195 protein-coding genes, 3 tRNA genes and 1 riboswitch (2 of these 199 cut by a window edge) are annotated in these 230,686 nt (G+C 67.9%); of the genes, 111 read left to right on the top strand and 87 right to left on the bottom strand.

Annotation, left to right across the window (positions count from 1 at the left end):
- Together MLG_RS12400 and MLG_RS12395 are read left to right on the top strand one after the other, a co-directional pair.
- Positions 1 to 169: the 3' end of an amidase gene (locus MLG_RS12400; RefSeq protein WP_011630186.1), read on the top strand. It extends 1,235 nt beyond the left edge of the window; only the last 169 of its 1,404 coding nucleotides appear in the window; the start codon falls outside the window, past its left edge; its stop codon occupies positions 167 to 169.
- A 15-nt stretch (positions 170 to 184) separates the two neighbouring features.
- The gene (locus MLG_RS12395; RefSeq protein WP_011630185.1) at positions 185 to 1,498 is read left to right on the top strand and encodes a M20 family metallopeptidase; all 1,314 of its coding nucleotides are present in this window, start codon (positions 185 to 187) and stop codon (positions 1,496 to 1,498) included.
- Between the two features lie 162 nt (positions 1,499 to 1,660).
- Here MLG_RS12395 and MLG_RS12390 read toward each other — a convergent pair whose 3' ends face one another.
- The 6 genes from MLG_RS12390 to rph form a co-directional block, all read right to left on the bottom strand.
- Complete coding sequence (locus tag MLG_RS12390) at positions 1,661 to 4,069, bottom strand: EAL domain-containing protein (RefSeq protein ID WP_011630184.1); 2,409 nt, start codon at positions 4,067 to 4,069, stop codon at positions 1,661 to 1,663.
- Between the two features lie 67 nt (positions 4,070 to 4,136).
- The gene (locus tag MLG_RS12385; RefSeq protein ID WP_011630183.1) at positions 4,137 to 4,388 is read right to left on the bottom strand and encodes a transcriptional antiterminator, Rof; all 252 of its coding nucleotides are present in this window, start codon (positions 4,386 to 4,388) and stop codon (positions 4,137 to 4,139) included.
- Positions 4,381 to 4,578 (bottom strand): CPXCG motif-containing cysteine-rich protein, encoded by a 198-nt coding sequence (locus MLG_RS12380; RefSeq protein WP_011630182.1) that lies wholly within the window; start codon positions 4,576 to 4,578, stop codon positions 4,381 to 4,383. Before MLG_RS12380 ends, MLG_RS12385 begins: the two co-directional genes overlap by 8 nt.
- Positions 4,579 to 4,621: 43 nt before the next feature.
- On the bottom strand, positions 4,622 to 5,818 hold the full coding sequence (gene hemW / locus MLG_RS12375) for a radical SAM family heme chaperone HemW (RefSeq protein ID WP_011630181.1): 1,197 nt from the start codon (positions 5,816 to 5,818) through the stop codon (positions 4,622 to 4,624).
- Complete coding sequence (gene rdgB, locus MLG_RS12370) at positions 5,815 to 6,426, bottom strand: RdgB/HAM1 family non-canonical purine NTP pyrophosphatase (RefSeq protein ID WP_011630180.1); 612 nt, start codon at positions 6,424 to 6,426, stop codon at positions 5,815 to 5,817. Before rdgB ends, hemW begins: the two co-directional genes overlap by 4 nt.
- A 45-nt stretch (positions 6,427 to 6,471) precedes the next feature.
- Entirely contained in the window at positions 6,472 to 7,188 is a 717-nt protein-coding gene (gene rph, locus MLG_RS12365) for a ribonuclease PH (RefSeq protein ID WP_011630179.1), read from the bottom strand.
- A 406-nt stretch (positions 7,189 to 7,594) separates the two neighbouring features.
- Here rph and MLG_RS12360 point away from each other — a divergent pair, with 406 nt between their 5' ends.
- From MLG_RS12360 to ubiA, 8 genes are all read left to right on the top strand, one after another.
- Positions 7,595 to 8,461 carry a YicC/YloC family endoribonuclease gene (locus MLG_RS12360; protein ID WP_011630178.1) on the top strand — a complete coding sequence of 289 codons (867 nt, stop codon included), beginning with the start codon at positions 7,595 to 7,597 and terminating at the stop codon, positions 8,459 to 8,461.
- A gap of 325 nt (positions 8,462 to 8,786) precedes the next feature.
- On the top strand, positions 8,787 to 9,398 hold the full coding sequence (gene gmk, locus MLG_RS12355; RefSeq protein WP_011630177.1) for a guanylate kinase: 612 nt from the start codon (positions 8,787 to 8,789) through the stop codon (positions 9,396 to 9,398).
- A 629-nt stretch (positions 9,399 to 10,027) separates the two neighbouring features.
- Positions 10,028 to 10,351 carry a DNA-directed RNA polymerase subunit omega gene (gene rpoZ / locus MLG_RS12350; RefSeq protein ID WP_011630176.1) on the top strand — a complete coding sequence of 108 codons (324 nt, stop codon included), beginning with the start codon at positions 10,028 to 10,030 and terminating at the stop codon, positions 10,349 to 10,351.
- Between the two features lie 13 nt (positions 10,352 to 10,364).
- Positions 10,365 to 12,557, top strand: a complete 2,193-nt coding sequence (gene spoT, locus MLG_RS12345; RefSeq protein ID WP_011630175.1) for a bifunctional GTP diphosphokinase/guanosine-3',5'-bis pyrophosphate 3'-pyrophosphohydrolase — start codon at positions 10,365 to 10,367, stop codon at positions 12,555 to 12,557.
- 26 nt (positions 12,558 to 12,583) lie between these two features.
- Complete coding sequence (locus MLG_RS12340) at positions 12,584 to 12,967, top strand: RidA family protein (RefSeq protein WP_011630174.1); 384 nt, start codon at positions 12,584 to 12,586, stop codon at positions 12,965 to 12,967.
- Between the two features lie 264 nt (positions 12,968 to 13,231).
- Positions 13,232 to 15,349: an ATP-dependent DNA helicase RecG gene (recG, locus tag MLG_RS12335; RefSeq protein WP_011630173.1), complete on the top strand. Its 2,118-nt coding sequence runs from the start codon at positions 13,232 to 13,234 to the stop codon at positions 15,347 to 15,349.
- 274 nt (positions 15,350 to 15,623) lie between these two features.
- On the top strand, positions 15,624 to 16,172 hold the full coding sequence (locus tag MLG_RS12330; protein WP_011630172.1) for a chorismate--pyruvate lyase family protein: 549 nt from the start codon (positions 15,624 to 15,626) through the stop codon (positions 16,170 to 16,172).
- 5 nt (positions 16,173 to 16,177) lie between these two features.
- Positions 16,178 to 17,059, top strand: a complete 882-nt coding sequence (gene ubiA, locus MLG_RS12325) for a 4-hydroxybenzoate octaprenyltransferase (RefSeq protein ID WP_011630171.1) — start codon at positions 16,178 to 16,180, stop codon at positions 17,057 to 17,059.
- Between the two features lie 2 nt (positions 17,060 to 17,061).
- Here ubiA and MLG_RS12320 read toward each other — a convergent pair whose 3' ends face one another.
- Positions 17,062 to 17,850, bottom strand: a complete 789-nt coding sequence (locus MLG_RS12320) for a ComF family protein (RefSeq protein ID WP_011630170.1) — start codon at positions 17,848 to 17,850, stop codon at positions 17,062 to 17,064.
- A gap of 371 nt (positions 17,851 to 18,221) precedes the next feature.
- Between MLG_RS12320 and bioB the strand changes: the two genes are divergently transcribed.
- The 8 genes from bioB to MLG_RS12280 all read left to right on the top strand — a co-directional run bounded on the left by bioB (position 18,222) and on the right by MLG_RS12280 (position 26,187).
- A complete protein-coding gene (bioB, locus tag MLG_RS12315; protein ID WP_011630169.1) occupies positions 18,222 to 19,235 on the top strand; it encodes a biotin synthase BioB in 1,014 nt (337 codons plus the stop codon).
- Positions 19,232 to 20,407: an 8-amino-7-oxononanoate synthase gene (bioF, locus tag MLG_RS12310; RefSeq protein ID WP_011630168.1), complete on the top strand. Its 1,176-nt coding sequence runs from the start codon at positions 19,232 to 19,234 to the stop codon at positions 20,405 to 20,407. The genes bioB and bioF overlap by 4 nt, the downstream gene beginning before the upstream one ends.
- A complete protein-coding gene (locus MLG_RS12305; protein WP_011630167.1) occupies positions 20,404 to 21,165 on the top strand; it encodes an alpha/beta fold hydrolase in 762 nt (253 codons plus the stop codon). The genes bioF and MLG_RS12305 overlap by 4 nt, the downstream gene beginning before the upstream one ends.
- On the top strand, positions 21,162 to 22,037 hold the full coding sequence (bioC, locus tag MLG_RS12300) for a malonyl-ACP O-methyltransferase BioC (protein WP_011630166.1): 876 nt from the start codon (positions 21,162 to 21,164) through the stop codon (positions 22,035 to 22,037). The genes MLG_RS12305 and bioC overlap by 4 nt, the downstream gene beginning before the upstream one ends.
- Positions 22,038 to 22,090: 53 nt before the next feature.
- Positions 22,091 to 22,477 (top strand): MAPEG family protein, encoded by a 387-nt coding sequence (locus tag MLG_RS12295; RefSeq protein ID WP_011630165.1) that lies wholly within the window; start codon positions 22,091 to 22,093, stop codon positions 22,475 to 22,477.
- On the top strand, positions 22,474 to 22,788 hold the full coding sequence (locus MLG_RS12290; RefSeq protein ID WP_011630164.1) for a putative signal transducing protein: 315 nt from the start codon (positions 22,474 to 22,476) through the stop codon (positions 22,786 to 22,788). The genes MLG_RS12295 and MLG_RS12290 overlap by 4 nt, the downstream gene beginning before the upstream one ends.
- Before the next feature lie 70 nt (positions 22,789 to 22,858).
- Positions 22,859 to 24,748 (top strand): ATP-binding protein, encoded by a 1,890-nt coding sequence (locus MLG_RS12285; protein WP_011630163.1) that lies wholly within the window; start codon positions 22,859 to 22,861, stop codon positions 24,746 to 24,748.
- Positions 24,745 to 26,187, top strand: coding sequence for an HD domain-containing phosphohydrolase (locus tag MLG_RS12280; RefSeq protein WP_011630162.1), 1,443 nt, complete (start codon positions 24,745 to 24,747; stop codon positions 26,185 to 26,187). The genes MLG_RS12285 and MLG_RS12280 overlap by 4 nt, the downstream gene beginning before the upstream one ends.
- Positions 26,188 to 26,260: 73 nt before the next feature.
- Here the strand turns inward: MLG_RS12280 and MLG_RS12275 are convergent, their stop codons facing one another.
- From MLG_RS12275 to MLG_RS12260, 4 genes are all read right to left on the bottom strand, one after another.
- Positions 26,261 to 27,088, bottom strand: coding sequence for a molecular chaperone TorD family protein (locus MLG_RS12275; RefSeq protein WP_156774679.1), 828 nt, complete (start codon positions 27,086 to 27,088; stop codon positions 26,261 to 26,263).
- Positions 27,089 to 27,095: 7 nt separating this feature from the next.
- On the bottom strand, positions 27,096 to 27,842 hold the full coding sequence (locus tag MLG_RS12270) for a 4Fe-4S dicluster domain-containing protein (RefSeq protein ID WP_011630160.1): 747 nt from the start codon (positions 27,840 to 27,842) through the stop codon (positions 27,096 to 27,098).
- A 24-nt stretch (positions 27,843 to 27,866) separates the two neighbouring features.
- Positions 27,867 to 30,347 carry a molybdopterin-dependent oxidoreductase gene (locus MLG_RS12265; protein WP_011630159.1) on the bottom strand — a complete coding sequence of 827 codons (2,481 nt, stop codon included), beginning with the start codon at positions 30,345 to 30,347 and terminating at the stop codon, positions 27,867 to 27,869.
- Positions 30,348 to 30,617: 270 nt separating this feature from the next.
- Positions 30,618 to 31,727: a formate dehydrogenase subunit gamma gene (locus MLG_RS12260; protein ID WP_011630158.1), complete on the bottom strand. Its 1,110-nt coding sequence runs from the start codon at positions 31,725 to 31,727 to the stop codon at positions 30,618 to 30,620.
- A 476-nt stretch (positions 31,728 to 32,203) separates the two neighbouring features.
- On the opposite strand from MLG_RS12260, the gene MLG_RS12255 reads away from it, so the two are divergent.
- The 9 genes from MLG_RS12255 to MLG_RS12215 all read left to right on the top strand — a co-directional run bounded on the left by MLG_RS12255 (position 32,204) and on the right by MLG_RS12215 (position 39,503).
- Positions 32,204 to 34,159 (top strand): ATP-binding cassette domain-containing protein, encoded by a 1,956-nt coding sequence (locus MLG_RS12255; protein ID WP_041718065.1) that lies wholly within the window; start codon positions 32,204 to 32,206, stop codon positions 34,157 to 34,159.
- Between the two features lie 115 nt (positions 34,160 to 34,274).
- The gene (locus tag MLG_RS12250; protein WP_011630156.1) at positions 34,275 to 35,198 is read left to right on the top strand and encodes a CHAD domain-containing protein; all 924 of its coding nucleotides are present in this window, start codon (positions 34,275 to 34,277) and stop codon (positions 35,196 to 35,198) included.
- Between the two features lie 47 nt (positions 35,199 to 35,245).
- Positions 35,246 to 36,010 (top strand): ParA family protein, encoded by a 765-nt coding sequence (locus MLG_RS12245; RefSeq protein ID WP_011630155.1) that lies wholly within the window; start codon positions 35,246 to 35,248, stop codon positions 36,008 to 36,010.
- 100 nt (positions 36,011 to 36,110) lie between these two features.
- Entirely contained in the window at positions 36,111 to 36,743 is a 633-nt protein-coding gene (gene can / locus MLG_RS12240) for a carbonate dehydratase (protein WP_011630154.1), read from the top strand.
- Between the two features lie 44 nt (positions 36,744 to 36,787).
- Positions 36,788 to 37,333, top strand: coding sequence for a Slp family lipoprotein (locus MLG_RS12235; protein ID WP_011630153.1), 546 nt, complete (start codon positions 36,788 to 36,790; stop codon positions 37,331 to 37,333).
- 11 nt (positions 37,334 to 37,344) lie between these two features.
- Positions 37,345 to 37,845 carry a Slp family lipoprotein gene (locus MLG_RS12230; protein ID WP_011630152.1) on the top strand — a complete coding sequence of 167 codons (501 nt, stop codon included), beginning with the start codon at positions 37,345 to 37,347 and terminating at the stop codon, positions 37,843 to 37,845.
- 474 nt (positions 37,846 to 38,319) lie between these two features.
- Entirely contained in the window at positions 38,320 to 38,856 is a 537-nt protein-coding gene (locus tag MLG_RS12225; protein ID WP_041718064.1) for a hydrolase, read from the top strand.
- A 58-nt stretch (positions 38,857 to 38,914) separates the two neighbouring features.
- The gene (locus tag MLG_RS12220) at positions 38,915 to 39,124 is read left to right on the top strand and encodes a dodecin (RefSeq protein WP_011630150.1); all 210 of its coding nucleotides are present in this window, start codon (positions 38,915 to 38,917) and stop codon (positions 39,122 to 39,124) included.
- A 40-nt stretch (positions 39,125 to 39,164) separates the two neighbouring features.
- Entirely contained in the window at positions 39,165 to 39,503 is a 339-nt protein-coding gene (locus tag MLG_RS12215) for an STAS domain-containing protein (RefSeq protein ID WP_011630149.1), read from the top strand.
- Positions 39,504 to 39,626: 123 nt separating this feature from the next.
- Here MLG_RS12215 and MLG_RS12210 read toward each other — a convergent pair whose 3' ends face one another.
- Positions 39,627 to 40,097: an FKBP-type peptidyl-prolyl cis-trans isomerase gene (locus MLG_RS12210; protein ID WP_011630148.1), complete on the bottom strand. Its 471-nt coding sequence runs from the start codon at positions 40,095 to 40,097 to the stop codon at positions 39,627 to 39,629.
- Between the two features lie 149 nt (positions 40,098 to 40,246).
- On the opposite strand from MLG_RS12210, the gene MLG_RS12205 reads away from it, so the two are divergent.
- Positions 40,247 to 41,479: an HDOD domain-containing protein gene (locus tag MLG_RS12205; RefSeq protein ID WP_011630147.1), complete on the top strand. Its 1,233-nt coding sequence runs from the start codon at positions 40,247 to 40,249 to the stop codon at positions 41,477 to 41,479.
- A 211-nt stretch (positions 41,480 to 41,690) separates the two neighbouring features.
- Here MLG_RS12205 and MLG_RS12200 read toward each other — a convergent pair whose 3' ends face one another.
- Together MLG_RS12200 and MLG_RS12195 are read right to left on the bottom strand one after the other, a co-directional pair.
- Complete coding sequence (locus tag MLG_RS12200; protein WP_011630146.1) at positions 41,691 to 42,482, bottom strand: DUF2189 domain-containing protein; 792 nt, start codon at positions 42,480 to 42,482, stop codon at positions 41,691 to 41,693.
- Positions 42,483 to 42,629: 147 nt separating this feature from the next.
- Positions 42,630 to 44,147, bottom strand: a complete 1,518-nt coding sequence (locus tag MLG_RS12195) for a fumarate hydratase (RefSeq protein WP_011630145.1) — start codon at positions 44,145 to 44,147, stop codon at positions 42,630 to 42,632.
- 782 nt (positions 44,148 to 44,929) lie between these two features.
- On the opposite strand from MLG_RS12195, the gene MLG_RS12190 reads away from it, so the two are divergent.
- Both MLG_RS12190 and MLG_RS12185 read left to right on the top strand, forming a co-directional pair.
- Positions 44,930 to 45,412 carry a TspO/MBR family protein gene (locus tag MLG_RS12190; protein WP_041718063.1) on the top strand — a complete coding sequence of 161 codons (483 nt, stop codon included), beginning with the start codon at positions 44,930 to 44,932 and terminating at the stop codon, positions 45,410 to 45,412.
- Between the two features lie 730 nt (positions 45,413 to 46,142).
- Positions 46,143 to 47,141 carry a recombination-associated protein RdgC gene (locus tag MLG_RS12185; protein ID WP_011630143.1) on the top strand — a complete coding sequence of 333 codons (999 nt, stop codon included), beginning with the start codon at positions 46,143 to 46,145 and terminating at the stop codon, positions 47,139 to 47,141.
- 256 nt (positions 47,142 to 47,397) lie between these two features.
- On the opposite strand, the gene MLG_RS12175 is transcribed toward MLG_RS12185, so the two are convergent.
- Complete coding sequence (locus tag MLG_RS12175) at positions 47,398 to 48,012, bottom strand: arylesterase (protein ID WP_011630142.1); 615 nt, start codon at positions 48,010 to 48,012, stop codon at positions 47,398 to 47,400.
- A gap of 94 nt (positions 48,013 to 48,106) precedes the next feature.
- Between MLG_RS12175 and MLG_RS12170 the strand changes: the two genes are divergently transcribed.
- Both MLG_RS12170 and MLG_RS12165 read left to right on the top strand, forming a co-directional pair.
- Complete coding sequence (locus tag MLG_RS12170) at positions 48,107 to 48,745, top strand: ABC transporter ATP-binding protein (protein ID WP_049753683.1); 639 nt, start codon at positions 48,107 to 48,109, stop codon at positions 48,743 to 48,745.
- Complete coding sequence (locus tag MLG_RS12165) at positions 48,742 to 51,222, top strand: ABC transporter permease (RefSeq protein WP_011630140.1); 2,481 nt, start codon at positions 48,742 to 48,744, stop codon at positions 51,220 to 51,222. Before MLG_RS12170 ends, MLG_RS12165 begins: the two co-directional genes overlap by 4 nt.
- 75 nt (positions 51,223 to 51,297) lie before the next feature.
- On the opposite strand, the gene MLG_RS12160 is transcribed toward MLG_RS12165, so the two are convergent.
- Both MLG_RS12160 and MLG_RS12155 read right to left on the bottom strand, forming a co-directional pair.
- Complete coding sequence (locus MLG_RS12160) at positions 51,298 to 53,361, bottom strand: hypothetical protein (RefSeq protein WP_011630139.1); 2,064 nt, start codon at positions 53,359 to 53,361, stop codon at positions 51,298 to 51,300.
- 139 nt (positions 53,362 to 53,500) lie between these two features.
- Entirely contained in the window at positions 53,501 to 54,709 is a 1,209-nt protein-coding gene (locus tag MLG_RS12155) for a helix-turn-helix transcriptional regulator (RefSeq protein WP_011630138.1), read from the bottom strand.
- Positions 54,710 to 54,864: 155 nt separating this feature from the next.
- Here MLG_RS12155 and MLG_RS12150 point away from each other — a divergent pair, with 155 nt between their 5' ends.
- Complete coding sequence (locus MLG_RS12150) at positions 54,865 to 55,641, top strand: alpha/beta fold hydrolase (RefSeq protein WP_041718061.1); 777 nt, start codon at positions 54,865 to 54,867, stop codon at positions 55,639 to 55,641.
- Here MLG_RS12150 and MLG_RS12145 read toward each other — a convergent pair.
- On the bottom strand, positions 55,638 to 56,375 hold the full coding sequence (locus tag MLG_RS12145) for an outer membrane protein assembly factor BamD (protein ID WP_011630136.1): 738 nt from the start codon (positions 56,373 to 56,375) through the stop codon (positions 55,638 to 55,640). The genes MLG_RS12150 and MLG_RS12145 overlap by 4 nt on opposite strands.
- Before the next feature lie 137 nt (positions 56,376 to 56,512).
- Between MLG_RS12145 and gspC the strand changes: the two genes are divergently transcribed.
- Entirely contained in the window at positions 56,513 to 57,499 is a 987-nt protein-coding gene (gene gspC / locus MLG_RS12140; RefSeq protein WP_011630135.1) for a type II secretion system protein GspC, read from the top strand.
- Positions 57,496 to 59,517: a type II secretion system secretin GspD gene (gspD, locus tag MLG_RS12135; protein ID WP_011630134.1), complete on the top strand. Its 2,022-nt coding sequence runs from the start codon at positions 57,496 to 57,498 to the stop codon at positions 59,515 to 59,517. The genes gspC and gspD overlap by 4 nt, the downstream gene beginning before the upstream one ends.
- A 103-nt stretch (positions 59,518 to 59,620) precedes the next feature.
- Here the strand turns inward: gspD and MLG_RS12130 are convergent, their stop codons facing one another.
- A complete protein-coding gene (locus tag MLG_RS12130; RefSeq protein WP_041718060.1) occupies positions 59,621 to 61,444 on the bottom strand; it encodes a hypothetical protein in 1,824 nt (607 codons plus the stop codon).
- Between the two features lie 239 nt (positions 61,445 to 61,683).
- Here MLG_RS12130 and gspE point away from each other — a divergent pair, with 239 nt between their 5' ends.
- From gspE to MLG_RS12100, 6 genes are all read left to right on the top strand, one after another.
- The gene (gspE, locus tag MLG_RS12125; protein WP_041718639.1) at positions 61,684 to 63,219 is read left to right on the top strand and encodes a type II secretion system ATPase GspE; all 1,536 of its coding nucleotides are present in this window, start codon (positions 61,684 to 61,686) and stop codon (positions 63,217 to 63,219) included.
- A 433-nt stretch (positions 63,220 to 63,652) separates the two neighbouring features.
- Positions 63,653 to 63,979 carry a peptidase associated/transthyretin-like domain-containing protein gene (locus MLG_RS12120; RefSeq protein ID WP_011630131.1) on the top strand — a complete coding sequence of 109 codons (327 nt, stop codon included), beginning with the start codon at positions 63,653 to 63,655 and terminating at the stop codon, positions 63,977 to 63,979.
- Positions 63,972 to 65,030 (top strand): TolB family protein, encoded by a 1,059-nt coding sequence (locus MLG_RS14930; protein ID WP_011630130.1) that lies wholly within the window; start codon positions 63,972 to 63,974, stop codon positions 65,028 to 65,030. The genes MLG_RS12120 and MLG_RS14930 overlap by 8 nt, the downstream gene beginning before the upstream one ends.
- 64 nt (positions 65,031 to 65,094) lie before the next feature.
- Positions 65,095 to 66,945 carry a Vgb family protein gene (locus MLG_RS12110; RefSeq protein ID WP_011630129.1) on the top strand — a complete coding sequence of 617 codons (1,851 nt, stop codon included), beginning with the start codon at positions 65,095 to 65,097 and terminating at the stop codon, positions 66,943 to 66,945.
- Positions 66,946 to 67,143: 198 nt separating this feature from the next.
- A complete protein-coding gene (locus tag MLG_RS12105; protein WP_011630128.1) occupies positions 67,144 to 67,947 on the top strand; it encodes a hypothetical protein in 804 nt (267 codons plus the stop codon).
- Positions 67,948 to 68,029: 82 nt separating this feature from the next.
- Positions 68,030 to 70,948 (top strand): VWA domain-containing protein, encoded by a 2,919-nt coding sequence (locus tag MLG_RS12100; RefSeq protein WP_011630127.1) that lies wholly within the window; start codon positions 68,030 to 68,032, stop codon positions 70,946 to 70,948.
- Positions 70,949 to 71,032: 84 nt separating this feature from the next.
- On the opposite strand, the gene mrtJ is transcribed toward MLG_RS12100, so the two are convergent.
- Positions 71,033 to 71,512, bottom strand: a complete 480-nt coding sequence (mrtJ, locus tag MLG_RS12095; RefSeq protein ID WP_011630126.1) for a JDVT-CTERM system glutamic-type intramembrane protease MrtJ — start codon at positions 71,510 to 71,512, stop codon at positions 71,033 to 71,035.
- 158 nt (positions 71,513 to 71,670) lie between these two features.
- Here mrtJ and gspF point away from each other — a divergent pair, with 158 nt between their 5' ends.
- The 18 genes from gspF to MLG_RS12000 all read left to right on the top strand — a co-directional run bounded on the left by gspF (position 71,671) and on the right by MLG_RS12000 (position 91,109).
- Complete coding sequence (gene gspF / locus MLG_RS12090; RefSeq protein WP_011630125.1) at positions 71,671 to 72,885, top strand: type II secretion system inner membrane protein GspF; 1,215 nt, start codon at positions 71,671 to 71,673, stop codon at positions 72,883 to 72,885.
- A gap of 69 nt (positions 72,886 to 72,954) precedes the next feature.
- The gene (gspG, locus tag MLG_RS12085) at positions 72,955 to 73,389 is read left to right on the top strand and encodes a type II secretion system major pseudopilin GspG (protein ID WP_011630124.1); all 435 of its coding nucleotides are present in this window, start codon (positions 72,955 to 72,957) and stop codon (positions 73,387 to 73,389) included.
- A 6-nt stretch (positions 73,390 to 73,395) separates the two neighbouring features.
- Positions 73,396 to 73,938, top strand: coding sequence for a type II secretion system minor pseudopilin GspH (gspH, locus tag MLG_RS12080; protein WP_011630123.1), 543 nt, complete (start codon positions 73,396 to 73,398; stop codon positions 73,936 to 73,938).
- On the top strand, positions 73,931 to 74,380 hold the full coding sequence (gene gspI / locus MLG_RS12075) for a type II secretion system minor pseudopilin GspI (protein WP_011630122.1): 450 nt from the start codon (positions 73,931 to 73,933) through the stop codon (positions 74,378 to 74,380). Before gspH ends, gspI begins: the two co-directional genes overlap by 8 nt.
- Positions 74,370 to 75,008: a type II secretion system minor pseudopilin GspJ gene (gspJ, locus tag MLG_RS12070; protein ID WP_011630121.1), complete on the top strand. Its 639-nt coding sequence runs from the start codon at positions 74,370 to 74,372 to the stop codon at positions 75,006 to 75,008. The genes gspI and gspJ overlap by 11 nt, the downstream gene beginning before the upstream one ends.
- Positions 75,005 to 77,047, top strand: a complete 2,043-nt coding sequence (locus MLG_RS12065; RefSeq protein WP_011630120.1) for a S8 family serine peptidase — start codon at positions 75,005 to 75,007, stop codon at positions 77,045 to 77,047. Before gspJ ends, MLG_RS12065 begins: the two co-directional genes overlap by 4 nt.
- A 2-nt stretch (positions 77,048 to 77,049) precedes the next feature.
- Positions 77,050 to 77,868 (top strand): type II secretion system minor pseudopilin GspK, encoded by an 819-nt coding sequence (gene gspK, locus MLG_RS12060; protein WP_011630119.1) that lies wholly within the window; start codon positions 77,050 to 77,052, stop codon positions 77,866 to 77,868.
- Positions 77,869 to 77,893: 25 nt separating this feature from the next.
- Positions 77,894 to 79,168 (top strand): type II secretion system protein GspL, encoded by a 1,275-nt coding sequence (gene gspL / locus MLG_RS12055; RefSeq protein ID WP_011630118.1) that lies wholly within the window; start codon positions 77,894 to 77,896, stop codon positions 79,166 to 79,168.
- Positions 79,165 to 79,659, top strand: a complete 495-nt coding sequence (locus tag MLG_RS12050) for a type II secretion system protein M (RefSeq protein WP_011630117.1) — start codon at positions 79,165 to 79,167, stop codon at positions 79,657 to 79,659. Before gspL ends, MLG_RS12050 begins: the two co-directional genes overlap by 4 nt.
- Positions 79,656 to 80,444 carry a type II secretion system protein N gene (locus MLG_RS12045; protein ID WP_011630116.1) on the top strand — a complete coding sequence of 263 codons (789 nt, stop codon included), beginning with the start codon at positions 79,656 to 79,658 and terminating at the stop codon, positions 80,442 to 80,444. Before MLG_RS12050 ends, MLG_RS12045 begins: the two co-directional genes overlap by 4 nt.
- The gene (locus MLG_RS12040; protein WP_011630115.1) at positions 80,441 to 81,259 is read left to right on the top strand and encodes a hypothetical protein; all 819 of its coding nucleotides are present in this window, start codon (positions 80,441 to 80,443) and stop codon (positions 81,257 to 81,259) included. Before MLG_RS12045 ends, MLG_RS12040 begins: the two co-directional genes overlap by 4 nt.
- Positions 81,260 to 81,929: 670 nt before the next feature.
- Positions 81,930 to 82,793: a mechanosensitive ion channel family protein gene (locus tag MLG_RS12030; protein ID WP_011630114.1), complete on the top strand. Its 864-nt coding sequence runs from the start codon at positions 81,930 to 81,932 to the stop codon at positions 82,791 to 82,793.
- An 84-nt stretch (positions 82,794 to 82,877) separates the two neighbouring features.
- Entirely contained in the window at positions 82,878 to 84,635 is a 1,758-nt protein-coding gene (locus MLG_RS12025) for a PHA/PHB synthase family protein (RefSeq protein WP_011630113.1), read from the top strand.
- 18 nt (positions 84,636 to 84,653) lie between these two features.
- Positions 84,654 to 85,430 carry an enoyl-ACP reductase FabI gene (fabI, locus tag MLG_RS12020; RefSeq protein ID WP_011630112.1) on the top strand — a complete coding sequence of 259 codons (777 nt, stop codon included), beginning with the start codon at positions 84,654 to 84,656 and terminating at the stop codon, positions 85,428 to 85,430.
- 39 nt (positions 85,431 to 85,469) lie between these two features.
- Positions 85,470 to 86,879, top strand: coding sequence for a bifunctional enoyl-CoA hydratase/phosphate acetyltransferase (locus MLG_RS12015; RefSeq protein ID WP_011630111.1), 1,410 nt, complete (start codon positions 85,470 to 85,472; stop codon positions 86,877 to 86,879).
- Between the two features lie 791 nt (positions 86,880 to 87,670).
- Positions 87,671 to 88,852, top strand: a complete 1,182-nt coding sequence (locus tag MLG_RS12010) for an acetate/propionate family kinase (protein ID WP_011630110.1) — start codon at positions 87,671 to 87,673, stop codon at positions 88,850 to 88,852.
- A gap of 358 nt (positions 88,853 to 89,210) precedes the next feature.
- Positions 89,211 to 90,764 carry a hypothetical protein gene (locus MLG_RS12005; protein WP_041718057.1) on the top strand — a complete coding sequence of 518 codons (1,554 nt, stop codon included), beginning with the start codon at positions 89,211 to 89,213 and terminating at the stop codon, positions 90,762 to 90,764.
- Between the two features lie 9 nt (positions 90,765 to 90,773).
- Positions 90,774 to 91,109 carry a hypothetical protein gene (locus MLG_RS12000; RefSeq protein WP_011630108.1) on the top strand — a complete coding sequence of 112 codons (336 nt, stop codon included), beginning with the start codon at positions 90,774 to 90,776 and terminating at the stop codon, positions 91,107 to 91,109.
- A gap of 237 nt (positions 91,110 to 91,346) precedes the next feature.
- Here MLG_RS12000 and MLG_RS11995 read toward each other — a convergent pair whose 3' ends face one another.
- Both MLG_RS11995 and cysQ (MLG_RS11990) read right to left on the bottom strand, forming a co-directional pair.
- A complete protein-coding gene (locus tag MLG_RS11995; protein WP_011630107.1) occupies positions 91,347 to 92,072 on the bottom strand; it encodes a GAF domain-containing protein in 726 nt (241 codons plus the stop codon).
- A 107-nt stretch (positions 92,073 to 92,179) separates the two neighbouring features.
- Positions 92,180 to 93,004: a 3'(2'),5'-bisphosphate nucleotidase CysQ gene (gene cysQ, locus MLG_RS11990; RefSeq protein WP_011630106.1), complete on the bottom strand. Its 825-nt coding sequence runs from the start codon at positions 93,002 to 93,004 to the stop codon at positions 92,180 to 92,182.
- 1,057 nt (positions 93,005 to 94,061) lie between these two features.
- On the opposite strand from cysQ (MLG_RS11990), the gene MLG_RS11985 reads away from it, so the two are divergent.
- From MLG_RS11985 to MLG_RS14925, 3 genes are all read left to right on the top strand, one after another.
- Entirely contained in the window at positions 94,062 to 96,608 is a 2,547-nt protein-coding gene (locus MLG_RS11985; RefSeq protein ID WP_041718055.1) for a hypothetical protein, read from the top strand.
- A gap of 101 nt (positions 96,609 to 96,709) precedes the next feature.
- Complete coding sequence (locus MLG_RS11980) at positions 96,710 to 97,516, top strand: hypothetical protein (protein WP_011630104.1); 807 nt, start codon at positions 96,710 to 96,712, stop codon at positions 97,514 to 97,516.
- A 1-nt stretch (position 97,517) separates the two neighbouring features.
- On the top strand, positions 97,518 to 98,639 hold the full coding sequence (locus MLG_RS14925) for a glycosyltransferase family 61 protein (protein WP_011630103.1): 1,122 nt from the start codon (positions 97,518 to 97,520) through the stop codon (positions 98,637 to 98,639).
- A 9-nt stretch (positions 98,640 to 98,648) separates the two neighbouring features.
- Here MLG_RS14925 and MLG_RS11970 read toward each other — a convergent pair whose 3' ends face one another.
- From MLG_RS11970 to MLG_RS11950, 5 genes are read right to left on the bottom strand one after another with little or no spacing between them, the layout of a single operon-like run.
- On the bottom strand, positions 98,649 to 99,695 hold the full coding sequence (locus MLG_RS11970; protein ID WP_011630102.1) for an N-acetylneuraminate synthase family protein: 1,047 nt from the start codon (positions 99,693 to 99,695) through the stop codon (positions 98,649 to 98,651).
- Complete coding sequence (locus tag MLG_RS11965) at positions 99,692 to 100,729, bottom strand: PseG/SpsG family protein (protein ID WP_011630101.1); 1,038 nt, start codon at positions 100,727 to 100,729, stop codon at positions 99,692 to 99,694. The genes MLG_RS11970 and MLG_RS11965 overlap by 4 nt, the downstream gene beginning before the upstream one ends.
- Positions 100,722 to 102,041 carry an HAD family hydrolase gene (locus tag MLG_RS11960; RefSeq protein ID WP_011630100.1) on the bottom strand — a complete coding sequence of 440 codons (1,320 nt, stop codon included), beginning with the start codon at positions 102,039 to 102,041 and terminating at the stop codon, positions 100,722 to 100,724. The genes MLG_RS11965 and MLG_RS11960 overlap by 8 nt, the downstream gene beginning before the upstream one ends.
- On the bottom strand, positions 102,034 to 102,729 hold the full coding sequence (locus MLG_RS11955; RefSeq protein ID WP_198003228.1) for a cytidylyltransferase domain-containing protein: 696 nt from the start codon (positions 102,727 to 102,729) through the stop codon (positions 102,034 to 102,036). Before MLG_RS11955 ends, MLG_RS11960 begins: the two co-directional genes overlap by 8 nt.
- Before the next feature lie 18 nt (positions 102,730 to 102,747).
- A complete protein-coding gene (locus MLG_RS11950) occupies positions 102,748 to 103,947 on the bottom strand; it encodes a glycosyltransferase family 4 protein (RefSeq protein ID WP_011630098.1) in 1,200 nt (399 codons plus the stop codon).
- Between the two features lie 170 nt (positions 103,948 to 104,117).
- Between MLG_RS11950 and MLG_RS15490 the strand changes: the two genes are divergently transcribed.
- From MLG_RS15490 to MLG_RS11915, 8 genes are all read left to right on the top strand, one after another.
- Entirely contained in the window at positions 104,118 to 104,279 is a 162-nt protein-coding gene (locus MLG_RS15490) for a hypothetical protein (RefSeq protein WP_156774675.1), read from the top strand.
- Between the two features lie 53 nt (positions 104,280 to 104,332).
- Positions 104,333 to 105,328: an HEXXH motif domain-containing protein gene (locus tag MLG_RS11945; RefSeq protein ID WP_011630097.1), complete on the top strand. Its 996-nt coding sequence runs from the start codon at positions 104,333 to 104,335 to the stop codon at positions 105,326 to 105,328.
- The gene (locus MLG_RS11940; protein ID WP_011630096.1) at positions 105,325 to 106,296 is read left to right on the top strand and encodes an ATP-grasp domain-containing protein; all 972 of its coding nucleotides are present in this window, start codon (positions 105,325 to 105,327) and stop codon (positions 106,294 to 106,296) included. The genes MLG_RS11945 and MLG_RS11940 overlap by 4 nt, the downstream gene beginning before the upstream one ends.
- Positions 106,297 to 106,431: 135 nt before the next feature.
- Complete coding sequence (locus tag MLG_RS11935) at positions 106,432 to 107,580, top strand: isocitrate/isopropylmalate family dehydrogenase (protein ID WP_011630095.1); 1,149 nt, start codon at positions 106,432 to 106,434, stop codon at positions 107,578 to 107,580.
- Positions 107,581 to 107,582: 2 nt separating this feature from the next.
- Entirely contained in the window at positions 107,583 to 109,634 is a 2,052-nt protein-coding gene (locus tag MLG_RS11930; RefSeq protein ID WP_011630094.1) for an aldehyde dehydrogenase family protein, read from the top strand.
- Between the two features lie 109 nt (positions 109,635 to 109,743).
- Positions 109,744 to 110,487 (top strand): class I SAM-dependent methyltransferase, encoded by a 744-nt coding sequence (locus MLG_RS11925; RefSeq protein WP_011630093.1) that lies wholly within the window; start codon positions 109,744 to 109,746, stop codon positions 110,485 to 110,487.
- Entirely contained in the window at positions 110,484 to 111,716 is a 1,233-nt protein-coding gene (locus tag MLG_RS11920; RefSeq protein WP_011630092.1) for an aromatic ring-hydroxylating dioxygenase subunit alpha, read from the top strand. Before MLG_RS11925 ends, MLG_RS11920 begins: the two co-directional genes overlap by 4 nt.
- A gap of 10 nt (positions 111,717 to 111,726) precedes the next feature.
- Entirely contained in the window at positions 111,727 to 112,917 is a 1,191-nt protein-coding gene (locus tag MLG_RS11915; protein ID WP_011630091.1) for a glycosyltransferase family protein, read from the top strand.
- On the opposite strand, the gene MLG_RS11910 is transcribed toward MLG_RS11915, so the two are convergent.
- From MLG_RS11910 to MLG_RS11895, 4 genes are all read right to left on the bottom strand, one after another.
- Positions 112,874 to 114,244: a coproporphyrinogen-III oxidase family protein gene (locus MLG_RS11910; RefSeq protein WP_156774674.1), complete on the bottom strand. Its 1,371-nt coding sequence runs from the start codon at positions 114,242 to 114,244 to the stop codon at positions 112,874 to 112,876. The two genes, MLG_RS11915 and MLG_RS11910, sit on opposite strands and share 44 nt — an antisense overlap.
- Before the next feature lie 77 nt (positions 114,245 to 114,321).
- Positions 114,322 to 115,317, bottom strand: coding sequence for a hypothetical protein (locus MLG_RS11905; protein ID WP_011630089.1), 996 nt, complete (start codon positions 115,315 to 115,317; stop codon positions 114,322 to 114,324).
- A 3-nt stretch (positions 115,318 to 115,320) separates the two neighbouring features.
- On the bottom strand, positions 115,321 to 117,132 hold the full coding sequence (locus MLG_RS11900) for an ABC transporter ATP-binding protein (RefSeq protein ID WP_011630088.1): 1,812 nt from the start codon (positions 117,130 to 117,132) through the stop codon (positions 115,321 to 115,323).
- A gap of 73 nt (positions 117,133 to 117,205) precedes the next feature.
- The gene (locus tag MLG_RS11895) at positions 117,206 to 118,099 is read right to left on the bottom strand and encodes a glycosyltransferase (RefSeq protein ID WP_011630087.1); all 894 of its coding nucleotides are present in this window, start codon (positions 118,097 to 118,099) and stop codon (positions 117,206 to 117,208) included.
- Positions 118,100 to 118,180: 81 nt separating this feature from the next.
- Here MLG_RS11895 and MLG_RS11890 point away from each other — a divergent pair, with 81 nt between their 5' ends.
- Genes MLG_RS11890 through MLG_RS14920 form a run of 4 tightly spaced genes read left to right on the top strand, consistent with a single transcriptional unit; the run spans position 118,181 to position 122,287 of the window.
- Positions 118,181 to 118,939, top strand: a complete 759-nt coding sequence (locus MLG_RS11890) for a glycosyltransferase family 2 protein (RefSeq protein WP_011630086.1) — start codon at positions 118,181 to 118,183, stop codon at positions 118,937 to 118,939.
- Positions 118,936 to 119,889 (top strand): glycosyltransferase, encoded by a 954-nt coding sequence (locus MLG_RS11885; protein WP_011630085.1) that lies wholly within the window; start codon positions 118,936 to 118,938, stop codon positions 119,887 to 119,889. The genes MLG_RS11890 and MLG_RS11885 overlap by 4 nt, the downstream gene beginning before the upstream one ends.
- A gap of 9 nt (positions 119,890 to 119,898) precedes the next feature.
- On the top strand, positions 119,899 to 121,029 hold the full coding sequence (locus MLG_RS11880; RefSeq protein ID WP_011630084.1) for a glycosyltransferase family protein: 1,131 nt from the start codon (positions 119,899 to 119,901) through the stop codon (positions 121,027 to 121,029).
- A complete protein-coding gene (locus MLG_RS14920; RefSeq protein ID WP_011630083.1) occupies positions 121,019 to 122,287 on the top strand; it encodes a glycosyltransferase family 4 protein in 1,269 nt (422 codons plus the stop codon). Before MLG_RS11880 ends, MLG_RS14920 begins: the two co-directional genes overlap by 11 nt.
- Before the next feature lie 36 nt (positions 122,288 to 122,323).
- Here the strand turns inward: MLG_RS14920 and pbpG are convergent, their stop codons facing one another.
- Positions 122,324 to 123,226, bottom strand: coding sequence for a D-alanyl-D-alanine endopeptidase (gene pbpG, locus MLG_RS11870; RefSeq protein ID WP_232209256.1), 903 nt, complete (start codon positions 123,224 to 123,226; stop codon positions 122,324 to 122,326).
- 272 nt (positions 123,227 to 123,498) lie between these two features.
- Between pbpG and MLG_RS14915 the strand changes: the two genes are divergently transcribed.
- Positions 123,499 to 125,037, top strand: a complete 1,539-nt coding sequence (locus tag MLG_RS14915; RefSeq protein ID WP_011630081.1) for a capsule assembly Wzi family protein — start codon at positions 123,499 to 123,501, stop codon at positions 125,035 to 125,037.
- Between the two features lie 632 nt (positions 125,038 to 125,669).
- Here the strand turns inward: MLG_RS14915 and MLG_RS11860 are convergent.
- The 5 genes from MLG_RS11860 to cysQ (MLG_RS11840) form a co-directional block, all read right to left on the bottom strand.
- Entirely contained in the window at positions 125,670 to 127,436 is a 1,767-nt protein-coding gene (locus tag MLG_RS11860) for an SLC13 family permease (protein WP_011630080.1), read from the bottom strand.
- A 108-nt stretch (positions 127,437 to 127,544) separates the two neighbouring features.
- On the bottom strand, positions 127,545 to 128,702 hold the full coding sequence (locus MLG_RS11855) for an ATP-binding protein (protein ID WP_011630079.1): 1,158 nt from the start codon (positions 128,700 to 128,702) through the stop codon (positions 127,545 to 127,547).
- A gap of 36 nt (positions 128,703 to 128,738) precedes the next feature.
- Positions 128,739 to 130,655 carry a sulfate adenylyltransferase subunit CysN gene (gene cysN, locus MLG_RS11850; RefSeq protein ID WP_011630078.1) on the bottom strand — a complete coding sequence of 639 codons (1,917 nt, stop codon included), beginning with the start codon at positions 130,653 to 130,655 and terminating at the stop codon, positions 128,739 to 128,741.
- A gap of 2 nt (positions 130,656 to 130,657) precedes the next feature.
- Positions 130,658 to 131,566, bottom strand: coding sequence for a sulfate adenylyltransferase subunit CysD (gene cysD, locus MLG_RS11845; RefSeq protein WP_011630077.1), 909 nt, complete (start codon positions 131,564 to 131,566; stop codon positions 130,658 to 130,660).
- 24 nt (positions 131,567 to 131,590) lie between these two features.
- Positions 131,591 to 132,400 carry a 3'(2'),5'-bisphosphate nucleotidase CysQ gene (gene cysQ, locus MLG_RS11840; RefSeq protein ID WP_011630076.1) on the bottom strand — a complete coding sequence of 270 codons (810 nt, stop codon included), beginning with the start codon at positions 132,398 to 132,400 and terminating at the stop codon, positions 131,591 to 131,593.
- A 725-nt stretch (positions 132,401 to 133,125) separates the two neighbouring features.
- Between cysQ (MLG_RS11840) and MLG_RS14910 the strand changes: the two genes are divergently transcribed.
- Complete coding sequence (locus MLG_RS14910; protein WP_011630075.1) at positions 133,126 to 134,541, top strand: MraY family glycosyltransferase; 1,416 nt, start codon at positions 133,126 to 133,128, stop codon at positions 134,539 to 134,541.
- A 16-nt stretch (positions 134,542 to 134,557) separates the two neighbouring features.
- Here MLG_RS14910 and MLG_RS11830 read toward each other — a convergent pair whose 3' ends face one another.
- The 10 genes from MLG_RS11830 to MLG_RS15260 all read right to left on the bottom strand — a co-directional run bounded on the left by MLG_RS11830 (position 134,558) and on the right by MLG_RS15260 (position 146,504).
- Positions 134,558 to 135,697, bottom strand: a complete 1,140-nt coding sequence (locus tag MLG_RS11830; RefSeq protein WP_011630074.1) for a glycosyltransferase family 4 protein — start codon at positions 135,695 to 135,697, stop codon at positions 134,558 to 134,560.
- A 69-nt stretch (positions 135,698 to 135,766) separates the two neighbouring features.
- Positions 135,767 to 136,807 (bottom strand): EpsG family protein, encoded by a 1,041-nt coding sequence (locus tag MLG_RS11825; RefSeq protein WP_011630073.1) that lies wholly within the window; start codon positions 136,805 to 136,807, stop codon positions 135,767 to 135,769.
- 1 nt (position 136,808) lies between these two features.
- Positions 136,809 to 138,728, bottom strand: a complete 1,920-nt coding sequence (gene asnB / locus MLG_RS11820) for an asparagine synthase (glutamine-hydrolyzing) (RefSeq protein WP_011630072.1) — start codon at positions 138,726 to 138,728, stop codon at positions 136,809 to 136,811.
- On the bottom strand, positions 138,728 to 139,807 hold the full coding sequence (locus tag MLG_RS11815) for a glycosyltransferase family 4 protein (RefSeq protein WP_011630071.1): 1,080 nt from the start codon (positions 139,805 to 139,807) through the stop codon (positions 138,728 to 138,730). Before MLG_RS11815 ends, asnB begins: the two co-directional genes overlap by 1 nt.
- Positions 139,808 to 139,998: 191 nt before the next feature.
- A protein-coding gene (locus tag MLG_RS11810) for an IS3 family transposase (protein ID WP_232209255.1) occupies positions 139,999 to 141,551 on the bottom strand; the annotation gives its coding sequence in 2 pieces (ribosomal slippage) (positions 139,999 to 141,089 and positions 141,089 to 141,551; 1,554 coding nt in all).
- Positions 141,552 to 141,610: 59 nt separating this feature from the next.
- Positions 141,611 to 141,757, bottom strand: coding sequence for a hypothetical protein (locus MLG_RS15485; RefSeq protein ID WP_011630068.1), 147 nt, complete (start codon positions 141,755 to 141,757; stop codon positions 141,611 to 141,613).
- Complete coding sequence (istA, locus tag MLG_RS11800) at positions 141,744 to 143,270, bottom strand: IS21 family transposase (RefSeq protein ID WP_083761848.1); 1,527 nt, start codon at positions 143,268 to 143,270, stop codon at positions 141,744 to 141,746. Before istA ends, MLG_RS15485 begins: the two co-directional genes overlap by 14 nt.
- Before the next feature lie 112 nt (positions 143,271 to 143,382).
- A complete protein-coding gene (locus MLG_RS11795; protein ID WP_011630067.1) occupies positions 143,383 to 143,718 on the bottom strand; it encodes a transposase in 336 nt (111 codons plus the stop codon).
- A 96-nt stretch (positions 143,719 to 143,814) separates the two neighbouring features.
- Entirely contained in the window at positions 143,815 to 144,927 is a 1,113-nt protein-coding gene (locus tag MLG_RS15265; protein WP_083761874.1) for a glycosyltransferase, read from the bottom strand.
- 206 nt (positions 144,928 to 145,133) lie between these two features.
- Positions 145,134 to 146,504, bottom strand: coding sequence for a surface carbohydrate biosynthesis protein (locus tag MLG_RS15260; protein WP_011630065.1), 1,371 nt, complete (start codon positions 146,502 to 146,504; stop codon positions 145,134 to 145,136).
- A gap of 120 nt (positions 146,505 to 146,624) precedes the next feature.
- Here MLG_RS15260 and MLG_RS11785 point away from each other — a divergent pair.
- A protein-coding gene (locus MLG_RS11785; RefSeq protein ID WP_232209254.1) for an IS3 family transposase occupies positions 146,625 to 148,171 on the top strand; the annotation gives its coding sequence in 2 pieces (ribosomal slippage) (positions 146,625 to 147,087 and positions 147,087 to 148,171; 1,548 coding nt in all).
- A 199-nt stretch (positions 148,172 to 148,370) separates the two neighbouring features.
- Here MLG_RS11785 and MLG_RS15255 read toward each other — a convergent pair.
- The 24 genes from MLG_RS15255 to MLG_RS11670 all read right to left on the bottom strand — a co-directional run bounded on the left by MLG_RS15255 (position 148,371) and on the right by MLG_RS11670 (position 171,930).
- A complete protein-coding gene (locus tag MLG_RS15255; RefSeq protein ID WP_011630062.1) occupies positions 148,371 to 149,300 on the bottom strand; it encodes a sulfotransferase family protein in 930 nt (309 codons plus the stop codon).
- A 184-nt stretch (positions 149,301 to 149,484) separates the two neighbouring features.
- On the bottom strand, positions 149,485 to 150,537 hold the full coding sequence (pseI, locus tag MLG_RS11780; RefSeq protein WP_011630061.1) for a pseudaminic acid synthase: 1,053 nt from the start codon (positions 150,535 to 150,537) through the stop codon (positions 149,485 to 149,487).
- The gene (gene pseH / locus MLG_RS11775) at positions 150,534 to 151,064 is read right to left on the bottom strand and encodes a UDP-4-amino-4,6-dideoxy-N-acetyl-beta-L-altrosamine N-acetyltransferase (RefSeq protein ID WP_049753583.1); all 531 of its coding nucleotides are present in this window, start codon (positions 151,062 to 151,064) and stop codon (positions 150,534 to 150,536) included. Before pseH ends, pseI begins: the two co-directional genes overlap by 4 nt.
- Positions 151,057 to 152,262 (bottom strand): UDP-2,4-diacetamido-2,4,6-trideoxy-beta-L-altropyranose hydrolase, encoded by a 1,206-nt coding sequence (gene pseG, locus MLG_RS11770; RefSeq protein WP_232209253.1) that lies wholly within the window; start codon positions 152,260 to 152,262, stop codon positions 151,057 to 151,059. The genes pseH and pseG overlap by 8 nt, the downstream gene beginning before the upstream one ends.
- The gene (pseF, locus tag MLG_RS11765) at positions 152,259 to 152,969 is read right to left on the bottom strand and encodes a pseudaminic acid cytidylyltransferase (RefSeq protein ID WP_011630058.1); all 711 of its coding nucleotides are present in this window, start codon (positions 152,967 to 152,969) and stop codon (positions 152,259 to 152,261) included. The genes pseG and pseF overlap by 4 nt, the downstream gene beginning before the upstream one ends.
- Positions 152,966 to 154,126 (bottom strand): UDP-4-amino-4,6-dideoxy-N-acetyl-beta-L-altrosamine transaminase, encoded by a 1,161-nt coding sequence (pseC, locus tag MLG_RS11760; protein WP_011630057.1) that lies wholly within the window; start codon positions 154,124 to 154,126, stop codon positions 152,966 to 152,968. The genes pseF and pseC overlap by 4 nt, the downstream gene beginning before the upstream one ends.
- On the bottom strand, positions 154,126 to 155,124 hold the full coding sequence (pseB, locus tag MLG_RS11755) for a UDP-N-acetylglucosamine 4,6-dehydratase (inverting) (protein ID WP_011630056.1): 999 nt from the start codon (positions 155,122 to 155,124) through the stop codon (positions 154,126 to 154,128). The genes pseC and pseB overlap by 1 nt, the downstream gene beginning before the upstream one ends.
- A gap of 23 nt (positions 155,125 to 155,147) precedes the next feature.
- Complete coding sequence (locus tag MLG_RS11750) at positions 155,148 to 156,983, bottom strand: ABC transporter ATP-binding protein (RefSeq protein ID WP_232209252.1); 1,836 nt, start codon at positions 156,981 to 156,983, stop codon at positions 155,148 to 155,150.
- Between the two features lie 296 nt (positions 156,984 to 157,279).
- Positions 157,280 to 157,828, bottom strand: a complete 549-nt coding sequence (gene rfbC, locus MLG_RS11745) for a dTDP-4-dehydrorhamnose 3,5-epimerase (RefSeq protein ID WP_011630054.1) — start codon at positions 157,826 to 157,828, stop codon at positions 157,280 to 157,282.
- A gap of 21 nt (positions 157,829 to 157,849) precedes the next feature.
- A complete protein-coding gene (gene rfbA / locus MLG_RS11740; RefSeq protein ID WP_011630053.1) occupies positions 157,850 to 158,731 on the bottom strand; it encodes a glucose-1-phosphate thymidylyltransferase RfbA in 882 nt (293 codons plus the stop codon).
- Positions 158,731 to 159,651 (bottom strand): dTDP-4-dehydrorhamnose reductase, encoded by a 921-nt coding sequence (gene rfbD, locus MLG_RS11735; RefSeq protein WP_011630052.1) that lies wholly within the window; start codon positions 159,649 to 159,651, stop codon positions 158,731 to 158,733. The genes rfbA and rfbD overlap by 1 nt, the downstream gene beginning before the upstream one ends.
- A complete protein-coding gene (gene rfbB / locus MLG_RS11730; protein ID WP_011630051.1) occupies positions 159,648 to 160,751 on the bottom strand; it encodes a dTDP-glucose 4,6-dehydratase in 1,104 nt (367 codons plus the stop codon). Before rfbB ends, rfbD begins: the two co-directional genes overlap by 4 nt.
- A gap of 63 nt (positions 160,752 to 160,814) precedes the next feature.
- Entirely contained in the window at positions 160,815 to 161,138 is a 324-nt protein-coding gene (locus MLG_RS11725) for a MarR family EPS-associated transcriptional regulator (protein WP_049753581.1), read from the bottom strand.
- Between the two features lie 278 nt (positions 161,139 to 161,416).
- Positions 161,417 to 162,007, bottom strand: a complete 591-nt coding sequence (locus MLG_RS15250) for a DUF4276 family protein (protein WP_011630049.1) — start codon at positions 162,005 to 162,007, stop codon at positions 161,417 to 161,419.
- Entirely contained in the window at positions 161,983 to 163,113 is a 1,131-nt protein-coding gene (locus tag MLG_RS11715; protein ID WP_011630048.1) for an AAA family ATPase, read from the bottom strand. Before MLG_RS11715 ends, MLG_RS15250 begins: the two co-directional genes overlap by 25 nt.
- 626 nt (positions 163,114 to 163,739) lie before the next feature.
- Positions 163,740 to 165,122 (bottom strand): MBL fold metallo-hydrolase RNA specificity domain-containing protein, encoded by a 1,383-nt coding sequence (locus MLG_RS11710; RefSeq protein ID WP_011630047.1) that lies wholly within the window; start codon positions 165,120 to 165,122, stop codon positions 163,740 to 163,742.
- Positions 165,123 to 165,673: 551 nt separating this feature from the next.
- Positions 165,674 to 167,008 carry a hypothetical protein gene (locus tag MLG_RS11705; RefSeq protein ID WP_011630046.1) on the bottom strand — a complete coding sequence of 445 codons (1,335 nt, stop codon included), beginning with the start codon at positions 167,006 to 167,008 and terminating at the stop codon, positions 165,674 to 165,676.
- Positions 167,005 to 167,436 (bottom strand): hypothetical protein, encoded by a 432-nt coding sequence (locus MLG_RS15245; protein WP_011630045.1) that lies wholly within the window; start codon positions 167,434 to 167,436, stop codon positions 167,005 to 167,007. Before MLG_RS15245 ends, MLG_RS11705 begins: the two co-directional genes overlap by 4 nt.
- A gap of 381 nt (positions 167,437 to 167,817) precedes the next feature.
- Entirely contained in the window at positions 167,818 to 168,024 is a 207-nt protein-coding gene (locus MLG_RS11695; protein WP_011630043.1) for a hypothetical protein, read from the bottom strand.
- A gap of 607 nt (positions 168,025 to 168,631) precedes the next feature.
- Positions 168,632 to 169,069: a protein-export chaperone SecB gene (locus MLG_RS15605; protein ID WP_011630042.1), complete on the bottom strand. Its 438-nt coding sequence runs from the start codon at positions 169,067 to 169,069 to the stop codon at positions 168,632 to 168,634.
- Positions 169,066 to 169,680, bottom strand: a complete 615-nt coding sequence (locus MLG_RS11685; RefSeq protein WP_011630041.1) for a type II toxin-antitoxin system MqsA family antitoxin — start codon at positions 169,678 to 169,680, stop codon at positions 169,066 to 169,068. Before MLG_RS11685 ends, MLG_RS15605 begins: the two co-directional genes overlap by 4 nt.
- An 840-nt stretch (positions 169,681 to 170,520) precedes the next feature.
- Complete coding sequence (locus MLG_RS11680) at positions 170,521 to 170,922, bottom strand: PIN domain-containing protein (protein ID WP_011630040.1); 402 nt, start codon at positions 170,920 to 170,922, stop codon at positions 170,521 to 170,523.
- Positions 170,919 to 171,164 (bottom strand): DUF6364 family protein, encoded by a 246-nt coding sequence (locus MLG_RS11675; RefSeq protein WP_041718050.1) that lies wholly within the window; start codon positions 171,162 to 171,164, stop codon positions 170,919 to 170,921. Before MLG_RS11675 ends, MLG_RS11680 begins: the two co-directional genes overlap by 4 nt.
- A gap of 379 nt (positions 171,165 to 171,543) precedes the next feature.
- On the bottom strand, positions 171,544 to 171,930 hold the full coding sequence (locus MLG_RS11670; protein ID WP_049753579.1) for a glycosyltransferase family 2 protein: 387 nt from the start codon (positions 171,928 to 171,930) through the stop codon (positions 171,544 to 171,546).
- Between the two features lie 57 nt (positions 171,931 to 171,987).
- On the opposite strand from MLG_RS11670, the gene MLG_RS15890 reads away from it, so the two are divergent.
- The gene (locus tag MLG_RS15890; RefSeq protein ID WP_269490046.1) at positions 171,988 to 172,116 is read left to right on the top strand and encodes a hypothetical protein; all 129 of its coding nucleotides are present in this window, start codon (positions 171,988 to 171,990) and stop codon (positions 172,114 to 172,116) included.
- Between the two features lie 95 nt (positions 172,117 to 172,211).
- On the opposite strand, the gene MLG_RS11665 is transcribed toward MLG_RS15890, so the two are convergent.
- The 5 genes from MLG_RS11665 to MLG_RS11645 form a co-directional block, all read right to left on the bottom strand.
- Complete coding sequence (locus MLG_RS11665) at positions 172,212 to 173,333, bottom strand: hypothetical protein (RefSeq protein WP_011630038.1); 1,122 nt, start codon at positions 173,331 to 173,333, stop codon at positions 172,212 to 172,214.
- 578 nt (positions 173,334 to 173,911) lie between these two features.
- On the bottom strand, positions 173,912 to 175,225 hold the full coding sequence (locus MLG_RS11660) for a type II toxin-antitoxin system HipA family toxin (RefSeq protein WP_011630037.1): 1,314 nt from the start codon (positions 175,223 to 175,225) through the stop codon (positions 173,912 to 173,914).
- Entirely contained in the window at positions 175,225 to 175,476 is a 252-nt protein-coding gene (locus MLG_RS11655; protein WP_011630036.1) for a helix-turn-helix domain-containing protein, read from the bottom strand. The genes MLG_RS11660 and MLG_RS11655 overlap by 1 nt, the downstream gene beginning before the upstream one ends.
- 751 nt (positions 175,477 to 176,227) lie before the next feature.
- Entirely contained in the window at positions 176,228 to 177,199 is a 972-nt protein-coding gene (locus MLG_RS11650; protein ID WP_011630035.1) for a ParA family protein, read from the bottom strand.
- Positions 177,196 to 178,326 (bottom strand): ATP-binding protein, encoded by a 1,131-nt coding sequence (locus MLG_RS11645; RefSeq protein WP_011630034.1) that lies wholly within the window; start codon positions 178,324 to 178,326, stop codon positions 177,196 to 177,198. Before MLG_RS11645 ends, MLG_RS11650 begins: the two co-directional genes overlap by 4 nt.
- Before the next feature lie 1,010 nt (positions 178,327 to 179,336).
- Between MLG_RS11645 and MLG_RS11640 the strand changes: the two genes are divergently transcribed.
- The 6 genes from MLG_RS11640 to MLG_RS11615 all read left to right on the top strand — a co-directional run bounded on the left by MLG_RS11640 (position 179,337) and on the right by MLG_RS11615 (position 187,506).
- Positions 179,337 to 180,773: a DUF3375 domain-containing protein gene (locus tag MLG_RS11640; protein WP_011630032.1), complete on the top strand. Its 1,437-nt coding sequence runs from the start codon at positions 179,337 to 179,339 to the stop codon at positions 180,771 to 180,773.
- 4 nt (positions 180,774 to 180,777) lie between these two features.
- Positions 180,778 to 181,377, top strand: a complete 600-nt coding sequence (locus MLG_RS11635; protein WP_011630031.1) for a DUF4194 domain-containing protein — start codon at positions 180,778 to 180,780, stop codon at positions 181,375 to 181,377.
- A 17-nt stretch (positions 181,378 to 181,394) separates the two neighbouring features.
- Positions 181,395 to 184,772 (top strand): ATP-binding protein, encoded by a 3,378-nt coding sequence (locus tag MLG_RS11630; protein WP_011630030.1) that lies wholly within the window; start codon positions 181,395 to 181,397, stop codon positions 184,770 to 184,772.
- Positions 184,769 to 185,956: a Wadjet anti-phage system protein JetD domain-containing protein gene (locus tag MLG_RS11625; protein ID WP_011630029.1), complete on the top strand. Its 1,188-nt coding sequence runs from the start codon at positions 184,769 to 184,771 to the stop codon at positions 185,954 to 185,956. The genes MLG_RS11630 and MLG_RS11625 overlap by 4 nt, the downstream gene beginning before the upstream one ends.
- A 479-nt stretch (positions 185,957 to 186,435) precedes the next feature.
- Positions 186,436 to 187,185, top strand: a complete 750-nt coding sequence (locus MLG_RS11620; protein WP_011630028.1) for a sulfite exporter TauE/SafE family protein — start codon at positions 186,436 to 186,438, stop codon at positions 187,183 to 187,185.
- Positions 187,186 to 187,218: 33 nt separating this feature from the next.
- The gene (locus MLG_RS11615) at positions 187,219 to 187,506 is read left to right on the top strand and encodes a GIY-YIG nuclease family protein (protein ID WP_011630027.1); all 288 of its coding nucleotides are present in this window, start codon (positions 187,219 to 187,221) and stop codon (positions 187,504 to 187,506) included.
- A gap of 752 nt (positions 187,507 to 188,258) precedes the next feature.
- Here the strand turns inward: MLG_RS11615 and MLG_RS11610 are convergent.
- Positions 188,259 to 189,017 carry a YdcF family protein gene (locus MLG_RS11610; RefSeq protein ID WP_011630026.1) on the bottom strand — a complete coding sequence of 253 codons (759 nt, stop codon included), beginning with the start codon at positions 189,015 to 189,017 and terminating at the stop codon, positions 188,259 to 188,261.
- Between the two features lie 79 nt (positions 189,018 to 189,096).
- Between MLG_RS11610 and MLG_RS11605 the strand changes: the two genes are divergently transcribed.
- The 9 genes from MLG_RS11605 to MLG_RS11565 all read left to right on the top strand — a co-directional run bounded on the left by MLG_RS11605 (position 189,097) and on the right by MLG_RS11565 (position 198,075).
- A tRNA-Leu gene (locus MLG_RS11605) sits at positions 189,097 to 189,183 on the top strand.
- A 70-nt stretch (positions 189,184 to 189,253) separates the two neighbouring features.
- Positions 189,254 to 190,606 carry a trigger factor gene (gene tig, locus MLG_RS11600; RefSeq protein WP_011630025.1) on the top strand — a complete coding sequence of 451 codons (1,353 nt, stop codon included), beginning with the start codon at positions 189,254 to 189,256 and terminating at the stop codon, positions 190,604 to 190,606.
- A 6-nt stretch (positions 190,607 to 190,612) separates the two neighbouring features.
- Entirely contained in the window at positions 190,613 to 191,257 is a 645-nt protein-coding gene (clpP, locus tag MLG_RS11595) for an ATP-dependent Clp endopeptidase proteolytic subunit ClpP (protein ID WP_011630024.1), read from the top strand.
- Between the two features lie 202 nt (positions 191,258 to 191,459).
- Positions 191,460 to 192,737, top strand: coding sequence for an ATP-dependent Clp protease ATP-binding subunit ClpX (gene clpX, locus MLG_RS11590; RefSeq protein WP_011630023.1), 1,278 nt, complete (start codon positions 191,460 to 191,462; stop codon positions 192,735 to 192,737).
- Between the two features lie 593 nt (positions 192,738 to 193,330).
- Positions 193,331 to 195,781: an endopeptidase La gene (gene lon, locus MLG_RS11585; RefSeq protein WP_011630022.1), complete on the top strand. Its 2,451-nt coding sequence runs from the start codon at positions 193,331 to 193,333 to the stop codon at positions 195,779 to 195,781.
- Between the two features lie 231 nt (positions 195,782 to 196,012).
- Positions 196,013 to 196,321, top strand: coding sequence for an HU family DNA-binding protein (locus tag MLG_RS11580; protein ID WP_332247286.1), 309 nt, complete (start codon positions 196,013 to 196,015; stop codon positions 196,319 to 196,321).
- Positions 196,322 to 196,335: 14 nt separating this feature from the next.
- Positions 196,336 to 196,411, top strand: a tRNA-Val gene (locus MLG_RS11575).
- A 13-nt stretch (positions 196,412 to 196,424) separates the two neighbouring features.
- Positions 196,425 to 196,501: transfer RNA gene (locus MLG_RS11570), tRNA-Asp, on the top strand.
- A gap of 119 nt (positions 196,502 to 196,620) precedes the next feature.
- A complete protein-coding gene (locus MLG_RS11565; RefSeq protein ID WP_011630020.1) occupies positions 196,621 to 198,075 on the top strand; it encodes a SurA N-terminal domain-containing protein in 1,455 nt (484 codons plus the stop codon).
- A gap of 409 nt (positions 198,076 to 198,484) precedes the next feature.
- Here MLG_RS11565 and MLG_RS11560 read toward each other — a convergent pair whose 3' ends face one another.
- The gene (locus tag MLG_RS11560) at positions 198,485 to 199,252 is read right to left on the bottom strand and encodes an FCD domain-containing protein (RefSeq protein ID WP_011630019.1); all 768 of its coding nucleotides are present in this window, start codon (positions 199,250 to 199,252) and stop codon (positions 198,485 to 198,487) included.
- Positions 199,253 to 199,518: 266 nt separating this feature from the next.
- Between MLG_RS11560 and MLG_RS11555 the strand changes: the two genes are divergently transcribed.
- The 5 genes from MLG_RS11555 (at position 199,519) to MLG_RS11535 (ending at position 204,924) form a co-directional block, all read left to right on the top strand.
- Positions 199,519 to 200,301, top strand: coding sequence for a (Fe-S)-binding protein (locus MLG_RS11555; RefSeq protein WP_011630018.1), 783 nt, complete (start codon positions 199,519 to 199,521; stop codon positions 200,299 to 200,301).
- The gene (locus MLG_RS11550; RefSeq protein WP_011630017.1) at positions 200,301 to 201,731 is read left to right on the top strand and encodes a LutB/LldF family L-lactate oxidation iron-sulfur protein; all 1,431 of its coding nucleotides are present in this window, start codon (positions 200,301 to 200,303) and stop codon (positions 201,729 to 201,731) included. The genes MLG_RS11555 and MLG_RS11550 overlap by 1 nt, the downstream gene beginning before the upstream one ends.
- On the top strand, positions 201,724 to 202,383 hold the full coding sequence (locus MLG_RS11545; protein WP_011630016.1) for a LutC/YkgG family protein: 660 nt from the start codon (positions 201,724 to 201,726) through the stop codon (positions 202,381 to 202,383). Before MLG_RS11550 ends, MLG_RS11545 begins: the two co-directional genes overlap by 8 nt.
- A gap of 130 nt (positions 202,384 to 202,513) precedes the next feature.
- Complete coding sequence (locus tag MLG_RS11540) at positions 202,514 to 204,349, top strand: L-lactate permease (RefSeq protein ID WP_011630015.1); 1,836 nt, start codon at positions 202,514 to 202,516, stop codon at positions 204,347 to 204,349.
- Between the two features lie 176 nt (positions 204,350 to 204,525).
- Entirely contained in the window at positions 204,526 to 204,924 is a 399-nt protein-coding gene (locus MLG_RS11535; protein ID WP_011630014.1) for a DUF3568 domain-containing protein, read from the top strand.
- Positions 204,925 to 204,977: 53 nt separating this feature from the next.
- Here MLG_RS11535 and MLG_RS11530 read toward each other — a convergent pair whose 3' ends face one another.
- Positions 204,978 to 205,769 (bottom strand): enoyl-ACP reductase FabI, encoded by a 792-nt coding sequence (locus MLG_RS11530; RefSeq protein WP_011630013.1) that lies wholly within the window; start codon positions 205,767 to 205,769, stop codon positions 204,978 to 204,980.
- Between the two features lie 398 nt (positions 205,770 to 206,167).
- Here MLG_RS11530 and MLG_RS11525 point away from each other — a divergent pair, with 398 nt between their 5' ends.
- The 10 genes from MLG_RS11525 (at position 206,168) to MLG_RS11485 (ending at position 217,835) form a co-directional block, all read left to right on the top strand.
- Positions 206,168 to 208,285, top strand: a complete 2,118-nt coding sequence (locus MLG_RS11525) for a TonB-dependent receptor plug domain-containing protein (protein ID WP_049753577.1) — start codon at positions 206,168 to 206,170, stop codon at positions 208,283 to 208,285.
- A gap of 55 nt (positions 208,286 to 208,340) precedes the next feature.
- Entirely contained in the window at positions 208,341 to 208,838 is a 498-nt protein-coding gene (locus MLG_RS11520) for a hypothetical protein (RefSeq protein ID WP_011630011.1), read from the top strand.
- A 121-nt stretch (positions 208,839 to 208,959) separates the two neighbouring features.
- Positions 208,960 to 210,762 (top strand): extracellular solute-binding protein, encoded by a 1,803-nt coding sequence (locus tag MLG_RS11515; protein WP_011630010.1) that lies wholly within the window; start codon positions 208,960 to 208,962, stop codon positions 210,760 to 210,762.
- A 72-nt stretch (positions 210,763 to 210,834) separates the two neighbouring features.
- A complete protein-coding gene (locus MLG_RS15220; protein WP_011630009.1) occupies positions 210,835 to 211,020 on the top strand; it encodes a type II toxin-antitoxin system HicA family toxin in 186 nt (61 codons plus the stop codon).
- A 6-nt stretch (positions 211,021 to 211,026) separates the two neighbouring features.
- Positions 211,027 to 211,236, top strand: a complete 210-nt coding sequence (locus MLG_RS11510) for a type II toxin-antitoxin system HicB family antitoxin (protein ID WP_011630008.1) — start codon at positions 211,027 to 211,029, stop codon at positions 211,234 to 211,236.
- A 24-nt stretch (positions 211,237 to 211,260) separates the two neighbouring features.
- The gene (locus MLG_RS11505) at positions 211,261 to 212,352 is read left to right on the top strand and encodes a microcin C ABC transporter permease YejB (RefSeq protein WP_011630007.1); all 1,092 of its coding nucleotides are present in this window, start codon (positions 211,261 to 211,263) and stop codon (positions 212,350 to 212,352) included.
- Entirely contained in the window at positions 212,352 to 213,425 is a 1,074-nt protein-coding gene (locus MLG_RS11500) for an ABC transporter permease (RefSeq protein WP_011630006.1), read from the top strand. Before MLG_RS11505 ends, MLG_RS11500 begins: the two co-directional genes overlap by 1 nt.
- Positions 213,422 to 215,020 (top strand): ABC transporter ATP-binding protein, encoded by a 1,599-nt coding sequence (locus tag MLG_RS11495; protein WP_011630005.1) that lies wholly within the window; start codon positions 213,422 to 213,424, stop codon positions 215,018 to 215,020. The genes MLG_RS11500 and MLG_RS11495 overlap by 4 nt, the downstream gene beginning before the upstream one ends.
- A gap of 563 nt (positions 215,021 to 215,583) precedes the next feature.
- Positions 215,584 to 216,234, top strand: coding sequence for a ribonuclease T (gene rnt, locus MLG_RS11490; protein WP_011630004.1), 651 nt, complete (start codon positions 215,584 to 215,586; stop codon positions 216,232 to 216,234).
- Between the two features lie 548 nt (positions 216,235 to 216,782).
- A complete protein-coding gene (locus MLG_RS11485) occupies positions 216,783 to 217,835 on the top strand; it encodes a hypothetical protein (RefSeq protein WP_156774673.1) in 1,053 nt (350 codons plus the stop codon).
- A gap of 44 nt (positions 217,836 to 217,879) precedes the next feature.
- On the opposite strand, the gene rimK is transcribed toward MLG_RS11485, so the two are convergent.
- From rimK to metK, 5 genes are all read right to left on the bottom strand, one after another.
- The gene (gene rimK / locus MLG_RS11480) at positions 217,880 to 218,785 is read right to left on the bottom strand and encodes a 30S ribosomal protein S6--L-glutamate ligase (RefSeq protein ID WP_041718046.1); all 906 of its coding nucleotides are present in this window, start codon (positions 218,783 to 218,785) and stop codon (positions 217,880 to 217,882) included.
- A gap of 26 nt (positions 218,786 to 218,811) precedes the next feature.
- A complete protein-coding gene (locus tag MLG_RS11475; RefSeq protein ID WP_011630001.1) occupies positions 218,812 to 219,297 on the bottom strand; it encodes an ATP-dependent zinc protease family protein in 486 nt (161 codons plus the stop codon).
- A gap of 50 nt (positions 219,298 to 219,347) precedes the next feature.
- Complete coding sequence (metF, locus tag MLG_RS11470; protein ID WP_041718045.1) at positions 219,348 to 220,199, bottom strand: methylenetetrahydrofolate reductase [NAD(P)H]; 852 nt, start codon at positions 220,197 to 220,199, stop codon at positions 219,348 to 219,350.
- A gap of 849 nt (positions 220,200 to 221,048) precedes the next feature.
- The gene (gene ahcY, locus MLG_RS11465; RefSeq protein ID WP_011629999.1) at positions 221,049 to 222,461 is read right to left on the bottom strand and encodes an adenosylhomocysteinase; all 1,413 of its coding nucleotides are present in this window, start codon (positions 222,459 to 222,461) and stop codon (positions 221,049 to 221,051) included.
- Between the two features lie 14 nt (positions 222,462 to 222,475).
- Positions 222,476 to 222,559, bottom strand: a riboswitch (S-adenosyl-L-homocysteine riboswitch).
- Positions 222,560 to 222,578: 19 nt separating this feature from the next.
- Positions 222,579 to 223,736, bottom strand: a complete 1,158-nt coding sequence (gene metK, locus MLG_RS11460) for a methionine adenosyltransferase (protein ID WP_011629998.1) — start codon at positions 223,734 to 223,736, stop codon at positions 222,579 to 222,581.
- A gap of 194 nt (positions 223,737 to 223,930) precedes the next feature.
- Between metK and tkt the strand changes: the two genes are divergently transcribed.
- From tkt to MLG_RS11445, 3 genes are all read left to right on the top strand, one after another.
- On the top strand, positions 223,931 to 225,931 hold the full coding sequence (gene tkt / locus MLG_RS11455) for a transketolase (protein WP_011629997.1): 2,001 nt from the start codon (positions 223,931 to 223,933) through the stop codon (positions 225,929 to 225,931).
- 192 nt (positions 225,932 to 226,123) lie between these two features.
- Positions 226,124 to 227,137 carry a type I glyceraldehyde-3-phosphate dehydrogenase gene (gene gap, locus MLG_RS11450; protein WP_011629996.1) on the top strand — a complete coding sequence of 338 codons (1,014 nt, stop codon included), beginning with the start codon at positions 226,124 to 226,126 and terminating at the stop codon, positions 227,135 to 227,137.
- 34 nt (positions 227,138 to 227,171) lie between these two features.
- Entirely contained in the window at positions 227,172 to 228,020 is an 849-nt protein-coding gene (locus tag MLG_RS11445) for a fumarylacetoacetate hydrolase family protein (protein WP_011629995.1), read from the top strand.
- Positions 228,021 to 228,312: 292 nt separating this feature from the next.
- Here MLG_RS11445 and MLG_RS15475 read toward each other — a convergent pair whose 3' ends face one another.
- The 3 genes from MLG_RS15475 to MLG_RS11435 all read right to left on the bottom strand — a co-directional run.
- Positions 228,313 to 228,489, bottom strand: coding sequence for a hypothetical protein (locus MLG_RS15475; protein WP_011629994.1), 177 nt, complete (start codon positions 228,487 to 228,489; stop codon positions 228,313 to 228,315).
- A 25-nt stretch (positions 228,490 to 228,514) separates the two neighbouring features.
- Positions 228,515 to 229,408 carry a phosphoribosylaminoimidazolesuccinocarboxamide synthase gene (locus MLG_RS11440; RefSeq protein WP_011629993.1) on the bottom strand — a complete coding sequence of 298 codons (894 nt, stop codon included), beginning with the start codon at positions 229,406 to 229,408 and terminating at the stop codon, positions 228,515 to 228,517.
- A gap of 98 nt (positions 229,409 to 229,506) precedes the next feature.
- On the bottom strand, positions 229,507 to 230,686 hold the 3' portion of the coding sequence (locus MLG_RS11435) for a cryptochrome/photolyase family protein (RefSeq protein ID WP_011629992.1). It continues 260 nt past the right edge of the window; 1,180 of the gene's 1,440 nt are visible here — the last part of the coding sequence; its start codon lies off the right edge, out of view — the gene reads right to left on this strand; it ends in the stop codon at positions 229,507 to 229,509.

The following is a 230,686-nucleotide window of genomic DNA, read 5'->3' as shown; positions in this document are numbered from 1 at the left end:
CCTGCTCGGCACACCGTGTGTCGCTCTGCCCATCGGACGGGGGGCGCGTGACTTGCCCCTGGCCGCGCAACTGGTCGGCCGCAAGGGCGGCGATGCCGCACTGCTGGCCGGCACCACCTGGATCTTCCGGGCGCTGGGCTTGACCGCCCTGCGGCCCGGGCACCGCTAAGCAGAGGAGCGGAAGATGGCATTCTCGGAGCAACAACAGCGCTGGTACGAGGCGGCCTGCGCCAGGATTGACAAGGAACGCCTGAAGCAGCGGACCCTGGAACTGACCCGCATCCACAGCCCCACCGGGGCGGAGGCAGCGGCCAGCCGGTACCTGGTGGAGCAGATGTCGGCCATGGGACTGGATGCCGAGTACCAGACCATCAGTGAGCAGAGCGGCAACGCCGTCGGCCGGTTGGCCGGCTCCGGTGAGGGTGCCCGTATGCTGCTTTACGCGCCGGTGGACACCCACCTGGAGGCGGACGAGTCGCGCGACGTGCCCTGGGTGGGGCCGGAGCTGCGCGATGACATGAAGACCGACGCCTACACCCAGGGCGATCTGGTGATCGGCCTCGGGGCTTCCAACCCCAAGTGCATGGTCACCACCCTCATGGAGGCGGTGCATGCCGTGCGCGAAGCCGGCGTGCCTCTCAAGGGCGAGGCGGTGCTCGCCTTCGCCGGCGGTGGCATGCCTCAGCTCGTGCCGGAACGCAACCACTTTGGCCTGAGCAGCGGCGTCAGCCAGATGCTGATGCGTGGGGTCACCGCCGATTTCGGCATTATCTTCAAGCCCTGGTGGGAGATCTACCACGACCATCCGGGCATGTGCTGGTTCAAGGTCTCGGTCCGGGGCACGCTGGGGTATTCCGGGATCCCGCGGGGCACGCCCGGTTTCCGCAGCTCCATCGTGCCGGCGGCGCGGGTGATCCTCGCCCTGGAGGACTGGCTGCCCCGTTACACCGAGCGCCATACCCGCGGTCAGATTGCCCCTGAGGGGTGGATCGCCGCGGTCCGCTCCGGTTGGCCGGAAAAGCCGGCCTTCCCCAGCGCCACCACGGAGATCTACCTGGATCTGCGCTGTAACCCCCACCAAACCACCGCCGAGGTGCAGGCGGAGTTCGACGCCGCCATGCGCGATATCCTCGCCCGCAACCCCGGGGTCGAGGCCGATTGGGAGATGTACGCCTCGGTGCCGGGTTCGCGGACCCCTGAGGACCATTGGGTGGTGCGCTCGGCCACCCGGGGCTGGGAGGCGCAGGAGGGCAGGCCCTACCCCGGTGCCCCGATGCTGGCCGGGCAGACCGATGCGGCCGCCATCAACAACCTGGGTATCCCGCTGGTCCGTATCGGCTATCCCTGGATCGGTGACGAGACCGTCCCGGAGGCCTTCGCCGAGGGGCTGGGCGGGATGGGGGTGTGTAACATCCAGGGCATGATCAAGCCCTGCCGGGCGTTGATCTACAGCATTATCGATAGTCTTACCCGTGAGCGGGAGGCGCTGGAGCTCTAACCGTCTGCCGCGGTGGCAATCCGGGATCAAGTCCTGGTCGGGAGGAGGGGAGACCTCCTTTTCGCCGGCGCAGCCGCACTGCGCCGGCGTTTTTTATTCGGCCCGCACGGCGAGCCGGTCCCCGGTGGTAGGGTCGCCGGGGGGCGGGCACCGTCGCGGCGTTCACGCGCGGCGGCGCAGCCCCTCTCTGCTTTCCAGGCGCGCCACCAGTTCTTGCGGGGGCAGGGGCGGGCTGCAGAGAAAGCCCTGCCAGCCATCGCAGCCGAGGTGGGTGAGAAAATCCAGTTGCGCCTGGGTCTCCACCCCCTCAGCCAGCACCCGCAGGCCGAGGTTGTGGGCCATGTAGACGATGGTCTGAGTCAGCTCGGCGTCGTTGCGGTCTTCCGGCAGGTCCTGTACGAAGCAGCGGTCCACCTTCAGCCAGTCGATGGCAAAGCGCTTGAGATAGGCCAGGGAGGAGTAACCGGTGCCGAAGTCGTCAATGGCCACTTGCACCCCCAGGCCCTTCAGCCCGGCCAACGTGCCGAGCGCACCCTCCGCCTGGGTCATCAGTGTGCTTTCGGTGATCTCCAGCACCAGCCGCCGGGGAGCGAGTCCGCTGCGCTCCAGGGCATGGCGGATCTTGGCGCACAGGCGCGGATCGCCGATCTGGTGGGCCGAGAGATTGACCGCAACATCCAGGGCCGGGAGGCCGTCCCGGTCCCAGGCCGCCACCTGAAGGCAAGCGCGCTCGAGCACCTGCTGGCCGAGCCGGTCAATCAACCCGGTCTCCTCTGCCACCGGGATGAAGCGGTCCGGCGGTATCAGGCCCTGCTCGGGGTCGCGCCAGCGCACCAGTGCCTCCACGCCGGTGAGTGCCCCGGTGGTGATGTCCAGCTGGGGCTGATAGAAGACCTCCAGGTGGTCCAGTTCCAGGGCGCGGCGCAAGCGGGTCTCGGTCTCCAGCCGTTCGCTGGCGGCGGCGGTGAGCGATTGGTTGTAGTAGCGGTAGGTGTTGCGACCTTCGGCCTTGGCCAGGTACATGGCGGCGTCGGCCTGGGTGATGAGCTCGGAGGCATCCTGCGCGTTGTCCGGAAAGAGGCTGATGCCGATGCTGCCGCCCACCTGCAGCGATCGCCAGCCCCCGACGGAGAAGGACTCGGCCACCAGCTCAAGCAGCTCCCGCGCCTGCTGGTCCACCAGTTCGAGATCGCTGATGCCGTCCAGCAGCACGATGAACTCATCCCCGCCTAGCCGGGCCACGGTGTTGGCCTCCACCTGGCTGCGCAGGCGTTCGGCAAGGATCCGCAGCAGGTCGTCGCCCACCGCGTGGCCCAGACTGTCGTTGATGTTCTTGAAGCGGTCCAGGTCCAGGAACAGCACCGCCACCCGTTGTCCGCTACCGGTGGCGCGGGCAACCGCCTGCTCCAGTCGGGTGGTGAGCAACAGCCGGTTGGGCAGATCGGTGAGCGGGTCGTGATTAGCCAAGTGGGTGAGCCGCGCCTGGTGCTGGCGCAGCTGCCGTTCGACCATCCGGCGCTGGTCCACCTCCACCGCCAGGCTGCGGTTGAGTCGGCGGTATTTGATGACGGCACCGGCCATGCCGCCGGTGACGATCAGCATCAGGGCCAGGACGATGGCCGGGTGCTGCTCCCAGACCACGCGCAGGTCCAGGCCGCCCCAGTGCTCGTAGGGCGGTTCACCCAGGCGTTGAAAGAGCTCGTGGACGCCCCCGTAGGAGAGGGGGGCCGACCAGCCGACATAACCACCGTCCCGGGCGGCCGGATGCCCGGACGGCATCTCCAACAGGGCGATGGTCACGGCCTGCGCGATCGCGTCCGGGGTGTGCGGGAGCCGGGAGAAGGGCCATTCCGGGTAAAGGTGGGTGGAGTGTTGGAGGGGGAAACCCGCCGTCCGGCGTGGCTCGAGCACCCGCACCGCGTCCAGGTCCAGGCGGCCCTCCCGGGCCATGCTCTCGAGTATCCCCGTGCGCACCATTCCCGCATCGCCCTCACCGGCCAGCACCGCCTCCACCACCTGGTCGTGGGGCATGCCGGTGAAGGTCACCCGGGCGAGATCCCGGGCCGGGTCGACCCCGACGTCCAGCAGGGCCTCCCGGCCCACGTGCCAGCCCCCCAGCGACCCCTCGCCGACGGCGTAGACGTGCCGGCCGGCCAGGTCGGAGAGGGTCTGGATGTCGTGCCGGTCGGCGCGGGTCAGGATGACCCCGCCGAAGACGCGCACCGGCTGCTGCTCTGCCTCGGCGATCATGGTGACCAGGCGGGTCAGTCCGTGCTCGGCCTCCATGCGCACATAGTGACCGGTGTTGGTGAGCACGAAGTCCACCGTCCCGTCGGCGATGGCGGCCTCCAGTTGGGGGTAGTTCATCGGCGCGACGCGGAAGCGGGCGTCGGGAATGGTCTCGGTGAGGTAATCGGCGGTGGCCTGCCAGCGGGCGAGCGTCTGTTCCGGTGCACGAAAGCCCAACGCCCCCAGGCGGTATTCCGTGCCGTCGGCCCCCGCGGGGGCGGCCCAGCCGAGGGTGGCGGGCAGCGTCAGCAGGGCGCTCAGGATGATCGGCAGGGCTTTCATCCCGTGCAGCCTATGCTTATTTAAAACGTATGTGAATTGGGGTAGCAGTATTAATGTGAACCGGTAGTCACAAGGGCCGGAACCGCTGCAGTTGATCCAGGCGGATAATGAAGGCCTCGCCCAGCCGGTTGCGGGCCACCAGGTACTCCGCCCCGTCCCGGGTGTGGAGGTCTTCGGGGATCAGGGTGTCGATGTGCTGGCCCTGCGGGGTACGCCAGGCCACCCGCAGGCGGCGCGCGTGCATGATGTGCAGTTCCAGCTCCGCGTACCGCTCGCAGGAGATGGGCCGGTAGTCGTCGTTATCCGGGCGGTCAGTCATCGTCTCGCCTCAATACCAGCTCGGCGAAGTGCCCTTCCGCGTCCAGGTGGAGCTGGAACTCGATGGGGCGGCAGCAGACTTCGCAATCCTCAATATAGACTTGATCTCCGCCGGACAGATCCACCACGGCGTGGTAATGACTGCCGCAATAGGGGCACTGGATGAACTGTTCCCGGGTTTCGGCCGTCATGTCGCCTCCCGCCGGCGGGACCGGCAGCGCGGGCTGGCGCGGGTCACAAGAACCGTTGCAGCAGGCCGTCCAGCAGTTGCCAGCCCCGTTGAGTGGGCCGGATGCGCCCCCCGTCATCGCTCAGCAGGCCGTCTGTCACCGCCTCGGCCACCCGGTCCTCAAACAGGGTGGTCGGGCGGCCGGTGTGTCGCCGCCAGTCGTCGCGGTGAAAGCCCTCTGCCAGACGCAGGGCGTTCATCATGAATTCAAGCACGATATCGCCGTTTTGCAGCCGCCGGAGTTCAGCGATCGCAGCCGGCGTGCCCGCCTGTGCCATATAGGTGCCCGGCATGCGCACCCGGGCCTCACGGCGGATCTCGTCCCGGGCCGGGTCGCTCAGCTTGCCGTGGGCCCCGGCGCCCAAGCCCAGGTAATCGCCGAAGCGCCAGTAATTGAGGTTGTGGCGGCAGGCCTCGCCCGGGTGCGCCCAGGCCGAGACCTCGTAACGGGTCAGTCCGGCGGCGGCCAGACGCTCACGGCATGCCGCCTCCAGCGCCAGCAGCCGGGCCTCGTCCGGCAGATCCGCCGGCGGGCGGCTGTGGAAGGGCGTGCCCGGCTCCAGGGTGAGCTGGTAGTGGGAGATGTGCTCCGGCGCCAGCGCCAGGGCGGCCTCCACGTCCGCCAGGGCCTGGGCCGTGGTCTGGCCGGGCAGGGCGTACATCAGGTCCAGGTTGATACGCCGGAAGCCAGCCCGTCGTGCCGCCCGCACCGCCCGGCGGGCCTCCTCCGGGCCATGAATGCGGCCCAGACGGCGCAGCGCGCCGGCATCGAAACTTTGCACCCCGATGGAAAGCCGGTTGACCCCGGCCGCCCGGTAGCCGTGGAACCGACCCTGCTCCACGGTGCCCGGATTCGCCTCGAGGGTGATCTCCGCATCGCCGGTCAGACCCAGGCGCCGGTCCAGCGCCTCCAGCAACCCGCCGATGGCCTCGGGCGGGAACAGACTGGGGGTGCCGCCGCCAATGAAGACCGTCTCCACGCGCCGGCCCTGGAGCGGCCCGGCGGCGCTGGCCAGGTCCGTCAGCACGGCGCGGGTGTAGCGCTCGTGGGGAATGGCGGGCAGGGTGCTGGCATCAGCGCGCCGGTCCGCGCGGGCCGGGGCGTGGCTGTTGAAATCGCAATAGGGGCATTTCTGCACGCACCAGGGCAGGTGCAGGTAGACCCCGAGCGGGGGCGGGGGGGTGCCGGCCTGCGGGTTCACCCTGACAGCCGGGCGGGCTCCGCCCTGAGGGCGGCCAGCAGCGCTTGCAGCGCACGCCCGCGGTGGGAGTGACGGTTCTTGGTACGGGCGTCCAGCTCCGCTGCCGAGCGGCCCAGCTCCCGGTCGAAAAAGAGCGGGTCATAGCCAAACCCGCCGTCGCCCCGCGGCTGGGTGAGGATGCGGCCCTCCCAAGTGCCGCTGACCACCAGCGGCATGGGGTCCTCGGCGTGGCGCAGCAGGGCGATGACGCAGCGGAAGCGGGCCGTCCGCTCCGCCTCCGGGACGCCGTCCAGCTCGCCCAGCAGGCGATCGTTGTTGGCCACGTCATCGCCGTGGCTGCCGGCATAGCGGGCCGAGTAGATGCCGGGCTCGCCATCGAGGAAATCCACCTCCAGCCCGGAGTCGTCGGCCAGCGCCGGCAGATCGGTATGCCGGCAGGCGTGACGGGCCTTGAGGATGGCGTTCTCGATGAAGCTCAGCCCGGTCTCCTCGGCGTCCGGCACGCAGTACTCCGACTGCGGGATGACCTGGATCCCCGTCTCCTTAAGTAACCCCTGTAGCTCCCGGACCTTCCCAGGGTTGCCGCTGGCTAGAACAATACGTTTCATGGCATCACGGTGGGTTGCTAAAGGGGGCACGCGCCGTCGTGCGGCCTAGGCCTCGAGCGCCTGGCGCTGCGTCTCGATCAATTGGGCCACGCCGAGCTCGGCCAGTTCCGTCATGGCGTTCAGCTCATCCCGGCGGAAGGCGTGTCCCTCCGCCGTGCCCTGCAGCTCGATGAAGCCGCCCGCCTCGTTCATGACCACGTTCATGTCCGTCTCCGCCTCGGAGTCCTCTGCATAGTCCAGGTCCAGCACCGGCGTGCCCTGGTAGATGCCCACCGAGACCGCCGCGACCTGGCCGAAGATCGGGCTGCGGCGAATCCGGCCTTCCTTGCGTAGCAGGTTGCAGGCATCCACCAGGGCCACGTACGCCCCGGTGATCGCCGCGGTGCGGGTGCCGCCGTCCGCCTGCAGCACATCGCAGTCCAGCACCACACGCCGCTCGCCCAGGGCCTCCAGGTCCACGGCCGCGCGCAACGCCCGTCCGATGAGGCGCTGAATCTCAATGGTACGGCCCTGCTGCTTGCCGCGGGCGGCCTCGCGGTCGTTACGGGTGCCGGTGGAGCGGGGCAGCATGCCGTATTCCGCGGTCACCCAGCCACGCCCCTGATTGCGCAGCCACGGCGGCACCCGCTCCTCCACGCTGGCGGTGCAAAGCACCCGGGTGTCACCGAACTCCACCAGTACCGAGCCTTCGGCGTGGCGGGTGTAGTGGCGGGTCAGGCGCACGGGGCGCAGCTCATCGGGCTTTCGACCACTGGGGCGCATGAATGACTCCCTGTTGCGGGTTTGCGATGGGGCGGAAGGTTAACACAGGCGAACCGGGCGCCGGGCTTGCCGGGAGCCACGACGCGACGCGGACCCACCCCCACCGCAAGGCGCGGCGCCGCCCCACCGTCACCGCGGGACGAACCTCGCCCCCACCGTCACTGCGAGGAGCGCAGCGACGCGGCAGTCCACCGCTATGGATCGCCACGGGCCTCCGGCCCTCGCGATGACGGGGGTGTTGCCCCCACCGTCACTGCGAGGAGGCGAAGCCGACGCGGCAGTCTACCGCCTGGATCGCCACGGGCCTCCGGCCCTCGCGATGATGGGCCCGCGCAGCGGGCGGTTACAACGACAAACAGCCGGCCTGTTAGAATGCCCGCTTTCCGAATCAACGACGGTGCCCGCCATGACCCGCAGCATGACCGCCTTCGACCGACAGCAGCACCAGGCCGAGTGGGGCCGCATCAGCTGGGAGCTGCGCTCGGTAAACCACCGCTACCTGGATGTGCAACCGCGCCTTCCCGAGGAGCTGCGCCACCTGGAGCCGGCCGTGCGCGAACGCATCGGGGCCCGCCTGGGCCGCGGCAAGGTGGAGTGCACCCTGCGGTTCAAACCCGCCGCCGACTACCGCGGCCGGTTGCTCATCGACGAGGCTTACGCCGACCAGGTGATCGAGGCCGCCCGCGCCCTGGGCCAGCGCGTGGGGGCCGATCCGGCCGCCACCGGCCTGGACCTGCTGCGTATCCCCGGGGTGCTGCAGGAGAGCGACCCCGACCTGGAGCCGGTGGCCAACGCCGCATTGGCGCTGCTCGATCACTGCCTGGACGGTTTCGAGGCCGCCCGCGAGCGCGAGGGTGAGCGCCTGGCGCGCATCCTGCGCGACCGCTCGGCCCGGCTCAGCGAGCTGGTGGACCAGGTCAGGGCGCAACGGGAACAGGTCAACGACCGGGTGCGGGAGAAGTTCCTCACCCGCCTGGAGAGCCTCGATGTGGAGGCGGACGAGGGGCGCCTGGAGCAGGAGCTGGCCATTATCGCCCAGAAGCTGGACGTGGACGAGGAACTGGAGCGGCTCCAGGCCCACTGCGCCGAACTGGAAGACGCCCTAAAGCGCCGCGAACCCATCGGCCGCCGGTTGGACTTCCTGATGCAGGAATTCAACCGCGAGGCCAACACCCTGTCCTCCAAGTCCAACGACACCGAGACCACCCGCGCCGCGGTTGAGATGAAGGTGCTGATTGAACAGATGCGGGAACAGGTCCAGAACATCGAATAACGCGCCCGGGCGCCACGGCGCAGGCGGTGCCGCCCCGTCACTGCAGGGCGCGGGCTCGTCTCCACCGCCACTGCGAGGAGCGGGCCTGCCCCCGCCGTCACTGCGGGAGCGGACCCATCCCCACCGTCACTGCGAGGAGCGCAGCGACGTGGCAGTCTACCGCCCTGGATCGCCACGGGCCTTCGGCCCTCGCGATGACCGGGGGTGCCCCGTTCCTCGTTGATTCGGGCCCGCGCAGCGGGGCGGGGGGCTCGCGATGACGCTGGGGGGTGGCCCCGCAAGCGGACTCTAATTGACTCTCGGAAGCAACAAAAGATCATTCACCATGCCAGGAACCCTCTACGTTGTGTCAGCCCCCTCCGGAGCGGGCAAGACCAGTCTGGTCAACGCCTTGGTCCGCCAGGACGAGGCCGTCAGCCTGTCCGTCTCTCACACCACCCGTCCCCCGCGCCCCGGTGAGGAGGACGGTGTGAACTACCATTTCGTGGACCGGGACCGTTTCCAGGCCCTGGTGGCGCAGGGTGATTTTCTGGAGCACGCGGAGGTCTTCGGCAACCACTACGGCACCTCGCGCAGTGCCGTGCAGGCCCTGCTCGATCAGGGCCAGGACGTGATTCTGGAGATCGACTGGCAGGGTGCCCGCCAGGTGCGTGAGCGCATGCCCGGGTGCCTCTCCGTCTTTATCCTGCCCCCCTCCCGCGAGGAACTGCGCCGCCGGCTCACTCAGCGTGGCCAGGACGAGCCCGAGGTCATTGACCGGCGCATGGCCGAGGCCGTCAGCGAGATGTCCCACTACGCCGAATACGACTACCTGCTGGTCAACGACGACTTCGACCGCACCCTGGCCGACCTCCAGGCCATCTTCACCGCCAACCGCCATCGCCTGGAACGGCAGGAGCCGCTGCTGGCCGAGACCCTCCGCGACCTGCTGGGGTAATGGGAAAGCGCGAGCCCGCCCCCACCGTCACTGCGAAGGGGCCCCCTCGTCACTGCGAGGAGGCGAAGCCGACGCGGCAGTCCACCGCCTGGATCGCCACGGGCCTTCGGCCCTCGCGATGACGGGGGAGGGGCCCCTCGTCACTGCGAGGAGGCGAAGCCGACGCGGCAGTCCACCGCCTGGATCGCCACGGGCCTTCGGCCCTCGCGATGACGGGGGAGGGGCCCCCTCGTCACTGCGAGGAGGCGAAGCCGACGTGGCAGTCCACCGCCTGGATCGCCACGGGCCTTCGGCCCTCGCGATGACGGGGGAGGGGCCCCCTCGTCACTGCGAGGAGGCGAAGCCGACGTGGCAGTCCACCGCCTGGATCGCCACGGGCCTGCGGCCCTCGCGACGACGGGGAAAGCCTTCGGCCCTCGCGACGACGGGGAGAAAGCCGTCGGCCCGCGCGGCGGGGAGTGGGGCAGGCAAGATCGGCGGGGTGACTCCCCCGTCACTGCCCCGGATTGGTGCGCTGCTCTGACTGGTTTGTCACGTTGCAGTGCAACGTCCTTTATGTCCCGACCGCAAGTCTATAGAATTGAACTAACAGACAACCCCTTGACTCACCTTTACCCGGAGGTTGGCCGATGGCCCGAGTTACCGTTGAGGACTGCCTCACCAATATGGACAACCGCTTCCAGCTAGTGCTGGTCGGGTCCAAGCGCGCCCGCCAACTGGCTAATGGCGCCGAGGCCCATGTGGATTGGGACAATGACAAGCCCACCGTCGTCGCCCTGCGCGAGATCGCCGACGGCCACGTTGGCCGCGAGATCCTCGAGGAGCAGCCCGAGCCCGTGTTGGATTTCGAGGCCGAGGCCAGCGCCCTGATGGAAGAGGAAGCGGCCAAGGGCAACGCCGACGCCGGCCAGGGCGAGGGTGACGCGCCAAAGACGCCCGGCCAGGACGGCTGAGGACGGCGCATGTATGGGTCGCGCCGAGGCCTTGTCCCCGCATGAACAGCGCCTGAGCCGCGAACCGGCCCGCCGGGCCAGCGAGCTGTGCTCCCTGCTGGAGACCTATCTAGAACCCAAACAGGTTCAGCAGGTCTACGAGGCCTATCGTTTCGGTGCCGAGGCCCATGCCGGCCAGCGTCGGCTGTCCGGCGAACCCTACATTACCCACCCGCTGGCAGTGGCGCGCATCCTCGCCGAGATGCGCATGGACGGCGACAGCATTGTCGCCGCCATCCTCCACGACGTCATCGAGGACACCCCCACCGCCAAGGAGCAGTTGCGCAGCCAGTTCGGCGACGACGTTGCCGAACTGGTGGACGGGGTATCCAAACTCACCCAGATCGACTTCAAGTCCAAGGCTGAGGCCCAGGCCGAGAACTTCCGCAAGATGGTGCTGGCCATGGCCCGGGACATCCGGGTCATCCTGATTAAACTGGCCGACCGACTGCACAACATGCGCACCATCTGGGTGATGGCGCCCCACAAGCGCCGCCGGATCGCCCGCGAGACCCTCGAGATCTACGCCCCCATCGCCCAGCGCCTGGGCATCAATACCGTCCGCGTCGAACTGGAGGACCTGGGCTTTGCCGCGCTCTACCCGCTGCGCTATCGGGTTCTCAAGGAGAAACTGCGTCGTCAGCGCGGTCACCGGGGCGAGATCATCGACAAGGTCTGCGAGGTCATCGAGGGCCGGATGGCCGAGGCGGCCATCCAGGGCCAGGTCTCCGGCCGGGAGAAGCACCTCTGGAGCATCTACCAGAAGATGCAGACCAAGGGGCTCAACTTCCGTGATGTCTTTGATGTCTACGGGTTCCGGGTATTGGTGGAATCGGTGGACGACTGTTACCGCATGCTCGGGGTCCTGCACGGCCTGTACAAACCCCGCCCCGGTCGCGTCAAAGACTACATCGCCATCCCCAAGGCCAACGGCTACCAATCCCTGCACACGACCCTGATCGGCCCTCATCGCATCCGCCTGGAGGTGCAGGTCCGCACCTGGGAGATGGATCAGGTGGCGGAATCGGGTATCGCCGCCCACTGGCTCTACAAGTCCGAGGGCAATGCCGGCAATACGGCCCAGGTGCGGGCACGGGAGTGGGTCAAAGGGTTGCTGGAGATCCAGGAGACGGCCGGTAACTCCCTGGAGTTCATCGAGAACGTCAAGATCGACCTGCTCCCGGACGAGATCTACGTCTTTACCCCCAAGGGCGAGATCATGGAACTGCCCAGCGGCGCCACCCCGGTGGATTTCGCCTATGCGGTGCACTCCGATGTCGGCAACGCCTGCATCGCCGCCAAGGTGGATCACCGCCTCACGCCGCTGCGCACCCCGCTGCAGACCGGCCAGATGGTGGAGGTCATCACCGCCCCTGTGGGCCGGCCCAACCCGGTGTGGCTGGATTTCGTGGTCACCGCCAAGGCCCGCGCCGCCATCCGTCATTCGCTCAAGAAGCTCAAGGACCACGAGGCCGAGGACTTGGGGCGGCGCATGCTTGACCGGGCCCTCAGCACCCTTTCCCTCGCGCTGGACGATCTGCCCGCGGACGATATCCGCGAGCGGGCCAGGGCGTTGGGCGAGCCCGACCTGCCCAGCCTTTTGCGCGCCGTCGGCCTCGGCCGTCGGGTGCCCTGGGTGGTGGCGCAGAAGCTGGCTGGCGTGGCTCAGGAGGTGACCGAGGAGGGGAAGGAACATCCGGCGCCGCACCAGGCCGACCGCCAGCAGCTCAGTATCCGCGGTACCGAGGGCACCGTCGTGACCTTTGGCAAGTGTTGCCGGCCCATCCCCGGAGACCCGATTGTCGGCTTCGCCAGCTCCGGGCGCGGGGTGGTGGTGCACCACCGCGATTGCCGCAACGTGGTCGCCTCGCGCAAGCAGGCCGACAAGTGGATCGACGTGCAGTGGGAGCCGGAGGTGGCGGGTGTCTTCCCCACGGTTATCGCGGTGGATGTGGTCAATGAGCGCGGTGTGCTCGCGACCCTGGCCAGCACCATTGCCGACGCCGAGGGCAACATCGACAACGTGGTCATCGATGAGCGCGATGCCATGATCTCCACCGTGCGTTTCACGCTCAGCGTGCGTGATCGCCGGCACCTGGCCAATATCATGCGCCGGTTGCGCGTGACCCGCCCGGTCCAGCGCATCACCCGGCGCCGGGGCAATTGAACGCCAAACCGAGAAAAGGACCTGCAATGGAACGCAAGACCATCCAGACCGACCGCGCACCCGCCGCCATCGGCCCCTATTCCCAGGCCATCCGCGCCGGGCGCACCGTCTACCTGTCCGGCCAGATCCCGCTGGTGCCGGAGACCATGCAATTGGTGGAGGGCGACATGGAGGCCCAGGTCCGCCGGGTCTTCGACAACCTCCAGGCGGTGGCCGAGGCCGCTGACGGCAAGCTGGCCGACGTGGTGAAGCTGAACATCTTCCTTACCGATCTGAGCCATTTCGGCCTGGTCAACGAGATCATGCAGGAGTACTTCGCCGAGCCCTATCCGGCCCGTGCCGCCATCGGCGTGGCCGAGCTCCCGAAGGGGGCCCAGGTGGAGATGGACGCAGTCCTGGTCCTGCCGTAATCCCTGACCAATGCCCAGGAGGGCGGCCGTGCCCGGTCTGCTCGGGGTCATCATCGCTGGGGCCGACTTTTGCGCACCGAGCAACGCAGCGAAAGAGCGGAAACAAGGCGCGCCTGTCCGAGCGAAGCGAGTTCGCGCCGCCGCTCTTTCGCGAGTAGCGCAGGGAACCCCGAAGGGGTGCGCAATCGGAGGCCCCAGCGATGATGACCCCGAGCAGACCGGGCACGGCCGCCCGCCCCGAGCCCCGGCCAACGGAATTCAGCCGTGAGTGAACCCCAGGCCCCCAGCAGCGCATCCGCCAGCGACCAGGACCCGGCCGGCCAGCCGATCACCGCGCTGCGCGGGGTCGGGCCGCAACTGGCCGAGCGCCTGGCCCGTCTGCACCTGGCGACCGTGCAGGACCTGCTGTTCCACCTGCCGCTGCGCTACGAGGACCGTGACACCGTCCGCCGGCTCGGCGCCCTGCGCCCGGGGGAGTCCGGCGTCGTCATCGGCCGGGTGGAGCATGCCGGTATCGCCGAGGGGCGGCGCAAACGGCTCATCGTGCAGATCAGCGACGGCACTGGCAGCGCCGATCTGGTGTTCTTCCACTTCCACCCGGGGCAGCGCCAGCAGATGCGCCCCGGCACCCCCATCCGCTGCTTCGGTGAACTGCGCCCCGGCCCCACCGGCCCGCAGATGGTGCACCCGGAGTACCGCCTGGGCCCCCGCGCCAGCGCCGGCGACGAGGGCCCGCACGGCCTCACCCCGGTCTATCCCACCACCCAGGGCCTGCACCAACAGACCCTGCGCAAGCTCATCGACCAGGCCCTGGCCCTGGCGCGGCACATGCCCGACTGGCTGCCCGCGGAACTGACCCGCGAGCTGGGGCTGCCCGCGCTGGCCGAGGCCCTGTACTACGTGCACAAGCCACCGGTGGATGCCGACACCGCACCGCTGGTCGAGGGCCGCCACCCCTGTGTCCAGCGGCTGGCGGTGGAAGAGCTGTTGGCCCACCACCTCTCCATGCGCCGGCTGCGCGCCCACCTGCAGGCCGCCGCCGACGCCCCCACCATCCACGGCGACGGCCGCCTCACCCGCCGGTTGTTGGACTCACTCCCCTTCGCGCTCACCGAGGCCCAGCGCCGGGTGGACCGGGAGCTGGCGGAGGACATGACCCGGTCGGTGCCCATGCTGCGCCTGGTCCAGGGTGACGTGGGTTCCGGCAAGACCGTGGTCGCGGCCCTGGCCGCCCTTCGGGCCGTGGAGGCCGGCTATCAAGCCGCCATCATGGCGCCCACCGAGCTGCTGGCGGAGCAGCACTGGCGCAGCTTCAACGAATGGCTGGCGCCGCTGGATATCCCCGTGGGCTGGGTGTCGGGGCGCGCTGCCGGGCGGCGGCGGGAGGCCATGCTGGCGGCGCTGGCGGCCGGGGACTACCCGGTGGTGGTGGGCACCCACGCCCTGTTCCAGGACGACGTGCGTTTCCAGGCCCTGGGGCTGGTCATCGTCGACGAGCAGCACCGCTTCGGTGTGCACCAGCGCCTGGCCCTGAAGGAGAAGGGCCACCGGGGGCGGAGCCAGCCCCACCAGATCATCATGACCGCCACCCCCATCCCGCGCACCCTGGCGATGACCGCCTACGCCGACCTGGACGTCTCGGTGATCGACCAACTGCCCCCGGGCCGCAAGCCGGTGAAGACCGTGGCCGTCTCGGAGACTCGGCGGGACGAGGTGGTGGCACGCATCGGCGCCGCGCTGGCCCAGGGCCGGCAGGCCTATTGGGTCTGCACCCTGATTGAGGACTCGGAGGTGCTGGAGGCCCAGGCCGCGGAGGAGACCTACGCCGCCCTGCAGGCGGCCCTCCCCGGGCACCGGGTGGGGTTGGTGCATGGGCGCATGAAACCGGCGGATAAGGACACGGTGATGGCGGACTTTGCCGCCGGCCGGATCGGGCTGTTGGTGGCCACCACGGTGATCGAGGTGGGGGTGAACGTGCCCAACGCCAGCCTGATGATCATCGAGAACGCCGAGCGGCTGGGGTTGGCGCAGTTGCACCAGCTGCGCGGCCGGGTGGGCCGGGGCGAGGCCGAAAGCAGTTGCGTGCTGATGTATCATGGCCCGTTGTCGCAGGCGGCGCGGGCGCGCCTGGAGGTGCTGCGCCGGAGCAACGACGGCTTCGAGATCGCCCGGCGGGATTTGGAGATCCGCGGCCCCGGCGAGTTGCTCGGCACCCGTCAGACCGGGGAACTGAGCTACCGGGTGGCGGATCTCAACCGGGATGCGGGCCTGTTGCCGCGGGTGCAGGTACTGGGCGACCGGCTGCAGCAGGCGCACCCGGAGCGGGTGGAGCCGCTGGTAAGGCGCTGGGTCGGGGCCTCCGAGCGCTATGGCCAGGTCTGATTGCCTCCCCCGTATGAGGACTGTTGTGGTCTGGCGGGGCGGAGCAGGGGCGGATGGTCGGTCAGGCCTCCGATTGCGCACCCCTTCGGGGTTCCCTGCGCTACTCGCGAAAGAGCGGCGGCGCGAACTCGCTTCGCTCGGACAGGCGCGCCTTTTTTCCGCTCTTTCGCTGCGTTGCTCGGTGCGCAAAAGTCGGCCTGACCGACCATCCGCCCCTGCTCCGCCCCGCCAGACCACAGCAGGCCCCGGTTGGATTGGATAGCTGGAGAATCGTTTGTACCGGAACAAAGAGGCAAGCTGGTGGCCGCGCCGCCACCCCTCGCGACGCAGGGTGCCGCGCGGGCTGGAGGCGTGGCTGGACGAACCCGGCTCGCTCACCGCGCGGCTGCGACGCAGCGTGCCCGGCGGGCTCGAGGTCACCGTGCTGGTGGAGCGCTGGGGCCGGCCCAGTATCGATGAGGCCCGGGCGGTGGAGCTGTCGGACGGGCGCCACGCCCGCATCCGCGAGGTGCTGCTCGGCAGCCGCGACCAGGCCTGGATCTACGCCCGCACCATCATGCCGCCGGAGGCGCTGGCCGGCGATGGCCGGCGCCTGGCGCGGCTGGGTCGCACGCCCCTGGGCGGGGCGCTGTTCCGCGGCCGCACCGTTGCCCGCGGGCCCCTCAGCATCGCCCGGCTTGGCCCCCGCGACCCGCTGGCGGCCCGGGTCCCCGGCGGCGGTGCCGGGTGCTGGGCCCGCCGCTCGCGCCTGTGGTATGGCAATGCCGGCCTGCTGGTGACCGAAGTCTTTCTGCCGCCCCTGCTGCAGAGCCTGGAGGATTGAGTGCCATGGAGATGACCGCCGACTACCTGCGCGACCGCGCCTGGCAGTACGCCCAGCTTACCCGCCTGAACCGGCCCATCGGCAACTTCCTGTTGCTCTGGCCCATGCTCTGGGGCTTGTGGATTGCCGCTAAAGGGCTGCCCGACCTCAAGGTACTGGTGGTGTTCGTACTGGGGGTGCTGATCATGCGCGCCGCCGGCTGCGTCATCAACGACTACGCCGACCGGGATTTCGACGGCCACGTCAAGCGCACCACCCACCGCCCCATGGCCAACGGCCGGGTCAGCGAGCGCGAGGCGCTGACCCTGTTCGTGGTGCTTTGCCTGGTGGCCTTCGGGCTGGTGCTGCTGATGAACCCGCTCACCATCGCGCTCTCACTGGTGGCCGTCGCCCTGGCCGCCACCTATCCCTTCATGAAGCGCTACACCCACTTCCCGCAGGTCCACCTGGGCGCGGCCTTCGGCTGGGCCATCCCCATGGCCTTCGCCGCCCAGACCGGTGCGGTGGCCCCGGTGGCCTGGCTGCTGTTCCTCTCCGCCGTGCTCTGGGCGACCATCTACGATACCCAGTACGCCATGGTGGACCGCGACGACGACCTGAAAATCGGGGTCAAATCCACGGCGGTGCTCTTCGGCCAGGCCGACCGGGCCATCATCGGCGTGCTGCAGGGGGTCATGCTCGCCGTGCTGGTGGCGGCCGGACTGGTGGTGGGCCTCGGTGCCTTCTGGTACCTGGGCCTGGCCGCCGCCGCCGCGCTGTTCGCCTACCAGCAGTGGCTGATCCGCGAGCGGCGCCGGGAGGACTGCTTCCGGGCCTTCCTCAACAACAACTGGCTGGGCGGCCTGATCTTCCTGGGCCTATTGCTGGACCTGCATCTGGGCGGCTGACCTCACCCATCGGGCCCGACCGGGCCGTCGCCCGCAGCGGGCGAGCCGCCCGGTTGGTGGGCCGGGGGTGGGGTGCGCGCCACCGCCCAGGCCTCCACCACCTCCACCCCGGCGGCCTTCAGACACCCGGCGATCTCATCCAGCGTCGCCCCCGTGGTCATCACGTCATCGACCAGCGCCACGTGCTGCGCCGGCGGCGCCCCCTCCAGCACAAAGGCCCCGCGCACATTCCCCGACCGGCGCGCCCGGTCCAACCCGCTCTGGGCGCTGGTCGCCCGCACCCGCCGCACCCCGTGCCAGACCCGCCGCCCAGACAGGATCCGGGTGATATGCCGGGCCAGCTCCATCGCCTGGTTGTAGCCGCGCTCAATCAGCCGAGACCGGTGCAGCGGGACCGGCACCAGCACCTCCGGCAGCGCCTCCCCTCGCGCCCCCGCCGCTTGTGCCAGCAACGTCCCCAGCACCCGCCCGGTGGCCAGGCCGCCATGGAACTTGAAACCGGTCACCAGGCGATCCACCGGAAACCGGTAATCCAGCGGCACCACGGCCTTATCGAACCGTGGCGGCCAGCATAGGCAATCCGCACACAACCCGTCCGCCGCGCTGTCCTCCGGCAACGGCTGCCCGCAACGGGCGCAGGGGTTCACCACCCATGGCAGGTCCGCCTGGCAGCCGGCACACAGATCCAGCGCCGGCGGCTGCCCCGGCTCACCGCAAAGCACGCAGCGGGGCGGATAGAGCCGGTCCAGGCCGTGACCGATCGCCCGCAACCAGTGGTGGATACCGTCCATGGCATTGCTCCGTTCATCCGAGTGACCCCACCCAGTGTAGCGCCACCGATCGGCCCCTTTAATGAAAATTGGTGGTAAACCGAAGCAACTGCAATGAGGTTGACGGTGAGTCGCGCGGTGATAGGATTCGCTGATCGGGACGTTGCCGTGTTGGCTTGAGGGGGCGGGCGCGGTTTCGGTCGGGCCTCCGATTGCGCACCCCTTCGGGGTTCCCTGCGCTACTCACAAAATGTCGGCGGCGCGAACTCGCTTCGCTCGGACAGGCGCGCCTTTTCTCCGACATTTTGTTGCGTTGCTCGGTGCGCAAAAGTCGGCCCGACCGAAACCGCGCCCGCCCCCTCAAGCCAACCCAGCCGGGAGCCACCAAGAGCATGGGAGCCACCAAATCAATGACCGCCACAACCCAAACACCCCGCCACGACTGGTCTAAAGACGAAGTCCTGGCCCTGTTCGAGCAGCCCTTCAACGACCTGCTCCACCAAGCCCAGACCACCCACCGGGCCCACTTCGACCCCAACACCGTCCAGGTCAGCACCCTGCTCAGCATCAAGACCGGCGCCTGCCCGGAGGACTGCAAATACTGCCCCCAGAGCGTGCGCTACGACACCGGCCTGGAACGCGAGCAAATCCTGGCCGTGGAAGAGGTGGTGGCGGCCGCCCGCCGGGCCCGGGACGCCGGTGCTACCCGCTTCTGTATGGGCGCCGCCTGGCGCTCGCCCAAAGACCGCGACCTGGAGACCGTCGAGGCCATGGTGCGCGAGGTCAAGGCCCTGGGCCTCGAGACCTGCCTCACCCTCGGCATGCTCCGCGACGGCCAGGCCGAACGCCTGCGCGAGGCCGGGCTCGACTACTACAACCACAACCTCGACACCTCCGAGGACTACTACGACGAAATCATCACCACCCGCAGCTACCAGGACCGCCTCGACACCCTCGCCCGGGTGCGCGACGCCGGCCTCAAGACCTGCTGCGGCGGCATCATCGGCATGGGCGAAACCCGCCAGGACCGCGCCGAACTGCTGCGTACCCTGGCCAGCCTGCCGGTGCAGCCGCAGAGCGTCCCCATCAACCAGCTCGTCCAGGTCCCCGGCACCCCGCTGCACGGCGTCGAGCCCCCCGACCCCTTCGAATTCGTCCGCACCATCGCCGTCGCCCGCATCCTCATGCCGGCCAGCTACGTCCGCCTCTCCGCCGGCCGCGAGCAGATGTCCGACGAACTGCAGGCCCTCTGCTTCCTGGCCGGCGCCAACAGCATCTTCTACGGCGACAAGCTGCTCACCACCGGCAACCCGGAGGCCGACAAGGACCGCCGCCTGCTGGCCCGTCTGGGCATGGGGTTTGAGGCGCACGCCTGCGCCCAGGCCGAGGCCGAGGACCTGGGATGAACGCCGGCGCCCTGAGCCGGATGCTGTCCGAGGGCCTGGCCGCCCGCCGGGCGGAGGGGCTTTACCGCAGCCCGCGCGTGCTCAAGAGCGTCGACGGGGCCTGCGGTCTCACCGCCGACGGCCGGACCGTCGTCGTCTTCTGCGCCAACGACTACCTCGGGCTGGCCAGCGATCCGCGTCCCGGCCGGGTCATGGCCCGGGTGGCCGAAGAGCAGGGTGCCGGTAGCGGCGCCGCCCATCTGGTCAGTGGCCACCGCCCGGAGCACGAAGCGCTGGAACGGGCCCTGGCCGACTGGACCGGCCGCGAGGCCGCACTGCTCTTCTCCACCGGATACATGGCCAACCTCGGCGTCATCGACGCCCTCGTGGGCCGCGGCGATACCGTGTTCGAGGACCGCCTTAACCACGCCTCGCTGCTGGACGGTGCCCGGCTGTCGGGCGCCCGGCTGCGCCGCTACCGCCATGGTGATGTGGACCACCTGGCCCGGCGGCTCGCGGAGGATGGCGGGCGGCACCGGCTGATCGTCACCGATGGTGTCTTCAGCATGGACGGCGACCGCGCCCCGGTGGCGGAGCTGGCCCGCCTGGCACGGGACCACGGTGCCTGGCTCATGGTGGACGACGCCCATGGCCTGGGGGTACTGGGCGAGAAGGGCGGCGGGCTGTTGGAACAGAGCGGACTGGATCAGGACGATGTGCCCGTGCTGGTCGGTACCCTGGGCAAGGCCGTGGGCAGCTTCGGCGCCTTCGTTGCCGGCCGCCGGCTCCTGATCGACCACCTGGTCCAATCCGCGCGCACCTGGATCTACACCACCGCGCCGTCCCCGGCCCAGACCGCTGCCACCGTCGAGGCGGTGCGCCTGGCCCGCCACGAAACCTGGCGGCGCGAACACCTGCGCGCCCTGGTCCGGCGCTTCCGGGCGGGCATCGCCGACTTGGGACTGGATCTGATGCCCTCCGAGACCCCTATCCAGCCGATCGTGGTGGGCGAGGCCGATCAGGCGTTACAGGCCAGCCGCGCGCTGGAGGAGCGCGGCTACCTGGTCACCGCCATCCGGCCCCCCACTGTCCCCAAGGGCACCGCCCGCCTGCGCGTCACCCTCAGCGCCGCCCACACGCCCCAGCAGGTGGATGGCCTGGTGGCTGCGCTGGGACAGGTCCTGGGCCAATGATGCGTGCGGTCACCGAAGGGCGGGGCCCGGAGGGCCTGGTGCTGGTTCACGGCTGGGGCTTCGACCACCGGGTCTTCGACCCCTGGCTGCCCCGCCTGACGCAGCGTTGGCGGGTCACCCGAACGGACCTGCCGGGGCATGGTGGGAGCGCGCCACTGCCAGCGGATGCCGGCCTGGAGGCTTGGGCCGACGCCGTCCGCCTGGCGGTCCCCGAGGACGCCATCTGGGTGGGCTGGTCGCTGGGGGCCCTGCCGCTGCTGGCCGCCGCTGCCCGGGGCGCGCGACCCCGAGCGCTGCTGCTCCTCGCCGCCACCCCCTGCTTCTGCCAACGGGACGGTTGGCCTTACGGCCTGCTCCGGGAGGAGCTGGATGCCATGATCGGAGGGCTGGCGGAGGACGCGCGCCGGACCCTCCGTGGCTTCCACGCCCTGTTGGGCCGGGCGGGGGCCGGGGACCGCGAGGCGCTGCGCCCGTGGCGGCGCCGTGGCCCCGGTCCGGCGACGGCCCTGGAGCCGGGCCTGAGCCTGCTGCGCGACACCGACCTGCGCGGCCGGCTGGCCGCCATCGACCGCCCGACCACCTGGCTTGCCGGTGGTCGCGATCCGCTTGTCCCCGACGGTGCCGCCAAAGAGGCCGCCCGGGCGATGCCCCGGGCGCGGATGGCGTATCATCCCGAGGCCGGCCATCTGCCGTTCCTGACCCACCCCGAGTGGGTTGCCGGTCACCTTCACCTCCTCAGTCAGCAATGCCGACCATGACTCGAACCCCTCTCGACAAGCGCCAGGTCCGCCGTAACTTCCACCGGGCCGCCGACAGCTATGACCAGGTCGCCGTACTCCAACGGGAAGTCGGCGAGCGGTTGATGGAGCGCCTGCACGTCATCCTGATGCAGCCCGCGATCATCGTCGATGTGGGCTGTGGCACCGGCTTCTGCACCCGGGCACTGCAGGATCACTACCGCAAGGCGCGGGTGATTGGCCTGGACCATGCCCCCAGCATGCTCCGGGCCACCCGGCGCCGGGGCCGCTGGCTACGGCCGATCCGCACCCTCTGCGGCGACGCCGAGCGCCTGCCGCTGGCTGCGGAGAGCGTCGATATGGTGTTCTCCAACCTCGCCCTGCAGTGGATGCCGGACCTGCACCGGGTCTTCGCCGAGTTCCAGCGGGTCCTGCGGCCCGGCGGGCTGCTGATGTTCTCCAGCTTTGGCCCGGACACGCTGAAGGAGCTGCGCGCGGCCTGGGCGCAGGTGGATGACAAGCCCCATGTGCACGAATTTATCGATATGCACGACGTGGGGGACGCCCTGGTGCAGGCCCGCTTCGCCGACCCGGTGATGGACATGGAGTCGTTCACCCTGACTTACGGGGACCCCATGGGGGTGCTGCACGACCTGCGCGGCCTGGGGGCGCGTAACGCCGCAAGCGGACGGGGCCGTGGTCTCACCACCCGGCGCCGGCTGCAGGCCATGTGCCAGGCCTACGAGGCGGCCTACCGGGGGCCGGACGGCCGCATCCCCGCCAGTTGGGAGGTGGTCTACGGCCACGCCTGGGCCAGCGAGGGCCTGCCCCAGCGGCGCGAAGGTGATACCGTCAGCATCAGGGCGGACCACATCCCGGTCCGCAGGCGCTGATCCGGGCGCCGGCGGTCGCATCGCCGTCGGCACCCGTCGCGGGAGGAGGCCCGATGACCCTTGGCTACTGGATGGTCCTGGCGGCGGCGCTGCTGCCGTTTGTCTTTGCCGGTGCGGCCAAATTCGGCGGCGGGCCGGGGTTCGATAACCGCACGCCCCGCGCCTACCTGGCGGCGCTGGAGGGCTGGCGCCAGCGGGCCAACTGGGCCCAGCAGAACCAGTTCGAGGCCTTTCCGCCCTTCGCCGCCGCGGTGATCATCGCCCACCAGGTGGGTGCCGCCCAGGGTGCCGTGGACACCCTGGCGGTCCTCTTCATTCTCCTGCGATTGCTCTACGGCCTATGCTATATCGGCGACCGCCCTGGCCTGCGCAGCCTGGTCTGGATGGCGGCCTTTGCCTGCATCCTGGGGCTGTTCATCGCCGCGGGGGTGGCCGGATGAAGCGGGTCTTCAGTGTTGAGAACCGGATGCTGGTGGAGCGCTACCGCCAGGCGCTGGAGGACGCCGGCATCCCCTGCCAACTGCGTAACGAATTTCTTGGCGGCGGGGCCGGCGAGCTGCCGGTGAACGAGGTTTGGCCGGAGATCTGGGTGGCCGACGAGGATGAGCAGCGCGCACGGACCCTGCTGCAGGAGCTCAAGGCCCGCGAGGCCGATCCCGGGCCCGACTGGACCTGCCCGCGGTGCGGCGAGACCCTGGGCGGACAGTTTGACGCCTGCTGGAACTGTGGTGCGCTTCGCACGGAGGAGTGACCCCGGTATCCGCCGCAAAAACCCCTTGCTAGAATAGGGATAGACACCGCAAACGGGATGGAACGCCCTAATGCCTGCCCCGGCCACCCGCGAAGGCGCTGATCGCCGCATCCGCCGGCTGCGTCTGTACCTGGTGCTGGCGCTGGCGGGCTGGACGGCCACCTTTGGTGGCCTGTCCTGGTGGCTGGTGGGGCACTTCCAGGGCCTGACCGTGGAGCTGGCCTACCAGGAGGCCCGGGCCAACTTCAACAAGGACCAGGCCTTCCGCTTCTGGGGCACCCTGCACGGCGGTGTCTATGTGCCGGTCAGTGACCAGACCCCGCGCAACCCCTACCTGGCCCATCTGCCCGAACGGGATATCACCACCCCCGGCGGTCAGGAGCTGACCCTGATGAACCCCGCCTACATGCTGCGCCAGCTCAACGAGCAGTTCGGCGATCTCTTCGGCGTGCGCGGCAACATCACCAGCCTCGATCCGCTGCGGCCCGAGAACGCCCCCGACGACTGGGAGCGCGATGCCCTGGAGGCCTTCGAGGACGGGGTCGACGAACGCCTGGAGGTGGCCTACATCGAGCAGGAACCCTACCTGCGCTATATGGCCCCCATGGAGACCGACCGGGGGTGCCTCCAGTGCCATGCCCACCAGGGCTATCAGGTGGGGGACATCCGCGGTGGGGTCTCGGTGGCCGTGCCCCTGTCCGGCTATCAGGCGCACGAGGAGGTGGCCATGGGCCGGACCCTGGGCGCCTTCGCCGGCATCTGGCTGCTCGGCCTGCTGGGGCTGGGGTACAGCGGCCAACGGGTGCTGCGTGATGCCCGCTTCCAGCACGCGGCCACGCGGGAGATCCAACGACTGAACGAAGGCCTGGAGCAGCGGGTGCGGGAGCGGACCGCCGAACTGGAGCAGGCGCGTCAGTCGGCCGAAGAGGCCAACCGCGCCAAGAGCGTCTTCCTGGCCAACATGAGCCACGAACTGCGCACGCCGCTCAACGCCATTCTCGGCTTCGCCCGCCTGGCGGGACAGGCCCCGCAGGCCACCCCAGACCAGCGCGAACAGCTCGGTTTCGTGGAGCGCAACGGCGAGCACCTGCTGTCGCTGATCAACGATGTCCTGGACATGGCCAAGATCGAGTCCGGACGCCAGACCCTGGAGGAGGGCGTGGTGGACCTGCCGCGCACGCTCGAGGATGCGGTGGAGGCCCTGCGCCACCGGGCGGAGGGCAAGGGCCTGACCCTGACCCTGGAGGTGGCGGAGGACCTGCCGCGCCACATCCTCAGCGACGGCCGCAAACTGCGCCAGATCCTTATCAACTTGGTCAGCAACGCGGTCAAGTACACCGACGCCGGCCGGGTCGTGCTCAGCGCCCGGCGCCAGTCCGCGGAGCCGAGCGGGGGTCACGATGGCCTGCTGCTGGCGGTCGCCGACACCGGTCGCGGGATCCCTGTGGAGGACCAGGACCGGGTCTTCGAGCCCTTCGTGCAGAGCGGCCGGGTGGGCACCACCGAGGGCACCGGCCTTGGGCTGCCCATCACCCGCGAGTTCGTCGAGCTGATGGGCGGGGAGATTGGCCTGGAGAGCACCTCCGGCGAGGGTTCCCGGTTCACGGTGAGCCTGCCACTGGTGCCGGCAGTGGACGAGGAGCGGGAGCGCCAGCCGGCGCCGCGCCGGCACCTGGGCTTGAACTACCGCTACGCTGAGGGGACGCCGGAGCCCCCGGCCGAGGTTCACCCGGCGGATCGCGTCCCGGAGGACTTCGGCCAGCGCCTGCAGGCCCTCCCGGCGGATCAGCGCCGGGCGCTGGCGCAGGCGCTCCGCGCCGGCGATCTGGATGCCCTGGAGGCCCTGGTGCGTGACATCGGGGAGCAGGACGCGGTGCTGGCCCCGGCGCTGCGGGCCCAGGTCCAGGCCTTCCGCTATCAGGAGATCCTCACGGCGCTCAACGGTGGGGGCGGCGCATGAGTGCCACGGCCCCGGAACCGCAGGCCTCGGGCGAGGTGCTGGTGGTGGACGACAACCCCGCCAACCTGCGGCTCATGGTCAGCGTGTTACGCGAGGGGGGCTACGCTGTCCGGGTAGCGCCCAGCGGCCGGCTGGCGTTGGACTCGGTGCAGGCCCGGCCCGCGGACCTGATCCTGCTGGATATCCGCATGCCGGACCTGGACGGCTACGAGGTCTGCCGTCGTCTCAAGGCCGATCCGGCCCGCCACGACATCCCCGTGATCTTCCTCAGCGCCCTGTGCGAGCCCGCCGACAAGGTCCGGGGCTTCGCGGTGGGGGCGGTGGATTACATCACCAAGCCCTTCGTCGCCGAGGAGGTGCTGGTGCGGGTGCAGAGCCATCTGGCCCTGCACGCCTCGCAGCAGCGACTGGAGGCGCTAGTGGCGGAGCGCACCCGCGCCCTGCGCACCCTGTCCGCTGGCAACCAGGCCCTGGTGCATGCCGATGGCCTGGACGACCTGCTGGCCAATATGCATGACGTGCTGGTGCGGAAGGGGGGCTATGCCAGGGCGTTGATCATGCTCATCGGCGGTCCCTGCTACCCACCGGTCGCCGAGGCGGAGGACGTGGCGGTGCCGGACGCTCCCTGCCTGGGGTTGCCGGCCCCGGCATCCTCGGACGCTGGTGTCCGGACGCTGTTGCTGCCGTTGCGGGACGCCAGGGGCGACTTGGGCTGCCTGCAGGTGGAGAGCCGGAGGCCCGCCCCCTTCGCCGACCCCGACGAGGTGGCACGGCTGATGGAGTTGGCCGGTGATCTGGCCTATGGCGTCCGCAGCCAGCAGGATCGCGCGGAGAGTCAGCGGGCCCAGCAGGCGCTGGAGCAGTCACTGGAACGCACCATTGAGGCCATCGCCGCCACCATCGAGGTGCGCGATCCCTATACCGCCGGCCACCAGCAGCGCACCACCGAGATCGCCGAGGTGATCGCCGAGGAACTGGGCCTGGATGATGCGCGGCGCAAGGGGCTGCATGTGGCCGGCGCCATCCACGACATCGGCAAGGTCGCCATCCCCGTGGAGATCCTCTCGCGCCCGGGGCGGCTGAGTGACCTCGAGTTCGAGATGATCAAGACCCATCCGGCCGTCGGCTACGAGATCATCAAGGGGATCGAGTTCCCCTGGCCGGTGGCGGAGATCATTCGCCAACACCACGAGCGGCTGGACGGCTCCGGTTACCCGGACGGCCTGCGGGGGGAGGCCATCCTGCTGGAAGCACGCATTCTGGCCGTAGCCGACGTGGTCGAGGCCATCTCCTCCCACCGCCCCTACCGGCCCGCCCTGGGGCTGGCCGCGGCGCTGGACGAACTGCGCGCCAAGCGCGGCAGGCTCTACGACCCGGAGGTGGTGGACGCCTGCCTGCGCCTGGCCGCACAGGGCTGCCTGCCGGTGGAGTCCCGGTGACCCGCACCCCTGGCCGGGGCTGGAAGCCTCCCTGGAAGCATCCAGGGGTGTCGCCCTGCACCGCGCCAAGCCCTCAGCCGCCGGGCCCCGTGCGGCAGTCGGGACAGACGTGCAGATGATCGGCCGGCGCTCCCGCCTCCTGTAAATGCGCGATCAGCACCGCCTGGTCGCGCAGGCTCACGAAAGGTGTCCCGCAGCGCGCGCAGGCGGCCATGGCTGGGCCGGTGTCCGGCGCGGATTTGCTCGCACCGGTGGCCTCCCCGGCAACCGAACGGGTGCCGGGAAGCAGACAGCCATCCGGGTCCTGGCCGGTCGTGCCGATCAGCGCCAGCAGCCGTGAGTAGACCTTGGGCAGGCCATGTGCCTGCTCCACGTCGGCCGCCGTTTCGGCAAGGTGTCGGGCTGCCGGTGCCACCATTTGTTGCAGCAAGGCCTTGGCGTCTCGTTCTGCCTGGTCATTGCCTTGCTCACCCCGGCTGATCAGGCAGGCGGCCAACTCCAGAACCACCGTGAGGTGATCCGGCAGTTCCCGGTGTTCGGAGCGGAGGTTGAGCTGGTGCCTGGCCAGCATTTCGTCCAGGTAGCCGAGACCGGCACCACTGGAAGCCCCATCCATCAATCGGACCAGGTTGAGGCGCACCTTGGGCGGGGGCGCGAGAAACAACACGCTGTAGGCCAATAGCAACGACTCCCGATCCTCCACCTCGCCCAACGCGCAACGCAACGGTGGCAGATCGGCGGCTACGGACTCCGCCCCGAGTGCCCCGCATAGGTCGGCGATATCGTCCACCAACCCATCCCGCAACGCGTTGAAGAACGCATCCGAGCGCGGAGGTTGCATCGCCTGCCCAAGGCAGGCGAGCAGTTCGCCCTGCAACGACAGGCCCGACGTATCATCCACCCCCACCTCAACTGCTCCGGGACGGCGAAGCGCGCTTGCGGCCGAGGTAATACACCTGCGGCTTGTTCTTCAGGTGACTCAGCACCGGTTGCCCGTTGTGCTCTGCGATGAGCTTGGACACCTGGCTGTTCGGGTTGTTGAGGTCGCCAAAGTAACGGGCCCCGGGGGCGCAGGTCACCACACAGGCCGGCGTATGCTCGCGCAGGTCCGGGTTGCTCGGATCGAGATCCGCCGTGTCGGCGGGGGCGGTGGAGGTGCGGTGATGACAAAAGGTGCACTTGCTCACCACATTCTTCGGCGGGATGCCGATCCCGCGTTTGGGGTTGTCCCGGGAATCCGGCGCCCTCCAGGGCGGATTCCAGGTGTGGCCGTCGCCGCTGGGAAAGACCTCGCGCATGTCCGGCGACTGCGTTTTGAGCTCGGCCGTGGAGAAGCGCACACCATAGGGGCAGGCCACGATGCAATATTTGCAGCCGATGCAGCGGTCCCAGTCGATGAAAACCACGCCGCCCGCCTCCGCATCCTTATAGGTTGCCCCCGTCGGGCAGACCGTGACGCAGGTGGCATCTTCACATTGCATGCAGGGCCTCGGCAGCCACTTCAATTCGTGGTCCGGTAGTTGGCCTTCCGAGTAATAGAGAACGTCCTGCCAGTGCTCGCCCGGCAGAAGGTTGTTCTCCATGCCACAGGCGATCGTGCAGGCCTGGCAGCCGGTGCATTTCTCCAAGTCTATAACCATGCCCCACTTAGTCATCGCAATTTACTCCTGCTAATTCGATCAAACCTTCTCAACGAAGACCTTGGCGGCGCTGAAGGCCACGAGCCCGGAAACCGGCTCGACGACGTTGGGAATGACTTCGTTGACACTGCCGGAAACCCCCTTGTTCTGGGCCCAACGGCCGGAGCCCCAGTGGCCGTGGGCCAGCGGCAGCACTACCGTGTCCTTCGGCACCCCGCCAGAGACGCTGGCGAAGCACTCGATGGCGCCCACCGAGGAGCTTATCCGGACCCGGTCGCGGTCCTTGATGCCGCGGGCGGCGGCGGCCTGTGGGTGAATCTCCATGTACACCGTGTCGGTGCCACCCTGCGTGGGTTGCCATACCGCGTGGGTATGCGGCAGGTTGGCGGAGCGCCCCTCAGCGGAGAGCGGTAGCTTCGGGCTGATCAGGTGCAGGTCGCCGCCGCCCTGGTATTGCGGTTCGACGTAATGGGGGAAGCCGATCATATCGCGCGGAATACCGAGATGTTTCTGGATATGCGCGGCGTGTTTCTCGTTGGTGAACCAAGCGGGCTGGAACTCGAACTTCCCGGATGGGGTCTTCAGCAGTTTCGCCTTAACATCGTCCTCGCTCATCCGAATGCTGTAGCGGTGGCCGTCCCATTCGTAGAACTCGCCGTCGATTTGGCGCCACAAATAGGGGGTCTTGTACCAGACACCCTTCTCTTTGAAGCTGGCCAGGTCATTAACGCCGTTATCGCCGGGGTCGTTTTCAAAGCCCGCGGCGAATGCGGCCACCACGTTCTCGACACTGCCCACCTGCTGGTAGTAATCGGCCATCGGGCCGGGCATCCGCTTGCCAAGTTCGATCATGATGTTGCCGAACTGCATCGTGTCGTAAAGCGGTTTTACCGCCGGCTCGCGGATCATCGACATCGGATAGCCCTGGAACGGGTAAGTGTTGGCGACTTCGAGTCGTTCCAGGTAGGTGTGATCGGGCAGGATCAGGTCGGCGAACTGCGCACTCTCCTGCGGCGAGGGCGAGGTGTCGATCACGAACACGTCCTGGAGTGCCTCTTCCCACACCGTGCAGTCGGGGCCGGAATAGATCGGACCCACCGTATAGAACATGATCGTGTCCATCTTGTACGGTGAGCCGGTCAGATGGTTCTTGGCGATGTCCTGGATCATGTTGGAGGTCATCGGCCAGGCGTCGGTCCGCGCCATATCGATGCGCGGGTATTTGCCCTCCATCTCACGGGCGTAGTCGTCCATGTAGTCATCGGGGTTGATCGGCAGGCTGCCGGCGGACGAGCCCATCTGGTAGCTCAGGCCACCCTTGGCGAACATTGAGCCGACCAGCGCGTTCAGGGCGTGAATGGCCATGCCGTTGTAGGCGCCGTTGGTGTGCGCCGTGGGACCGCGCTCGAACACCGCTATGGCCGGCCGGGTGCTGCCGAACTCCTTCGCCGTGGCGACGATCTTCTCCGCCGGCACGCCGGTGATGCCCTCGGCCCAGGCAGGAGTGGCGTCCTTCAGCGTTGTGTTCCACCAAGCCGGAAGGTCCTTCACCCAGTTTTCCGAGAAGGTGTCGGGATCGATCGGCTTGCCGGTCTCGAATCGCAGTCGGGACCGGGTGAAGTCGCCAACGAAGGGCCTGTCCCACAGGCCTTCGGTGAGGATGACGTGGGCGATGGCCAAAGCGATCGCACCGTCAGTGCCGGGAGACACGATCAGCTTGCGATCGGCAGCGGCGGCGGTCACAGAGTTGCGCACATCGACCATGGTGATGCGGGTGCCCTTGCTGCGCATCCTGCCCCACATCTGCATGTTGGCATTGTAAGGCCGGAAAGACTCGAGGAAGCCGGCGCCGAAGATCAGCAGGCAATTGCAATTCTCGTAGTCGTAGGAGTTGTATGAGTCATTGCCGTCCATGGCGCGCTTGACCTTCTTGGAGCCATCGGCGCAGATGCTCGAATGGCCGATGCCGATGCTCGAGGAGCCGTACAACCGGCCCCAGGTGCCGAACAGGCCGGCGTCGGCGGGGCCCCAGCCGCGGCCGTACGCCACAACGAAGCGATGCGACTCGTTCCGCTCGCGCAGCGCCGTCAAGCGGGCAGCGACCGTATCCAGGGCCTCGTCCCAGGAGATCGGCACGAAGCCCGGGTCTTCGTTGCGGCCCTTCTTGGGATTGGTGCGCTTCATCGGCCCCTTGAAGCGGTCGGCATCGTAAAGGATGTATGGGCCCAGGTGGCCTTTGGGGCAGAGCTTGCCGTTGGATAACGGAGCGTCTGGATTGCCGTAGATGGCATGCACCCGGCCGTTGGTCGTATAGACGTCGAGCCCGCAGCGAGTGGAGCACTGCTGGCAGACGCTCTTGGTGACGACGGTATCCGACGTGGCCCGCGCCCGGGTCCCAGGGCTGGCCTCCAGCGTCGATATACCTGGGATCGCATTCAGGCCTGCCACACCCGCCGCACCGGCGGCCCCGGACGCCTGCAGGAATCGTCTCCTGTTGAGCTTATTCTGCAGTACATTCATTCGTGCTCTCTCCTCTTGAAGAACTGGACTGTGCCGGAAGCGGAAGGTTGCCCCCACCGTCACTGCGAGCGGGGCCCCACCCCCACCGTCACTGCGAGGAGGCGAAGCCGACGCGGCAGTCTACCGCCCTGGATCGCCACGGGCCTTCGGCCCTCGCGATGACAGGGGTACCCCGTTCCTCGTTGATTCGGGCCCGCGCAGCGGGGAGGGGGCTCGCAACAAACTCATTCAATAGCCTACGGCCACAGGGGACTTCCCGGGGCGCTCGGCTCAAGACAAAGGGCGACGCGCCGGCGCATCGTCGGTCCGAATCGTCAATGACGCGGCGTCGGTTGCCGTGGACTTCGAACTCTTTGCGCTCGGCACGGAGGCGTCTGCCGCAGACGTGCTCGCGGGCTCCGGCTGCACGCCGTCCTGGAGGATCTCTTCGTACCAGATGTTGTGGTGCTGTTTCGCCCAGTTGCAGTCCACCCGGCCGCTCACCATGCCCTCCAGCGTCCCTTCATTGCCGATGGCACCCAGGTAGACATGGCCGATCGCCAGGGCGATGAATCCTGCGGCGCCGAGCACATGGAAAATCAACGACCAGGCGACCAAGCCCTCCGATCCGGTCCAAGTGGTGAAGTAGAGTACGAGACCGGTGATCGCTGTGACCGACCCCATGCTAACGATGCCGAGCCAGAAGTAGAGCTTTTCGCCGCCGTTCGCCTTCCCTGCCGGCGGGTGGGTGTTGCGATCGCCGATATAGCCGCCGCCCTGCTTGAACCATTGCCAGTCGTAGCTCCGGAAAAGGTTGCCCTTTATCCACTGCAGGATGGCGGCGACCAGGAGGGCCACGAATACCAGCCCGATGGTTTCATGAATCCAGATCGCCCCCGAGGCGTAGGTGGAGAAACCCCTCTCCCCCAGCAAGGGCATCAGCGCGTACCGACCGAAGAACAGCGATAGGCCGGTGATCGCCAGCACGATGAACGAGCCGGCGAGCAGCCAGTGCAGAAGGCGCTCGAACCTGCTCCACCTCGGCACGGTGGTGCCGGACCGGCCGCCGTCAATCCTTACCTTGCCGGCGAACAGATGGAACGCGAGAAAGACGAGTATCGACCCGGCGATGGCCAGTAGGGCGAAGATCGTGAGGGGCCCTTCGCGTAGCGACGACCAGCTGTAGCTGATCTGGCTCTCAGGATAGAACCCCGCCAGATCCGCGCCTTGGCTGGCGGCCGCCGGCGCCAGGTAGCCGCTGAGCGGAAGGCTTAGCGTCACTGAGACGATGACGGCGAGCAGCCACCACTTGGAGTGGCGCTGCCTGCCGCCGCGGCGAGCCCGTTCCGCGGCCCAGCCGCTATTGGTATCTCTTGGAATCACTGTGCTATCGCTACTCATTACCGGATCTCCTAGCCGAATCGGCGGTTTTCGGTGAGGGGTTTAAGCAAATGCAATGCCAAACAGAAAAAGCCCTGCCTAAGTAGTCGCTTGGGCACCGCCCGGTCGGGCCGTTGTTACCGTGCGGTAACGGGTGGTTAGAAACGATGTCTTTTCTGTTACGAAATGGTAAAAAAGACCGAGCTAGTAGGACCTGGTTATTCCTGATCATTCTGCTCCAGGATAATGCCACCTCCATAAAATCAATGTATTGCGCAGCCCTGTTCCGGGGGGTGGCGACGTATTGTGTGCATTCCAAATATAGGGGTTGCACGGGGCAGCAATGGTTTGGTGTTCGCTGCGTTTGGTGGCGTATATTGGTGCGTGAGTGAACCCCAAGGGCTGTGGCACAGGGTCGCCGCGACGGGGTTTGCGTGCGCATCCGCCTGGGGCATCGCCCTGACGCCTTGGCACCATCGGCTGGTAGAATCCCAGCCATGATCACCCTCAAGGACATCACCCTTTCCCGCGGCCCCGAGGAACTCCTCCACCAGGCCAGTCTCACCGTCTACCCGGGGCAGCGCCTCGGCCTGGTCGGTCCCAACGGCTGCGGCAAGAGCACCCTGTTCGCCCTGCTGCAGGGCGAGATCGGCCCGGACGCCGGCGAGGTGGGCATCCCCCGTGATTGGCGTATCGCCCATGTGGTCCAGGAGACCCCGGCGCTGGCCAGCAGCGCCCTGGACTACGTGCTGGATGGCCACCTGGAGCTGCGAGCACTCCAGGCGCGGCTGGCCGAGGCGGAAGCGGCGGGCGACGGCGAGGCCATGGGGCAACTGCACGCCCGCCTGGACGCCATCGACGGCTACACCGCCGCCTCCCGGGCGGAGACCCTGCTGGAGGGGCTGGGTTTTGACGCCGCCGGGCGGGCCCGGCCGGTGAGCGATTTCTCCGGCGGCTGGCGCATGCGCCTCAACCTGGCCCGCGCGCTCATCCAGCCCTCCGACCTGCTGCTGTTGGACGAGCCCACCAACCACCTGGACCTGGAGGCTGTGCTCTGGCTGGAGCAGTGGCTCTGCCAGTACCCGGGGGCGCTGCTGCTCATCTCCCACGACCGCGACTTCCTCGACACCGTGGTCCAGGGCATCGTCCACTTCGATGGCCGGCGGCTGGTGCACTATACGGGCGGCTACAGCGACTTCGAAAAGCGCCGCGCCGAGCGCCTGGCGCAACAGCAGGCCCAGTACGAGAAGCAGCAGGCGGAGATTGCCCATCTGCACAAATTCATCGACCGCTTCCGCGCCCAGGCCAACAAGGCCAAGGCGGCGCAGAGCCGTATCAAGGCGCTGGAGCGGATGGAGCGCATCGCCCCGGCGCACGTGGACGCGCCCTTCGAGTTCCACTTCCCCGACCCGCCCCGGGCCGCCAACCCGCTGCTGGTGCTCGACCGGGTGGATTTGGGCTATGGCGGTGACCCGGTCCTGCGCCGGATTCAGCTCTCGCTGCGCCCGGGGGAGCGGATGGGCCTGCTGGGACCGAACGGGGCCGGCAAGTCCACCTTCATCCGCGCCCTGGCCGGCGAGTTGAAACCCCAGGCGGGCCAGATCACCGGCAGTCAGGGGCTGGCCGTGGGCTACTTCGCCCAGCATCAACTGGAGCAACTGGATGGCCAGGCCTCGCCGCTGCTGCACCTGCAGCGCCTGGCCCCGAAGGCGCAGGAACAGACCCTGCGCAACTTTATCGGCGGTTTCGGCTTCTCCGGCGACGATGCGGACCGTGCCGTGGCCCCCTTCAGCGGTGGTGAAAAGGCCCGCCTGGTGCTGGCACTGCTGGTCTGGCAGCGGCCCAACCTGTTGCTGTTGGACGAGCCCACCAACCACCTGGACCTGGAGATGCGCCACGCCCTGACCGTCGCCTTGCAGGAATACGAAGGCGCCGTGGTCCTCGTCTCCCACGACCGTCACCTGCTCACCACCACCTGCGATGAGTACTACCTGGTGGCCGAGGGCCGCGTCCGCCCGCTGGACGGCGACCTGGAGACCTACCGCCAGTGGTTCCTCGAATGGCGCGAGGCGCAGAAGGCCGTCAACGGCGTCGCCTCTGCCGGGACCGGGCCCGCGCCTGATGGCGACGAACCGCGGCACGGGTCCTCCCCGGCGCACACGGCTGAATCGCGCAAGGCCCAGCGCCGCGCCCAGGCGCGGCAACGCGAGCAGCTTCGCCCGTTGCGTCGCAAGGCCGAGCAGTTGGAGAAGGCGCTGGATGAACTGAGCGGGGAGCTGGCTGACGTGGAGAGGGCCCTGGGTGAGCCCGCTTTGTACGAGGCAGCGGGCAAGGACCGCCTGACCGAACTGCTGCACCGGCAGGGGGTGCTCAAGGCCCGCCAGGAGGCCTTGGAGGCGGACTGGATGGAGGCCCTGGAGGCGTTGGAGGCGGCCGAGGCCGCGTTGGGTTGACCGCTCCGTGGCGGCCGGCCCGGTTGCCGTTCTGCAGCAAAACCCCGTGTTGGACTATGATTAATTCCATTATTATATAAGGTACCCTGAGGTCAGGAAGACACTGGAGAGGGACATGGCATTCCGGCTGGAAGGACGCAGGGCGCTCGCTGCGGACATCCGCAAGCTGGCCCGGGGCCGGGTGGATGCGGCCATTGAGGTGTTGCAGGGCGGTGGCGATCCCCACGAGGCGGTGCACCAGGCGCGCAAGCGCTTCAAGGAGCTGCGCGCCCTGCTCCGGCTATTCCGCCCGACGCTGGGGCGCAAGCGGGCGCAGGCGGAGAACGCCTGGTATCGGGACCAGGCCCGCGCCCTGTCCGGCTATCGCGACGCCCAGGCAGTGCTGGAAACGGTGGATGCCCTGAGCGAGCGGTTCCGGCTGCCCACCCAACAGGAGGCGCTGGGGGCCTGTCAGCGGGCCCTTGAGGTTCGCCGCGACCGACTGGCCGCGGAGGAGGGGGACCTGGCCGGGCAGATGGCGAACCTGGTCGACGAGCTGCACGGCGCCCGCGAACGCATCGCCGACTGGCCATCGAAGGCCGAGGGGGCGGATGCCTTTCTGGCCGGTTTCCAGCGCTGTTATCAGGCCGGCGGTCAGGCATTCCAGGCCAGCCGGTTCAGCGACGACCCGGAGGCCTGGCACGAATGGCGCAAGCGGGTGAAGGACTACTGGTACCATGTGCAGGTGCTGCGTCTGCTCTGGTCACCGCTGATGAAGACCCTGCAATCGGAACTGAAGACCCTCTCCGATCTGCTCGGTGACGATCACGATCTACAGGTATTGGACCAGCTCCTGGTGGACGAACCCGGTCATGTCGGCGAGGTCCACCGGCGCCTGATCCGCGGCATGATCGCCCAACGCCACGACGAGCTGCGCCTGCCCGCCCTGCGCCTGGGCCGGCGCCTGTACGCCGACCGCCCGGGCGCCCTGTCGCGCCGTCTCCGGGCCTGGTGGGAGGTCTGGCGCGAGGAGCTGGGCCACGAGGGCGGCACCGTCTGAACCATTCGGTAGCGCCCCCTTGCGGGGGTGTGTGCCCTGGAGGATCTTTGGAAGTTATCGCCTTTTACAACCTGAAGGGGGGCGTCGGCAAGACCGCCGCCGCCGTCAACCTGGCCTGGCTCGCCGCCCGCGACGGGCTGCCCACGGTGTTCTGGGACCTGGACGCGCAGGGAGCGGCGAGCTGGTACCTGGGGGTGGAGGAGGGGCTCCAAGGCAAGCCCCGCAAGCTGCTCAGCGGCAAGCGCCCCATCGGCCGCGAGCTGTGCGACACCGCCTGGGACAACCTGCAGCTGCTGCCAGCGGACGAGCGCTACCGCCACCTGGATCTCCACCTGGACGAGAAGGGCGGGGACGACCGGCTCCACCAGCTTCTGGAACCGCTCTCGGAGCGCTACGCCCTTGCGGTGCTCGACTGCCCGCCCAGCTTCTCCCGCCTGTCGGAGAACGTCTTCCGTGCCGCCAGCCGGGTGCTGGTGCCGCTGGTGCCGACACCGTTGTCGCTGCGGGCCTGGGCACAGCTGCGCGCGTTTTTCAAACAGCACGAGCTTCCGCGGCGCAAGCTGGTGCCCTTCTGGTCAATGGTGGACCGCCGGAGGGGAATGCACCGGCAACTGGTGGAGCAGCCGCCATTGAACATGAAGCGGCTGCTTGGCCCGGCCATCCCCTACAGCACCCAGGTTGAGCAGATGGGCCTGCACCAACGGCCGGTCTGCGACTTCGCCCCCACCAGCCCGGCGGCCCGTGCCTACGAGGCCCTCTGGGATGAGGTGCGCCAGCACTTGGAAGGCCTGCCCGGCCATCACCTGGCCTGAGGGGGCGGCCCAGCCGAGGGAGGTGGCCGGTGCTTCACAAGCCGGCCGGTTGCGGTATCTTGGCCGATAGTCCCGTCCCATTCACCGACCAGGAGGCCCCATGCCCGAATTGAAAGACCTATTGGCCAACAACCAGGCCTGGGCCGAGCGCAAGCAGCGGGAGGATCCGGCGTTCTTCCAGCGGCTCGCCAGGGAACAGAAGCCCGAGTACCTCTGGATTGGCTGCTCGGACAGCCGGGTGCCGGCCAGCGAGATCGTCGACATGCCGCCGGGCGAACTGTTCGTCCACCGGAACATCGCCAATGTGGTCACCCACGCCGATGTGAATTGCCTGAGTGTGCTGCAGTACGCCGTGGATGTCCTCAAGGTGCGGCACATCATCGTCTGTGGCCACTACGGCTGTGGCGGGGTGAAGGCGGCGCTGAGCAACCAGTACGTGGGCTTCGTCAACAACTGGTTGCGCCACATCGAGGACGTCTATCATCTGAATGAAGGGCAGTTTCGCGATCTGCCCGAGGAGCGGCAGGTGGATCTGCTGTGCGAATTGAACGTCCAGCAGAGCGTGCGCAATGTCTGCCGCAGCACGGTGGTACAACAGGCCTGGCAGCGGGGGCAGCCGCTGTCGGTGCATGGTTGGATCTACGGGCTGGCCAGCGGTCGCCTCAAGGACCTGGGCCTGCATTTCCACGGCCCGGAGTGTCTGCCCGTGATCGACCGCCTGGCCATGGACTGAACCGCAGTGGTGCCGGGGCGGTCCAAGGGCCACGGAGGTGCGCTATGAAGGTCCTGATTGCCCTGATGTTGGTGCTGTTGCTGGCGGGCTGCGCGCCCGGTGCCCCGGAACCTATCCGCAGCGCCCCGCCAGAGGCCCCGGACTTGGCCGAGGCGCGGGCCGACCCGGACGCCCATGCCGGGCGCACGGTGCGCTGGGGTGGGGTGATTGCCGAGGTGCGCAACCGCTCCGATCACACCGAGCTGGAGGTGGTCGCCCGCCGGTTGCAGGTCGGGGGGCGCCCGGCGGAGCGGGACGATGACAGCCCCGGCCGCTTCCTGGCCCGTGTGCCGGGCTTTCTCGACCCCGCCATCCACGCGCCTGGCCGTGCGATCACGGTGGTGGGTACCTTTGAGGGGCTGCGGGAGCAGGCCGTGGGGGATTACCGCTACACCTTCCCGTGGGTGCGGGTCGAGGTCTACCACCTGTGGCCGGAGCGCGAGCCGGTCCCCAGCTACCGCCGGGACCCCTTCTACGATCCCTGGTATGACCCCTGGTACGGCCCCTTTCCGCGCTACTACCGCCATCCCTTCTACGGACCCTATTGGTGAAGCCCGTGCGCATGACCGTTTCGCGAGCACTACTCGTGGTGTTGCTGGCCCTGGCGCTTGCCGCCTGTGCCACCGGCCCCCGCTACGACACCGCTCAGGTTGATCCTGACCTGACGCCCCAACGGCTGGCTGCCGATGCCCCCGACCACGTGGACCAGCCGGTGGTCTGGGGCGGGGTCATTGTCGCCAGTGAGAACCTGGAGGATCGCACGCGCCTGGAGGTGCTCGCCTATCCCCTGGACCGCAGCCAGCGGCCCCGCACCGGGCAACCCCCCCGGGGGCGATTCCTGGTCGAGCACCCGGGGTACCTGGAGACGGCCGACTACGCCCCCGGTCGCAGCCTGACCGTGCAGGGACAGGTGGACGAGGTGGTGGACGGCCGCATTGGTGAGGCCGCTTATCGCTACCCCCGGGTGGTGCCCGATGATCTCCACCTGTGGCCACGTGCAGTGGAGGCCGAGCGTACCGCCCCGCGTGTCAGATTCGGCGTGGGGATTATACTCACTAACTAGGTCAACTATTTTGTGACGAAAGCGCTGGGGCAAGCCCACTCCGTCACGGCGACCCGCCCCACCGTCACGGCGGCCGGCGGCCCGCCCCACCGTCACGGCAAGCGGCGACCCGCCCCACCGTCACTGCGAGCCCCGAAGGGGCGCGGCAGTCCATGCCGGCGTGTGGATCGCCACGTCGCTGCGCTCCTCGCGATGACGGGGTGGCGCCCCCACCGTCACGGCGGGAAGGGCTACCCCCCCACCGTCACTGCGAGGAGGCGAAGCCGACGCGGCAGTCTACAGCCCTGGATCGCCACGGGCCTTCGGCCCTCGCGATGACGGGGGGAAAGCCTTCGGCCCTGGCAATGACGGGGGTGCCCCGTTCCTCGTTGATTCGGGCCCGCGCAGCGGGGAGGGGGGCTCGCGATGACGGTGTACTCAGCGTTTAGTTACACTGGTTCGTCAATTTATGAGACAGAAACCTCGGGAGCCCGTATGCGTCTGAAAGCAGAGGAATCGTCGTTACTGGTGGTGGATATCCAACAGCAGCTGGTGCCCGAGATCCACGACCACGAACGGGTGGTGGACTGTACGGCCTGGCTGATGGACGTGGCGGCGGTCCTCAAGATCCCGGTCCATGCCACCGAGCAGTACCCCGAGGGCCTGGGCCCCACCATTCCGCTGTTGCGGGGGCGGTTGGAGGCGGAGCACATCCACGAGAAGGTCTGCTTCGGCTGGGCGGACGAGCCCGAGGCGCTCAGCCAGCTGAACGAGCCCCAGGTGGTGCTGGTGGGCACTGAGGCCCACGTCTGCGTGCTGCAGACGGCGCTGGGCCTGCGCGAGGCCGGGCGCGAGGTGTTCGTGGTGGCCGAGGCGGTGGGCTCGCGCCGGCCGCACGATCGCGACACCGCGCTGGCGCGCATGCGCCAGGCCGGCTGCTGGGTGGTCACCCGCGAGATGGTGGCCTTTGAGTGGCTGCGCCGGGCCGGGACCGACGTCTTCCGGGAGGTGCTGCAGCGCTACATCCGCTGACCAGCGCCCGGACACCGATGCAACAAGCGGGCGGGGCCTCCGCCCAAGGAGCCTGACCATGAGCGATCACGTCTACAAGATCGTGGAACTGACTGGATCCTCCAGCAAGAGCATGGAGGATGCCGTCAACCAGGCCGTTGAACGGGCGGCCCGCACCCTCCACCACATGCGCTGGTTCGAGGTCACCGAGACCCGGGGCCATATCGAGGACGGTCGCGTGGCCCACTGGCAGGTCACCCTGAAGATCGGTTTTACCCTGGAGCCGTGAGCGAGGCCCTGGCCCGCCCTGTCGGAGGAGCCCTTTAACCATGTCGGTGAACGCCTACACCGCCCGCAACGGCAAGGAACTGGTGCTCGAGATCCAGGGCCGGTTCGACTTCGGGCTGCACAAGCCCTTCCGTCGGGCCTACCGGGGCCGCGCCGGCCTGGAGACCTACCGGGTGGATCTGCGTCAGGCGGAATCCATGGACAGCTCCGCGCTCGGCATGCTGCTGCTGCTCCGCGAGCATGCCTCCGGTCAGGGCGCTCGCGTGGTATTGCGCCACTGTCAGGAGGAGGTGGATGAAATCCTGCGCACGGCCAATTTCCAGAAGCTCTTCGAGATCGAGCGCAGCCCTGCGCCGCCGCGGCCGGTGAAGGCTGAATAGGCGCGGGCGAGCCTTAGCACGGGGGGGCGGAGGACAAAGGCGGGTTGCCCCGGAACGGGCCCGAAAAAAAGGCGCGGCGTTGGTCGCGCCGCGCCCCTAATTGATCGGCGGTGCCCGGGCCGCTTACTGCTGCTGGTCGGGCTGGCCGTTCTCGACCTCCTCACTGGAGGCGTCACGGACGTCGATCACCTTGACGTCGAAGTTGAGGGTGACGCCGGCCAGCGGATGGTTGGCATCCACCTTGACCGTCTCGTCGCCTACTTCGCGCACGGTGATTACCTGCGTGCCGTTGGGGGTCTGGGCCTGGAACTGCATGCCGGGCTCGACCTTCTCCACCGAGTCAAACATCTGCTTGGGGACATCCTGGATCAGGTTGTCGTCGCGCTCGCCGTAGGCATCGCCCGGCTCGATGGTCACTTCCACCGAATCACCGCTGTTCTGCCCCTCGAGCGCCTGTTCCAGGCCCGGGATGATATTGCCCGCGCCGTGAAGGTAAGCCAGCGGCCCGCGCCCCTCGGAGGAGTCCAGCAACGTGCCTTCGGTGTCTTTAAGGGTGTAGTCGATGGACACGACCCGGTCTTTGGCAACCTGCATGGTGTTACACCTGATTTCTCGAGAATGAACCGAGCAGTATACGCGCCCGGCCGGGGCAGTTAAACCGCGACGGCGGTTGACGGAAAAGCGCCGCCAGGTGTGGCAATATGACGCCTTAAACACGTACCCGCGGTGAAGTAACCCTCACTATGATCGCGATACCGGATGAAGCCCGCCTCGCCAAGCTGACGCCGCTCAATGAACTGAGCGGTGAGCGTCTGAGCCGCCTCAGGGAGAAAGGGGAACTGGCCCGCGTCCATCGCGGCGAGACCCTGCAGGCCCCCAACGAGGACAGGAACCTGGTCTACCTGCTGGAAGGCCAGCTCACGCTTGTCTCTAGAGGGGGAGGGGCCGAGCGCATCAAAGGGGACGACGATGGCGCCTGCCAGCCGTTGTTCGACGGGCGGCCTCGCCAGACCGTGGCCCGTGCCGATCGGGACTGCATCATCCTGCGCCTGCCGCGGCCGCTGTTCGATGTGCTGGCCGACGAGGAGCGCAACGCCGGCTACGACGTCCGCGAGGTCCAGGTGGACGAGAGCGGCATGCGGCTCTTTCAGCGCATCCTGCACCACCTGCACGACGGCTCCCTGGAACTGCCGGTGATGCCGGAGATCACCATGCGTCTGAAGGCGTTGCCCGAGGAAGAGGCGGACCTGGAGGCGCTGAGCGACATCGTGCGGCTGGATCCTTCCGTGGCGGCGCGGGTCATCCAGGCCTCCAACAGCCCCGTCTACCGGCGCAGTGCCGGGTCGGTCAGCAGTCTGCGTGAGGCGGTGGCCATGCTCGGGTTCATCACCGTGAAAAAACTCGCTCTGGCGATGACCCTGTCCGCACCCTTCGAGCGCCAGAGCCCCTCCGCCCGCCGGCTGCTCAAGCGGACCTGGCGCCACAGCGTCTGCGCCTCGGTGACCGCCGCCGTGATCGCCCAGCGCTCGGCGGCCGGTCTCGACCGCGACCGCTGCCTGCTCGCCGGCCTGACCCATTCCATCGGCATCGTGCCCATCGTGATGTTCGCCGAGCGGGCCGGCATCCACGACAGCCAGGGGTTGGCCGAGGTCATCGAAGGCCTGAGCGGCATGGTGGGGCGCGAGGTGTTGGAGGCCTGGGAGTTTGACGAGGCGTTGGCCGAGGTGCCCGAACAGATGGCCGATCCCATGCGGGCACACGACGGCCCGGCCGACCTGGCCGACGCGGTCATCGTCGCGCGGCTCTTCTGCGATGCCAACGCCGGGGACGAAGCGGCCATGAAGACCCTGCACGCCACCCCGGCACTCACCCGGCTGCAATTGCCGGGCGACGGCCCGGAGGCTGACCTGGAGGTGCTCCACGCCGCCCGCATGGAGCTGGAAGCCCTGGAAAAGGCCCTGATGGGCGAAGCCTGAGCCGGCAGTCCGCCCCCACCGTCACTGCGAGGAGCGAAGCGACGCGGCAGTCCACCGCCCTGGATCGCCACGGGCCTCCGGCCCTCGCGATGACGGTGGAATGCCCCCACCACGTCACTGCGAGCCCCCGCAGGGGGCGCGGCAGTCCATGCCGGTGTGTGGATCGCCGCGGCGCTCCAAACCTCGCGGTGACGGTTGACCTGGTGCCGCCCTACGCCTCCTGCTCCAGCAACGGCCACTCCGAGGCGTCGATGGTCTCGCGGTAGGCGTGCCAGGTGGCGTGCCCCAGCAGCGGCATCAGCACCACAAAGGCCAGCCAGGCGGTGACGATGGCCACCGCCACGCAGGCGGCGATCATCAGCGCCCAGACCAGCATGGTCCGCTTGTTCCGCAGCACCGCGTTGACGCTGGTCACCACCGCGGTGATGGCGTCGGTTCGGCGCTCCACCAGCATCGGCAGCGAAAAGGCGCTGGCCGCGAAGACCACCAGACTGAACAGCGCCCCCACCACGCTGCCGATGCCCAGAAAGAGCACTAGATCGGCGAGGGCCGGGTCGGCGGTGTCAGGGAAGAAGATGTACAGGGTATTCGCCGCCCGCGCCCAGACCAGCAGCACTATCACCAGGATCACGGCGAAGAACATCGCACCCCGCAGCGACTGCACGGCACTGCGCAGGCTGCGCCGCAGGGACGGGGGGCGCCCCCGCTCGAGCTGCAGGCTGATGGCGTACACGGTGAGCGCCAACAACGGTGCCACGAACACGAACCCGGAGACCAGACCGAGGTAGAGCCCGATGTTGCCGTACACCCAGGTGGCTGCGGTGACCAGGTAGCTCAGCACCACCGTCATCACCCCGAAGAGCAGGCTCTGGCGGGGTGCCGCCCGCAGATCCGCCCAGCCGCGCTGCATCCAGCGCAAGGGGGCGTCGGCCGCGACGTCGTGGCACGGCGCCAGCATGGGCAGCTCCTCCGGCGGCCGCGGCGGTGAGGGTGTGTCGGTCATGGCCATTCCCCTGTAATCGGCGCTGAGCGTCAATGACACCTATAGCAGTGCCGGAAAGCTTGATCCAGGGCAAATGTCCATCATCGGCTCCGAGCGGGGCCGCAGGGGGAAGGCGGATGCCGCCCGGTCGTGCCGGGCGGCACGCACTCAGGCCTCGGTGACGGGGATGCCCTTGATCCGGGCCTGCCACTCGCGGGGGCCGGCTTCGTGCACCGATTCGCCACGGCTGTCCACCGCCACCGTCACCGGCATGTCCTCCACCTCAAATTCGTGGATGGCCTCCATGCCCAGGTCCTCGAAGGCCACCACCCGGGCCTTGCGGATGGCCTTGGAGACCAGGTAGGCGGCACCGCCCACGGCGATCAGGTAGACCGCGCCGTGCTTACGGATGGCCGCCACCGCCTCGGGGCCGCGCTCGGCCTTGCCGATCATGCCCATCAGGCCGGTCTCGGCCAGCATCTGATCGGTGAACTTGTCCATCCGGGTGGCGGTGGTGGGGCCGGCCGGGCCCACGGGCTCGTCGCGCACCGGGTCCACCGGGCCCACGTAGTAGATGAACTTGCCCTTCAGGTCCACCGGCAGCTCTTCTCCCCGGCTCAGCATGTCGGTCATGCGCTTGTGGGCGGCATCGCGGCCGGTGAGGATGGTGCCGGAGACCAGCAGGGTGTCACCCGGCTTCCAGCTTCGCGCCTCCTCGGTGGTCACCTCGTCGAGGTTGACCCGCTTGACGTCGCCGCCGCCCTCGCGGGCCACCTGCGGCCAATCCTCCAGCTTGGGCGCCGGCAGGTCCGCCACCCCGGAGCCGTCCAGCACGAAGTGGGCGTGGCGGGTGGCCGCGCAGTTGGGGATCATCGCCACGGGCTTGTTGGCCGCGTGGGTGGGGTAGTCGCGGATCTTGATATCCAGCACCGTGGTCAGCCCGCCCAGGCCCTGGGCGCCGATGCCCAGCTCGTTGACCTTGTCGAACAGCTCCAGACGCAGTTCCTCGGCGGTGTTCCGTGGGCCGCGGGCCTTCAGCTCGTGGATGTCGATGGACTCCATGCAGGCCTCCTTGGCCATCAGCATCGCCTTGTCCGCGGTACCGCCGATGCCGATGCCCAGGATGCCCGGCGGGCACCAGCCGGCGCCCATCTTCGGCACCTGTTCCAGTACCCAGTCGACGATGGAGTCGGAGGGGTTGAGCATGGCGAACTTGGTCTTGGCCTCGGAGCCGCCCCCCTTGGCCGCCACCTGCACGTCCACGGTGTCCCCCGGTACCAGGCTCATGTGGATCACCGCCGGGGTGTTGTCGCCGGTGTTCTTCCGCTCGCCGGCCGGGTCGGCCAGGATGGAGGCGCGCAGCTTGTTGTCGGGCAGGTTGTAGGCCCGGCGCACGCCCTCGTTGACCATGTCCTCCACACTCATCTCGGCGTCCCACTGGACGTTCATGCCGATCTTGAGGATCACCGTGACGATGCCGGTATCCTGGCAGATGGGCCGGCGGCCCTCGGCGCACATGCGCGAGTTGATCAGGATCTGCGCCAGGGCATCCTTGGCGGCCGGCGATTCCTCCCGCTCCCAGGCCTCGTGGGCGGCGTCGATGAAGTCCTTGGGGTGGTAGTAGGAGATATACTGCAGCGCATCGGCGATGCTCTGGATGAAGTCATCCTGGCGGATGGTAGCCATGGGCGTCCTCCGGGGCGTGTCTTTATAGTCGTCTGTGCGTCGGGTGTTCGCGCGGCAGGTTATACCACAGCCGGCGGGTTTTGTCCGTGGCAACATGGTGTTGGCGGGCCTTGGGCTGTCATCGCGCGGCTCTTGAAGAACTGGACTGTGCAGCCAAGGGGCGGGCCACCCCCGCCGTCACTGCGAGCGCGGTCCCATCCCCACCGTCACTGCGAGCGCGGTCCCATCCCCACCGTCACTGCGAGCCCCGAAGGGGCGTGGCAGTCCATGCCGGCGTCTGGATCGCCGCGTCGCTGCGCTCCTCGCGATGACGGGGTGGTAGTGGCCCCCACCGTTACTGCGAGGAGCGAAGCGACGTGGCAGTCTACCGCCCTGGATCGCCACGGGCCTTCGGCCCTCGCGACGACGGGGGAAAGCCTTCGGCCCTCTTGAAGAACTTGACTGAGCCGGAAGCGGCAGGTCGCCCCCACCGTCACTGCGAGGAGGCGAAGCCGACGTGGCAGTCTACCGCCCTGGATCGCCACGGGCCTTCGGCCCTCGCGACGACGGGGGAAAGCCTTCGGCCCTCTTGAAGAACTTGACTGAGCCGGAAGCGGCAGGTCGCCCCCACCGTCACTGCGAGGAGGCGAAGCCGACGTGGCAGTCTACCGCCCTGGGTCACCACGGGGCCTGCGGCCCTCGCAATGACGGTGGGGGACGGGTCGGCTTTCGCAGCGACGCGGCGATCCACGCCCCGGTCTGGTATTTTCGAGGCAATCCTGAAGCAACGGACTATGACCCCAATGCAGACCAATCCCCGGCACCACTTCCCGATGCTGCTGGCCTTCCTGTTCCTGGTGCTGGTGGTCTCCTCCCTGGGTGGGGCGGTGACCGCCACCGGCCTGGACGATTGGTATCGCGACCTGGCCAAGCCACCGTTCAACCCCCCGGACTGGCTCTTCGGTCCGGTCTGGACGGCGCTCTACCTGGCCATTGCCATCGCCGGCTGGCGTCTGTGGCGGGTGCTGGGCTGGGTGCAGGGGCGGGGCGTGCTGGCGCTCTGGGGGCTGCAGCTGGTGATGAACCTGTGCTGGTCGGTGATCTTCTTCGGCCTGCAGGCGCCGGGAGCGGCGCTGGTCTGGATCGGTCTGCTCTTTCTGGTGTTGCTGGCCTGCATCCGGCAATTCGCACCGGTGGATCGCTGGGCCGCCATCCTGTTCGTGCCTTACGCGCTGTGGGTGGCCTTCGCCGCAGTGCTCAATGGCGCCATCTGGTGGTTGAACTGAAATGCAAGCCTCCAACCCCCGTCATCGCGAGCGCAGCGACGCGGCGATCCACCCGCCGGCCTGGACTGCCGCGCCCCTTCGGGGCTCGCAGTGACGGTGGGGGTCACCACCCCGTCATCGCGAGCCCCCCTCCCGCTGCGCGGGCCCGAATCAACGAGGAACGGGGCACTCCCGGTCATCGCGAGCCCCCCTCCCGCTGCGCGGGCCCGAATCAACGAGGAACGGGGCACTCCCGGTCATCGCGAGCCCCCCTCCCCGCTGCGCGGGCCCGAATCAGGGAAGAACAGCGGAGCTGCCATGGCGAGCGCCGCGGGTTTTTGGTCGTCATCGCGAGGGGGCGCCCCACCCGTCATCGCGAGGGCCGAAGGCCCGCGGCGATCCAGGGCGGTAGACTGCCACGTCGGCTTCGCCTCCTCGCAGTGACGGTGGGGGTGGGTCCGCGCTCGCAGTGAGGGTAGGGGGCGCCCGCAGCGTCTGGCCATGTTCATCAAGAGGGCCGCAGGCCCGTGGCGATCCAGGGCGGTAGACTGCCGCGTCGGCTTCGCCTCCTCGCAGTGACGGTGGGGGTGGGGCCGCGCTCGCAGTGACGGTGGGGGCGCCACCCCCGTCATCGCGAGGAGCGCAGCGACGTGGCGATCCACCCGCCGGCCTGGATTGCCACGCCTGGTTGTCCCGTCGCAGCGCGACTCGCATAATGTCCCGCTTTCCCTTCGCAGCGGATGCACACGCCATGTGGTTCAAGAACCTCACCCTCTACAAGCTCCAATCCCCCCTGCGCGAGACGGCCGAGGGCCTGCAGGAGGCGCTGGCCGCCTTTGCCTGGGAGCCCGCCGCCCGGTTCGAGATGCAGCGGGTGGGGTGGGTGCCGCCCATGGGCCGGCCGGATGCGCCGTTGACCCACTCCGTCGGCAATTTCCACCTGCTCTGCCTGCACGAGGAGAGCAAACTCCTGCCCGCCTCGGTCATCCGCGACGCCCTGGACGAGAAGGTCGGCGAGATCGAGCACAAGGAGAGCCGTAAGGTGCGCCGGCGCGAGAAGGACCAGCTCAAGGAGGAGGTGATCCTCGACCTGCTGCCCCGTGCCTTCAGCCGCCACCGCCGCACCTGGGGCTACATTGACGCCCGCGACGGCTGGCTGGTGGTGGACACCGCCAGCGCCCGTGCCGCCGAGGACTTCGTCGAGCACCTGCGCGAGGCCCTGGGCACCCTGCCGGTGGCCCTGCCGGAGACGAAGGAAAGCCCGCAGGCGGTGATGACCCGCTGGCTGGCCGAGGACGATATCCCCGGTGACGTCGAGCTGGGCGAGGAGGCGGTGCTGGAGGACCCCCGCGCCGAGGGCTGCGAGGTGCGGGTCAAGCGCCAGGACCTGGTGGCCGAGGAGATGCGCGCCCACATCCAGGCGGGCAAGCGGGTGCGCACCCTGGCCCTGACCTGGGGCGAGCGCCTCTCCTGCGTGCTGGACGCCGGCCTGGTGGTCAAGCGCCTGAAGTTTCTGGACATGGTGCAGGAGCAGGCCGCCGAGGAGGAGGCCGAGACCCCGGAAGAGCGCCTGGACGTGGACTTCTCCCTGATGAGCCTCGAGCTGCAGCGGTTCTACCCGCGGCTGATGGAACTGTTCGGTGGTGAACGGCAGGGGCCGGCGGAAGAGGACCGCCCCTCGTCTCCGGACGAAGAGGCCACCCTGGCCAGCGAGGACGGCATCACCGGTAGCGCCACGCCTCGCGCCTAGCTCTGCAGCCGCCTGGATCGCCGCGTCGCTGCGCTCCTCGCGATGACGGGGGTGGTGGGCCCCACCGTCACGGCGGGGAGGGACACCCCCACCGTCACTGCGAGGAGGCGAAGCCGACGCGGCAGTCTACCCCTCTGGATCGCCACGGGCCTTCGGCCCTCGCGATGACGGGGGTGCCCCGTTCCTCGCTGATTCGCGCCCCCGCAGGGGCGCGGCAGTCCATGTCGGGGTGCCTGTGACGGCAATCCCGGGCCGGTCAGAGCAACGGCACCAGCTCCGGCCACACCAACTCCAGCATCTTCGGCTGGGCCTTGGCGTTGGGGTGGATGCGGTCGTCCTGCATCAGGGCATCATCGGTGGCGATACCTTCCAGCAGGAAGGGGACCAGCGGCACGTCGTAGTCCTCGGCCAGTTCATGGAACAGGGCCTCGAAGCGTTGGTTATAGGCCGGCCCGTAATTGGGCGGCAGCCGTATACCCACGAGCAGAACCTCTGCCCCCGCCGACTGTCCCATCTCGATAATGGCCGACAGGTTGCGCCGTGTCTCCGCCGGGGGCAGGGCGCGCAGGCCGTCGTTGCCGCCCAGTTGCACCACCAGCACTTCGGGGCTGTGCGCCTCCAGCAGGGGGGCGAGCCGGTTGAGGGCCTGGCGGGTCGTATCGCCGCTGGTGGCAGCATTGATAACCTGATGCGGGTGGCCCTCGGCTGTCAGTCGGTCCTGCAGCAGCGTCACCCAGCCCTCACGCTCGCGCTCCAGGCCGTAGGCGGCGCTCAGGCTGTCGCCGAGCACCGCGATGCGCGGGGCTTCCTCCGCCGGCGAGGCGGTGGCCGTGCCCAGTAACAGGACAATCAGCAGGAGACGCAGCAGCATGACGGAAACCTCCATTCTGGCCAGCGACACGGCCGACCCCGGGGCCGGCAGCGCGAGCGCCGGCACGCCGGTTTTGCGCACCGAGGGCCTGAGCATGCGCTTTTCCGGCCCGGACGGTGAGATCCGGCTGTTCGACGGGGTCGATCTTAGCATTCCCCGGGGGCGCTCCGTGGCCATCCTGGGCGCCTCCGGTTCAGGCAAGTCCACCCTCCTTGGACTGCTCGCGGGGCTGGATGTGCCCACCGCCGGTCGGGTCTGGCTGGCGGGCAATGAACTCACCGCGCTGGACGAGGACCAACGGGCCCGGGTGCGCGGTGAACACCTGGGCTTCGTCTTCCAGGCTTTTCACCTCCTGGGCGGGCTCAACGCCCTGGAGAACGTCATGCTGCCGCTGGAACTCGCCGGTGGCGTCCGGGCCGGGGCGCGGGCCGAGGAGGCCCTGCGGCGGGTGGGCCTGGGCGGGCGGCTGCACCACTACCCCCGCCAGCTCTCCGGCGGCGAGCAGCAGCGGGTGGCCATCGCCCGTGCCCTGGTGACCGGGCCCAGCGTGCTGATGGGCGACGAGCCCACCGGCAACCTGGACCGCCGCACCGGCGAGCAGGTGGCCGATCTGCTCTTCCGGCTGAACGAGGAGCAGGGCACCACCCTGGTGCTGGTCACCCACGACCCGGCGGTGGGCGGGCGCTGTGACCGGATGCTTAACCTGGCCGACGGCCGGCTGGAGGCCGGATGAAACCCTGGCGCCAGGCCCTGCGCCTGCTCTGGCGCGACGCCCGTGCCGGCGAGCTGCGCCTGCTGCTGGCGGCGGTGATCATCGCCGTGGCGGCCGTCTCCGGGGTGGCCTGGCTGGCCGACCGGGTGGCCCAGGCCACCGACGCCCGGGCCGCGGAACTGCTGGGCGGCGACCGGGTGGTGCGCAGCAACGAGCCCATCCCGCTGGAGTGGGTGGAGCAGGCCCGCGAACACGGGTTGCGGGTGGTGCGCAGCGCCGAGTTCCCCAGCGTGGTCCTGGCCGACGACCACACCCAACTGGTCTCCCTGAAGGCGGTGGAGTCGGGTTACCCGCTGCGCGGCAGCCTGCAACTGCGGGACCGGCCCGATGGCCCGCAGAGCGCAGTGCGGCAGCCGCCGGCGCCTGGCACTGCCTGGGTCGCGCCACGCCTGCTGCCGCTCCTGGAAATGAGCCTGGGCGATACCCTGGAAGTGGGCGCCCGGGCGTTCCGGGCAGAGCGGCTGATCGCCCTGGAGCCGGATCGTGGCGGTGGCTTCTTCAACCTGGCTCCGCGGGTGCTGATCCACTGGGAGGACCTGGAAGCGACCGGCCTTGTCCAGGAGGGCAGCCGCATCCGCTACCGGCTCATGCTGGCGGGCGCACCGGCGGATCTCTCCCGCTACGAGGCGTGGCTCACCGATCACGCCCCGGGGGCGGAAATCCAGGCCCCGGGAGAGGGCGACCCGGCCCTGAGCTCGGTCATGGAGCAGGCCCAGCGCTTCCTCGGGCTGGCCGCGCTGCTCACCGTGGTGGTGGCGGGGGTGGCCATCCTGCTCACCGTGCGCCACTACGCCGGCCGGCAGATCGACCGTATTGCCATCATGCGCTGTCTGGGGGCCACCCAGCGCCAGGTCACCGCCATCCTCGCTTGGAAGCTGCTCTGGCTGGGGCTGCTGGCGGGGCTGGTGGGTACCGTGTTGGGTTACGGCCTGCACCTGGGCATGGTGGAACTGCTCGCCGACTACCTGCCCGACGATCTCGCCGGCCCCGGGCCGCTGCCTGCGGTGACCGGCATCCTGGTGGCGTTGGCCTCGCTGCTCGGCTTCGCCCTGCCCAGCCTGCTGCGCCTGCGGGATGTCCCACCCCTGCGGGTGCTGCGCCGGGACGCCGGCGCCGGGGTGCTGCGCGGCTGGCTGCCCTATCCGGTGGCGCTGGTGGTCATCTTCGCACTCATGTGGTGGCAGGGCGGCGACCTGCGCCTGGCCGTCTCGGTCTTTGCGGCGGTGATGGCCGGGCTGGGCGCCCTCGGGTTGATCGCCGCCGCGGTGGTCTACGGCCTGCGCCGGACCCGCCGGGCCCGTATCACCACCCTCTCCGGGCTGGTGCGCCGGCCGGCCACTGCCACCCTGCAGATCGTCGCCGTGGGGCTGGGGCTGACCGCGTTGCTCCTGCTGTCAGTGGTGCGCGAGGACCTGCTCGCCACCTGGGAGCGGGGTGTCGACCCCCAGGCCCCCAATTACTTCCTGATCAACGTCCAGCCCGACGAGGTGGACAGCCTGCAGGCCTTCCTGCAGGAGGAGGCCGGCGTGCGGCCTGAACTCTACCCGATGATCCGGGGGCGCCTGGTGGGCATAAACGGTGAGGCGGTCAACCCGGAGACGTACGCCGAGCCGCGCACCCGGCGGCTGGTCTCGCGGGAGTTCAATCTCTCGCACACCGATGCGATGCCCGACGACAACCGGGTCGTCCGCGGCCGCTGGTTCGATGAGCGCGACAGCGACCGGCCCGAGTGGTCGGTGGAGGAGGACATCGCCCGGCGCATTGGGGTCGACGTGGGCGACACGCTCACCTACCGCATCAGCGGCCGCGAGGTGAGCGGGGAGGTCACCAGCCTTCGCCGGGTGCAATGGGACAGCTTCAATGTGAACTTCTTCGTCATCGGCAACCCGGGGCTGTTGGCGGGTGCCCCCACCACCTACATCACCAGCTTCCACCTGCCGCAGGGCGAGGCGCGGGTCATCGCCGACCTGGTCCGCCAGTTCCCCAGCGTCACCCCGGTGGACCTGGGGGTGATCCTGGAGGCGGCCCGCGATATCATCCGCCAGGGCTCGCGGGTGGTGGAGCTGATGGCCACCCTGACCTTGGTGGCCGGCGTGCTGGTGCTGCTGGCGGCGCTGCAGATCACGGGCGACCAGCGCCGGTTCGAGACCGCGCTGATGCGCTCGCTGGGGGCCAGCCGGGCGCATATCCGGCGCATGGCGCGGGGTGAGTTCCTGTTGCTGGGGGCGCTGAGCGGGGGGCTGGCCGGGCTGGCCGCCGGGGTGGCCGGCTGGGGCGCGGCCGGGCCGTTGTTCGACCTGGACTACCGGTTCAACCCCTGGCTGCCGATGCTGGGAGCGGCGGGGGGCGCGGTGCTGGTCTGGGTCGCCGGGGCACTGGCCACGCGGGCGCACTACCGGCAGTCGCCGATGGCGCTGTTGCGCGATCCGGATGACTAGCGTGACAGCGTGCGGTGGAGTAGGAAGCCCCGGCCACCGAGGGTGGTGGCCGGGGAAAGGCCGGCGGGACGGACGTCAGTCGTCGATGCGGGTGCCGATCCACAGGCCGAAGCCGGCCTCGGGCTCACCCTCCGGGGAAGGGCCGGCATACCGCCGGAGCAGCACGACGGTGTCGCCATCCGCTGAGGCGTAGCCCTCAATCACGGTGTCTCCCGCGTCCACCACGATCCGGCCATTGGTGCCCACCGGGCTGATATCAAAGGCGATGTCGGCCTCCTCCTCCTGGCGCCACTGCAGCGCACCGCCCTGCACCTCTGCTGCTCGCTCGCTCAGCTCGACGAGGGTCAGGGTGCCGCCGTTGCCATTGGAGGCGATTTCTATCGTCCCCCGGTACCGGGCCACCAGGACGTTACCGCCCTCGTTGAACTCCGCATCCACTCCCTGCCAGGCGTAACGGCCCGTGGGTATCGGGTCGTCGCTCGGGCTGCCTAAGGGGACGCCCAGGAACAGGCCCGGGCTGGCCTCGTCCTCGTCGCCGACCAGGGTGACCATGGAGAACAGACCGCCATCTTCCGACACGGTGGCGTCCAGGCCGTCCTGCGGGTCATCGCCCTCGAAGGCCAGGCGCAGCGGCCCGCTACCGGTGTCGTGCAGGGTGATGTCGAACTCGGAACCCAGGGCGTCTTCCTCCATCCGCCCCTCGAACAGCTCCACCTCCCATTCGTCCAGCCGGGCATCGCCGCCTATCTCGCCGTTGATCCGGTCACCGAAGGCAAAGGTGCCAATGCGGCCCAGCAGCAGTGGCTGCTCGTCGTTTTCCGGGAGTTCCACCTGAAGCCCGACGATTCCGTAGGTCACGTTCTCCGCGGCGGACAGCGCGCGGCCGTCGCCCCGGGCCAGGACGTTGACCTGCATTTCTGCCCGGGTGGCGGTGCGGTTGTCCGCGTCCACCACACAGTTGCCCTGGGTGTCGAAGGTGAAGATGCGCTCGGTGCGCACCAGGCTGCCGGCAAACAGACTGGTGTCCTCACCGAGCACGCCGGCCGGATTGAATGTCAGCGCCTGCGGACCCCACACGAAGATCAACCCGCCGTTGTCATCATCACAATGGACCTCGGCGGGTGCCGAGACAAAGAGCCGGGGGTCGGTGTCGCCCAATTGCGCGATCCCGGGCAGTGCCTCGTTCAGTCCACTGTCCACCGCGATTTCGGTGTGGACAAACTCACCACGGCGTGAGCCGAAAACGAACAGGTCATCGATTATGGTCACGTCCCCGTCGCGGGGGTCCTCCGCGGAGGGGCTCAGATCCAGGGTCAACAACCCGGTCCCGGCGGCCAACTCCTCCTGGGGGGCGTCGTTCCAGGCGCCGACGTACAGGTTGAAGTCCAACAGGTGCCACGCCCCGGCGATCATGTCGATGTCGCGGGCATCCTTTGCCTCCGAGAAGTCCTGATCCACCTCTTCGATCACGGTCTCCGCCCAACTTTCCGGTGTGGCCCCGAAATCAGTGGCGTTATCCCGTACCTGGCCAGTGAGGTTGAGCAGGGTGCCGGTATCCAGGCGGCTGAGGCGCACCCGCTGCTCCGCCAGGCGGCGCAGCACGTACTCCGAGACCGGGCTGATCTCCACCTCTGCGCCGGTGGTTGCGGCCCGGAGGTACTGATCGCTTTCCGGGACCTGGAAACGCAGGGCCATATTGGCCCCCAGTGCCACATCATCCGGCAGGGCGATGGAGTAGTTGCCGGTTTCACTGATGGAGGCTTCGGCGAGCACCACCACCTCACCAGCGTCACCCTCCGTTCTCACCGGTTCGCCATTGTCGTTCAGTTCGATGAGCTGGACGGTGCCGCCTGCCACCGGGACCAAGCCATTGGTCTGGGCCGCCACCAGCCTGTCGTCATCGATCCGTGCGGTGGCGCCGACGGTGGCCCAGTCGGCACCGATCAGCGCCTCGCCGGAAATCTCGTCAATGTCCGCGTCGCCGTTCTCATCCTCACCCGGTACGCCGTTGTCGATCTCCCCGTTCTCCGGGGCCCCGTTGTCCGTGTCCGTTCCATTGCTGCTACTGCTGCTGCTGAAGCAACCGGCCAGGGCCAGGCTCAGCAACAGGGTGAGCGCGATCAGTAATAGCCGTTTCATGGTCTCTCCCCTCGATTCAACCACGGATGGTCCACGGCACACCCGCTGTTGCCGTGTCCCGGGCTTATAGCGGGCCCGGCGACCCGGCGGCATCACCCAAATGGGTGAAACCCGGGTGTGACCGGAATGGGGAAGCGATTCAGTGGCGAGGTACCAGGGAGAAACCCGGCAGGCCGAGCGCGCAGCGGTAGGCGGGGCCGGTGAGCACCGCCCGGACGAGATCGGCCTGCCGGGAGACGCGCATCTTGCGAAAGACCGACTTGAGCTGGGTGCGCACGGTGTGGTCGGTTACGCCCAACAGCTCCGCCACCTGGCCTGGCGAGGCGCCGGTCACCAGCTCGGCCGCCACCCGGGCCTCGGCCTCGGTCAATCCATGGAGCTCCGCCAGCAACCCCTGGTCCACCTGACGGGTCTGTGCCGGGTCATGCAGAAAGAGTGCGGCGTGAGCGGGGTAGGGGCAGAGGTGAAAGGGGCGTGCTTCCGGGGGTAACGGTGCCACCAGCAGGTTCAGCGGCTGCTTGCCCTGGGCATCCAGCCGGAGCAGGCCACCGGCGGCGGACCAGGTATGGCCCAGGGCGGCACGGATGGCCTGCCGGATCAGGTGGGAAAGGTGTGGCCCCTGGCAGGGCACGGTCAGGGTCAACCGGGCCTGGTGGAGCTGCAGGCGTGGATCGTTGTCGATCAGGGCCTCGGCGGTGGGTTCCAGGTGCACCACCCGCCCCTGCTCATTGAACAGCACAAAGGGCAGCGGTGCCAGCCGGGCCGCGGCCGAGACCGATCGGTGCAGTCCTTCGCAGGCGACGATCTGGCGCTGTATCAGCACCGCCCGTTGCAGGTGCGGGATCAGATCGTTGAGTAGGCGCATGTCCTGTGCCAGATAGGGGCCCTGGCGCCGGGTGCGCTGCACCAGCAGTTGCAGGGTCTGGTCGCCGTCCCGATAAAAGGTGCCGCAGGCGCCATGGTGAATGTCCTGTGGGCCGGCCCAGTCGTTGAAAAACTCGGTGCGATAATAATCGGGCTGAGGGCAACTGAAGTCGGTGTAGGTGGAGTAGAGGCGGCCGGGGGGTTTCTGGCGCAATTCGGGGCGCCAGGGGCAGGCATTGACGTAATAATCGACGTAGCGCTGGTGATAGCCGGGGTCAATCTGCCACTGGATACTGCTGGTCACCTGGTCGGCGTCCGCGTTCAGGATCAGCATGCGTGCCGAGCGCGAATCGCTGGCCCGTACCACCGCCTGCAAGAACTCATCCCAGCCCAGGGACGAGGCGGCGGCGGTGTAGAGGGTCTCGACCAGGTCATCCAGCGTGGACAGGCACCGCCCCTTCACCTTAACCCATTGCGAACTCAACGCCCCACTCCCCCTCCGGCTCCGGAATGCGCCGCAATGCCGGTTCGCCACTGCCATTTTCGCGACGCTGGTCTAGTCTTCCCACAAACAGAGTAGCGCTGTACGGATTTTCCGGCACCCTTGGAGAGGGCTTGGCTGTGAAGCAGTTCACTAATATGGGTGAGACCCTGTGCGCAGACGGCGCGGTGATGCGCCATGGCTGGGTCGACGGCCCCGACCCGACGGTACTGGCGGTGCACGGCTGGTCCTGCCGGTCGGACTATTGGGCGGATCAGTTGGACGCCCTGGCAGGCCGTCACCGGGTAGTGTTGCCGGACCTGCCCGGGCACGGGTGTTCCGACAGGCCCGTGGAGCCGCGCTCACCGGCGCGCTACGCCGAGGACCTGGAGACCCTGGTGCTGGAGAGGGACCTGCAGGGCGTTGTGGTGATGGGGCACTCCATGGGCGGTGCGGTGGCCCTGGAACTGGCTGCCCGGCGACCCGACCGGGTCGCCGGCGTGCTGCTGGTGGACACCTTCGTGATCGACTATGGCGGGTTGGATGCCGCCACCCGGCAGGCCATCTACGCGCCCTTCGCGGCGGACTTTCCCGCCGCGATCCAGGGGCTGCTGGAGCAGACCAGCACCGCCGGGACGCCGGCGAGCCTGAAGGCACGCCTGAGCCGGGAGATGAGCGCGGTGGATGTGGCCGCCGTGCTCCCGGCCTGGCAGGCACTGCTGGCCTGGGATCCGGCGCCGGTGCTGGAGCGGGTGGAATGCCCGGTGCACGCCATTAACGGTGACCTGATCCCGGAGAGCGCCCGCGCGCGCTGGGCCGGTCGGATTGAGGAGCAGCGCCTGGCAGGGTGCGGGCATTTCCTGCAGATGGAGGACCCCGCGCGCTTCAACCCGGCGATGTCCCGGGTGCTGGATCACCTCAGCGGGGTGGGCTAATCCTGCACCGCCGGATGGTCCGGTTGATGCAGGCGCAGCATCCGGCGCACTTCGCCGGCCTTGTCCTGCTCCCCCAGGGATTCCAGCGCATTGATCTGCAGCGCCATGGCATCGCCCAACGTCTCGGAACGGGGGTAGTGCTCACCCACGTAGCGGGCGCGGTCCAGCGCCTCGTCTGCCGCCCCATCCTCCAGCCGGGTCCGGGCCAGGTCCAGCTCGTGGCGGGCGATGGCCTCGCGCAGTGCGCTCATCGCCTCCAGGGCCAGACCGGCGTGGCGGTCCTCCGCATCCAGGTCCACCACGGCCCGGTAATCGGCAAAGGCGCGGCGGGCCAGCCGCTGATCCGGCTCACCCCGTGCCAGGCTGTCCTCCCACTGTTGCTCCGCGGCCATGGCCGCGACATACAGCGCGTAGGGCAGACTGGGGTGGTCCGGGTGGGTCTCCGCCATGCGGGAGGCCTGCTCCCGGGCGGCGTCCAACTCGCCGGCGCGGTAATGCAGCCAGGCCAGTTCCGCCCGGGCCTGGCCGGCGTGGCGGCTGGTGGCGTGGCGTTCGATCAGCGCCTCGAAGCGCTCGCGCGCGGCCGCCCGGTCGTCCTCGTCCAGTGCCGCCACCCCCGCACGGTACTGCTCCGCCGCGGTACCGGCGCGGCGGTCGTCCGGCCCTGAAGTGGTGGCACAGCCGGAAAGCACCAGTAACAGGAGAACCAGTACCGGGGAGGTACGCCACAGCATCGTGAAACACTCCGAGAGTCGCCCAGGATGAACGCCGCCTATTACAGCATGTTCATGGCCCCGATGCGACGCGTGTCAGGTCCCTTCAAGGCCTGCCGGTCATCCGGTATGCTGCGGACTCATTCACCGAGGTGATCATGGCGGCCGAATCAGGATACAGAGGGCTGGGTATTGCCGGGGTCGAGCGGTTGGGCGCCTTTGCCGGCGGCCTGCTGACCGGGCGTGGCGGGCACTGGCTGCGCTGGCTGCTGGCGGTGCTGCTGGTGATTCTGCTGGCGCAGGGGGGTGCCCGCCTGACCTGGTGGCTGCTCGGTTACGGCCCGGCCCAGGAGGTGCCTGCCGCGGCGTGGTCCGGGCCGGAGGAGCCTGCCGCGCCTGGCGGCGATGAGGCCGATGCCGGCGAGACGCGCCTGGCGGCGGTGGCCCGCCTGCACCTGTTGGGGCAGGCCGAGGACGACGACGAGCTGGACGCCGTCCTGGCCACCGAGGAACTCCCGGAGACCCGGCTCAACCTGGAGCTGAAAGGGGTGCTGGCCCGTGGCGGCCAGGGCCAGGGCGCGGCGCTGATCGCCAGCCGGGGCCGCACTGAGGTCTTCCGGGTATCGGACGAGGTGCCGGGTGGCGCCACCCTGGTCCAGGTCCACACCGACCGGGTGGTGCTGCGCCGTGACGGCCGCCACGAGCTGCTGCGCCTGCCCCGGAAAGTGGCCGAACTGCTCGCGAGCGCCGACTTCGATGTGCCCGGGACCCAGGCCGGGCGTGGGTCGGATGCCGCCCGGGTGCTCCCGGCGGCCGCGCGGGGCGATGTGGACCGCGAGGCCCTGTCCGACCTGCGCGGTGAACTCACGCGCAACCCGGAACGGCTGTGGGATATCGTCAACGTCCGGCCGGTGATGGAGGGCGGACGACTGCAGGGCTACCGGCTGCAGCCCGTCCAGCACCAGGCGCTGTTCCGTCAGGCCGGACTGCGGGATGATGACGTGGTGACGGCGGTCAACGGCGTGGGTCTGGATAACCCGGCGCGGATGGGGGAACTCATGGGCAGCCTGGCGACCGCCGACCGGATAACCCTGGATGTCCGCCGGGACGGGCGGATGGAAACCGTGATAGTGGAGCTGCAATGATTCAGCTGATAGCGGGGGCGCGGCGCTGGCTCGGCTGCGGGGCCGGCGTGCTGCTGGTGGGGCTGCTGCTCTGCGGGCCGGTACTGGCCGAAGAGGACGAGGGGATCACCCTCAACTTCCAGGATGCGGACCTGCGCGAGGTGGTGGCACTGGTCTCCCAGGAGACCGGGGTCAACTTCATCGTCGACCCGCGGGTGCGGGGCGATGTCACCATCGTCTCGCAGACCCCGGTGGACGCTGACGGCCTCTATCAGGTCTTCCTCTCGGCGCTCAAGATCCACGGCTTTGCCGCCGTGCCCACCCCCGAGGCGGTGCGCATCATCCCCCGTGCCCAGGCCCGCCAGGACCGTATCCCCAGTGATGGTGATACCACCCGAAGCCTGGGGGACCAGGCGGTCACCCGGGTCATCCGGGTGGACCACGTCAACGCCGCGGAGCTGGTGCCGGTGCTGCGCCCGCTGGTGCCCCAGGACGGCCACCTGGCCGCCTACAGCCCGGCCAACAGTCTCATCATCTCCGACACCGCCGCCAACGTGGACCGGCTCGAGGTGTTGATCGGCCGGGTGGACCGGGACACCGAGGGCGAGATCGAGGTTATCCAGCTCGAGCACGCCGCCGCCAGCGAAGTGGTGCGCATGGTACGCGAGCTGGAGGACGAGGAGCGCGAGGGGCGCCGCCTGCGGGTGGTGGCCGATGAGCGGGCCAACAGTGTGATGATCGCCGGCGACCGCCAGCGCCGCCTGCTGGTGCGCGCCCTGATCGGCCAGATTGACAGTGAGGTGGCCGCCGAGGGCACGGCACAGGTGGTCTATCTTCGCTTTGCCGATGCCGAGGAGCTGGTGCCGGTACTGGAGGGCATCGGCACCAGCCTGTTGGAGAGTCGGGGGGGCAACGACGCCGGTGGCCAGGGGCTGGACATCCGCGCCCATTCCAGCACCAACGCCCTGGTCATGAACGGGCCGGCGGACGTGCTGCGCTCGCTGCGCTCGGTGCTGAACCGGCTCGATATCCGTCGCGCCCAGGTGCTGGTGGAGGCGGTGATCGCCGAGGTCTCCCAGGACCGGGTGGAAGAGCTGGGGGTGCAATGGGGGGTGCTGTCCGAGGACCGCGGCGTCGGGCTGATCAACTTCGGAGGGGCCGCCGGCGCCGGTGGCGGTATCGCCGACGTCATCCGGGCTGCCGGGGCCATTTCCGACGGCAGCACCGCCGACCTGCCGCAGGTCGGCGACGGCGCCGCCATCGGCGTCGGCGACCTGCGGGGCTCGACCCAGGTGGCGGCGCTGATCCGCGCCCTGTCCGGTGACAGCGCCAGCAACATCCTCTCCACCCCCTCGCTGATGACCATGGACAACGAGGAGGCCGAGATCGTCGTCGGCCAGAATGTCCCCTTCATCACCGGCCGGGCCATTGAGGACTCCGGCCAGGCCTTCAGCAGCATCCAGCGTCAGGACGTGGGCGTGCAACTGCGCATCCGGCCGCAGATCAACGAGGGCGACACCCTGAAGCTGGAGATCGAACAGGAGGTCTCCAGCGTCAGCGGCGGCATTCAGGGGGCGGCGGACCTGGTCACCGACTTGCGCAGCGTGCGGACCAGCGTGATGGTGGAGAACGGGCAGATGGTGGTCCTGGGCGGGCTGATCGACGACCAGCTACGCACCCGCAGCCAAGCGGTACCGCTGTTGGGCAACCTGCCGGGTCTGGGGCGGTTGTTCCGCTACGACCGCAGCCAGGTTGAGAAGCGCAATCTGATGGTCTTCCTGCGCCCGGTGATCATCCGCGATACCGCCGCGCAGGAGCGCGCGACCGCCGAGCCCTACAACCGCATGCGCGCCATGCAGCAGCGCTTTCGCGACGAGGGCGTGCCGCTGATGCCCGATGATGCCGCGCCGGTGCTGGCCGAATCGGAGCAGTTCATGTCGTTGCCGCCCGCCTACGACGACCGGCCGGAAAGCACCGGCCCCACCGGCCGTTCGCGGGGCGCCCTGCCGCCCCCCTCGCGCCAGGGTTTTCTGGACTGAACCGGCGGTGGGCCGGCGGCCGTACCGGCTCACCGCGCTCCGTCAAAAAAAACGGCCGGCGCCCTGAGACGCCGGCCGAGCCCTGGGTGGCACCGCGGCAACGTCAGAACTCGTTGTTGCAGCCCTGCACGCAGATGCCGATCAGCGTGCCCACACTCACGTCCTCCGCCGGAATGGCGTCATCGTCGCCGTTCACCGTGGCGTCGGCACTCAGGGTGATGAGGCCGAGCAGGTTGATCTCGGCACTGAGACTCGCCGCCTCCTCCTCCTGGGTGCCGTCGCGGACGCCCAGGGCGAGTACCAGCAGCTTGCCGTGGGCGTAGCCGGTGAGGTAGTTGTCACGATCGGGCCCGAAGCCATCGCCCAGGTCGATCTCGATCAGTTGCGGCTTGTCGCCTTCATTGTCACCAATGGTATAGGGCAGTCCCGCGAGTGAGTCGGAGTCGCTGTCGATGTCCAGGGCACCGCCGCCGAAGGGCGCGATCCATTGCTCCTCCTCCAGGGTCAGCGTCACCTCGCCCTCGGAGAAGCTCAGTGCCGTGCCCTCCAGGAAGGGCGCCAGTTCGAACTCGGCCACGCCCTGCAGCGAGTCACCGTCCTCCTCCGTGCCCAGGAACCAGGAGGGGCCGAACAGGGCGTAAGTCCGCCCGTCCAGCGAGACCAGGTTCTCGTCGCGCCGCACGCCCAGCAGCACCTGGTGGGCGCCCTGGCCCTCACCCAGCCCGTTCTCCTCGTCCGCCCGGACCTGTTCCGGGGTGGGTTCGGAATGGATCAGCACGAAGAAGTCGCCATCGGCGGAGACGAAACCGTGGCTGTCCCCGGCCTGCAAGCGGCCATCTGCGCTCAGGGTCAACGGAACGTCGCTGAAGCCATCGCCGGGTGCCCCCTGGGTGAAGCCCTGGGTGATCGGCGGAGGCGGCGGGTCGTCCTGAATGGCCTGCACGGCGGCGGTCAGCGTCTGCCAGCCGTCCGCGTTCAGGAGCAGATCTCCGTTGCCGTCGTTGCCGATGATCGCCGGCACACTGAGGCTGCTGTGGCGGACCCACTGGGGCTCAGCCTCGTCGTTCAGCTCCATGGTGAGCGCCACCAGGCCCCACGTGCCGTGCAGCTCCTCGGCGGCCATGGCGTCCGCCTGGCGGGCGGTGAGGCCGGCGAGCAGCCAGCGGTTGTGCTGGAGCAGATCCTGCGCCTCGGCATCCGCCACCGCATGCCCCAGCGCCGCGGTGGGCAGGCCGCGGTCGGGGCCGGCGAAACGGCTCAGCTCGAGCTCGTCGGGCAACTCGTCGATGCCCTCCGGGATCTGCGCCGTGAACGCCTCCTCCGTCATGGTGGTGTTCAGGAACAGGGTGGGGTCACAGGCGGTGGCCGCGGTCACTGACAGGTCGTAGGTACCGTCCGCGTGGGTCACCTCACCACGGGTCTCCACCTGGCAGGGATCGACAACGGCAATCTCGTCCTGGCCGTCGACCCGCAGGGCCACCAGCGTGGCGGGGGCGATCTGCAGGGGCCGCAGCGAGCCGTCGTCCGGAGTCGCGCCCACCCCCCAGCCGGGGAACAGCCCGTGGTAGGCCAGGCCGCAGTCCACGTTGAGGGTCACATCGCCGGTGATCTCGCCGGAGACGGCCTGCTGACGCTCGATGAAGCAGAATTGCCGCGGTTCGTTGGGCTGCTGCGTCACCTCGACCCCATAGCTGTCGCCGGACGCCAGCTCGGCGGAGAATGCATAGCTGCCATCCGCCTCAATGGTCAGCGCCTCCTCGGCCTGGTCGTTCAGTATCAGCGGTGTCCCGGGATCAATGGCCAAGTCCAACCCGCGGACGTTCACACTGACGGAAAAGCCGTTATCCTCCTCATCCGATGGGTCACCGGATGAGCTGGAGCTGCTGCACCCGGCCAGGGCCAGCCCCAGAATGACGAAAGTCAGCAATGAAAAAAACGGTAACGAAGGACGTGAATGGGGATGAAATGATGCGGCCCAATACGAACGTATTAGTTTCATCTTGGTACCCCTGGCTCAATAGCCGCGTGATGGGAAATGTCCGCGCGAACATTAAACAATGTCGCAATTCCAATTGTAATTGAACCACGACCGGTTGCAGCGGACATGCAGCGAGTTGTCGCAGGGCCGGCTTCACCGGCCCACCCCCGTGGGTTATGCTGCCGACCATGAGCGCGGTGGACGAACAACTGGATGCCTTGCAGGGCGGTGAGGGGCCGCCGCCCACGGTCTCGGAGCACCGTCCGGTCTCCTTCAACTGGGCCCGGCGCCACGGTGCCGTGCCGCTGGATTGGAGCGACGCGGCGGCCCGCATCGCCTGCCGCGCCGACGTCAGCCCCCAGGCCCTGGTGGAACTGCGCCGCCAGCTCGGGCGGCCGCTGGCCCTGGAGGAGGTGGATGACGAGACCTTCAACCAGTACCTGCAGGCGTGCTACGAGCGCAGCGCCGGTGAAGCGGCCGAGATGATGGCCGGCCTCGGCGACGACCTGGACCTGCACAGCGTCGCCGAGCAACTGGCCGAGCCCGAGGACCTGATGGAGAGCGAGGATGATGCGCCCATCATCCGCCTCATCAACGCGCTGCTCACCGAGGCCATCAAGGAGGACGCCTCCGACATCCACATCGAGACCTTCGAGCACCGCATGACGGTGCGCTTCCGGGTGGACGGCGTGCTGCGCGAGGTGTTGCAGCCGCCGGTGGGCCTGGCCCCGCTGCTCACCTCCCGCATCAAGGTCATGGCCGAGCTCGACATCGCGGAAAAGCGCCTGCCCCAGGACGGCCGCATCTCCCTACGGGTGGCCGGCCGCGCCGTGGACGTGCGGGTCTCCACGCTGCCGGCCGGGCAGGGCGAGCGCGTGGTGTTGCGCTTGCTGGACAAGCGGGCCGGCCGGCTGGATCTGACCCACCTGGGCATGGAGCCGAAGACCCTGCGGTGCATGGCCGATCTGGTCAACAAGCCGCACGGCATCCTGCTGGTCACCGGCCCCACCGGGTCGGGCAAGACCACCACCCTCTACGCCGCGATCAGCCGGATCAACGACCGGCAGCGCAACATCATGACGGTGGAGGACCCCATCGAGTACTACCTGGACGGGGTCAGCCAGACACAGGTGAACACCAAGGTGGACATGACCTTCGCCCGCGGCCTGCGCGCCATCCTGCGCCAGGACCCGGACGTGGTCATGATCGGCGAGATCCGCGACCTGGAGACCGCACAGATCGCCGTCCAGGCCAGCCTCACCGGCCACCTGGTGCTCTCCACCCTCCACACCAACACCGCCATCGGTGCGGTCACCCGTCTGCGCGACATGGGCGTGGAACCCTACCTGCTCTCCTCCAGTATGCTGGGCATGATGGCCCAGCGCCTGGTGCGGCTGCTCTGCCCGGAGTGCCGCCAGCCCTACACCGCCGATGCCACGGAATGCGAACTGCTGGGCCTGGACCCGCAACACCCACCCACCCTGCACGCCCCGGTCGGCTGCGACGCCTGCCATCAGACCGGCTACCAGGGGCGCACCGGCATCTACGAGATCATCGCCCTGGACGAAACCCTGCGCACCATGATCCACGACGGCGCCGGCGAGCAGCAGATGGAGCACCACGCCCGCACCCTCACCCCCAGCATCCGGGCCGACGGCGTCCGACGGGTGCTGTCCGGCGAGACCTCTGTCGAGGAGGTCCTGCGGGTCACCCGCGAGGAATAGCCGGGCCTGTTAACAGCCCTTTCAGGCACTTCCTGCCCACATTGGTCCCTGCCGATGTTCCCTCACTTGACAGTCGGGAATCGGTGGGCGATACGTTGAATAATTAGTCAGAATCCCTTGGATGCGCCAAGGTTCCACTGGCTGCGTAAAAAAAACTGACAGAACTGTTGTTTGGGTGTTATTCACGCTAGTGCAATCTTCAGGGGCTGCGCTATTATCCAGAAACAGGCTATTGCGGATACCGACATAATGGGGTGTAGTTGTTTCGTGTGGCGGCCACATTCGGTTCATACGGTGCGCATATACAGGCGATGTGGTTCCGGGTGGTGAGGATGTACTGGGGCGGTTCCGAGTTGGGCCCGGAGACAGGCGTTGGCGCCAATGCCGGTGGTCACGGGGCCGTAGCAAAAGACCGTGGTGTAGGAGAAGACCGATGAAAAGACTGATGACCTGGTTGTCTGCGGGCGCGCTCGTCCTGCCGGGAATAGTGACAGCCCAAAGTGCCTTTCTCACCGTTCCTAGTGGGCTGTACGAGGGCGATACCGTAGTGGTGCAGGGCGGTAACTTTCAGCCGGAGGCCGAATTGCACCTGGACCTGATCCGGGAGGGTGGTGGTCACACCATTGAATCGATCCGGGCCGATGAGGACGGTGCGTTGCGCTTCGAGCTGGAGGGGATGGCGCCGGGCGAATACCGGCTCCGGGCCTATTCCCCGTCGGGCGCCCCGCTGGCCGAGACAAGGGTGATTGTTAGTGAGTAAGCGCAAACAAGGGTGGTTGGGCCTCCTGGTCGGGCTCATGGTCCTGCCGGGTATGGCCCTGGCGGCGGACGATAAGCCTGATGACGCGGCCGTGCTCTTCGTCTCCAACCAGGAAGGGGCACAGAGCATCTACTCGGCCAGTCTTAATGATGGCGCGATTGTCCGGTTGACCGATCCGGCCCACTCCGACATGGACCCGCGCTGGTCGCCTGACCGCCAGCGGATTGCCTTTGTCTCCCGGCGGGACGGCAACGGCGATATCTACCTGATGGACGCAGACGGCAGCAACCAGCAACGTCTCACCCACAGCGAGCGCATGGACTTCATGCCCCAGTGGCACCCCTCCGGCGATTATCTCGCCTTCACCTCCAGCCGGGTCAGTCCGCGCGGGGTCTTCCTACTGGACCTGGCCACCGGGGAGGCGCGGTTGCTCAGCGAGGCGGTGCGTTCTCCGGAGGCCCTGCGTTGGTCGCCGGATGGGGGGCAGTTGGCTGTCATCGCGCGGCCCGGGGGCGAGGGTGGCAATGCCATCATGGTGATCGATCTTGAGGACGACGGGCACAGTATCCTGGTGCCCAATGACCGGCATGCCGGGAATGTGCAGTCCCTCGCCTGGCACCCCAGCGGCGATTACCTGGCCTATACCGCCTCCACCGATAACCGCCGCGAGGTGCAACTTTACGTGTTGCACGTTCAGGAGGGCCACTCGGAGCAGGTCGCGTCCGCCCCGGGCAACGTACGGGGTTTCCCGGTTTGGTCCACCGACGGGGACTGGCTCGTCTATGCCTCCACGGCGACCCCCGCTCCGGAGGAGACCAAGACCAATATCTACGCCTCCCGCTTCCCCGATGACGGCCGACCGGTAACGGTCGCCACCCTTGACGGACAGCTGGCTCAGCCGGTCTGGCTGCCAAATGATGGGGGGGAGGTTGTCTTCGTGTCGCAAAAGGGCGGTGCAGCGGAATTGTTTCGCGGTCGGGTCGATGGTGCGGAGCCGTCGCTGGTGTTTGCGCAGCCCGCATACATGCATTCGCCCCGCACAGGGCAGTGACTAACTTGGGGCGGGGCGGGGCCCTGAACGGGGCCGCTCCACCGGTTTGCTGAGGAGGATGGAAATGAAACCGTTAATCAAGAATCGGGTTGGCCGGGTTGGCCTGGGTGCGAGCGTGGGCGCCCTGCTGCTGGCAGCTAGCACAGCGAGTCACGGTGCAGGTATCGTGGTCTTGCCCCAGGATATCGAAGAGAACGGCACGCACAATGGGCTGCTGTTCGATAATGGGGTCATGCGGGTGAGCGAGGAGGTCTCCACCTTCCCCATCATCTGGGTCGCCAATGCCGGTGAGGCCTCGGTGTCCAAGATTGACACCAACACCGGGGTGGAACTGGCGCGCTACTGGACCTTCTTCCCCGAGCAGGCCAGCAGCTCCCCGTGGGGTGGCCCCGCGCCCTCCCGTACCGCGGTGGACAGCCGCGGGAATGTCTATGTCGCCAACCGCCACTTTGACGGACGGCCGCCCGCCGTGCTCAAGATCCTGAATGAAGAGGCGGTGGACCACGCGGGCGACGGCCAGGTGAACACCTCGCGCAACGAGGATGGCGAGGGGATGATCGACCCGGACACCGAGATGATGCCCCTGGAGGACACCAACAACACCGGCCGGGTGGATCCGGAGGACCTGCAGGACGACCGGATCGCCTGGCACGTCACCGTGGGCAATGACAACGACTTGGGGCGCTCGCTGTGCATCGACAACGACGGTCAGATCTGGCTGGGCATGTACAGGGGGCAGGCCTACTACCAGCTGGACAGCGACACCGGTCAGGTGCTGCAGGGGCCAATCGACACGGAAGGCCATACCCCCTATGGCTGTCTGGTGGATGGGGACGGGATGCTCTGGAGTGCTGCCCTCGGCAGTGACCTGGGCCAGCTGAATACCAACACCGGGGAGTGGGTGGCCAGACACAGTCATTCAGGGTTCGGGTCCAATTACGGGATTGCCGTTTCCGACGACTACGTCTTCTTGGGCGTTAACCCCTTCATTCGCTTCAATAAGGCAACGGAGGAGTTCGATGACCCCAGTGACGACAACATGAGCGTGCTGGGGATCGCCTACGGTCCCGACGGCAATGTCGTGGTGGGCGACTCCTCTGCCGGGGGCGTGGCCAAATACACCCCCGATGGCGATCTGATCTGGGAGTCCCCGGCGCAGGAGGACACCGGGCATGTGCGTGGCGTGGTGCTGGACGCCAACGGCGATGTCTGGGCCATTCACGTCAATCATGACCGCCTGTCCAAGTACCGCGGCGAGGATGGCGAGCCCCTCGGGGTCTTCCTCTCCGGTGCCGGGCCCTACACCTATAGCGATGCGACGGGCCTGGGTACCCGGGGCCTCGGGCGTCGCACGGGCATCGGCCGGATCATTGTCGATGGCCACGTGCGAGAGGTGCTCGGCGCGGCCGGCGGCGGCACGGTGGCCGCGGCTCAGGTGGGTGGAACCCAGGAGGAGGACATTCCGGAGTACGTCTGGGCCGATAGCTGCGTCAGCATCACCGAGTCCCCCGAGAACGCGGAGAGTACCTACCGCATCCGTGCCGCAGACTCTCTCGAGGCCCTGGAAGCCGCCCCTTTCCAGGTCTTCACGCCCGGAGAGCCGCTGCCGGATGGCGTCGAGGGCCGCTATGTGCAGATCGAGGTGGAGATGCGGGCCAACGATGACGACGAGTCTGAGGTCTTCCAGGGGCTCGCGGTGACCACCGACGAGAGTGACTGCAACACGGTCCTTGCCCAGGCCTTGGACGGCGTGGTGGACGACCCCGACGACGAGGAGCATGAACGGACCCGCCGGGGCTCCGCCTGCAGCGTGACCGGTACCGGTGCGGCGGGTCCCGCCGACCCGACCCTGCCGCTGCTGGCCGTCCTGGCCCTGCTCGGCGCCCTGGTCGGCCGTCGCCGTCGCGCAGATTGAAGTCACGCTGACGACTTGAAGGAGGTTCCCGGGCTGCGCGCCGACCACCTTAGGGATGAGGCGGTCGGTGCGTAGACCTCGTTTGGCGCACCCCGCCCTCCGCTGGATTGTGGGGCTGGCTGCAGGGATGCCCAGCTGCGGCTCGCAGAGTGTGGTGATGCGCTTTGCGTGCCTGCAGATTGCGGAACGGAGAGGCCAATGGCGGTAACCATGTGCCTGATCACTCCAACGGATCCGAATCGGCTGCACCGCTTCCCCGACAGGGGGTGGTGTGTGGGGCTGGCCCTGGGGGTGATGCTGGGCCTGGTGGCCGCGGTTGGACTGCCTGTGGCCCCGGTGCACGCCGATGGCGGCGTACCCGGGGCGGCCTTCGTTTACATGGCCCGCATTGAAGGGGGGCTGGGTGGCCGCCATACCGACGGCCATACCGTGCGCCTGGATGCCGCGGGTCGACTCCAGACGGCCCACTACCGCACGGATGGCGCCCTTCCGGAGGTGCGTTCCGGTCGCATTGCACCGGCGCGATTCCACGCCCTCTCGCAGTACCTCACCGGCGATCACACGTTGGCCCGACCGGAAGCGGACGGGCCTATCTCCGACTTCCGGCCGACACGGCTGTACTTCGCTTATCGGAGCCCGGCGGGCAAGCGCTTTATCGGGAGCGGGGAGCCTGAGGCGTTGCCTGAGGCCCTCGCGGCGCTGGCCGATGCGCTCCAGGTACTGACCGCTGAGGTGTCCCTCACTGAACAGCCGGAGGGTCATTACCTCCAATTTCTGCCCGCGCCGGAGGGCGCGCGCCGGTCGCCCCAGGTGGCGGTTTCGGCAGACACCCTGGCTGACCACCCTGAGCTGCAGGAGGCCGAGGCCAACCCGGGCCGCTTTGTGCCCCTCGCCCCCTGTGGCACGGACGATCTCGCGGGCCTCGGAATAGAACCGGGGCGTGCCTATCGCGCCGCCGTGGGGGAGGCATCGGGTCTGGTCCAGATCTTCCAACGGCACTGACCGACTGATCGAACAGGACGTAGCCAACAAGCAGGGAGCAGATTCTGTTGAGCAAAGGCGAAAGAAGGAAGAGGAGAACGCAATGAACATCAGACACGTCGACCGCCATGTCGAGAAACGGCGGTCCTGGTACACCGGGCTGTTCTGCGCCGGCCTCAGCGCCGCCATGATCAGCGCACCGCTCTCCGCCGGGGATTCCTGGTTCTCCAAGGCGCGGATCGGTGCCGATACGGCCCCGGCGAGCGCCCAGGGCCTCACCGCCGCGGGCAGCGACCGGGTGGTGGGGGCCTCCACGGACGCCGGCACGACCGTCTTCGATATCACCATTTCCCTGCACAACAACCCGGAGACCGAAAACGAGCGGGATCCCTACGAGGCCGTGATCGAACACTTCGCCGACTCGGTCTGCGAGCAGAGCAACGGGGCCAGCCAGCTCGGTACCGTGCGGGTCTTCACCAACGGCGGCCACGGCTCCCGGGCCGACATTATCTGGAACGAGGAGGAGTGGCCGCGGGCCAGTATCGCGGGGTTCGGCAGTGCCGGGCGGCACATCTGGATGGGGGATATCTTCCCCGACGGCTGCGGTAATGGCTGCGACTACGACATGCTGGCCGATGCCGAGGGCGCCGGCTACACCCTGGGGCACGAGTGGGGCCACTACGTGCTTGCCCTGTATGATGAGTACGAGGGGCGCGACCCGGCGGAGAATCGCGATACCTTCCCGCAGGTTGGCGATGTGCCCACCAGCCCGGCCATCATGAACAGCCAGTGGCAGGCCCGCGGCGGTAACTACGAGTGGTTGAACCACTCCACCAGTGACAACATCGGCGATCCGGAGGATACCGCCCAGGGCCGGGTCTACGGCAAGAGCGGCTGGGAGGTGTTGGTCCAACCCACCACCGACGATCCACAGGAGGGTAACGAGACCGTTCAGCCTGACCGGACCCGGTATACGGCCCTGGAGGCCGTGGCGCCGACGGCGGCGGATAACTGGGTGGTCACCCAGCTCGATCAGATGGATCACGGTTGCCGCGATGAGCTGGAGATCGTCTGGATGGACGATGACCTGGAGATCTCGCTCATTGTCGACACCTCCGGGAGCATGAGCGGCGCTCCCATCATCAACGCCCGCACAGCCGGTCGGACCCTGGTGGATGTGGTCGAGCCTGGCCGTACCGCCATGGGCGTCGTGCGCTTCTCGGCGAGTGCCTCGGTGGTCCACCCCATGATCGCCATCCCGGACCCGGGTACGGCGGAAAAGGACCAGCTCAAGGACGCCATCGACAGCCTCCCGGCCTCCGGGCTGACCGCCATGTTCGATGGCCTGATACTGGGCTTGGACGAACTGCAGGATTACAGCGCCGCCAACGATACCGATGCCGGGCAGGTGGCCTTCCTGCTCTCCGATGGTGGCGACAACAGCTCCGCTGCGACAGAGCCGCAGACCGTCCAGGCCTACCAGGATGCCAACGTCCCCATCATCGCCTTCGGCTATGGCAGCTTCGCACCCACCGGGGTGTTGCGGCGGCTCGCCGATAACACCGGCGGTGAGTTCTTCGCCTCACCCACGACCCTGGCCGAGATCCAGGAGGCCTTCCTGGCGGCCAACGCCGCCGTGTCCGATGCGGTCAACCTGAGTCAGGAGTCGCAGCCGGTCGCTGCGGGCGCCAACGAGCGGCTCACCTTCACCGTGGACCCCACCCTGGGCTCGATGACCGTGCTCCTTAACTTCACCGGCAGTGCCGACCAGTTGTCCCCCACGCTGTTGGACAGTGACGGCAACGACACCGGAATCCCGTTCAGCTGCGACGAGTCAGCCGATGAGGTCTCCTGCCTCGCCACCGTGGACCGCGACGCGGTATCGGCGGGTGGCGTCGGCGACTGGACCGTCGACACCGGGGAGAATACCTCCGGCGGTGAAGTGGAGGTGCTCCTGAATGTGGTGGCCAACCCGGCGGACGGTCGGACCTTTGACGTGCGGGTCAGTACCCTGGGTGGCAGCACGGTGGAATACCCGTCACCCGCGCTGATCTCGGCCGCGATCTCCGCCGGGCGGATGGTCTCGGGGGTCAATGTGGTCGCCGAGCTGACCGATCCCGACGGGAACGTCACCACCGTGCCGCTCAACGACGAGGGCCAGAACGGTGACGCGGAGGCCGGTGATGGCATCTACTCGGCCGTGGTGAACTACCGGCAGGGTGGTACCCACGAGCTGCGCGTCCGGGTGGACAACCAGGCCGGGACCGGCCAGTTCGTGTACGGGGGTGTGGCCCCGGCGCCGGACATCAATGGCATGGAGGTGCAGGCCCCGGATCCGGAGCCGATCCCGGAGAACTTCCAGCGCGTGGCGACCACGCAGTTCACCGTGGATGGTTTTCAGGACGACGATCACGCGGATGATCCCGCCCTGCCGGGCGCCTGCACGCCGCTCGAGGCCGATAACACGACTATCCCGGGGCGGATCGATGCCGCCAGCGATAGGGATTGCTTCCGCCTGGTCGGTACCAGCGTCCCGGACGAGGGCGATGTCTCTCTGCGGGTGGCATCCTTTGGCCTGGGCATGCAGCCCATCGTGACGATCTACACCGGCGATGGCAGCGAGGTGCTGCTGACCTTCAGCCTGGACGATGAGGACTTCGTCGCCCGCAACGGCTACCTCTACACCGTCCTGGATCGGGACTGGCTGGAGACCGCCAATGACGAAGGTATGGTTGGCGGTGCGGAGCTGCAGGACCTGGTGGTCACGGTCGAGCATGAGGATGAGACCGCCGACGAGGGCACCTACAAGGTCAGCGCCGGCTCGGTGATCAGCTCGGACCAGCCCGCGGAACCGGACCGGATCACGGACGAGGATGAGGAGGAGTTCGAGATGACCCGCCGGGGTTCCGCCTGCAGCGTGGCGGGCAACAGTGCCGGTGGCCCCGCCGACCCGACCCTGCCGCTGCTGGCCATCCTGGCCCTGCTCGGCGTCATCCTGGGCCGTCGTCGCCACCGCGCCTGAGCGCGCGGGGCCCCGGCCCCCTTAACCCACCCACCGGCCGGCGGGATCCCCCGCCGGCCGCTTGTTTCTTCCCGCGGCGCCCGCTCAGGCGGGCCAGGTCGCCGTCACCGTGATCACGCAGAGGTTATACCAGCCGTGGAGCAGGATCGGGCTCCAGAGCCCGTCGTGCCGCTCCCGGAAGTACCCGAAGATCAGCCCCGGTGGGATCACCCCCAGCGCCAGCAGCGCCCCGCCGCGGGGCCAGTGGCTGAGGGCGAAGGCCAGGGTGGTCAGGGCATTGGCCAGGCTCACCGGGCCCGCCCGGTAACGGCCCCAGTGCGGACGCAGCAGCAGCCCCTGAATCAACCCGCGGAAGGCCAGCTCCTCGAGCACCGGGTAGACCACCACCAGCATCAATAGGGGCCAGGGCGTCAGCAGGTTGCCGTCGCCGGCCCGCTCCCCGGTCAATATCACCCAGGCCAGCGCCCCGGCCGGCCCGGCGGCCAGTGCGGCCAGAAACAACCAATCCTTGAATGGGTACAGCGGGTTCGCCTGCAAGCCATCGCCCCCTATCGCCACCGGCATGCGTCCGTTCCCCTGCCATCATATCCCAAGGCCGTGGCTGGCCACCGCGGCAGGGCCGTCAGGCCGCTTCACGGTCCGCCGCAGGGTGGGGTATCCTGCGCTGAATGAGCACACACAGCGAACCACCACGGGCCAGGGAGGCCGGCGAGGCATAGGGCATGGGCGCCTACGAGTATCAGGCACTGGATCCGGGCGGCCGCCAGCGCAAGGGTGTGCTCGAGGGGGACACCCCGCGTCACGTCCGCGCCCAACTGCGCGACCGCGGGCTTACGCCCCTGGCCGTGCAGGCCGTGGTGGAGCGGGAGGCGCGTGCGGTGCGCCGGCCGCTGTTCACCCGCGGGGTCAGCGCCACCGATCTGGCCCTGATCACCCGCCAGATGGCCACCCTGGTGCGCTCCGGCCTGCCGCTGGAGGACGTCCTGCGCACCGTCTCCCGGCAGACCGACAAGCCCCGCCTCAAGAGCCTGATGCTGGCGGTGCGCAACCGCGTGCTGGAGGGTCACACCCTGGCCCAGGGGTTGGGCGATTTCCCCCACGTCTTCCCCGATATCTACCGCACCACGGTAGCCGCCGGCGAGAAGTCCGGCCACCTGGACATCGTGCTGGAGCGGCTGGCGGAATACACCGAGGGCCGCCAGCAGATGCGCCAGAAGGTGCAGATGGCGCTGTTCTACCCGATCATCCTCACGGTCATGGCCATCGGCGTCACCCTCACCCTGCTCACCTACGTGGTGCCGGAGGTGGTGGGGGTGTTCGACCACATCGGTCAGGATCTGCCGCTGCTCACCCAGTCGCTGATCGTCACCAGCGACTTCATGCGCGACTATGCCCTCTACGGCCTGATCGGCGGTATCGTGGGGCTGCTGGTGCTGGCCCGGATCCTGCGCCGGCCCGGGCCCCGTTACGCCCTGCACAGCCTGCTGCTGCGACTGCCCCTGATCGGGCGCCTGACCCGGGGGGTGAACGCCGCCCGCTTTGCCCGCACCCTGAGCATCCTCACCGCCAGCAGCGTGCCGGTGCTGGAGGCGCTGCGGGTGGCCGGCGCGGTGGTCAACAACGACCCCATGCGGCGCGGGGTGGAGGAGGCCGCCCGGCGCGTGCGCGAGGGCAGCGGTCTGGCCCACGCCCTGGAACGGACCGGCTACTTCCCGCCCATCACCGTGCACCTGATCGCCAGCGGCGAGGCCGGTGGCAAGCTGGAGCAGATGCTGGACCGGGCGGCGGAGAACCAGGAGCGGGAGCTGGAGAGCCTCACCGGCATGTTCCTGGGGCTGTTCGAGCCGCTGCTGATCCTGCTCATGGGCGGCGTGGTCATGGTGATCGTGCTTGCCATCCTGTTGCCGGTCTTCGAACTCAATCAGTTGGTGCAATAGTGGCAGTTGGCGCAATAGTGGCAGTTGGCGCAATAGTGGCGCCCGTAACCCCTTGAGGAGTCCCAGTGCATGATGGCTAGACAACGGCAAAGCGGCTTCACCCTCATCGAGATCATGGTGGTGGTGGTCATCCTCGGCATCCTCGCCGGTATCGTGGTGCCGCGGATCATGGACCGTCCCGACGACGCCCGGATCAGCAAGGCGCGCTCCGATATCCGCGCCATCGAGTCCGCGCTCAACCTCTACCGCCTGGACAACAACGTCTATCCCAGCACCGACCAGGGCCTGGAGGCGCTGGTGGAGCGGCCCACCGGCAATCCCGAGCCGCGCAACTGGCGCGAGGGCGGCTACCTGGACCGGCTGCCCAAGGACCCCTGGGGCAACGACTACCAATACCTCAACCCGGGCGAGCACAGCGACATCGACATCTTCAGCTACGGTGCCGACGGTCAGCCGGGGGGCTCCGGCGTCAACGCGGAGATCGGCAACTGGGCGCTGGACTGACGCCGGATGATGCCCCGCCCCGCCAAGGCCAGCGCCGGCTTCACCCTGTTCGAGCTGCTGGCGGTCATCATCATCCTGGGGTTGCTCACCGGCCTCGCCGTGCTCTCCGTGGGCGATGGCGGCCGCGACCGCCAGTTGGAGGAGCAGGCCCGGCGCTTCATCAGCCTGGTGGACCTCGCCCGCCAGGAGGTCATGCTCGGCGGCCCGGAGTTGGCCGTGGGGGTGACCCGGCACGGCTACCACTTCCTGCACGAGGTGGAGGTGGAGGACGGCCTCACCACCTGGCTGCCGGTGGACCGCGACCGCCAGCTCCGGCCCCGCGACCTGGAGCCGGAGGACATGGAACTGGCGTTGCGCCTGGAGGGCGTGGACGTCCGCCTGGACTACCGGCCCGAACAGCCCGACCCCCACCTCTACCTCTATGGGACCGGCGAGGTGACGGAGTTCCAGCTCACGCTGCGCGATCAGCGCGACCCGGACCGGATCCGGGTCGTCACCGGTGACATGGCCGGGCGCCTGCGCCTGCACACGGAGGCGCCCGATGGCTAGGCAACGGGGCTTTACCCTGCTGGAGGTGCTGGTGGCGCTGGCCATCCTGGCCACCGCCCTGGGCGCGGCCGTCAAGGTGGCCAGCGAGAACGCCGCCAACGCCGCCTATCTGCGCGACCGGACCCATGCCCACTGGGTGGCTGCCAATCAGCTCAACCGCTTCCAGGCGCGGCTGGAGGCACTGCCCGAGTCCGGCCCCGCCGAAGGCGTCGAGCGTCTCGGCGGGCGCGACTGGCATTGGCGGGCGACGATGGCGCCCTGGGCGCCGGAGCTGGAGGGCCTGCCGGGCATCCCGGGGCTGCGCCGGCTGGAGGTGGCGGTCCACCGCGACCAGGCGCGCGAGCAACAGCCCCTGGCCACCGCCCGCGTGGTGCTGGTCCCGGAGGGGGGCCGCCTGGGGACGATCGATGACCTGGAGGAGGGGGGCTTCGATGGCCTCTGACCGGTCGCGCGGTTTCACCCTCCTGGAGCTGCTGGTGGCCATGGCGGTCTTCTCCCTGCTGGCCGCCATGGCCTACGGCGGCCTCACCTCGGTGCTGGACGCCCGGGCGCACACCGACCGGGCCGCGGAGCGACTGGATGAGATGCAGTTGGCCTTCGCCATGCTGCAGCGGGATCTGCACCAGGTGGTGGACCGGCCCCGGCGCGATGCCTACGGCGACCGCCGCCCCGGGCTGATGCTCGACGACCTGCGCCTGCCCCCGCGGCTGGAACTGGTGAGCGCTGGCGCGCGCAGTCGCGGCGTGCGCTCGGAGCTGCGACGGGTGGGTTGGGAGCTGGAGGACGGCGTGCTCTACCGGCTGCTCTGGCCCACCGTGGACGGCGGCATGGATGAGCCGCAAAGCCGGGTGCCCATGCTGGGGGAGGTGGCCGGCAACACCGTGGAGGTACTCGCCTTCGTCTTCCACTACCATGGCCTGGACGGGGAGCGGACCACCAGCCGGGCCTGGCCCCCACCGGAGCAGCCCAATGCGGACCTGCCCCTCGCCGTCGAGATTGAACTGGAAGCGGAGCACACCGGGGCGGTGACCCGGCTTTTCGCCCTCCCGCGCAAGGAGAACGACCGATGAAGATGCGCCTCTTCACTGCATGGATGGCCGCCGCGCTGGTCGCGGCACTGTTGCTGCCCCCGCTGCTGAGCGGAGGCCTGGAACCGCCGGAGGACGACCGGCGGGTGGCCGCGCTCTCAGCGGAGCGGTTGGCGGCCCTGCCGGCTTCGGCCCGCACCCTGATCGAGACGGTCCGGGACAACCCGGACTGCTGTGTGCCGGGGGAGTTGCTGATCCGGCCGGCCGGGGACGCGGCGGAGACCGAGCCGCGTATGCGGGCGGCTCATGCCCTGGTGGGCGCCAATGTGGTCCGGCGCTTTCGCACCGGTAACGCGGAGCATGTTCGGCTGCCGTCCTGGATGAGCCTGGAGGAGGCCATCGCCGCCTACGCCGAGGACCCGGCGGTGGCCTATGTCGAGCCCAACTACCGGGTCTACGCCGCCCAGCTCGACCCGGAGCCCGAGTTCTATGACCAGCAATGGAACCTGCCGGCCATCGATGTGCCGCAGGCCTGGGACCTGACCACCGGTGACCCGGCGGTGCGACTGGGCCAGGTGGACACCGAGATCGATACGGCCCATCCCGATCTGCAGCAGAACGTGGCGGGGACCGGTTCCCAGTTCGACGATTCTCAGCCGGAGGATCATGGCACCCATGTCGCCGGCGTGATCGCGGCTGAGGGGGAGGGGGTGGCCGGCGTGAATCTCCAGGTCTCGCTGTACAGCCACGCCGCGCTGGAGGTCGCTGGCCCGAACCGGGTCGAAGGGTCCTTTGCCGACGTGATTGCGGCCGTGGAGGCGTTGGTCGATGAAGGGGTGAGGGTCATCAACGCCAGTTTCGGCACCGATGAAAGTCCGCTCCGGGATGACGGCGAGGACGACACCCTCAAGGCGGCCCTGCGGGCAGCCGGTGAGCAGGGGGTCCTGGTGGTGGCCGCGGCGGGGAACGCGGGTGAGGAGAATGACACGGAATCGGACGAGCCGACGGGCTTCTGGCCGGCCAGTTACCGGCTGGACAACATCATCTCGGTCGCGGCCTCAGACGAGGACGACGAGCGCGCGAGTTTCTCCAATTTTGGGGAGACCGACGTCCACCTGGCCGCGCCCGGCGTTGATATCCTGAGTGCCGTGGTGGACCGGCCGGACCGGCCAGACCCCTACGAATTCCGTTCGGGCACCTCTATGGCTGTACCCCACGTGGTCGGCATCGCCGGCCTGGTGCTGGCCCAGCACGGCGTCGATACCCCTTACCAGGCGGTGCGGGAGCGCCTCCTGATGTCCGCCCGGCTGAATGCCAGCCCGGACTGGGAGGGGCTGACCGCCACCGGCGGCATCGTGAACGCCTACGACGCCCTCACCGTCGACCTGGCCGGTCTGCCGCCCTTCGCCCCGAGCCGGCTGCGGATCAACCCGCTGCCCGATACCTCGGAGCTGGAATTGACCTGGCTGAACAACAGCTATCAGCTCGATGCGCTGGCGCTGGAGCACTGCGAGGGCGACGGCTGCGACGATGCGGACGCCGACTTCCAGGCCACCGGCGGGGTCACCCTGGAGAGCGGGGACCAGGAGGCCGTCGTCTCCCCGGCACTGGACGAGGGCGAGACCATCACCTACCGGGTCTGCGCCGAGCGGGCCAGTGTGCGCGCCTGCTCGGGTTCGGCGAGCTACGTGGCGACCAGCGACGACAATGGCGACAATGGCAACGACGACAACGGCAACGGCAACGACGACAACGGCAACGGCAACGACGATAACGGCAATGGCGACAACGGCGCCCCGGACGGAGACAACGGCACTGGGGGTGGTGGCGGAGGTGGCGGCTGCTTCATTGCCACCGCCGCCTGGGGCAGTGAATGGGATGCGCCCGTGGCCACCCTGCGCCAGTTCCGCGACGAGGCCCTGCTGACCAGCCGTGCCGGGCAGGAGCTGGTCAGCCTCTATTACCACTTCAGCCCGGCCATCGCCGATCGGATCGCCGAGGACGAGGAGCTCCGCGCGCGGGTGCGGCAATGGCTGGCGCCCTTCGCCGCCGTCGCCGAGCAGGCGGTGGAGGCGGAGTAGCCATGGCGCGGCGGCGGCAACGGGGGGTGGCCCTGATCACCGCCCTGCTGGTGGTGGCGCTGGCCACCATCGCCACCGTCGCCATGACCACCCGCCAGCACCTGGACATCCGCCGCACCGGCAACCTGCTGGAACACGACCAGGCCTATTGGCACGCCGCCAGCGGCGAGGCCCTGGCGGCCCAGGCCCTGCGCCTGCTGGCCGATAACCCGGACGCGGTGCCCTGGGAGGACTGCCGCACGCCGCCCGTGGTCGTGCCCCTGGACGGTCAGGCGGTGCAGGTGGTGGCCGAGGACCTGCACTGCCGGTTCAACCTCAACAACCTCGCCGACCCCGAGGACGAGGCGAGCGCCGAGACCTTCCTCCGGCTGTTGGAGGACGTGGCCGCCGACCACGGACTCGGTGCGGTGGACCCGGACGGTGTGCTGGCCGCCCTGCGCGACTGGATGGACCCGGAGGTGCACGACCCCTGGTACGCCGGCCAGCAGCCCCCCTACAGCAACCCGGGGACCCGCCTGGCCACCGCCAGCGAGCTGGCCCTGGTCCGCGGGGTGACGCCCGAGCTGTTCCAGGCCCTGCGCCCCTACGTCACCGCGGTGCCGGCGCAGGGTGTCGCCATCAACCCCCGCCGGGCCCCCGACCGGCTCCTGGCCGCCACCGAGGCGGACCCGGACCAGCCGCCGGACACCGAGGGCCAGGACAGCCCGGACTGGGTGCGCCTGCACATCGTCGTCGACAGCGCCGACCGGCGTTACCGCCAGTGCAGCATCGTCAACGCCGTCACCGGCGAGGTGGTGCTGCGCCGGCTGCGTGCCTGTTGACCGGGGCAGGGGGTATGATGGGGCCATGAGTCAATACTGCCTGCTGCTACCCACCGCACCCACCGCGGACGACCCGGTGGAATGGTGCCTGCTGGACGCCGACGGCCGCGTGGGCGACCACGGCGAGGCCCCGGCCGGCGACCTCGCCACCCGGCTGCCCCGGGGCGCCCGGGTGTGGCTGTTGCTGCCACCCGGCGAGGTCAGCGTCCTGCGGGCCACGCTGCCCACCCGTAACCGCCAGCGGGCCCGCCAGGCGCTGCCTTGGGCGCTGGAGGACCAGCTCGCCGCCGATCCCGACCGGCTGCACTTCGCCCTGGGCCGGCCGGAGGCCGACGGACGCCACAGCGCCGCGGTCATCGACCGCGAGCGCATGGCCACCTGGTTGCACTGGGCCGCCGAGCAGGGCCTCGAACTGCATACGATCACCCCGCTGGAACTGGCCATCGGTGCCGGGGACGACGACTGGCGCCTGATCCTGGGCGACCAGGCCGGCTGGCTCAGCACCGGGCCGCGCGCCGGACTGGCCCTGGAGGCCGACGCCTGGCCGCTGATCCTGCCCCGGCTGCTGGCCCAGGCGCAGGCCGCCGGTGAGGCCGGCGATGAGGGCGCCCCCGCCGGGCTGGCCCTCCACCCGGCGGGCGCCGCCCCCGGGCAGGTCGAGGCCCTGCGCGCGGCCCTGCCCGACACCCTCACCGTCAGCGAGCAGCCGGCGGCCGACAGTCCGCTGCGCGCCCTGGCCCCCCTGTTCGATCCGCACCAGGCGATCAATCTGCTCCAGGGCCCCTTCAGCGGGCGCGAGCAGTGGCTCCGGCGACTGCGCCCCTGGCGCGCGGTGGCGGCCCTGGCCCTGGCCTGGGTGGGCCTGCAATTCGTCATGCTCTATGCCGAGGTGCGCAACCTGGAGCGCACCGAACAGGCCCTGCGCGCCGAGACCGTGGAGATCTTCCGCGACACCTTCCCCGACAGCCGGGTGGTCAACCCGCGGGTGCAGATGGAGCGGGCACTGGCCGAACTGGACGGTGGTGGCGAGGGCGGCCCGGAGCGCCGGTCCGACCCCTTCATCGCCGTGCTCAATGCGGTCGCGCCGGCCCTGACCGGCGACGATGCCCCCCGGCTGCGCAGCCTCGCCTTCCGCCAGCAGCGGCTGGAACTGGACCTGGACGCCGCCAGCGTGCAGGCGTTGGAGCGGCTGCGCGAGGCGGTGGAGGCGCGGGGCGACTGGCAGGTGCAGATCCACTCCGCGGCCAGCCGGGGTGAGCGCATCGCCGGCCGGGTCACCATTCAGCGGGAGGAGGCATGAAGGAGCGACTGCTCGCCCACTGGCAGGGGCTGGAACCCCGGGAGCGGCGCATCCTGCTGGCCGGGGCCCTGGTGCTCGCCGTGCTGTTGCCCTGGGGCGGCATCTGGCTGCCGCTCTCCGACCGCGCCGAGACCCTGCGTGGCGAGGTGGCCGAGGCCCGTGCCCAGCAGGCCTGGATGGCCGCCGCCGCCGAGCGGGTGCGCCAGGCCGGCGGGGCCACCGCCGTCCCCGGCGAGGGCCGGGCCGACTCCCTGCTGGGCCGGGTGGACCGCAGCGCCGGCGACTACGGCCTGGGTGAGCGGCTGGAACGCCTGCAGCCCGACGGTGACCAGCGGGTGCGGGTCTGGCTGGAGCGGGCGGACTTCGATCAGATGCTCTATTGGCTGGACGCCCTCGCCGAGACCGGCGTGCGGGTCCACGCCCTCAGCCTGGAGCCGCTGGACGCCCCCGGCCGGGTCAACGCCCGCCTCACCCTGGAGTCCGAATCATGAGGCGGTGGCTGCTCGGTTACACCGGCTGGTTCCTGCTGGCGCTGCTCGCCTGGGGCGCCTTCCTGATCGGGTACTGGCCCGCCGGCGCCGCCCTGGCACTGGGTGAGCGCCAGGGCTGGTTGCCCCCCGAGGCCGGCTGGGCGGGGGCGTCCGGCTCCGTCTGGTCCGGCACCCTGGAACAACCCGCCTGGCAACACTATGAGGCGCAGCGGTTGAGCTGGACCGTGCAGCCGGGTGGTCTGCTGCGCGGGCAGGCCGATCTGCGCTTCCACCTCCGCGAGGCGGGGGCCGACATCGAGGGCCGGGCGCTGGTCGCGCCGGACGGTGGGGTCGAGCTGCGCGACGTCAGGCTGCGCCTGGAGGCCGCGCGGCTGCGCCACTGGGTGGGCGATGCGGCCATGGGGCCGGTGGCGCTGGACGGCACCTTCCGCGGCCGGCTGGACGCCGCCCGGCTCGAGCCGGACGGGCGGGTGGCCTCGCTGGACGGCCGCCTGCTGTGGCACGCAGCGGCGGTGCAGGCGCCCATGGCCCTGCCGCTGGGGGATCTGTCCGGCAATTTCACCGGCGCCGACGGCCAGCTGGAGGGCCAGCTGCAGGACCACGGCGGCCCCCTGCGCCTGGACGCCCGGGTCAGCGTCGACCCCGCGCTGCGCTGGCGCCTGGAGGGTCGGGTGGGGCACAGCGAGCAGGCCCCGGGTGAACTGCGCCAGGCCCTGGGGATGCTCGGCCGGCCGGACGGCGACGGGCTTTACCCGATCCGTCTGGAGGGCAGGTTCACACCATGAGTGGCAGTCAGGCGGCGGGCGGTCGGGTTGCCCGCTGGTACGGCGACTTCAACATCGCCCAGGGCTTCACCCGCCAGTGGCTGGTGGGGCCCATGCGATTGCGCGTGCACCACGGCCTAAACGAGTGGCGGCTGCTGCGCGAGCAGGACCCGGACCCCTGGCTCGACCGCCTCGAAATGGTGCACAGCGACGACCCGGCCCTGATCCCGGAGGGCGAACAACTGCACCGGGTGGTGCTCGCTACCCCCGAGTCCCGCATCCACCTGGAGCTGCTCCCCGCCGACCGTGCGGTGGTCTCGCGGCCGGTGAGCCCGGTCTCCGTGCCCGGTGGCGAGGCGGTGCGGGTGTACGTCTCCACGCCAGTCTGGGTGCGGGTGACCCTGGGCGAGAGGCAGCACCGGATGCTGGAGCAACCCAGCTACCGCCCCTCCGACACCTGGTTCGGCCCCTCGAACATGGAGGGGGAGATCTGCTACGCCACCCGCAGCCGCTTCCGGCTCACCTTGGCCGAGCAGGCACGCTCCCCCGCCCGGGTCATCACCCCGGTGCAGATCCGCAACCAGGCCGCCGACCCGCTGACCCTGGACCGGCTGAACGTGCCCATGCCCTGGCTGCCGCTGTACGCGGACCAGGATGACCACCTGTGGACGCCGGAGGTGGGGCTGACCCGCCGCGCCGACGGCGACCTGGCCGAACTGCGCTTCACCGACCAACCCCCGCGGGAATGCCACGGCGGCACCCGACTCAGCGCCCCCCGCCAAAGCGGCCGCCAACACACCGCCTTCCGCGCCTTCACCCAATTACTACGCGGCTGAGGGCGGGAGACTGCCACGTCGCTTCGCTCCTCGCAGTGACGGCGGGGGCGCGGCCCTCCTCGCCGTGACGGTGGGGGCGCCCCCACGCCCCGTCATCGTGAGGTGCCCACCACCACCCCCTCCCCCGTCATCGCGAGCCCCCCGCCCCGCTGCGCGGGCCCGAATCAGGGAAGAACAGCGGGGCTGCCATGGCGAGGGCTGCGGGTTTTCGGTCGTCATCGCGAGGGGGGCGCCCCACCCGTCATCGCGAGGGCCGAAGGCCCGCGGCGATCCAGGGCGGTAGACTGCCACGTCGGCTTCGCCTCCTCGCAGTGACGGCGGGGGCGCGGCCCTCCTCGCCGTGACGGTGGGGGCGCGGCCCTTCCCGCCGTGACGGTGGGGGCACCACCACCCCCCGTCATCGCGAGGAGCGCAGCGACGCGGCGATCCACCCGCCGCCTGGACTGCCACGCCCCTTCAGGGCTCGCCGTGACGGTGGGGGCACCACCACCCCCCGTCATCGCGAGGAGCGCAGCGACGCGGCGATCCACCCGCCGCCTGGACTGCCGCGCCCCTTCGGGGTTCGCCGTGACGGTGTGCCACTTCACAGCGCCGGTGTGTGGAACCTCGCAATGATGGCCCATTCAGCCGCACAATAACGTTCTTTGCAGTCTTTCCGTGAGGGGGCACCATGGAAGCCTGGTTTAACGCCATCGTCCAGTTCTTCACCGCCGGGCTCGGTGGCGCCATGGTGCGCGCGGCGCTCATCCTCGTCGGCGGTTTCCTGCTCGGGCGGGTGCTCGCCGGCCTGGTGGGGCGCATCCCCACCACCCACCTGGACCGCCACCTGGGGCTCATCCTGCGCCGGGTGATCTTCTACGGCATCCTGGTGCTCGCCTTCACCTCCGCCTTGCACCAGATGGGCTTCAAGCTGGGCGTCCTGCTCGGCGCCGCCGGCATCATCTCGGTGGCCATCGGCTTCGCCTCCCAGACCTCCGCCTCCAACCTCATCAGCGGCCTGTTCCTGGTCTGGGAACGTCCCTTCTCGGTGGGCGACACCATCCGCGTGGGCACCACCATTGGCGAGGTTATCTCCATCGACCTGCTCTCGGTCAAACTGCGCACCTTCGACAACCTGTTCGTGCGCCTGCCCAACGAGACCCTGATCAAGACCGAGATGACGAACCTGTCGCGCTTCCCCATCCGCCGGCTCGATCTGCAGATCGGCGTCGCCTACAAGGAGGACATCAAGCGCGTGCGCCGGGTACTGGAGGAGGTGGCCAGCGCCAATCCGCTCTGCCTGGAAGAGCCCAAGCCGCAGTTCCTGTTCCTGGGCTTCGGCGACTCGGCGCTGAACCTGCAATACAACGTATGGGCCCAACGCGAGAACTTCCTGGAGATGCGCAACAGCCTCCAGATCGAGATCAAGGAGGCCTTCGACCGCGAGGGCATCGAGATCCCCTTCCCCCACCGCACCCTGTACGCCGGCAGTGTCACCGATCCCTTCCCGGTGCGGGTGGTAGGCCCGGATGAAGGCGAGCGCGACCGGCCGTAATCATTCTGCCCCTTGCAACAACCGCTGCGCTGCAACATCCTTAGTGTATAAGCCTTTGGCGAGCAGAGAGCAGGGGATTCAGCCATGACCCACGATAAAGTCGAACGTGTTGATACCGGTCGCGGCGCTCACCCCATCGACCGGCTGTTGCACGCCGGCATGGGGCGGGTCACCGGTGGTCTCTCCCCGGCCTCCCTGGGGCTGGCCTATGTCGACTGGGCCATTCACATGGGTATCTCGCCGGGCCGCCAAACGGAACTGGTGGAGAAGGCCTGGCGCAAGGCCACCCGACTGTCGCTCTACGCCATGCGCTGCGCGGCCAACGGCGCCGAGCGCCACCCGCCCTGTATCGAGCCGTTGCCCCAGGACACCCGCTTCAATGCGTCCCAGTGGCAGCGCTGGCCATTCAACGTCTGGTACCAGGGCTTCCTGCTCACCCAGCAGTGGTGGCACGTGGCCACCACCGACATCCGCGGCGTGGAGACCCACCATGAGGACGTGGTCAACTTCCTCGGCCGCCAGATCCTCGACATCTATTCGCCCTCCAACTACTTCTGGACCAACCCGGAACTGATGGAGACCACCGCCAAGGAGGGGGGTGCCAACCTCTATCGCGGCCTGCGCAACTGGTGGGACGACACCGCCCGGCGAATCCAGGGCGAGCCCCCCGCCGGCATGGAGAAGTGGAAGGTGGGCGAGAACCTGGCGCTCACCCCGGGCAAGGTGGTTTACAGCAACCGGCTGATCGAGCTGATCCAGTACGAACCGGCCACCGATCGGGTCCACCCGGAGCCGGTGCTCATCGTGCCGGCGTGGATCATGAAGTACTACATCCTCGACCTGCGCCCGGGCAAGTCATTGGTGGAGTACCTGGTCAACCAGGGCCACACGGTGTTCATGATGTCGTGGAAGAACCCCTCCGCCGACGACAGCGATCTGGGCATGGAGGATTACCGCAAGATGGGCATCATGGATGCCCTCAAGGCGGTGAACACCATCGTACCGGAGCAGAAGGTGCATGCCGCCGGCTACTGCCTGGGCGGGACCCTGCTCATGCTCGCGGCGGCCGCCATGGCGCGCGAGGGCGACGACCGCCTGGCCAGCCTGACGTGCTTTGCTGCCCAGTGTGACTTCACCGAGCCGGGCGAGCTGGACCTGTTTATCGACGACAGCCAGGTCACCTTCCTGGAGGACATGATGTGGCATGCCGGCTACCTGAGCTCGGACCAGATGGCCGGCGCCTTTCAGTTGCTGCGCTCCAAGGACCTGATCTGGTCGCGTATGGTCCGTGAGTACCTCATGGGCGAGCGCAGCGAGATGATCGACCTGATGGCTTGGAACGCCGACACCACCCGGCTGCCCTACCGCATGCACAGTGAGTACCTGCGCCAGCTCTTCCTCAACAACGACTTCGTGGAGGAGCGCTACGACGTAGACGGCCAGCCTATCCACCTCTGGGACGTGCGCACCCCCATCTTCGCCGTGGGCACCACCAAGGACCACATCGCACCCTGGAAGTCGGTCTACAAGATCAACCGGCTGGCCCGCACGGACGTCACCTTTGCCCTCACCACCGGCGGCCACAACGCTGGCATCGTCACCCCGCCGGGCCACCCGCGGCGCACCTATCAGGTCCACTGCCGCAAGGTGCAGGACCCCTACCTGGCGCCGGATGACTTCCTGGCCGAGGTGCCCAGCAAACAGGGCTCCTGGTGGCCGGAGTGGCACCGCTGGCTGGCGCGGCATTCGGGCAACAAGGGCAAGCCGCCGCAGATGGGCGCCGACGTGCGCGGCTACCGGCCGCAGCGCAACGCCCCCGGCAAATACGTCCTTATGGACTGACCCACAGGAGATTCCCCTATGACGCAGCCGTTCCTGTCCCTGGCCGGCAAAAAAGGCCTGGTGGTCGGTATCGCCAACGACCAGAGCATCGCCTACCACTGCGGGCGGGCCTTCCGGGAGCTGGGCGCTGAGCTGGCGGTCACCTACCTGAATGAAAAGGCGGAGAAGCACGTCCGGCCGTTGGCCGAGGAACTGCAGGCGCCCATCGTTATGCCTTGCAATGTGCAGCAGGAGGGCGAGCTGGGGGCCGTGTTCCAGGCCATCGAGGCGCAGTGGGGCCGGCTGGATTTCGTGGTCCACTCCATTGCCTTCGCGCCCCTGCGGGACCTGCACGGCCGGCTCACCGACTCATCCGTGGACGGCTTTCTCACCGCCATGGACGTCTCCTGCCATTCCTTCATTCGCATGGCGCGCCTGGCCGAGCCGCTGATGGACCAGGGCGGGACCCTGCTCACCATGAGCTATTACGGGGCCGAGAAGGTCATCCCCGGCTACCAGCTGATGGGCCCGGCCAAGGCGGCGCTGGAGTGCAGCGTCCGCTACCTGGCGGACGAGCTGGGCGGCAAGGGCATCCGCGTGCATGGCCTGTCGCCGGGCCCCATGGACACCCGCGCCGCCTCCGGTCTGGCCGGCTTTGACCACCTCATGGAGACCGCGCGCAGTCGCTCACCGCTGCGCTGCCTGGCCGAGCCGGGCGATGTGGGTGCGCTGGCCGCACTGCTGGTCAGCGACCAGGCCCGTACCCTTACTGGCACCCTCATCCCGGTGGACGGCGGCTACCACGTCACCGGCTGACCGCGGACATTCCCACTTGATAAGGGCCCAACCGACGCCATGAGCCAGATCGAGAACCACACCTACGACGAGTTGCAGGTCGGGGACGAGGCGACCCTGATCCGGCGCCTGACCATAGACGACCTGCGGCTGTTCGCCGGCGGCTCCGCCCGGCTCAACCCCGAGCACATGGACGCCGATGCCGCCCGCAGCGACCTCTACCACAAGGCCATCGCCAACGGCATGTGGGGCGCTGGGCTGGTGGCCACCCTGGTCACCACCGAGATGCCCGGGCCGGGCACCGAGTTCATTGATCAGCACCTCACCCACCTGCGCCCGGTCAGCATCGGCGAGACGGTCACCGTCACCGTGCGGGTCCACGAGAAGCAGGGCGACCGCCAGGTGATGCTCGATTGCCAGTGTGTGAACGAACATGGCGAGGACGTGCTGCGCGGTATCTACATCGTGCGTGCGCCCACCGAGAAGCTCAGCCGGGAGCACACCCAGATCTCTCCGGCAGAGGCCGAGCTGCAGACCAAGGGGCGCCAGCGCCGCCAGCTCAAACGCCTGCTGGACCTGGCCCACGACCTGGACCCCATCCTCACGGCGGTGGTCCACCCGGTGGACGCCCTGTCGCTGGAGGGGGTGGTGCGGGCCGCCGAACACAACCTGCTGGTGCCCATCCTGGTGGGGCCGGAGCACCGCATCCGTGCCACCGCCGAGGAGGCGGAACTGGACATCTCCCAATTCAAACTGGTGGCCACCGAGCACAGCCACCAGTCGGCGGAGCAGGGCGTGGCGATGGCCAAGAACCGCGACGTGGAGGCCCTGATGAAGGGCTCGCTGCACACCGACGAGCTCATGGGCGCGGTGGTCCGGCGCGACGGCCTGCGCACCGAGCGGCGGGTCAGCCATGTCTACTGCATGGACGTGCCCACCTACCCGCGCCCGCTGCTGGTCACCGACGCGGCCATCAACATCCACCCCGGCCTGCTGGCCAAGCGCGACATCCTGCAGAACGCCATCGAACTGGCCCACGCCCTGGACAACCCGGAGCCGCGCGCCGCCATCCTCTCCGCCACCGAGTCGGTCAACCCCGATCTGCAGTCCACCCTGGATGCCGCCGCGCTTTGCAAGATGGCCGACAGAGGGCAGATCCATGGTGGCCTGCTGGACGGGCCGCTGGCCTTCGACAACGCCATCTCCCGCGCTGCCGCACGCACCAAGGGCATCCGCTCCGAGGTGGCCGGGCAGGCGGACATCCTGCTGGTGCCGGACTTGGAGTCGGGCAATATGGTGGCCAAGCAGCTCTACTACCTGGCGGACGCCGAGGCCGCCGGCATCGTGCTGGGCGCCAAGGTGCCCATCGTGCTGACCAGCCGCGCCGACGACGTAGTGGCCCGCCTGGCCTCCTGCGCCATCGCCCTGCTGGTGGCCGAACGCAAGCGCAAGGGCCTGGCTCATCTCTAAGGAAAGGCCGCCGACCGTCATCGCTAGGCGGGGGGAGCCGTCCCCCCGTCATCGCGCAGGCCGGGGGGATACGCCCCCACCGTCATCGCGAGGGCCGGGGGGATACGCCCCCACCGTCATCGCGAGGGCCGCAGGCCCGCGGCGATCCAGGCAGCGCATGGACTGCCACGTCGCTGCGCTCCTCGCAGTGACGGGGGAGGTGCCCCACCGTCATCGCGAGGGCCGGGGGATACGCCCCCACCGTCATCGCGAGGGCCGCAGGCCCGCGGCGATCCAGGCAGCGCATGGACTGCCACGTCGCTGCGCTCCTCGCAGTGACGGGGGAGGTGCCCCACCGTCATCGCGAGGGCCGGGGGATACGCCCCCACCGTCATCGCGAGGGCCGCAGGCCCGCGGCGATCCAGGCAGCGCATGGACTGCCACGTCGCTGCGCTCCTCGCAGTGGCGGGGGGAGGTGCCCCACCGTCATCGCGAGGGCCGGGGGATACGCCCCCACCGTCATCGCGAGGGCCGCAGGCCCGCGGCGATCCAGGGCGGTAGACTGCCACGTCGGCTTCGCCTCCTCGCAGTGACGGTGGGGGTGGGGCCGCGCTCGCAGTGAGGGTAGGGGGCGCCCGCAGCGTCTGGCCATGTTCATCAAGAGGGCCGGGGAGGTGCCACCCCCGTCATTGCGAGCGCAGCGAAGCAATCCATAACATCATGGCGAGCAGCAGCGTACCTATCACTTCAACGCCTTGCCCGTCACAATGACGATTCAACCATAAACAGTACGAACCACGCGGAGGCCCCCCATGACCCAGGCCCTGCTCGTCATCAACGCAGGTTCCTCCAGCATCAAGTTTGCGCTGTACACCGTGGCCGGCGGGGCGCCGACCCCCTGCTACCGGGGGCAGGCCGACGGTCTGGGTGCCAGCATCGGCTCGCTGCAGATCAAGGACGACCAGGGCAAACGCCTGCTGCACGAGGAATTACCGGAGTCCGATGGGCATGATGAGGCCCTGGACCGGGCGTTGAGCTGGCTCGAGGAAAGGCTGGAGGGCCATGACCTGATCGGCGCCGGCCACCGCGTGGTTCACGGCGGGCCGGAGTTCAGCCACCCGGTGCGGATCACCGATGACATCCTTGAGCGGCTGGACGGATTCTGCGAACTGGCACCGCTGCACCAGCCTCACAACCTGCGCGCCATCCACGCCGTGGCCCGGGTCCGCCCGCATCTGCCCCAGGTGGCCTGCTTCGACACCGCCGTCCACCGCCAGCAGCCGCGCGTCGCCCAGCGCTTCGCCCTGCCGCGCCAGTACGAGAACAAGGGGGTCCTGCGCTACGGCTTCCACGGCCTGTCCTACGAGTACATCGCCTCCGTGCTGCCAGATCATGACCGGCAAGCCGCCGAGGGGCGCACCATCGTCGCCCACCTGGGCAACGGCGCCAGCATGTGCGCCCTGCACGGCGGGCAGAGCGTGGCCAGCACCATGGGCTTTACCGCCCTGGACGGCCTGCCCATGGGCCAGCGCTGCGGCAACATCGACCCGGGCGTCATCCTCTACCTGCTGCAGAACGAAGGGATGAACGCCGCTGAGATTGAGGACCTGCTCTACCGCCGTTCCGGCCTGCTCGGCCTGTCCGGCATCAGCGCCGACATGCGCCAGCTCCTGGAGAGCGACCGCCGCGAGGCCGCCGAGGCGGTGGAGTACTACGTCTACCGCGCCGTGCGCGAGGTGGGCAGCCTCACCGCCGCCCTGGGCGGGCTGGACGCCCTGGTCTTCACCGCCGGCATCGGCGAAAACGCCGCCCCGGTGCGCGCCGCCATCTGCGAGCAACTGGGCTGGCTGGGCATCACCCTGGACCGGGAGGCCAACGCCCACAACGCCGGGCGCATCACCACCACCGACAGCCGCATCCCGGCCTACATCATCCCCACCAACGAAGAGCTGATGATCGCCCGGCACACGTTACGCACACTGGACCCTGCGTAACCGCCCCGGGGGCGGCGGCACCACCCCCCACCGGTCACTGCGAGGAGGCCACCTCCCCCACCGTCACTGCGAGGAGGCCACCTCCCCCACCGTCACTGCGAGGAGGCGAAGCCGACGCGGCAGTCTACCGCCCTGGATCGCCGCGGGCCTTCGGCCCTCGCGATGACGGGGATGGCGTCTCCCCCCGTCACTGCGAGAAGCAAAGCGACGCGTCAGTCCAAGCTGCGGTTGGCACCCCGCGTGGCCACAGCATTGTGATTTAGGGAGCGTAGTCTCCTCTCACCTGTTTGCTTGTGGGCTATACTCCGCTGACCGGATCAATTTCGGATTATCTGATGAATACACAAGGAAGGCTAAAATGGGCAAGGAAGTCAACAAGATAAGGCGTCGCCTGCTCCAGGCATTGACAGGAACCCTGTCAATGCCGGTCATACCATTGTTGGTGGGGTGTGTTACCGACGAGGAGTCTACTGAATCGGGAGATGGTCCCGCCCTAAAGGAGAATGAAGTATTCGGGGCAGGCTTAACGTTCTACCCAGACGACCCGCAAGGGCGCATCTTGTTTATGGAGTCCAAAGCGGGAGCCTACACGCATTATTATGGTGACCGTGACGAAGCGGGTAATGTGGTTGCCATCCGGCGTGTTGTCGTCAATGACCCTGTAGATCCCATGAACAATACAGTGCTGGTCGTCGATGATGACCATTTGGATCTACAACTGGAAAACGCTGGCATAAGGCTGCAGTTGGAGCAGCTAGAGGACGACGTTGCCTTCACGTTCAGTGACCTTGGTAAGGGCGAATCGTATAGCAGTACACTAGCGAAGGCCGAGCAGGAAGCAGAAGAAGCGGACGATGGCAATGGGAATGCGGTCCACGCTGCAACTCTGATGCACGCTCCCCGTGGTGGTGAGGGGATCACCGTCAAGACGCTAAATGCGGACAGCGGCTCAGTCATGGGCCAAGCTAGTCTGTTCGCTAGCAGCTTTAGCAGCCAACAGATATTGGTTCAGGCCAGGGGCGCATGCGGACTCGTATTCAGTGGTAAGGCAACCGCCGTGGTGGCTGCTGATGCTGCAATGCAGATTGACGGAAGGGTCAGCTTCGGCCCCGGCGTGCCCCCAATCGCGTTGGACTGGCTGCGACCGCCTAGCGTCCATATCGACTTGAAGCCCGACGTTGATAAGGACGGTTTCTATGGTGAAGTTGGCCTGGATGACCTTCCCACGGTTGGCGAAGTGCTGGCGTCTGGTGGTCTTAATTTTGCCTTGAATGAGGTTGCCTCTGCTGTAACCGAAAAGACCCTTGTGGCCGCGGTCACTCGGTTATTGCTGGCCTTTCCGAAGATCGGGCTGCCGGTCCTGCTGCTAGCGAATGTACCCCGAGTCAAGCGAGTGTGGCAGGTAATCACCGAAGTTAAGGGGATGATTGACGGCACCGTCAAGCTGTATAAGGCCGGCAATGATCTAGTGCACATGCGTAAGGGGCCGGACGACAACTTCCCCGTGATGGTAGAGGCGCGGTACAGCGGTGCCGGCACGACGGAAACAGGTGCGGTATCCATCGCGGAGCCGGGCAGCCAACCGGCTGTCGTAGAGTTGGAGTTGGAAGACGGAAAGGATGCGCATCTGCATGAGCTGATCTTGAGTCCGTCGGCCCCGGGCCGGGGTCAGTCATATCGTATCGAGCTTGGGGTCGATTGTGACGAGGCCCCGGAGATGAGCATCCATTTCAGTGTAGAGGGGACTGACGGGTATTCTGCAAGCCGGACGTTCTCTATCCAACCTGATCAAAGGTATGCCATGACTGTGCCCGGGGCAGAATCCGGCGTGCGGGATACCGTGGTCGCTGAACTTCGCAGAGGGGACGAGGTATTGGACCGAAAGCAGCGACAACTCGTTTTCCAGGGATGAGCTAACGCCATGACTCTGCCGGAAAGTTCCTGGGAACTGTTAGCGTTATTGCTAGTAGCGCCACTGCTGTGGTGGGTCAAGGAGCAACCGCCTCGTGTCAAAGTGCTGGTGGTAGTCACCGGCGGGCTGGCGGTGGGGGTGATAGCCGGGTTGGTGCTGTCTCTGCGTGATGAGGTCGCCGGCATTATTGCGCTCATCGGCGTCATCCTGGCCCCGGTGGCGCTGCTGGCGATTGGTGTGGGCACCCTGGAAATCCGTCGTGCCTTGGGCCGCTCACATCAACGATCGGTCAAGCGGGCCCTGGATAAACTGCAACGGGATCACCCTAACCACCGCGACCGATAGCGGTGTATGCCGCGGTCGTGCCGAGCGCCGCCTGGATCGCCACGGGCCTTCGGCCCTCGCGATGACGGGGGGAAAGCCTTCGGCCCTCGCGATGACGGGGGGAAAGCCTTCGGCCCTCGCGATGACAGGGGTGCCCCGTTCCTCGTTGATTCGGGCCCGCGCAGCGGGGAAGGGGGGCTCGCGATGACGGTGGGAGTGTTTACCCGGCCTTCGCGACGACGGAGAGGGGAGAGTCTGTCAGCGCGTGTCCATCGCGTCGCTGACTTGGCTGATGATCTCGGTGGCGGCGGTCAGGATGTGGTCGCGGGAGAAGCCGGCCTTGTCCATCTCCTGGTAGAGGGTGCGGGCCATCAGCTTGGCGACCTTTTCCGGGGCGTGAGTGACCGGGCCGTTGCCTTCGGCGCGGGCGCGGGCCAGGGCCAGTTTGATGAAGTGGGTCTTGAGCAACCCGCGCAGCCGCTGGATGTGCAGCGACTTGGCCACCACCAGGGCCAGGATCGAGGCCATCCGCAGGTCATCCTCGCCCAGCCGCCGGCCGCCCTCCGGGCTGTCCACGTTGATCACCCCCACCACCTCATCCTCCAGCACGATGGGTACCGAGATGCTGTCCGGGCCCTTCCCCGACTGGCGCAGGGCCAGGCCGGCGAACTCCGAGTGGTCCACATCAGAGATGAGCAGCGGTTTGCCGGAACTGGCCACGCGCCCGGCGATGCCGCTGCCGAGGGGCTGGGCGTCGTCGTAGGCCGCCTCGGGCAGGTCGCCGTGGTGCGCCTGCACCCGCAGCTGCGGCTCGCCGCTGTCCGGGTCGTGCTTGACGAGCATGATGGAGCAGTGCCGGCAGCCCATCGCATGGCTGACCAGCTGCGAGAGCTGGGTCAGCCCCCGCTCCGCCGATTCCGTCTCCTCCACAAACCGCGCCAGTTTGCGGAGGTCCTCGTCGAACCGCGACAGTGCCTGCCCCATGCGCTGCATCCCCTGTTTGGCCCGCACCCGGGGAGGGTGCAGGCGGCCTCAATCGAATCCGAGTCTCAATAATCAGTCTAGACGATGGGATTAGTAATCGATCGAGATTAACGGGCCTCGGCCAGGGGGACGTGTGGCAACTGCCAGGCGGGGTCGGGGCGGGCGCAGGCGATAAACCAGGGGTTGATCAGCGACTCGCGCTCGTTGTAACGCAGCGGCTCGCCGGTCTCAGCGCTCAGCAGGCAGCCGCCCGCCTCCTCCAGCACGCATTGCGCGGCGGCGGTATCCCACTCGCCGGTGGGGCCCAGACGGGCGTAGAGATCGGCTCGGCCCTCGGCCACCAGGCAGACCTTCATGGAACTGCCCATGGGCACCAACTCCACCTCAGGAAGCTGCTCGATGAAGGCCTGGGTCTCCGCCGAGGCATGGGACCGGCTGCCCACCACCCGCCAGGGGCGGTCGCCGGCCCGGGGCGGCTCCACCACCCGAATGCTTCGCGGCTCGGCCCCAGCGCTCTGGCGCCAGGCCCCCTCACCGCGTATGGCGTAATAGCGCTCGCCCAGGGCCGGGGCGTCCACCATGCCCAGCACCGGCTGGCCGCCCTCCACCAGTCCCACATTGATGGTGAACTCATCGTTGCGCTTGAGAAACTCCTTGGTTCCGTCCAGCGGGTCGATGATCCAGCAGCGCGACCAATGACGCCGTTCCGACCAAGGGGCCGGGCGCGCCTCCTCGGACACCACCGGGATGTCGGGCGCCACCGCCCGCAGGTGCGCCACCAGGCAGTCGTGAGCGGCGAGATCGGCGGCAGTGACCGGGCTGTCATCGGCCTTGCGCCGGGTATCGAAGCGGTCGGGATCGGCGTAGATGGCCATCACCCGATGGGCCGCCTCGTCCATCGCCGTGTGCAGGGTCGTGAGCAGGTTGTTCATGAGCCTTACTCTACCACTGGTGGGCAGAAATCAAGAGCCATGGGCCGCAATAGCTGGTGCCCCGGGCGTTACGCCCGTGAGCTCATTAAATGCGGAGATCTGTTAAGGAAATATTGAATAAGCTGTCATTGCCAGGAGTCGTCTCGTCGTCATTGCAAGGCCCCGCACTCCGCCATTGCGGGCTCCCGATTCCGTGATTGCACCACCCCACCGTCACTGCGAGGAGGCGAAGCCGACGCGGCAGTCTACCGCCCTGGATCGCCACGGGCCTTCGGCCCTCGCGATGACGGGGAAAACCTTCGGCCCTCGCGATGACGGTGGGGGCACCTCCCCCGTCACTGCGAGGAGCGCAGCGACGCGGCAGTCCACCCGCCGCCTGGATCGCCGCGGGCCCGCGGCCCTCGCGATGACGGGGAAAGCCTTCGGCCCTCGCGATGACGGTGGGGCGCCTCCCCCGTCACTGCGAGGAGCGCAGCGACGCGGCAGTCCATACGCCGCTTGGATCGCCGCGGGCCCGCGGCCCTCGCGATGACGGGGAAAGCCTTCGGCCCTCGCGATGACGGTGGGGGCGCCTCCCCCGTCACTGCGAGGAGCGCAGCGACGCGGCAGTCCATACGCCGCTTGGATCGCCACGGGCCTTCGGCCCTCGCGATGACGGGGGTGTGGCCTTCGGCCCTCGCGATGACGGGGAGCGCCGTTCCTCGTTGAGTCGGGCCCGCGTAGCGGGGCGTGGGGCTCGCAAGCACGGGAGGGGACGGCCCTTGCCTCTATGGAGAAAAGACAGATTTTTCTCGCGTGTTTTTAATTAATGCTTCTTGATCAATAGGCGTTTCTTCGCGAATGTCGGCTTCCTTTACAGGTGCCTTTTCTCGGTATTTACCGCGGAACCCAAGGCGGTGTATAACAGGCCGTCCGCCGCTCGGCGGGTATCAGGGAAACCTTTAAGAAGCCTTAAGAATAATGGTTACAGGCCCGGGGGACCGGGCTCAAGGAGGACGTTGTGTATCGATTAAGCAGATTCATCCAACTGCTAATTATTTTACTTGTTCTAGTATTAATGGCCGGGTGTGTCGAGGATGAGGATTTCGGTGGGGGCCTGGGGGGCGAGCCGGAACGCATCGAGATTGTCTCCGACCAATCCATCATCCTTTCCGGCGCCGGGGACAGCGCGGAGATCGAGGCCTACGTCGTACTGGATAACGGCCGCGTCGATCGAACCGCCACCATCGAGTACGAATCCACCAACCCGGATCTGATCGGGGTGGACGCCAGCGGCCGGATCACCGCACTGACGCACACCATCGGGTCGGCCAATATCCAGCTCTCCGCCGAGGGCGTGGAGCCGGTGATGGCCCTGGCCGCTATCGCCGACCTGGCCCCCGGTGCGCTCTACGTCGATGCCGGGTGGGTGGTGGACGACCGACTCACCGACGAGGACGAGCTGACCGCCCGGGTGGTCCTGCAGCGCAATGAGCAGACCGAGGGCCTGGCGCCCGGTGACGTGCTGGTCAGTGGCGACCGGGCCGGTCTGCTGGACCGGGTCACCGAGGTCACGGTGCACGGCAATCGCGTGGTGCTTGAGACCGAACCGGCCGAGCTCACCGACGCCTTCGAGAATCTGAGCATCCAGGCTCAGGGCACGCCCCTGAACTATGGCGGGGTGCTGGATGAAGACGGGCACGACGACGGGCGCCCGGAGGGTGCCGGCGTGTCGGGCGCGGCCGCGGAAGACCGGGTCAGCGGTGCGGCCGTTCAACAAATCCAGGGTGGCCTGGAGTGCAAACTCGGCGGCAGCGTGCTGAATATCGGCGTGACCGGTTTGAGCATCAACCACAATTACGCGCTGGTCCCGCGGGTGGATCTGGATATCAGCAACCGCTCGCTGAACCGCTTTGACATCTACCTGGACGGGCAGGGCCACCTTAACGCCAGCCTGGGCGGTGTCACGCTTTCCGGGGGCGGCAGCGCCGACGTGAACTGCAGCCGGGGCCTTCGTTCCGTGCCCTTTGCCGCCGTGCCGGTGGTTGGGCCGGTATTGCTCACCCCCAGCCTGGAGCCTTCAGTAGGGTTCAAGGTGGCGGGCAGCTATCAGGCGGGTGAGCTCTCCCTGAGCGGGATAGAACTCGACCAGGGTGCTTCGATGGAGTTGGGCATTGGCTATACCGGCGTCCAAGGCTTTCGGGGTATCAACGAGTTCGAGACCTTCGGCGATGGTGTCGATTTCGCCAACCTTGGCGGCGGCCTCGAGAATGAGTTTTCCGCCAGCGTGGGGCCCTACATGGGTGCCGCTCTGAACCTGGACGTTCGGGTGTTGCGCTGGGAGCTGGCGAGCACCGGCCTGGTTGGCCTGGAGATCGGGGGCGGCTCAGACCTGAGCATGACGTACCCCTTCGACTCGGAGGAGCAAGACTATCGGGGCCCGCGGTGGTCGTTCTTCGCTGAGGGCAAGGCCGGCTTCGGCCCCCTGCTGGACAGCATCAAGGCCTTTGAGCGCATTCTTGATCGGATGGGGGTGCCGGGGGCGGCAAACATCAGCGGATTTGTCTCCACCAACGTGAACCTGGTGGATATCCATCGCTCGCTGCTGCAGTCGCCCAATCCCCAGGTTCAGGCGGCACCGGCCAAGGTCGAGGTGGAAGAGCCCCTCTCCCTGCAGGTGAGCGCCGGCCAAAGCATCGGCAGCCTGGATACCGACTTTGTCGCCTTCCGTACCGACCAGGCCAACGATGCCCCGTGGACCCGCGAGGTGGTGGCCCAGGCCAGCAACGACGGCAACGGCAATGCCACTGAAACCTGGGTGCCCGCCACGGAAGAGGCAGGGGTCTACGCCATGAATGTCCGTGTCTATGACGGCCTGTTTGGTGCCCTGGGCTTCCCCTATGCGGCGGAGAATCCGGCCAATGTGGAGGTCTCCAGCGATGTGATCCTGCGCATCGACCCGCCGGGCCTCAGTGATGGCGAAGTGGGGGTGCAGTACAGCTTCAATCTGAATGCCGTGCGCATCCCGCCCGACGTGGACACCGTGACCTTCGACTGGGCCTTCGGTGACGGCAATAGCGGGTCGACCCAGGTCAGCGTGGGGGCGGATAACACCGCCAGCACCACCATCTCCCACGCCTACGGGCAGGAGGGGGCCTACGGCCTTGTGGCCACGCTGAGCGGCGAGGATGGCCAACTGGCGGACTCCAGTGCCGTGGTGACCATCGGCGAGGTGGAGGAGCGCGACGAAGAGCTGGACATCTGCAACGTCTGGCGTGCCGCGGACCAGGGTGGCCAGGGCGTCACCGTGGACAACTGGGACATCAGCGAGATCCCCACCGGGGCGGTCTTCGACCTGCGTTTCGACGCCTACTCCATCCCGGACAAGTACATCGTCGAGTACCCGGCCGGCGCCGTGGTGCACGACACTGGCTGGCGGGGCGCCTCCCGCTACGAGGGTGATCCCCTCTATCCCGGGGGCATCGCCGGGCCGGGTCGGGGCCAGGCCGACGCCATCTTCATGAAGGGGGCCGTGGACAGCTTCAAGATCACGGTCATCGGCCCGCAGTCCGGTACCGCCTGGCGTTACGACATCCGTTGCCGGGTGCTTGACGACGGCAACTGATCGCCCAAGCTGTACTACGATCACGCACCCCGCCGTGATCCGGGTCACCGCGTGTGGCCCGTCGCGGCGGGGTGCGTTCGTTTAGTGGCAGGGGAGTGCCTATGCGGAAGAGAAGGGAAATGGGTGGCCGGCTGGAGTACCACAATGGCTTCACCGGCAAGTTGATATTCTTCGGTCTGCTGCTGCTCGGGGCCGTTTCGTTGCTGGTGGCGGTACCCTCGGGCGGCATTCTGTCCTTCGTCGACGACGAGGGCATGCTGATAAGGGAGAGCCCGATCGGGGCGCCGCTCTCCCGCCACCCGCTACGGGCCGACAGCCTGTCCGGGGCGGTGCTGCGCGAGAGCCGAGCCCGCCGCGAGCGGGCATTGCCCGCGCCGCCGGGCGTTCGGGTGGAACTGCAGCCGCACAGTGGGGAACCCATCCCGCTGACCCTGCACCACGGCGCGCTCAACCGGCGCAGCGAATTGCAACAGATCCAGCGGGCGATTAACGCCCACCTGGACACGCCCCGGGGCGCGTTCACCGTGCGCTATCAGGATCACCGCTATGTTCTGGCCGTGGCCGGGCTGCTTGGCGGTTTCGCCTTGTATGGCCTGCTCTGGGGCGCCCCACAGCGCCGTTTGGCGGTCGATCGCGTACGGGACCGGCTGAGCCTCGGGCGACGCTGGATCTGGGGCCGGCGTCAGCAGGACTGGCCACTGGCCCGAATCGATCACACCACCCTGCAGGTGCGCTATCGCAAGCAGGGGCGGCAACGCCAGGTCCGGCCGCTGCTCGTCCTGCGGGACGGTACGACCGTTCCCATTCTCAAGGATTACAGCGGTGTCGCTGAGAAGCGCCACCGGGCCATGCTCAGTGATATCGAGCAGTTCGCCGGCCTGCCCTTCCGGGCCCCTGAGGAGGGCTGAGATGTCGCCCTGGGTCAGGGCCGTGGATCGGCTCCTGGGCACCGATTTCAATAGCCACCCGGCCTGCGCCTGGCAGCCCAGCCCGGTGCCGTTGCACGCCATCGAGCAGGCCGGCGACGGGGCCGTGGACCAGGCCGTAAACTGGCGGCAGACGCCCCCCATCGCGCCGGTTGGGGTGGGGCGGGTGCGCCGGCCGTTGATCCTGCTGCCGAGTCCGGCCCCGCAACTGGCGCATGACCCGCTGCGGCGCCGCGCCGTCATCCTCACCAGCGGCGGGCGGCCCGTGCGCTATCCGAAGTCTGCCCCGGCCCTGCGCCATCTGCTGCGCGGCGGTTGGCGCTACAGTGCCCGGCTGGGCCGCGCCGCCCGCCCGGCTGTCCGGCTGGGCACCGTCGCCGTCCTCGGCAACCACGATCCCGGCTGCAACAACTACTACCACTGGTGGGCGGACACCCTCGCCGACCTCTGGTTTCTGCGCGAGTCCGGCGTGGACCTGGGCCGGGTCGACAGCTTCCTGATGGCCTATGGCGGCTACCCCTGGCAACAACAGTCCCTGGCCCTGTGCGGCATTGACCAGGAGCGGGTGGTGGCCTTTGCCGACCACCCCGCGCTGACCGCGGAGCAGGCGCTTGTACCGGTGCGGAGCAGGGGGAGTTGGGTGTCGCCGGTCTGGCTGGCGAGGGCGCTGCGGGAGCTGACCGGGTGGCGGCCGCCGGCCGTCACCACCCCGGGCCGTCGCATCTACCTGTCGCGGCGCGATGCCCCTCGCCGGCAGGCGGCCAACGAGGCGGCGGTGGAGCGGCTGCTGGTGGATGAGTCGGGTTTCGAGAGTCACCAGTGCAGCGGCCTGAGCGTGCCCCGCCAGCAGGCCTTGTTCGCCGACGCCGAGGTCATCGTGGCGCCCCACGGTGCGGCGCTCACCAACCTCGTCTGGTGCCGCCCGGGTACCCGGGTGGTGGAACTGGTCCCCGAGGGCCACCGCAACCCCTGCTTCCGTGACCTGGCCGCCCAGTCCGGCCTGGACTACCGCGCCATCCTCTGTCCGGCAACGGGTGCCGGGGGCGGCCTGACTGCCGACATCCAGGTGCCGCTGGCGCGCCTGCGAGAGGCACTGGCCGGGTGAGCGCGCTCGTCAGGCCAGCTTGTCCGGCGTGATCAGCTCATCGTGGGCCAGGTCCACGGCCAGCCGTCGCCCGATCAGGTCCTCCGCCTGCGTCGGGGGCACCCCCGTGCCGGGCCGCTTGTAGGCCAGGTGCCCGGCTGCGAGCGTGGTGCCCGCGGGCAGATCGGTGGCGGCCACCACGCTGCGGCGGGCCTGGGTGCGGGCGCTCTCCTCGGCGGCGGTGATCTCTGCCGCTGGCCGGCTCATCGCCCAGGCATCCCGGCAGTCGCGCACCAGCCGCGCCAGACCGTCCGGGTCCACGCTGTGGTAGTGATCGTCCCCGGCCAGGTGCCGGTTCAGCGAGAAGTGCTTTTCGATCACCCGGGCGCCCAGCAGGACGCTGGCCGGGCAGGGCAGTGCCGAATCCCGGGGCGGCGTGTGGTCGGAATAGCCCAGCACCCGCCCGGGGAACTGTTCGGCGAGCAGCCCCAGCCGCGACAGGTTCGCCTGGTCCACCGGGGTGGGGTAGGCCAGCGAGCAGTGCAGCAGGGCCACCGGAACCCCTTCGGACTCCAGCACCTCCAGCGCCGAACGCACCTCCGCCATCGACGCCGCACCGGTGGACAACAGCACCGGCTTGCCCTTGCCGGCGATATCCTGGAGCAGCGGCCGGTGGGTGATGTCCGCCGAGGCCACCTTGAAGGCGGCCATCCCCAGGCCGTCCAGCAGGTCCACCGAGGCGGGGTCGAAGGGCGTGGACAATGGCGTGATGCCCAGCTCGCGGGCGTAGTCGAACAGCGACCGGTACTCCGTCGGGCTCAAGCCGCGCTTGGTGCTGAAGACCTGGTGCTGGGTCTCGAATCGTGCGTCGGTCCAGTAGAGCGGGGCCCACCGGGTCACAAGCTCGTCCGCCGTATAGGTCTGGAACTTGATCGCGTCGGCGCCCGCCTTGCGGGCCTCCAGCACATAGGCCCGGGCCAGCTCCAGGCTGTCGTAGTGATGAACGCCTGCCTCGGCGATGACGTAAGGAGGGTGGTTCGGGCCGATGGCCCGGCCGTCGATATGCAGCTCCGTCATGGCGTCACTCCCGTGTCCAGCCGTCGTGACCGGCCCTGCAGCAGGCCGTCGATTCGCGCCACAATGGCACGGTTGCTGCGCCCGCGAACGGCGCGGTCCGCCAGGGCCCGCATCTGCTCGCGCCGCGCCCGGTCCGCGACCAGCGCCGCGATCTCCCGCGCCAGCCGGTCCACCGGCACCGCCCGGCCCAGGCCCAGGTTGCAGACCCCGTGGCGGGCGCTGGCGTGGGTATGGCGCAACTCGCGCTCATTCTGGCAGAGCACCAGGGTGGGCACCCGCATCACCATCAGCTCGGTGACCGTGCGCCCGGCGCTGGAGAGCGCCAGGTCGGCGTTTCGCATCACCGCCGGCATGTCCTGCACGTCCCGGTGGACACGGCCACACAGGCCCCAGTCCGCCAACCGGATCCGCCGCCGGCGCCAGCCCGGCCCCACCACCACCTCCACCCGAACCGGAAGCGCCAGCCGGCCCAGGGCGTCCAGGCAGCGGTGGACCAGACCGGCGGGGTCGGTGCCCCCGAACAGCAGCAGCAACCGTTCCGCCCGTTCCGGGGTGGCCCCGGGGGCGGGCGAGGCGTCGTCAAAGGCCGGTGACAGCAGGGCGTGTTCCACCCCGGCGAGCACGTGGGCCTGCCCCGGCGCGGGGCCGTAGAGGTCGTTGATCACCACATCGGCCAATGCCGCCCCGGGCCCCAGGTCCTCGAAACTCACCACCCGCCGTGCCAGGGTACGGTAGACCCCCATCTCCCGGCGCCCGGTGTCGAGGATATCCAGGCACAGGGTCTCGGGCCGGCAACGTCGCAGCAGGTCGAGGAAGTCCGCCTCGCCGTCCAGTGGGCACAGGGGCCGGCCTGACTCCGCCAGCCACTGGTAGCCCAGGCGGTAGTCCCCATCGCGGCGGGTGGCGATCAGAACCGGCCGGGGGGCCAGCGCCCGGGCCAGGGCCAGGGCGCGGTTGACATGGCCGATGCCGATGGCCGGGGCGGCATCCGCCCGGATCAGCCAACCCCCGCTGTTCGGCCAGGGCTCAGCCATGGGCCGCCCGCTCCCCGGGGGCGCGGGCCCCGTGGTGTCGGATCAGCTCGATCAGACCCCGGGCGCAGGCGGCCGCCCCGGGCGGCGGCGCGGTGTCCGGTCCCGTGCCCGCCGGCTGCGCCACGGCCGCCGGCAGTTCGGCCAGCGGCCGGCGCCGGGCGCCCTCGATGGTCAGCCGGGCCAGTTCGGCCACCTGGAAGGCGGGAACCCCCCGGGTGGCGGCCTCGAACAAGACACTGGTGTTGGCGCCCACCACCGCAGCCGCTTCGTCCAGGTCCCGCTCCAGCGTGCCCCGGGAGGCCTCGCAGCCCCAGTCCTGGATCAGCCGCCGGGTCTGCGCGCACGCCCGGCTCTTGGGGTGGGGGCGCACCACCACCCGCCGGCCCGCTGCCTGCAGTTGGGTCACCAGGCGGGAGAGCAGCTCCGCCTGCCGGGGGGCGGCGGCCATCGCCTCCTGCGGCTCCAGGGCGATCAGTACCGCATCACCCGTCCCGGTGCCCCGGCGGCCGTCCGCGCAGGGGTTGCCGAAGTAGTGCACCCGGTCCGCCTGATCCGGCGGCAACACCGTCCGCAGCTGCCGTTGCTGTGCCGCAGACCAGACCAGCAGCGCATCCGCATGCACCGGACAGACAGAGACCAGGTTGGGGTCCTGCAGGTAGCCGTGGCAGACCACCAGGTAGGGGATGCCCAGCCGCCGTGCCGCCGCACAGAGCAGGCGCGGGGCGGGCCCGGCGTCCCCGGTGGTGATCACGGCGGTCACGTTCATGGCCCGCAGGTGCCGGGTGGCGTTCTCCAGCCCCGCCCGGGCCAGGTGCTCCAGCCGGGCCATGAAGGCCGGGTCCTCCAGCAGCGGCGTCACGCCCCGGCGGCGCAGCCGGGCGAAGCAGCGCTTCATGGGATAGCCGCTGATCATGGCATCCACGCTGACCGCCTCGGGTCGCAGCAGCGCCCAGGGTGAGCGTGGCCGTTCGCCCATCGGCACCCAGTGCACCCCGGCATCCCGCGACCGGTCGAGGGCGCGGCGCAGGGCGGGGAACTTGCGCAACTCCACCAGCCAGGTGGGGCGCCCCTGTCCGGGCGGGTGCCGGGCCAGGGCGTGGTCCTGCACCCGGCCATAGAGTGCCCGGACCAGGGCTTGCCGGGCATAGCGGGCCAGGTTGCGCTCGGCCAGCCAGGGGCGTTGGACCAGCACGTTCCGCAACTCCCGGTCTAGGGTCATCATGGCGTGGGGGTAGTGCGCATAATGCGCCCCGTGACACCGCTGCAGGCGTCGCTCCAGTTCCCGGTAGGCGGTGAATCCGGTCTCAGGCATGGGCATCGCGGGCCGGGGTGGCCAAGGCCTCCAGCAGGCGCGTCGCTGGCGTGCCGACCGGGTCGGCGTAGCCCACAAACAGCCGGCAGACGGCCAGGTAGTCATCCAGGGTGTCGATGGTGCAGCGCTGGCCCGCCAGCCCGCGACCGGCGTAGCCGGTGAACCAGGCCTGTCCCCGGGCGCGGATCACCGCGGGCGTGACGTGCTCGCGGTCGTAGGGCGTGGTGGGCCCGCGGTGGGCGGCGCGCAGGTGCCGCAGCCGGGTCACCTCGGCACTGAAACCGTCGGGCAGGTCACAGGGCGCCCCGTTGCAGGCCAGGTAGTCCAGGTCCCGCCGGTGGAGGTCGTCGGCCAGGTCATCCAGCAGGCGCCCGTCGGGCAGTCCGTTGTCCGCGGTCAGGCGGAAGACCAGCGTGTCATCGGCGTAATCGGTCAGCACCTGGACGAACCGCCCCAGGGTGTCCTCCAGGCTGCCGCGCGCACAGGCCAGCCCATGCGCGCGCACCACCCGCGCCAGCTCGTCGTCCGAGGGATCGGTGGAGGTGGCCACCAGCACCCGCCGGCCGGTGTTCGCCGCGCGCCGGGCGGCCAGCACCACCAGCGGCAGTCCCCCCACCGGAAGCAGCACCTTGGCGGGCAGTCGGCGGGAGGTGGTCCGGGCCTGTAACACGGCGATGCTGTCCGTCACGTCGTCCCCCATCGGTCTTCAACGCGCCCTCACCATGGGCGCCGGGTCGTCGCCGTCCGGGTCCAGCACCGCCCGCACCAGTTGCAGGTAGCGGCCGGCCTGGTGCGCCAGGCTGAACGGCGCGGCGGCGGTGCGCGCCTGCCCACCCATCACCGGCCAGCGGGCGCGGTCCGACCAGGCGCGGTCCAGCGCCCGGGTATAGGCTGCCACGCCCCGGTCCGGCAGCAACCACCCGGTCACCCCGTCGGTGACGACCTCGTCCGGCCCCCCGCCGCCCGGGGCGATGACCGGCAGTCCCGAGGCCATGGCCTCCACCAGCGAGATCCCGAAGGGTTCCACCGTGCGCCGGCCCGCCACCAGCACATCCGCGGCCCGGTAAACCGGCGCCACCTGCTCGACCTCGCCGAGAAAGTGCACCCGGCCGTCGCCCGCCTCACCGGCGTGAGCCCTTAGGTCAAGGGCGAACCGGGAGTCCAGCGGGCCGCCGGCGATCAGCAGATGCGCCCCGTTGCGAAAGGCCGCCGAATCGAGAAAGGCCGCCAGCACCCAGTCAGTGGCCTTGTCCGGGGTGAGCCGGGCCACCACCGCGAATACCGGCGCCGCGGCCGGGATGCCCAGCGACGCCCGCAGCTCGGGGGCGGTCTCGTCGAGGGCCACCCGGGCGGGGGAGAAGCCGGGATAGATCACCGGGCCATCGCCGGCGCCGAGGCTGGCCAGGGTGTAGCGGCTATTGCCCACCGCCGTGCCGCCGGCCAGACGCAGCAGGGCCTGGAAATAGGCCCGGCCGAGCCGGTCGTGGACCGGGTTGGGCATGTGCCAGAGCAACGGGAGGTCGAGCCGGCGGGCCAGCAGCGCGGCCAGAGGCAGCAGCGGCGCATGGCGCACCGCCACCACCGTGCCCGCCGACGCCCACCGGGTCCCGCGAAGGTCACCGGCCAGCCGCCGGGCGCCCTGCCGGCTGCGCCCCAGGTTTACCACCGTTCGGCGCAGCCGCTCCCACCGTCCGCCTCGGAACTCGGGCAGACGGGTGTCCAGCAGCCAGTGGCCGTCAAACAGCCGGGCGTAACGGGCGGCCATGGCGCCCCCGGTCACGATTACGCCGCCAACGCCGACCCCCCGCGCCTGCAACTCGGCGGTGAAACCGAGCTCTGCGCTACGCACCCCCCCGATATCCAGCCCCGAGACCACCTTGAGCAGTTGCACGCGGCGCGCCGTCATCGCCGATCCCCTTGGGCGTTGTCACTTTTGCGCAAGCCTAGACGGTTTACCCTATTAGTACAGGTTGATCCTCCCCGCTGCCTTGCGTTGATCCCGCAGCCGGCTAGTCTTGAAGCGAGGTTTGATAACAATTCCCCGGCCGGACGGCCGGTAACCTGAGGGGATCGACCATGGACAAGACCGACGGCATCAATCTGGATGCCCGCCGCCTGCTGGGCTTCCGGCTCGACAGCAGCGTCAGAACCGGCGCAAAGGTGGGCGACAAGGTACTCGACCGGACCACCACCATCGGGGCGAAAGTCGGCGGCAAGGTGGGCATGAAGGTCACCTGACCACCGGCGGGACCGAGCGCGACAACCGAGTAACAACAGCAAGGGAGTGGCGCGTGACGGCCACGGTGCACTATGGGTTCGAGCCCGATCCGGAACGGGCGGGGCAATTGGATCAGGCCATGCACCGTGAGCTGGGCGCCAGCCTCGGGTACGTCTTCGAGCGCTTCAACGCCCACACCCCGCTGCCCGACCTGTCGTTGGATCCCCTGCTCAGCCGGCTCGCCACGGGACAGGCGCACGCCCCGAGCCTGTTCGGCCGCTACTACGACCTGGTCATCGACCTGCTGGACGGCGACCTGGCGCAGGCCCGGACCGCCTTTCAGAGGATCGGCAACGAACCGCCATTGCCGGATGGCCAGCGGGTCGAGGGGCTGCGACCGCCATCGGCGTGCGCCACCAGTCGCCTCTACCAGGATAAGATGATGGCGGAGATGCCGACGGGGCTGACGCTGCATCCGCCGCCGGCGGAACTGGAGACGGCCTTCGTGCAGCGCTACCACGAGGGCCTTGGGCTGCTGCGGCAGGCCGCGCCGGAGCTGGCCGGCGAGGTGGAGGCCATCGTCCACCACGTGGTCGGCGTGGCCGGTGGCGACCATGACGCCGGCGAGTTCCACGGCGGCTCCCACTTTCAGCTCTGGGGGGCGCTGTTTCTCAACGCCGGGGCGCATCCCGACCGCATTGCCATGGCCGAGGTCATCGCCCACGAGAGCGCGCACAGCCTGCTGTTCGGCTTCTGCACCGAGGCCCCGCTGGTCCTCAATCATGACGAGGAGCTCTACCCCTCGCCGCTGCGCCAAGACCCCCGGCCCATGGACGGCATCTACCACGCCACCTTCGTCTCCGCCCGCATGCACTGGGCCATGGGCCGGTTGCTGGACTCGGGGCTGCTGGACGAGGCCGAGCGGGCCGGTGCGCGCCAGGCCATGGCGGAGGACGCCGCCAACTTCCGCGCCGGCCACGAGGTGGTCGCCGCCCACGGCCTTCTGAGCCGGCACGGGCGCGCCCTCATGGCCAACGCCAAAGCGTACATGGACCACGCCACCGGATGATTGTCCTGTTCAGCACCCAGGCGCACGCGCACACCCACCGCCCGCTGCAGCAATCCGATGCCTTCGACTTCCGGGTCATGTCCTACCACCGGCTGTTCCGCCGGCGGCGGCTGCCTCGTGCCACCTACATCTTCACCGATTTCGACCGCCTCAACTTCTGGGACCTGGAGATGGCCGGGCGGATCCACCGGCAACTGCGCGAGGCCGGCGCGTGCGTGCTCAACGACCCGGCACGGGTGCGCTCACGCTTCGAACTGCTGCGCGATCTGCATGCCCGGCGGTTCAACGACTTCGGTGTCTGGCGCGTCGATGAGACGCCGCCGGACGGGGCGTACCCCGTCTTCCTGCGCACCGAGTCCGCCCACCGCGGCCCGTTGACCGGGTGCCTGGACACCCCCGAGTCCCTGGCGCAGGCGGTGGCCGAGGCGATCGACCGGGGGATACCCCGCCGCGAGCTGATGGTCGTCCAGTTCCACGCCGAGCCGGTGGCCGACGGGCTCTACCGCAAGCTGGCCGCTTACCGGGTGGGCGGGCGAATCGTCCCGGCGCTGTGCGCCCACCAGGATCACTGGGCGGCGAAATACGGCCAGAACGGCATCGCCGGCCAGGCGCTGTACGAGGATGAGCTCCGGCTGGTCAACGACAATCCCTTTGCCGATGCACTCGCGCCCGCCTTCGAGACCGGTCATATCGATTACGGCCGGGCCGACTTCGCCCTAATCGGCGGCCGGCCCCAGGTCTATGAGATCAACACCAACCCCCACGTGGGGCGGCTGCGCACCCACCCCTATCCCATTCGTCTCGACAGCTACCGCAGCGCCCAGCGGCAGCTCATCGCGGCCATGGCGGAGATCGACGGGCCCGCCTCGGGCCGGCCGGTGCCGTTGCACGACCCGCGCTCGCTGCGTGACCGTCTCGCCGACCTCTGGCGTGGCCGGGAGTGGCGGCGCACCCCGCGTCTGCCCTGAACGGGCGCGGCCCCCAAGCCCGGCGCGGGCGCTTTACCCCGGTCCCCGCCCGACTATGCTTTCGACAACGGCGGGCGCTCCGGCGCCGGGCCACCGTCACCGCGAACGCCACTGCCTCGAGGAGAAGCGCAGCCCGTGCACCCCGAAGCCTGCCCGTCGCACCCCGGCACCGACCATGCACCGCCCCGTGGCACGGGCACGGAGCGCGGTGAGGCCTTTCTGGTCGGGGTGCTGCCGGGGGAGGGCGTCGGCCCGGAAGTCATCGACGTTGCTCTTTCGCTGTTGCGGCTCCTCGGCGAGGCCACCGGCCAGCGCTTCGAGGTGCGCACCGGCGGGCCCATCGGCCGGCAGGCCGAGCGCCTCACTGGTCGCGGCTTGACCCCGGAGGTGCGCGACTTCTGCGCTCAGGTCTTCGCTCAGGGCGGGGCGGTGCTCTGTGGCCCCGGGGGCGGGCGCTTCGTCTACGACCTGCGCCGGCACTTCGACCTCTACTGCAAGCTGATCCCGCTGCGCCACTGGCCCGCCCTGGCTGATGCCGGCGTGCTGCGCCCGGAGGCCGCCCGCTCGGCGGACGTCCTCATCGTGCGCGAGAATGCCAGCGGGCTCTACTGTGGCGAGTGGGGCAGTGAAGGCGAGGGTGCGGCGCGCAGCGCCTACCAGGTCTGCCGCTACCGGGCCGACGAGGTGGAGCGCATCCTGCGCACGGCCCTCCGCTTGGCCGGGCAGCGGCGCGGTGACCTGGTCGTTGTCACCAAACCGGGCGGCGTGCCTGCCATCAGCGCCCTCTGGCACGACGCCCTGACCGCGGTCGCCGGCGAGCACGGCGCCGTGCGCTGCCGGACCCTGGAGGTGGACAACGCCGCCTACCAGCTCATCGCCGACCCCCGGCAGTTCGACGTCATCGTCTGCCCCAACATGTTCGGCGATATCCTGGGCGACTGCGGCAGCCTGCTCATGGGCTCGCGGGGCATGTCCTGGTCCGGCAACTACGGCGCCGCCGGCCAGGCGGTCTACCAGACCGCCCACGGTGCCGCCTGGGACCTGGCCGGCCGGGACCGGGCCAATCCCATCGGCCAGGTCTGCTCGCTGGCCATGATGCTGCGCGAGAGTTTCCGCCTGCCGGCACTGGCCGATGCCCTGGAGACGGCCATCGCCCGGACCCTCGCCCGGGGCGTGCGCACCGCCGATATTCAGGGCGCGCAGCCCACCGCGGTGGGCACCCGGGCCATGGGCCAGGCCCTGTGCGCGTCGTTGACCGAAGTACTGCAGGGGGCGCGGGCCTGACCATGCGTGCCGCCTTGTTGTTGGTGGACTGGCAACAGGACTACCTGGACCGGGGGGTTGATGCGGCCGAGGCCGGGGCCGCCATCCGGCAGGCCCGGACGCTGCTGGACGGCTTCCGTCGCCGCAGCCTGCCGGTGTGCCATGTCCGCACCCTTATCGCCGCGGACGGCCATAACCGCATGCCCCACTGGCAGCGCCGGGCCCACTGGGCCTGCGTCGGCGGCACCCCCGGGGCGGCCCCACCGCCGGCCCTGGCCGAGGCACCGGGTGAAGCCGTCCTGGCCAAGCCCTACTACAGTGCTTTCGGCGGGGCCGGGACCGCGGCGTGGCTGGGCGAGCAGGGCGTGGACACAGTGGTCGTCAGTGGCCTGCACACCCATGCCTGTGTCCAGGCCACCGTGCTGGACGCCTACCAGGCCGGTTTCCAGGTCTGGCTGGCGGTGGATGCGGTGGCCTCCTACGACCCGCTGCACGCCCGCCTGGCGCTGAGGCACCTAGCGGATCGGGCCTGCGCCGCGCTGACCACGGCGGACATCCGGGCGCGCCTGGGTGAGCCGGATGACGGCGGGGCGGCAACGCGCAGGCCGACACCCGGGCGCGACCTGCAGCCCGCCGCCTGCATCGCCGGGCAATGGCATCGGGCGGCCGCGCCGGAGCAGCTCACCCGCCACGACCCCTGTGACCACCGGCGGATCCTCAGCCGGACCGGCGCCGCCGACGCCCCCCTGGTCGGCGCGGCGGTGGAGGCCGCCCGGGCGGCCGGGGCGGGCTGGGCGGCACTGCCGGACAGCCAGCGCATTGCCATGCTGAAGGCCTGGGAAGCGCGGCTTCAACAGCAGCGCCACGAACTGGTGGCCGCATTGATCCGGGAGGTGGGCAAGCCCTCCCTCGAGGCCGGGGCGGAGTTCGACTACGCCCTGGCCCTGCTGGCCACCAGCCTCGAGCCCATGGCACCGACCCCGCCCGGGGCCCTGGCGCCGGGGGTGAGCGTGCGCCACCGGCCCCGGGGGGTGGTGGCCGCCATCACCCCCTGGAACAACCCGCTGGCGCTGCCCCTGGGCAAGATCGGACCGGCCCTGCGCTGGGGCAACAGCGTGGTCTGGAAGCCGGCGCCGGAGGCCCCGGAACTGGCGCGGATGCTGATGCAGACCGGTCTGGACGCCGGCCTGCCCCCGGGGGTGCTGAACCTGGTGCAGGGCGGGGCGGCCACCGGCGACACCCTGGCCGCCGATGCCCGGGTGCAGGCGGTGAGCTTTACCGGCTCCATCACCGCCGGGCGCCAGGTGGCGGCCGCCTGCGCGCTGCACGGCACGCCCCTGCAGGCGGAGCTGGGCGGCAACAACGCCGCCCTGGTCATGGCCGACGCCGACCCGGAACGGGCCGCCGGGGAACTCGCCCGGGCCGCCTTCAGCTTCGCCGGCCAGCGCTGCACCGCGGTGCGCCGCCTGTTGGTGGCCTCCTCGGTGCTGGACCGCTTCACCGAGGCTTTCCTGGCCCGGGTGCAGGCGCTGCGCCCGGGCCGGCCGGAGGCGCCGGACACCGTTGTCGGTCCGCTGGTCTCCCGGGCCGCGCAGGCGCGGATCGAGGGCATCGTCGCCCGCGCCCGCGCCGCGGGCGCCAATGTGCTCTGCGGCGGCCGGGTGCCGCCGGCTTGGGCCCAGGGCAACTGGTACGCCCCCACTGTGCTCACCGGCCTGCCCCCGGACGCCGAGTGCATGCAGCAGGAGAGCTTCGGCCCGGTGGTGGTGCTGGTGCCGGTGGCGGACCTCGACGAGGCGCTGGACCGGCTCAACGGCGTGCCCCAGGGGCTGGCCGCGACCCTGTACAGTAACGATCCGGCGGTGCAGCGGCGCTTCCTGGCCCAGGCGCAGGCCGGTCTCCTGCGACTCAACGGCGCCGGCGCGGCCATCGACCCGCGGGCACCCTTCGGCGGCTGGAAGGCCTCCGCCATCGGCCCCCCGGAGCACGGCGTCTGGGACCCGCTGTTCTACACCCGGGCGCAGGCCGTCTACGCGCCGCCGGACGACCCGGGCCCGGGCGATGACGCCCACTGAGCCGCGGGTGGCGGGCCGCAACCGCTTGACAGCGGTGGGCCCATGGTCGATTAGTCCTAGAAGGCCTGATTCCAACCCATTCACCGCCAATGCCGGGAAAACACCCTAGATGACCGACCCCGCCACCACCCTGGATGGCTTCATCGGCCGGCTGTTCGAGCAGCCGGATCTGCTGCGCATGGGGCACGGCCAGCGCCTGGCCGACCACAACCTGGGCCTGGGCTGGCTCTACTACGCCCTGGGCCGCATCCTTAGGCCGGAGCGGGCGGTGGTCATCGGGTCCTACCGGGGCTTCGCGCCCAGCGTCATCGCCCGCGCGCTGAACGACAACCAGGAGCGCGGCGAGGTCCACTTCATCGACCCCTCCTTCGCCGACGGCTTCTGGGCCGATCCCGGCGCCGTGGAGGCCCATTTCGACGCCCTGGGCACACCCAACGTGCGCCACCACCGCCACACCACGCAGTCCTTCGCGGCCGACCCGGCCTACGCCGGACTGGGCGCGGTGGGGCTGCTGATGGTGGACGGACTGCACACCGCGGCACAGGCCTGTTACGACTACCTGGCCTTCCTCCCCAAGCTGGATACCGGCGCCATCACCCTGTTCCACGACAGCACCGTACGCCGGACCAGCACCTTCTACGGCGAGGACCGGGCCTACCAGCACAGCGTCTGCGACTTGATGGCGGCCCTGCGCGCCGATCCCGGGCTGGAGCTGTTCACCCTGCCGGTGGCCAGCGGGCTCACCCTGGTCCAGGGTCGACCCGGTGACCCGGAGGGGCTGCGCCGGCGCTTCCCGGGTGCCGAAGCCGGTGGCGCGCCGGAGAGCGGCGCGCGGGGGCAGGGGCGGCCATGACCCCGGAGCGCCAGGAGACCCTCACCCGCATCGGCCCCGGCACGACCATGGGCGAGCTGCTGCGCCGCTACTGGTGGCCGCTGGCCGCCAGCGTGGAGGTGCGTCCCGGCCGGGCCCTGGCCCGCCGGCTGCTGGGCGAGGACCTGGTGCTCTTCCGCACGCCGGCCGGCGGGCTGGGGCTGATCGACGAGCACTGCACCCACCGCGGCGCCTCCCTGCGGTGCGGCCACGTGGATGAGGAGGGCATCGCCTGCCCCTACCACGGCTGGAAGTTCGACCACCACGGCCATTGCCTGGCCATGCCCGCCGAGCCGCGACAGAAGCCGGCGCTGCTCCGGCGCGCGGCCACCCGGGGTTTCCCGGTCCAGGAGCTGGGCGGCCTGGTGTTTGCCTACATCGGGCCCGATCCCGCGCCGTTGCTGCCCCGCTACGACCTGCTGCTGCAGGACGATGCCCTGCGCGACATCGGTGTCGCCGAGTTGCCCTGCAATTGGCTGCAGATCATGGAGAACAGCGTCGACCCGGCGCACGTGGAGTGGCTCCACGGCCACCACCTGGCCGGGGTGCGCAGCGAGCGCGGCGAGCCCGCCCCCACCCAGTACCTTAAGCACCACCAGCGCATCGGGTTCGATGTCTTTGAGTACGGCATCATCAAGCGGCGGATCGTGGCGGGGGGCAGCGAGGAGGACGAAGACTGGCGCACCGGCCATCCGCTGATCTTCCCCTGCGCCTTAAGGGTGGGCACCGGCAACCAGCACCGCTTCCAGTTCCGCGTGCCGATGGATGACACCCACACCCGCCACTACTGGTATGCCTGCTACCTCCCGCCGGAGGGCCGCAGCGCGCCGCCCCAGCGCGAGATCCCCCTTTACCCGGTGCCCTGGCGGGATGAGCACGGCGACTACATCGTCGACTTCGTCGATGGCGGCGACATCATGGTCTGGGTGAGTCAGGGCGCCATCGCCGACCGCACCCGCGAGCGGCTGGTGGCCTCGGACAAGGGCATCGTGCTCTACCGGCGCCTGCTGCTGGAGCAGGCGCAGCGGGTGGCCGACGGGCTGGATCCCATGGGCGTGATCCGCGATGAGGCGGAAAACCGGGTCATCCGCTTCGCCCAAGAGCGGAACAAGCTCGGCGACGGCCGCCGGCTGCTGCGCGAGGCCATCGAGATGAGCCACGTGCGCTACAGCCCGCTCAAAGAGCAGATCATCGCGCTGCTCCAGCCCTGAGCGCGACCCGGTGACCCGCCTGCGCATCCTCTTCCACTGCCAGCACCTCAGCGGGGTCGGCCACTACATGCGCGGCCTCGCGCTGACCCGGGAGCTGGCGCGCCACCACACGGTCTGGCTCAGCGACGGCGGTCGGTCCATTCCCGGCGCCGACCCCGGTGGCGGACGGCTGCTGGCACTGCCCCGCCTCCGGCGCCGGGAGGGCCGGCTGGAGACCCTGGACGGCAGGCCCGCCGCCGCTGTCTGGCCGGAGCGCGCCCGGCGGCTGGCCGGCGCGGTGGCCCGCTTGGCCCCGGACGTGGTCATCGTCGAGCACTACCCCTTCAGCAAGTGGGGCCTGGGGGCGGAGGTCACCGGGCTGCTGGCGGCCGCCCGCCGGCGCAACCCGGCCCTGCTCGCCGTCTGCTCGGTGCGGGATATCCCGCTGCAGACCCGCCACGAGCCAGTCCCGGCCGGCGACTACGTCCGGGAGGTGCTGGCGCGGCTGCACCAGTGGTTCGACGCCGTGATGGTCCACGCCGACCCCGGCCTGTGCCGGCTGGAGGAGGCCTTTCCGGCCGCCGGCCGCATCCGCCTGTCGGTGGGCCATACCGGGCTGGTCCCACCAGGTCCGGACCTGGCCCCGGATGCGCCGGCAGGGGCGGCCGGCGCCACTGCCGGTCCGTCGCCCTACGCCGTGGCCAGCATCGGCGGCGGGCGCGACGCCGCGGCGCTGCTCGCCCGGCTGGCGGCGCACTGGCCGGCCATCCGTCGTCGGGCCGGCCTGGATGATCTGCCGCTGGCGCTGTTCAGCGGCCTGGGCCCGCCGGACCCGGCCCTGGCGCGCGCAGTGGCGGGGCAGCCGGCGCTGTCGTTGCACCCCTTCGGCCCAGCGTACAGCGCCTGGCTGCGCGGGGCGGCGCTGTCCATCAGTTGTGCCGGCTACAACACCTGTGCTCAGTTGCTGCAGCTTCGCCGGCCGGCCCTACTGGTCCCCAATACCGCCATGTCCGACCAGTTACGCCGGGCGGAACGGCTGCAGGCACGGGGGCTGGCGCGGCTGCTTCGCCCGGAGGCCTTCTCGGTGGCGGCAGTGGCCGATGAGCTGCGGGCGCTGCGGGACGCGCCGCCCGCGGACCCCGGCGTCGATCTGGACGGGGCCCGCGGTGCCCGGCGCTTTATTGAAGGGCTGGCCGGGGCCGGCGGTCACTCAGATCGGTGAGTTGGAAGGTGTCCAGCCGCTGCAGCAGCCGCTGCCGGGCCGGCCCGGGGTAGAAGGAGAGGGTGACCAGGTCGTGCAACAGGCGGCCGTCCTCGGTGAGGCTGACCGAGGATTCGGTGTCGGCCAACAGCCCGCCGGCGGCCAACCGGGCCAGCGTCTCGCCGTGGTCGGCCTCGATGGCGTTGCCGAACACCTCGGCGTAGCGGGCCTTGGACAGCACCTGGCCGTCGCCCAGGCTGCGGGCGATGAATTGGGTGCGCAGGTCCTGCGGCCCCAGGCGGATCACCTCCTGCACCGGGCTTTCGCCGTCCCGCACCCGCGCCATGTAGGTTTCCAGATTGTGGTGGTTGCGGTAGACGTTGTGGCCCAGCGACGAACGGGCGCTCATGCCGATGCCGAACTGGTGGCCCCGCATGTCCGCCCCGGCGGTGGGCAGCCACTGGTGGCGGGCGGCGATGGTGTCCAGGCGCTTGAAGGTATGCCAGCGGGTCTGGGAGAAGCCGAACTCGGCGGCGGTGTCACGGACGAAGGCCCGCCACCCCATCAGCCCGGCGATGTCGAACCGCTCCCCCGGGCTCAGGGCCCGGGATACCGGGGTGCGTTCATTCAGGCGCAGGTTGTAGGCGGTCACCGCGTGCACCCCGGCGTCCGCCACCCGCTGGAAATCGCGCCGGAAGCCGGCGTGGGTCTGGCCCGGCAGGCCGTATATCAGATCGATGTTGAGGATCAGGCCGGCATCGATAATCCGCCGGCAGGTCTCCAGCGCCAGATCCGGCCCGTGGCTGCGGCGTACCGAATCCAGCACCTCATCATCCAGGCTCTGCACCCCCATGCTCACCCGCCGCACCCCGTGGCGCTGCAACACCGCCAGATGGGCGTCGCTGATGGACTCCGGCGAGGCCTCCACCGTGTGCACCGGGTCGCCGTGGTAGGGCATCCGCCCGGCGATGGCGCCCAGTAGTTCATCAAGCAGGTCGGCGGGCAGCGCCGTGGGGGTGCCGCCGCCGATAAAGAACTGGTTCACCGGGGTGCCTTCGGGAATCCACTCCAGCTCCCGCTTCAGGGTCGCCACGTAGCGCGCCATCTGCTCGCGCTCCACACCCACTTTCTTGGCGTAGCAGCAGAAGGAGCAGGCGTAGTTGCAGAAGGGCACATGGGCATAGAGTCGGTAGACGTCCGCGTCCACCCGCTCCCGGGCCAGCCGGGGCGCCGGCTCGAAGGTGTTCGCGGCGTGCGGGTAATCGTGGGGGGCCGAGTAGGCTGCCGTGGGCGTGAATGCCAGGGCCTCGGCGATACGGGCAAGGGTGCCCTCGTCTGGACGGCGCATGCTCCCTCCTGGGGCGGTGTGGTCATCCATTCACCCTAGTCCACCCCCGGGCCGGGCGCACGGTCGCCCGTCGCCCGCTACAGCCAGCGGTGGTAGAGCTGGCGCAGCCGGCGGTAGAGGATCGAGCGCCGCAGCGCGGAGAGGCTCGGCCCGCCGTCGTCCGCCCAGCGGAAGCGCACCCGGCCCCGGGGCACCGGCGGATCGTCCAGGGCCTGGAAGGCCTCGATCATCGCCGGCCGGATCAGGTCGTGGCGGCCGGCGCGCAGCCCATGGCGGCTGGTAAAGCGCGGCAGGGCCGGGTTGGTGTTGATCTCGTAAGTCTGCAGTCGGCCGCGGGCGAAGCCGTAGTCGATGCGCCCGTAATCGATGCCGGCGATGCGGAAGATCTCCAGCAACTGTTCCCGGTGGGGGTTATCGCGCAGATAGTCCACCTCCTCGGCCGCCAGCGCCGCCTGGTAGCGGGTCTGGCCCCACTTCACGTTCCAGTCCGTGCTGCAATGGAGGTGCTGCGGGATGATGCGCCCGCCGATGTTCATCGCGCCGTACTTGCGATAGCGCCCCTGCGCGTCGGGTTCGGCGCAAAAGCCCACGGCGATCCGCCGCTTCAGCGTCAGCCCGCGGCGGTCCAGCTCGCGCAGCGCGGCATCGAACTCGGCCTCGTCGTGGATCAGCCCCGTCTCCGGGCCGCCGCAGCCGTCCTCACTGCGGATGAACACCGGGTAGCGCCGGGGCCGGGCCCCGGTGTCCAGCCGCACCACGCCGAAATCGTTCCGCCCCAGCGCCTCCAGCCGGCAGAGCAGGGGCACCCGCTCGAGCACCCGGCGCGGGTGGTTGAGCAGGCGCAGGTCCGGCCGGCGCGCCGCCAGCGCGTCGGCCAGGGCGATCACCGCGTCCACGTCGGCGCCGGTCAGCCGGTCGTAATCGGTGAAGATGTAATGGCCCAACGGGGCGCGCCGGCGCCGCAGCAGCGTTTCATAGTGCAGCAAGCGCACCCCGCGCAGGCGGCGGCCCGCCGCCGACAGGAAGCGGCGCGCGGTGTGATCACAGTCGGCGCGGGTGACCAGGTGGAGCATGGCTCATCCGGTGGCGGGCTCGCCCGGCCGGGCCTGGGCCAGACGGCGGAAGCGCGGGTTGTGCAGCAGCTCGGCGAAGGTGCCACTGTCGATGATCCGGCCCTGCTCCAGCATCACGATGTGGTCGCAGCGTTCCACCGTGGAGAGCCGGTGGGCGATGATGATGATGGTCTTGCTGCGCGCCAGGCCGTAGAGCGCGGCCATCACCTCCCGCTCGGTCTCGTTGTCCAGGGCGTTGGTGGCCTCGTCGAAGACCAGGATCGCCGGGTCGCGGTAGAGCGCCCGGGCGATGCCCAGCCGCTGGCGCTGGCCACCGGAGAGCCGGACCCCCCGCTCACCCACCGGGGTGTCGTAACCCCGGGGCAGCGACCCCGAGACGAACTCGTGGATGTGCGCCAGCCGGGCGCAGCGCACCACCGCGGCGTGGTCGATGCGCTCCAGCGGCACCCCCAGGGCGATGTTCTCCGCCACGCTGGCATCGCTCAGGAAGATATGCTGGGGCACGTAGCCCAACGCCCGCCGCCAGGCCGGGCGCTGCCGGTCATCGATGGCGGTGCCATCCACCCGGATGTGCCCCGCCTGGGGCAGCAGCAGCCCCAGCAGCACATCGATCAGCGTGGTCTTGCCCGCGCCCGAGCTGCCCACCACCCCCACCGTCCGGCCCACCGGGATGTGCAGGTCGATCCCCTGCAGGGCCGGGGTATCGGCCTGGGGGTAGGTGAAATCGATGCCCTCCAGGGCGATCTCCCGCCGCGGCCGCAACGGTGCCGGCGGTGCGCCGTCGATGGGCGCCAGGCGCGGGCGCTCGCGCAGGTCGTCGTGGATGTCCGCCACCAGTTGACCGGAAAAGCGCATGCGACTGACCCCGGCATAGATATGCTGCATGGCCGGCAGCAGCTTGTAACCGGCGAATACGTACAGCCCCAGGGTGGGCAGCATGGCGCCCACGTCGCCGTGGGTGGCCATCAGCACCACGGTGAGAATCAACACCCCGCCCAGCGCCACCGTCTCGATGGCGAAGCGCGGGATCTGGGCCAGCGTCTCGCTGGTGGCCAGGTGGCGGGTGAAGCGCGCCGAAGCCGGCCGGAAGCGCGAAAGATAGGCCTGCTCGTGGCCCAGCAGCTTGATGTCCTTGATCCCGCCCAGCACCTCGCTGGTGGTGGCGAAGCGCTCGCGGTTGGCCTGGCTGCGCTCGCGGCCGATCCGCCCCAGCCAGCCGCGCACCGACAGGAACATCAGCGCGTACAGCCCGCCGACGATGGTCGCCACCGCCAGGGCCAGCAACGGGTTGATGAACAGCAGCAGGGCGATCATCGCCAGCGCGACAATGGCGTAGGCGGTGGCGAAGAGCAGCGGGCGCATCACCGTCAGCACGAACATGTCCACCTCCGAGAGGATGCTCTTGGTCATGTCCGCGCTGTTGCGGTTGAGAAAGAAGGTGTAGGGCTGGCGCAGGTAGGTCTCCAGCAGCCGCTGGCTGAGGCTGTGGCGGCGGCCCTCGATATAGCGGTTGAGCACGAAATGGGTGAGCATACGGAAACCCGCCGCCACCACCTGCAGCAGGAAGACCAGCAGCGCCAGCAGGATCAGAAACGCCTGCACCCGCTCCAGCCCGGACCAGCGGAAGGCGGCCGCCAGCAACGGCTGGTTGTGCACCACCTCCGGGTTGCCCAGCACCGCCAGAAAGGGCACCACCGACAGCACCCCCGCCGTCTCCAGCAACGCCATGCACACCACCATCGCCAGCACCAGCGCGCCACGGCGCTTCTCGCGGGCGGTGAGCAGGTCCAGGGTTTTGCGCAGTATCTCGGGCATGCTGTCCTTTTCTGCCGGCCCGCGAGTGGGGCGGGGCCATGAATGATTATCGCCTCGCTGGGCCGTCGTTGCCTCAGCCGCGCCGGGGGCGGCCGCCGGTGCTCAGGCGGATCACCTCGGCCAGTTCCACCCCCCACAGGCCCAGGCGCAGGCCGCAGAGCCGCAGTCGGCGGGCCGGGGCGGCCGGTGGACGCGGATGGCGCAGCAGGCGGGCGCAGTGGTCGACGGGCGGCGCCAGGGTGCGCAGCAGCCACAGGGCGCGCCGCCAGTAGGGGCCGTTGACGATCTGGCCGCCCTTCACCCGACGGGCCTTGGCGGCCAGCGCAGGCCAACTGTCGCGGGCCGGGTGCGCCACCACGGCCCCGGCAGCGTAGTGCAGGGCGTGCCCGGCGGCCACCGCCCGGCGGCAGAACTCCGCGTCGCCCCCCGAGTAGCGACCGGCATCGAAGGGGCCCACGACCTCGAACACCGCACGCCGGACCAGCAGGTTGGCGGTGGCGCCGTAGCCGCGCCGGGCGTAACGGGCCTGGCGCATGCCGGTCAGCAGGTCGAACTGCTCGTAGAGATTGGGGCGGGCCGGGTCGGCAGGCTGCAGGGCGATGGCGCCGGCCACCAGGTCGGGCCCGGGGTCACCCCCATTCAGCACCCGCAGGCCCTCGGCCAGCCAGTCCGGCCCAGGCCGGCAATCGGCGTCGGTAAAGGCCAGCACCGGCGCGGCGGCGTCGGCCAGACCGGCGTTGCGCGCCGCGTAGGCGCCGGGCCGGGGGCAGTGGATGACCCGCAGGTCCAGATCTGCCTGCGGGTAGGGCGGGCAGGGGGCCGGGGCATTGTCCACCAGCACCACCTCAAAGCACCCGAGCCCCAGCGATTGCGCCTCCAGGGCCCGCAGCAGCGGGCGCACCGCGTCCCACTGGCGGTAGACGGGGACGATCACGGAACAGTCCGGAAGGGGGCTGGATGGGGGCATGCCGGGTGTCGGTGGCCTCGGTGGTCGCGTTGCGGGTGAATTACCACTAGGCTCTAGTATAAACAGGGAAGCCCACGGAATATGCCCGCGAAGCCACTGTTCTCCGTCATCACGCCCCTCTACAACTCCGGCGCCTACATCGACGAGTGCATGGACTCCGTGGCCGCGCAGACCCTGGAGGACTGGGAGCAGATCATCGTCGACGACGGCTCCACCGACCAGGGCCTTCAGCGGGCCCTGGCGCGGGCGCGGGTGGACAGCCGGGTGCGGGTGGTGCGCCGGCGTGAGAACGGCGGTGCGGGGGCGGCGCGCAACGAGGCCTTCAAGGTGATGCGCGGGCGCTACGTCGCCTTCCTCGACGCCGATGACCGCTGGCTGCCTCACAAGCTCGCGCTGCAGGCCGACCAACTGCGCCACAGCGACGCGGTGCTGGTCTACTCGCCCTTCGAGAAGATCAATGCCGCCGGTGAGCGCACCAACCGCGTGGTGCGGGTGCCGGAGCGACTGGACTACGAGCGGCTGCGCCGTGGCTGCTGGATCGCCTGCCTCACCGTGGCCATCGACCGGGAACGGGCCGGCACCATCCGCATGAACGGCTTCCGCCGCTCCCAGGACTACGCCCTCTGGCTGTCGCTGCTGCGCAACGGCGGCCATGCCGAGTCCGCCGGAGAGGTCACCGCCCTCTACCGGGTGCGCCCCGGCTCACTGTCCCGCAACCTCCCCGGGCGCCTGGCGGCCAACTGGGCCATTCACCGCCACCAGGAGCAAGCGGGCCCCCTGGCTAGCGCCTGGTACATCGGCTGCCACCTTACCGGGGCGCTTTACCGCCGGCTGGTATGAAACGACCTGCCGGCCACGCGCCGACCCGCATCCACGTCTGCATCCCCACCTACCGCCGCCCGGAGGGGTTGCGGCGGGCGTTGCAGAGTGTGGCCGGGCAGCGGGTCGGGGAGGAGGGGGTCAGGGTGGCGGTGTGGGTGGTCGACAACGACGCCGCGGGCCCGGCGGGGGCGGTGTGTGATGCGCTGCGCGATGGCTACCCCTGGCCGTTGCACCACGTGGTGGCACCGGAGCGGGGCATCAGCCATGCCCGCAACCGGGCGCTGGAGGCGGCCCTGCCGGGGTGCGACTACCTGGCCTTTCTCGACGACGACGAGATCGCGCCCCCCGACTGGCTGCGCGACCTGCTGGCGGCCCGGCGCCGCCACCGGGCGGATGTCATCGCCGCCCCGGTGCACCGGGCGCTGCCCGACTCGGCGCCCGGCTGGGTACGGGAGGCGCGGGTGTTTCAGGGCGAGCGCCACGCGGAGGGCCAGCGCCTGCACCGGGCCGCCACCGGCAACACGCTGATCCGTGCCGGGGTGCTGCGCCGCTCCGGGCTGCGCTTCGACCCGCGGCTTGCCCTCAGCGGCGGCGAGGACACCCTGTTCTTCCGCCAGCTCGCCCGCCAGGGTGCCCGCATCCACTGGACCAACTCAGGGGCGGTGACCGAGACGGTGCCCGCCGCCCGCCTGAGCCGGCGTTGGGTGTGGCGCCGGGGCTACTGCCTGGGCAACTCCGTCACCCGCGTCCACCTCATCGACCGCCCGCTGCCGGCGGCCATCCGCTTCGTGCCGGCCTACCTGGCCCGCGAGGGCCTCAGGGCGTTGGCCCTGCTCGGCGCGCGCCTGCGCGGCCGGCGCCGCCATGTGTGGATCGACCTGATATATTGTGGGGCCATCCAACTGGGCATCGTCAGCGCCGTACTCGGCGGGCGGCCCCGGCACTATGAGCGGACGCAGGAGGAGTAGGGCGGGTTGGTGCGGAGTATCAAATACATCGCCTACAACGACCACAGCGGTTACGCCGTCGCCGCCGCGCGCACCATGCGCGGCCTGATCGAGGCCGGCGTGCCGCTCAACTGGACGCCCCTGGCCCCCGGCCGCAGCGGGACCTCCGGGCTATGGTACGGCGTCGAGGCCGCCCCCAGCGCCCTGGATCCGGCGCTGGACCCGCACTGTCTGCGTGCCGTCGACCACGACGTGGTCATCGTCCACACCGTGCCCGACTACTTCCCCGAATGGCTGGCGCGCGAGCGCGGCCGCTTCCGGGTGGCCTACACCACCTGGGAGGCCGACCGCCTGCCCGTGCACTGGCCCGGGGTGCTCAACGCCTTCGACCTGGTGCTGGTGCCTTGCGAGTGGAACCGCCGGGTCATGCGCCGCGACGGCGTCACCGCCCCCATCGCCGTGGTCCCGCACATCTCCGAGCCCATCGACGCCCGGGGCGAGGCCCTGCCCCTGGCGGCCGGCCCGGAGACCACTGTCTTCTACACCATCAACACCTGGGACTGGCGCAAGGCCATGCCCGAGACCATAGAGGCCTACCTGCGCGCCTTCACCCGCCACGACGACACCCTGCTGGTGGTCAAGACCGACCGCCACGACCGCACCCGCAAGGGCCTCCACTGGCGCTTTCCGCCCCGGGTCTCCCGGCGGGTGCGCCGACTGCGGCGCCGGCATCGCAACGCGCCCCGGGTGCAACTCATCGACCGGCCCCTGAGCGGGCCGCAGGTGCACGCCCTGCACCGGCAGGGCCACTGCTTCTTGTCGCTGACCCACGGCGAGGGCTGGGGCCTCGGCGCCTTCGACGCCGCCCGCGCCGGCAACCAGATCGTCATCACCGGCTTCGGCGGCCATTGCGACTACCTGCCCGCCGGGCACGCCACCCTGCTGGATTACCGCCGTGTCCCGGTCGCCTACCCGGTGCCCGGCATCCCCTTCCAGCCCCACCAGTGCTGGGCCGAGGCGGACATGGACCAGGCCGTGGACGCCCTGCGCCGGGTGCGTCCCGAGCCCAACCCGGCGCTGGCCGAGCACATCGCCCACCACTACAACCGGCGCACAGTTACGCACCGGCTGCTGGAGGCATTGGCGCGACATGTCCATTGAGCCGATCCGTCCTGTGCTGGTCTACGTCACCCCGGTCATGCCGGCGCCCACCGGCGGCGGGCGGCAGATGCGGGCCTGGCAGTTTCTGCTCCATTATGCGGCGCGCTACCGGATCACCCTGGTGGTGGCCGACCACCGGGGCCCGGTGCCGCCGGCGGTTCAGGCGCGGGTGGCCGAGTGTCTGCTGCTGCAGCCCGCCCGCCGCCCCGGCGCACTGGCGCTGCGCCTGTACGGACGCCTGCCGGTGGCCCTGCGCGCCCGGCTCTGGCCGGGCCGGCCGCTGGTCCCGCGCCTGGCCGCCATGAGCCGGCCCGCGGCGCTGCGCCGTGCCCTGGCGCGGGCGGACGCCGTCTGCGTGTTCCGGCTCTACAGCCTGCCGCTGGTGCAACCCCTGCTGCCCCGCCACCGGCCGCCGCCGCTGTGGCTGGACCTGGACGACTGGGAGTCGCGCACCCTGGGGCGTATCGCCGCCCTGGCCCGGGAGAACGGCTGGCACCTGGCCGCCCGCGACCACCGCGCGCAACAGCGTGTCGCCGAACGCTGGGAGCGGCGCGAACTGCCCCGCGCGGACCGGGTGTTCGTCTGCTCGGCCGCCGACCAGACGGCCCTGGCCGAGGCCTATCCCGGTGTGCGGCCCGAGGTGGTGCCCAACCGCTATTGCGGCGCCATTGCCCCGGCCCTGACGCCAGAGGCGGTGGACCGCCGGCGGGAGGGCTACCGGGTGCTGTTCGTGGGCAGCATGGGCTACCTGCCCAATCAGGACGCCGTGCTCTGGTTTGCCCGCCACGTGCTGCCCCGGGCGCGCGAGGCCCTGCGCCGGCCGCTGCAATTCCACATTGTCGGCCCCGGCCTGCCGCCCTGGCTGCGCGACGAGCTGGCCGGCCACTGCGGCGTTGTCTGCCACGGCTATGCGCCTGATCTGGGGCCGCACTACCGCCAGGCGGATCTGGTGGTCTGCCCCGTCCGCGCCGGCGGCGGCACACGCATCAAAATCCTGGAGGCAGTGGCCCGGCGGCGGGCGGTGGTGACCACCACCCCGGGGGTGGAAGGGCTGGATTTCAGGGCCGGGGAGATGGCCGTGGTGGATGGCGTGGCGGCCTTCGCCTCCGCCACCCGGGCCCTGCTCAGCCGGCCGGAGCGCCGCGCGTCACTGGCCGACCGCGCCCTGCAGCGGCTGCGGCGGGATTACTGGCTGTCGCCAGTGGGGGAGGGGCCGGCGCGCCAGCGCAGCACCGGGACCAGCATGCAGCACCGTTGAAAGGCCGGGTGCCTGGAACGGCACTGCGCCGCCCCATCAGCCGTCGGATTCAAGCCGCGCGCCCACCTGCTGTTCGTATTCGCGGGCGGATGCGGCCACGGTGCCGCCGACGCCGTCGGCCAGCCAGCGGCGGAAGCGGCCGGCATCGCCCAGCGGGCTGCGGGTGCCGTGGGAGTTCAGGAAGACCAGCGCCACCGGCCGGCCCTCCATCTCCGCCACCATCGCCAGGCAGCGCCCGGCCTCCACCAGGTAGCCGGTCTTGCTCAACCCCACCTGCCACCGGCTGTGGGCGACCAGCGGATTGGTGTTGGCGTACCCCTTGGTGTAGCGCGGGCCGCGGAAGTGCGCAGTGTGGTAGCGGGTGGTGGAGTAGTCGCGGATCACCTCGTGCTCGTTGGCGGCGGCGAGCAGCTTGAGCAGGTCGTTCGCGCTGGCGACGTTCTCAACCGACAGGCCGCTGCTGTCGACAAACCGCGTCTGGGTCATCCCCAGTTCTTTGGCCTTGGCGTTCATCGCGGCGATGAACGCCGCGCGGCCGCCGGGGTGATGGTGCGCCAGCACGTAGGTGGCCAGGTTCTCCGAGGACATCAGCGCCAGGCGCACCAGTTCGCCGCGCGGCAGCCGGGAGTCGACCCGCATGCGGGAGTAGGCGTTCTTGGTCACGGCGTGCTGGCGGGGGACGATGGTGAGCCACTCATCCAACGGCGCCCCGGACTCGACCACCACCAGGGCCGTCATCAGCTTGGTCAGCGACGCGATGGGGGCCGGCATGTCCGCGCGCTTGCCGACCAGCCGCTCCCCGGTGTCCAGATAGACCGCCGCCGCGTGCACCGAGGCGAGCTGGAGCGGCTCGCGTTCGATCCCCCCGGACGTGTGGGCGGCCGGGGCCCAGGCCCCCAGCAACAGCAGCGCAAACCCCAGGCATACCAGCCCCCGCAAACGGGAGACTGCGCGGTATCGAACTCGCGACCCCATTCTCATAAACGGCAGACTTCCGGCATTGGCGTGGAAGCCACCCATTATGCCGGAGCCCGCCCGCTCTGTCTGGCCCTCCGGCCGGGGCGTTGTGACCAGCACTATCTGACGGGCAGGCCCCGTCCAACGGGGCCGGTGATTCTGCTATTCTGCGTAAAACATCTCATAAGCGGCCCCCGGCCTGCACCTGCGGCCGGCTGGCGCCAATGCCCTTGCGCTGTGCCTTTGGGGACTCAATGAACACGCAGAAACCACCACGCCAACGGGTGCACCGCGCCCCCGCCACGCACCCCCCGGGCCGGTGGTGGCGCCGCGCCGCGCTGCCCCTGCTGCTCGCCGGCGCCGGCCTCACCGCGACCGCCTCGGTCCAGGCCCACTGGCTGCCCGAGAACGATGCCCGGGTGCGTCACGACGTGCAACTGCTGGTGGACGCCGGCGCCATCACCGGCGCCCTGGGCACCTGGCCGCTGCCCCGCCAGGCCCTGGCCGGGGTCGCCGCCCGTCCGCAGCCGCCGGCCGACCTCAACCCCCAGCAGGCCGCCGCCTGGCACCGCCTGCACCGGCAACTGGCCCGCACCGAGGGCTGGCACGGCGAGCTGAGGGCGCGCGGCGCGGCCGGTGAGGCCGAGCCCCCGGCGCAACTGGCCTGGTACGGCCACGCCAACCCCCAAGGCAGTCAGGTGGATGTGGCTGTCGGCTACCAGGGCGATCGGCTGGCCGCGCGGCTGAGCGGCCAGTGGGTGGAGGACCCGGCGGACGACAAGGACTTCCGCGCCGACGGCAGCTACCTGGCTGCCCACCTGGGCAACTGGATCATCTCGGCCGGCGCCATCGACCACTACTGGGGCCCGGGCTGGTCCGGCAGCCTGATCCTGGGCAACGCCGCCCGCCCCTCGCCCGGCGTGGCCGTGCAACGGGCCGAACCCCGCGCCTCGGACCTGCCGGTGCTGAATTGGCTGGGCCCCTGGACGCTGCAGGTGTTCGCCAACCGGCTGGAGTCGGACCGAGTGGTGCCCCGGCCCTACTTCATCGGCGGCCGCTTCGCCTTCCAGCCGGTGCAGCGGCTGGAGGTGGGGTTGAGCCGGACGGCGATCTGGGATTCCCCGCACACCTGGCGGAGCTTCGGCAACATTGCGATCGGCGATACCAACAGTAAGGGGCGGGATACCACTGCCGACCAGATGGCCGGCATTGATCTGCGCTTCAGCTCCCCCGACCACCGCCTGCCCTGGGCCGCCTACCTGCAGTACATCGGCGAGGACGAGGCCGGCGGCATCCCCACTAAGCACATCGGTCTGTTCGGGCTGGAGACCTGGGGGGCGCTGCCCAACGACGCCAGCTACCGGGTGTTCCTGGAATACACCGACACCACCGCGCGCTTCTGGTCCAGCCGCAAGCGCTTCGCGACCGCCTACGAGAGCAGCTCCCTGCCCACCAGCTACCGTTACCGCGACCGCCCCATGGGCTACGCCACGGACAACGACAGCCGCCTGGTCACCCTCGGCGGCCAATACCTCGCGCCCAATGGCCACAGCGCCCACCTGAAGTTCCAGGGCGGCACCCTGAACCGGGGCGACCGCATGCGCATGCCGGGCGGCGGCAACCGCATCGCCCCGCGTAAACTCCGGCTGCTGGACCTGGAAGGGGAGTACCGCTGGCCCTGGCTGGCAGGCGAAGTCAGCCTGGGCGCGGGCATCGCCCGACTGGACCCGCTGGACCGGGGCAGCGTGGACTGGGAACCGAGAGGCTGGGCGGGCTACGAGTGGCGGTTCTGACCGCCACCCCCACCCCCTCATCGCCACGGCCGCCGCCTTCTCCCTGTCATCGCAAGGGCCGCCACCTTCTCTCCGTCATCGCGACGGCCGCCACCTTCTCTCCGTCATCGCGAGGGCCGAAGGCCCGTGGCGATCCATGCGGCGTGTGGACTGCCACGTCGCTTCGCTCCTCGCAGTGACGGGGGAGGCGCCCCCACCCGTCATCGCGATGCCCGGAGGCCCGCGGCGATCCCCCCACCCGTCATCGCGAGGGCCGAAGGCCCGCGGCGATCCATGCGGCGTGTGGACTGCCGCGTCGCTTCGCTCCTCGCAGTGACGGGGGGAGGGGCAGTGACGGGGGCAGGAGCAGTGACGGGGGAGGCGCCCCCACCCGTCATCGCGAGGGCCGGAGGCCCGCGGCGATCCATGCGGCGTGTGGACTGCCACGTCGCTTCGCTCCTCGCAGTGACGGGGGGAGGGGCAGTGACGGGGGAGGCGCCCCCACCCGTCATCGCGAGGGCCGGAGGCCCGCGGCGATCCATGCGGCGTGTGGACTGCCGCGTCGCTTCGCTCCTCGCAGTGACGGGGGAGGGGCAGTGACGGGGGAGGGACGGTGTCGTGGCGGGAGGCGGTGTCGTGGGGGGCGGCGCCGATTAGAACGTCCAGACTTGCGGTATAACGGCCAAGGCCACCAGCCCGGTCACCAGGTTAAGCGGAATACCCGCACGCAGGTAGTCGGCGAAGTGGTACCCGCCAGGCCCGTAGACCATCAGGTTGGTCTGATACCCCATCGGCGTGGCGAAGCTGGCGGAGGCGGCGAGCATGATGCCGATGGCGAAGGGCAACACGCTCACGTCCAAGTCCCCCGCCACCGCAAACGCCACCGGGAACATCAACACCGCGGCGGCGTTGTTGGTGATCACCGCCGTAAACACCGCCGTGACCAGGTAGATGGCCGCCAGGTTCAGCCACGGGGTGTCGCCGGCCAGGCCGGTCAGGCCCATGCCGACGATGTGGGCCAGGCCCGTGTTGTCCATCGCCGCGCCCACGCCGAAGGCCGCCGCGATGGTGATCAGGACCGGCCAGTCCAGGCTGCTCCGGGCGCCCTCCAGGGTCACGCACCGGGTCACCACCATCAGCCCGGCGGCGGCCAGGGCCGCCTCCAGCATCGACACCACGCCGGTGGTGGCCACCACCACCATCGCCAGCATGATCAGCCCGGCCAGCAGGGCGCGTTCATGGCGCGGGGTGGCCGAGTCCTGCACCTGGCTCATCAGAAAGAAATCGCGCCGGTTGCGGTTCTGCGCCGCGAAGCCCGGGCCGGCCTCCACCAGCAGCGTATCCCCCGGCCGCAGGCGGATATCACCGACCTTGCCCTTCACCCGCTCACCGTTACGCGCCACCGCCAACACCACCGCGTTGTAGCGGTTGCGGAACTCACCGTCGCGGACGGTCTCGCCGGCCACCGGGCAGGTGTCCGAGACCACCACCTCCAGCAGCGCCCGGTCCGCCCGGTGGCCGTCCAGCTTGAAGACCTGGTCGGTGGCCGGGGTGAGCCCGCGCATCTTCTGCAGGTCCACCATCGACTCCACCACCCCCACGAAGATCAACCGGTCGCCACCGCGTAGCACCTCCTGTGGCGAGACCGCCGGCAGCAGGGTGCCGTCCCGGTCCAGCTCGGCCAGAAAGCCGCCCGGCAGGTGGCGCAGCCCCGCCTCCTCGATGGACTTGCCCACCAGCGGCCCCTTCGGGTCCACCAGCATCTCCAGGGTGTACTCCCGAGGGTCGTCGATCTCGCTGATCGCCGGCCGCCGGTCCGGGAACAACCAGCGGTTGAACACCAGCATGAAGACCAGCCCCACCAGGGCCACCGGCAGGCCCACCCAGGCGATGTCGAACAGGCCCAGGCCCGCGTCAGTGCGGTCCAGCAACAGCCCGTTGACCACCAGGTTGGTGCTGGTGCCGATCAGGGTGCAGGTGCCCCCCAGGATGGCGGCATAGGACAGCGGCAGCATCAGCCGCGAGACCGGCAGGTCGAACTTGCGCGCCCAGTCGCTGACCGCCGGAATCAGCATGCCCACCACCGGCGTGTTATTGAGAAAGGCGCTGAAGAAAGCCGCCGGCCCGGTCAGCCGCCACTGGGCCCGGGGGAGTGAGCGCGGCTGGCCCAGCACCGCCTGCACCAGCCACTGAATGCCGCCGGTCTCGCGCAGCCCGGCCACCACCACGTAGAGGGCGGCCACCGTGATCACGCCCTGGTTGGAAAAACCGGAAAAGGCATCCGCCGGTGTCACCACCCCCGCGAGCAGTAACACGACAACGCCGCCCACGAACACCAGGTCCGGGGCGGCGCGGGTAAAGGTGAGCGCGGCCAGCATGGCGCTGACCACACCGGCGGTAAGCCAGGCGTCAAAGGGCATCTGTCGCGGTCACTCTCTAAATCTTGTGCCTTTGGCCGTAGGTACAGACAACGGGTACAGACAACGGGTCCGGACTAAAGGGGCTCAACAGCTTTGCCCGGCGCGCTTTCACCCCCTGCCCAGCGAGGTCCACGACACCACCGCAACGCCGCGTTGCTCACGGTCCTCGTCCCCTGCATACACCAGCATGGGCGATGCCCCTTCGGCGCCAGCCAGCTCGCACCAGCGGTTCAGCCCCCGGAAGGCATCACGGCTGACCGTCGATCCCGACTTGATCTCCACCGGCTGCAATACGCCCGCCCGGTCGATGACCAGGTCCACCTCCCGGCCGGCCCGATCCCGCCAGAAGGCCAGGTTGGACGGCAAGCCCTTGTTCCAGCGCGCCTTCAGAAACTCGCCGACCACCGCGGTCTCGAACAGCGCACCACGCAGCGGGTGCGTCGTGAGTTGGCTGGCATTCTCGATGCCCAGGAGCCAGCAGGCAAGGCCCGTATCCAGCATGTATAGCTTGGGGGTCTTGACCAGCCGTTTGTTGAAATTCCGATGGTGCGGCGGCAGGCGGTGGATGACGTAGCTTGCCTCCAACACTGACAGCCACTCACGAACCGTGTTGTGGCTGACCCCAACCTCATCACCCAGGGCCGACTGGTTCAATAGCTGACCGGTGCGGCCGGCCACCAAGCGCAAAAAACGCTGGAACAGGGAGAGGTCCCGTACCTCCAGGAGTTGACGCACGTCACGCTCCAGGTAGGTCTGCACATAGCTCCCGTACCAGATCAGCGGATCCACCGGGCGGTCATGAACCGGCGGGTAGGCCCCCTCCCACAACCAGGTGTCCACGCTGGTTGGCTCCCGCCCAGCGGCCTGCAACTCGCCGAGTGCAAAGGGCAGGAGCGCGAGCATGCCCACACGGCCCGCCAGGCTCTGGGACACCGCCGAGAGCATTCCGAACTGCTGGGAGCCGGTCAGAATCCACTCGCCCAGCCGGCCGGACGCATCCACCCGGGTCTGAAGGTAGGAAAACAGGTCCGGACAGCGCTGCACCTCATCAAGGATCGCGCCAGCCGGATACTGCGCCAGGAAACCGCGCGGATCATCGGCCGCAAACTCGCGACGGTCCGGATCCTCCAGAGAGACATAGGGGCGGTCGGGAAACACCGCCCGCACCAGCGTACTCTTGCCCGACTGGCGTGGCCCCGTCACCGCCACTACGGGGAAACTGGCGGCCAGCTGCTGGAGGGTTGCGGCGGCGTCCCTTTTGATCATGTGCAGATTGTAAGTAGGACTTACAATCTGCACAACCTACCGCAAGATGTGCCGGTCCTGCAGATAGGCGATGATGCGCTCCACGCTCTCGTCCACGGACAGCTCCGCGGTGCGGATGTGCAGCTCCGGCTTCTCCGGGGGCTCGTAGGGCGAGTCGATGCCGGTGAACTCCTTGATCACCCCGGCGCGGGCCTTGGCGTACAGCCCCTTGGGGTCGCGCTGCTCGCAGACCTCCAGCGGGGTGTCGACGAAGATCTCCACGAACTCACCGTCCTCCACCAGCTCGCGCACCATCGCCCGGTCGGCGCGGAAGGGGGAGATGAAGGCGGTCACCACCAGCAGCCCCGCGTCCACGAACAACCGTGCCACCTCGCCGATGCGGCGGATGTTCTCCACCCGGTCCTCGCGGCTGAAGCCCAAGTCCCCGTTAAGCCCATGGCGGATGTTGTCGCCGTCCAGCAGGTAGCTGTGGTAGCCAAGCTGGTAGAGCCGCTGCTCCAGGGCGTTGGACAGGGTCGACTTGCCCGAGCCGGACAGCCCGGTGAACCATAGGATGGCCGGGCGCTGGGTCTTCTGGTTGGCCCGCTGCTGCTTGCTGATCTTCGGCTCCTGCCAGACCACATCGTCGGACTTCTCCGGCACCGCCCGCTCCGCCGGGCGCACGATCATGCCCGCGCCCACGGTCACGTTGGTCAGCCGGTCGATGAGGATAAAGCTGCCGGTGTCCGCCACCCGCTCGTAGGCATCGAAGGGCACCGGCTGGTTCAGCGTCACCCGGCAGTAACCGATCTCGTTCAGCCCCAGCTCCTCCGCGTGCTGGTGCTCCAACGAGTTCACGTCGATCCGGTGGTGCACCGCCGTGGGCGTGCCCGGCACCAGGCGCGTGCCCAGCTTGATGTCGTATTGCCGCCCGGGCAGCATCGGCTGCTCGGCCATCCAGACAATGCGCGCATCGAAGGCCTCGGAGACGGTCGGCACCGTGTCCGGGCTGGCCAGGATATCCCCCCGGCTGACGTCGATCTCGTCCTCCAGGGTCAGCGTCACCGCCTGGGGCGGGAAGGCCTCCGCCAGGTCCCCCTCCCAGGTGACAATGCGCGCCACCCGCGAGCGCTTGCCCGAGGGCAGGGCGACCACCGGGTCGCCCGGATGCACCACACCGCTGGCGATGGTGCCGCAGAAGCCGCGAAAGTCCGGGTTCGGCCGGTTGACGTACTGCACCGGCAGGCGGAACTCGTCGAAATTGCGATCGGCCGCCACCGGCAGGGTCTCGAGGATGTGCATCATCGTCGGGCCGTCGTACCAGGGCATGGCCGTCGAGGGCTTCACCACGTTATCGCCCTGCAAGGCGGAGACCGGCACGTAGTGCACATCGGGAATGCCCAGGCGCTTCACGAAGTCCTGGTAATCTTTGCAGATGGCGTCGAACACCGCCTGGTCGTAGTCCACCAGGTCCATCTTGTTCACCGCCAGCACCACGTGGCGGATGCCCAGCAGCGAGACGATAAAGCTGTGGCGCCGGGTCTGCACCTGCAGCCCCTTGCGCGCATCCACCAGGATGATCGCCAGACTGGCGGTGGAGGCCCCGGTGGCCATGTTACGGGTGTACTGCTCGTGGCCCGGGGTGTCGGCAATGATGAACTTGCGCTTCTCGGTGGAGAAGTAGCGGTAGGCCACATCGATGGTGATGCCCTGTTCGCGCTCCGACTGCAGGCCGTCCACCAGCAGCGCCAGGTCCACCTCATCGCCGGTGGTGCCGTACTTGCCCGAGTCGCGCTTGATGGCGGCGAGCTGGTCCTCGTAGATGAGCTGCGAGTCGTGCAGCAGCCGGCCGATCAGCGTGCTCTTGCCGTCGTCCACGCTGCCGCAGGTGATAAAGCGCAGCAGGTCCTTCTGCTCGTGCTGCTTCAGGTAGGCCTCAATGTCCTGGGCGATGAGCTCGGATGCGTGCGACATAATCAGAAGTACCCCTGGCGTTTCTTCTCTTCCATCGAGCCGGCGGCGTCGTGGTCGATGACTCGGCCCTGGCGCTCGCTGCTCTTGGTCAGCAGCATCTCCTGGATGATCTCGGGCAGCGTCGCCGCCTCGGAGCGGATGGCCCCGGTCAGCGGGTAGCAGCCCAGGGTGCGGAAGCGCACCATCGCCATCTCCGGTTCCTCGCCCGGCTCCAGGGGCATGCGGTCGTCATCCACCATAATCAGGGTGCCGTCGCGCTCCACCACCGGGCGGCGGGCCGCGTAGTAGAGCGGCACGATGGGGATCTCCTCCAGATAGATGTACTGCCAGATGTCCAGCTCCGTCCAGTTAGACAGCGGAAACACGCGGATGCTCTCGCCCTTGTGCACCTGGCCGTTATAGAGCCGCCAGAGCTCCGGGCGCTGGTTCTTCGGGTCCCAGGCGTGGTTGCGATCGCGGAAGGAGTAGACCCGCTCCTTGGCGCGGGAGCGCTCCTCGTCCCGGCGGGCCCCGCCGAAGGCGGCGTCGAAGCGGTACTTGTCCAGCGCCTGCTTGAGCGACTGGGTCTTCATCACATCGGTGTGCACCCGCGAGCCGTGGCTGAAGGGGCCGATGCCCTGGGCCACGCCCTCCTGGTTGATGTGCACAATCAGCTCCATGCCCGCCTCTTTCGCCATGCGGTCGCGGAACTCGATCATCTCGCGGAACTTCCAGGTGGTGTCCACGTGCATCAGCGGGAAGGGCGGGGTGCCGGGGTAGAAGGCCTTGCGGGCCAGGTGCAGCATCACCGACGAGTCCTTGCCGATGGAGTAGAGCATCACCGGGTTCTCGAACTCGGCCACCACCTCGCGGATGATGTGGATGCTCTCCGCCTCGAGCTGACGGAGGTGGGTCAGGGTACGGTTATCCATAACAGATTGATCGACTCAGCAGGGTTATTCGGTATCGGGCAAGCGCCAGGCCGGGTGGCGCTCGGCGCAGGCGATGAACCAGGGGTTGAGTAGGGTATCACGCTGGTTATAGCGCAGCGGCTCGCCGGTCGCGGCATCCAGCACCCGGCCGCCGGCCTGCTCCACCACACACTGGGCGGCGGCGGTGTCCCACTCGCAGGTGGGCCCCAGCCGGGGGTAAAGGTCGGCGCTGCCCTCGGCCACCAGGCAGAGCTTCAGCGAGCTGCCCATGGGCACCACCTCGGCGGCGGGCAGCCGATCGACAAAGGCCTGCAGCGCCGGCCCGGGGTGGGAGCGGCTGCCCACCACCCGCCAGGCCCGGCCTTCGGCAGGGGGTGACGCCACGGACAGGCGCTCCTCGGTGGCCGCGGCCCCATCCCGCCGCCAGGCCCCCACACCCTCGGCGGCAAAATAACGCCGCCCCAGCGCCGGCGCATCCACCACCCCCAACACCACCCGGCCGTCCTCCACCAGCGCCACATTCAGCGTAAACTCGTCGTTGCGCTTGAGGAACTCCTTGGTCCCGTCCAGCGGGTCCACCACCCAACAGCGCGCCCACCGCCGGCGCTCCTCCGAAGGCACCTCGGCGGACTCCTCCGACAACACCGGGATCTCCGGCGTGGCCGCCTCCAGGTGCCGGCAGAGACAGCGATGCGCCGCCAGATCGGCGGCGGTCAGGGGGCTGTCGTCGTCCTTGTGCTGGGTATCGAAACGGGTGGGATCGGCGTAAATCGCCATCACCTCGCGGGCCGCCTCGTCCATGGCTTGGTGTACGGATTCAAGTAGCTTCTGCATAAACACAATTACCCGTCATCAAAAGGCGCGACGTGAAAACCCCCGCCCCCGTCATCACAAGGCACAAGGGCGCAAAATGCCCCCTGTCATCGCGAGCCCCCCGCCCCGCTGCGCGGGCGCGAATCAGCGAGGAACGGGGCACCCCCGTCATCGCGAGGGCCGAAGGCTTTCCTCCGTCATCGCGAGGGCCGAAGGCCCGTGGCGATCCAGGGCGGTAGACTGCCACGTCGGCTTCGCCTCCTCGCAGTGACAGTGGGGGAGGTGGCGCTCCTCGCAGTGACGGTGGGGGCGACCTTCCGCTTCCTGCACCGTCCAGTTCTTCAAGAGGGCCGAAGGCTTTCCCCGCCATCGCGAGGGCCGAAGGCCCGTGGCGATCCAGAGGGGTAGACTGCCACGTCGGCTTCACCTCCTCGCAGTGACGAAGAGCATGGCAGTGACGTAGAGTAGGGCGCCTTCCGGTGCATCATTATAACAATCCTCACAATGAAAATGCTTTTCATTGTGAGGATTGTTATAACTTTAGAGTTGGCAAATGAATGCGACAACACGCAACGTCGTGCTGGTTTTGCCAAGGCAGGAACGCATTCATCGGCCTTCCAGACTCTGCTATATTCCAACCATCAGTCCTGCTTGATGCACTTTCCGGCGCATGGCCCCGCCGCGCGGCGCCGTATGTGCTGTGTCAGCCTCACCGATCTGTCGGTCGGCATGGGAAGCCTAGAACAATGTCGCTGGAGCTTGGTTTGCAAACGCTAACAGATCCTGCCGTGACGGCGATCCTGACCTCCCTTCTCATTGGTTGGGTGCTGGTCGCGGCGGAACCTGCGTTATCCCGTCTGACGCGAGACCGGAACGACCTGGATGCCGTGCAGGCCTCGCACACCGGCGAGGTGCTGCGGTTGGGCGGGGTCGCGATCTTTGGCGGGGTGCTGGCCGGCGCCCTGGTCCTGAGCGGGACGACCGATATCAGCTTCACCATGCTCCTCCTGCTGACAGCCTTGCCGGTGCTGATGGCGGGGCTGGCGGAGGACTTGGGCTATCCTGTCTCACCCCGGGGCCGCTTGATGGCCGCCGCCATATCGGCAGCGGCCTGCGTCCTGATCCTGGGCCTTTGGGTGCCGAGGGCCGACTTACCAGGCATTGACCTGCTGATGACCTTCATGCCCCTGGCGATCGTTCTCACGGTGCTGGGCGCGGCCGGTTTTTGCCACGCGGTCAATCTGATTGACGGTATGAATGGCTTGGCGGCCTTCACCGCACTCGTGGCGGCTGCCGGGCTAAGCGCGATCGCTTACCAGGCTGGCGAGCCCGAGATAAGCCTCTTTGCCATGCTGCTGGGGGCGGCTTGCCTGGGGTTCCTGGCGTGGAATTGGCCGCTGGGCAGGCTGTTCCTTGGGGATGCGGGCTCCTACGGCATTGGGCACCTGCTGGCTTGGCTGGCCATCGCCCTGGTTATGCTGGCCCCAGCGGTTGCGTTTGCTGCGGTGGTTCTCGTCCTTTTCTGGCCACTTGCAGACACCCTGCACACCATCCTCCGCAGGTTCCTGGCGCGGCAGCGCATTGCTGAACCCGACAAGATGCACCTGCACCAGAAGATCCGGCGGTGCCTGGAGGTGGTCTGGTTCGGCTCCAACCGCCGTGAACTGACCAATCCACTGGCGACGCTGGTGATGGCGCCGATAATTGCGCTACCGGTGGCCACCGGCGTTATACTCTGGAATCAGGCAGTGGCCGCGTACGTGGCGCTTGCCTTCTTCGCATTGGCCTTTGGCGGGCTGCATCTGATGATCATGCGGCTTGCAACGCTCTACCGTCGTGCCAGGTGGCCCTTCAGCGCCCTCAACCGGAGACAGGATGCGGTGGCTTCGCCCGACTCACTTAACCCTCCGCTGATCGCCGTGCGCGTCGACTCGGACTATTCCGGAATGTTCATTCAGGATGGTCTGGCCGTCGACGTGCGAATCTTCCGGTACGCCAAGGACACCCACTGGACCCTGGAGACCTATGATGGTGTAAACCCACCTGTTCAGTGGAGCCAGCAATTCGATACGGAACGGGCCGCCTGGGACGCGTTCATGCGGGCGGTTCGCGAAGATACGATGGACACCCTGGCGAGGGGCTACCAGGTCCGGCCTCGCTAATAGCAGCCATCCTCCCTCATTGCGAGCCGCTGGCGCCCACAGGCTCATCCCGTAGGCAGGCCAGCGTGGCCGCCACCACAACACGCTCATCGAACACCCGCTCGATACGTTGGCGTGCTGTGCTGCCCGCCTGCGCCAGCGCTTCGCGCGGCAGCGCCGCGCAGTCGACCATTTGCCGGGCGAGAGCCTCCGGGCGCTTAACCGGGGCCAGCCAGCCGGTTTCGCCATCAACCACGGCGTGCCGGCACCCAGGCACATCGGACACGATGGCCGGGCGCCCCATGGCAGCCGCCTCCAGTACGGTCCGCGGCATGCCCTCACGATAGGAGGGCAGTACCAGGATGTGCGATTGCCTGATGAAAGGGCGAACATCCTCCTGCTCACCCAGGTACTCCACCACACCCCGTGCCTGCCAGGCGCGCACCTCTTCCTCGGGGATTGCGGTGCGGTTGCTGGCGCCGTGCGGACCGACGAGCAGAAAGCGGGTATCGGGGTGCTGTTCACGCACCAACTCGGCGGCCTGGACGTACTCTCGTACCCCCTTGTCCCCGAGCAGGCGCGCGATCATCACAAAGGTGAAGGGTGACGCGTCCGGCAGGTGCGAAAAGTCGAACCGCGCGGTGTCTATGCCTGAGCCGGGGAGCACCATCGTCGGGGAGTTGCGCAACAGGCCGTGGGACTGAAGGAGGGCGTGGTCATCGGGGTTCTGGAGGAACACCTGCCGCGCGCCCCGGTTGGCCAGGCCGTAGAGCGAACGCACGCGCCGGAACAGCCAACCGTCGTGGATAAAGGCGGTACCCAGCCCGGAGACATTGTTGGCGTAGGGAATGCGCAGCGCCTGGCAGGCCAGGCCGGAGTAGATGTTCGCCTTGACGGTGTAGTTGAAGACGAAGGCAGGGCGCAGGCGGCGCAGCGTGTTGGCCAGTGTCAGCAGGCTCCTGGCCTCGTCCCATAGCCGGGTGCTCTTCCCCTCCATGGCCAGGGGCAGGTGCTCTGCGCCCAGTTCCTCCTCCAGCCGCCTGGAATAGGCATCCGGCGGCGCGAGGCACACCACCCGGTATCCCGCATCGCGTAACGCCGCCAGCGTCCCGCGCCGGAAGTTGTAGAGATACCAAGAGGTGTTCGAGACCAGCGCCACCACCCCGGACCGTCCCATAGTCTGCTCCCTGTTAAGAACCGTGAGCGTTCCGATATCGCCAATGCCCCGGCCCGGTGGTCCGGCCGCCTAGGCGGACCAGGCCACCTGGTAGGGCAGCCAGAATTGGGAGTGGGCGGCATAGGCCAGCCATACGGCCAGCACCAGGGCGTAGTACGTCACCACCGCGACCACCACGTAGCTCCGATGCAGCGGATCCCGCACCAGGGTGTGCAGGCGCGCGAACACGAACATCTGGACGGGGATCAGGTACAAGGCGACCCGGTCGGTCGCCGTCGACGACACCAGTACCAGCGGAATACAGACAAGGGCGAACACCGCCATCCACCACCACAACCGGCGCTCTCCTTCCTCCAGGCGAAAATACCGATACAGCAACAGGAACAGCGCCGCCGGAACCGCGTTCATCATCACCCGGATGACCCCGCCCTGGGAGTGGTAGTCCGCCTCAACGTAGTGGGTCCAAAGGTGGTCCACCGAGTCGAACAGGAAGATATAGCCCCCGATCAGCGCGGCCAGCGCGCCCATCGCCATCGAAAACCAGCGATTGCGGCTGGCCGCCAGGCCTGCCACTGGCAACAACAGCACGGCCGATTTGTGGAAGGCGGCGCCAATCAGCACCCAACCAATAAATGTCCGCGTGCGACCATCCCCCAAGGCCACCAAGGCCAGCAGCACCAGCCCCAGGGCCACCGCCTGGCGGGTATAGCCCATGCCCACCACGATGATCAGGTAGGGCACTGCCACCAGCAGGGCCAGCCACGGCAGTGGCTGCCGGCGGGCGAACTTCACCACGCCCGCCATCAGGATGGCCCCACAGATCAGGTTGACCCAATAGATGCCGCCCCCGAACTGCGCCACCAGCCAGTTGACCAGGTAATACCCCGGGTCACTGGCGAGCAGCACCTCCTGCAGACTCATCTCCCCCGCACGCTTCAGGTAAGCGAGATAGGATCCCCAGTCCCCCCCCACCTCATGGCGCAAGCCGATGGCCAGCGCAAAGAACAACCCGATCAGGCACCAGGCGGCCAGCCGTGCGTCGGGTGCGAGCCGCTTCGGGCTGAACAGACCCAGCAGGGGGACCAGGAAGAACAGCCAGTAAGGGCCCATCTCAGCCGATCCTCTCCTGCCTTTCCGACCACGCCTGGAACATCAGCACGTTCCACAGCGGTGCATGGTGCCGGCGCCGACCGGAAAGGTGCTCCGCCCACATTCGGCGGATCGGCGCGGGGTGGAAGAAGCCTTCCCGCTCCAGGCGCCGCTCGTCCAGCAAGACCTCGGCCCAGTCGCGCAGGGGGCCGCGCAGCCAGTGCTCGATGGGCACGGCGAAGCCCATCTTGGGCCGCTCCATGAGCGCCCGCGGCACGTAGCGGTCCAGCACCCGGCGGAACAGCCACTTGCCCTGCCCGTCGCGCACCTTGTAGTCCGTGGGCACCCGCCAGGCGAAGGCCACCAGCCGATGGTCGAGCAGCGGCACCCGCGCCTCCAGGCTGACCGCCATGCTGGCCCGGTCCACCTTGGTCAAAATGTCGTCCGGCAGGTAGGTCATCATGTCCAGGTACAGCATCCGTTCTCGCAGGCCGGGCAGATTCGGCATGGCCTCGATACGGTCCGGTAGGCTAGCCGGCTCACTCGCCCCGCGGACCACCGTTGCGGGTGTCTTCCAGTGCGAAAGCAGGTCCTTATAGAAGGCTGTGCCGCCGCTCGCCCGCATGGCGCTGGCCAGCTTGTCCAGCTTCTCACCCAACTGCGGTACGCGCCCCGCGCCGGGCAGCCGATCTATTCGCGCGGCCACGCCCACCGCACGGCCCAGCCCGCGCCGCAACGGTGCCGGCAACCGCGCCAGCCGCCCCCAGAGCGCCGGGCCGACCACGTGGCGATTATAACCCCCGAACAGCTCATCACCCCCGTCTCCGGACAGACTCACGGTCACGTGCTCGCGCGCCATCCGACTGACAAGGTAGGTGGGGATCTGCGAGGAATCGCCGAACGGCTCGTCGAAGATTGCTGGCAGCTCCGGGATGACCGCCATGGCCTCCTCGGGCGTGATGTAAAGCTCCGTGTGATCCGTACCCAGGTGCGTCGCCACCGCCCGCGCGTGGTCGGCCTCGTTGTACCCGGCCTCGTGGAAGCCGATGGAAAAGGTCTTCACCGGCCGCTCGCTCTGCGCCTGCATCTGCGCGGCGACCATGCTGGAGTCGAACCCGCCGGAGAGGAACGACCCCAGCGGCACGTCCGCCGCCATGCGCCGGCCCACGGCGTCGCGCAGCAGCCCGTCCAGCTCGTCGGCCAGCTCGTGCGCTGACCCGCCGGCCTGCATTACCCCCTGTTCGGCGATCTCGCCCAGACTCCAGTAGCACTGCGGCTCACCCACGTTCCGCCCGCCGTCACGCACGGCCACGTAATGCGCCGGCGGCAGCTTGCCGATACCGCGGTAGATGCTCCGCGGCGCGGGCACGTGGTTGTAGCGCAGGTACAGCGCCAGGGCGTCGCGGTCCACCTGACCCTGCCAGCCCGGATATGCGGTCAGTGCCTTGAGCTCGGAGCCGAACAGGAAAGTCCCGCCGTTGCGCCCGTAATAGAGCGGCTTCTCGCCCATGCGGTCGCGTGCGAGGAACAGGGTGGCTTCCCGGTTATCCCACAGTGCGAAGGCGAACATGCCGTTGAGCCGCGTCAACGTCTCCGGCACGCCCCAGTGGGCCAGCGCTGCCAGCAGCGTCTCCGTGTCCGAATACCCGCGCCAGTCGGGGGCGCCCCCCGCGGTCTCCAGCGCCACGCGCAGGTCGAGGTGATTGTAGATCTCGCCGTTGTAGACCAGCGTGTAGCGCCCGCAGGGCGAGCGCATGGGCTGGTGGCCGGCCGGGGAGAGCTCAATAACAGACAGCCGCCGGTGCGCCAGCGCCACGCCCGCCTTTACGTCCCGCCAAGCGCCGGCATCGTCCGGCCCGCGGCTCGCGATCCGCGCGGCCATGCGCCCGGCGATGCCTTCGTCCACCGCGGGCCCGCCCCAGAAGCCGGTGATGCCGCACATCAGGGTTTGCCCCCGGCGGCTTCACGCAAAGCAACAGCCAAACGCGGTGCCTGGGCCTGCAGGGAGTAATGCGCCTCGACCGCTTCACGCCCTGTCGCCCCAAATGTTTCTCTTTCGCTGGGATCGCCAAGCAGCCGGTCCAAGGCCCGGAACCACTGCTCGTGATCGTCGGCCAGCAATCCGCAGTTCCAATCCTGCACGATCCGCATGTTGACCCCCACCGGGGAGGCGATCACTGGCTTACCGCAGGCCATGTACTGGATTAGCTTGTAACCGCACTTTCCGCGCTCCCAAGGGCCGTCGGGCAACGGCATGATGCCGATATCGAATCGGGCCACTTGGTCCGCCTCGGTGTCCTCGGACCAAGGGACGACCTCCACAGGCAGGTTCCTGAACCACTCCGCTACGTCTGGACGGGCGCCCACCAGCACGAGGCGTGCACCGTGCTTCTCGCCGATGCGTTCCAGTATCGGGGCAAGCTCCGTCACGTAGTGCTGGGTGGAGGGGGAACCGATCCAGCCGATAACCGGCTCGGCATTCCCCGGCCGTCGCGTAAAGGGATAACGGTCCGTGTCGACCACTGTGGGCAGGTATTCGATCCGCCCGGCACCCGCCTGACGTGCGCGCGCCGCCAGATAGTCGTTGCCGCAGATCACCGTGGCCGCACGGGCCATCACCCGGTCGATCTTGCGGCCCAGCAGGCGCCGCACCCAGGCGCGGCCGGACAGGTCGTAGTTGTGAAATACAGCGTCGTCATAGTCCACCACGTAGGGTAGCGCGCGCGGCATCAGGGCGTGCTCCAGCCAGTGCGGCAGATAGGGCAGCGCCTCGTACTCCAACCAAAGCAGATCCGCATGTGCCGATTCGCGCAGGTCACGAACCCGGGTGGCAAAGCGACGAGCCACCGACCCGACCGAACGCCCTTGTCCGCTGTAGAGACCCTCGAGATAGTCATCGTCGAACAGGGGGCATACCGTCACATTGATGCCCGCCGCCTCCAGTGCTGGCAGGTACTGCAACGAGCGCAGGCGGCTGCTGGCCCCAAGGCGGCTGTACTTGGAGAGCAGCGTGACCTTCACGCCCCTGTCTCCGAACTAGCGGACTCGGGAATCAATGCCTGGTAGATGTGTCGATACCTCCGTGCCCCCTGCCCTCCTGAAAAGTAATCCTCCGCCGCATGGCGGCAGGCACCGGAAGCAAGGATTTCGTCATACCGCGCCAGCAGATCGTGGGCGGTGGCTGTCAAGCGTTCTGTCGCGTCTGAGTCCATTTATGCTGCGAGTTTTTCCGGCGCGGCGTGCTGGACCATAAGCTCACGATCGGGGTTGAGGGCGACGGATTGGGTCGGCTCCCAGTTGCGGGTCTTGCCGCTCCAGCGAGACGGGTTCCGGGACCGGGCCTGCTCGTTGAGGGCATGACGTCTGCTCAGGATCTCCGTGTCATGGCCCGCATGACGTTCGGTCGGTGTCACGAAGCGGATCCCACTGTGGCGGTGTTCGTCGTTGTACCAGCGCTCAAAGCTCAACACCCACTCGCGGGCCTGCGCCAGGTCCTGGAAGCCGTCCACCGGGTAATCGGGGCGGTACTTGCAATGGCGGAACAGCGCCTCGGAGAAGGGATTGTCGTCAGACACCCGGGGCCGGCTGTGGGAGCGGATGATCCCGAGCCGTTCCAGGGTCACGCGCACGGTCGAGCCCTTCATCGCGCTGCCATTGTCGGCGTGCAGGACGAGTGGCGTGCCATGACAGCCTTCCCGCAGCACCGTTCGTTCGATCAGCCGGGCGCTGTTGAGCGCGGTCTCGTTCTCGAAGACCTCCGCGCCCACGATCTTGCGGCTGTAGATGTCGATGATCAGGTACAGATAGAAGTACACGCCGCGAACGGCCGAGGGGAGGTAGGTGACATCCCAAGTCCAAACGGCGTTCGGTTGGTCCGCCCGGTGAGACGCCGGTGCGCCCATCTGGCGCGGCGCCCGTGCCCGGCCTCGCCGGTTCTGCTCCCCGGCATCGCGCAGGATGCGGTAGAACGTCGATTCCGAGGCCAGGTAGCAGTCGTGCTCGTCCAACAACCGCGGCACGATCTGCGCCGGCGGCAGGCTGGCATACTCGGGCAGATGGCATGTGGCCAGCACCGCCTGGCGCTCGGCATCACTCAGTGCGTACTGCGGACAAGGCCGGTGCGCCGTGGGCCGACGGTCCTCACCGCCACGCGACCAACGCCGGTACGTGTTGGGGCCGATCCCCAACACGGCACACGCGGACTTCAGCCGAGCACCGTCGCACCGGGCTTCATCGACCAGCCGGATGGCTCGATTGCGATCTGCGGTGCTGGTCATTCGTCCTCGTCCCCCCAGATCGCATGGGCTTTTTTTCGCAACGTCAGCAAGGCCGCTGTCTCGGCCAGGGCGGCCTCCTTGCGTTTAAGCTCACGCTGCAGTTGCCGGCTACGCTTGCGCTCCTGCTTGAGGGCATCGCCCTCGCGCTGGGAGGCGGCCTGGCTCAGGTCGTTGCCTTGTTCGCAGGCCAGCCGCCAACGCCGAAGCTGTTCCGGGTACAGGCCTCGTCTGCGGCAGTATTCGGCGAGCTCCGCCTCCGACAAAGACGCGGTTTCCAGCACCGCATTGAACTTGTCCCGGGAACTCCAGCCCTCCGGGTCCGAACCTCCTTCAGGCAGCAGCTGGCCGCTCTGGCGGGCCTGCTTGCGCCAAAGGTATATCGTTGCCGCCGAGATACCTTCCTCGGCAGCGACCTCCGGGACCGACCGGTTATGTGGCGCCCGGAGCTTGTTCAACACCGCTTCCTTGCGCTCGGTGGAATACTTCATCGGAACCTCTCTGCGCCCCCCTGTTCAGGTTCAAACTCTAACACCAGGTGAGGTTCCAACTAGCTTGACAGTGGGGGCAGGTCAGCGAAGGCCAGATAAGACATGGCGTTGTCCTCGGCCCGGGCCAGCAGATCCGGCAGCTCGGCGGCAATGGCACTGCAGCGCAGGCCCCGGTAGCGAGTCGCGGTCCGTTCAAGCAGGCTCATGGGTCAACTCCTCTTGGCCGGCCGACTGGCCAAGATGGGCGTAGGCCGACAGGGCCAGTGCCTGCGCGTCCACGGCGGGCTCGTCGGCATCCGCTTCGAGGTCCCGGCCCCGCTCCTGGGCCCGGTGTGCCGCCTGCAGTTGGGCCTTGAAGCGGGTGGCGGTCATCCCTTCGCGCCCGGCCAGGTCCTCGACCAGTCCGGGTGCCGGGGGCGGCCCGCTCTCCAGCAGGGCGTGTACGGCGGCCACCTGGTCGCGATAGATCCGCGGGTTGCTGGCCCGCAACCGGGCACACAGCCGGGCTCCGGTCTGCTCGCCCACGCGTTCGCCAATGGCGGCCTCCAGGGTCTCGATCTGCTGTCGGCGATCCCGGTAGTGGTCGGTGTTACGCACCGTCTGGCCCTTGCCCGTGGCCAGTGTATGGGTGGCCACGATCTCACCGCTTTCCAGGTCGAGGATGTGAAGCTGGGTCTCGTCGGCCTGCACGCCCACCCGGCCACGCTGGTAGCGCATGGGTACCGAATACTTGTTCGAGTGCCAGGCGATCAGCCCGGTCTTGTCCACCTTGCGGGTCTGGCGCGCCGCAGCCGCCTGGGTCAAGCACGAGGGGGTGAGGTAGGCCCGTAGGTGCGCCCGCTCTTCAGCCTCAAAGTGCCCCCGGGGCTCACGCCCGGTGGTGCCGTGGCGGCGGACATTGGCCACTTGGTCGAGCCACTGCTGGACGTGGGCGCGGACGTCTGCCTCGTCGGCAAAGCGCTCCCCGTACAGGCAATCGCGCTTAACGTACTTCACCCCGGCCTCCACCTTGCCCTTGCTCTCCGGGTCGTACCCCCGGCAGGCATGGATGCGAAAGCCCGCACCGGTGGCGTACTCATGGAAGCGCTCGTTGACCGTCAGCTCCCGGAACTGCTCGGCGATGACCACCATCTTCGTCTGGTCGTAGACGCACTCCTCCGGGGTACCGCCAAAGGCCCGCAGCGCCTCATCATGCATGCGGATGAACAGCGCCGTGTCGATGGGCCGGAAGGCCACCGCAACGTGCATCAGCCGCGAGAACGAGAGCACGAAGACCACGAAGTAGACCGTGCGCTCCACGCCGCTGATGGCCACGCCCCGCAACTCACCGGGGTCCACCTGGCACTGTACGCCCGGCACCACGTCCAGCACCGGCTCGTAGTAGCGCGGCTGGGCCACTTGGACGCTGGCGCGCAGCTCCTGCAGATACCGCCGGAGACTGCGATCCGAGACCGCCAGGTCACCGACCTTGTCCCGGAGCTTGCGCGCCACCTTCACGGCGCTGAGCTGCGGGTAGCGGCGCAGCAAATACTCCATGTAAGCCCGGTGCTCATCCAGCAGCCGGCCCCGGCGCCCATCGGCCCGCTCCGCTGCGACCGCTTCGGTGTCCGCCCGCAGGTACTTGCGCACCGTGTTGCGCGAGATGCCCAGCTCCCGGCTGATGGCCCGAACTGAGAGCCCACGGCCTTCGTCGTACAGTGCCTTGATCTTGTGTATCACGACCCACTCCTTCAATACCCCGTCCTCGCCAGCCCGTGTGGCCATGGACGGTACGGTCTACTCGTGGCCAGTGGCCACCCCAAGGGTGGGTCAGTTCTGATGGCCAGTGGGGTCACTTTATCTGGCCATTGACACCTTGTTCGCAGGCCAGCCGCCAACGCCGAACCTGTTCCGGGTACAGGCCTCGTCTGCGGCAGTATTCGGCGAGCTCCGCCTCCGACAAAGACGCGGTTTCCAGCACCGCATTGAACTTGTCCCGGGAACTCCAGCCCTCCGGGTCACAACCCCCTTCAGGCAGCAACTGGCCGCTCTGGCGGGCCTGCTTGCGCCAAAGGTATATCGTTGCCGCCGAGATACCTTCCTCGGCAGCGACCTCCGAGACCGACCGGTTATGTGGCGCCCGGAGCTTGTTCAACACCGCTTCCTTGCGCTCGGTGGAATACTTCATCGGAACCTCTCTGCGCCCCCCTGTTCAGGTTCAAACTCTAACACCAGGTGAAGTTCAACCTAGCTTGACAGTGGGGGCAATCGCCTACCTGATGAATTATCCGGGTTCACAGAGGCATTTCTCGTATTCCCGAGCAATTTTCGAAATATCGAATCTAGATCTTATCTTTTCGCTTGACGCTGGGGCTGCAGCGCGACCACCCCCGTTATCGATTATCTCTTTTAATGCCCTGCACAGATCGGCCGGGTTTTCATTTTCAAAAAGTCTAATTCTTGCAAGTTCTTTGATTTCTCGATTTGCGCCAGGACAGTCACTTGCCACTATTTTGACCCCTAGGGCTGCGGCTTCGAGTATCGCATTCGCGAACCCCTCGTACCTCGACGCAGAAACGAACACATCCGCTCTTTTCATGCAAGCGTATGGATTAGGGAAAAACCCCGGAAACGACACAAAATTCTCCAAACCATGCCTCCTACTACGCTCTTCCAGTGAGGGCAGGGCTTCCCCTTCCCCAAAGATATGGCATGTGAATCTGTACTGGTCGGCCCGAAGCACAGATAATGCATCAAGAAGGATATCATGCCCTTTTTGGTAACTCATTCTACCGGTCGACACAATGTATAAACCAGTGCCCTTGAGTTCACAATCTTCCGAGGCAAGCCGATCCAATTCCCTACAATTAACCGGATTGTAAATGACCCGGCATTTTTCCATAACACTTGGGAACGCATGAACAAAATCGTCCATCATAAACTGGCTTTGACAGATAATGGCATCACTGATCTTCGCAACCATATAAGACTTCAAATATTCAAAGGCCTTAGGCAGCACTCCTTTTCTCCCCGCATCCCGGAGGTATGCGCTCACCGTATTCCCTAATCGTGACACCACCCGAAACTTCCCTCCAGAAAACATTGAGACTGCGCATACGGCCACATTCATTCCTAGAGTCGACAATACGACGTCGGGCTTTTCCTTCTTTATAACCTGGTGCAATCGCCACAAAACCGTCCTAGCCCTTTCGGAGCCAAGCTCGACTACCTTCAAATTTTCAGGCAGCCGATTCACGAACACGCCTCTTTTCACGCCCACGACCAGAATCGGCGTTAGACACCGAGCGGTCGTCATAGCATTCAACAGGTGAACCATCACCCTTTCGGCTCCGCCCCCGCTTAAGGTGGGAAGCACAAACAATACCTTTCTCTGCATATCAGTAATTCTCAAAATTCGAATTTTCAGCCATTCTGCCGCAGATTCATATCACTCACTGTTTCTCATTCGGACAAGACTGCTTATGCACTGAATTACTGCCTTTTTCCTCGGAGGACCACTCGCCAGTACGCAGCATTCATCGCGGATGAGCGCGAACTCTTACTAAAGAGCTGCATAGAAAAAAGGACGAACGCAGGACAAAATCAATCACGATCCGCCTCAATTATGAAAACATCTCCATACATTTTTCTGCATGCACATTTTTTGAATTCTGGCTTAATAGAAACTAGCTTATTATGCAGGTCTGTAACTTCGCCACTTGTCAAAAACGGAAACTTTCTTTTGCTTTGAATGGCCACACCCTTTCTTGCCAGTGAAAACCCATTCGCCATAAAAATCCGGAGTGAAACTAGATGCAACCTCCACGACGAGGGGGAGGCAGCAGCTGGAACATGGAACGTTTTCAACGTTTCTACAATCTTTTCGCTTGCCGGCATGCTAACGGAATTCGCTAGCCTCTTAGCCACCAGATCTCCTTTTGGTCCCTGATCATCTCCAGAGAGGCCTTTTTTCTGCAAAATAACTTCTTCGATCGCCCACCGAACATCTTCCTTCGTTTCTACTCTATAGGAGACATAATTTGGAATCTCACGGTTCGCCGCGCTATTGAATGGTTCGAAGGCAAGGACCGGCTTCTTTGAAACGTAGGCCTCTAATCCTGTCGTACACCCGTTATGAATAATTAACGAGCTTGCTCTCACCCACTGACTAATGCCACCTGAAGGCACGACGTAAATATTCTTTCTATGAGAAAGGCGCCTCCCCCAAGCGCCTTTATCTTCGGAAGGATGCGGACGGACAACGAAGTTGACTTCAGGAAATATGTCTGCAAGATAATTTATTAACGAAACATATTCGTCAAATATCTTTCCGATATCCTCAATAAGCTTTAAAAACTCTCGTTCTTCACGAGCAGATTGAACCCTCCCACTCTGTTTCGCCTGCTCAAGAAGATCCGTTTCTATAGCGAGAGGGTTCGCGAGAGAAAAATTCGAGGGAATAAGAACGAAACTACCATATTCTTCTTGAATCCTGTCGATATCATTTGAGAAAAAACTTTCAAAATCTTTCCTCCAGAAGTCCACCCGCGGGGAACCGGTGATGAAAATTTTATCGCGCGCCTGGGGATAACAATATTTCCAGCCATCAGCGTCCAATTCACCCCATGCGAAAATTGCGCTGGCGGCACTTACTGTTTCCCCTGAGCTTCGAAACTTGACGAACTTGACTGAATCTCGATCCAAAAACCCCCCTTCTTCATCCTGAGATACGATTACACACCCTTCCTTCGATCTTTTATTTAGCTCCCGTGCCTTTGCCTTTGCCAAGGACTTATCCATGTAAATCCCTGGCGGGAAAAATCCATATTCAAACGCACGCTTAATATAATCCTGCGACCCTAATATTACCCGAAAACCTTGAGCGGCCGCTTCATGCGCCAAGAGCATCTTGCCTTCGAGCTCGCGACGTTTTAGCTCCATCAAAATGTATAAAGTTTTTTTCTTAGAATGCATAAAATGTCAGGTCCCTGATGATTGCATCGACGCCTCTAGGCATCCCCCACTGTCAAGCTAGTTGGAACTTCACCTGGTGTTAGAGTTTGAACCTGAACAGGGGGGCGCAGAGAGGTTCCGATGAAGTATTCCACCGAGCGCAAGGAAGCGGTGTTGAACAAGCTCCGGGCGCCACATAACCGGTCGGTCCCGGAGGTCGCTGCCGAGGAAGGTATCTCGGCGGCAACGATATACCTTTGGCGCAAGCAGGCCCGCCAGAGCGGCCAGTTGCTGCCTGAAGGGGGTTGTGACCCGGAGGGCTGGAGTTCCCGGGACAAGTTCAATGCGGTGCTGGAAACCGCGTCTTTGTCGGAGGCGGAGCTCGCCGAATACTGCCGCAGACGAGGCCTGTACCCGGAACAGGTTCGGCGTTGGCGGCTGGCCTGCGAACAAGGCAACGACCTGAGCCAGGCCGCCTCCCAGCGCGAGGGCGATGCCCTCAAGCAGGAGCGCAAGCGTAGCCGGAAACTACAGCGCGAGCTCAAACGCAAGGAGGCCGCGCTGGCCGAGACAGCGGCCTTGCTGACGTTGCGAAAAAAAGCCCATGCGATCTGGGGGGACGAGGACGAATGACCAGCACCGCAGATCGCAATCGAGCCATCAGGCTGGTCGATGAAGCCCGGCGCGACGGTGCTCGGCTGAAGTCCGCGTGTGCCGTGTTGGGGATCGGCCCCAACACGTACCGGCGTTGGTCGCGTGGCGGTGAGGACCGTCGGCCCACGGCGCACCGGCCTTGTCCGCAGTACGCACTGAGTGATGCCGAGCGCCAGGCGGTGCTGGCCACATGCCATCTGCCCGAGTATGCCAGCCTGCCGCCAGCGCAGATCGTGCCGCGGTTGTTGGACGAGCACGACTGCTACCTGGCCTCGGAGTCGACGTTCTACCGCATCCTGCGCGATGCCGGCGAGCAGAACCGGCGTGGCCGGGCAAGGACGCCGCGCCAGATGGGCGCACCGGCGTCTCACCGGGCGGACCAACCGAACGCCGTTTGGACGTGGGATGTCACCTACCTCCCCTCGGCCGTTCGCGGCGTGTACTTCTATCTGTACCTGATCATCGACATCTACAGCCGCAAGATCGTGGGCGCGGAGGTCTTCGAGAACGAGACCGCGCTCAACAGTGCCCGGCTGATCGAACGAACGGTGCTGCGGGAAGGCTGTCATGGCACTCCACTCGTCCTGCACGCCGACAATGGCAGCGCGATGAAGGGCTCGACCGTGCGCGTGACCCTGGAACGACTCGGGATCATCCGCTCCCACAGCCGGCCGCAGGTATCTGACGACAATCCCTTCTCCGAGGCGCTGTTCCGCCATTGCAAGTACCGCCCCGATTACCCGGTGGACGGCTTCCGGGACCTGGCCCAGGCCCGCGAGTGGGTGCTGAGCTTCGAGCGCTGGTATAACCACGAACACCGACACAGCGCCATTCGCTATGTCACCCCCGCGCAGCGGCATAGCGGCGACGACCGCGCCATTCTCGCCCGGCGGGCCCGCCAGTACGAGCGGGCACGTGTCCAAAACCCCGGGCGCTGGCCGGGTCGGACCCGAAACTGGCAGCCAGTGGGTGCTGTCTGGCTCAACCCCGAGCGTGAGTGCCATGGTCACAATGCTCAATTAGAAACGGCATGATTCAGGTGCCAACTACCTTGACAGCCACCGCACGGGACCCGACACTGGTTGAGTCCCGCCACAAGATATAGGGGGTGCCCACCTCGCCGCTACCCCCACCGTAAGGCCCCGTTACCCACACGATTCGCGAAAGGACCTCAAACTAAGGCTTGATTGAACCAGAATACGAGCAACTAGGTGAAAAAAGAAATATCAGTCGTCAGGACTGGAATTTTTTCCTTGCCCCCCGCTGATATAACTTAGTCGCCACCTTACCTTCCGCTGCCTTTATAAGAAAAAGGATCCATTCGGGGTATGTAACCCTCCTAGGTCGGGAAAACACTTTTTCATAGCCCAAAGAGGACAACATATCTCCGGTCAGGTATTCAAAAACCTCGACCTCTCTTGCCGATAAAGCGGACCTCCACGCGGATATTCTGTCAGGGTCTTGTTTTTTACCGACCAGTTTGTGCTGGCTTTGAGTGTATTCCGGGACCTCGAACGAGTTAGATCTAAAGATCCTTTCTTCAAAGTCGACTCCTAAAAAACTGCATAGATTTTTCATTTCATGGACGGGATCAAGAACCAAATCCTCATATCGAACGGTGTAGACATAGCTTGGATTGAGGTGACTTGCAGCCAATCCTCGGGCGACTTTCTTTTGCCAAATATCCGCCCCGTCAAATGCCGTGCGCGCTCCCCACCGTAGTGATTTCATGGACGCTGTAACCGCTCGGCCGTCCCGTATGACATGAACAAACATACTATTTGGGAATTCTGTGTATAATCTTTGAATGTGATCAATATTGCCTGGAGTATGATCGACCCATGTGTGCAGCCGGTCCAAATTCTTTCCTTTCTGCTTGGCATACTCCTTTACGAACAAGAAAAGCAGGCCTTTGAGTGAGTTTACTCCTTCTATATCTTTAATCGACGGGGGTGCGACCTGCCACAACTTAAATCTATAACTGGACACAAATAGGTCATAAATGGTTTTAGTGTCAAGCTCATCGCTTATTGCATTGATCCCATCAAACTTAAACTGTGATTCTGGCGTGGCTACACAGCCGGAAGCCGCTCCCAAAAGGGCACCTAGCATGGTAGTGCCACTGCGCTCACAACCACACACGAAAATCGATCTATCGATCATTTTATTTTCTCATTACACTAGGCCGAGTTAAAAAGATCGTTCCATTGTCGCTGGATTGCATAGAGAAGTGTTTAAAGAGATTTCGTTTAAAACTTCCGCTTTAAACTTAGGCTTGGAATATGGTGTCTTGAAATGCACCTTGGCTAACGTTGTAAATGGTTTGCGGTCATAAGAGTGGCTCAAATCACGAAATATCAACTTTTCGGACTGCGGTTCGTCGCCTAATATCACGGACCACCTTCCTTCCCAATATGTCGTTAATATGCTTAGGCTCAACCCCGAACCCCGGCCTCACACTCCTTACCGCATCCTCGGTAATGACATCCCCCGCCTTGAGATCCTTGACAAAGTAGAGCGACCGCCGAAACTTGACGTTACCCTGCTCACTGGACTTGCGGCCGTAATCGACCTTGCCCAGCGCCTGCCAAGCGGTCTTGCTGTCGCGGCACAGGGCGGCGAGTTCCGGGGGTTCAAGGGAGAAGCTGTCGTCGGGGCCGCCGCCGTTGCGGTCGAGGGTGAAGTGTTTCTCGATCACGCTGGCACCCAGAGCGACGCTGGTGATGGCGGTGGTGTTGTCGAGCGTGTGGTCGGACAGGCCGGTGACCAGGCCGAAGCGGTCGATCATGTCCGGGATGGTGCGCAGGTTGTAGTCCTCGGCCGGGGCCGGGTAGCCGCTGACGCAGTGGAGGATGGCCAACTGCTCGCAGCCGGCGCCGCGGGCGGCGTCGATGGCTTCCTGGATCTCCTCGGCGTCCGCCATGCCGGTGGAGATGATCATGGGCTTGCCGGTGCTGGCGACGTACTCGATCAGCGGCAGGTCGACGGCCTCGAAGGAGGCGATCTTGTAGGCCGGTGCGCCAAGGTCTTCGAGCAGGTCGACCGCCGTGGTGTCGAAGGGCGAACTGAAGATGGTGACGCCCAGCTTGCGGGCATGATCGAAGAGCGGCTTGTGCCATTCCCAGGGCATGTGGGCTTCTTCGTACAGCTCGTAGAGGGTACGACCGTCCCACGGACCACCATGGATCTGGAAGTCCTCGCTGTCGCAATCCAGCGTGATGGTATCCGGGCGATAGGTCTGCAGCTTGACGGCATCCGCTCCAGCCTGCTTCGCTTCATCGATTATCTTCAACGCGGTTTCGAGCTTGCCATTGTGGTTGGCGGAAAGTTCAGCAATCACGTAGGGCAGCTCGTCGGCCCCAATGCGGCGCTCGTCAATGACAATGTGCGGATCACTCATGGACACTTGGCTTCTTTCCTCTCATTCCATTCGGCGGACAACAAACCGAATCCGACGACATCATGGTACGTCTCACCGTCAAAGTGGTGATCTCGCAGCGAGGCTTCTTTCGTGAAACCGAGACGCTCATGAAAACGAATGGAGCGCTCGTTGAATGCCAGGGCCTCCCCGCAGACCTTGTGCAGCAAAAGCTGGCCGAAAGCGTGCGTCAACGCGCTTTCCCCTAGCTGGTAACCGCTGCCTCGCGGGGCATCCGGAGCCAGGTAGAAGCCCCAGTCGGCTCGCCCGGCTTTCACGTCGACAACGGAGAACTGTACAAACCCAATGGGCTGGTGATCGATCTCGAAAATCATTGCATGGCGGGATTCGTCATGACGCACCCGTTCGAACCAGGCCAGGTGCTCTTCGGCCCCTATCTCGTGCCTGGTATACATGTACGCCCTGACCTTCGGGTGATTGCGCCAGCCGCGCACCACTTCCAGATCATTCGCCTCGATCGGTCTGAGACCAGCCTGCTGCTCAACCATCGTTCGCCTCGTTCGCCATCTCAACGCCCATCAGCCCATTCCGCACACGGACGGCACCACGGCCATCCACCAGGCTTGCGGCCTTCCGGCTCAGGCCTTTCAAGTACTCTGGCTGGGTGATCATTGGCCATTGGCCAACCAGATCGAACAATGCATCAGGGGCACCAAGTGAATGAGCCACACCCGCACGATGCAGGCTTCGCGCGATCTCCCGCTGATTCTCCGCCAGCACCAGCACGATGGTCGGCAAGCCAAGACAGCAGCGCTCCCACGCCGTGCTGCCCGCCGCGCCGATGGCAAGATTGGCCTCGGCCATGCGCCGGGCCATGTCATCGACGTTAACCACGACTTCCGTCGAACACGGCATCTGCCGGGCGCGGCCCCGAACCGCTTCAAGCCAAGGGGCGGATGCGCCCATGACCACGGTGATTTCCATTTCTTTCGACAACTCGACTTCGGACAAGGCATCGAGGACCTGCCCGGTGACGTTGTCCCTGTCCACGCCGCCGAGGCTGACCAGCAGCCGCCTGACCGGCCCGTTCTCCTGTCGGCGTTCCAGGCTCCATTCCCGCCATTCGGCGAATTCCGGGCGCAACAGGGCGTACTTCGGCCCGACGAGAAGGCGGCAGTGGGCCGGGACGAGGTCACGGTAGTCCTCGGCCTTGCGGCCCAGGTTCTGGTCCAGCAGCAGGTCGGCCTGGTGCAGGCGGTCGGCCAGATCGTCGATGACCATGACGCGCATCCCCGGAATGGCCTCTCGAACCCGCGCCTCCCACTGGGCATCCAGTGCGTAGTGGTCGACGATCAGCCAGTCCGGTGCCAGCTCTCGCAGCGTTTCGAGACTCTGGCGGGCATCGGTCGCCTGGGTGGTTTGCAGCCACTCGGCGTGTTTCGGTTGCGGTGGTTCGTCATCCACGCTCGCTGAACGGCCCGAACCGGCGGGCGACGTTATCGAGCCATCCTCTACCGCGGGCAGACGATGAACCGCAAATCCCCGCTCGGCTATCTGACTGTTGAGATGACCTTGCGGCTCGCGGCAGAGGAAATGGCAGTCCGCGCCCTGCTCGCACAGTGCCCCGGCGAGGGTGAGGCAGCGCATGACGTGACCCGATCCGATCGCCAGGGAGGCGTCCACGCGGAAGGCGACGCGCATCCCGCCAGTCGTTGTCCTGTGTTGCGCTGCCACGGCCATCGTCATCGACCCTCGCTCTCGCCTTCCTGGGCCTGCCAGGCTCGGAAGAGCCATTCGGCACGTTTCCAGTCCTCGGGGGTGTCGATATCCTGGACGCGGTGACGTGGCAGGATGACCGGCACGGCGCGTTCGGAAAAGATCGGGGTGCCGGTACGCCAGGCCTCGGCGCGCCCCCAGTAGAACTGGCCGGCATCGTGCCAGGCCTCTTCGAGGTCCTGGGAGCGGGTGGCGAAGTGTTCGGGCTGGAACATCGCCACGTGCCCGTCGTCGGTGATGCGCAGTGCCCGCTGGATGGGGAAGGCATAGCTGGTGGCCGAGAAGGCATAGTCGGCTTGCCGCTCCTCCAGCGCTTCCAGGCCCCGACGCAGATCCCCGGCCTGGACGAACGGGGCGGTGGCGTACACGCAGCACACCCTGTCCGGCGTCTCCCCGTGCTCGTTCAACCAGTCGATGGCGTGGGCGATCACGGGGATGGTGCCCGTGTGGTCGTCCGCCAGTTCCGCAGGGCGCATGAACGGTACCTCGGCACCCCACTGTCTCGCCACCCCGGCGATCTCGTCGTCGTCCGTGGAGACGATGACACGGTCGAAGCAGCCGCTCGCCCTGGCCGCCTCGATCGACCAGGCGATCATCGGCTTGCCGGCGAATCCGCGGATGTTCTTGCGCGGGATGCGCTTGCTGCCGCCGCGTGCGGGGATGATGGCGACTTTCATCCGCGAATCGCTCCCCGGATCGCCGCGATCACCTGATCCTGCTGCGCCTCGGTCATCGTCGGGAACATCGGCAGGCTGATCGCCTCGGCATAGTAGCGCTCGGCTTCCCGGTAATCACCCGGCTCGAACCCCATCGCCCGATACCAGGGCTGGGTGTGGACCGGGATGTAGTGGATATTTACACCGATGCCCTGCTCCCGCAGGGACTCGAAGACCGCGCGGTGGCTGGTGCGGATCTCGTCGAGCCTCAAGCGAATCACGTAGAGGTGCCGGGCCGAGTAAGCGTCCGGGTGCTGCCAGGGCGTGGTCACGGGCAGGTCGGACAGTTCCCGGTCGTAGCGTTCGGCCAGCTCGTTGCGGCGGGCCACGTAGTCATCCAGCCGCTGCAACTGCGACAAACCGAGGGCGGCCTGCATCTCGGTCATGCGGTAGTTGTAGCCAAGCTCGATCTGCTGGTAGTACCAAGGGCCGTCCGGCTCGTGGGTCATCAGCGCCGGATCGCGGGTGATGCCGTGGCTACGGAGCAGGGACATTCTCTCCGCGAGTCCGGCATCGTTGGTGACGGCCATGCCGCCCTCGCCGGTGGTGACGATCTTTACCGGATGGAAGCTGAAGACCGTGATGTCGCTATAGCGGCCGTTGCCGATGGGCTCGCCCTGGTACTTCCCACCGATGGCATGGGAGGCATCCTCGATGACATGGAAACCGCATCTTCGGGAGAGCTCGTGGATGGCCTGCATGTCGCAGGACTGGCCGCAGAGATGCACGGGCACCACGACCTTGGGCAGACGATTCTCCGTTTCGGCCCGTTCGAGCTTGGCCTCCAGCGCCCTAGGGCAGAGATTGTAGTTACGCGGGTCGATGTCGACGAAGTCCACCCGCGCACCGCAGTAGAGCCCGCAGTTGGCGGAGGCGACAAAGGTGATCGGAGAGGTCCAGAGCCAGTCGCCCTGCCCCAGGCCCAGCGCCCGGCAGGCAAGGTGCAGTGCGGAGGTGGCGCTGTTGACCGCCACGCCGTGGTCCGCGCCGCAGTAGTCGGCCACGGCCTGTTCGAATCGCGGCACGACCGGGCCCTGGGTGAGGAAGTCGGATTCCAGCACCTCGACGACGGTGTCGATGTCGGCCCGGGTGATGTCCTGGCGTCCGTAGGGAATCATCAGATGGCCCCGATCTTACCTTCGTTGGCGTCGATCCACGCCCGCAACTCGTCCTCGCTCATCCATTCGGCGTTGTTGTCGCTGGCATAGACGAAGCCTTCCGGCACGCGCTTGCCGTCCTTAATGCGATTGGCGTCACGGTCCCAGCCGTTGATGGCCGGCAGAATCTTGAAGTGTTCGGGGTATTCGTAGGTGTAGTAGGCATCCTCCCCGCCGATCATCTGCTCGTGGAGCTTCTCGCCCGGCCGGATGCCGACGATTTCCTGCCTGGCCGCGGGGGCGATCACGCGGGCGAGGTCGGTGACCTTCATGGAGGGGATCTTCTTGACGTAGATCTCGCCGCCTTCCATGTCATCGAAGGCATGCCAGACCAATTCCGCGCCCTGCTCTAGCGAGATCATGAAGCGGGTCATGCGATCGTCGGTGATCGGTAGCACGCCCCGGTCGCGGATGGACATGAAGAACGGGATCACCGAACCGCGGGACCCCATGACATTGCCGTAACGGACCACGGAGAAGCGCGTCTCCGAGTGACCGGCGTAGTGGTTGCCCGCGACGAAGAGCTTGTCGGAGGTGAGCTTGGTGGCGCCGTAGAGGTTGATCGGGCTGCTGGCCTTATCGGTGGAGAGCGCGACGACCTTCTTGACGCCCTTGTCGATGGCGGCGTCGATGACGTTCATCGCACCCGTGACGTTCGTCTTGATGCATTCGAACGGGTTGTACTCGGCCGTGGGCACGATCTTCGAGGCGGCGGCATGCACGACGTAATCCACGCCGTCAAAGGCGCGGTAGACACGTTCGCGGTCGCGCACGTCGCCGATGAAGAACCGCACGCGCGGATCGCCCTCGAACTTCTTGGCCATCTCCCACTGCTTCATCTCGTCCCGAGAGAAAATGATCACGCGCCTGGGGTTGTAACGCTCCAGGAGCATGGGGATGAAGGTGTGGCCGAAGGAGCCTGTCCCGCCGGTGACGAGAACGGATGAGTCGTTGAACATCGGGCTTTCCCTGTTTGTGTCAGTCAGGCATGTTCTGCCATGCGCTTGAAGGTGATATTTCTTTCCGCCAGTTCATCGAACGAGCCGCGGTCGGTCACCCGGCCGTCGGCCATCAGGTAGATGGTGTCGCACTGCTTCACGGTCGCCAGGCGGTGGGCGATCATGATGATGGTCTTCCTGCCGGCGAAGTCGTGGATGGCGTCCATCACCAGTTTCTCGGTGATACCGTCGAGGGCGCTGGTGGCCTCGTCGAGAACCAGCACGTCGGCGTCGTGGTACAGCGCGCGGGCGATGCCGATGCGCTGGCGCTGGCCGCCGGAGAGCTGCACGCCGCGCTCGCCCACACGGGTGTCCAGCCCGTCGGGCAGTTCGGCCAGCAGTTCGTCCAGGTGGGCCATGGTCGCGGCGCGGCGGACCTTGTCGTTGTCGATGGCTTCCGGCGGCAGGCCGAAGGCGATGTTCTCGCGGATGGAGCTGTCGGCCAGGAAAATGCTCTGCGGCACGAAGCCGACGCTGTTCTGCCAGGCGCGGCGGTTCTCCGCGGTAAGCGGTTCGCCGTCGATGCGCACCTCGCCGGTCTCCGGCAGGATCAGGCCCAGCAGCAGGTCGATGGCGGTGGACTTGCCGGAGCCGGAGGCGCCCACTAGGCCGACCACGCCGTTGGCGGGAATCTCCATGCTCAGGCCATTCAGGGCCGGTTCCTGCTTGCCGGGGTAGCGGAAGGTGATGTCGCGCAGTTCGATGGATTGTTTCGGGGACCAGTGCGCGTCCGGGTCTTCCTCCCCGTTCCGGCTGGCGCGTGCGCCTTCCATGGTACTGGCGCGCAGGTCGTCGCGCACCGCCTCGAAGGCGGCGAGGTTGCCGCGGATCTGGGAGACGCCCTGGTAGACCTGCTGGAAGGCGGGCAGCATCTTGAAGCCGGCCAGGGCGTAGACGGAAAGCACCGGCAGGATGGTACCGAGGTTGCCCTCGTGGCTGGCGAGCAGGTAGAGGACGAGAAAGATCACGGCGCCGAAGGCGATCAGTTCCATGGCGTAGCGCGGCACCTGGGAGAGCGCCATGGTGGTGCCCTGGGCGCGGGCGAAGCGGTTGGCCGCGTTCTCGAAGCGCCGGGTGATGGTGTCCTGCCGGCCGAGCAGCAGCACGTCCTTGATGCCGCCGAAGCCTTCGCCCATCAGCTTGAAGCGCTGGCGCTGGGCCTGGGTGATCGCCGCGCCGTTGGCGGTCAACCGCCGGCGCACGGTGCGGTAGAGCAGCAGGTAGCCCAGCCCGAAGACGGCAAGCCCCACCAGGGCGACGCCCGGGTTGTAGAGGAAGATCGCCAGGGCCATGAGCGAGGCCATCACCAGCTTGGCGTTGATCTGCATCAGGGGGTTGATGATGGCGGCGGTGATGCGCTGGGCTTCCTGGGCGATCTGGTTGGTCAGTTGACTGCTGCTGCCGCTGGAATGGAAGAGCCAGTCCTGGTGCATGTAGTGGCGAAACAGGCGGCTGCCCAGTTCGGCGCCGACCTGGGCGCCGTAGAGGGACAGGCGCCAGACGGTGATCATGGAGATCACGGCCGCCACGGTGAGCATGAACAGCACGCCCACGCCCAGCCAGAAGAGGAAGTCGCGCGGGTCGTCCAGGCCGCTGGCGCGGTACAAATCGGCGAGCAGGCCGTCGCCCTGGAGCTGCTGCATGTCGCCGACCAGCGCCATGAACGGGCCGATGGAGATCACCCCGGCGATCTCGGCGATGGACATGAGCACCACCAGGATCTGCAGGCGCAGGAGCTTGCCGCGCTGCTCGGGCGTGAGCAGCCGATAGAGTTCCTTGAGTTGTCGCAGCATGGGGGTGGCGGCCTCTTCTACCGTCATGACAGCGCGCGTCGTCGACCCGACAATGTCGAGCGGTGCCACGAGGGCGTCAGCCCTTGGGGAAAGCGCAAGGGTACCAGAGCGATGTCATCGGGATAAGGATCCAATGATATAGGTCATTGGTGTGTTTCCAGGCGTGGTCGGGGGCATCTTCGCACGCGAACAGATCAGCCACACCGCGGCATCACATCCGTTTCGCGGCTGAAGTCGCTCCTACGGCGCCTGTTCCTGTCTTGTAGTCGCGCCTTTAGGCCGTCGCCGCCGGCGGACGACAGCAGCCGGTGCGGGGGAGCTGATCAATCGAAGTACTCCGCCTGCGCGAAGGCCAGGCCCTGGCGGTCCTTTTCGGAGACCAGCGGCGCGCCGTTATCCGAAAGCGGCCAGTCTATCCCGAGCTCCGGGTCGTCCCAGCGGATGCAGTGCTCGTGCTCGGGCGCATAGTAGTCGCTGCACTTGTACTGAAAATCCGCCGTCTCGGAGGTGACGTAGAAGCCGTGGGCGAAACCCGGCGGCACCCAGAGCATGTGGTGGTTGTCTGCCGAGAGGTGTTCACCCGCCCACTGACCGAAGGTGGGGGAGCCCCGGCGCAGGTCCACTGCCACGTCGAAGACCGAGCCGGCGGTCACGCGCACGAGCTTCCCCTGCGGCTGGCGGATCTGGTAGTGCAGGCCGCGCAGGGTGCCCTTTACGGAGCGGCTGTGGTTGTCCTGCACGAAGTCGTGGTCGATGCCACCCTCGGCGAACTTGCGCCGCTGCCAGGTTTCCATGAAGAAGCCGCGCTCGTCGCCGAACACGTCGGGTTTGACGAGGATAACGTCGGGGATGGCGGTGGGAATGAATTGCATGATGTCCTTGCCGTGGTCGGATCAGAATACGGTGTCTTGCAGCACGCGCCGGAGGTATTGGCCGTAGCCGTTTTTGAGCAGCGGTTGGGCCAGGCCCTCAAGGGTCTCGGCGGTGATCCAGCCGCGGCGGTAGGCAATCTCTTCCGGGCAGGCGACCTTAAGGCCCTGGCGGTGTTCGAGGGTGGCGATAAACTGGCTGGCGTCCAGCAGGGAGTCGTGCGTGCCAGTGTCCAGCCAGGCGTAGCCGCGGCCCATGATCGCCACGTCGAGCTTGCCGGCGTTCATGTAGGCGATGTTGAGGTCGGTGATCTCCAGCTCGCCGCGGGCGGAGGGCTTTAGATCCTTCGCCATGTCGACCACGTCGTTGTCGTAGAAGTACAGGCCGGTGACGGCGTAGCTGGATTTCGGTCGCTCGGGCTTTTCCTCCAGGGAGAGCACCTTGCCGTCGCGGTCGAACTCGGCCACGCCGTAGCGTTCCGGGTCGTGGACGTGGTAGGCGAAGACCGTTGCGCCGTCCTCGCGTTCCATGGCGTTGCCGAGCAGCTCGTCGAAATGGTGGCCGTAGAAGATGTTGTCGCCCAGGACCAGGGCGCAGGGGTCGTCGCCGATGAACGCCTCGCCGATGATGAACGCCTGGGCCAGACCGTCCGGCGAGGGTTGCACGGCGTAGTTCAGGTTAAGCCCCCACTGCTCGCCATCGCCCAGCAGTTGCTCGAAGCGCGGGGTGTCCTGCGGGGTGGAGATGATGAGGATATCGCGAATACCCGCCAGCATCAGGGTGCTGAGCGGGTAGTAGATCATCGGCTTGTCGTAGACTGGCAGTAGTTGCTTGCTGATGGCAAGCGTGGCCGGATGCAGTCGCGTGCCGCTGCCCCCGGCCAGGATGATGCCCTTGCGGTTCATCAGTCGGGCCTCCCCTGGGTGTGCGAGATGTCCATTTCCTGTAGCGCCCGGGCGACGCCGCTGCGCCAGTCGGGGCGCTTTAGGCCGAAGGTGGTTTCCAGCTTGTGACCGTCCAGCCGTGAGTTGTGCGGGCGGCGGGCGACCGTGGGGAAGGCGTCGGTAGCGACGGCTTCGATGGCCTCCGGGGCGACGCGTACGGGTGCGCCGCCCGCGCGGGCCTGTTCGATGACGAAGCGGGCGTACCCGTGCCAGGTGGTCTCGCCGGCGGCGGTCAGGTGGTAGGTGCCGCGCAGGTCGGGGCGGGTTGATGCGGTGCGTGCGGCGTGCGCCGTGACGTCGGCGATGAGTTCCGCCCCGGTGGGTGCGCCGTGCTGGTCGTTGATGACTTGCAGGGTGTCGCGTTGGCAAGCCAGGCGGATCATGGTGCGGATGAAGTTGTGGCCCCGGGCGGCATAGACCCAGGCGGTGCGGAAGATGAGGTGGTGGCCGTCCGCGGCGCGAACGGCCTCCTCGCCTTCCCGCTTGGTCTGGCCATAGACATTTAAGGGGGCCGTTGGGTCGTCCTCGTGCCACGGGCGGTCGCCGCTGCCGTCGAAGACGTAGTCCGTGGAGTAGTGGATGAACAGGGCTTGCTGCTCGCGGGCGAGCTCGGCCATGACGCCGGGTGCGGTGGCGTTGATCAGCCGCGCTTGTTCGGGTTCGGACTCGGCCTGGTCCACGGCGGTGTAGGCCGCCGCGTTCACGATGAGATCCGGGCGCAGTGAGCGGATGGCGTGGGCGATGGCATCCTTGTCGGTGAGATCGCCCCGCAGGCCCTGCCATTCGTGACGGCCGAGGGGGATCAGCTCCCCCAGGGGCGCCAGCGAACGGCGCAGTTCCCAGCCCACCTGTCCATTGGGGCCGAAGAGCAGTGTCCTCATTCGGCCACCCCGCGATGGCCGTAGTTGGTCTCCAGCCATTCCCGGTAGGCGCCGCTTTGCACCCGCTGCACCCACTCGGTGTTCTCCAGGTACCACTCGACGGTTCGGCGCAGGCCCGATTCGAAGCTCTCCTGCGGCTGCCAGTCGAGTTCCTGGCTGATCCGGCTGTCGTCGATGGCGTAGCGCCGATCATGGCCGGGGCGGTCTGTTACGAATTGGATTAACGCCTCGTGCCGGCCGGATGGACGGGGGCGCAGTTCGTCCAGATGCGCGCAGATGGCGTGGACGACTTCCAGGTTGGTGCGCTCCGCCCGGCCCCCGATGTTGTAGGTGCGCCCGGGCCGGCCGGCTTCGAGCACCCGGCGCAGTGCCTGGGCGTGATCCTCCACGTGCAGCCAGTCGCGGACGTTGTCGCCCTGGCCGTACACCGGCAGGGGCTTGCCTTCGAGGGCATTGAGGATCATCAGGGGGATGAGCTTTTCCGGGAACTGGTAGGGGCCGTAGTTGTTGGAGCAGTTGGTGAGCAGTACGGGCAGGCCGTAGGTGTGGTGCCAGGCGCGGACCAAGTGGTCACTGCCGGCCTTGCTGGCCGAGTAGGGCGAGCTGGGGGCGTAGGGGGTCTCTTCGGTGAAGGCCGGGTCGTTGGGGCCCAGGTCGCCGTAGACCTCGTCCGTGGAGATGTGGTGGAAGCGGAAGCGCTCCCGGGCCGCCGGCTCCAGTGCCTGCCAGTATTCCCGGGCCGCTTCCAGCAGGTTCTGGGTGCCGGTGACGTTGGTCTCGATGAAGGCGGCGGGGCCCTCGATGGAGCGGTCCACGTGGGATTCCGCGGCCAGGTGCATGACGGCGTCGGGGCGGTGTTCGCGGAAGAGGCGGTCCAACGCGGGGCGGTTGCGAATGTCCTCCTGCTCGAAGACATGGCGCGGATGGTGGCGGGCCTCTGCCAGGGATTCGGGGTTGCCGGCGTAGGTGAGGGCATCGACGTTGATGACGGTGCTGTCGGTCTCGGCAATGAGCTGGCGGACCAGCGCCGAGCCGATGAAGCCGGCCCCGCCGGTGACCAGGATGCGGTTGGGCCAATTAATGGACGTGAAGGACACCATTTCTCCTCTTTGCACTGTGTGCCGCGCGGTTGGACGGTGGCGGCTCTTGCTGCGTCGGCGGCGTTACTGGTCTTTCAGGTCCTTTTCCAGCTCAGCGATCTCGGCCCGGATGGCCTGGTATTCCTCGCGCTTTCGCTTTAGGAAGCGGCGTGTCAGCGCTGCCTTCTCGGCGATGCCGCTGGGGGTGAGCTGGTACAGGTAGCGTGTCTTGCGGGTGCTCTTGGCGAAGTTGTTGGCCTTGACCCAGCCTTTGTCCACCAGCGCGCGCAGGCAGTAGTGGGTGCTGCCCACCGAGACGCCCAGCTCGGCGGCCAGGTCGCGCTGGCTGAGCTGGGGGTTGTCCTGGAGTAGGCGCAGGATGCGGAATTGGATTTCTTCGCGGGTCATGGTTGTGGACTGCCGCGCCCCTTTTGGCGGTTCGCAGGGCCGGTGGGGAGGCATCACCCCGTCATCGTGAGGGCCGAAGGCTTTCCCCCGTCATCGCGAGGGCCGAAGGCCCGTGGCGATCCAGGGCGGTGGACTGCCGCGCCCCCTTCGGGGGCTCGCAGTGACGAGGGTGAAGGGTTCGGGGCTCGCATTGACGGGGTGAGGGTGTGGGGCCCCCGGTGACGTGTGGGGTCGGCTTTCGAGCACGCTACCGCAAGGATGACATGCGGTGGCACGGCTTAACGCGGTCGATTAAGGCCTTCCAGTTTGGTTATCCAACCGTCGAAGCCTGGGCACTGACTGCGGATCACTGCCAACCCGATTTCTTCGGCAATGATCGGGCCATGTTCGGTCTTCCGATAGTAACCGCGGAAGATGGCTTCCAGGCGTTTCGAGGGCGCGGTGGTCGGGTTGTCGTTGATTTGCTCGGGGTCCGAGTAATTATCGACGATGCTCTGAAGTTGGCGCTCTGCCCCAGTGGACCAGCCATCAACCACCCATTGAAAACCCTGAATATCGCTGAACAGCAGCGCTTCGAATTCATACTGCTGCACATACGGGATGACTCTATCCGTCTGAATGTCTCGACGACGGCTTAGGACGGCTTCGCGGATGGCCTCTTCAAGCTCTGTCCGACTTCGTCCTTCCCGGTCACTGAACCCGTAGAGGTCGACCAACGTGGTGACAAAGTCATGGTTGGGGTATTCGTTGGCCAGGTGGATAGCCAGTCGCTCGATGTTGACGTTTCCTCCGCCCTTGTCTGTCCCTCGCAGACCACAAGCAATCGAACACTGGAACTCATCACTCAGCCCACCGGTTCTTTGAGCCATAGATCCGAGGGCTGGTAGCCGCTTTCAAGCCAGACCCGGTATTCGTCACGGTCCATGGGCGTCAGGTCTGTTGCGCCGTCTTTCAGGCTGGCGACGAGGATGTTATCCACGTCGAAGGCGTCGACCATCAGTGGTGACTGGGTGGCGATGAAGACTTGCCGATGGACGGAGAGGCTCTTGAGCATATCGGCGGTCAGGGCGATAGCGTGCGGATGAAGGCCCAGTTCCGGTTCGTCGATCATGAGTACGTCCGGGAGCATTTCCCCCGGCAGATTGAGCAGGGTGAATAGGCAAAACAGTCGCAGCGAGCCGTCCGATGTCAGATGCGGCCCGAAGGTGTTGTCGCTGTTTCGGGCGCGCCAGCGCAGCAACACCTTGCCCCCCGTCGATTGCAGGTCGAAGTCTTCGAACACGGGGAGAACGCGTTGAATCTGCCGCGTGATGAGCCGGTAACGCCGGGGATGCTCCTGAGAAAGATGCAGCAGTATGGGGGCCAGGTTTCCGCCATCCGAGCGCATGCGTGCGTTTTCGCTCTCATCCCAGCGCATGTTCAGACTGGCCTTTGCCGAGGTGTCATGAAACTGGAAGGTGGCGCAGTTGCGCAGCAGGTAAAGGAGCGTGCGTGCTGTGCGCCGCGACCGCTGACCACTATCCGCTGCGGCCACCGGCAGGCCCGATTCCTGAGCCGGCATGGGGAGGTGAATCCAGTCGCTGCTGCCTTCGCGGTCGTGCCGGGAGAACCGGAAAGCCTCTTCGGCGAAGGCCAGGGAGTCTGGTGCGACGTGGGTCAGGGCCATCCGGTACTCATTGGTGCCCTGCTCAGTCTCCAGCGCGATCTCTGCTTCCAGGCGGGACGTGGTCCGCGCTCCGAAAAAGAGCTGGTCGTCACCGCCCCCTTTTTCGATCACGAACTGCTGAAGGTTCCGGCCCTTGAGCGAGTAGCTCAGCATCTCGAAGAATCGGATGAGGTTGGATTTGCCCGATCCGTTTGCCCCAATCAGGACCGCTAGTTGCGGGAGCTCAAGGTTCTCGACACAGGCTAGGCTACGGAACCCGCGGATGCTCACGCGTGAAATTCGGCTACACAGGTCCGATTCCGATGTCATTGAATCAGTCCCTTCATTCGGTGTGCCTCAATACGTGTAGGGTCCCAAAACCTTGTCGCATGTCGTTTGGGAGCCGTCTGCTTTCATATCCTGGTGCCGGCTTTCGGGCACGCTACCGCAAGGATGACATGCGGTGGCACGGCCATCCTTGGGGGGTGCGAAGGGTTGTGTCGTTCACTGGGTGAACGATGTTAGGGAGTAAAGCATGGGGGATGGTGCGGTGCAACCTATCGGAAGGATTAGTTGGGGGTGGTGCTTCCGTTATCGTGAGGGCCGAGGGCTTTCTCACCGTCATCGCGAGGGTCGAAGGCTTTCCCCCGTCATCGCGAGGGCCGAAGGCTTTCCCCCGTCATCGCGAGGGCCGAAGGCCCGTGGCGATCCAGAGGGGTAGACTGCCACGTCGGCTTCGCCTCCTCGCAGTGACGGTGTGGATGGGCCCCCGCCCGCAGTGACGGTGGGGGCGGGTCCGCTCTCGCGGTGACGGTGGGGGCGCCGCCCCCGTCATCGCGAGGAGCGAAGCGACGCGGCGATCCACACGCCGTATGGACTGTCACGCCCCTTCGGCGCTCGCAGTGACGGGGGAGGGGGCGGGGCCCCGCCGTGGCGGGAGTGCCGGGCCTCTGAAGTCATGACCCTCCCTGGGTCACGGTATGGCCCTGCCGGGTGAGGGCGTTGGCCAGTGTCTCCCGGGCGCGGGCGCTGCCGTGCACCAGTCGGATGGTGCCGGGTGGGCGCTTCATCTGTTGTACGAACCGCAGTAGGTCCTGTTGGTCTGCATGGGCGGAGTAGCCGCCGATGGTGGTGACGCCGGCGCGGATGTCGAACCGTTCTCCGTCCAGGTCTACCCAGCCGCCGGTTGGGCCGTAGCGCTGGATGTCCCGCCCGGGGGTGCCTTCCGCTTGGTAGCCGACGAACAGCACGTGGTGGCGTGGGTCGCCGAGCATGGCTTTCAGGTAGTTGACGACGCGGCCGCCGGCGCACATGCCGCTGGCGGCGATGACCACGGCCGGGTGGCCGCCCTGGGCCAGGGTGGTGACGGTGTGTTGGTGTTGGGCGTGGCTGTCGACGGTGTGCAGGCGGCTGAAGTTGAGGGGGTGGCGGCCTTGTCGGGCCCGTTTTCTGGCCTCTTGGTCCCAGTAGGGTTTCAGGCGGCGGTAGACGCGGTTGAAGCGGGCGGCCAGGGGGGAGTCGACGATGATGCGCAGGTGGCGCCAGGGGCCTTGGGCGGTGTGGGTGAGCGCTTCCAGCTCGTGGAGCAGCACCTGGGTGCGGCCGATGCTGAAGGCGGGGATGATGACGGTGCCGCCGTCCTGCACGGCGTGTTCGATGGCCTGGCGCAGGCGGTGGCGGCGCTGGTCGCGGTTTTCGTGGCTGCGGTCGCCGTAGGTGGCCTCCAGGACGAGGAGGTCGGCGTGGTGGGGCGATTGCGGGGCGGGCAGCAGCGGCGAGCCGGGGGCGCCCAGGTCGCCTGAGAAGACGGTGCGGTGTGTGCGGCCGGTGCGTTTGTCCCGGATGGCGACTTTGACGTAGGCGGAGCCGAGGATGTGGCCGGCGCGCTCCAGGCGGACCTTGAGGGTGAGGTGGCGGTTGTCGGTGACGGTGTGCCAGCGGCTGTATTTGAGGGGGGTCAGTTGGTTTTGGACCTGCTGCTGGAAGCGCGCGATGAGTTGGCCGTCACGGGTGAAGCCGATGCGCAGGGCGTCGTCAATGACCAGCGGCAGCAGGTGGGCGGAGGGGTGGCTGCAGAGGATGGGGCCGCGGTAGCCGGCGGCCAGCAGGTAGGGCAGCCGGCCGACGTGGTCGATGTGGACGTGGGTGAGGACGAGGGCCTGGAGGGTGTCGACGTCGAAGTCGACGGTGTGTTGGGCGAGGGGGTCGGGGCCGGCGTCTTCGCCTTGGAAGAGGCCGCAGTCGATGAGGAGTGAGTGGTCGGGGCTGGCGTAGAGTTGGTGGCAACTGCCGGTGACGCCGTCAGCGCCGCCGTGGTGGAGGAGGGTGGGGTCGTCCATGGTGGTGTTCTCCTTTTTGGGTGGTGGTGCCTCATCGCCACTGCAAGCGTGGACCCGCCCCCACCGTCACCGCGAGGAGCGGACCCGCCCCCACCGTCACTGCGAGCGGGGGCCCATCCACACCGTCACTGCGAGCGGGGCCCCATCCCCACCGTCACTGCGAGGAGGCGAAGCCGACGTGGCAGTCTACCCCTCTGGATCGCCACGGGCCTTCGGCCCTCGCGATGACGGGGGGAGGGGCCACCCCGTCACTGCGAGGAGGCGAAGCCGACGTGGCAGTCTACCGCCCTGGATCGCCACGGGCCTTCGGCCCTCTTGAAGAACTTGACTGTGCCGGAAGCGGAAAGTCGCCCCCACCGTCACTGCGAGGAGGCGAAGCCGACGCGGCAGTCTACCGCCCTGGATCGCCACGGGCCTTCGGCCCTCGCGATGACCGGGGGTGCCCCGTTCCTCGTTGATTCGGGCCCGCGCAGCGGGGTGGGGGGCTCGCGATGACGGGGGAAAGCCTTCGGCCCTCGCGATGACAGTGTGTTGTTTGGCTCCTCGGGTTCTCAGGCGGCGTCCGTTATTTCGAGTACGTCGCGGGGCAAGACGTTGTGGTTGACAAGCGTGCTCTGAACGAGCACCGGTGAGACGTCGAAATACTCCGCTGCCTCTTCGATGCGGTCCTCGTTCGGGGGGGTGATATCGTCACATGCATCCCAGTCCTGGCCCAGGTTGAGAAAGTCGCTCAATGCCTCGAATGGGCACAGCAGCTCCTGCGCGAAGGCCCGCTGAAACTTCTGGCGTCCCGTCCGGGCATCCGTTGCGGCCGCCAGTGCCCCCCCTTCCCCGGGTGAGTAGAAGGCGTCACCCATCAGGCGACCGATTGCGAAGCGGCGTCCGTGCCGATGGCCGGTTCTGAACACTAGTCTGTCGCCCTCTTCCCCCCCGCGCAGGCTCGCGCTGTAGGGCACTGCTTCAGGTGCCGAAGAGTCAAGCTGCTCGCGCGGTAGATCCACGATGGCGGCGAGCTGCGTGTTATCCAGTGGGCCATTGTTCAGGCCCCAGGCCTGTCGAGCGGCCTTTGCGACTTCGACAGCCCTGCGCCATGGCGGGGCAGGCCATTCAATCCTCATTCGACTCGTATCCGGGACCTGATACCGAAGGCCCCGAGCACAAAGTGCCTCTTCCAGGGTTCGCACATGGTCCAGTGTGTTTGCCCGCGAGGCCGCAGCCAATTCTCGGATGGCTGAAACCCCAAGGCGCTGTTCGAGCTGCAACAGTTCGTCCAGCATGGCCTCTGGCGCTTCGTCGGGATCGAAGCCCGCCATGGCCTCCAGCCGCCGCCGCTCACAGTCTTCGTTGCTGGAACGCTCGGCCTGGACCGCTCGCCAGAGCTGTTCGAGCTCCGTATCCGGGTGGCCACAGGCTTGCAGTCGGGCCAAGACGCCTTCCATGAAACGATCGGCCTCTGCTTCGAACATTGCGGCGTCGAGCACACCATTTCCCTCCGAGACGAACTGCACGGCGGAGGACTCAGAGGTGTGGGGTCCGACGTGCATGAACATCCGCTCGCCATCGCCGTGGAAGGTGATGTTGGGCCAGACATAGCCGGCACCAGCGGCTGCGATGTTATGCGCCAGACGCCACTGTGGCCCCGCGTTTGAAAGACTGGCCGGCGCGGGCTCCCAGCGGATGCGCCACCAGTTTTCCGCTAGAAATTGAGCCAACGGGTACGCGGCAGCGAAAAGGTTGTCGCGCTCGGTCTTGGCGGCCACGTCGTAGAGGCGAGTCATGGCCTTGTCGTTGAGCCGGATGCTCAGGTCAGCAAAGGTCACAGCCTCTTCAGCAGGCAATTCTGGGTAGGCCAGCCACTCCCAGTCGAATCGCAGGGTATCGCTCATTCTGCTTGCCTCCGGCTCCATTCGCGCTTTACAGCATCGGCCATGGGATCGTCGGCTTCCAGGGGGTAGCCATGGTAGGTTCCGGCTTCCATGTTGTCACAACGTGCCTCGATGACTCGCCCTTCGTGAACCATCCAGATGTGGCGCGGGAAGCCCTCGTCGGCATCACGGCTTACAAGGCCCGCTTGCACTCCCTCTCGCAGCAGCACCTGAGCCTTGTCTCGCTCGAAGATCGAGACATCATCACACAGGCTCTTCCCGGGACGGGCCGCAACGGGCGGCGTCAGCCCGAAATCACCGGGGTTGCGCTTGTGCAAGGGGCTGCCGACATATTTGACACACTGGGCGAGTGCCCGGCGCCGCTCGACGGTCAATTCAGGATGTAGCCGGCGCTTGGAATTCCTTTTGGGGCGGGCTCGAGTCCGCATCATGTCTCCATGGGCAATTCTTGAGGACGGCGATTTTTCTCGGAGCCTTGTGTATTCCTGGGGCTCGTGGGCAATGTTCTGGCCTTTGATCCACCACGTGGCGATGAGGGTTTTGACCTCGGTTTAGTCTAACACCGCTGCTGCATGTTTCAGGCCGTTAGGGAAATGCTGGGGAAGCCGTGGTTCGTCATTCGCACATGCCGCTGGCGGCGATGACTACAGCAGGGCAGTTCGTCGGGATACAGGCTGATTGCATCTTCACGGGCCAGATAGCGCCGACCATAGGCAAAGCGGTACCGGTCTTGGTCGTCGCGCTCAACAAGTCCGGCTACTACAGGCGATGTCTGGCCGGGCAGCCAGATCCAGACATAAGCGCGGTTGCTAGAAATCATCGTCGAGGGGCTCTGGTGTTTGACGACGGACTCGCTTGGGTAGCAGCGTCAGCCGTTCCTGCTGGGTTGCATGCTCGCGTTTGAGCCTGTCCGGATCATCGGTGAACAGTGAAACCCCAACCAGTGCGGCCGCTTCAAAGTAAGTGCCGATGGCCACCCGGGGGGAGCCCTTGGCAACCCGGCGGATCGTGATCACGCCAACGCCGACTCGCTCAGCGAGTTCTTCCTGGGTCCACCCCTTGCGATGACGGGGGGAGGGGCCACCCCGTCACTGCGAGGAGGCGAAGCCGACGCGGCAGTCTACCGCCCTGGATCGCCACGGGCCTTCGGCCCTCGCGATGACGGGGGGAGGGGCCACCCCGTCACTGCGAGGAGGCGAAGCCGACGCGGCAGTCTACCCCTCTGGATCGCCACGGGCCTCCGGCCCTCGCGATGACGGGGCAGGGGCCACCCCGTCACTGCGAGGAGGCGAAGCCGACGCGGCAGTCTACCGCCCTGGATCGCCACGGGCCTCCGGCCCTCGCGATGACGGGGGGAGGGGCCACCCCGTCACTGCGAGGAGGCGAAGCCGACGCGGCAGTCTACCGCCCTGGATCGCCACGGGCCTCCGGCCCTCGCGATGACGGGGGGAGGGGCCACCCCGTCACTGCGAGGAGGCGAAGCCGACGCGGCAGTCTACCCCTCTGGATCGCCACGGGCCTCCGGCCCTCGCGATGACGGGGGGAAAGCCTTCGGCCCTCGCGATGACGGGGGGAAAGCCTTCGGCCCTCGCGATGACGGGGTGGGGAGGCAAGCGGTGTCTCTCAGTTGCCCGGCTGCTTTCTTGTTTCCAGTGCGCCGATGAAGCTTGGCGTGGGAAGCATTAGCGGTCCGGCGAGGCTACGGGCGGTGATGTTGGTGACCATCTCGCGAATGGCGCCGTAGACGAGGGCGGCGCCGTATTCGAAAGCGAGTTTTTCGTGGTCTTTCTCGGGGAGCTGGTCCGAGACAGAAACGATGCCGACGGCCTGGACATCCAAAATGTAGGGACACCGTGGTTCGTCGTCCTCTTGGTGGGTCCCGAAACCAACGGCCACCCACCAAGTTCCGTTATCCTCGTCGCGACCGTGGTCCAGCCCCCACTTTAGAGTGGTGCCGTCGAACTGGAATTGCTCTGCACGGCGTGTTTCCGCCTCGAGATCGGATTCTACGTGGACGCGCACGAACTCGATCCCGTGCAGGGTCAGCGGGCTGGCTTTCATGCTGCGGCTTTTCTCCAACGCTGAATGTCAATGACTTTGGCGTGTCGCTTCAAGGGGTCTTGAGGGCTTGGCTCGGCAACGCGGTCCGGGGCGATCTGGTGCTCCAGGGCGCTCTTGATGCCAAGGATGTGGCGCCGCACGAGTGCGTTGGCCCAGTTGTCGTCCGTTGTGAATATTGCTGAGACGCCCTTTTGGTCAGCCAGCAATGTCAGGTTGGCTGGTTGGGCCAGGCAAACGCGGACCAGGCTGTCCATGGCCTCGCTTTGCGTGATGTCGTCGTTCTCATAGCGGGAGAAGGCTACTTGGCCGCCGCCGAACAGCTTTGCGGCCTGCGCCTGCGTAAGCCCCAGCGCTTTGCGGGCCTGCCGCATCTGCGCCCCGGTGAGCAGGCCATCGGCGCGCTTGCGAAATGCGGTCATGGCGCGCTTGTTGGCTTTCGCCTCGGGGGCTTCTGCGAGTTCGGATCCGCAGGTGTCGCACACGGCGTAGTGCAATGGGATTGCCTCGCTGAGGCCGGCATGTTCCGCCCGCTGAGTCGTTTGCCTGGGCTCCAGGCGACCCTCGCCACAGGCGGGGCAGGGCCGTAGTGCGTTGCGAGTGCCCCGGGTCATGTCAGGTACCCTCCGGGTGGTTGGAGACCGAAAGCAGCATTGCTCCGGTCTTCGCGATACAAAATTTCAGGTAATACGTGACCGGTATGTGCCGATGGGCATGCTCGATCCACTCGTGATTCGTGACTTTGTAGGCGTCGCAGGCTGCCCATGGCCCGCGAGGCCCCTGGATGCACCATTGTGCGCCCAGGTAGTGGCCGTGCCGGACGGCCATTACCACTAATTGACACGCGCTCGGGACATCAAGCCCCCACTTCTCTGCGTCTCGAATAGCCCCTCGGCTCCAGAAAGCGAGCGCTTCTTCCCTCGCCAGCGCCACCACGGTGTCCGGCGGATACAGTGGCCCACCCTGGATGGCGCGGTCTTCAGTCGCCGTAGGTGGGAAACCATCAAAGGCGCTTACGTTTGGTTTGGGACTTATCATTATGATATGTCTTCCTTGGCCTGATCTCAACGTAGCCGTTGTTCCTTACACTGGCTGTGCAAGCCTACGAAGGGGCGTGGCAGTCCATGCCGGGGTATGGATCGCCGCGTCGCTGCGCTCCTCGCGATGACGGGGGAGGGGCCACCCCGTCACTGCAAGGAGGCGAAGCCGACGTGGCAGTCTACCGCCCTGGATCGCCACGGGCCTTCGGCCCTCGCGATGACGGGGGGTGCGCCCCCTGTCACTGCGAGGAGCGAAGCGACGTGGCAGTCTACCCCTCTGGATCGCCACGGGCCTTCGGCCCTCGCGATGACGGGGAGAAAGCCTTCGGCCCTCGCGATGACGGGGGGAAAGCCTTCGGCCCTCGCGATGACGGGGGAGGAGGCCCTCGCGATGACGGAGGGTTCGGACTCAGCTCAGCGAAGTAGCCACTCCTGCGGCGTTAACGCCGTTACCGGTGATCGTTCGAAGTCCTTGATATTTCGCGTCACGATGTAGCTGCACCCGGCACTCTGCGCGACACATGCCAGAACCGCGTCCTCGAAGTCGGGCCAGCCAAGGGACCGGGCCTGTTCCAGTTCGTCACGGCCCACTGCACACACGTGAAAGTGCCGGAGAAGCCAATCCAGGGCGCCGTCCGCCGCGGCGCGAGTCGCGTACCGGCTCACCAGGTAGTGAACCGTAGTGACTGCGTGCGCGCTGAGTGCGCCTTGTTCTTCACCGTGGATGACATGCTCGAGGACGGCGGCGGATGCCTGATAATGCGGCGCCCTTTTTTGCAGAACGTCCAGAAGAACGTTCAGGTCCAGCATGATCACGGGCGATGTTTCTCGACTAAGTGGTCTCGGTACGCCTGTTCAGCGTCCAGGTCGGCTGGCAGCAGGCCGGTGATCGCGTCCAGTTCGGGGCTGGGCTGGTGGCGCTCTAGCGCCCGCAGGCGACGCAGGTAACGATCAATGACTTCAGTCATGCTGAGGCCGTGCGCCCTGGCGTAGGCCTTGGCGAACTCGACGTCTTGTCGCGGTAGACGGATGGTGATCTTGGTCGTTTCCTGTTTCATTGTCCCGGGCCTCCCAGGGAGTATGGCATCCACGCTTGTATTGTACGGCATGTGTCGGGCCCACCGTCACTGCGTGCCCTGTAGGGCCGTGGCAGTCCATGGCGGGGTGTGGATCGCCGCGTCGCTTCGCTCCTCGCGATGACGGGGCGTTGGTGGCCCCCCACTGTCACTGCGAGCGCGGATCCGCCCCCCACTGTCACTGCGAGCGCGGATCCGCCCCCACCGTCACTGCGAGGAGCGAAGCGACGTGGCAGTCTACCCCTCTGGATCGCCACGGGCCTTCGGCCCTCGCGATGACGGGGAGAAAGCCTTCGGCCCTCGCGATGACGGGGAGAAAGCCTTCGGCCCTCGCGATGACGGGGTAGGTGGTGCCCCGCGATTACTGCGGGCGGCGGGCGCCGCCTTGGTGTTTGCGGAGGTAGCGCAGTAGGCTGCCGACGTGCCAGAGGAAGTGGATGGGGTCCCGGTGGCTGCGGTATTGGGCGTCGTGGCTGATGCTGACGTTGCAGTCCAGGGCGACCGGGTGGCCGGCGGCCCAGAGGCGGGCGCAGAGGCCCACGTCTTCGTAGTGGAGGAAGTAGTCCTCGTCGAAGCCGCCCACCGCCTGGTAGGCCGGTGCCCGCACCAGGATGAACAGGCCCGCCACCCAGTCCGGGCGGTTGAGGGTGAGCACCACCTGACCCACCTCCGGCAGGGCCAGCAGGGCGTCGACCAGCCGGGCCACCATGGTGCCGTGGCGGTGGCTGACGATGGATACGCTGATCATCCCGGCCACCCCTTGTGCAGCGCCCGCAGCACGGGGGCGTGGTGCTAGGACTGGGCGGTGACCGCCGCCTGTCTCGTGGTCCGTCGCGAGCGCTACCAGGCGGTGGGCGGACTGAACGAGACCGACCTGCCGGTGGCCTTTAACGACGGGGACTTCAGCCTGGCCTGGCCGCCGCGGCGGCGATAGCGACCGTTGAACCGGTACCGGACTGAGGCTGGAATGCGGTGAGGGTGTCGGCACGGGCCCCGGGGAACCCCCCGGGGCCGGGTGCTGAGGTGGGCTTACAGGCCGCCGTGGAAGATGCCTTCGAGCAGGTCGAACTCGTCGAAGAAGTCGTCGCAGTCATCCCAGGTTTGGCTGAGCGCGTTGTTGATCACCAGGGCGACTTCTGCGTTGGAGATGCCGGTGTCCATCCCGAAGAGCACGGAGGCGGTGCCATTGCCGCTGATGGTCAACTCGCCCTCTGTGGGGCAGGCATCGTAGTTCGGCCCGGCGACGGTTTTCGGGGTATCCAGCGCGATGTGGCCCTGCATGCCGGAGGTGCCGATGCGACCGCTCCAGTGGTCTTCGTAGGGGTACCGGGTGGTCCCCTGCTCCTCCACCTCTCGCTCCACGTAGTTCAGGTCCACGTCCAGGAACCCGATGTAGTGCTCGCCGGCCAGGAACTCGAGCCGCGGGATGCGGACCTGCTCGCTGAAGAAAACGTCGCCCGACCGAGCGCGGATGCCCCAGTGTTCCTCGCCGGAGAGGACCAGATCACCCCCGGCGGCGCTGCCGGTGATATCGAAGTGGACGGAGTAGTTCTCGAAGTTTTCATCGCCCCAGGACTCCTCCCAGGTTTCGTCGAGCTGCCCGTTCACCACCACGTCACCCCAGGAGGGCGTGTTCACCGCGCAGCCGTGGAACGCCACGGTGGTATCCCAGCGCTCGTAACGGTCGTTTTCGGTGCTGTCACTGGTGATGACGATATGGCCGCCGTTGGGGCAGTCGTCCTGCTGGACGGTGGCGGCGATGACCCGGTCCGGTGCGTCCTCCTGGCGCCACCTGCCGGCACGCTCGCGCAGCCGGTCGCGGGCTGCCGTGGTGCGATCGGCGTCATCGGTGGTCGAGGCACCGGCCACATCGACGCTCTTGACGAAGATTGCACCTTCCAACTCATCAAGGAATTGCTCAACCCCGTCCTCGCCGACGGCCCGGTTGGCCGCTGCGATGACGTCGTCGAGCTCCTGCTCGTTATTCAGCGGCGCCCCGGCGGCAAACACGCCTTGGCTGTCATGCTGCGGGCCGGTGGCGTCGTCCCCACTGCTGGAGGAACTGCTCACGCACCCGCTCAGGGTGAAGGCAGAGCCGACCAGCAGTCCTGAAAGCATGAGGGGGGTGGTGAGGGTGTTCTTCTTTTTCATTGGGCTCGTTCTCCGTAGAGCGATCGGAAAAAGTGCACTATATAGCTATTTTATACTAAAAATGCACGACCTTATGAGCATCATAGCACCATCCTCCGCGCCGCAAACGCCCCCGCCCCCGCGATGCCCAAAGCACCACCACCCCGCCATTGCGAGGCCCGCAGCCCCTCCCCGCCATCGCGAGGAGCGCAGCACCTCCCCGTCATCGCGAGGAGCGCAGCCCCTCCCCGTCATCGCGAGGAGCGCAGCGACGCGGCGATCCACCCGCCGCCCTGAACTGCCACGCCCCTACGGGACTCTTGAACAACTGGGCGGTGCAGGAAGCGGCAGGCTACCTCCACCGTCACTGCGAGGAGGCGAAGCCGACGCGGCAGTCTACCGCCCTGGATCGCCACGGGCCTTCGGCCCTCGCGATGACGGGGGGGAAAGCCTCCGGCCCTCTCTTGAAGAACTTGACTGTGCCGGAAGCGGAAAATCGCCCCCACCGTCACTGCGAGGAGGCGAAGCCGACGTGGCAGTCTACCGCTCTGGATCGCCACGGGCCTCCGGCCCTCGCGATGACGGGGGGAAGCCTTCACTCACCCCGCCCTCTGCAATACCCCCAGGCGCCCGGCGATGGCCGCCTTCACGCTTTCGTGGATTGCCGGGGGGAAGTCGGGGGGCAAGGCGCTTTCGACCTGCGTGATGGCGTTGTCCGCGCGGGTCACTATGTCCTCGATGACGTTGGTGGCCAAGGTGCGCGGCAGGCGGGCGGCGGCGCCGGTCTGTAGGAAATGGCGGCCCTGGATTTCATGGATCCGGTAGCGGTTTCCGCGCCCCACGGCCATGGCCAGTTTCATCTGCTTGCGTTCGATTTGCCGGCCGGCAAGGCTCGGCTGGACGGTCAGGATGTCGTACAGCGGGGTCAGGCGAAACGCGCCCTGTGGCCGCAGAAACAGGCTGAAGTTCTTTGCGTGCCCGTCGGTAGCGCCGATCAGCCAGAAGAAGATCTGTGCCTTGAAGACGGTCGCCTGGTCTTTGGCCGGGGTGTCGCTGCCGTTGAGCAGTTCAAGAAGTTGCACGATACCGGGGCCACCCTCGGTCTGGTACTTGCGTGTTGGCGGGACGGATAGGGCCTGGCAGCAGTCCTCCTGCGGGAGTCTGAGCAGGCGGCCGTCGTGGGTCCAGTGGCGATCGAAGCGCTCGACGACGAGTGCTTGGGTGGGCCCAAAGGTGTGGATCTCGGCCCTGTTGACGGGCAACCCGAAGGCGGCAGCCAGTTTGAGGCAGTAGTATTCGTTCTCGACGCTGTTGGACAGGTCGATGCCGTTCGGCAACTGGCCGATCTGAGGCTTGAGGATGTGGCTGGTCGGGGTTGTGCCGTGGGGTTTTAGCCAGCGGCCTTCATGCCGGAGCAGGGCGGTCTTCTCCTGCACCCCGGCAATGGAGATCCGGAATGCCTCGTCGCGGTCCAGCCCCAGTGGGGCCTGGGCCAGCCCCCGGAGCAGCCTCCCGATGTCGTCCTCGTCAATGACCTGGCCGGAAATTTGGGTGGTGTCGCCGGGGGCCGGGGCGTCGGGGCCGACGAATTGCAGGGCACCGACGCAATCATGGCCGATGGCTGAGAGCAGGCTGTAGGCGTCGGTGCCCTCGGCGCCAACGCGCTCGGCAACGCGGCGGCGGAGCGGCTCGGCATCGGGCAGGAGGTTGTCGAACACTGCCGCCACCGGTGCACCCCGGTAGGGGTCTTCGCGGAGGGGAAGGGAGAGCGAGACGGGTAGGGCGTGGTCCCAGTCCAGCCAGTTTTGCTCGTAGGTAAAACTGATTGCACCGTCCACCGCCTTTTGGAGCTGGCCGACGTGGCGGTTGTTCAGCAGGACGTGTAGCGGAGGGTGGCGCCGACGCCGGGGCATCAGAAGAGGTCCTCGATGTCAGCGGCGCTTCCCTTGGAGCGTGGTGCGATCCGGAGTTCGAGATCGAGCGCGGCGAGGATAGCCAGGAGGGTTTCCAGCTTGGCGGCCGGATGGCCATTCTCGATGAGCGAGATGGTCTCCTGCCGGTAACCGGCCTTCGCCCCAAGCGCTTGTTGGGTAAGGCCCTGTTGCTTCCGGCTTCGACGGATGAGGTTGCCGACCTGCTTCGGCGTGCGGGCGAGATCGATCATGATGATAGTTTATGTGCTATGAGGCATAAATCAATAGTATCGTGTTTGGCGCATAACGCGACGATATGTGTTGATGCCGATGCCGTTGTGTTTTGGCTGACGTGTGGATCGCCACGTCGCTGCGCTCCTCGCGATGACGGGGGGAGGGGGCGCTCCTCGCGAGGACGGGGAGGGGGCAACACCCCTGTCATCGCGAGGACGGGGTGGTGGTGGCCCCCACCGTCACTGCGAGCGCGGATCCGCCCCCACCGTCACTGCGAGGAGGCGAAGCCGACGTGGCAGTCTACCGCCCTGGATCGCCGCGGGCCTTCGGCCCTCGCGATGACGGGGGGTGTTGCCCCCACCGTCACTGCGAGGAGGCGAAGCCGACGTGGCAGTCTACCGCCCTGGATCGCCGCGGGCCTTCGGCCCTCGCGATGACGGGGGTGTTACCCCACCGTCACTGCGAGGAGGCGAAGCCGACGTGGCAGTCTACCGCCTTGGATCGCCACGGGCCTTCGGCCCTCGCGATGACGGGGGGTGTTGCCCACACCGTCACTGCGAGGAGGCGAAGCCGACGCGGCAGTCTACCGCCTTGGATCGCCACGGGCCTTCGGCCCTCGCGATGACGGGGGGTGTTGCCCACACCGTCACTGCGAGGAGGCGAAGCCGACGTGGCAGTCTACCGCCTTGGATCGCCACGGGCCTTCGGCCCTCGCGATGCCGGGGGGAGGGCCTGCACTCATCACGATGACGGGGGGTGCCCCCACCGTCACTGCGTGCGGCTGTCGATAGCCGCTGCCAGGTCCCGGAAATCTTTGTAGCAGTTTTGTACCGCACGGACGTGGGAGCCGATGGCGCCGTCCGCCGGTTTGAGGTGAAACATGGGCTTGCGGGCTTCCTGAGCCATGGGCATCAGGCTCCGATAGTCCTTCAATGCAGCCAGACATTCGCTGTCGTCGTCGACACGCAGGTTGGCAGCGTCCGGTTTGTCGAGGACGTAACGGTGGTAAGTGCTGGGGATCCGGTCCATCCATTTGCCATACGCCTTGACCGGCCGGTCAAGTCGGACGGAATGCTGCATGACCACGTAACCGATCGGCGTCATTTGCCCCGATGGGGCTTGTACATTGGTGGGTAATTCCTGCAGCCGCTTGCGCCAGTCCGTACGCCACCGTCGGAGGGTGGGGCCCAGGTTTTGCAGTCCCTTCAGGGAAAAGAGGTCCGGCCCCAGGGGCACGACCACATAATCTGCGGCAATGAGTGCGGCACGATTGATGGCTCCCAGGTTGGGGCCGACATCCACCAGCGCCAGGTCGGCTTCCCGGTTGGCGCCGGCACGTTGGATGACTTCGGCAAAGGCGCCGATGATGCGAAAGGCCCGCTTCTCGCCGTCCAGGCAGCGGGGCCATTGCTGGGAGAGTTCGTCCTCGAAGCCGGACAGGGCCAGGTCTCCGACCAGCAGGCCTAGGTCCTCGATGGGCTCAACATGAGGGCTTTCGATGCCGCCTTCGCCTTCCAGCAGTGGGCGTATGGGTGAGAGTACGGTATGCGTGCTGTCCCCCTCCGGCCAGAAGCCTTCCAGGCTTTGTTCGTCCAGGAACATGGTGGAGAGGTTGGCTTGGGGGTCCAGGTCCGCGGCGAGCACGGACCGGCCCTGATCGGCGAACATCCAGGCCAAATGGTAGACCAAAGCAGTCTTGCCGACGCCACCCTTGTTGTTGAAGAAGGCAATGGTTATCACGTCACTGCCCTCACGGTGACGGCCAGGAACTCTGGCGCGAACTGAAAATCGGGGTCGGGGTTGCCGTTTTCCCGCAGGTGGCGCTGTGCCAATGGGATGCCGAACCCGAATCTCTGTACGTAGCCGAGAATATGCATGGCTTCTGCTATCAGGGGGTTGCGGTAATCGGTGACACCCTGACCGAAGTTGTCGGTGGTGACTTGGCCGTAGAGTCCGCCGGGGTTCTGAATTTCCACCCGGTCTCTGAACCAATAGACGCGGACCGGCGCGTGGCTGCCTTCGTAGGCGCGATGGATGAGGGCGTTCCGGGTGAGTTGCTGCAAGGCAACAACGGGGTAGTCGGGCTGGCGCTGCTCCCGTGATCCGGCCTCGATGTCGACAGCAACCTGGATGTGCACCTCCAACAACTCGTCCAGCTGCGCCATGACCTCGGGCAGGTTGCCGGTCAGTCTCTTTTCGTCCTTGATGGGGTCGCCCAGCTCGGTTCCGTCGATGCGTAGGAACTGCACGTAGGCCCCCGGTATATAGGCGGTCGGGTCGTGCCCCAGGACGAGCAGAGCACCGTGGTTGACTTGGCCCTGGGTGAGAAACCTGAGGGCGTTGAGTTGATCTTCGATGCTACGGTTGTTCTCTTCCAGGACCTCCGGTGCGACGGCATTGGGCAGGTACTCGCGCTCGAAGTACCTCAGATCGAGGTCATCAAGACTGGCGCCGGGGGCCGGCCGATGGTCGAAGGGAAGGTCTCCGCCCCGCCGTCGCTCCGCCAAACGTCTCTCCTGTTCCGGAGTAGCGCGGCGGTTGGTGGTGCCAACCCTGACCCACGCCTGGCCCTGGTAGCGTACCGGGGGTTCTTGGTGGGGGCGTATCTCGGCGACTATGACAGGGCAACCGTCCAGCTCGCGATAACCGATTTCCACGTCAGGAAGGGGGAGGATGTCGCCCCCCAAGGCCCAGTCGGATAGCTTCTTCTGGTCGCGGTCTGGATGTTCGATCCCTTTGCAGGTCCCGTCATCGTTGAGCCCCACGAAGATCACGCCGATCTCGCCCTGCCCATCAAGATCGTTGGCGAATGCACAGATGGCCCTCCGGATCGCGGTATTTTGCGCCGTGGAGGGTTTGAACTCCACCCGACGGGACTCCCCGTTCCGTAGGCGTTCAAGCAGGTCTTGGTCGCTTAACATGAAAGGTGGCTTCTGGGGGCTCGGGATTCCCGGTGGCTGTCAAAAGGTTGCCGGGAGGGATGCTCAATATGGTATGAGTCTCTAATTACGTTGTCCAACGGCCGCCCCTCAGGTTGACGGGTTATCCCCGTCATCGCGAGGGCCGGAGGCTTTCCCCCCGGTCATCGCGAGGGCCGGAGGCCCGCGGCGATCCAGGGCGGTAGACTGCCACGTCGGCTTCGCCTCCTCGCAGTGACGGTGGGGGCAACACCCCCCGTCATCGCGAGGGCCGAAGGCCCGCGGCGATCCAGAGGGGTAGACTGCCACGTCGGCTTCGCCTCCTCGCAGTGACGGTGGGGGCAACACCCCCCGTCATCGCGAGGGCCGAAGGCCCGCGGCGATCCAGAGGGGTAGACTGCCACGTCGGCTTCGCCTCCTCGCAGTGACGGTGGGGGCAACACCCCCCGTCATCGCGAGGGCCGGAGGCCCGTGGCGATCCAGAGGGGTAGACTGCCACGTCGGCTTCGCCTCCTCGCAGTGACGGTGGGGGCAACACCCCCCGGTCATCGCGAGGGCCGGAGGCCCGCGGCGATCCAGAGGGGTAGACTGCCACGTCGGCTTCGCCTCCTCGCAGTGACGGTGGGGGCAACACCCCCCGTCATCGCGAGGGCCGGAGGCCCGTGGCGATCCAGAGGGGTAGACTGCCACGTCGGCTTCGCCTCCTCGCAGTGACGGTGGGGTAACACCCCCCGTCATCGCGAGGGTCGGAGGCCCGTGGCGATCCAGAGGGGTAGACTGCCACGTCGCTTCGCTCCTCGCAGTGACGGTGGGGGCGGATCCGCGCTCGCAGTGACGGTGGGGGGCACCCACCCCTCCGTCATCGCGAGGAGCGCAGCGACGCGGCGATCCACACGCCGTCATAGGCCGAGGCCCGGCCACCTTGCTACAATCCCCCGACATTCCCGACCCCGAGCCCCATGGATCACGATCACCTATACAGCCTGCGGCGCACCCATCCGGGGTGGCGCCTGTTGCAGGCCGGTAACGCGCCGATGGTCGTGGCCTTTCTGCACCGCTGTTTCGTGGTGCCCAACGTGCGGGCGCTGCCGGCCTCGGAGCTGGAGAATGCGCTGGAGGACTACCTCTACCACCTGCGCGCCCGGTTGGGTGACGAGGCCTACCAGCAGGGCGCTCACGAGTACCTGGCATATTGGGCTGCCGATGAGCGCGGTTGGTTGCGCAAGTACTACCCGCAGCACAGCGACGAACCCCACTACGACCTCACCCCGGCCACCGAGCAGGCGATCCAGTGGCTGGCGGGCCTGGAGCAGGCCCACTTTATCGGTGCGGAGTCGCGGCTCACCCTGGTGTTTGATCTGCTGAAACAGATCGTGGAGGGGGCGGAGACCGACCCGGAGGCCCGCCTGCGCGATCTGGAGGCGCGGCGCGACGCCATCGAGCGCGAGATCGACGAGGTGCGGGCCGGGCACCTGAACCTGATGGACCCCACCCGCCTGCGCGAGCGTTTTCTGCAGATGGCCGACACGGCCCGCGGGCTGCTGGGGGACTTCCGCCAGGTGGAGGCCAACTTCCGCGCGCTGGACCGCCAGGTGCGCGAGCAGGTGGCCACCTGGGAGGGCGGCAAGGGCGATATCCTCGACCAGGTCTTCGGCGAGCACGACCGCATCGCCGATTCCGACCAGGGCCGCAGCTTCCGCGCCTTCTGGGATCTGCTCATGTCCCCGGCTCGCCAGGAGGAGTTGACCGAACTGCTCGAGCGCACCCTGGCGCTCGAGCCCGTGACCGAGGTGGCGCCCGACCCGACCCTGGCCCGCATCCATTACGACTGGCTGGCGGCGGGCGAGCACACCCAGCGGGTGGTGGCGCGGCTCTCCGAGCAGTTGCGCCGCTATCTGGACGATCAGGCCTGGCTGGAGAACCGCCGCATCATGGGGCTGATCCGCGAGTTGGAGCAGCAGGCCCTGCACCTGCGGGAAGCCCCGCCCCGGGATTTCACCATGGCCCTGGACGAACCCGCGCCCCGGGTGGAGCTGCCCATGGAGCGCCCGCTCTTCAGTCCGCCGGTTACGCCGCGCATCGAGCAGCAGGTGCTGGAGGCGGGCGAGGCGGAGGGCGACGTGGCGGCGCTGTTCGACCAGGCCTACGTGGACCGCACCCGGCTGCAAGGGCAGGTGCGCCGGGCGCTGCAGACCCGCGAGCAGATCAGCCTGGCGGCCCTGTTGGAGCAACACCCGCTGGAGCAGGGCCTGGCCGAACTGGTGGTCTACCTGGCCCTGGCCACAGAGGATCACCGCAGCGTGATCGATGAAACCCGCCAGCAGACCGTATACTGGCGCGACCGTGACGGCGTTGCCCGCAGCGCCACGCTACCGCAGGTTATCTTCTGCCGTTGAGCCTATGAGCGAACAGGACGCCGACTTCTCGGCCATGCTGATCACCCTGTTCAAGGGTGTGCTGTACAAGGACCAGAACCCTCGCTACTGGCAGGTGCTTGAGGACCACCAGGCGCGGGTGCGCGACCACGTGGCCGTGCTCGGGCTGGAGCTGATGCTGGACGAGGCCGAGGGCCACGCCTGCCTGCGCCAGCGGACCCCCGCCGAGGACGAGCCGGAGCTGCCCCGGCTGGTGCCGCGCCGCCAGCTCACCTACCCGGTAAGCCTGCTGCTGGCGCTGCTGCGCAAGAAGCTGGTGGAGCACGATGCCGGCGGCGGCGACCCGCGGCTGATCCTCTCGCGGGAGCAGATCGTGGAGCTGATCCGTGTCTTCCTGCCGGCCAGCGCCAACGAGGCGAAGTTGGTGGACCGGGTGCACGCGGACATCAACAAGGTGGTGGAGCTGGGTTTCCTGCGCCGGCTGCGCGGGCAGGATAATCAGTACGAGGTGCGCCGGATCATCAAGGCCTATATCGACGCCCAGTGGCTGGCGGAGTTCGACCAGCGCCTGGCCGAGTACCGCGAGCACGCCGAGGCCACCACTACCGCCGGCGACGGGCAGTGAGCATGGAACCCCATCGTATGGAAACCCAGGGACTGGATTTCGCCGGCTCCGACCAGCGCACCGGTTTTCGCCTCCAGCGGCTGGAGGTGTTCAACTGGGGCACCTTCCACGACCGCGTCTGGTCGCTGCAGCCCGGCGGCGACAACAGCCTGCTGACCGGGGACATCGGCTCCGGCAAGTCCACCTTGGTGGACGCCATCACCACGCTGCTGGTGCCGGCTCAGCGGATCACCTACAACAAGGCCGCCGGCGCGGAGGCCAAGGAGCGCAGCCTGCGCTCTTACGTCCTCGGCTACTACAAGTCGGAGCGTAGCGACGCCGGCTTGGCCAGCAAGCCGGTGGGCCTGCGCGACCATAACAACTACTCGGTCATCCTCGGCCACTTCCACAACGAGGGCTTCGGCCACGATGTGACCCTGGCCCAGGTCTTCTGGATGAAGGACACCCAGGGCCAGCCGGCGCGGTTTTTCGTGGTCGCCGACCGCCCGCTGAACATCGCCGAGCACTTCGCCAATTTCGGCACCGACCTGGCCAACCTGCGCAAGCGCCTGCGCGGGCTGCCCCACGTGGAGTTGTACGACACCTTTCCGCCCTACGGCGGTGCCTTCCGGCGGCGCTTCGGCATCGACAATGAGCAGGCCCTGGAGCTCTTTAACCAGACGGTCTCCATGAAGTCGGTGGGTAACCTGACCGAGTTCGTGCGCAGTCACATGCTGGAGGCCTTCCCCGTCGAGGAGCGGATCGAGGCGCTGATCCGCCATTTCGACGACCTCAACCGGGCCCACGAGGCGGTGTTGAAGGCCAAGTCGCAGGTGGCGCAGTTGATTCCCCTGGTGCGCGATGCCGACGAGCACGACCAACGGGCCACCCGGGCCCGGGAGCTGCGCGATTGCCGCCAGGCGTTGCGGCCCTGGTTCGCCTCGCTGAAGGCCGAGCTGCTGGACCGCCGGTTGGACAACCTGGGCCAGGAGCACGAGCGGCTGCAGCAGCGCATTGAGGGGCTGAGCACTCGGCTCACCGAGCAGCGGGCCCGGCGCGACGAGCTCAAGCAGGCGATCGCCGAGAACGGCGGCGACCGCCTGGAGCGGATCAAGGCGGAGCTGGAGCGCAAGCGGCGGGAGAAGGCGGAGCGCAGCGAGAAGGCCGAGCGCTACCGGCGGCTGGCGCACCGGCTGGAGCTGCCCGATGCCACCAGCGACGAGGTCTTTCACGCCAACCGCGAGGCGCTCACCGTGGCCCGCGAGGCCACCGAGACCGCCCGCAGCGAGCTGCAGAACCGGATTACGGAGGCCAGCGTGGAGCTGCACCAGCTCAAGGGGCGGCACGAGGACCTGGATGCCGAGCTGGCATCGCTGCGCGGTCGACGCTCCAACATCCCGGCGGAGATCCTCGCCATCCGCACCGCCCTGTGCCGCGCGCTGGAGGTGCCCGCCGAGGACCTGCCCTTCGCCGGTGAACTGCTGCAGGTGCGTGACGACGAGCGCGACTGGGAGGGCGCCATCGAACGGGTGCTGCACAACTTCGGCCTGTCGCTGCTGGTGCCCGACAGCCACTACGCCCGCGTCGCCGAGTGGGTGGACCGCACCCGGTTGCGGGGGCGGTTGGTCTACTACCGCGTGCGCGAAGCCCGCGACGCGCCGCCGCCGTCGCTGCACGCCGACTCGCTGGTGCGCAAGCTGGCCATCCGGCCGGAGTCGGCGTTTTATACCTGGCTGGAGCAGGCGCTGGCGCAGCGCTTCGATTACGCTTGCTGCACCGATCTGCAGCAATTCCGTCGTGAGAAGCGGGCGATCACCCGTGCCGGGCAGATAAAGGCCGGCGGTGGCCGCCACGAGAAGGACGACCGCCACCGTATCGATGACCGCACCCGTTATGTGCTGGGCTGGAGCAACGAGGCGAAGATCGCCGCGCTGGAGGCCGAGGCCGACGGGCTGGCCGAGCGCATGCAGGCCATCGCCAAGCGCATCGGTGGCTGGGAGGACGAACGGCGGGCCCAGGAGGCCCGCCGCGACACCATCCAGGAGCTGACCCTGTTCCAGGATTTTCAGGCCCTGGACTGGCGTCCGCTGGCTGCCGACATTGAGGCGCTGGAGCGCGAGTACCGGGAGCTGGCCGAGGGCTCGGACGTGCTCCGGGCGCTGGAGCGGCAACTGGATGAGCTGGAAAAGACCATCAAGGGCGTCGAGGGCGAGGTCCGCCAGGCGGATCGCGAGATCAGCGCCAACGAGCTGAAACAGGAGCAGGCCCGGGCCCAGTGGCAGGATTGCCACACGCTGTTGGAGTCGACACCGGAAGAGGCGCAGCAGACCTACTTTCCGCGCCTGGCCGCCATGCGCGACGAGGCCCTGGGTGAGCACACCCTGACGGTGGAGTCCTGCGACAACCGCGAGAAGGACATGCGCGAATGGCTGCAGGGCAAGATCGACGCGGAGGACAAGCGCCTGGCGCAGTTGCGCGACCGCATCATCGACGCCATGCGCCGCTACCAGGACGCCTGGCCGCTGGACAGCCAGGAGGTGGATGTGAGCGTCGAGGCCGCCGGCGACTATCGCGCCATGCTCGAGCAGTTGCAGGCAGATGATCTGCCCCGCTTCGAGGCCCGCTTCAAGGAGCTGCTCAACGAAAACACCATCCGCGAGGTGGCCGCCTTCCAGAGCCGGCTGCATCGGGAGCGCCAGGCGATCCTGGAGCGCATCGGCACCATCAACCGCTCGCTGCGTGAGATCGACTACAACGACAACCGTTACATCACCCTGATGGCGGAAAGCGCCCCGGACGCGGAGATCCGCGACTTTCAGCAGAGCCTGCGCGCCTGCACCGAGGGGGCGGTGACCGGCTCGGACGACGATCAGTACTCCGAGGCCAAGTTCCTGCAGGTGAAGGCCATCATCGAGCGCTTCCGCGGCCGGGAGGGAACCACCGACCTGGACCGGCGCTGGACCCGCAAGGTCACCGATGTGCGCAACTGGTTCGTCTTCTCCGCCTCCGAACGCTGGCGCGAGGACGACAGCGAGTACGAGCACTACGCCGATTCCGGGGGCAAGTCCGGGGGGCAGAAGGAGAAGCTGGCCTATACCGTGCTGGCCGCGAGCCTGGCCTACCAGTTCGGGCTGGAGTGGGGCGAGACCCGCTCGCGCTCGTTCCGCTTCGTGGTCATCGACGAGGCCTTCGGCCGCGGCTCGGACGAGTCCGCCCGTTACGGCCTGGAGCTGTTCCAGCGGTTGAACCTGCAGTTGCTGATCGTCACCCCGTTGCAGAAGATCCACATCATCGAGCCCTTCGTGGCCAGCGTGGGGTTTGTGCACAACGTGGAGGGGCGCGAGTCTATGGTGCGCAATCTCACCATTGCGGAGTACCAGGCGGAGAAGGCCGCCCGCCAGCGTATCGCGCCATGAGTTGGACGACACCCGACGAGCTGCGCCAGCAGTTGTTGCGCCAATGGGAGCGCGGCGATTGGCTGGCCGCCTATGTGCGCGGCGAGTCGCTCTTTCCGCTCACGCTGCGGCTGCGCCGCCCCACCTCCCGGGATCTGGCCGAGGACTTCGTCGCCGTGCGCCGTTGGGTGCAGCAGCTTCAGGCCGGCAGCCGCGATGAGCGGGGGTACGGCTACGGGATCGAGTGGCGGCGGGTGAACCACCGGGTGCATGGGGCCAATGACCTGCCCGCCGGGGCGATTGTCCCGAGCGAGGCGGACGGCTTGCGCCTGATCGGCCGTGAGCGGGAGGCGGCCCGCTTTCGGGCGCTGGCCGGGGAGACCCTGCGCCGCTTCCCGTCGCTGGCAGACTGGCTGGCCCGGCGGCCGCTGCAGGCGCTGGCGGAGGCCGGGGCCTGGCCGCGCATTCTGGACGTGCTGGACTGGTTCCGCGCCCACCCCCGGCCCGGTATCTATCTGCGGCAACTGGACATCCCCGGGGTGGACACCAAGTTCATCGAGGCCCGGCGCCGGCTGTTCACCGAGTTGTTGGACGCGGTGCTGCCCGAGGCCGCCATCGACCCGTCGGCCACCGGCGCCCGGGGCTTCGAACGGCGTTTCGGGCTGCGGGAGAAGCCGGCGCTGGTGCGCTTCCGGTTGCTGGACCCCGCCCTCTACGTGCAGGGGCTGAGCGACCTCTCGGTGCCCCCGGAACAGTTCGCCGACCTGCGCCTGCCGGTGCGCCGGGTCTTCATCACCGAGAACGAGATCAATGGCCTGGCCTTCCCCGACCACCCGGGCGGCCTGGTGATCTTCGGTCTGGGCTATGGGCTGGAGCGGTTGGCGGGGGTTGGCTGGCTGCGGGAGGTGGCGGTCCACTACTGGGGCGATATCGACACCCACGGCTTCGCCATGCTCCACCGCCTGCGCACCCGCCTGCCCCACGCCCGATCCCTGCTCATGGACCGCGAGACGTTGGAGATGCACCGTGAGATGTGGGGGCGGGAGCCGGCTAACAAGCGGTTCACAGGGCGCCTTTCGCTACTCACCGAGGCGGAACAGGCGCTTTTCCAGGACCTGCGGGAAGATACCCTGCAGGATTGCCTGAGGCTGGAACAGGAGCGGATCGGCTTTGGGCATTTGGAGCGTGCGTTGCGGCAGATCTGAGGCCTTTCAAGGCGCAACGGAAGCAGGGCTAAATACAAGCCCGTGAACTGCGCAGCAGGTGCTGCCGCTCATGCGGCCATGTGGCGGCGTGCCTCCTCCAGATCGTAAGCGTTTTGTAGCCGCAGCCAATAGCCCTCGGTCTGGACTGCCACGCCCCTCCGGGGCTCGCAGTGACGGTGGGGGCGGCACCCACCCCGTCATCGCGAGCCCCCCTCCCCGCTGCGCGGGCCCGAATCAACGAGGAACGGGGCACCCCCGTCATCGCGAGGGCCGAAGGCCCGTGGCGATCCAGAGCGGTAGACTGCCACGTCGGCTTCGCCTCCTCGCAGTGACGGTGGGGGCGGCACCCACCCCCGTCATCGCGAGGAGCGAAGCGACGCGGCGATCCACCCGCCGCCTGGACTGCCACGCCCCTCTGTGCAGTCCGGTAACCGCGGTGTAGGTTGGCACACTGGCTGCGGCGGGAATGATGGCTTGCAATGGAGACAATCGTGTTCGGTGATCTGGGCCTGCTTCAGTGGGTGCTGGCGGTGAGTGTCGTCGTCGTCGGTGCGGCGATCCAGGGCGTGATCGGGTACGGCGTGGCCCTGTTCAGCGCGCCCTTGCTGTTTCTGATCCACCCGACCCTGGTGCCGGCGCCGCTGGTCCTGATCGGCGGTATCCTGCCGCTGATGCTGCTGCGCGCCAATGCCCGTCATGTGGTGGTGCGTGATCTGGCTTGGGCTTGGCCTGGGGCGCTGCTGGGGGCGGCGTTGGCCTATCTGGTGATCGGCCTGCTGCCGCTGTCGGCGTGGCAGACCCTGTTCGGGGCGCTGATTGTGGTGGCCGTGGTGCTGAGCTGGGTCCGGCTCCAGGTGCAGCCCCGCGGCAGCGTGGTGTTCTCAGGCAGCCTGTGCGCGGCGACCATGGGCACGATTACCGGAGTGGGTGGGCCGCCGTTGGGGCTGGCCTATCAGAACGCCTCTCCAGCGCGGGTGCGCGGCACGCTATATGCCATTTTCGTGCCCATGAGCGTCATGTCGCTCACGGCGCTGGGCATGGCCGGGCGGTTCGGCTGGCAGGATGTGGCGTTGGCCGCCAGCCTGTTGCCGGGGGTGGTGCTGGGGCTGGGGGTGTCGCGGTACCTCGGCCACTGGATTCCATTGGCCGCGTACCGGAACCTGATGCTGGGAGTGGCGTTGGTCGCCGGGGGGTATACGCTGGTGCGGGGCGTGGTGCAGTGGGGATAGGCGGCGAATCACTCAGGGCCAAGGAGGGCTCATATGAACCAACCCTGTGTCTATATCATGACCAATGGCCGGAACGGCACGCTTTATGTCGGCGTCACCAGCAACCTGGTGCAACGTGTCTGGCAGCATAAATCCGGCTTTGTGGATGGGTTTACCCGACGGTACGGCCTGCATCGGCTGGTGTGGTATGAAGTCCATGAAACCATGACATCGGCCATCGGCCGGGAGAAGCAGTTGAAGTCGGGAAACCGGAATCGGAAGGTGGGGTTGATAGAGTCAATGAATCCGGGGTGGCGGGATTTGTATCACGACATCATTTAAGGCGTGGCGGTCCTGGGCGGCGTATGGATCGCCGCGTCGCTTCGCTCCTCGCGATGACGAGGGGAGGGGCGGCCCTCGCGATGACGGGGGAAGCCCCGCCGTCGCTGCGAGCGGGGACCCACCCCCACCGTCACTGCGAGGAGGCGAAGCCGACGTCGCAGTCTACCGCCCTGGATCGCCACGGGCCTTCGGCCCTCGCGATGACGGGGGGAGGGGCGCTCCTCGCGATGACGGGCGGTGGTGTACCCCCACTGTCACTGCGAGGAGGCGAAGCCGACGTGGCAGTCTACCGCCCTGGATCGCCACGGGCCTTCGGCCCTCGCGATGACGGGGGGAGGGGCGCTCCTCGCGATGACGGGCGGTGGTGTACCCCCACTGTCACTGCGAGGAGGCGAAGCCGACGTGGCAGTCTACCCCTCTGGATCGCCACGGGCCTTCGGCCCTCGCGATGACGGGGGGAGGGGCGCTCCTCGCGATGACGGGCGGTGGTGTACCCCCACTGTCACTGCGAGGAGGCGAAGCCGACGTGGCAGTCTACCCCTCTGGATCGCCACGGGCCTTCGGCCCTCGCGATGACGGAGAGGAGGTGGCGGCCCTGGCGATGACGGGGAGGAGGTGGCGGCCCTGGCGATGACGGGGAGGAGGTGGCGGCCCTCGCGATAACCGGGGGGTGGTGCCTCCACTGTCACTGCGAGCCCCCGAAGGGGGCGCGGCAGTCCATGCGGCGTGTGGATCGTCGAGGGGCTTTGTTGTCAGTGGTCCAGCCCCGCGGCCAGGAGGCCCATGTATTCGTAGAGGGCCCGTTCGCTCTTGCGCAGGTGGGTGGCGCTGGGGATCCAGTAGCCGGGGGTGGCGGGGCGGACGTGGCCGGCCTTGTGGCGAGTGGGGGCCGGGATGGGGTTGAGGCCGGCGCGGTGGAAGTGCGCCTGGGCGCGGTGGATGTGAGAGGCGGAGGTGACCAGCAACACGGTGGCCCCCTCGCCTAGGACCTCGCGGGTGGCATAGGCCTCCTGGGCGGTGTCGCGGGGCTCGGTGAGGGGGAGGAGGCGGTCGTCCGCAACGCCCAGGGCGATGGCCGCGCGGCGGAAGCCCTCGGCGATCGGGGCCTGGTCGGGGCGGGCGCCGCCGGAGACGATCAGGGGGAGCGCCGGGCGCTGGCGGTGCAGGCGGATGCCTTCGTTCAGTCGCACCAGGCCGCTGTCGTTGAGCTGCGCGGTGACCGGCAGGGCCAGGTGGGGGGAGTAACCCGAGCCGAGCACCACGATGGCCTGCGCCTCCGGGTGGTCGCGGGCGTCATGCACCGGCGGGTGGCGCTGCTCCAGGGGGGCGAGCAGCCGGTCGGCCACCGGTGCCCAGGCCAGCACCACCACCAACGCCGGCGCTGCGGCCAGAAGCGTCAGGCCCAGCCGCTGCCGGCCCAACCCGACGGCCAGCAGGCCGGCCAACAGCAGCACCGCCGCCAGCGGCAGCGGCATGGCCAGCAGGCCGATGAGCGTCTTCAGCGTTCCCATGCGTCTCCCTCGTCGTAAAGCGGGTGGTTTTTCCCGCGGCGTTGCTGGCGCTATACTACCCGGCTACCAAGATTCAAGCGCGAAAGTGGCGGAATTGGTAGACGCGCCAGGTTTAGGTCCTGGTGGGGGCGACCCCGTGGGAGTTCGAGTCTCCCCTTTCGCACCACACATCAAGTTCAAAGACACGGCGGTGGCCGCCCGGCGGCGCCGCGAACAGGACGGTTAAGGGGTTTTCAATGCAAGTTTCAGTGGAGACGACCGAGGGGCTGGGTCGCCGCATGACCGTGCAGGTGCCCGCAGAGCAGGTCGAGGAGAAGGTGGATCAGCGCCTGCGGTCGCTTCGCGGCAACGTTCGCATGGACGGCTTCCGCCCGGGCAAGGTGCCGCTCAAGGTGGTGCGCAAGCGCTACGGGCCCCAGGTGCGCGGCGAGGTGCTGAGCGAGCTGGTCCAGAGCACCTACAGTGAGGCGCTGCGTGAGAAGGAGCTGCGCCCGGCCGGTAACCCCGAGATCGAGCCCAAGCAGACCGAGGAGGGCAAGGACCTGGAGTACCAGGCCACCTTCGAGGTGCTGCCCAGCTTCGAGGTCACCGGCCTGGACCAGATCAAGGTCGAGCGCCCGCAGGTGGAGATCACCGACGCCGACGTGGATGAGGTGCTCGAGCGCCTGCGCAAGCAGCAGGCCGAGTACAACGAGGTGGACCGCGCCTCCCAGGAGGGGGACCGGGTGGTCATCGACTTCAAGGGCACCGTGGACGGTGAGGAGTTCTCCGGCAACGAGGGCAACGACGTGCCCGTGGTGCTGGGTGCCGGGCAGATGCCGCCGGCCTTCGAGGAGGGGCTCACCGGCGTCAAGGCCGGCGACGAGACCACCATCGAGCACACCTTCCCGGAGGAGTTCCCCGACAGCGAGGTGGCCGGCAAGGCCGGGCAGTTCGCGGTCACGGTTAAGACGGTGGAGGCCCCGGAGTACCCGGAGATCGACGATGCCTTCGCCGAGAAGGTGGGCGTCAAGGAGGGCGGGGTCGAGAAGCTGCGCGAGGCGATCAAGACCAATCTGGAGCGCGAGCGCGACCAGACCGTTGCCAGCCGGGTCAAGCATCAGGTGATGGACCAGCTTCTCGATATCACCGATATCGAACTGCCGAAGGTGCTGGTGGATGCCGAGATCGACCAGCTGCGCCAGCAGGAGCAGTCCCGCCAGCAGCAGTCCGGCCAGGAGGAGCCCGACGACCTGCCGGCCGCCCTGTTCGAGGAGAACGCCCGCCGCCGGGTGGCCCTGGGCCTGATTGTCAACGAGTTGGTGCGCAGCAACGACATCAAGCTCGACCGCGATCGGGTCATGCAGTCGCTGCAGGAGATGGCGGCCGGCTACGAGCAGCCCGAAGAGGTGCTGCGCTACTACGCCCAGAATCGTCAGCTGATGGAGGGCGTGGAGGTGGCCGTGCTGGAGGACCAGGTGGTCGACTACGTGGTCCAGCAGGCGCAGGTCGAGGACAAGCCCATGTCACTGCAGGAGCTGATGAGCCCGCAGCAGCCCGAGGCCGAGTCGGCCGAGGGCGAGTCCAAGCAAGACGAGACGAAGGAGTAAGCCCGTATGAGCGATGAGCGCCGCGAGGGCCTGGCCCCGGAGATCGAGGCCACCGGCCTGGTGCCGATGGTGGTGGAGCAGTCCGCCCGGGGTGAGCGGGCGTACGATATTTACTCCCGCCTGCTGAAAGAACGGGTGATCTTCCTGGTCGGGCCGGTGGAGGACCACATGGCCAACCTGATCGTCGCCCAGCTCCTGTTCCTGGAGTCGGAGAACCCCGATAAGGACATCCACATCTACATCAACAGCCCGGGGGGCGCAGTGACGGCGGGGCTGGCCATCTACGACACCATGCAGTTCATCAAGCCGGATGTCTCGACGGTGTGTATTGGTCAGGCCGCCAGCATGGGCGCGCTGCTGCTCACCGGCGGGACCAAGGGCAAGCGCTACGCGCTGCCCAACTCGCGGATGATGATTCACCAGCCGCTGGGCGGTTTCCAGGGCCAGGCCACCGACGTGGATATCCACGCCCGGGAGATCCTCGACATGCGGGACCGGCTGAATCGCATCATGGCCCACCACACCGGTCAGGACATGGAGACCATCGCGCGGGACACCGACCGCGACAACTTCATGAGCCCGGACACGGCCTGTGAGTACGGCCTGGTGGACGCGGTGCTGGCCGACCGCAAGGCGCTGGATCAGGCCTGAGCGCGCCGGGTGCCCCGGGGGACGGCCCCGGGGCACGACGACCTCCCACCCTTCCGTTGCACCCCCTTACGCAATCCTCCATATTGCCTGTAGGTGCGCTCATGCGGCGCTCACCAACGCGCCGTGGTTGACTTGCGTGCTACTTTGAAAACAGGCATCGTTAATTGCAAGTAAGTCCAATTTCGCGAGGCGAGGTCAGGTCATGACCGACAAAGACAACGGCAGAGACGACGGCGGCAAGCTCCTTTACTGTTCTTTCTGCGGGAAGAGCCAGCACGAGGTCCGCAAGCTGATCGCCGGGCCCTCGGTGTTTGTGTGTGACGAGTGCGTCGAGCTCTGCAACGACATTATCCGCGAGGAGCTGCAGGAGCAGTCCAGCTCCGCGGGGGCGGGCCTGCCGCGGCCTCACGAGATCAACCAGGTGCTGGATGAGTTCGTGGTGGGGCAGGAGCACGCCAAGAAGGTGCTCTCGGTGGCCGTCTACAACCACTACAAACGCCTCGAGGCGGGCAGCCGCAAGGACGAGGTGGAGCTGTCCAAGAGCAATATCCTGCTCATCGGCCCCACCGGCTCGGGCAAGACGCTGCTGGCCGAGACGCTGGCGCGCATGCTCAACGTGCCCTTCACCATTGCCGACGCCACCACCCTGACCGAGGCGGGGTACGTCGGTGAGGACGTGGAGAACATCATCCAGAAGCTGCTGCAAAAGTGCGATTACGATGTGGAGAAGGCCCAGCAGGGCATCGTCTACATCGACGAGATCGACAAGGTCTCGCGCAAGGCGGACAACCCCTCCATCACCCGCGACGTCTCGGGCGAGGGGGTGCAGCAGGCGCTGCTCAAGCTGATCGAGGGCACCACGGCCTCGGTGCCGCCCCAGGGCGGCCGCAAGCACCCGCAGCAGGAGTTCCTGCAGGTGGACACCGGCGGCATCCTGTTCATCTGCGGCGGCGCCTTCGCCGGCCTGGACAAGGTCATCCAGGACCGTTCCGAGAAGGGCGGTATCGGCTTCTCCGCCGAGATCAAGTCCAAGGACGAGAAGCGCTCGGTGGGTGAGACCCTGCAGGACGTGGAGCCCGAGGATCTGGTCAAGTACGGCCTGATCCCGGAGTTTGTCGGCCGCCTGCCGGTGGTCGCCACCCTGGAGGAGCTGGACGAGCAGGCCCTGGTGGAGATCCTCTCCGCGCCCAAGAACGCCCTGGTCAAGCAGTACCAGAAGCTGTTCGAGATGGAGGGTGTGGAGCTGGAGTTCCGCGAGGACGCCCTGCGCGCCGTGGCCCGCAAGGCCATGGACCGCAAGACCGGTGCCCGCGGCCTGCGCACCATCCTCGAGCACGTGCTGCTGGACACCATGTACGATCTGCCCTCCATGGAGAACGTTGAAAAGGTGGTGGTGGACGACGCCGTGATCCGCGGCGAGACGCGGCCCTACATCATCTACGGCAATCAGGAGCAGTCGCGGGCGGCTTCCTCCGACTGACCGGTGGGGGCAGACGCCGGCATCGCGGGGCACCACCCCCGTCATCGCGAGGGCCGAAGGCCCGTGGCGATCCAGAGGGGTAGACTGCCACGTCGGCTTCGCCTCCTCGCAGTGACGGTGGGGGCCCATCACCCCGTCATCGCGCGGGCCGGAGGGTTTCTCCCCGTCATCGCGAGGAGCGAAGCGACGCGGCGATCCACACCCCGGCATGGACTGCCACGCCCCTTCGGGGCTCGCAGTGACGGGGGCAGGGGGCACCACCCCCGTCATCGCGAGGGCCGACGGCCCGTGGCGATCCAGAGGGGTAGACTGCCACGTCGCTTCGCTCCTCGCAGTGACGGTTGGGGGCCACTCCTCGCAGTGACGGTTGGGGGCCACTCCTCGCAGTGACGGTGGGGGCCCACCACCCCGTCATCGCGCGGGCCGGAGGGTTTCTCCCCGTCATCGCGAGGAGCGCAGCGACGCGGCGATCCACCCGCCCCCCAGCACCACCCGGGCCTTGAAAACCGCCAACGCCGCCCCCACGTCTCACGCATGACAGGCCGGCGCCAATGGTGCCCCGGCAGGACCGCTTTCCCAATTGAGGTAACCCTATGGCCGAGAACGAACCGACCGCCAACGTGCGCACCCCCGGCATGACCGAGGCGCCGGTGCTGCCGCTGCGCGACGTGGTGGTCTACCCCCACATGGTCATCCCTCTGTTCGTGGGGCGTGAAAAGTCGATCGCCGCGCTGGATGCGGCCATGGAGGAGGACAAGCGGATCTTCCTGGTGGCCCAGAAGAGCGCCGAGGTGGACGAGCCGGCCACGAAAGATCTTTACGCCTACGGCACCATGGCCTCCATCCTGCAGATGCTCAAACTGCCGGATGGGACCGTGAAGGTGTTGGTGGAGGGCGTGGAGCGCGCGCGCCTGGTCGATCTGGTCGAGCGCGACCAGTACTTTGCCGCCCAGGTGGTGGTGGTGGCCGAGGAGGAGGCCCCCACCGACCGCGAGATGGAAGTGCTCATGCGCTCGGCGATGAATCACTTCGACCAGTACGTCAAGCTCAACAAGAAGGTGCCGCCGGAGATCCTCTCCTCGCTGCAGAACATCGAGGAGCCCGGCCGGCTGGCCGACACCATCGCCGCCCACATGGCGCTGAAGGTCGAGGAGAAGCAGCACGTGCTCGAGATCGAGGACGTGCGCGAGCGGCTCGAGCACCTGATGTCGCTGATTGAGGCGGAGTTGGACATCCTCCAGATCGAAAAGCGCATCCGTGGGCGCGTCAAGCAGCAGATGGAGAAGAGCCAGCGCGAGTACTACCTGAACGAACAGATGAAGGCCATCCAGAAGGAGCTGGGTGAGCTGGAGGACGTGCCCAACGAGACCGAGGACCTCGAGCGCAAGATCGAGGAATCGGGCATGCCCAAGGAGGCCGCCGAGAAGGCCAAGGCCGAGCTGAACAAGCTGAAGATGATGTCGCCCATGTCCGCCGAGGCGACGGTGGTGCGCAACTACCTGGACTGGCTGGTGGACGTGCCCTGGAAGAAGCGCAGCCGGGTCCGCAAGGATCTCAAACACGCCGAAGAGGTGCTGGATGCCGATCACTACGGCCTGGAGAAGGTCAAGGAGCGGATCCTGGAGTACCTCGCCGTACAGCAGCGGGTGCGCAAGGTGAAGGGGCCGATCCTCTGCCTGGTCGGCCCGCCCGGCGTGGGCAAGACCTCGCTGGGGCAGTCCATCGCCCGGGCGACCAACCGGAAGTTCACCCGCATGTCGCTGGGCGGCGTCCGTGACGAGGCGGAGATCCGGGGCCACCGGCGGACCTACATCGGCTCGCTGCCGGGCAAGATCGTCCAGAACCTGGCCAAGGTGGGGACCCGCAACCCGCTGTTCCTGCTCGACGAGATCGACAAGATGGCCATGGATTTCCGTGGCGACCCGGCCTCGGCGCTACTCGAGGTCCTGGACCCGGAGCAGAACAGCACCTTCGCCGATCACTACCTGGAGGTGGAGTTCGACCTCTCTGACGTGATGTTCGTGGCCACTGCCAACACCATGAACATCCCGGCGCCGCTGCTCGACCGCATGGAGGTCATCCGGCTACCGGGGTACACGGAGGACGAGAAGATCAACATCGCCGAGCGCTACCTGCTGGCCAAGCAGATGAAGGCCAACGGCATCCGCAAGTCGGAACTGGAAGTCAAGCAGACCGCCATCCGCGACATCATCCGTTACTACACCCGCGAGGCGGGGGTGCGGAACCTGGAGCGGGAGCTGGCCAAGATCTGCCGCAAGGTGGTTAAGGACCTGGTCAGCCCGGACAGCAAGACCAGCCGGGACGCCGACGGCAAGGTGGTGGTCTCTGCCCGCAACCTGGACAAGTACCTGGGCGTGCGTCGCTTCCGCTACGGCGTGGCGGAGGAAAACGACCAGGTGGGGCAGGTGACCGGCCTGGCCTGGACCGAGGTGGGGGGCGAGCTGCTCACCATCGAGTCGGCCGTGGTGCCGGGTAAGGGCAAGGTGACCCACACCGGCCAGTTGGGCGATGTAATGAAGGAGTCCATTCAGGCCGCCACCACGGTGGTGCGCAGCCGCGCCGACCGCCTGGGGCTTGATCCGGAGTTCCACCAGAACAAGGACATCCACATCCACGTCCCCGAAGGCGCCATCCCCAAGGATGGCCCCTCTGCGGGTATCGGGATGTGCACCGCCCTGGTCTCCGCACTGACCGGTATCCCGGTGAAGGCCAGCGTCGCCATGACCGGTGAGATCACCCTGCGCGGCGAGGTGCTGCCCATCGGCGGGCTCAAGGAGAAGCTGCTGGCGGCCCTGCGCGGGGGCATCAAGACGGTGCTGATTCCCGAGGAAAACCGCAAGGATCTTCAGGAGATACCGAAGAATATCAAGAGCCGGCTGAAGATTATTCCGGTGCGCTGGATTGACGAAGTGCTCGATGTTGCACTTTTGCGACACCCCGAGCCGGGGCCGCAACAACCCGCCGAGGCCAGCGCGAAGCCAGCCAAGAACAAGGGGCGCGGCGAAGGCGCGCGGGCCCACTGAGCACGGTTTTCCCGGCGTGTTGCTTTGTTGACACGCCGGAGAGCGCCTTGCTATAACTCGTCGCACGCACTCGCGGGGCAGCGCGCTCCGCGCCCTGCGATAACAAAAAGCCCCGCCCCGGCGGCGGGGTTGCAAAAGCCAGAAGCTCCGGTACAATCAGCACCTCGCTTCCCGCGGCAGGGTTTTGAGGCCTGATAGGGGCACCCAGAGGGGCAGACGGGTTCAGGCTGGCTGTCCGTCGAAACAGAATCCAAGAGGAAGCGCGTAATGAACAAGTCGGAACTGATCGAAGCCGTGGCTCAATCCGCCGACATCTCCAAGGCTGCGGCCTCGAGGGCGGTGGATTCGATGGTCGAGTGTGTCACCAACGCCCTCAAGGAAGGGGACCAGGTCACCCTGGTCGGGTTCGGAACCTTCCAGGTTCGCGAGCGCGCCGCCCGCACCGGTCGTAACCCCCGCACCGGGGAGACGATCAACATCGCGGCTTCCAAGGTTCCCAGTTTCAAGGCTGGCAAAGCGCTGAAGGATGCAGTAAACTAAGCGCCGCCAGTTCGGGGTGGTTAGCTCAGCTGGGAGAGCGTCGCCCTTACAAGGCGAATGTCGGGGGTTCGATCCCCTCACCACCCACCAAGGGTTACAATCCGGAGCGGTAGTTCAGTTGGTTAGAATGCCGGCCTGTCACGCCGGAGGTCGCGGGTTCGAGTCCCGTCCGCTCCGCCAACACCGAGAAGAAGGCGCCCACGTGGCGCCTTTTTCGTGTCTGGGCCCCGCACCGGAACGAACGGTGCGCCCGGCGGGTCCATATACGCAACCCCAGGTTTTCTTCAGGATGGCGTCCAATGCTTGAAGCGATTCGTTCGGCGGTCAAAGGCTGGGTGGCCTGGGCCGTGGTCATCGTCATCAGCCTGCCCTTCATCGTGGTGGGCGGTTACAGTTACTTCGCCGGCGATGACGGTCGCGTGGTGGCCGAGGTCGAGGGCGTTGAGATCACGCGCGAGCAGGTGGCCGAGCGCGCCCGTCAGCAGCAACGGCAGCTGGAGGAGTTCTTCGGCGACCTGGGTGCCGCCGGTGTCGATGAGAGCACGCTACGCCGGGAGGCCCGGGACGGCCTTATCGAGGAGGCCCTGCTGCACGTGCTGGTCACCGACGGCAACCTGCGGGTGGGGGACCGTGCCGTGGCCCAGCGGATCCGCCAGCAGGACATCTTCCACCAGGGCGGCACCTTTTCCATGGAGCGCTACCAGCAGTTGCTGAGCGCGAACCGCCTCACCCCCGATCAGTACGAAGAGATGGTCCGGCGCGACCTGCTGGTGGAGCAGTTCCAGCGGGCGGTGACCGGCTCGGCGCTGGTGCGTGACTGGGATACGGCGCGCCTCGCGGCCCTGGACCGCCAACAGCGCGATATCCACTACCTGGTAGTGTCGGCGGACGAGGCTCCGGACGCGGTCTCCGATGCGGCCGTTCAGGCTCACTATGAGGAGAACGCCGAGCGCTATACGGCACCGCGCCAGGTGCGCCTGGAGTACATCGAGCTGCACCAGGACGAGCTGGCCCCCGATGACAGCACCCGCTTTTTCGAGCTCACCGAGGACGCCGCGAACGTGGCCTACGAGGACCCGGACAGCCTGCAGTCGGCGGCCGACCTGCTGGGCGTCGAGCTGAGCTACAGTGACTGGGTGCCGGAGGACGGCAGCGCCGAGGGCCTGTGGGGCCGGCCGGAGGTGGTGGAGGCCGCCTTCAGTGACGATGTGCTGGAGTTCGGGTACAACAGCGAGCTGATCGAGCTCGGCTCCGGCCATGCCTTGCTGCTGCGGGTGGACGATGTCCGCGAGGCCGAGCCGCTGGGGCTGGATGAGGTGGCCGATGAGATTCGCCGCGAACTCGCCCGCGAGCAGGGCCGCCTGCAGGCCCGCAACCTGGGCGAGCTGCTGGAGCGGGAGATCGCCGCCGGCGCCGAGATGGCGGAACTGGCCGAGCGAGAGGGCCTGGAGGTGCGCAGCGCCGAGGGCCTGGACCGCGGCACCCTGAGCGATGCCGTACCCACCCAGGTGGTGGACCGGGCCTTCCGGCTGCCACGGCCGGTGGACGGCCAGCCCAGCGTTGGCGGGACCAGCGTGCAGGGCGGCGACTATGCCGTGGTGCAGGTGGTGGCCGTCACCGACGGCGACACCGACCTGGGCGATGAAGAGCGCGAGCATTGGCGCGCCGACCTGCGGCAGGTGTTCAGCCAGAGCGAATGGCAGGCCCTGATGGCCGGCCTGCGCGAGGAAATGGACGTCAAACTGCGCGACTAGCGCGGCCTACGCCCCCTCCCCGTCATCGCGAGGGCTGCAGGCCCGTGGCGATCCAGGGCGGTAGACTGCCACGTCGGCTTCGCCTCCTCGCAGTGACGGTGGGGGTGGGGCCGCGCTCGCAGTGACGGTGGGGGCGGGGCCGCGCTCGCAGTGACGGTGGGGGCGCCACCCCCCGTCATCGCGAGGAGCGAAGCGACGCGGCGATCCATACCCTGGCGTGGACTGCCGCGCCCCTCCGGGGCTCGCAGTGACGGGTGATGGGTCGGGGGCTCGCAGTGACGGGTGATGGGTCGGGGGCTCGCAGTGACGGGTGATGGGTCGGGGGCTCGCAGTGACGGGTGATGGGTCGGGGGCTCGCAGTGACCAGGGGGAGGGCACCCGCCACACCCACCCCCCGCGGTGATCAGTGTCAGTCCCGCATCCGGCGCAGCCGGCGTTGGGAGACGGCCTCGCGGTCCTGCATGGCCATGCCCTTGCGCATGAACTCCTCCACGTACGTCAGGTGCACGTTCGCCGCCTCCTTGGCGCGCGCTGCATCCCCCGCCATGATCGCCTCATAGATGGCCCGGTGCTGTTCGCGTAACGGGGCGTAGTCCTCGTTGCGCTGCTTCAGTTGGTGCAGCGACCGGGTAATGCTGTTGCGCAGCAGCGAGAACAGCCCCCGGACGACATGGATCAGCGCCACGTTGTGGGAGGCGTCGGCGATGGCCAGGTGGAATTCGGCGTCGGCCTCGGCGTCCAGGTCCGGGTCGTCGTTGGTGTCGTAGAGCTCCATCAACGCCTCGAAACGCCGGCGGATGATCTCGCGGTCGGCCTCGGTGGCGCGCTCGGCGGCGTACCAGGCGGCCATCTCCTCCAGGGCGTGGCGCAGTTCCAGGATCTGGAAGGTGGCCTCGGGCCGGTCCTTGAGCAGCTCCACCAGCGGCTCGGTGACCGTCGGCGCAGCGATGTCCGCCACGAAGGTGCCGCCCCCGGGCCGCGCCTTCAACAGCCCCCGTGCCTCCAACTTGAGCAGGGCCTCGCGCAGCGAGGGCCGGGAGACATCCAGCTCCTGAGCCAGTTCGCGCTCCGCCGGCAGGCGGTCGCCGGGCTTGAGCACGCCGTTGAGGATCAGCTCTTCGATCTGCTGGATGATGGAGTCCGAGAGCCGAGCGGGTTTTATGGTTTTGAAGGTCATGGTGCGCTATTGCCTCTCCTCCGCGGGGCGGTTCACCGGGTGCGCCTAGCCCTACGGGCTGTCCTGGCTGCTAAGCATGCATTGTACCGCAGTTGACCGGGACCCTTCCGATCTCGACAGGGCGCGCTATCTCGACTATTGACAAGTATAAGAGATCGGTCAGACCATGTGCTGGGCAAGTGATTTGACCAATAATAATTTCGCCCAAATAAGAAAGGCCGCAGGATCAGGGCAGATGCCGATGCTGCGGACCCGGAGCCCGACTGATGACGACAAGCGAATCCCGACGAGGCCCGCGGGTGGGTCTGCTGGTGACCTGCCTGGTGGATGTTTACCGGCCCGATGTCGGCTTCGCCGCCGTCCGTCTGCTGGAGCAGGCCGGCTGCACGGTGGTGGTGCCGACCCGGCAGACCTGCTGTGGGCAGCCGGCCCACAACAGCGGCGATAACATCACCGCCGCCGAACTGGCGCGGGCGGTGATCACCGCCTTCGAACCCTACGATTACCTGGTGGCACCCTCCGGCTCCTGTGTCGGTAGCGTGCACAAGTACCCGGATCTGTTTCCCCACTCCGCCGAATGGCAGAGCCGGGCCCGCCACCTGGCGGACCGCTCCTTCGAGCTGTTCCGCTTTCTCACCGATGTGCTCGGTGCGGGCGACAGTGTCCAGGCCCGCTTTCCCGGCCGGGTGACCTACCACGACAGCTGCAGCGGTCTGCGTCAGCTTGGGGTGAAGGCTCAGCCGCGTGAGCTGTTGCGCCGGGTGGAGGGGCTGGAGCTGGTGGAGATGGAGGACGCGGAGGTTTGCTGCGGTTTCGGCGGCACCTTCTGCGTCAAGTACCCGGAGATCTCCGGGCGCATGGTGGCGGACAAGGCCAAGGCCGCGGAGGCCACCGGCGCCGACGCGCTCCTCGGCGGCGATCTGGGCTGTTTGCTGAATATGGCGGGGCGGTTGAAGGCGGCGGGTTCCGCGGTGCGCGTCTACCATACCGCAGAGGTGTTGGCCGGCATGGCCGACGGGCCCGGGATCGGCGACGCGGAGGCGGACTGATGGAATCGCACAGCCATGAGTTCGTCCAGCGCGCCGGTGCGGCCCTGCACAACCCCACCCTGCAGTCGGCGTTGGCGCGGGCCAAGGACGGGTTTGTGCTCAAGCGCTTTAACGCGGTGAGCGCCCTGGCCGAGTTCGACGCCCTGCGCGATCGCGCGGTGGAGATCAAGAACCACACCCTGGAGCATCTCGACCACTACCTGGAGCGCTACGAGGCGGCCGTGCAGCGCAATGGCGGGCAGGTGCACTGGGCGGCGGACGCGGAGGAGGCCCGCAACATTGTGCGGGATATCTGCCGCGAGGCCCGGGCCCGTAGTGTCATCAAGGGCAAATCCATGGTGGGCGAGGAGGTGGGGGTCAACGAAGCCCTGGAGGCGGACGGCCTGGAGGTGGTGGAGACCGACTTGGGCGAGTACATCATCCAACTGGCCGAGGAACCCCCCAGCCATATCATCGCCCCCGCCATCCACAAGACCCGGGAGGAGATCTCCGAGCTCTTCCACCGCTTTCACGCAAAGTATGGCTACAAGAAAAAGCTCACCGAGGTCTCGGACCTGGTCAACGAGGCGCGCCAGGTGCTGCGTCAGAAGTACCTGTCGGCGGATGTGGGCATCACCGGGGCCAACTTCCTGGTGGCGGAGAATGGCTGCAACATCATCGTCACCAATGAGGGCAACGGCGATCTGACCAGCACGCTGCCCCGGGTGCAGATCGTGACGGCCGGGATCGAGAAGGTGGTGCCCAACATGGAGGACACCACGACGCTGCTGCGCCTGCTGGGCCGCAGCGCCACCGGTCAGGACATCACCAGTTACACCAGTCTGTTCTCCGGGCCGCGCCGGCCGGCCGATCCCGACGGGCCGGAGGCCTACCACGTGGTGCTCATCGACAATGGCCGCTCCGCCATGCTGGGCGATGAGTTCCGCGAGATGCTGCGCTGTATCCGCTGCGGTGCCTGCATCAACCATTGCCCGGTCTACGGCGCGATCGGCGGGCACGCCTACGGCTGGGTCTACCCCGGTCCCATGGGCTCGGTGCTCACGCCGCTCACTCTGGGCCTGCGCGAGGCCAAGGACCTGCCCAACGCCTGCACCCTGAACGGCCGCTGCCAGGAAGTCTGCCCGGTGCGCATCCCGCTGCCCGACCTGCTGCGCAACCTGCGCCATCGCCAGTTCCAGGCCCGTCTGGGCACTGCCCGCACCCGCTGGGGCCTGGCGGCCTGGGGCTGGCTGGTACGCCGGCCCGCTGCGTATCGGCTGGTCACCCGGGTACAGGCGCGGATGCTGGCGGCGTTCGGTGGCCGGCGCGGTTATCTCACCCGGGTGCCGCTGGCCGGCAACTGGATGGCCGGCGGCCGGGTCCTCCCGGCGCCGCAGGGGGAGACCTTTATGAGTGCCTGGAAGCGGCGCGGGGGGCGCGGTCATGAGTGACGGGCGGGAACGGATACTCGGCGCGGTCCGCCGCGGCCTGGGCCGGCCGGCGCTGTCGGACAGCCGCAGGGCGGTGCTGGACCAGCGCATCCATGGGGGTGAGCAGAACCCGCTGCGCCCCGCGTTGCCGGCGCGGCCACTGGCCGAACTCTTTGCCGCGGGCGTTGAGAAGGTGGCCGGGGAGTGCCTGCGGATCGCCGACCGCGATCAGGCACCGGCGGCGCTCAAGACCTGGCTCGAGGCCCAGGGGGTGGCCGCGGAAGCGCGCATGGCGCCGGCGCTGGCCGGGTTGGACTGGGCTGGAGCCGGGCTCTCGGTCACCGAGGGCGCCAGTGCCGGCGACGACCTGGTAGGGGTCAGTGAGGCGGTACTGGCGGTGGCTGAGACCGGCACCGTGATCCTGCGCTCCGGGCCGGAGACGCCCACCACCCTGAATTTCCTGCCCGATTACCACGTGGTGCTGGTGGACGCCGATCGCCTGGTCGGGCATTTCGAGGACGCCTGGGTGGTGTTGCGCGAGCGCCTGGGCAACGACTGGCCGCGGGTCATCAACCTGATTACCGGGCCGTCGCGGACGGCCGATGTCGAGCAGACCATGCAGTTGGGGGCCCACGGGCCGCGCCGACTGCTCGTGTTGCTGGCCGGGGCGTAACCGGCCGGGGAGAGACAGGCAGTAAGCCTGCGAAAGCGGTGCTGGCCGTGGTGGAAGGCCGATGGATAGAGAAGCCGGAAAGGACCTTGCCAGCCCACTTCAATAATGATCCGGAGGAGGTGTTGGGCTCATGAATCTGGGAGTGCTCGTCTTTTTCGCCCTGTTGCCACTGGCGACGGTGGCGCTGTTTCTGGTGATCCTTCGATGGCCGGCGAAGCATGCCATGCCGTTGGCCTATGTGGTGGCCGTCCTGGTTGCCCTGTTCTTCTGGGGCACCGACCTGAACGTGGTGGCGGCTGCCTCGATCAACGGCATCGTGGTGGCGCTCAACATATTGTTCATTGTCTTCGGGGCGATTCTGCTGCTCTACACCCTGAAGGAGAGCGGCGCCATCGCGACGATACAGCAGGGCTTTCGCGACATCTCGCCGGACCGGCGGGTGCAGGCCATCATCGTCGCCTGGCTGTTCGGCTGCCTGATCGAGGGGGCCTCGGGTTTCGGCACGCCGGCGGCGATCGCGGCACCGCTGCTGGTGGCCCTGGGCTTCCCGGCCATGGCGGCGGTCATGTCGGCGCTGATCATCCAGTCCACCCCGGTCTCCTTCGGTGCGGTGGGCACCCCGATCCTGGTGGGGGTGAACGCCGGCCTGGCCGACCAGAGCGTTACCGAGCGGGTGATCGAGGCCTTGGGCACCACCCACGCCGAGATGGTGAATCAGATCGGCATGCAGGTGGCGCTGATCCACTCTCTGGTCGGTTTCCTGGTGCCGCTGATCATGGTGGGCATGCTCACCCGCTTCTTCGGTGCCAACCGCTCCTTCGTCGACGGCCTGCGCGCCTGGCCCTTTGCCCTGTTCGCGGGGGTGGCCTTCGTGGTGCCCTATTATGCGGTGGCGGCGCTGCTGGGGCCGGCCTTCCCGTCGCTGATCGGCGGGCTGATCGGGCTGGCCATTGTGGTACCGGCGGCCCGGAAGGGCTTCCTGATCCCCAAGGACACCTTCCACTTCGAGGAGCGCAGCAAGTGGGAACCGGAATGGATCAGCCGGCTGCAGGATGAGACCACGCCCGAACGGGCCGAGGGGTTCGCCCTGAGCCAGATGCAGGCCTGGGCCCCCTACGTGGTGGTGGCGGTGCTGCTGGTGCTCACCCGGACCATCGACCCGGTGGTGGACGCGCTGCAGTCGGTGCGCTTTGCCTGGGAGGATATCTTCGGCTCCGGCATCACCGCGGCCTCGACACCGCTCTACCTGCCCGGCTTCGTGCTGCTGGTGACCTCGGTGATCACCTACTTCCTGCACCAGATGTGGACCCACGGTAACTACCTCAACGCCTGGAAGACCGCGGGCCGGACCATCCTCGCCGCCGGGGTGGCGTTGATCTTCGCCGTGCCCATGGTGCAGGTGTTCATCAACTCCGCGCCGGACGGCCTGCAGACGGTGGAGGAGATCCGCATGGCGCTGCAGGACGGCGTGGGGCTGGGCGCTGCGGCCCAGGTGGCGAGCATGCCGGAGATGCTGGCCCAGGGGGTGGCCACCCTCACGGGCGGGTTGTGGCCCTTGTTCTCGCCGCTGATCGGTGGTCTGGGCGCCTTCCTGGCCGGGAGTAACACGGTGAGTAACCTGATGTTCTCCTTCTTCCAGATCTCCACAGCCGAGCAGATCGGCCTGACCGCCTCCGGCGCGACCTGGGTGGTGGCCCTGCAGGCGGTGGGCGGTGCCGGCGGCAACATGGTGACCGTGCACAACGTGGTGGCGGCCTCCGCCACGGTGGGTCTGATCGGCCGCGAGGGCGACATCATCCGCAAGACGTTGCTGCCCATGGTCTATTATGTGTTGGCGGCCGGCTTGATCGGCATGGCCATCATCGTCGGCGGTATGAACTTCTGGTACCTGCTGTGGATCGGTTGGGCGGCGCTGTGGCTGGGCTTTATGGCCCTCAACAAGGGGCGCCGACCCGCGTTGAGCTAAGCCGTTCTCCCCTCTCTTCCTGACCCTCGGAGGGGAGTTGGCAGGCCCGCGCCGTTCTGCCGAATGGTGCGGGTTTTTTTATGCCCGGGTTTGGTCTATGTTCGTGAACCGATTCCGGCGCCCGGCGCCGGCCATTACCCCAATCGATAACCCGGAATGCATCAGGAGATAACGTGATGAAGAAAAGGCTGCTTGCCCTGCCCTTGATGTGGGTGTTGCTGTTCGCCGGCACGCCGGTGCTGTTGTCCGGCTGTGCGGCGCTGGTGGCCGGCGGCGGGGCGGCGGGGGCCGTGGCCTATGTCCGCGGTGAGCTGCGCTCGGAGCTGGAGTGCGGCTACCGGCAGTGCCGGGACGCCACCGAGGCGGCCATCCGCCAACTGGAGCTGGCCGAGGTGGACCGGCGCACGGACGGCCTGACCGCCCGCTACGAGCTGGAGGACGCCGACGACAAGACGGTGCACATCCGGGTCCTGAAGAAGACCGACAACATCTCCGAGGTGCGGATCCGGGTCGGTCACTTCGGTGACGAGACCAAGTCCCGCCACATCCTGCGTGCCATCGAGGATAACCTCTGAGGCGCCCCTCGCGGAGACCGGGCCGCGGTGTGACCCGCGGCCCGGTCCACCGGTCACTCCATCAGTGAGCTGGACAGCGCCACGGTGTTGAAGCCGGCGTCCACGTGCAGCACCTCGCCGGTGATGCCGGAGGCCAGGTCGGAGCAGAGGAAGGCGGCGGCGTTGCCCACCTCTTCGGTGCTGACGTTGCGGCGCAACGGCGCGGCGTTGGCGTTGAACTGCAGCATCTTCTTGAAGTTGCCGATGCCGGAGGCAGCCAGGGTGCGGATGGGGCCGGCGGAGATGGCGTTGACCCGGGTGCCCTCCGGGCCCAGGTCGGCGGCCATGAAGCGGGCGCTGGCCTCCAGGCTGGCCTTGGCCGAGCCCATGACGTTGTAGTTGGGCATGGAGCGCTCCGCGCCCAGGTAGGAGAGGGTGAGCAGCGAGCCGTTACGGCCCTGCATCATCGGCCGGGCGGCGCGGGCCAGGGCGACGAAGCTGTAGGCGCTGATGTCGTGGGCGATGCGGTAGGCGTCGCGACTGGTATTCTCCACGAAGGAACCCTCCAGCGCCTCGCGGGGCGCAAAGCCCACCGCGTGCACCACGATGTCGAGTCCGTCCCAGCGCTCGCCGAGCTGCTGGAAGACGGCATCGATCTGCTCATCCTCGGCCACGTCCAGCGGCAGCACGATGTCGCTGTCCACCTTGGCCGCCAGGTCCTCGACCCGGCCCTTCAGCTTCTCGGTCTGGTAGGTGAAGGCCAGCTCGGCGCCCTGTTCACGCATGGCCTGGGCAATGCCCCAGGCGATAGAGCGGTTGCTGGCCACGCCCACGATGAGGGCGCGCTTGCCGTTGAGAAATCCCATCTTGTTATTGCCTCCTGAAAGCGGTGGTGCCCACGAGCGGGCGAAGTCGGCCGTGCCGCAAGGCCCCAATCCTACCATCCGCACCGCCGCGCTGTAGCCTGCTGGGCCGTTGTACGGCCCCACCCACCGGGCTACTCGGTTGTTAAACGTAATACGAATCGTTACCATTCGCATATCTCGTGATAGATGGATCCCCGTGGAGGCGCGCCATTGCTGCGGCGTCGGCCTCCTTGCTCTGGCCTAAGGAAATGAGGGCACCGATGTCCACCCAACCAGGCAGTATCCCGTCCCGCCGTGCTAAACCCCGCGACAACGCCTCCCGAAATGGCCGGCCCCGGTGGTCACTGGGGCCGGCGGAAAGGGGCCCGCGGCGGCTCGGGCTGTTGCTTGGGGCGGCCATGTTGGGGTTCGCGGGGATGGGGCAGGCTGGTGTTGACTTGGGGGCGGGTGGTGCTGACGGCCAGGCGGCCTACGGCCTGGCGCCGGTGGTTGTGACCGCGCCGACCCGCAGCGAACGGGCACGCCAGCGAAGCCCGGGTAGTGTGGAGGTCATCACCGCGGAACAGCTCCAGCGCAGTGGGGCGACCCTTCTCGATGAGGCCCTGCGCAGCCACTCGGGTATCTTCGTGAGCGCGGATGGGACGGGGCACTCGGTGCGCGGTGCGGCCCGGGAGGACACCGTGATCCTGATCGACGGTCGCCGGGTCCTCGGCGAGCCGAGCCGGCGCTATGAACTGAACCGCATCCCCACCCACCGCATCGAGCGTATCGAGATCGTCAAGGGGCCGGGCAGTGTGCTCTACGGCTCGGACGCCCTGGGCGGGGTGATCAACATCGTGACCCGGCGCCCCCGGCCGGGGCTGCAAGGCAGTGTGGCTGTGCAGGCTGGCGCCCGGGCCCGGGACGGCGAGGCGGCGCGCTATGACGTGGGGTTCAACCTGCTCGGCGGCAGTGCGGATACCCAGTTCACCCTTTTCGGGGAGGCCAGCCATCGGGATGGTTATCAACAGGAGGCGACCGCGCCGGTCCGTGTCGGCCCTGCCGGAAACCGCGTGGCGCCATCCAGCGACGAGGCACCGGGCTGGGTGAACCAGCTGGATCTGCCCGATGAGTACACCATCGATGAGTTCCGCCGCGACGAGGCGGATGTCCATACCCTCGGGGGCTCGCTGGAGCACTGGTTCAGCGACCGGTTCAGCGTCCGCCTGGACGCCAGCCACCTGTGGGAGGAGCGCCGCCGTGACTTCATCAATGCCGGCAGGACCAACACCGCCCTGGCGCATGACGACGGCTACCGCCCGGTCTTCAACGTCCCGGTGCGCTGGCTCGACGACAACCGGCGCTGGGAGGTGGCCGCCAGTGCCGACTGGCAGGCGACGGCGGGCCTGGCCCTCAATCACCGTATCCACTACAGCCGGTATGAGAAAGACCGCTCGGTGGCGGTCATCCCCTATCGGGACCTGGGGTTTGAGAGCCGGGAGGAGAGCGACTTCCAGGGTCGTGATGTGACGTTGATCGAGTTGACCAACGAGTTCCTGAGCACCTGGACACCGGTGGTCCGGCATACCGTGCAGGCGGGCTTCGAGCACCGGGATCTCGAGTACAGGGATAATGTGGAAGGCCAGGAGGACAGCTCACGCTGGCAGGCCGGGGTGTTTGCCCAGCACGAATGGCAGGCCACCGAGCGGCTGGACATCATCTATGGGGCGCGCTTTGACGATGCCTCGGTGGGGGGCGATAACACCTCGGTGGAGGGCGGGGTGGTGTACGCGCTGGCCCCGCAGGCGAGCCTGCGGGTGAACTACGCCCAGGGCTTCAAGTACCCGGACCTCAGAGCCCTGAGTGCCGATACCCGGACGCCGCGGGGTGATTGGATGCTCGGTGCTGATGTGATCCGCGAGGGCATCAAGGACGAGGCCCACGCCCTTGCCCCGGAACAGAGCGAGAACGTGGAACTCGGGGTCCGGGGCCACCTGGGGGACCCGGCAGCGCTCCGCCTGCGTTACGATTTCAGCGGCTTCTACACGGCGATCGAGGATCGCATCGCCCGGGTCCGGGAAACGGACGAGTACCGCACCTTCCGCAATATCGGCACCTCACGGACCCGCGGCCTGGAGGCCGCGCTGGAGACCGACTGGTCGCCGCGTCTGGGCACCGACCTGACCGCCACCTGGATCGAGGACGCCTCGTGGGGCCGGGTCAGCCAGGCGCACTACCGGCACCTGCCCAACGCCCCTGAACTCACCGCCATGGTCACGTTGCGCTGGCAGGCCACGCAGGCGCTGCATTTGCAGACCCGGGCCCGCTATGTCGGGGCCTATCACACCGCGGCGGACGACGATGAGCGGCAGGCGAGCCACACCCTGGTGGGCGTGAGCGCAAGCTACCGGCCTGCGGCCTGGCAGGGGGTGCGTCTCCATGCCGCCGTGGACAACCTCTTCAACGAGGATAATGACAGCTCTCTCTACGCCGACCCGGGGCGTTTTCTGCGCGCCGGGGCGACGTACCAATTCTGAGTGATAGGGCGGCCCGGTGCTGATCGGGCGGCCCGTTGATGCAGGAGGGGATCCCTTGTTATCCGGTAATGTGGCCGTACCCAGGGCTGTGCTGTTGGCGTGCACCTTTACGGTGGTGCTGGCGGGCGGCGTGATGAGCGGTGCCAGCAGCGCCGAATCCCGTATCGAGATCAAGATCCCGGAGGCCGATCGCGAACACTGCGCCCGCCGTATGCGCGAATACCTGGCGATGTCGAACGAGATCCTGGGGGCCACCCTGGAGGGCGATCACCAGGCGGTGGCCGATAAGGCGTTGCGCGTGGTGCCCCGCCGCTACCGGGCGTCGGCGGGTGGCCAGGCCGGCGGGAGCGGGGGGCGGCATGAGCGGATGCAGGCGAATATGCCGCAGGGCTATCAGGCGATGATGCACCACCTGCACGACGGCTTTAAGCGGATCGCGGACCTGGCCCGCGAGGAGGCGGAGCCGGTGCTGATCCAGCGCCAGCTGGTGCGCACCCAAAATACCTGCGTGGCCTGCCACGCGACGTACCGGTTTACCACGGCGGAGGAATGAGGGCGGCCCCGCCGGGCGGTGCCCAAGGAACCGTCAACAGGTCGGGTGGTCTGTTATACCATTGCCGGTGATTCCTGACGCCCCCCGGCGTGGCATGCAGACAGCAGCAAGGAGACGGCCTGTGCCCCAGCGTATCGTCCGGACCTTCGTCATGGCCCTGGGCCTGATCGGCCTGCCCGCGGCCGCCTTGGCCGGTGGTCACGCCATCGCGCTGCACGGCGAGCCCAAGTACGGTCCCGACTTCGAGCACTTCGACTACGTCAACCCCGACGCCCCCAAGGGCGGGGCGGTGCGCCTGTCCGCCCTGGGCACCTTCGACAGCCTGCACCCCTATATCCTCCGCGGGGTGCCGGCCCAGGGGCTGAGCCAGGTCTTCGACAGCCTGACCGAGAACAGTGCCGACGAGCCCTTTACCGAGTACGGGCTGATTGCCGAGACCATTGAGGTGGACCCGGAGGGCTACTGGGTGCGCTTTGACCTGCGGCCCGAGGCGCGCTTCCACGACGGCGAGCCCATCACCGTGGACGACGTCATCTGGACCTTCGAGACCCTGCGCGAGCACGGTCACCCCTCGCTGCGCAGCTACTACCGCGACGTGGAGCGGGTCGAGCGGACCGGCGAGCGCCAGGTGACCTTCCACTTCGCTGGCAATGAGAACGCCGAGCTGCCGCTGATCGTCGGGCAGATGCCGGTGCTGCCGGAGCACTGGTGGGCGGACCGCGAATTCGATCGCACCACCCTGGACAAGCCCCTGGGCAGCGGCCCCTACCGGGTGGCCGAGGTGCGCCAGGGCCGGCATATCGTCTACGAGCGGGTGGAGGACTACTGGGCCGCCGACCTGCCGGTGAACCGCGGGCGCCACAACTTCGACCGCATCCGTTACGACTACTACCGCGACGCCGATGTGGCGCTGGAGGCCTTCCGGGCCGGGGAGTATGACTTCCGTCCCGAGAACATCGCCCGCAACTGGGCCAATGCCTACGATTTCGCCGCGGTGCGCGAGGGCCGGGTGCAGCGCGAGGAGATCGCCCACGAGATCCCCACCGGGATGCAGGGCTTCTTCATTAACACCCGGCGTGACCGCTTCAGCGATCCGCGGGTGCGTGAGGCGTTGTCGCTGGCCTTCGATTTCGAGTGGACCAACCGCAACCTGTTCCACGATGGCTACACCCGTACCCGGTCCTACTTCTCCAATTCGGAACTGGCGTCCGACGGGCCGCCCTCGGCCGAGGAGCTGGAGATCCTCGAGCCCTACCGCGATCAGTTGCCGGAGGCGCTGTTCGAGTCCGCCTTCGAGCCGCCGAGCACCGAAGGGGATCGCGGCCTGCGCCGCAACCTGCGGCAAGCGGCGGCCCTGCTGCGGGAGGCCGGCTGGGTGGTCGAGGACGGCCGGCTGGTGCACGGCGAGACCGGTGAGCGCATGCGCTTCGAGGTGCTGCTGGATAACGCCAGCTTCGAGCGGGTAGCCCTGCCCTGGCGGCGCAACCTGGAGCGGTTGGGCATGGAGGTGAGTGTGCGTACCGTGGACACTTCCCAGTACCAGAGCCGCATGGATGAGTTCGACTTCGACATCACCGTGCAGTTGATCGGCCAGTCCCTGTCGCCCGGCAATGAGCAGCGCAACTACTGGAGCTGCGCCGCCGCCGAGACCCCGGGCAGCCGCAACTACGCCGGCATTTGCGACGAGGTGGTGGACGCGCTGATCGAGCGCATCATCCACGCCCCCGATCGCGACACCCTGGTGGCCGCCACCCGCGCCCTGGACCGGGTGCTGCTGCACGGCCACTATGTGGTGCCCCACTGGCACCTGCCGGCCTTCCGGTTGGCCTACTGGGACAAGTTCGACCGCCCGGAGACCAGCCCGAAATACGCCCTGGGCTTTGACACCTGGTGGTACGACGAAGAGCGCGCCGCCGAGCTTTGATTGATACTTGGCGCTGCAAATCGCAGGCCGGTGAAACACGGTGGCAGAGAATCATGAAGCCAGGGAGGGCCCATGAAAGTTCGGGACATTCTGCTGTGGCTACGGGAAGATGGGTGGTATCTCCACGCGACCCGAGGGAGTCATCGGCAATTCAAGCATCCGTCGAAACCCGGGCGGGTGACGGTTGCCGGAAAGCCCGGTGATGAGTTGGCACCGGGAACGGTCAACAGCATCTTTAAGCAGGCAGGTTGGAGGTAGGTGGCCGTGAAGTACGCGATTGTCATCGAAAAGGCGGGGCAGAACTATTCGGCCTATGTGCCCGATCTGCCAGGCTGTGTAGCGACCGGCGATAGCATTCCCGAGGCAGAGGCACTGATCCGTGAAGCGATTGAGTGGCATCTGGCCGGTCTGCGTGAGGACGGGGCGCCTATTCCCCAGCCCAGCAGTCACGTCGAATACGTGGACGTGGCCTGAGTGATGGGGACCACCACCTGACCCATGTGGGGGTATGTCGCCCGGCGCCTGCTGCTCATGATCCCGACCCTGCTTGGGATCATGGTCATCAACTTCGCCATCGTGCAGTTCGCCCCCGGCGGGCCCATCGAGCGGATCGCCGCCCAGGTGCAGGGCAGCATGGCGGATGCCACCGGTCGCTTTACCGGGGTGGATGCCCGCGAGGCGGGCGACGCCACCGGGATGGCCGACGAGGTCTCCCGTGGCGCCCGCGGCCTCCACCCGGAGTTCATCGCCGAGTTGGAGGCGCAGTTCGGCTTCGACCGGCCCGCCCACGAGCGCTTCCTGCAGATGACCTGGAACTACCTGCGGTTCGACTTCGGCGAGTCGTTCTACGCCGACCGGACCGTCATCGAGCTGATCCGCGATCGGCTGCCGGTCTCCATCTCCCTGGGCCTGTGGACCACCGTGCTGGTCTACCTCATCTCCATCCCCCTGGGCATCCGCAAGGCGGTGCGCGACGGCAGCCGCTTCGATCTCACCACCTCGGCGGTGGTCTTTGTCGGCTACGCCATCCCCAACTTCCTGTTTGCCATCCTGCTCATCGTGCTCTTCGCCGGCGGCTCCTGGCTGGATCTCTTCCCGCTGCGGGGGCTGGTCTCCGACAACTGGCACGATTTGAGCTGGCCCATGCGCATCCTCGACTACCTGCACCACATCACCCTGCCGGTGCTGGCCATGGTGATCAGCGGTTTCGCCGGGCTGACCATGCTCACCAAGAACAGCTTCCTGGAGGAGGTGAACAAGCAGTACGTGATGACCGCCCGTGCCAAGGGCTGCACCGAGCGCGGCGTGCTCTATGGCCACGTCTTCCGCAACGCCATGCTCATCGTTATTGCCGGCTTCCCGGCCGCCTTTATCGGCATCCTCTTTACCGGGGCGTTGCTGATTGAGGTGATCTTCTCCCTGGACGGGTTGGGGCTGCTGGGCTTCGAGGCGGTGGTGAACCGGGACTACCCGGTGGTCTTCGGCACCCTGTTCATCTTCACCCTGCTCGGGCTGGTGCTGAACCTCATCGGCGACCTGATGTACGTGGCCATCGACCCGCGGATCGACTTCGAGCGGAGGGCGGGCTGATGGCGGGCTGGCGTCCGAGCTTCCGACTCAGCCCGCTCAACCGGCGGCGCTGGCAGCAGTTCAAGGCCAATCGCCGCGGTTGGTGGTCGCTGTGGCTCTTCCTGGCGCTGTTCGGCCTGACCTTGGGCGCGGAGTTCATCGCCAACGACCGGCCGCTGGTGGTGCAGTACGACGGAGCCTATTACTTCCCGGTGTTCCGGGACTACCCGGAGACCGAGTTCGGCGGCGATTTCGCCACCGCCGCCGACTACCGGGACGAGTTTGTGGCGGAGCTGATCGAGGAGAAGGGCTGGATGCTCTGGCCGGTTATCCGCTACAGCTACGACACCATCAATTACGACCTGGAGCACGCCGCGCCGGCGCCCCCGTCGGCGGAGAACTGGCTGGGTACCGACGACCAGGCGCGGGACGTGACCGCCCGGCTGATCTACGGCTTTCGCATCTCGGTGTTATTCGGGCTGGCGCTCACCGTGGCCAGTTCCGTCATCGGGGTGCTGGCCGGGGCGGTGCAGGGCTACTTCGGCGGCTGGCTGGACCTGCTGGCCCAGCGCTTTATCGAGATCTGGAACGGCCTGCCGGTGCTCTATCTGCTGATCATCATGGCCAGCCTGGTACAGCCCAGCTTCTGGTGGTTGTTGTTTATCATGCTGCTCTTCTCCTGGACCACGTTGGTGGCGGTGGTGCGTGCCGAGTTCCTGAAGGTGCGCAACTTCGAGTACGTGAAGGCGGCCAAGGCGCTGGGGGTGCCCGACCGCACCATCATCCTGCGCCATGCGCTGCCCAACGCCATGGTGGCGACGTTGACCTTCGTGCCCTTCATCCTCTCCGGGGCGATCACCACGCTCACCGCCCTGGATTTCCTCGGCTTCGGGCTGCCGCCCGGTGCGCCCTCGCTGGGTGAGCTGTTGGCCCAGGCGAAGGCCAACCTGCACGCCCCCTGGCTGGGCATCACGGTGTTCGTCGTGCTCTCGGTGATGCTGACGCTGCTCATCTTTATCGGCGAGGCGGTGCGCGATGCCTTTGACCCGCGCAAGACCCTGGGCCAGGTGAATGCGGCGGGGGTGCGCGGATGAGTGCGTTGCTGGAGGTCCGGGACCTGCAAGTGAGTTTCCGCTCGGAAGGCCGGGAGATCCGCGCCGTGCGCGGTGTGAGCTGGCGGGTGGACGCCGGTGAGACCCTGGCCCTGGTGGGCGAGAGCGGCTCCGGCAAGTCGGTCTCGGCGCTCTCGGTGCTGGGGTTATTGCCCTATCCGCGCGCGTGGCACCCGGGGGGCAGCATCCGTTTCGAGGGTGAGGAGATCCTCGGCGCCCCCGATGCGGTGCTCCGTCACCTGCGCGGCGGGCCCATCGGGGTGATCTTTCAGGAGCCGCTCACCTCCCTGAACCCATTGCACCGGGTCGACCGCCAGATCGGCGAGACCCTGCGCATCCACCAGGGATTGACCGGTGCCCGGGCCCGGCGGCGCATCCTGGAGCTGTTGGATCTGGTGCAGCTGCCCGACCCGGTGCGCCAGATCCGCAGCTTCCCCCACGAACTCTCCGGCGGCCAGCGCCAGCGGGTGATGATCGCCATGGCCCTGGCCAACAACCCGAGGCTGCTGATCGCCGACGAGCCGACCACGGCGCTGGACGTGACCGTGCAGGCGGAGATCCTGCAGCTCATCCGCGACCTGCAGCGGCGCTTCAACATGGCGGTGCTGCTGATCAGTCACGACCTGAACGTGGTGCGCCACATGGCCGACCGCATCGCGGTCATGCGCGATGGTGAGCTGCTGGAGGCCGCCCCCGCCGAGACGCTCTTCCACAGCCCCGGCCACCCCTACACCCGTGAGCTGATCGAGGCCGAGCCCGCCGGCCGGCCGGTGCCGGTGCCCGGGGGGCAGGGGCCGGTGCTGACCGCCGACGCGGTCAAGGTGCACTTCCCGGTGCGCGGGGGCTTCCTGCGCCGGGTGCAGAGCTATGTGAAGGCGGTAGACGGCGTGGATCTGGCCCTGGCCCCGGGGCAGACCATCGGTGTGGTGGGGGAGAGCGGCTCCGGCAAGACCACCCTGGCCCAGGCGGTGTTGCGGCTGCTGGCGGCGCAGGGGCGGGTGGTGTTCGACGGCCGCGACATCTCGCGGCTGAAGCCCAAGGCGCTGCGGCCCCTGCGCAAGGGCATGCAGATGGTCTTCCAGGACCCCTACGGTAGCCTCAGCCCGCGGCTGTCGGTAGCGCAGATCGTCGCCGAGGGCCTGGAGGTGCATGCCCCGGGCATGGGAGAGGCGGAGCGCCACCGGCTGATCGGGCAGGCCCTGGCGGAGGTGGGGCTGCCGGAGGCGGTGATGAACCGCTACCCCCACGAGCTCTCCGGCGGCCAGCGCCAGCGGGTGGCGCTGGCCCGGGCGCTGGTGCTCAAGCCCAAGCTGATCGTGCTCGACGAGCCCACCTCGGCGTTGGATCGCTCGGTGCAGGCGCGCATGGTGGCGTTGCTGCGCGAGTTACAGGCGCGCCACCGGCTGGCCTATCTCTTCATCAGCCACGACCTGAAGGTGGTGCGGGCGCTCGCGCACCACATCATCGTCATGAAGGACGGCCAGGTGGTCGAGTCGGGCGACGCCGACCGGGTCTTCGAGCGCCCCGAGCACCCCTACACCCAACGCCTGCTGGCGGCGGCCCTGAGCCCGGCCTGAAAACCGGGCGTGCGCCCCCGCCCATCACCCGTCACCGCGAGCCCCCGCCCCCATCACCCGTCACTGCGAGCCCCCGAAGGGGGCGTGGCAGTCCATGCGGCGTCTGGATCGCCACGTCGCTGCGCTCCTCGCGATGACGGGGAGTGGTGCCGCCCCACCGTCACTGCGAGCCCCGTAGGGGCGTGGCAGTCCATGGCGGGGTGTGGATCGCCGTGTCGCTTCGCTCCTGGCGATGACGGGGGTGGGTGCCGCCTCCACCGTCACTGCGAGCCCCCGCAGGGGCGTGGCAGGCAGTCCAGGCGGGGTGTGGATCACCACGTCGCTGCGCTCCTCTTGAAGAACTGGACTGTGCCGGAAGCGGAAGGTTGCCCCCACCGTCACTGCGAGGAGGCGAAGCCGACGTGGCAGTCTACCCCTCGGGATCGCCACGGGCCTTCGGCCCTCGCGATGACGGGGGGAAAGCCTTCGGCCCTTGCCATGACGGGAGGTGGTGCCTCCCCGCCGCTTGCAGCCCTTCCCCTGGGTGCTTAAGATGGCCGGTTCACCCCCGGTCCGAGAGCGAGATGAGTGAACCCAACCCGGTAGGCACCAACTTCAGCCAGCGCATCAGCAAGCGGTTCCGTGGCTTCCTGCCCGTGGTGGTGGATGTGGAGACCGGCGGGCTCAATGCGGCGACGGATGCGCTGCTGCAGATCGCGGCCGTGGTGCTGCGCATGGACGAGAACGGGCGGCTCTACCCGGCCGCGACCCACACTTGCCATGTGAAGCCCTTCGAGGGCGCCAATATCGACCCCAAGGCCCTGGAACTGAACGGGATCGATCCGGACCACCCGCTGCGCATGGCCCTGCCGGAGGACGAGGCGCTGAAGAAGGTCTTCCGGCCGATCCGCCAGGAGGTGCGTCAGACCGGGTGCAACCGGGCCGTGCTCATCGGCCACAACAGCTTTTTTGACCTGGGGTTCCTGAACGCGGCGGTGCAGCGTTGCGGCATCAAGCGCAATCCCTTCCACCCCTTCACCAGTTTCGACACCGCGACCCTGGCCGGGCTGGCCTACGGTCAGACCGTGCTGGCCAAGGCCCTGGTGGCCTCGGGCGAGGAGTGGGACGGCAAGGCGGCCCACTCGGCGATCTACGATGCGGAGAAGACGGCGGACCTGTTCTGCGGCATCGTCAACCGCTGGGACGAGGCCATCGGCATCCCCGAGCCGTTCTGACGGTTGGCTGCATAACGGCATTTTCCGTCCTCACGAGCCCGGAAGCTTTTCGCACCGTCATCGCGAGCCTCACCCCCCCGGCTGCGCGGGCCCGAATCAAGGAAGAACGGCGTACCCCCGTTACCGCGAGGCCGTCCACCTCCTCCCCGTCATCGCGAGGGCCGAAGGCCCGTGGCCATCCAGAGGGGTAGACTGCCACGTCGCTTCGCTCCTCGCAGTGACGGGTGATGGGTTGGGGCTCGCAGTGACGGGTGATGGGTTGGGGCTCGCAGTGACGGGTGATAGGTCGGGGCTCGCGATGACGGTGGGGGTCACCACCCCGTCATTGCGAGGAGCGAAGCGACGTGGCAATCCACACGCGGCCTGGACTGCCGCGTCCCCTTCGGGGGCCCGCAGTGACGGGTGATGGGGGCGAGGGCTCGCAGTGGGAGTGGGGGCGGCGGGCCCTTCCCGCTCGATCAAGTGCTCCAACAGGCTTGCCGAGACGCCGGCACCGGCTTAACCTTGTCGGCTGTCATCATCACTCCCCACAACCCGGCCAGGTGAACATGTCCGTCTCGCGCAAGCTGTTGTCTCTCGTTGTTTTATTGCTTTCCCTTGCCCTGTTGGCGGGCTGCGGTACGGGTGGGGTGCAACCGCCCGAGCGTGAACAGCGCACCCCCTGGGATCACGAGTTCGAGCGCAAGGGCGTTTTGACCTGCGTCTTCTGGCCGGAGCAGTGTGAGGAGCAGGACGAGGCCGAGCGCGATGAGCGTCCGCTGCTGGACCGGCTGTTCGGCCGCGGTGGGCCCGATGACAGTGAGCGCGAGCAGGCCCTGGAGCAGCGGATCCAGCAGCTGGAGCGGTCGCTGCAGCAACAGGCGCTGGCCGCGGAGGGCACCGAGCGCGGGGTGCACCGGCCGGCACAGCGGCCGGAAGGGGCGCTGCTGCCCCACGTGGGGGTCATCATCCAGACGCCGGACGGCGGCCTGGAGACCCGCCTGGGCAATGCGCTGGCCGGGGTCTCCCGGGACTACCCACTGCTCTTCTCCGGCAGCGAGCTGGTGCGCTCCCAGATTGCTGACTACGGCTGCACGGCGGGGGAGGTTAGTGACTGCCTGGCCGGGCTGTCCCGGTATCCCGGACTGCGGATGCTCGCGCTGATCGAGGTCGAGCCACGGGGCGAGGATGCGGTACGCCTGCGCACCACCACCTTCGATGTCGGCCTGGACGCCGAGTACGCCGGTAGCGCGGTGGAACTGCCGGCCGTGGACGGTCAGGTGGCCCGCCCGGCGCTGGAGGCCTACGCCGACCGGGTACTCCTGGGCATGATGGACCGCATGGGCAACGCCCCCTGGTTCACCCGCAGCTTTGCCGAGGAGGAGGGCGTCTATTTCCTCGGCGCCGGCCAGGCCGCCGGTCTGAGCGAGGGCATGAGCCTGCAGGTGCGTGACGGCAGCCGGGTGATCCGCTCACCCAGCGGTCGCCCGGTGGCCTGGGTGCCCGGGGCGGTGAAGGGCGTGCTGGAGATCGAGACCCTGGTGGGGGAGAACCTGGCCCAGGCGCGTCTGGTCAGCGGCGAGGGACCGGACGAGGACGATCCGATCATCCCCGCCCGGTAATAGGGGCACGCGGGGCCGGGCGTTCGTCCGGTCCCGCCGTAACGCTAGCCGCGGCCCCGGGTCCGGGTCTTGCCCTGGCGGGCGTTCTTCTCCAGGAAAGCGTAGATGGTGCCGGCGATGTCCTTGCCGGTGGCCTTCTCGATGCCCTCCAGCCCGGGCGATGAGTTCACCTCCAGCACCAGCGAGCCATGGGCGGAGCGGATGAGGTCCACACCGGCCACGTTCAAGCCCATGATGCGGGCGGCACGCACCGCCATGCTGCGCTCCTCGGGGGTGATACGCACCGTGCTCGCCTGGCCGCCGCGGTGGATGTTCGAGCGGAACTCCCCTTCCTTGGCCTGTCGGCGCATGGAGGCCACCACCCGCTCGCCCACCACGAAGCAGCGGATGTCCGAGCCCCCGGCCTCCTTGATGTACTCCTGGGCCAGGAAGTGCACATTTAGCCCACGGAAGGCATCGATCAGGCTCTCCGCCGCCTGCTGGGTCTCGGCCAGCACCACCCCCTTGCCCTGGGTGCCCTCCAGCAGCTTGATGACCATGGGCGGGCCGCCCACCAGGTTGATCAGGTCCTCGGTGTCGTCAGGCGAGTAGCCGAAAGTGGTCATCGGCAGGCCGATCCCCTTGCGCGCCAGCAGTTGCGTGGAGCGCAGTTTGTCGCGGGAGCGGCTGATGGCCACCGACTCGTTGAGCGGGAAGGTGCCCATTATCTCGAACTGGCGCAACACGGCCGTGCCGTAGAAGGTGATGGAGGCCCCAATCCGGGGGATCACGCCGTCGAAGTTCTCCAGCGTCTCGCCCTTGTAATGGATCTCGGGCTTGTGGGGGCTGATGTTCATGTAACAGCGCAGTGGGTCCACCACCCGGACCTGGTGACCGCGCTCGCGCCCCGCCTCGACCAGACGCCGGGTGGAGTAGAGCCGGCTGTTGCGCGACAGGATCAGGATGTTCATCGCTTCGGGCATGCCTGCGGGCTCACTCATTTGCGGGATGTGGGGCTGCGTCGGGGGCCCGGGGTGTGCTGCTCGATACCGCCCAGATAGGAGCGGCTGGGGTCCACCAACAGGTGGCCGCGCATGGCGCGGCGGCCGATGAGCATGCGAAAGCCCATGCTGTCCCGGTTGGTCAGCGTCAGTTCGATATTCCAGCGCTGATCGCCGATTTGCAAGGGGGTGCGGATCACCAGGCGCCGCTCCCGGTGGCCGGTGGAGCTGGTGACCACCCGCTCGTCCAGCAGGTCGGCCACGCAGTCCCGGGTGGTGTGGGCGTCCCGCTGGATCGGGTGCACCTGGAACACCACCCGATCCCGCCCGCCCTCACGGAAGCGGTGCAGGTGGATGGCGTGCAGCGCGGAGGTGGCCGCGCCGGTGTCCACCTTGGCCTTGATGCGGTCGATGCCCAGGGCGGGCAGGGCGATCCACTCCCGCCAGCCGACCCAGAGACGTTTGGCTGCCTTTCCGGTCATTGCGCGCCCCCCAATGCCCGGTTTGGCCGTGGGCGGACGGCTCCATCCGCTCAGCGGGGGAGCTGCAGGTCGGCCCACAGGCGCTCCACCGGGCGCGCCTGGTTCATGCTGTAAAAATGCAGCCCCGGGGCGCCGCCGTCCAGTAGCCGCTGGCAGAGATCCCGCACCACCTCATGGCCCAGGGCCTGGATGGCGGCCTTGTCGTCGCCATAGGCCTCCAGCCGCTTGCGCAGCCAGCGCGGGATCTCGGCGCCGCAGGCGTCGGAGAAGCGGGCCAGCTGGGTGAAGTTGATGATGGGCATGATGCCCGGGACGATGGGGAGGGTCACGCCCCGTTTCTCCGCTTGGCCGACGAAGTGAAAGTAGGCGTCGGCGTTGAAGAAGTACTGGGTGATGGCGGCGTCGGCCCCGGCCTCGACCTTGCGGGCGAAGTTGTCCATGTCGGCCTCGGCGTCGCGGGCCTGCGGGTGGAACTCCGGGTAGCAGGCCACCTCGATGTGGAAGTGGTCGCCGGTCTCCGCGCGGATGAAGGCCACCAGTTCGTTGGCGTAGCGGAACTCGCCTACGTCGCGGGTGCCGGAGGGCATGTCGCCGCGCAGGGCGACGATGCGGCGGATGCCCTGTTCCCGATAGCCGTGCAGCAGCTCGCGGATGCTCTCCCGGGTGGAGCCGATGCAGGAGATGTGCGGCGCGGCCTCCAGGCCGCTGCGCTGGATCTCGGTGACCGTCTCGTAGGTGCGGTCGCGGGTGGAGCCGCCGGCGCCGAAGGTCACCGAGAAGTAGGCCGGGTTCAGGCGCGCGAGGCGCTCACGGGTGGTACGTAGCTTCTCCACCCCCTGCTCGGTGCGCGGGGGGAAGAACTCGCAGCTGTAGACCGGGGGGTGTTGTTTCTGGGATTCCATCGTCTGAGATTGTTCCATGCTGAGGGCTGTTTTCAAACGGGGGCGCCGCCACCGTCATCCCGAGGGCCGAATGTTTTCCTTCGTCATCCCGAAGGCGAAGGCTTCCTCCCGTCATCGCGAGGGCCGCAGGCCCGTGGCGATCCAGGGCGGTAGACTGCCGCGTCGGCTTCGCCTCCTCGCAGTGACGGTGGGGGCGCCACCCCCGTCATCGCGAGGGCCGCAGGCCCGTGGCGATCCAGGGCGGTAGACTGCCGCGTCGGCTTCGCCTCCTCGCAGTGACGGTGGGGCGCCACCCCCGTCATCGCGAGGGCCGCAGGCCCGTGGCGATCCAGGGCGGTGGACTGCCGCGTCGGCTTCGCCTCCTCGCAGTGACGGTGGGGCGCCACCCCCGTCATCGCGAGGGCCGCAGGCCCGTGGCGATCCAGGGCGGTGGACTGCCGCGTCGGCTTCGCCTCCTCGCAGTGACGGTGGGGGCGCCACCCCCGTCATCGCGAGGGCCGCAGGCCCGTGGCGATCCAGGGCGGTAGACTGCCGCGTCGGCTTCGCCTCCTCGCAGTGACGGTGGGGCGCCACCCCCGTCATCGCGAGGGCCGCAGGCCCGTGGCGATCCAGGGCGGTGGACTGCCGCGTCGGCTTCGCCTCCTCGCAGTGACGGTGGGGGCGCCACCCCCGTCATCGCGAGGGCCGCAGGCCCGTGGCGATCCAGGGCGGTAGACTGCCGCGTCGGCTTCGCCTCCTCGCAGTGACGGTGGGGCGCCACCCCCGTCATCGCGAGGGCCGCAGGCCCGTGGCGATCCAGGGCGGTAGACTGCCACGTCGGCTTCGCCTCCTCGCAGTGACGGTCCCCCGTCAGTACCGGTAGTGTTCCGGCTTGTAAGGCCCCTCCACCGGCACGCCGATGTATTCCGCCTGTTCCGGGGTCAGCGCTGTCAGTTGTGCGCCGATCTTCTGCAGGTGGAGCTGCGCGACCTTCTCGTCCAGGTGCTTGGGCAGCACGTAGACCTGCTTGTCGTACTTCTCCCCGTGGGCGAACAGCTCGATTTGGGCCAACACCTGGTTGGTGAAGGAGTTGGACATCACGAAGCTCGGGTGCCCGGTGGCGCAGCCCAGGTTCACCAGCCGGCCCTCGGCCAGCAGGATGATCTTGTTGCCGCTGGGCAGGGTGATGTGGTCCACCTGCGGCTTGATGTTGTCCCACTCGCAGTCGCGCAGGCTGGCCACGTCAATCTCGTTGTCGAAGTGGCCGATGTTGCAGACGATGGCGTTGTGCTTCATCGCCCTCAGGTGTTCGCCGGTGATCACGTGGTAGTTGCCGGTGGCGGTGACGAAGATGTCCGCCTTGTCAGCGGCCTCGTCCATGGTGACCACCCGGTAGCCCTCCATGGCCGCCTGCAGGGCACAGATGGGGTCGATCTCGGTGATCCAGACGGTGGCGCCCTGGCCGCGGAGGCTCTGGGCGCAGCCCTTGCCCACGTCGCCGTAGCCCGCCACCACGCAGATCTTGCCGGCGATCATCACGTCGGTGGCCCGCTTGATGCCGTCCAGCAGCGATTCGCGGCAGCCGTAGAGGTTGTCGAACTTGGACTTGGTGACCGAGTCGTTCACGTTGATGGCGGGGAAGGGCAGGGTGCCCTCGTTGGCCATGCGCACCAGGCGGTTGACGCCGGTGGTGGTCTCCTCGGTGACCCCCTGGATGGCGGCCAGCCGCTCGCTGTACCAACCAGGCTGGCTCTCCAGGCGGTTGCGGATGGCGACGAACAGGGCCTTTTCCTCGTCGCTGCCCGGGTTGTCCAGCACAGAGGCGTCCTGCTCGGCTTTGGCGCCCAGGTTGAGCAGCAGGGTGGCATCGCCGCCGTCGTCGAGGATCATGTTGGCCGGCTCGCCCTCGAACTCGAAGATCCGGTGGCAGTAGTCCCAGTACTCATCCAGGGTCTCGCCCTTGTAGGCGAACACCGGGATGCCCTGGGCGGCGATGGCCGCGGCGGCGTGATCCTGGGTGGAGTAGATGTTGCAGGACGCCCAGCGCACCTCGGCCCCCAGCTCGATCAGCGCCTCAATGAGCACGGCGGTCTGGATGGTCATGTGCAGGCTCCCGGCGATGCGGGCGCCCTTGAGCGGCTGCTCGTTGCGGTATTCCTCGCGCACCGCCATCAGGCCGGGCATCTCTGTCTCGGCGATGGCGATTTCCTTACGGCCCCAGTCAGCGAGGCCGATGTCGCGCACGATGTAGTCGTTGGCGTTGGTATCCACGACAGCATTCATGGTGCAGACTCCGATTTCGCTGAGCGCCGTTGGAACGATGGGGCGCCATCCCCGAGCCTGGCAGGGCCGGCGGCCCTGTTGCAGCGCTCCTCGGGGCGGCGCCGGGTGCTCTGCCCGCTACAGGCCGGCCGCGTCGCGGATCTCCTCGGCGCGGTCGATGCGCTCCCAGGGGAAGCCCTCGTCCTCGCGGCCAAAGTGGCCGTAGGCGGCCGTGGCGGTGTAGATCGGGCGGATCAGGTCGAGCATCTTCAGGATGCCGTAGGGGCGCAGGTCGAAGTGCTCGCGCACGATGCGGGTCAGCTTCTCGCTGTCCACGCGGCCGGTGCCGAAGGTCTCCACGCTGATGGAGGTGGGTTCGGCCACGCCGATGGCGTAGGAGACCTGGATCTCACAGCGCTCGGCGAGCCCTGCGGCGACGATGTTCTTGGCCACGTAGCGGCAGGCGTAGGCGGCGGAGCGGTCCACCTTGGACGGGTCCTTGCCCGAGAAGCAGCCGCCGCCGTGGCGGGCCATGCCGCCGTAGGTGTCGACAATGATCTTGCGTCCGGTCAGGCCGCAGTCGCCCACCGGGCCACCGATCACGAAGCGACCGGTGGGGTTCACCAGGTAGCGGGTCTCGCCGGTGATCCACTGCTCGGGCAATACCGGCTTGATGATCTCCTCGATCACCGCCTCGTGCACCTGGGCTTGGGTGAGGTCGGGGGCGTGCTGGGTGGAGAGCACCACCGTGTCCACCGCCACCGGGCGGCCGTCCACGTAGCGCAGGGTGACCTGGCTCTTGGCATCCGGACGCAGCCAGGGCAGCTGGCCGTTACAGCGCACCTCCGCTTGGCGCTGTACCAGCCGGTGGGCGTAGGTGATCGGGGCGGGCATCAGCACATCGGTCTCGTTGCTGGCGTAGCCGAACATCAGCCCCTGGTCGCCGGCACCCTGTTCCTCCGGATGGTCGCGGTCGACCCCCTGGGCGATGTCCACCGACTGCTTGCCGAGGATGTTGATGACCCCGCAGGTCTCGCCATCGAAGCCCATCTCGTGGTGTTTGTAGCCGATGCGCTTGACCGTCTCCCGGGCCACGGCCTCGTAGTCGATGTTGGCCGAGGTGGTCACCTCGCCGCCCAGGATGATGATTCCGGTCTTGATCATCGTCTCGCAGGCGATCCGGCCCCTGGGGTCTTCGGCGAGGATGGCATCGAGCACGGCGTCGGAGATCTGGTCCGCCATCTTGTCCGGATGGCCCTCGGAAACCGACTCTGACGTGAACAGGTATTCGCTCACCCCAAGCTCCTCTGTGTTGTGGTTGTCTCGCGCCCGGTTGCGTGGCCGCGACGGGTGTTTGCGGTGCCGTTTTCGACGAACTGCCGATTGTAGCGGTCTCACCCGGTGAGTGCGAGGCCCGCCAACTTGCCGGCGACCCGGCTCTACAGGACAATAAGCGCCCTTGATCTATATGCAACCCCGGGGGAACCGTAATGCCCACACGCCGAGATCTGGCCAATGCCATCCGAGCCCTGTCCATGGACGCGGTGCAGCGCGCCCATTCCGGTCACCCGGGCGCGCCCATGGGCATGGCGGATATTGCCGAAGTGCTGTGGAACGACTATCTGCGCCACAACCCGGCCAACCCCCACTGGTGGGACCGGGACCGGTTTGTGCTCTCCAACGGTCACGGCTCGATGCTGCTTTACAGCCTGCTGCACCTGTCGGGCTATGAGCTGGGCATTGACGATCTGAAGGCCTTCCGCCAACTGCACTCCAGGACCCCCGGTCACCCGGAGTACGGCTACACCGCGGGGGTGGAGACCACCACCGGGCCGCTGGGCCAGGGGCTGGCCAACGCGGTGGGGCTGGCGCTGGCCGAGCGCACCCTGGCCGCGCAGTTCAACCGCCCGGGCCACGAGCTGGTGGATCACTGGACCTACTGCTTCCTGGGCGATGGCTGTCTGATGGAGGGGGTGAGTCACGAGGCCTGCTCGCTGGCCGGCACATGGAAGCTGGGCAAGCTGATCGGTTTTTACGACGACAACGGCATCTCCATTGACGGCAAGGTGGAGGGCTGGTTCACCGACGATACGCCGGGCCGGTTTGAGGCTTACGGCTGGCATGTGGTGCGCGAGGTGGACGGGCACGATTCGGAGGCGATCAAGCGCGCCATTGATGAGGCGCGTGCGGTGACCGACCGGCCGAGCCTGATCTGCTGCAAGACGGTGATCGGCTTTGGCGCGCCCAACGTCTGCGGCACCCACGGGGTGCACGGTGCGCCGCTGGGCGATGAGGAGATCCAGGCCACGCGCGAGTTCCTGAAGTGGGAGCACGGGCCGTTTGAGATCCCGCGCGAGATCTACAGCGGGTGGGATGCGCGGGCGCGCGGCAAGCAGTTGGAGGCGGCCTGGCACGAGCGGCTGGCCGCTTACCGCAAGGCGCACCCGGAGATGGCGGCGGAGTTTGAGCGGCGGATGAAGGGCGCGCTGCCCGAGCGGTTTGCCCAGCACGCCGAGGAGGCGCTGGCCGAGGCGGTGGACGAGTCGGCCAAGGTGGCCACGCGCAAGGCCTCGGAGCAGGCGCTCAACCGGCTGGGGCCGTACCTGCCGGAGCTGCTCGGCGGCTCGGCGGACCTGTCCGGCTCCAACAACACCAAGTGGGAAGACTGCGCGGTGATCGGCGGGGCGAAGGCCGACGCCGATGGCAATTACCTCCACTACGGGGTGCGTGAGTTCGGCATGAGCGCCATTGCCAACGGGCTGGCGCTGCACGGCGGGTTCATCCCCTACACCGGCACCTTTCTGGTGTTCTCCGATTACGCGCGCAACGCCATCCGCATGGCGGCGCTGATGGGCATACAGCAGATCTTTGTCCACACCCACGACTCTATCGGTCTGGGCGAGGATGGCCCGACCCACCAGCCGGTGGAGCATCTGGGGAGTCTGCGCATGATCCCGGGGCTGGATGTCTGGCGCCCGTGCGATGCCATTGAGACCCAGGCGGCGTGGCAGGCGGCGCTGGAGCGCCGTGACGGGCCGAGTCTGCTGGCGCTCTCGCGCCAGGGGTTGGTGGCGCAGCAGCGCACCGACGAGCAGGTGGCGTTGATTCGGCGCGGCGGTTATGTGCTGGCCGAGCCCAAGCAGGGTGAGGCGGAGCTGATCCTGATGGCCACCGGCAGTGAGGTGGCGATCATGGTGGAGGCGGCCGAGCGGCTGGCCGACCGGGGCCGGCGGGTGCGGGTGGTGTCCATGCCCTGTCTGGAGGTGTTCCAGTCGCAGCCGGCCGACTACCGCGAGGCGGTGCTGCCGGCGGGGGTGCCGGTGATCGCCATGGAGGCGGCCCACCCGATGCCCTGGCAGGCGCTGCTGGGCGACCGCGGCCGGGTGATCGGCATCGACACCTTCGGCGAGTCGGCACCGGGGCCGGCACTCTACGAGCATTTCGGCATCAACGTCGACGCGGTGGTCAAGGCCAGCACCACGGTGATCTGAGCGCAGCCCAGTCTCCAACGGTTACGGCGAGCGAGGGCCCGCCCCGTCACTGCGAGGAGGCGAAGCCGACGTGGCAGTCTACCCCTCTGGATCGCCACGGGCCTTCGGCCCTCGCGATGACGGGGGGAGGGGGCGCCAAGGGGCCTGCGGCGGTGGTCGGCGGGCAATCATTCGGGTTGAACGAGGGATACTATGGCCATCAAGGTGGCGATCAACGGCTACGGCCGGATTGGGCGGGGCGTTCTGCGGGCGCTCTATGAGTCGGGGCGCAGCGATGAGCTGCGTATCGTGGCGGTCAACGACCTGTGCGAACTGCGCACGGCCGCCCATCTGACCCGCCACGACACCACGCACGGGCGGTTCCCGGGCGATGTGCAGACCGGGGAGGGCGAGCTGGTGGTCAACGGCGACCGCATCCGCTACACCTCGGAACGTGACCCGGATCGCCTGCCCTGGGAGGCGCTGGGGGTGGACCTGGTCATGGAGTGCACCGGCCGCTTTGCCAGCCGCGAGCAGGCAGAGCGCCACCTGCGGGCCGGTGCCCGCAAGGTGCTGATCTCCGCGCCGGGCGGGCCGGAGGTGGACGCCACCGTCTGTTACGGGGTCAATCACGATATCCTGCGGGCCGAACACACGGTGGTCTCCAACGCCTCCTGCACCACCAACTGCCTGGCGCCCATCGTGCAGCCGCTGCACCGGGCGCTGGGCATCGAGCAGGGGCTGCTGACCACCATCCACGCCTACACCAACGACCAAGTGCTCACCGATTCACCCCATGCCGATTTGCGCCGGGCCCGTTCGGCCACCCTGAGCCAGGTCCCCACCAAGACCGGGGCCACCCGGGCACTGGGGCTGGTGCTGCCGGAGATGGCCGGGCGGCTGGATGGCTACGCCATGCGCGTGCCCACGCTGAATGTCTCGCTGGTGGATCTGACCTTCGACGCCGGGCGGGCGACCTCGGTGGAGGAGGTGCACGAGATCATCCGCGCCGCCGCGGCCGGGCCCATGGCCGGGGTCCTGGCGGTGAACGACGACCCGCTGGTCTCCATCGACTTCAACCACCACCCGGCCTCGGCGGTGTTCGATGCCACCCTCACCAAGGTGAAGGGACGGCTGGTGAAGATCTGCGCCTGGTACGACAATGAGTGGGGGTTCGCCAACCGCATGCTGGACACGGCCGTGGCCATGATGCGGGCGGCCGGCTGAACGCCCCGAGCACCATCGAACCCGGGAGGACATCATGCGTATCGCCACCGTGCAACACGAAGGGCGTTCCCTCGCGGTCGCCGTCAGCGAGGATGGGCGTCAGGTCACGCCGCTGGCCGGTCACGACAGCGTGCAGGCCCTGCTGGAATCCGGCGAGGCCCCCCGTGAGGCCGATGCCGCGCCGATTCCCGCCGACCGGGTCACCTTCCTGGCCCCCCTCCCGGTGCCCCGGCGCAATGTCATGTGTCTGGGGCTCAATTACGCCGACCACGCGCAGGAGTCCATGGCCGCAAAGGGCCGGGACTGGAAGCTGCCGGAGGCGCCGGTGGTGTTCACCAAGGCCACCACCTCGGTGACCGGGCCCTACGCCGATGTGCGGGTGGACCCGCGGGTCACCGAACAGCTGGACTGGGAGGTGGAACTCGGGGTGGTGATCGGCCGCGGCGGGCGGCATATCCCGCAGGCGCGGGCGCTGGAGCATGTCTTCGGCTATACGGTGGTCAACGACCTGTCGGCCCGTGACCTGCAGTTCCGGCACAAGCAGTTTTTCCTGGGCAAGTCCATGGATGGCAGTTGCCCCATGGGCCCCTGGATCACCACCGCCGATGCGGTGCCGGACCCGCAGGCACTGCGTCTGACCTGCCGCGTCAACGGCGATCTCAAGCAGGACGGTGACACCCGGCAGATGGTGTTCTCCATCGCCGAGACCATCGCGACGCTCTCCAGCGTCATGACCCTGCAGCCCGGAGACATGATCGCCACCGGCACCCCGGCCGGCGTCGGATTCGCCCGCACGCCGCCGGAGTACCTGCAGCCGGGGGATGTCGTGGAGTGCGAGATCGAGGGGCTGGGCGCGCTGCGCAACCGCATGGTCGGCCCCTGAGCAGCGGCCGCCCCAGCCCCACCGTCACGGCGGAAAGCGCCACCCCCACCGTCACTGCGAGCGGGGACCCACCCCCACTGTCACTGCGAGCGGGGACCCGCCCCCACTGTCACTGCGAGGAGGCGAAGCCGACGTGGCAGTCTACCGCCCTGGATCGCCACGGGCCTTCGGCCCTCGCGATGACGGGGGGAAAGCCTTCGGCCCTCGCGATGACGGGGGAGGGGGCGCTCGTCGCGATGACGGGCTTGGGGCTCCGGTGCCTTGTGATGGCGGGGAGTCGGCCTGGGGGTGTCTAGCCCGAGCGCCAGAGCTGGATCATGAGGTAGACGCCGAAGCCGGCGAACAGCAGGCCGGCGGGGATGCCGTAGATGACCCCGGCGTTGGGGTCGGCCCAGGCGCTGTAGAGCAGCCCCAGGCCGAAGAGGATGAGCAAGCCGGGCAGCAGGATGGCGAAGGCTTTCTGTCCCACGGAACCTCCTGAGGGTTGGGGGGCTTCAGCCCAGCAGCCGGCGCTGGGCTTCGCGGTATTTCTCGGCGGTGCGGCGCAGAATCTCCTCCGGCAGACGCGGCCCCGGTGGGGTCTTGTCCCAGTCCAAAGTTTCCAGGTAATCGCGCACGAACTGCTTGTCGAAGCTGGGCGGTGAGCTGCCCGGGCGGTACTGGTCCGCCGGCCAGAAGCGGGAAGAGTCCGGCGTCAGGGCCTCGTCGATCAGCAGCAGGTTGTCGTCCTCATCCACCCCGAACTCGAACTTGGTATCGGCGATGATGATGCCGCGCTCGCGGGCGTAAGCCGCCGCCTCGCTGTAGAGCCGCAGGGTCACCTCGCGGATGCGCTCGGCCAGCGGCGCACCGATGGCCTTCACCACCGCGTCGAAGCGTACGTTTTCGTCGTGCCCGCCCACCGCGGCCTTGGTGGAGGGGGTGAAGATCGGCTCGGGCAGCGCGTCGGCCTGGCGTAGCCCCGGCGGCAGCGGGATGCCGCAGACCTGACCGGTGGCCTGATAGTCCTTCCAGCCGGAGCCGATGATGTAGCCGCGGGCGATGGCCTCCACAGGCAGCGGCCGGACCCGCCGGACCACCACCGCGCGGCCGGCCACCCGCGCCTGTTCGGCCGGATCGGGGATGACCTCTTCCGGGCGGTCGTCGAGCAGGTGGTTGGCGATGATGTGACGGGTGTGCTCGAACCAGAAGTTGGAGACCGACGTCAGCACCTGGCCCTTGCCCGGGATGGGGTCGGGCAGGATGACGTCAAAGGCGGACAGGCGGTCGGTGGTGACGATCAGCATGCGCCGGTCGTCCACCGCGTAGATGTCCCGTACCTTGCCCTGGTGCAGACACTCCAGGGACTTGAGATTGGCCTCGTAGAGGGCCTCTGGCGTTTCGGCCATGAGGGGGTGCTCCCGCATTCCGGTGGTTTGGGCCGGATGGTACAACAGATGGGCGCCCGGTGCCGCGTCCGGCGCCCATCCGCCGCACCGTCCGCGGCTCAGCCCTTGATGGCCTGGAAGGCGGACAGGGCCTGTTCCCGGCCCAGCCGCAGGTCGATCAGCGGGCACGGGTAGTCGGACCCCAGGGTGACCCCGGCCCGGCGCAGCACCGCCTCGGGCGCCGTCCAGGGGGCGTGAATGTATTTGTCGGGGAGGTTGGCCAGGGCCGGCAGCCAGCGGCGCACGTAGCGCCCCTGGGGGTCGAAGCGCTCACCCTGGCGCACCGGGTTGAAGATCCGGAAGTAGGGCGCGGCGTCGGCCCCGCAGCCGGCCACCCACTGCCAGCCCATGGCGTTGCTGGCCGCATCCCAGTCCACCAGGGTGTCCCGGAACCAGCGCTCGCCCCGCTGCCAGGGCAGTCGCAGGTGCTTGACCAGGAACGAGCCGGTCACCATGCGCACCCGGTTGTGCATCCAGCCCGTTTGCCAGAGTTCGTGCATGCCGGCGTCCACCAGCGGAATGCCGGTGCGGCCGGCCTGCCAGGCGTGCAGCCATCCATCGCCGGGGTCGGGGCGCCAAGGGAAAGCGCCGAAGCGGTCATCCACCGGGGCGTCCCCCAGATCCGGGTGGGACCAGAGCAGGTGGTGGGCGAACTCGCGCCAGCCCAGCTCGGAGAGGAAGGTCTCGCAGGCATCCTCGGGCACCCCGGCCTCGCGTGCCGCCATTACCTGCCACCAGACCTGGCGCGGCGAGAGCTCGCCGAAGTGCAGCGCCGGTGACAGGCCGGAGGTGCCGGGCTCGGCGGGTCGGTCCCGGTCCTGGGCATAGCGCGCCAGCCGGTCGGCGGCGAAGGCCTCCAGCCGGGCCAGCGCGGCCGACTCGCCGGCCTGCCAGGTGTTGCGCAGCCCGGTGTCCCAGGGGGTGCGGGGCAGCAGCCCCAGCGCCGCCAGGTCGAGGCCCTCCACCGCCGGCACCGGACGGTCGCGCAGGTCGGGGGCGGGCAGGGGTGCCGCCGGCGGCGGCTGGCGGCGGCAGGCGCGCCAGAAGGGGGTGAAGGCCCGGTAGGGCCGGTCGGCCTGATTACGCACGGCCCAGGGTTCGTGCAGCAGGGCGGTCGGGAAGCTGCGGCAGTCGAGGCCCTCCGTGCGCAGCGCCTGTTTCACCGTCCGATCGCGGGCCACGGCATCGGGCTCGTAAAGCCGGTTCCAGTAGACTGCGCCGGCGCCCGTGGCGCGGATC

The sequence above is a fragment of the Alkalilimnicola ehrlichii MLHE-1 genome, assembly GCF_000014785.1.
Taxonomy (GTDB): domain Bacteria; phylum Pseudomonadota; class Gammaproteobacteria; order Nitrococcales; family Halorhodospiraceae; genus Alkalilimnicola; species Alkalilimnicola ehrlichii.
Note: the sequence above shows the minus strand (reverse complement) of the source record. Positions and strands in the feature narration are given on the sequence as shown.

Coding starts and splice junctions, on each gene's coding strand:
- MLG_RS12395 (WP_011630185.1), top strand. CDS start 185: ATGGCATTCTCGGAGCAACAACAGCGCTGGTACGAGGCGGCCTGCGCC.
- MLG_RS12390 (WP_011630184.1), bottom strand. CDS start 4,069: ATGAAAGCCCTGCCGATCATCCTGAGCGCCCTGCTGACGCTGCCCGCC.
- MLG_RS12385 (WP_011630183.1), bottom strand. CDS start 4,388: ATGACTGACCGCCCGGATAACGACGACTACCGGCCCATCTCCTGCGAG.
- MLG_RS12380 (WP_011630182.1), bottom strand. CDS start 4,578: ATGACGGCCGAAACCCGGGAACAGTTCATCCAGTGCCCCTATTGCGGC.
- rdgB (WP_011630180.1), bottom strand. CDS start 6,426: ATGAAACGTATTGTTCTAGCCAGCGGCAACCCTGGGAAGGTCCGGGAG.
- rph (WP_011630179.1), bottom strand. CDS start 7,188: ATGCGCCCCAGTGGTCGAAAGCCCGATGAGCTGCGCCCCGTGCGCCTG.
- MLG_RS12360 (WP_011630178.1), top strand. CDS start 7,595: ATGACCCGCAGCATGACCGCCTTCGACCGACAGCAGCACCAGGCCGAG.
- gmk (WP_011630177.1), top strand. CDS start 8,787: ATGCCAGGAACCCTCTACGTTGTGTCAGCCCCCTCCGGAGCGGGCAAG.
- rpoZ (WP_011630176.1), top strand. CDS start 10,028: ATGGCCCGAGTTACCGTTGAGGACTGCCTCACCAATATGGACAACCGC.
- spoT (WP_011630175.1), top strand. CDS start 10,365: ATGGGTCGCGCCGAGGCCTTGTCCCCGCATGAACAGCGCCTGAGCCGC.
- MLG_RS12340 (WP_011630174.1), top strand. CDS start 12,584: ATGGAACGCAAGACCATCCAGACCGACCGCGCACCCGCCGCCATCGGC.
- ubiA (WP_011630171.1), top strand. CDS start 16,178: ATGGAGATGACCGCCGACTACCTGCGCGACCGCGCCTGGCAGTACGCC.
- MLG_RS12320 (WP_011630170.1), bottom strand. CDS start 17,850: ATGGACGGTATCCACCACTGGTTGCGGGCGATCGGTCACGGCCTGGAC.
- bioB (WP_011630169.1), top strand. CDS start 18,222: ATGGGAGCCACCAAATCAATGACCGCCACAACCCAAACACCCCGCCAC.
- bioF (WP_011630168.1), top strand. CDS start 19,232: ATGAACGCCGGCGCCCTGAGCCGGATGCTGTCCGAGGGCCTGGCCGCC.
- MLG_RS12305 (WP_011630167.1), top strand. CDS start 20,404: ATGATGCGTGCGGTCACCGAAGGGCGGGGCCCGGAGGGCCTGGTGCTG.
- bioC (WP_011630166.1), top strand. CDS start 21,162: ATGACTCGAACCCCTCTCGACAAGCGCCAGGTCCGCCGTAACTTCCAC.
- MLG_RS12295 (WP_011630165.1), top strand. CDS start 22,091: ATGACCCTTGGCTACTGGATGGTCCTGGCGGCGGCGCTGCTGCCGTTT.
- MLG_RS12290 (WP_011630164.1), top strand. CDS start 22,474: ATGAAGCGGGTCTTCAGTGTTGAGAACCGGATGCTGGTGGAGCGCTAC.
- MLG_RS12285 (WP_011630163.1), top strand. CDS start 22,859: ATGCCTGCCCCGGCCACCCGCGAAGGCGCTGATCGCCGCATCCGCCGG.
- MLG_RS12280 (WP_011630162.1), top strand. CDS start 24,745: ATGAGTGCCACGGCCCCGGAACCGCAGGCCTCGGGCGAGGTGCTGGTG.
- MLG_RS12270 (WP_011630160.1), bottom strand. CDS start 27,842: ATGACTAAGTGGGGCATGGTTATAGACTTGGAGAAATGCACCGGCTGC.
- MLG_RS12265 (WP_011630159.1), bottom strand. CDS start 30,347: ATGAATGTACTGCAGAATAAGCTCAACAGGAGACGATTCCTGCAGGCG.
- MLG_RS12260 (WP_011630158.1), bottom strand. CDS start 31,727: ATGAGTAGCGATAGCACAGTGATTCCAAGAGATACCAATAGCGGCTGG.
- MLG_RS12255 (WP_041718065.1), top strand. CDS start 32,204: ATGATCACCCTCAAGGACATCACCCTTTCCCGCGGCCCCGAGGAACTC.
- MLG_RS12250 (WP_011630156.1), top strand. CDS start 34,275: ATGGCATTCCGGCTGGAAGGACGCAGGGCGCTCGCTGCGGACATCCGC.
- can (WP_011630154.1), top strand. CDS start 36,111: ATGCCCGAATTGAAAGACCTATTGGCCAACAACCAGGCCTGGGCCGAG.
- MLG_RS12235 (WP_011630153.1), top strand. CDS start 36,788: ATGAAGGTCCTGATTGCCCTGATGTTGGTGCTGTTGCTGGCGGGCTGC.
- MLG_RS12230 (WP_011630152.1), top strand. CDS start 37,345: ATGACCGTTTCGCGAGCACTACTCGTGGTGTTGCTGGCCCTGGCGCTT.
- MLG_RS12225 (WP_041718064.1), top strand. CDS start 38,320: ATGCGTCTGAAAGCAGAGGAATCGTCGTTACTGGTGGTGGATATCCAA.
- MLG_RS12220 (WP_011630150.1), top strand. CDS start 38,915: ATGAGCGATCACGTCTACAAGATCGTGGAACTGACTGGATCCTCCAGC.
- MLG_RS12215 (WP_011630149.1), top strand. CDS start 39,165: ATGTCGGTGAACGCCTACACCGCCCGCAACGGCAAGGAACTGGTGCTC.
- MLG_RS12210 (WP_011630148.1), bottom strand. CDS start 40,097: ATGCAGGTTGCCAAAGACCGGGTCGTGTCCATCGACTACACCCTTAAA.
- MLG_RS12205 (WP_011630147.1), top strand. CDS start 40,247: ATGATCGCGATACCGGATGAAGCCCGCCTCGCCAAGCTGACGCCGCTC.
- MLG_RS12200 (WP_011630146.1), bottom strand. CDS start 42,482: ATGACCGACACACCCTCACCGCCGCGGCCGCCGGAGGAGCTGCCCATG.
- MLG_RS12195 (WP_011630145.1), bottom strand. CDS start 44,147: ATGGCTACCATCCGCCAGGATGACTTCATCCAGAGCATCGCCGATGCG.
- MLG_RS12190 (WP_041718063.1), top strand. CDS start 44,930: ATGCAGACCAATCCCCGGCACCACTTCCCGATGCTGCTGGCCTTCCTG.
- MLG_RS12185 (WP_011630143.1), top strand. CDS start 46,143: ATGTGGTTCAAGAACCTCACCCTCTACAAGCTCCAATCCCCCCTGCGC.
- MLG_RS12175 (WP_011630142.1), bottom strand. CDS start 48,012: ATGCTGCTGCGTCTCCTGCTGATTGTCCTGTTACTGGGCACGGCCACC.
- MLG_RS12170 (WP_049753683.1), top strand. CDS start 48,107: ATGCGCTTTTCCGGCCCGGACGGTGAGATCCGGCTGTTCGACGGGGTC.
- MLG_RS12165 (WP_011630140.1), top strand. CDS start 48,742: ATGAAACCCTGGCGCCAGGCCCTGCGCCTGCTCTGGCGCGACGCCCGT.
- MLG_RS12160 (WP_011630139.1), bottom strand. CDS start 53,361: ATGAAACGGCTATTACTGATCGCGCTCACCCTGTTGCTGAGCCTGGCC.
- MLG_RS12150 (WP_041718061.1), top strand. CDS start 54,865: ATGGGTGAGACCCTGTGCGCAGACGGCGCGGTGATGCGCCATGGCTGG.
- MLG_RS12145 (WP_011630136.1), bottom strand. CDS start 56,375: ATGCTGTGGCGTACCTCCCCGGTACTGGTTCTCCTGTTACTGGTGCTT.
- gspC (WP_011630135.1), top strand. CDS start 56,513: ATGGCGGCCGAATCAGGATACAGAGGGCTGGGTATTGCCGGGGTCGAG.
- gspD (WP_011630134.1), top strand. CDS start 57,496: ATGATTCAGCTGATAGCGGGGGCGCGGCGCTGGCTCGGCTGCGGGGCC.
- gspE (WP_041718639.1), top strand. CDS start 61,684: ATGAGCGCGGTGGACGAACAACTGGATGCCTTGCAGGGCGGTGAGGGG.
- MLG_RS12120 (WP_011630131.1), top strand. CDS start 63,653: ATGAAAAGACTGATGACCTGGTTGTCTGCGGGCGCGCTCGTCCTGCCG.
- MLG_RS12110 (WP_011630129.1), top strand. CDS start 65,095: ATGAAACCGTTAATCAAGAATCGGGTTGGCCGGGTTGGCCTGGGTGCG.
- MLG_RS12105 (WP_011630128.1), top strand. CDS start 67,144: ATGGCGGTAACCATGTGCCTGATCACTCCAACGGATCCGAATCGGCTG.
- MLG_RS12100 (WP_011630127.1), top strand. CDS start 68,030: ATGAACATCAGACACGTCGACCGCCATGTCGAGAAACGGCGGTCCTGG.
- mrtJ (WP_011630126.1), bottom strand. CDS start 71,512: ATGCCGGTGGCGATAGGGGGCGATGGCTTGCAGGCGAACCCGCTGTAC.
- gspF (WP_011630125.1), top strand. CDS start 71,671: ATGGGCGCCTACGAGTATCAGGCACTGGATCCGGGCGGCCGCCAGCGC.
- gspG (WP_011630124.1), top strand. CDS start 72,955: ATGATGGCTAGACAACGGCAAAGCGGCTTCACCCTCATCGAGATCATG.
- gspH (WP_011630123.1), top strand. CDS start 73,396: ATGATGCCCCGCCCCGCCAAGGCCAGCGCCGGCTTCACCCTGTTCGAG.
- gspI (WP_011630122.1), top strand. CDS start 73,931: ATGGCTAGGCAACGGGGCTTTACCCTGCTGGAGGTGCTGGTGGCGCTG.
- gspJ (WP_011630121.1), top strand. CDS start 74,370: ATGGCCTCTGACCGGTCGCGCGGTTTCACCCTCCTGGAGCTGCTGGTG.
- MLG_RS12065 (WP_011630120.1), top strand. CDS start 75,005: ATGAAGATGCGCCTCTTCACTGCATGGATGGCCGCCGCGCTGGTCGCG.
- gspK (WP_011630119.1), top strand. CDS start 77,050: ATGGCGCGGCGGCGGCAACGGGGGGTGGCCCTGATCACCGCCCTGCTG.
- gspL (WP_011630118.1), top strand. CDS start 77,894: ATGAGTCAATACTGCCTGCTGCTACCCACCGCACCCACCGCGGACGAC.
- MLG_RS12050 (WP_011630117.1), top strand. CDS start 79,165: ATGAAGGAGCGACTGCTCGCCCACTGGCAGGGGCTGGAACCCCGGGAG.
- MLG_RS12045 (WP_011630116.1), top strand. CDS start 79,656: ATGAGGCGGTGGCTGCTCGGTTACACCGGCTGGTTCCTGCTGGCGCTG.
- MLG_RS12040 (WP_011630115.1), top strand. CDS start 80,441: ATGAGTGGCAGTCAGGCGGCGGGCGGTCGGGTTGCCCGCTGGTACGGC.
- MLG_RS12030 (WP_011630114.1), top strand. CDS start 81,930: ATGGAAGCCTGGTTTAACGCCATCGTCCAGTTCTTCACCGCCGGGCTC.
- MLG_RS12025 (WP_011630113.1), top strand. CDS start 82,878: ATGACCCACGATAAAGTCGAACGTGTTGATACCGGTCGCGGCGCTCAC.
- fabI (WP_011630112.1), top strand. CDS start 84,654: ATGACGCAGCCGTTCCTGTCCCTGGCCGGCAAAAAAGGCCTGGTGGTC.
- MLG_RS12015 (WP_011630111.1), top strand. CDS start 85,470: ATGAGCCAGATCGAGAACCACACCTACGACGAGTTGCAGGTCGGGGAC.
- MLG_RS12010 (WP_011630110.1), top strand. CDS start 87,671: ATGACCCAGGCCCTGCTCGTCATCAACGCAGGTTCCTCCAGCATCAAG.
- MLG_RS12005 (WP_041718057.1), top strand. CDS start 89,211: ATGGGCAAGGAAGTCAACAAGATAAGGCGTCGCCTGCTCCAGGCATTG.
- MLG_RS12000 (WP_011630108.1), top strand. CDS start 90,774: ATGACTCTGCCGGAAAGTTCCTGGGAACTGTTAGCGTTATTGCTAGTA.
- MLG_RS11995 (WP_011630107.1), bottom strand. CDS start 92,072: ATGGGGCAGGCACTGTCGCGGTTCGACGAGGACCTCCGCAAACTGGCG.
- cysQ (WP_011630106.1), bottom strand. CDS start 93,004: ATGAACAACCTGCTCACGACCCTGCACACGGCGATGGACGAGGCGGCC.
- MLG_RS11985 (WP_041718055.1), top strand. CDS start 94,062: ATGGCCGGGTGTGTCGAGGATGAGGATTTCGGTGGGGGCCTGGGGGGC.
- MLG_RS11980 (WP_011630104.1), top strand. CDS start 96,710: ATGCGGAAGAGAAGGGAAATGGGTGGCCGGCTGGAGTACCACAATGGC.
- MLG_RS14925 (WP_011630103.1), top strand. CDS start 97,518: ATGTCGCCCTGGGTCAGGGCCGTGGATCGGCTCCTGGGCACCGATTTC.
- MLG_RS11970 (WP_011630102.1), bottom strand. CDS start 99,695: ATGACGGAGCTGCATATCGACGGCCGGGCCATCGGCCCGAACCACCCT.
- MLG_RS11965 (WP_011630101.1), bottom strand. CDS start 100,729: ATGGCTGAGCCCTGGCCGAACAGCGGGGGTTGGCTGATCCGGGCGGAT.
- MLG_RS11960 (WP_011630100.1), bottom strand. CDS start 102,041: ATGCCTGAGACCGGATTCACCGCCTACCGGGAACTGGAGCGACGCCTG.
- MLG_RS11950 (WP_011630098.1), bottom strand. CDS start 103,947: ATGACGGCGCGCCGCGTGCAACTGCTCAAGGTGGTCTCGGGGCTGGAT.
- MLG_RS15490 (WP_156774675.1), top strand. CDS start 104,118: ATGGACAAGACCGACGGCATCAATCTGGATGCCCGCCGCCTGCTGGGC.
- MLG_RS11940 (WP_011630096.1), top strand. CDS start 105,325: ATGATTGTCCTGTTCAGCACCCAGGCGCACGCGCACACCCACCGCCCG.
- MLG_RS11930 (WP_011630094.1), top strand. CDS start 107,583: ATGCGTGCCGCCTTGTTGTTGGTGGACTGGCAACAGGACTACCTGGAC.
- MLG_RS11925 (WP_011630093.1), top strand. CDS start 109,744: ATGACCGACCCCGCCACCACCCTGGATGGCTTCATCGGCCGGCTGTTC.
- MLG_RS11920 (WP_011630092.1), top strand. CDS start 110,484: ATGACCCCGGAGCGCCAGGAGACCCTCACCCGCATCGGCCCCGGCACG.
- MLG_RS11910 (WP_156774674.1), bottom strand. CDS start 114,244: ATGCGCCGTCCAGACGAGGGCACCCTTGCCCGTATCGCCGAGGCCCTG.
- MLG_RS11905 (WP_011630089.1), bottom strand. CDS start 115,317: ATGCTCCACCTGGTCACCCGCGCCGACTGTGATCACACCGCGCGCCGC.
- MLG_RS11900 (WP_011630088.1), bottom strand. CDS start 117,132: ATGCCCGAGATACTGCGCAAAACCCTGGACCTGCTCACCGCCCGCGAG.
- MLG_RS11895 (WP_011630087.1), bottom strand. CDS start 118,099: ATGCCCCCATCCAGCCCCCTTCCGGACTGTTCCGTGATCGTCCCCGTC.
- MLG_RS11890 (WP_011630086.1), top strand. CDS start 118,181: ATGCCCGCGAAGCCACTGTTCTCCGTCATCACGCCCCTCTACAACTCC.
- MLG_RS11885 (WP_011630085.1), top strand. CDS start 118,936: ATGAAACGACCTGCCGGCCACGCGCCGACCCGCATCCACGTCTGCATC.
- MLG_RS14920 (WP_011630083.1), top strand. CDS start 121,019: ATGTCCATTGAGCCGATCCGTCCTGTGCTGGTCTACGTCACCCCGGTC.
- MLG_RS14915 (WP_011630081.1), top strand. CDS start 123,499: ATGAACACGCAGAAACCACCACGCCAACGGGTGCACCGCGCCCCCGCC.
- MLG_RS11860 (WP_011630080.1), bottom strand. CDS start 127,436: ATGCCCTTTGACGCCTGGCTTACCGCCGGTGTGGTCAGCGCCATGCTG.
- MLG_RS11855 (WP_011630079.1), bottom strand. CDS start 128,702: ATGATCAAAAGGGACGCCGCCGCAACCCTCCAGCAGCTGGCCGCCAGT.
- cysN (WP_011630078.1), bottom strand. CDS start 130,655: ATGTCGCACGCATCCGAGCTCATCGCCCAGGACATTGAGGCCTACCTG.
- cysD (WP_011630077.1), bottom strand. CDS start 131,566: ATGGATAACCGTACCCTGACCCACCTCCGTCAGCTCGAGGCGGAGAGC.
- cysQ (WP_011630076.1), bottom strand. CDS start 132,400: ATGCAGAAGCTACTTGAATCCGTACACCAAGCCATGGACGAGGCGGCC.
- MLG_RS14910 (WP_011630075.1), top strand. CDS start 133,126: ATGTCGCTGGAGCTTGGTTTGCAAACGCTAACAGATCCTGCCGTGACG.
- MLG_RS11830 (WP_011630074.1), bottom strand. CDS start 135,697: ATGGGACGGTCCGGGGTGGTGGCGCTGGTCTCGAACACCTCTTGGTAT.
- MLG_RS11825 (WP_011630073.1), bottom strand. CDS start 136,807: ATGGGCCCTTACTGGCTGTTCTTCCTGGTCCCCCTGCTGGGTCTGTTC.
- asnB (WP_011630072.1), bottom strand. CDS start 138,728: ATGTGCGGCATCACCGGCTTCTGGGGCGGGCCCGCGGTGGACGAAGGC.
- MLG_RS15485 (WP_011630068.1), bottom strand. CDS start 141,757: ATGAGCCTGCTTGAACGGACCGCGACTCGCTACCGGGGCCTGCGCTGC.
- MLG_RS11795 (WP_011630067.1), bottom strand. CDS start 143,718: ATGAAGTATTCCACCGAGCGCAAGGAAGCGGTGTTGAACAAGCTCCGG.
- MLG_RS15265 (WP_083761874.1), bottom strand. CDS start 144,927: ATGCAGAGAAAGGTATTGTTTGTGCTTCCCACCTTAAGCGGGGGCGGA.
- MLG_RS15260 (WP_011630065.1), bottom strand. CDS start 146,504: ATGCATTCTAAGAAAAAAACTTTATACATTTTGATGGAGCTAAAACGT.
- MLG_RS15255 (WP_011630062.1), bottom strand. CDS start 149,300: ATGATCGATAGATCGATTTTCGTGTGTGGTTGTGAGCGCAGTGGCACT.
- pseI (WP_011630061.1), bottom strand. CDS start 150,537: ATGAGTGATCCGCACATTGTCATTGACGAGCGCCGCATTGGGGCCGAC.
- pseH (WP_049753583.1), bottom strand. CDS start 151,064: ATGGTTGAGCAGCAGGCTGGTCTCAGACCGATCGAGGCGAATGATCTG.
- pseG (WP_232209253.1), bottom strand. CDS start 152,262: ATGACGATGGCCGTGGCAGCGCAACACAGGACAACGACTGGCGGGATG.
- pseF (WP_011630058.1), bottom strand. CDS start 152,969: ATGAAAGTCGCCATCATCCCCGCACGCGGCGGCAGCAAGCGCATCCCG.
- pseC (WP_011630057.1), bottom strand. CDS start 154,126: ATGATTCCCTACGGACGCCAGGACATCACCCGGGCCGACATCGACACC.
- pseB (WP_011630056.1), bottom strand. CDS start 155,124: ATGTTCAACGACTCATCCGTTCTCGTCACCGGCGGGACAGGCTCCTTC.
- MLG_RS11750 (WP_232209252.1), bottom strand. CDS start 156,983: ATGACGGTAGAAGAGGCCGCCACCCCCATGCTGCGACAACTCAAGGAA.
- rfbC (WP_011630054.1), bottom strand. CDS start 157,828: ATGCAATTCATTCCCACCGCCATCCCCGACGTTATCCTCGTCAAACCC.
- rfbA (WP_011630053.1), bottom strand. CDS start 158,731: ATGAACCGCAAGGGCATCATCCTGGCCGGGGGCAGCGGCACGCGACTG.
- rfbD (WP_011630052.1), bottom strand. CDS start 159,651: ATGAGGACACTGCTCTTCGGCCCCAATGGACAGGTGGGCTGGGAACTG.
- rfbB (WP_011630051.1), bottom strand. CDS start 160,751: ATGGTGTCCTTCACGTCCATTAATTGGCCCAACCGCATCCTGGTCACC.
- MLG_RS11725 (WP_049753581.1), bottom strand. CDS start 161,138: ATGACCCGCGAAGAAATCCAATTCCGCATCCTGCGCCTACTCCAGGAC.
- MLG_RS15250 (WP_011630049.1), bottom strand. CDS start 162,007: ATGGCTCAAAGAACCGGTGGGCTGAGTGATGAGTTCCAGTGTTCGATT.
- MLG_RS11715 (WP_011630048.1), bottom strand. CDS start 163,113: ATGACATCGGAATCGGACCTGTGTAGCCGAATTTCACGCGTGAGCATC.
- MLG_RS11710 (WP_011630047.1), bottom strand. CDS start 165,122: ATGGACGACCCCACCCTCCTCCACCACGGCGGCGCTGACGGCGTCACC.
- MLG_RS11705 (WP_011630046.1), bottom strand. CDS start 167,008: ATGAGCGATACCCTGCGATTCGACTGGGAGTGGCTGGCCTACCCAGAA.
- MLG_RS15245 (WP_011630045.1), bottom strand. CDS start 167,436: ATGCGGACTCGAGCCCGCCCCAAAAGGAATTCCAAGCGCCGGCTACAT.
- MLG_RS15605 (WP_011630042.1), bottom strand. CDS start 169,069: ATGAAAGCCAGCCCGCTGACCCTGCACGGGATCGAGTTCGTGCGCGTC.
- MLG_RS11685 (WP_011630041.1), bottom strand. CDS start 169,680: ATGACCCGGGGCACTCGCAACGCACTACGGCCCTGCCCCGCCTGTGGC.
- MLG_RS11675 (WP_041718050.1), bottom strand. CDS start 171,164: ATGAAACAGGAAACGACCAAGATCACCATCCGTCTACCGCGACAAGAC.
- MLG_RS11670 (WP_049753579.1), bottom strand. CDS start 171,930: ATGATCAGCGTATCCATCGTCAGCCACCGCCACGGCACCATGGTGGCC.
- MLG_RS11665 (WP_011630038.1), bottom strand. CDS start 173,333: ATGAAAAAGAAGAACACCCTCACCACCCCCCTCATGCTTTCAGGACTG.
- MLG_RS11660 (WP_011630037.1), bottom strand. CDS start 175,225: ATGCCCCGGCGTCGGCGCCACCCTCCGCTACACGTCCTGCTGAACAAC.
- MLG_RS11655 (WP_011630036.1), bottom strand. CDS start 175,476: ATGATCGATCTCGCCCGCACGCCGAAGCAGGTCGGCAACCTCATCCGT.
- MLG_RS11640 (WP_011630032.1), top strand. CDS start 179,337: ATGGATCACGATCACCTATACAGCCTGCGGCGCACCCATCCGGGGTGG.
- MLG_RS11635 (WP_011630031.1), top strand. CDS start 180,778: ATGAGCGAACAGGACGCCGACTTCTCGGCCATGCTGATCACCCTGTTC.
- MLG_RS11630 (WP_011630030.1), top strand. CDS start 181,395: ATGGAAACCCAGGGACTGGATTTCGCCGGCTCCGACCAGCGCACCGGT.
- MLG_RS11625 (WP_011630029.1), top strand. CDS start 184,769: ATGAGTTGGACGACACCCGACGAGCTGCGCCAGCAGTTGTTGCGCCAA.
- MLG_RS11620 (WP_011630028.1), top strand. CDS start 186,436: ATGGAGACAATCGTGTTCGGTGATCTGGGCCTGCTTCAGTGGGTGCTG.
- MLG_RS11615 (WP_011630027.1), top strand. CDS start 187,219: ATGAACCAACCCTGTGTCTATATCATGACCAATGGCCGGAACGGCACG.
- MLG_RS11610 (WP_011630026.1), bottom strand. CDS start 189,017: ATGGGAACGCTGAAGACGCTCATCGGCCTGCTGGCCATGCCGCTGCCG.
- tig (WP_011630025.1), top strand. CDS start 189,254: ATGCAAGTTTCAGTGGAGACGACCGAGGGGCTGGGTCGCCGCATGACC.
- clpP (WP_011630024.1), top strand. CDS start 190,613: ATGAGCGATGAGCGCCGCGAGGGCCTGGCCCCGGAGATCGAGGCCACC.
- clpX (WP_011630023.1), top strand. CDS start 191,460: ATGACCGACAAAGACAACGGCAGAGACGACGGCGGCAAGCTCCTTTAC.
- lon (WP_011630022.1), top strand. CDS start 193,331: ATGGCCGAGAACGAACCGACCGCCAACGTGCGCACCCCCGGCATGACC.
- MLG_RS11565 (WP_011630020.1), top strand. CDS start 196,621: ATGCTTGAAGCGATTCGTTCGGCGGTCAAAGGCTGGGTGGCCTGGGCC.
- MLG_RS11560 (WP_011630019.1), bottom strand. CDS start 199,252: ATGACCTTCAAAACCATAAAACCCGCTCGGCTCTCGGACTCCATCATC.
- MLG_RS11555 (WP_011630018.1), top strand. CDS start 199,519: ATGACGACAAGCGAATCCCGACGAGGCCCGCGGGTGGGTCTGCTGGTG.
- MLG_RS11550 (WP_011630017.1), top strand. CDS start 200,301: ATGGAATCGCACAGCCATGAGTTCGTCCAGCGCGCCGGTGCGGCCCTG.
- MLG_RS11545 (WP_011630016.1), top strand. CDS start 201,724: ATGAGTGACGGGCGGGAACGGATACTCGGCGCGGTCCGCCGCGGCCTG.
- MLG_RS11540 (WP_011630015.1), top strand. CDS start 202,514: ATGAATCTGGGAGTGCTCGTCTTTTTCGCCCTGTTGCCACTGGCGACG.
- MLG_RS11535 (WP_011630014.1), top strand. CDS start 204,526: ATGAAGAAAAGGCTGCTTGCCCTGCCCTTGATGTGGGTGTTGCTGTTC.
- MLG_RS11530 (WP_011630013.1), bottom strand. CDS start 205,769: ATGGGATTTCTCAACGGCAAGCGCGCCCTCATCGTGGGCGTGGCCAGC.
- MLG_RS11525 (WP_049753577.1), top strand. CDS start 206,168: ATGTTGGGGTTCGCGGGGATGGGGCAGGCTGGTGTTGACTTGGGGGCG.
- MLG_RS15220 (WP_011630009.1), top strand. CDS start 210,835: ATGAAAGTTCGGGACATTCTGCTGTGGCTACGGGAAGATGGGTGGTAT.
- MLG_RS11505 (WP_011630007.1), top strand. CDS start 211,261: ATGTGGGGGTATGTCGCCCGGCGCCTGCTGCTCATGATCCCGACCCTG.
- MLG_RS11500 (WP_011630006.1), top strand. CDS start 212,352: ATGGCGGGCTGGCGTCCGAGCTTCCGACTCAGCCCGCTCAACCGGCGG.
- MLG_RS11495 (WP_011630005.1), top strand. CDS start 213,422: ATGAGTGCGTTGCTGGAGGTCCGGGACCTGCAAGTGAGTTTCCGCTCG.
- rnt (WP_011630004.1), top strand. CDS start 215,584: ATGAGTGAACCCAACCCGGTAGGCACCAACTTCAGCCAGCGCATCAGC.
- MLG_RS11485 (WP_156774673.1), top strand. CDS start 216,783: ATGTCCGTCTCGCGCAAGCTGTTGTCTCTCGTTGTTTTATTGCTTTCC.
- rimK (WP_041718046.1), bottom strand. CDS start 218,785: ATGAACATCCTGATCCTGTCGCGCAACAGCCGGCTCTACTCCACCCGG.
- MLG_RS11475 (WP_011630001.1), bottom strand. CDS start 219,297: ATGACCGGAAAGGCAGCCAAACGTCTCTGGGTCGGCTGGCGGGAGTGG.
- metF (WP_041718045.1), bottom strand. CDS start 220,199: ATGGAATCCCAGAAACAACACCCCCCGGTCTACAGCTGCGAGTTCTTC.
- ahcY (WP_011629999.1), bottom strand. CDS start 222,461: ATGAATGCTGTCGTGGATACCAACGCCAACGACTACATCGTGCGCGAC.
- tkt (WP_011629997.1), top strand. CDS start 223,931: ATGCCCACACGCCGAGATCTGGCCAATGCCATCCGAGCCCTGTCCATG.
- gap (WP_011629996.1), top strand. CDS start 226,124: ATGGCCATCAAGGTGGCGATCAACGGCTACGGCCGGATTGGGCGGGGC.
- MLG_RS11445 (WP_011629995.1), top strand. CDS start 227,172: ATGCGTATCGCCACCGTGCAACACGAAGGGCGTTCCCTCGCGGTCGCC.
- MLG_RS11440 (WP_011629993.1), bottom strand. CDS start 229,408: ATGGCCGAAACGCCAGAGGCCCTCTACGAGGCCAATCTCAAGTCCCTG.